This is a genomic window from Amycolatopsis sp. SB7-3 (assembly GCF_041021335.1).
Classification (GTDB): Bacteria; Actinomycetota; Actinomycetes; order Mycobacteriales; family Pseudonocardiaceae; genus Amycolatopsis; species Amycolatopsis japonica.
Window position 1 is genome coordinate 56,646 of record NZ_JBFPJQ010000005.1, and the last position, 230,686, is coordinate 287,331.

A 230,686-nucleotide genomic window follows, 5' to 3' on the forward strand; every position below is an offset into this window, starting at 1 on the left:
GAGGCACAGGGTGTGCAGGTCGGCGACCACAACTCGATGACGCTGAACTTCGGCTCGCGATCGTCGCAGTGACCGCGTCGGCCGACGAACCGAAGCCCAAGGCGGTCGACGCCCGTTACGGGCAGGGTGTGCAGGTCGGCGACCACAACACGCTCTACCTCCAGGTTCAGGGCGCTGTCCCGGAAAGCGGCGCGGTGGTGACGGCGATTCACGCCGAGCCCGACGCCGAGGTGTTCGTGGGAAGGGCCCCGGATTTCGAGCGGCTGACCGGGCTTCTGGCGCCCACCGAACCCGGCGTCGCCCGCCCGGTGGCCGGCGTAGTGCAAGGTATGGGCGGGATCGGCAAGACCGCGCTGGTCCGACGGGTCGCCGCGGAGGCGGTGGCTTCAGGGTGGTTTCCCGGCGGTGCGGTTTTCGTGGATCTGCGCGGCTATGAACCCACTGTGGAGAACCGGATACGGCCCGGTCAGGTGTTCGCGTCGGCGTTGCGGGCGCTGGGCGTGCCGGCCGAGGGGATCCCGACCGACGTGGCGCAGCAGCCGACCGCTTATCACCGCCACCTTGATCTGCTGGCCGCTCGCGGCCAGCGGGTGCTGGTGGTGCTGGACAACGCCGCGGATCCCGATCAAGTCCGCGATCTGCTGCCGACACCGTTCGCTGCCCGCGCTCACCGGGTGCTGATCACGTCGCGTGACACTCTGCCTCTGGCCGGCGTCGATCGAGTGGAGCTGGGGGTGCTGGCGCCCGATGAGGCAGCGGAGCTGCTGCGAGCCGTGCTGCACCAGCGGGCCCGGAGCCGCGGCCTGCCGGCTGATCCTCGGGTGGCCGATGCCGCCGCTGTGGCGGAGGTGCTGCGGTGGTGCGGGTGGCTGCCTCAAGCCGTGGCGATCGCCGCGGGCGTCTTGGCCGAGGAACCGGACTTCACCATGGGGGAGCTCGCCGCCGACCTGGCTGACACGCGAACCCGGTTGGACGTACTGGATGACGGTGTCGGCGGGATACACGCCGCGTTCGCGACGTCTTGGCACCGGCTGCGCACCCGAGATCCCGAGGCGGCCCGGTTGCTGTGCCTGCTGACGATCGCGCCCGGCCCGGACTCCGGTTCGGCGGCCGCGGCGGCGGTGCTGGGTGTGGACGAGGTGGTCGCGAGGGTGCGGTTGCGGGTGCTGACCCGCGCCCATCTGCTGTTGGGTGGCCCGCGGCGCTGGCAGTTCCACGACTTGCTGCGCCTCGCAGTCGCCCGGCACGCCGTGGCCGATCTCGGCATCAGCTCGGCGCAGCTCGCCGCCGCGACCGACCGGGTGCTTGACCACTACCTGGTGACGACGCGAGCCGCGCTGGACTGGATGGCGACGGTGCGCTCCCAGGCACCGCACCCTCACGGCGGGCCGTTCACCGGTTGGCAGGACGCACTGACCTGGCTGGACACGGAACAGGCGTGCCTGGTCGCCGCGGTGGCGACAGCCGAGGAGGCCGAACAACATCAGAAGGTGGTGGATCTGGCTTTCGCCCTGTCGAATCTCTGGTCCTGGCGGCGTCAGGTGGCCGACTGGGGCGCCGTCGCCCGGATCGCCGACCGATCGGCGCGCCGGTTGCGTGACCCGGTAACGACGGTCCTGGCCATCGACAACCTGGCGGCCGCCCTGACCGAGGCTGGACGGTGCGAGGAGGCCCTGCACAATCTGAACACCGCGCTGCTGGCCGGCCGCGTACTCCTCGACGATCTGGCCATCGACGGCCGGATGATGGACGACATGGGCTTGGCGTTGCAAGGCGTGGGCGACGCCGGGAGAGCGGCAAGCTACCACCTCTATGCCGTTGACCTTTTCCAGGAACTCGGTGACCGCCGCAGCGAAGCCGCCGCGCGAAGCAACGCCGGTTCCGCGCTCCAGAAAAGGGGCGATCACATCCGCGCTCTCGACGAGCACACCGCCGCGGTGGCGATCTTCCACGACATCGGTGACCGACCTCATGCGGCGATGGCGCGAGGCAACTTGGCGATCACCTTGTACGAGCTCCAGCAGCGTGGCGACGCGATCGACGAGTTCCTCGCTGTGGGAACCGCCTTCGAGGAAGTCGGCGACAGGCGCAGCGCGGCGCAGACGTGGCGCAACCTGGGTGTGGTGTTCCGCGAGGCGGGTTGGCTTGCCGACACCGTGCAGGCGTTCGTCGCCGCCGCCGTGACCTACGCGAAGATCGGTGACCGTCGCGCGGAAGTTCAGATATGGCGCGAACTGGAACGCATCTTCACCGCCGCTGGCCGACCCGACGACGCCCGTGACGCCGCAGAACGGGCGGCCCCGGCCCCCGAGACCGCCGGTTGTGACGAGCCGGTTCAGGGTTTGCTCGGTTGGCGGCTCCGCCCGGATTTCGAAGACGAACCGACGCGGTAGCGCGATCCTGACGGCTCGATACTTCGGCGAACAGATGGCAGGGACGGCGTCGCGACCGATCGACAGCTCGGCGTGCTGTTCGGTGTGAGCCGGCCGACCGCGACCCGGCGGCGGAACCGAGCGCTCGATGCGCTGTTTGAAGCCGGTCGTGAATGGCGGCGACAGTGCTGACGCTCCGGGAGGATGAGGCCCAGCCACGTCGTTGGAGTTGAGGGGTTGATCGATGATCAGCATAAAGCGTCGTCAGAAGCTGCCGAGAACAGATGGGCTTGCCCATTTCCGGGGTTCGTCTCGCAAGGATGGGCAGGAACTTCCTGCCATGGTCATGAATCGGATCGCCTGGTATCAGGCTGCGGGCCGTCGTAATCGCAAGCGCTATGCCCTCACCGAGGTCACCGCCGTTCTCGCGGCGGCAGCGGTTCCGGTCGCCACGACCGCTCGCTTGGACGGGACGGTGGTTGCGGCGCTCGGCGCCATCGTGTTGGTGGCCACCGGTATCCGCACCACGTTCCAGATCCACGAGAACTGGATCGAGGACAACCGCATGCGTTACGACATCGAGCGGGAGGCTGCACTGTTCCTGGTGGACGCTCCGCCCTACCAAGGACCCGACGCCGCCAGGGACCTGGTCGTCAGGATCGAACTCTTCGCTCACGGTAGCGGCCATCGCTGGCTTGCTCGACGCACGCGGATTCGAGAGCAAGAAGAAACCGCTGCTGTACAGCCTCCCGTGCTTGGACAGTAAGGCTTCCCTGACGGCGTGAATCAAGGGTCGGCTGGTCGAGCGTGTCTTCGACGGCGAACTTCGCATCGCCCACGCCCGCGTGCGAGTGATCGGATTCCCGGCGTGTGACGCCCTTGACGCGCTCGCCGGTTCCGATGAGCGAGAGCTGCGCAACCGTCTGCGCGGATCCGGCGCGGGCCGCATCGTCGACGTTTCGAGCAGCGGGAGCGGCTCCGGCGGTGATCGCCGCGACGTTGCCCGCGGATGGTCCTACCGGGACGTTTTCGGGGACGGCGCCCTGGTGACCTGCTGCTTCGGGCGGGAAAGGACGGGACCTGTTCGGCCGGTGGGCTCAGGCGCTGGTGTCCTGTTTGGCCAGTTCGTTCGCGAAGCCGCCGAGTATGCCGGCGAGTCCTAGCTCGAACCGATCGGTGAGGCCGCGTTCGTTGAAGCCCTCGGTGACCTCCACCAGATTCGGATACTGGTCCGTCGGGAGGCTGCGTACGAACTCGTGCATTTCGCCGAGCCGTTCGTCCGCGGCCGAGCCGGTGCCGAACGCGACCTCTTGGGTGACGAACCCGATCGAATAGTAGAGGAGGACGAGGTAGCAGTAATTGGACAACTGCTTGTCGAATCCGGCGCGCCGCAGTGTTCCGATCACATGCTCGGCGATTCGTAACCAGTTCGGCACGAGCGGCACGCGCCCGGTGAGCAGTCGTGTCGCCGCGGGGTGATCCAGTAGTACGCGGCGCAGTTCGCCGGCGACGTTGGCGAGCCGGTCGGTCCAGATGTCGTCCTCGTCGTCGGGGAGTCGGCATTCGCCCAGCACGGCGTCGACGATCAAGTCGAACAGTTCGTCCTTGCCGCGCACGTGCCAGTACAGCGACGGCGATTTGATGTTCAACGCCGTGGCGAGTCCTCGCATGCTGAACGACTCGAAGCCCTGGCTCTCGAGGAGGTCGAGTGCGCACCGCACGATCTCGGCTCGGTCCAGCCGCGGCTCCGGAGTCCTTTTGTCCCAAAGTCCGTCCGGGTTCCGGCGAGCTCGAGCCTTGCTGGTGCGGCGGGGCTCTGTCATCAGGCTCGTCCATTCGTGTCGCGCTCCTCGCAGCCTAGCATCGTTAGGACGCCCTAGCGGTGCTAGGCATTGCCCGATGAAACTAGCGCCGTTAGTCTCCGCCTAGCACTGTTAGATGGATGGACGTCGAAAAGAGGTTTCCGGTGGGTGTAAACGTTCCCCGGGATGGAACCGGGGTGAACACGAAGCTCGAGAACGAGGAAACGACGAGTTGGTGGCCCTTGGTCGCCATCGTCGCCGCGGTGTCGATGCTGATGATGAGCGCGACGATCGTCACCGTCGCGCTGCCGGACATCCAGCGTGAACTGGGTGCCGGCCTCAACGACCTGCAATGGGTGGTGAACTCCTTCACCCTCGCGATGGCCGTGTTCCAGTTGACCGCAGGGTCGCTGGGTGACCGCGTGGGCCGCCGCCGGATGTTCCTGATCGGCGTCCTTCTGTTCGCGATCTCCTCGCTCGCCTGCGGAATCGCGCCGACCTCGAACACACTGATCTGGGCGCGAGTCGTCCAAGGTCTCGCCGGCGCCATCATGTTCGCGACGACACTCGCCCTGGTCGCGCAGTGCTATCGAGGTCAGGCACGGGGGTTCGCGTTCGGCGTCCGTGGTGCCGCGGCCGGGGTCGCCGTCGCGCTCGGGCCGCTGCTCGGTGGGGTGCTGGTGGCCGGGTTGAGCTGGCGGTGGGTCTTCTTCGTCAACATCCCGGTCGCTTTGGCGACGTGGGGCATCGCGTGGGCGAAGCTGCCCCGGCGCGAAGAGTTGCGCAAGGACAAGAGCCTGGACATCGGCGGCCTTCTCACCTTGACCGCGGCGCTGGTGCTGCTGATGTTCGCGCTGCTACGAGGAGAGGAATACGGCTGGGGAAGCGCACGGGTTCTGCTGATGTTCGGCGGCGCCGCGCTCGGGCTCGTCCTCTTCCTGCTCATCGAAAGCCGGCACCCGTCGCCGATGCTGGAGCTCTCGTTGTTCCGCAGGCGCACCTTCAGCGGTACGCAGCTGAGCACCATCGCCACCCACGGCAGCTTCTTCGCCCTGCTGGTCTACCTGTCCCTCTACTTCCAGGACGAACTCGGTTATTCGGCGTTGCAGACCGGCCTGTGCTTCCTCGCGGTCAACGTGCCGATCCTGCTGGCGGGACCGGCGGCGGGTGCGTTCATGGATCGGCTGCCCGCCCGTGTCCTGCCCACCGCGGGATTGGCGCTGGTGGGCGTCGGGCTGATCGTGCTGCACGGGCTCACCCCGTCGTCGACCTGGACGGACCTGCTCGCCGGAATGATCATCGCCGGGTTCGGACTGGGAATCACCTTGCCCGCCTTGGGTTCCCTCTCGATGGAGGTGGCGGACGGGCCGCGGCTGGGGATGGCCGCCGGGGTGAACAACACGGTCAGCCAGACCGGGATGGCGATGGGTATCGCGATCTACGGCGCCTTGTTGTCCCACGAGATCGTTTCGTCGATGACCCGGGATCTCGCCGGAGTCCCGGTTCCGGTCGCGGAACTGGCGGGTGCGGCATCGAGCGGTCAGCTCGGCCATGCCGCCGCTGGATTGCCTCCCGCGCAACAGACTCTCGTCCTGGACGCGGCGCACCAGGGCTACGTCAGCGGCCTCAACGGTCTGTTCTTCGTCGTAGCGGGGGTCGCCTTCGTCGGCGCGCTTTTGACGGTGCTGCTCGTCCGGGCGCCGTCGAGATAGACCCTGTCCCGCTGAGCCCGTGATCGGTCGATCCCGGAGAATCCAGGCGTCGTGGGTTTGTCCTTCCGCCCGCGCAGGGAGAGGGGGCGCGGTGTTGTCGAGCACGGGAGAAGTGGACAACGACCGGTGACGCTGCCAGGGTCGCAAGTCTCGATTCCTCGTGCTGGAAGGGATTTCTCATGCCAAAGGTGGCGACTCAGGCGTCCGTTTCGCTGGACGGTTTCATCGCCGGTCCGGAGAACGGGGGGTTCGAATACCTCTTCGCGTGGTGCCGTGCCGGCGATGTCGAGGTGCCCACCGCGTCGGGCCGGTCGTACCTGGTCTCCGAGGCGTCCGCCGACTATGTCCGCGACATGATCGAGGGCTACGGGGCTCTGGTGGTCGGGCGAAACCAGTTCGACGGCATGGACGGGTGGGGCGGACAGCACCCCATGCGCGTGCAGGTCTTCGTGGTCACTCATTCGGTGCCTGAAGGCTGGGCTCCCGAAAGCGCCGAGTTCGTCTTCGTGACCGAGGGCGGCGTCAAGGCCGCCATCGAGCAGGCCAAGGCGGTCGCCGGGGACAAGAACGTCGGCGTGGGCCCGGGCGTCGTAGCCCGCGAAGCGCTGGAAGAGGGGTTGCTCGACGAGATCCGCATCGACCTCGTGCCGTTCATGCTCGGCGACGGGGTCCGTTTCGTGGACACGCTCGGTACCGCTCCCCGGAAATTCGGCGAGCCCCGGGTCATCCAGGGCAAGAAGGTCACGCACCTCGTCTATCCCGTGGACCCCGGCGAATAGTGCCGATCACCAGCTGCCGACTCGGAGGTCCAGTGCGCGGGCGAGGGCGGCGATGACCGGGCCGTCGTGGTGGGGCAGGTTACTCTCGGCCCAATCTGTTGCCAGCGCCAGGAAACCGGCGAGGTCGTGCTCGGCTCCGGCGAGGAGGTGCCGGAGATCGGCGGCAGGCAACTCGATCGTCGGGCTGTCGGTTCGCTCGGCGTCGACGGTCAGCCGCACGGCATCACCGTGGCGTTCGGCGAGGGGATCGGGATCGTGCCCGAAGCCGACCTGGCCGCTGCCCTCGACGACTTGGTGCCATTCGCGCCAGTCCTCCAGACCGTTGCAACAGCCCGGCATGAACTTCACGCCTGTGGAGCTGTCCGTCACCTGAAACCCGCCGGCCGCGAAGAGGGTGTCAAGCGTGAGCAGGCCGTGCAGGAACGACCCCAGCGGGTCGGTGGGACGCGGAGGGCGGACGCCGTCCTCAGGGTCGATGTCGTTGCAGGCGGCGATGTTCATCACCGCTGTTCCGACCTCGAGGGGCGTGAGTTCGCCGTTGAGCGGCATGTACCCGAACGATTCGGTCTCGGCGACAGGCCAAAGGGCGAAGCCGTCCGTCGCGCGGACCTCCAGAACGGGCTGCATCGTGATCACCCGGGGAGTATCTCGCATTTCTTCCGGACTACGCGTCGTCGTCCGGACGGTCTTCGAGAATCCGATCGTCCTGGTGCGCGCCGTAGAACCGGGCCTGTCGCGACATGATCTCGCGCATCGTGGTCCCTCTCGGGACGCCGTACACGACCTGCGGGAATTCCAAGGTGCGTTGTAGTTCCCAGAGCTCGTCGTGCCGGTCCGGCGAGAACAGCGTGGCCGGGTTCCCGGCGGCGATCCAGCCGATGGGGAGCACCGCGCCGGGAAACAGCGACGCGCCGGTCGCGGCCGCGGATCAGCGCGCCGCTCAGCACCGCGGACGGCGCGACGTACGCCGATTCGGGTACCACGGGCCGTCGTCCTCGATGTTCGATCAGCATGGCTCCAGCTATCCGCGGGGTGAAGGCGGGTCGCGGGTCAGCCGAACCGGACTTCGGGGATCGCCGCCATCAGCCGTTCCCACTCGGGGTATTCGGCGAGTTTTCCTTGGTAGACGGAGGTGATCTTCGCGGCCAGCTCCGGATCGGGGTCGTCGGAAACGGCGAGTCCGACATGCAGTTTGGCGTAGTGCGGGAGGATCTCCGGGTCGCCGGCCAGATGGACGGGGTCGTACATGTAGCGCTCGAACGCGCCGAGGTCGGCGAGGCCGAAGGAATAGCCGTGGGTGTAGCCCTCGGCCGCATCGCCGAGAAGCCTGCCGACCGTGGAGAACGCCACCGACTCCACCGCCGCGGTTCGGCGGATCAATTCCAAGGCGCGGGCCTTCTGCTCCGCTGTGCTGTCTTCGCGGAACGCGAAGCGCATGAACTGGACGATCAAGACTGCCTCCCGTAGATTGAACCGGCGAGTTCAAAGTAGTGAACGGGTGGGTTCATGCGCAATGCCGGACGCTGAAAGTCCGGTGGATAGGATCGTGTCGTGACGAAGGCGAGGGTCGACAAGCGCCAAACGATCTTGGACGCGGCCTTCACGGTCTTCGCGCGCCACGGGTACGCCCGGGCATCCGTCCAGGAGATCGCGGACGAGGCGAAGGCCGCGAAACCCACTGTCTACAACCATTTCGGCGACAAGGAAGCGTTGTTCCGCGGTGCCATGTCGGCAACGGCCGACAGCGTCGCCGCCGACACGCTCGACGCCATCGAGCCGCTCCGCGAGGCGGGGGCCGATGTTCGCGCGACACTGCGCACCGCGGCTTCCCGGCTGCTGCGCATCTGCTCCGGCGAGCGTTCGCGCGCGCTCCGGTCGCTGGCTTACGCCGAGCTCGCCGCGTTCCCCGAGCTGGCGATCACCATGCAGGAGCGCACGTCGGTGCACCTGACGGAGGCCTTGGCCGACCGGTTCGCCCGTCTCGCCCTTTCCGGCGCTCTTCGCTCCTGCGATCCGGCCAGGGCCGCCGAGCAGTTCCTCGCCCTGCTGATCGGGCCGCTGGAGTCCCGTTCGCGGTTGGGCACTCGCGCTGTCCCGGCGGCCGAACTCGAAGGTATGGCGGAGTCGGCGGTCGATACCTTCGTGCGCGCGTACGGCCCGTAGTGCCGGTGGGTCTCAGGGGCGGTCCGGGGCGAATCTGCCGTCCTCCCGGTACAGCCAGTACCGGCGCAGCATGCGCAACACCACGGAGACCTGCAGTGCGGTGATGCCGGGCAGGGGAGCGAGGTCCCTGGTGAGGAAGTCGGCCATCTCGTCCTCGTTGCGGAACACGCCCTGGTGGATGACCGAAGCGGTGCCGGCGACGATCGACACGTAGCGCGCCGACGGATGCCGCGCCAGTTCCCCGGCCACGGCCTGGATGGCGCCCGGGGTGATGGTCAGCGCGATGACCGCCTCCAGTTCGTAGCCGAGCTGCGCGGGTTCCACCTCGACGCGGGGCCGGACGATGCCGCGCCGCAACGTCGACTGGATCAGCCGGTAGGCGGTGGACTGGCTGAGGCCGAGGCTCCGGCCCGCTTCGGCCGCGGTGATCCGGCCGTTCCCGGCCAGCAGCCCGATGAGCCGCCGCTCGTCCGGGCCCACGTCGTCGGCGTCGAAACCGTCCGGGACGACCTGTTCGCGGGACAGGATCTTCTGCTGGTCTTCGCTCAGCCGGTGCAGGCGCCAGGAGTCGGCCCTGGTCAGCGCCCGCAGCACCAGCTCCGAATGGGTTCCCGCCACACCCGGCACGCCGGGGATGCGCTCGGCGAGCAGTTCGCGCGCCTCGGCCCGGTCCGGTACGTGCACGGCCAGGTAGACATCCGACCGGCCCGCCGTCTCCGCCGCCAGCTGGACCTCGGGAAACCGGGCGAGCGCCTGCGCCGCCGAACCGGACGCGCCGGGTTCGGTGGTGACCCAGACGTGGCGCGGGTTCCCGCGAGCCCTCGCCGTCCACTCGACCTGACCGATCACGCGGAGGATCCGCTGTTCCTCGAGGCGGACCAGCCGCCGTCCCACCGTGCTGGCGGAGACGTCGAGCGCTTCGGCGAGCGTGGCGACCGAGGCGCGCGGGGCGATCTGCAGCGCCGCGATCAGGTCGAGGTCGGGTTCGGTCAGCACTCGATGAATGTATCAGTCATCCATGAGTCTTACATGACTGATCCGTGCAGAATTCGATTCAAGGTTGCACTATTCGGTCGCTTGAGTTTGTAATGGGCCTCCGATCAGGAAGGAGCCGCGCCGGTGAGTTCCAGCCAGGCCAGAACGACCTCACGTCCGATGAACCTCCTGCTGCGCGCGCTCGACGGCGTCGAGCGGCTCGGCAACAAGCTGCCGCATCCGTTCTGGCTCTTCGTCATCCTGAGCGGAGTGCTGGCACTGGCCAGCTGGGCGCTCAGCGCGGCCGGCGTGTCGGCGGTGAACCCGGCGACGGGCAAGACGGTCGAGGCGAAGAACCTGTTGTCCGCCGACGGTGTGCGGATGATGGTGACCGACGCGGTCAAGAGCTACACGTCGTTCCCGCCGCTGGGCACGATCCTCGTGGTGATGCTCGGCGTGGCGGTCGCCGAGCGGTCCGGTCTGCTCGCGGCCGTGCTCCGGTCCGGCGTTTCGAAGGTCTCACCGCGGTGGGTGACCTTCGCGCTGGCGTTCACCGGAATGGTGTCCCACGTCGCGTCCGACGCGGCCTATGTGGTGCTGATCCCGTTGGGAGCCTTGGCTTTCCGCGCGGTGGGGCGGAGCCCGATCCTGGGTATCGTGGTCGCGTTCGTGTCCATCTCCGCCGGGTACGACGCGAGCCCGCTGATCACGCCGACCGACGCCATCCTGTCCGGGCTGACCACGGCGGCGGCGCAGACGATCGATCCGGCCTACTCGGTCACCCCGCTGGCCAACTACTTCTTCTCGCTCGCCTCGTCGGTCGTGCTGGCCGCCGTGATCACGCTCGTGACCGAGAAGGTCCTCGCGCGGCGCGCCGAAGCGATGCCCGTCGACGACGACGCGGAGGAGGACGACCTCGGCTCGCTCAAGCTCAGCCGCGAGGAACGACGGGGCCTGCTCGCCGCGCTCATCGCGCTGGCCGTCTTCGTGGTCGCCCTGGTGCTGGCGGTGCTGCCCGCGTCGTCGCCCTTGCGCGGCAAGGGCGGAAGCATCATCGAGTCACCGTTGCTGACGTCCATCTCGATCTTCCTCGCGCTCGGCTTCCTGGCCGCGGGCTGGGCGTACGGCAAGGTCGCCGGGACGGTGACCAGCAGTCGCGACATCCCCGGGTTCATGGCGCACGGATTCCGTGAGATGGCGCCGATCCTGGTGCTGTTCTTCGCCATCTCCCAGTTCCTGGCCTACTTCAAATGGACCGGCATCGGGGAGATCACCGCGATCAACGGCGCCGGCCTGCTCAAAACCGCCGGCGTCTCCGGACCGGTCGTCATGCTGGGCATCCTCGTCGTGGTGACGCTGGTCAACCTGATCGTCACCAGCGGCTCCGCCCAGTGGGCGCTGATCGGCCCGGTGTTCGTGCCGATGCTGATGCTGCTGGACATCCCGCCGGAGACCACGCAGGCGCTGTACCGCATCGCGGACTCGTGCACGAACGCGATCACCCCGATGAGCCCGTATTTCGTGATGGCGCTGGGTTTCCTGCAGCGTTACCGGCGTTCGGCGGGGATCGGCACGCTGTTCTCGATGACGGTCCCGCTCTCGTTCGCCCTGCTGGTGGTGTGGACGTTGCTGTTCTTCGTGTTCTGGGTGTTCGGCATCCCGCTCGGCCCCGGCGCCCCCGTTCGCTAGGAAGGGATTCTCTTGTCACACACGGATTGGTCCCGGCAGGCACTGCCCGCCATGCTCGACGATCTGCGGAGCATCGTCGAACTGGAGACGCACAGCTACGACAAGCCGATGCTGGACACAGGCCTCGACACCATCCGGGCGTGGGTCTTCGACCGTCTTGGCGCTCCCGGCACCGAGACCCGCCACACCGACACGGTCCGCGGCGACGTGCTCGAACTGGGCTACGCGGGGACGGCGCCGGGCACGGTACTGCTGCTGAGCCACTACGACACCGTCTGGCCGACGGGCACGCTCGCCGGATGGCCGTACACCGACGAGGACGGCCGCGTCACCGGGCCGGGCGCGTTCGACATGAAACTCGGCCTGGTGCAATCGGTCTGGGCCCTGCGAGGGCTCCGCGAACTCGGCCTTCCGCATCCGTCGGTCAAATTCCTCTTCAACGGCGACGAGGAGATCGGCAGCCCCCACTCGCGGCCGTACATCGAAGCGGCCAGTGAGGGTGCGTTGGCCACACTCGTCTTCGAGGCGTCGTTGGACGGCAAGCTGAAGACCGCGCGCAAGGGGGTCGGCCTGTTCGACGTGACCGCCACCGGCGTCGAAGCGCACGCGGGCCTGGACCCGTACGCGGGAGCGAGCGCGATCCACGCCCTCGCCGAGATCGTCGGACAGCTGGCGTCCGCGGGCTCGCGCGAACTCGGGACCACCGTCAACGTCGGCACCATTTCCGGTGGCACCGGTCGTAACGTCACCGCGGGCGGCGCCGGCTGCGGCGTCGACGTCCGGGTCGCCGAACCGTCCGAAATGGACCGGATCGACAAGGTGTTCGCCGGTCTGGAAGCCGCCGATCCCCGCGTGGGCATCTCGGTCGAAGGCGAGTGGAACCGGCCGCCGATGACCCCGAACGACCCGTCGCGGGCGCTGTTCGCGACCGCGCGGAAGGTGGCCGCCGAAGCGGGCTGGGAGCTGGAGGAGACCGCGGTGGGAGGGGCGAGCGACGGCAACTTCGTGTCGGCGCTGGGCCGCCCGGTGCTCGACGGTCTCGGTGCCGTCGGCGGCGGTGCCCACGCACGCGACGAGCACATCCTCGTGAAGCACATCCCGGAACGGACGGCGCTGGTGATCGGGCTGATCGCGGCACTCGTCTGACGAGCGGGGCGATTCGACGTTTCGACGACCGCCGGACGTGGTAGCCCATCTGGTGTCAATGCCCGCGGTTGGGGAGTGACGCCATGTCGTCCACGGAATCCACAATGGACAAGGGAGCCGTCGTCGCAGGTTATGACGGCTCCGAAGAAGCGCGGAAGGCCGTGCGCTGGGCCGCGGGGGAGGCAGCCGCCCGCGGTCGCGGGTTGGTCGTCGCCCATGTCGTCGGATTCCCGCCCGTGCCCGAAGCCGTCCCGGGTGGCGGGGCTTGGCCGCGGCCTGGATTCCTCGAAGCAGGGCAGGAAACAGCGCAGCGGCACGCCGAGGCCATGCTCGGCGACATCGCGCAGGAATGTCGCCGGGCATGGCCGGAGCTGACCGTTTCGACGCGGTTGCTGTCCGGTCGCGCCCCCGACGAGCTGGCCCACGCCGCGGAGAACGCGGATCTGCTGGTCATCGGTTCGTCGGGGCTCACCGCGCTGCCCAGGCTGCTGGTCGGTTCGACGGCCAACGAACTCCTGCACGACTACCACCGGCCCATCGTGGTCGTGCGCACCGGCGAGGAACCGTCGGCGGACGGTGACGGGAAGGTCGTGGTGGGTGTCGACGGATCCGAGATCAGCAGGGAAGCCATCGGATTCGCCTACGACTTCGCCGCCCGGCACGGCCGCGCGCTGGTGGCCTTGCACGTGTGGTCCGACCTGCCGCTCGAAGCGATGGCGGTGACGCCCACCGAGCACGACAGGGAGCTCATCGAGGAACGGGGAAAGCCCCTGCTCGACGAAGCGCTGGCCGGATATCGCGAACGGTATCCGGACGTTCCCGTCCAGCGCGTGATCGCGGTCGACCGGCCCGCCCACGCGCTGGCGGAGCAAGCCGAGGGCGCCGCGCTGCTCGTCGTCGGCAGTCACGGACGCGGGCCGTTACGCCGCGCTCTTCTGGGCTCGGTCAGCCGCGCCATGGTGCACCACGCGCCTTGTCCGGTCGCCGTGGTCCGTCACCACAAGGAGCGCCACGCCGGTAGCCGCTGAGCCCGGCGGTAAGTGTTGTGCGCCCACACGAGCGCGCTCGCGGCGGCGACTCCGGCGAGGAACACGAGGCCCCTGTCGCTGAAGAGTCCCACCGTGATCATGAGGAGCGCGGTGATCTCGGCGACGACGAGCACGGCCCACCAGGTTTGGCCACCCGAGGAACGCTTCACCTGGTCGAAGGCCGCCGCGAGGTCGGGATCGCTCGCGGTCAGGTCTTCTTCGATCTCCTGCAGGATGCGGCGGTCTCTGCGTCGCACGATGCCTCCTTCGTCGCCCTTGTCCCGCGCGTACCCGCCGGGGCCCGGGACAAACAGCGCCACTACCCGAAGTCGCGCGGTTGAATCCCGCAGGACCGGGTGAACGGCCAAATCCACGCTTCCCGGTGGCAAGGCCCGCGTTACGCTGCCGACCGCGTCGTCCCGTCCACAGAATCGGTCATGAAGTTCCTGCGCCGGCTCGTGATCCTCGCCGTGGCCCTGACACTCGTCTCCTCGCCGCCCGCCTTCGCGATCGGCACCCCGAAGCTGCTCATCGGGCAGGATTTCCCGGACCCCGACATCGTCAAGACCGACTCCGGCTTCTTCGCCTTCTCCACGAGCACTGGTGCGGTGAAAGTGCCTTACGCGCACGCCCCGGCGGCGGAGGGGCCCTGGCGGGTGGCGGGTGACGCTCTCGCGGCCGTGCCGAAGTGGGCGAAACCCGACGGCGGGTTCTGGGCTCCCGACGTGGCCCGCCTTTCCGACGGAACGTTCGTGCTCTACTTCTCCGCGGCGGTGGCTCCCGGTGGGGAGATGTGCATCGGCGTCGCGACCGCCGCGAAGGCCGAAGGGCCGTACACACCCGCCGGAGACGGGCCGCTGATCTGTGTCCCCGGCGACGGCGGCGACATCGACCCGCAGACCTTCGTGGACTCGGACGGCTCGCGATATCTGCTCTACAAGAGCGACGGCGCGGCGGTCGGACCTCCGGCCGCGATCTGGTCCCAGAAACTGCGCGCCGACGGACGGACACCCGACGGCCCGCGGATCGAACTCCTGCGCGCCGACCTCGCGTCGGAGAACGCGGTGGTCGAGGCACCGGCGGTGGTGAAAACGCCGAGCCGGTACCTGCTGTTCTACTCCGCCGACACGTTCCAGAGTTCCGGCTACCACACGGGATATGCCTCCGCGCCCTCGTTGAGCGGGCCGTTCGTGAAGGCGGGCACGCCGTTCCTGTCCACCGATCTGCTCGGCGGCAAGGTCGACGCGCCGGGAGGCGCCGACGTCGTCGACGGATACATCCACTTCCACGGCTGGCTCGGGGGCGGCCGCACCGCCCGCGGGATGTACCAGCTGCCCATCGGCTTCCCGGGCGACGTACCCCAACTCGGCTGACAGGGTTTCGTCGCCGTCGTTCGGGTATCCGATGGGGAAGACCGACCGAAGGAGCACCGGCGATGACAGCCCAGCCGCCCGACCCGGAACCCGAGAAGACCCGCCGCGAACCAGGTGGTGGCGTCCGGCCGGGTGACACACCGCCCGACTCCGCTCAGACGTCCGGACTCTCGCATCCGCAACCGATGCCGTCCAAGGCGATGCCTGTCGCGTGGCTGATCCTCATCGGCGTGATCGTCGTCTTGGCGAGCGGGTTCGTCGTGGCGTTGGCGCTGGGGTGGCTCAAGCTCGGCTGACGGCCGCTATCAGCGCGCGGCGGCCAAGACCAGCTCGAGATAGTCGCGCGAAGCCCGCCGCCACGACTCCAGATCCAGCTTCTCGTTCGCCGCGTGCATCTCCCCGGGATCGCCCGGGCCCCAGATCACGATCGGCGCGCCGCCCACCGACCCGGCCAAAGCCGAGGCGTCCGTGAAATAACTGGCCGCGGGCGCGGGCGTCTGGCCGGAGAGAAGCTCGGGCAGCCGCGCCGTCCGGACGGCGGGCAGGTCGAGATCCACCTCCGCGGTGATGGCCGGATCGAGCGCGGAAGCCCAAGCGATCGACGGCGCTCCACCGTCCACAGTGCGCACATCCAGCGTCAGAACCGCCGACGCGGGCACGATGTTCGTCGCGGTCCCGCCTTCGAAGGTGCCGACGTTGACGGTTTCCTCGCCCAGGTAGTCGTCGGCGGCCAACGGGAGGGAATCGAGTGCGCCGAGGGCCCGGTCGGCGAGCAGCCGGATCGCGTTGCGGCCCAGTTGCGGCGTGGAGCCGTGGGCCGCCTTCCCCTCCGCGGCGAGCCGCAGCCAGGTGGCGCCGCGGTGGCCGAGCGAGACGCGGTTCCGGGTCGCTTCCGGCACCACGACGATCCGCGGCGTCAGCTCCAGCGACGCCGAGGCCTCGGTCGCGCCCCGGCAGCCGATCTCTTCGTCGCTGGTGATGAGGACCTGCGCGTGCGCACCGGCTTCCGCGGCGTTGCGCAACGCGGCCAAGGCGGCGACCAGCCCGCCCTTCATGTCGACGCTGCCGCGGCCGTGCAGGTATTCGTCGTCGATGTCCGCGGAGAACGGGGCGCGGTCCCACAGCGCGGGGGAGCCGACGGGAACGGTGTCGACATGGCACACGAACAACGGCCCGTCGCCGGATCCGGTGCCGACCAGTACCCACGGCCGCCCGGCGGTGGAGCGTCGCAACACGCGTACGCCCGGAGTGGCGGTGGCATAGGCGACGGCCAGTTCCTGCGCGGCGGCCTGTGCGGCGCTGTCGCCGGAAGTGGTGTCCTGGCGCACCAGATCGCGCAGCAACGCGAGGGTTTCGTCGGTCATGCGGGGTACTCCTGAGTCGATTCGCGGACGACGAGCCGCATGGAGAGCACGTGGTCGGCCGGGTCGCGGCCGGCCGCGAGACGGGTGATCTCGTCGACCGCCTTGCGGGCCATCTGCTCCGTCGGCTGCGCGACGGTGGTCAGCCGCGGCGACGTCCATTCGCCGAGCGTGATCCCGTCACAGCCGATCACCGAAAGGTCTTCCGGCACCGACACCCCGGCGCGGCGGGCGGCTTCGAGCAGGCCGACCGCGGCGATGTCGCTGGCGGTGAACACGGCCGTCGGCGCCGCACCGGTCCGCGCCATATGCGCGAAGAAGTTCATGCCGAACGCCGAGCTGAACGCGCCGCGCACGATCATCGCTTCGTCCGCCTCGATCCCGTGCGACTTCAGCGCGGCCCGGTAGCCCGCCTCGCGCTGGTCGGCCGTGCGCAGCCCGGCGGGCCCGCCGACATGGGCGATCCGCCGGTGGCCCTGGGAGAGCAGGTGGGTGGTCGCCTGGTAGGCGCCGCCGAAACTGTTCGCGGTGACATGCGCGATCCGCGGACCGGCCGCTTCGACGTACTCGTCGAGGAAGACCACCGGGAAATCGCCTGCCAAGCGGCTCGTGAATGCTTCGTTGGTGGTGTTCATCCCCAGGTAGATCAGCCCGCCCACGTCCGGCACCCGCATCAGGCGCTCGACGGCGGCTCGCTCCCGTGACGGCGAGGATCCGGTGAGCGCGGTGAGCACGTCGACGCCGTCCGTCGCGGCGGCGTCGACCACCGCGTCCGCCAGCGTGGAGAAGTACGGGTTGTCCAGCGACGGGACCACCAAACCGAGGCTGAGGCCGGTCACCTGTTTCCGTACGGGCGGATGCCCTTCGGCCGCCAGCGCGGCGTCGATGCGCCGGGCCGTCTCGGAGGCGACGTTGAGCTCCCCCTTGACGTACCTCGACACCGTCGACACGGCCACTCCGGCCTCTCGGGCCACCTTCGCCAGCGACATCCGGCTCCTCCCCGTTGAGCGTTGACGGCGACTGCGAACGCATCTTATATTGGCCGCGTTGCGCTACGTTGCGCAAATTACGCTAAGGCTTTTCGCTCGAAGGAGTCGTCGATGGTCAAGGTCCTGCTAGCCGGGGAGTCGTGGGTCAGTGCGACCATCGATCACAAGGGATACGACCCGTTCGCGCACACCCAGGTGGAGATCGGGTGCGAGCGGCTGCTGGCGGCGCTGGCGGCGGAAGGGGTCGAGGTGACTCACCTGCGTTCGCACGACGTGGCCGAGAAATTCCCGCAGACGCTGGAGGAACTGGACACCTACGACGTCGTCCTGCTCTCCGACATCGGCTCCAACACGCTGCTGCTGCATCCGGACACGTTCACCCGCGGCCGTCCGACGCCCAACCGGCTCAAACTGCTGCGCGACTGGGTCACGAACGGCGGCGGCCTGATGATGGCCGGCGGTTACCTGAGCTTCCAGGGCTTCGAGGGCAAGGCCAACTACCACCGGACGCCGATCGAGGAGATCCTGCCGGTCGACATCTACCCGTACGACGACCGCGTCGAGACGCCGGAGGGCGTGCGTGCCCAGGTCGTCCAGCCCGGGCACCCGGTGGTCTCCGGTCTCGACCAGGAGTGGCCGATCCTGCTGGGCTACCAGCACACCACGCTGAAGCCGGACGCGGAGCTGCTCGCCACCGTCGAGGGCGACGTCATGCTGGCCGCGCGCCGGGTCGGCCGCGGCCGCACCCTCGCGTTCACCTCGGACATCTCCCCGCACTGGGCTCCCGAGGAGTTCATGAGCTGGGACGGCTACGGCAAGCTCTTCGCGCAGGCGACGACCTGGCTCGCCGGTCGCGAAAACTGAGCCGCGCGCACTCGGGATCAAGGAGGATTCGATGAGTACGTCACCCACCGGCCGCGCGGCTTCGGTCGTCGTCTTGACGATCGCGACCGTCTTCGCCGGAATGCTCGGCCCGTTGCAGTCGCTCGTCAACGGACACCTCGGTACCGCGCTCGCCGATGGGCACGCCGCCGCGCTGGTGTCCTTCGGCACCGGCCTGGTGCTGATGCTGATCATCGTGCTGGCGCGCACCCGGACGCGCGACGCGTTCTTCCGGCTGCCCGGTCAGCTGGTGCGCGGGGAGATCCCGCGATGGAACTTCTTCGCCGGTCTGTGCGGCGCGGTGATCGTGCTCTCCGAGGGGGTCACGGTCGGTTTCCTCGGGGTGGCGATCTTCCAGACCTCGCTGATCTCCGGCATGGTCATCTCCGGCGTGGTGTGCGACCGCCTCGGCATCGGCGTGCCGTTCAAGCAGGCGATGAGCGCGCCGCGCGTGGCGGGGGCGATCCTCGCCATCTGCGCCACCGTGCTGGTGGTTTCCCCGAACTGGTCTGCCCCGCACATGATCGCGCTGGCGATCATGCCGTTCGTCGGTGGTCTGCTCGCCGGCTGGCAGCCCGCCGGCAACTCCGAGGTCGGCCTGCTGTCCGGCTCGATGTTCGCTTCCATCACCTGGAACTTCCTCATCGGCTTCGTGGCACTCGGTCTCGTGTACGTGGTGCGGATGGCGGTCTCGGGCGCGCACTTCGCGTTGCCTGGCACCTGGTGGATGTACTTCGGCGGGCCTCTCGGCCTCCTGTCGATCGCGTTGATGGCCTTGCTGGTGCGCGGTCTCGGGCTTTTGCTGCTGGGGCTGGCCTCCACGGCCGGTCAACTCATCGGCTCGCTGCTGCTCGAACTCGTCGCCCCCGCGGCGGGGTCCAGCCTCCACCTGGTCACCGTCATCGGCGCGTTCGTGGCCTTGGCGGCCGCGGCGATCGCGATGATCCCGTCCCGGCACACGGCCGAACCGGCGGTCCTCGCCCAGCCCGCCGAGGTGCGTCGTGGCTGAGGTGCGCGGCGTTCTCGGACCGGTCGACGCGGCGGAGCTCGGGCTGGTGCTGCCACACGAGCACCTCTTCAACGACCTGTCCTCCGCGGTCGCCGAACCCTCGTACGCCTCCACACGGCCGCTCGCCGAGGCGGAAGTGGGGCCGGGATGGCAGTTCCTGCTCCGCCAGGATCCCTACTGCTGCGCCGACAACGTGGCGGCGAAGGACCGGGTGAGCGTCGTGCGCGAGGTGACCGCGTTCGCCGCGGCGGGCGGCGGCACGCTGGTCGACGCGACGGGCAGCGCCGCGATCGGCCGGGATCCGCTCGCCCTGGCGGCGGTGGCCGAGGCCACCGGGGTCACCATCGTCATGGGCACCGGTGCGTACCTGGAGAAGTTCGAGGGGGAGCGCATCACCGCGGTCACCGTCGACGCGCAGACCGAGCGCATCCTCGCCGAGCTGGACGAGGGAGTCGGCGAGACGGGGATCCGGGCCGGTGTCATCGGCGAGGTCGGTGTTTCGCCGTTCTTCACCGACGGGGAGCGGGCTTCCCTGCGGGCGGCGGCGCTCGCGCAGGCGGAGCGGCCCTCCGTGGGGCTGAACATCCACATGCCGGGCTGGCAGCGTCGCGGGCACGAGGTACTCGACCTCGTACTGGAAGAATGCGGTGCGCTGCCGGGCAAAGTCGCGCTGGCGCACAGCGATCCGTCCGGTGAGGACCCGGGATATCAACGCGAGCTGCTCGAACGCGGTGTGCTGCTGGAGTTCGACATGATCGGCCTCGACATCTCGTTCCCCGGCGAAGGTGTCGCCCCGACGGTTTCCCAGACCGCTCGCGCCGTGGCGAGGTGGGTGCACGAGGGCTTCGGTGACCAGATCATGCTGTCGCACGACCTGTTCCTGAAGCAGATGTGGACGCACAACGGCGGGAACGGGCTCGTGTTCGTGCCGACGATCTTCGCCGACCTGCTCGAAGCCGAAGGCGTGCCCGCCGAAGCCGTGGCCCGGCTGATGCGAGACGTCCCGGCCCGATGGCTGACCGCATGACCCGCGCGATCGCGGTGGTCGCGTCGCTCAACGTCGATCACATCGTCCACGCGCCGCGTATCCCGGAGCCGGGGGAGACCCTGATGGGCTTTTCGGCGAGCCGGGAGCTGGGCGGGAAGGGCGGCAACCAAGCGGTCGCCGCCGCCCGGCTCGGCGCGGAAGTGGCCGTGATCGGCTGTGTCGGTCAGGACGAAGACGGCGACGAATACCTGGCAGCCCTGCTCGCCGAGGGCGCCGACGTGACCCACGTCCGCAGGTCCGCGCTGCCCACTGGGCGGGCGGCGATCACCGTCGACGCGGAGGGCGTCAACTCGATCGTCGTCGTGTCCGGGGCGAACGCCGACATCCCGGCGGCCGCGGCCGAAGCGGCGATCGATGAACTGCCGGGGCTTCGCGTCGTCGCGGGCCAGCTGGAGGCGGCGGCCGAAGCGACGGAACGCGCTTTCGCGGCCGCTCGCTCCCGTGGCGTGCTGACCGTGCTCAACACCGCGCCCGCCGACGACGTGGCCGGGAAACTGCTGCCGCTCAGCGACGTGGTGGTGGCGAACGAAATCGAGTTCCGGCAGCTCACCGGTCAGGATCCCTTCGACGCCAACGGTTTGCGGCGCGGCGGTGCCGAACTGATCGCCGCGGGATGCCGGTGGGTGATCGTGACGCTGGGCGCCGCGGGCTGTGCCGTCCTCGACGCGTCGTCGTCCACGCACGTCCCGGCCGTCGCGGTACGGGCGGTGGACACCACCGCCGCGGGCGATTCGTTCGTCGGAGCGCTCGCCGCCCGGCTCGCGCAAATCCCCGGTGAGCCGGCGACCTCGGACGTGGTGGCCGCTTGCGGTTTCGCGGCGAAAGTGGCCGCTGTCGTCGTGACGCGGCACGGAGCGCATCCTTCTCTGCCGACTTCGGCCGAGGTCGCCGGATTCTCTTGAGGGGTAAGTGGGCTGAAGGCTCCCTTCGCCGCATAAGACTCGGCGAAGGGAGCCTTCAGCCCACCATCGGACCCGACGAAAGATCAGCGCTGCCCGTGAATGGTCCGGTGGATCCACCCGGCGTAGGCGGGCACGCTGGTGTAGAGACCGGGACCGTTGGCGCACGGCACGTCGTCGTCACCGGGGCCGGACGTGACGCCGATCAGCTCCCAGCGGCCACCCCAGCCGCGCTGGACCTGCGGTCCGCCGGAGTCGCCCATGCACGCCATCGCGCCACGCTTGCGGCTCACCGTGCACAGCCGGGTCGAGTCCGCGTAACCGGGCGAGCATTCGGACACGGCGCCGATGCGGGTGTCGAGTTGCTGGAGCCGTTCGGGGAACACGACCTTTTCCAAGTCGGCGGTGTCGACCGTGGTGCCGAAGCCCATCAAGCGGGTCGGCGTGCCGGGGCGGCCGGGACGGTCGGCGATGCGGATGGGCCGTTCGGAGACCGGACGGTCCAGGCGCACCAGCGCGATGTCGTTCTTGTTCGGCGCGCCCGGCTGGTAGCCCGGGTGGCGGACCCAGCGGTCGATCGTGCGGACCGTACCGCCGGACGTCCGCCGCTCGCTGCCGATGCGCACGGTGCCCTCCGGCCTGGCCGGGTTGTTGTTCGGGTCGACGCAGTGTGCCGCGGTCACCACCCACTGTGGATGCACCAGCACCGCCCCGCAGACGCCCTTGGCGTTGTTCATTTCGGGCACGACCTCCGGGATCGAGGCCATGAATTCGTAGCGCTCGGTGGAGTTCTTGCCGTTCACCACGGCGCCGGCGCTGCCGGGCACCGCGATCGCGCAGAACACTCCCGCCAGCGTGACAGCGGCGGCACGGACCAGGTTGCGGCGTAGGGTCGCCACCTTCGACATGCTTTTCCTTTGTTCGAGGACTTCGGATCGATCAAGTCCAGCTTCGTCGTCCGTCGCGCCAGGGACCATCTGGCCAGCCCCCCGAAGCGCGGTGGTGGCGGCGTGACGCCGGCCGGTAGCGCTGGTACCACCTGTGGCTCGGAACGCGGTGCTAGCTTCTTGCTCGTGAGCCTTGATGGCGTCGAGCAGCGACCGTCCGATTCTCCCTACGTGGAGCGGATTTACCGTGCCGGTCAAGCCGCCGCGGGGCCGTCGCGGATGCGGTCCGTCGCGAACTCGAACTGGGAGCTCGTGGTGTGGCGCGACCGGGGCGAGACGCACGTGGCGGTGCGCGGCCCCGAGACGGGTCCCACGGTGCTGGATCTGGGCCAAGGACAGGGCGAAACGCTCGGGATCATCTTCCGCCACGGTGCGTACCTCGCGCCGATGCCGGTTTCGGGACTGGTCGACACCGCCGTGACGAGTTCGCACACCACGGCCCGTTCGTTCGTCCTGCAGGGCGAGGAGTGGGAAACCCCGGGCTACGACAACGCCGACGTCTTCGTCGATCGCCTGGTCCGTGCCGGATTGCTGATCCGCGACCCACTGGTCACCGACGTGCTCCGCGGCGAAGTGCCCACTTTGGTCACCCCGCGGTCGGTGCAGCGGCGGGTGGCCGCGGCGACCGGGCTGACCCAGGGCGCGATCCGGCAGATCGAGCGGGCGAGGCAGGCCGTGATGCTGCTGGGGCAGGGGATGACCGCGATCGAGGTCGTGCACCGGGTCGGCTATCACGACCAGCCGCATCTGGCCCGCTCGCTGACCCGGTTCACCGGACGCACGGCCACCCAGCTCAAGCGCGCGAGCGAAGACGAGGTGCTGTCGCTTCTGTACAAGACCGAGGTCGCGGTGCACCCGTAGGTTTCGTGGTGACACACGGACCTACTGGAGGACAAGTCATGGCCATCACGCAGATCTACGTCAACCTGCCGGTCGCCGACCTCGAAGCGAGCACGAAGATGTACACGGCGATGGGCGGCACGGTGAACCCGGATTTCAGCGGTGACACCTCGGTCCAGGTGGCGCTCGCCGACACGATCCTGGTGCAGCTGATGACGCGCGAGACGTTCGCGTCGTTCACCAAGCGACCCCTGACGGACGGTCCGATCGAGGTGATCAACGCGCTGGCCGCCGGGTCGCGCGAAGAGGTCGACGGTCTGGTCGAGGCGGCACTGGCCGCGGGCGCCACCGAACCGCGCGCGGCCCAGGACATGGGCTGGCTGTACAACCGGGCCATCGACGACCTGGACGGCCACAGCTGGGAACTGCTGGCTTACGACCCGACCGCCACGGGCGACGGGCAGAATTGACGACCATGACCGATGTCAGGCCGCTCGATACGGACGCGGCCACGTTCCTCGAGGTGGTCCGCTCCGGCGATCCCGCGCGGTTCGCGCTCGTCACGGAGCGCCATCGGCGTGAGCTGCAGGTGCACTGCTACCGGATGCTCGCGAACTACGAGGACGCCCAGGACCTGACGCAGGAGACGTTCCTGCGGGCGTGGCACAAGCGGGAGTCGTTCAAGGGCCACGCCGCGCTGCGGACCTGGCTCTACCGGATCGCGACGAACGCCTGCCTCGATTTCCTGGAGAAGCGCAAGGACCGCACCTTGGAGGACTCCGAGGTGCTGTACCTGCAGCCGTATCCCGACCGGATGCTCCCCGAGGATCCGCAGGAATCGGTGGTGGCGCGGGAGACGATCGAGCTGGCGTTCATCGTCGCCGTCCAGCACCTGCCGCCTCGGCAACGGGCGGTGTTCGTCCTGCGGGACGTCCTCGGCTGGCCGGCGTCGAAGACGGCCGACGTCCTCGAGCTGACCGTCGCGTCGGTGACGAGCGCCTTGCAGCGGGCGCGCGTGACGATGCGCGGGCGGCTGCCCGGCCGCCGTCTCGACTGGCGGGGCGCGGAGCTGTCGAAGGACGAACGTGGCGTGGTGAAGGCGTACATCGAGGCTCATGAGCGCAACGACCTCGACGGGCTGGCGGCCTTGCTGCGCGAAGACCTGCGCTTCGTGATGCTGCCCGAGGCGGGCACCACGACCACGACGGCCAAGGACGCGGTGGACGGCTGGGTCTCCGGCGGGCTCTTCCGGCGCGGCCACGACGACTGGCGCGGTATCACCACGACGGTCAACCGCATGCCGGCCGCCGCGCTGTACCTGCGTACCCCCGAAGACCCGGAACACCGGCTGTTCGCCATCGCGGTCCTGCGCGTCGCCGACGGGAAGATCGCCGAGCTCACCGGCTTCGACGCCGCCGACAAGCCCTGGCTGGGCCTGCCGCCGACCCTGTGATCGTCCAGGTCCGTCGTGTCGCGAAAGCCACTTTCGCAACCTTCAACGTTGCGAAAGTGGCTTTCGCGACACATCGGGCCCGACCCAGGTTCCCTCAGCGCCTAGTCTCGTAGCGGGTCAGCACCACGCCGCCGGGAAACGTCCGGGTCTCCGCCAAGGACAGGTTCACCCAGCCGTCCAGCGCGGTGAAGAACGGCGTGCCGCCGCCGACCAGGACCGGCACGGTGACCAGCACGTACTCGTCGATCAGCCCGGCCCGCATGGCCGCCCCGGCGAGGGTCGCGCCGCCGATGTCCATCGGGCCGCCGTCCCCGGCCTTGAGCCGGGTGATCTCGGTGACCGCGTCGCCGGTGACCAGTCGGGTGTTCCAGTCGACCGCGTCGATCGTCGAGGAGAACACCACCTTCGGCATGTCGCGCCAGCGGCGGGCGTACTCGATTACCGCCGGGGTGGCGCCGGGCTGCCGGTCGGCGGTCGGCCAGTGGGAACTCATCGTGGTCCACAGCTTGCGCCCGTACAGCGCCAGGGTCGTCGCGGCGACCCGGTCGGACCACCACTGGAACAGCTCGTCGCCCGGTGACGAATCCGGTCCGTCGCCTCCGCTCCAGCCGAGGTCGTCGCCGGGCGCGGCGATGTAGCCGTCCAGGGTCACGTTCATGGCAAAGGTCAGTTTCCGCACGTCAGCCTCCAGTGAGTCGATCTCACCCGTACAGACGGTCGCGGTGCGGGAAACTGATCGGTCCGGTCGCGCTGAGCCGCGTTGTACCCGCTGAGGTACATGAAGGCCCCCTTCCTGTACGTAGGCGCAAGGAAGGGGGCCTTCAGGTACTTGGCACCTGGGCCGCCGTCAAAGGACGGCCGAACCCGCGACCCGCTCACGGACCTCGGCCGCCTCCGGCACCCCCATCTCGGTGAACGCGGCGTGCGCGGTCTTCCGGTGCCGCCGCGCGGCGACCGGATCACCGTCGGCGAACAACGCGTCGGCGAGTCCGCTTTGGGCCCTGGCCAGTTCGTAGCGGCTGTCCGCCGCGGTCGCCGATTCGATCGCCTGCCGCAGGCAGCGCACCGCTTCGCCTGCCCGCCCGGCGGAAAGCAGAGTGGCCGCCATGTCGGTGCTCGCGGCCAGGAATCCTTCCCGGCTGCCGAGCTCCGTGGCCAGCTCGATGGCCTGCCGGTGATGCGCCAGCGCCTCGTCGGTCCGCCCCGCGGCGACCAGCAGGACACCGAGGTGGTTGAGCACCTTGCCCTCGTCGGCCCGGTTGTGCGTCTGCCTCGCCACGTCGAGCGCCTGTTCGTAACAGGCCCAGGCGTCGGCGTCCTTTCCCAGATACCAGAACGTGGTGCCGAGACCGTCGAGCGTGCGGCATTCACAGAGGCGGTCACCGCTCGCCCTGGTCGCGTCGAGGGCCTGGGAAAGATGATCGACCGCGGCGGAATGATTTCCCAGCCGCATTTCGGCGATGCCGATATTGCACAACTGCCGTGCCCGGAACGACTCGTTGTTCTTCGCGACGGCGAATTCCATGGCGCGCCGGAAACAGGGCAGCGCGGCGCGGAAATCACCGAGACCGGCCAACAACAGGCCGACGTTCCCCGAGAGGTTGACGACGTAATCGGATTCACCGGCGGCGTCGAACTCTTCGATCGCCTCCTGCAGGACGGCGAGTGATTCGGCGGTGTCCCCCCGTTGCCAATGGGTCATGGCGAGCCCGTTCAGCACGTGCCCCCGGGTGACCCCGGTGGCGACCCGCGCGGCGTCGCCGAACAGGGCGAGCGCGTCGCTCACGTGCACGCGGGCCTCGAAATAGCTCGTCATCACGCACGCGAGGCGCGTCACGTGCTCGTCACGTCCTTCGCTCAACGCCCAGCCGGACGCGACGATCAGGTTGACCCGTTCGGCGTCCAGCCAGGCCATCGCCTCGTCCGCCCCGTCGAACACGAGGGCCTGTGCCGCGGGGGTGGGCAGGTCCTGCCACCGCTCCGCTTCATGCGGGTAACACGTGACGAGCGCGGCGCGGGTGGTGGCCAGCTGGAAGTCGAGCAGCCGTCCCACCGCGGCCCGGCGAACGCGGGCCTGGACGCTCTCCCGGACGCGTTTCTCGGCGAACACCCGGACCAGGTCGTGCAGTTCGAACCGGGACCCGCGGGCGGTGACCATGTTGGCCGCCACCAGATCGTCGAGTTGCCGCCGGACGACGTCGATCCCGGCGCCGGCCAGCGCCGCCGCCGCGTGGTCGTCGAAATCGCGTCCCGGGTACATCGCGAGCAGGCCGAGCAATACCCGGTCCGGCTCGGCCAGCTCGTCGTACGACGTGCGCAACGCGACTTCGACCCCGTCGTCCAGCCGCAGCATGGTCCGCAGATCGGCGAGGCGGTCCCGATGGTCGGCCATCGTCCACTCGTCCGAGGCGGCCAGCCGCCGGGTCACCAGCGCGAGGGCCAGCGGTAACCGGCCGACCAGTTCGATGATGTCGGCCGCTTCGCCCCGCTCCGCGTCGACACGTTCGTCGCCGATCCCGTCGCGGAGCAACTCGACCGATTCTTCCGGTGTGAACACGTCGAGTGCCACGTGCCGGGCCTCGGTCAGCTCGACCAGGCGGCGCCTGCTGGTGACCAGCACCAGACAGGACGGAACGGCGGGCAGCAACGGCAGCACCTGGTCGACCGACGCCGCGTTGTCCAGCAGGATCAGCGCGCGCCGTCCGTCGAGCAGCCGCCGGAACAGCGCGCTCCGGCCGGCGAGGGTGAGACAGCCGATCTCGCTGCCGGACGCCCCGAGCCGGCGCAGGAAACCTTCGAGCACCGCGGCCGGGTCGGCGGCCGGACGATCCGCGTCGAAGCCGCGCAGATTCACCACCAGCCGCACGTCGGCGAACCGGCCCTGCTCGCCCCAGAGCCGCGCGACCTCGACGGCGAACCGGGTCTTGCCGACCCCGGCCATTCCGGAGATCGCCCACACACCGGCGTCCTCCGGCTCGGCCTCCAGCACCTGGCGCAGCTGTGCTTGCCTGCCGACGAACCGGCCGGTCCCGGCGGGAAGGTGATCGGCCACGCTGATCACGGCCGCCTCGGTGGCGTCTCCGGTGATCACCCGGTGCGCCTGCCGCCATTCCGCGGCGACGTCCATGCCGAGCAACACGGCCGCGATGTCGACGACCAGTTCGACGTCCAGCCGTTTGCGCCCGGGCAGCAAGCACCGATAGACGGTGTTGTAGGCGGGAAGGTCGGCCGTCCCGCGGGCCGTGCGCAGGCGCCGCACCCGCCGGTGCAGTTCCCGGTGGGTCAGCCCCGCCCAGGCCAAGGCCTGCCTCAGCCGCTGGGAGAGCTCGTCGTACGACCGAGCTCCGACCGGACTCGGGCGCTGTTCCTCCGTCACGGGAACCCCCTGGACACGCGAACCGAATGCCGGTCGACCCTAGTCGAGGAGCAACGGCGATGGGCCGGATCGGCGAACTCGATGGCCGGCGATCTCTTCCATTCGGACAGTGCCGATCGACCATACGGACTACCCTTCCCGACCGTGAATCCCGACCGGACGGACGTGGGCGAAGTGCCGCCGGAGCCGCTGGGCGCCGGTTCGTTCGACGAGCTGGCGGCCCGGCTGAACACGCTGCGCGGCTGGTACGGCGTGTCCTATCGCGAGCTGCACCGGCGGGTCGTGCGAGGGCGGCGGGCGGCGGGGAACCCCGATCTGCCGGTGTTCAACACGGTCTACCGCTGTCTGCGGCCGGGGAGACGGCGGGTCGACGCGGACCTCGTCGCGGACATCGTGCGCGCGCTCGCCGCCGACGAGGCGGTGGTGGCCCGGTGGCGGCAGGTGTGTCAGGTGATCGCGGGGCTGACGGCGGACTCGTCATGGGTGACCGTCGCAGGTGAGCTGCCTGCCGACAGCACGGACTTCGTCGGCAGGCACGCCGAGCTGGCCGCGATCACCTGCCCCGGCGGAGACGAGCGATGCTCGACGGTCGTGATCGACGGCATGGCCGGGGTCGGCAAAACCAGCCTCGCCGTCCGTGCCGCGCACCGGCTGGCGCACCGGGAGGGCGTCGCGGTCCGGTTGTGGGCGGACCTGCGTGGTTACGACGCCGATCGCGCGCCCGCCGACCCTCTCGCGGTGCTGGACGAGTTCCTGCGGCGGCTCGGCGTGCCGGGCGGGGAGATCCACCGTCTCGGTCCGGCGGGCAGGCAGGCGACCTACCGGCGGCTGCTCGCGGACCGGCATCCGATCGTGGTGCTGGACAACGCGGCGGACGCCGACCAGGTGCGCCCACTGCTGCCGGACCGGCCGGGCGGCGTCGTGCTGATCACCAGCAGACGGCGGTTGACCGGGTTGGCCGGTGCGCGGTCCGTGCACCTGGAAGCGTTGCCGGGGACCGAATCGCTCGACGTGTTGCGCAGGCTGGTCGGCGCGGCGGAGGTCGCCGAGGACACCGAGGCCGCCGCGCGGATCGCCGAACTTGTCGGCCATCTGCCGCTCGCGTTGACGGTGGTGGCTGGCCGGATCCGGAACCGCCGCGACTGGACGTTGCGCGACCACGCCGCCCGGCTCGCGGAACGCCGGGACACCCTGCGGGTCGAGGACGAGCTGGAGAACGCGATCGGTCTGTCCTATGCGGACCTGCCCGCCGAGGCCGCGCTGCTGCTGCGGCTCCTCGCGATCCATCCCGGCCGCGACGTCGACCCGCGCGCGGCGGCCGCGCTCGCCGGGGTGGACCTGGGTACGGCGGAGGAACTTCTGGGCGAACTCGTCGCCGGCAGCCTGGTGCAGCGGCACGTCCAGGACCGGTTCGGCCTGCACGACGTGGTCCGTCTCTACGCGGCGGGGCTGGCGCGGGACGTGGACGCCGCTTCCGCGCGGCAGGCCGCGCTCGGGCGGTTGTTCGACTACTACCGGCACACCGCCTGCCGCGCCATGGACCGCTACGCCCCGCATGAACGCGACCGCAGGCCCGTAGTGTCCACTTCGGACGTTCCGGCACCGGACTTCGCCGACCTCGCGGCGGCGACCGAGTGGCTGGACGTCGAACGGCACAACCTGGTGGGCATCACCGCGCTGGCCGGGGAACAGGGCCGGAGCGAGGACGCGGCGATGATGTCGCCGATCCTGAACCGGTACCTGTACAACGCGTTGCTGTTCGCCGACGCGGAGATCGTGCACGGCATCGCGATCCGCGCCGCCGACCCGCTGATCCAGGCGAGCGCGCATATGAGCCTCGGTGCGGTCTACCTGCGTTCCAACCGCTACCAGGAGAGCATCGAGCAGCTCAAGCAGGCGCTCGAGCGATACGACGCGGCCGGTGACCGGACCAGCTGGGCCCGGGCACTGAACAACCTCGGCAACGCGTTCGACCGGCTCAGTGACTTCGCGGCGGCCGAGGACTGCTACCGGCGGGCGTTGCTCGTGCACCGGGCGACCGGCAACCGCACCAGCGAGAGCCGTGCGCTGGGCAACCTCGGGAACAGCGCGATGCGTGTCGGCGACTGGGACAAGGCGGCGACGTACCTCGACGAGGCGCTGGCGATCATGCTGGAGGTCGGGGACCGGGTCGGGGAATGCCTGACCTACGGCAACCTCGGCACGGTGCGCGAGCAGCAGGGTCACTCCGCCGAGGCGCTCGGCCACTACCGGCGGGCGCTGGTCACCGCACGCGAATTCGGCTACCGGTTCCCGGAAACCGAGGCCTTGCTCCACATCGGAGTGTTGCTCGCGCGGCTGGGCGAGCACGACGACGCCTTGACACACCTGAGCGAGGCACTGGACCTCGCACGCCGGAACAGTTTGGGCGAGTTCGAGGTCAAGGCGCTCAACGGAATCGGCATCGCGCTCGACGGCAAGGGGGACGCCGCGGGCTCGATCGCCAGGCATCGCGAAGCGCTCGCGGTCGCCGAGAAACTGGGCGATCGCTATGAGCAGGCACAGGCGCACAAGGGGATCGAACGCGGCGCGGCCGTCACCGGCGACACCGGTACGGCCGACGAGCACGGGCGGAAGGCGCGGGCCCTGCTCACCGAGATCGGCCTGCGTTAGCCGGTGCGACCGCACGGCGCAGTGACGGTTGCGAAAGCCACTTTCGTAACGTCGAAGGTTGTGAAAGTGGCTTTCGCAACGTCAAAGGGCGAATTGCCGGCTCACGCCCACTTGTACCCGACGCCGAGGAAGCCCGGCTGAACCTTCGCCCGCACCTTGGGGGTGGCGGCGAGGCCGAGGTAGCCGCCGCCCTTCTTCGGCGGTCCCGACCACCGCACGACGACGGTGCCGGAGGTTCCACATCCCGCCGTCGTCCAGGTCGCGACGCTCTTCTTTTTCTTGGTGCTCCAGTAGTGGCCCTGCACCTGGACGCAGATCCTGGTGTTGCTTCCGGACTGCGCGGCCCACTTGTAGCGGCGGTGCTGCGGATTCTTCTTCGACGCCGGGCTGATCCAGGCACAGTCCGAAGTGGACACCTTCCAGCCGCTGTACCCGGCTGTGGCGCCACGCCATCCGCCGCAGTCGGTGGTACCGACTTCCGGAGCCTCTTCGGTCAACGTGACCTCGGCCGTGCTGTCATCGGCCTCCTCGGCCATGGCCGGCGCGCTCTGCATGGCGAGCGCCATACCCGCGACCATGAGGCCGGTCGTGACCCGTGTCGTCCATTTCTTCAAAATGCGTCTCTTTCTCGATTTCGCGCGCTCGGATATTTTCCATCGGCCGTTAATTCGGCTACGTCAGACATTAACGGCGACGCGGGGAGCCGGACAATGATCTTGAGCGACGACCTTGATCGAGGTTGATCGAGAGTTCCGAAGTCGGCTATGAGCGCACCATCGCGATACCCATCGCGTCGTACAGCGACTGCGCGCGTTCGCGATACGGCTTGGCCTTGTCCGGCGCGCCGACGCCGTCGTGGGTCGCCGCGATACCGGTCAGCGCGCGGGCCTCCTCATGTGGTTCGCGGGTCAGCCGGGCGAGTTCGGCGGCCCGCGTGTAGTGCGCGAGCGCCGAAGGCCGGTCACCGCGGGCCAGCGCGCTGTCCGCGAGCCCGTTGTGCACGAGGGTCTCCAGCGGCCGGATGCCCGTCGCCACCGCGATGTCGAGCGCGGCCTCCTGGTGCAGGCGGGCCGCCGCCGCGTCGCCCTGCCGTAGGTGCACCAGCCCGAGGTAGGCCAGTGCGTACCCTTCGGCCTCCCGGTGGCCCTCGGCCCTGCTGACCGTCAGCGATCGACCGAGGTGGTCGTGGGCCTCCGTCCACCGGCCCAGCGCGCGGTACACGTCTCCGAGGTTGTGCAGCGCGATCGCTTCGCTCAGCCGGTCACCGATGCGTTGGGCGTTGGTCAGGCAGTGCCGATAGCAGTCGAGAGCGGCGTCCAGCTCACCCCGGCGTTCGTGGACGAAGCCGAGATTGGACAGCGCGCGCCCCTCGTTGAGGCGGTCGCCGTTGTCCCGGGAAACCGTGACCGCCCTGCTCAAGTGGTCCGCCGCGTCGGCGTAGCGGCCCAGTTGCCCGTACACGGTGCCGAGGATGTTCAGGGCGCGACCGGTGACGACCGGGCTCGCGTCGACGTCGAGGCAGCGGGTCAGATGGGTCACCGCCTCGTCGAAATGGCCGAGCCTGGCGCAGATCGCGGCCAGGTCGACGAGTGCCTGCTGGATGCCGATGGCGTCGCCCGCCCGCTGTGCCTCGCTGAGCGCGAGACGGTGCAGTGTGCGCAGCTCGCCGTAGTGACCGTGCACCCGCAACACCTGCCACAGCACGGTCGAGAGGTCGCGGGCGTAGGTGTCGCCGGTGGCCGACGACTGTTCCGCGATGGCGATCAAGGTGGGCATCTCCGCCGCCAGCCAGGTCGCCGCGTCGTCGGCGCCGGTGAACCTGACGTTTTCGGCGATCGGAGTGAGCAGCGGTCTTCGGTTGGGGTCGCCCGCCCCCATCGACCCGGCCGCGTCGGCCGCCCCGGCCACACAGTGCTCGGCGAGCCGGCGCAGGGCCGCCGATCGCCGCCGCGCCGGTTCCTCGTCGGCGCGGCCGCGCGCGTAATCGCGGACCAGATCGTGGAATTCGAACCGGCCGTCCGCGCGGTGCGCGAGCAGCAGGTGACTGTCGACGAGCGCGTCGAGGAGCCGGCGGGTCTCCGGCGGATCGGTGCCCAGCAGAGCCGACGCGGCGGCGGTGTCCCAGTGCGGGCCGGGGTGGAGCCCGAGCAGACGCAGACCCGAGGCGACGTCGCCGGGCAGCGCGTCGTAGGACCAGGACAGCACGGAGGGCAGGGAGGTGGTCTTCTCTTCGGTGGTCAGTGCGGCGAGCCGGCCCCCGGCCGAACGCATCGAGGCCGCCACGTTCGCCAGGTTCCGGTGGTGCGCGAGCCGTTCACCGACGATGCGCAGGGCGAGTGGCAGGCCGCCGCATCCCGACACCATGTCGGCGAGCGCGGTGCGGTCGGTGAATCTTCGCCCGTCGCCCGCCAACCGGTCGAGCAAGGAGAACGACTCCCGCTCGGTCAGCAGCGGTACCGGCACCCGGTGGGCGTCGGCGCTGATGGTCAGCCCGTGCAGGGCCGCGCGGCTCGTCACCACCACCGCGCAGCCCGCGTGCCCGGGCAGCAGCGGCCGGACCTGGTCCGCCGAGCGGGCGTTGTCCAGCACGATGAGCACCGAACGGCCGGCCAGCACACTGCGCAGCGACGCGGCCCGGTCGTCGAGGTCGGCGGGCACGTCCGCCACGGGCACGCCGAGCGCGCGCAGGAACGACCGCAGCACCTCTGCCGGATCGACGGGCGCCCCCGGCCCGTACCCACGCAGGTTCGCGAACAGCTGCCCGTCGGGGAAGTCCTGCTTGACGCGGTGCGCCCACTGCACGGCCAACGAGGTCTTTCCGACCCCGGCCATGCCCTCCACCACCGCCACGAGGACACCTGCGCCGGCCCTCTCGCGGTGGAGGGCGTCGAGCGCGTCGATCTCCCGCTGCCGCCCGATGAACGACGTGATGCCCGAAGGGAGTTGCGCGGGCACGGAAACGGCCGCCGTTCTCGGGGACGACACCGCGTCCGGGCAGTAGTGCCGCACGAACCGGCTCGCCTGTTCGCCCTGGAGACCCAGCCCCAGCGCCAGCGCCTCCACCGAATGGCGCCGTGGCCGGGCGACCCGGCCGTGCTCGATGTTGCTGATGCTCCGCACCGTCAACCCGGTGCGTTCCGCCAGCTCCTCTTGCGTCAGCCCGGCATCCCGCCGTGCCTCACCCAGCAGCGAACTCGGCTCACGGTCCATTTCGCGGATGTTAGAGCGGGTGTGACGACGAAAAACGGTGGTTCGGGGAAGACTTTGATCGAAATTGGTCGAAAACGCCGGGGATCAGGGTCTTAAGAGACGGTGTGCCACTGGGGTTGACGTGCCGTCGGCTGTGGCGGACCGCTCAGCCGCTCGTTCGAAGTCGGCGCGAGCCTGACCGGACAGGCCCAGCCCGGCCGCGATGAGCCGGACGGTGTCGCGGCGGGGCCGGTCGACGCGGCCGTGCTCGAGATCCCTGATCGCCCGGACGCTGACCGTCGAGCGGGCGGCGAGAAGCCGCTGGGTCGCGCCGAGGCTGGTCCGGTGGCTGCGCAGCAACCTGCCGAAACGGGCCGGACCCTCGTCCGCCGGGGTCGTCGTGTCCGGCGCGGGGGCGGCGCCGGACACTTGTCCGAGGTATCGGGGCAGGGTCGGTCCCGTGTGCACGACTTGAGTCACTGGCGTCCTCCGCTTCGCTCAGCGATGCCGCCTCATGGTCGGCAGGCGGCGAGGGGAGGAACAACCGGAAACTTCCCCGAAGAAGTGCCGGTTCACCGGGGAAGCCCGTTCGGCTCAGGTGAGCCGAACGGGCCCGGCGGCGTTATCCGCAGCAGATGTTGTAGCCGTGGTTCCGCCAGAACAACGAGGGACTCGGATTGTCGAGAACCGGATCGCCGGTGCTGTCCGACGCGCTCTCGTGCCTGCCCGGCCGGTACTCGACATGCGTGTGCGCGGAGCTCGCACCGCGATACTCCTCGGTGCCGATCTGCCGGCCACGGCCGACGAATTCACCGACCGCGAGCCCGTTCGACGGATTGAGATGCAGGTAGATGATGGTGAAATCCTGATCCCGGTTGTAGATCGCCAACGTGGACAGGCCGCCGCTGCCGTTGCTGCCTTCGGTCTTCCTGATGACCTGGCCCTGGGTCATCGAATACACGGAAACGCCGAAGCCCCGGGCGAAGTCGATACCCTCGTGCCTTCCCGACGTACTCACGTAACCGTCGAAATAGGAGCTGATACGGCCGGAGTCGCTGTGGTAAAGCCCGGTCTCCAGCCATTCGTTCCCCGGCAGGCCGAGCAGATGACCGACGTTTTCGTTGTACGTCGAGGTCAGGTTTCCTTTGGCGCCGTGCGGGAACGAGTCGATCGGGCCCGTCCAGCCGTTCTTGAAGAAGACGGTGACCACCGCGTCCCGCCGGTTCCACACCGAGGCCGCGTTGTTCCTCACGCACAGGCCCTTTCCCGCCCCCGCGCCGAGGAAGTGATAACAGTCGGCGCCCGTGCCGTAATTGCCGACCGACGCGTCGAAATCGCTGACCGATCCCTGTTGGTTGCTGTTGTAGTACAAACAGAATTCGCCGTCTTCGCAGACGCCGTTCCGTGCCGTCGCGGCTTGCGCGGCCGGGGTGATCAGGAGAGTGCCACTCAACGCCAATACCATGCCGAACAGTGCGATCATCACTCTTCTCAACGACGTTCCCTTTCCCTTTGAACGCGGCGGATCAGCCAGTGCGCGACGGTACGTACGGGAAGGACGCCAGGGAAGTCGTGAAGGGAAAACTGCCGCTCATTCGGCGGCCTTGATCCTCAGTTCAGTTCGGGAGCGCGGCTTTCGGTGCGACGTAGTGCCGCGAGTTGAAGGCCGAGCACGACACCGACGCCGATGGCCGCGGTGGACACGATCGCTTCGGCCACGGCGGTCCACGATCCGGGGACCTGGGCGAAGACCTGCGACAGGCTCAGGTACATCGCGGGTCCCGGCAGGACGGCGCCGGTCAGTCCGGGGATGGTGACGACGGCGGTGGGGACGCGCAGTGTCCTGGCCGCGGTGCCGGCGAGGATGCCGAGCACCGTGGTCGCGAGGAAGATCGCCAGCGGGGTGGCCAGGCCGAGCGCCGAATGCCCCACCCAGTTCACCAGGGAGGTGGCGACCCCGGCGCCGCAGGCGAGCGGCCACCACCGGGCGGGCGTGCCCATCAGGATCGCGTTCCCCAGCGACCCGACCAACGCCGTCACCGGCACCAGGGCGAGCGGCAGCGCGGCGAGCTGGACCCGGCCGGCCTCGCCGAGGATGTCGAGACCGTTGGCCACCGACACCACGACCATGACCCCGGAGAGGATCGCGCCGGTGAGCAGCAGGACCGTGACCATGCGCGCGGCCGCCATCAGATGGAAATCGCCGACGGCGTCTTCGACCAGCGAAACCAGGGACAGGATCGGCAGGAGCAGCACGAGGTTGGCCGCGGAGAGGCTCGCGGCTTCGTGTCCGTCGAGCAAACCCAGTGACAGCAACGCGATCGCGGCCACGAGCACGGTGCCAGCCTTGGCGGCGACCTGGAAGAACTCCGCGATGCCGATCAGCCCCAGTGCCCAGCCGACGCGGTTGGCGAGCACGAACAACGCCGCCGCGGCCAGCGCGGCGAGGACGGTGCCGTTCGCCTGCAGGCAGATCATCGCCGCGAGCAGGCAGCCGCCGAGCAAGCTGACGTACCACGGCCAGGTCGGGCCCGCCGCGGAGAGTTCCTCGACCGACCGCTCGGCTTCTTCCGGTGAGATCTCGCCTATGCCCGCGCGGACGGCGAGCGTTTCCAGATCTCCCATCCGGCCGATGTCGCGCGTGTCGTTCGCCTCGATGCTGCCCAGCAGCACTACCGGCTCACCACCGTCGCTCGGGCAGTACTGCACGTGGATGGCCCGCACCGCGACCGAGATCCGCGGATCCTCGATGCCGCCCGCACTCGCGAGCCGTCGAACCGTGCGGACGACGACCGCGGTCTCGATGCCCTGACGGAACATCTGCATCGCCACGTCGAGAGCGAAGGTCAGCACACGTCGCGCCCGTGCGCGCTCGTCCTCCGACATGGCGGGAACTGTAAAGGGCCGACCCGCCCAGGACAGTGATCGCGAGCGGGACGGCCACCCGGCTTGACCCGATCGTGGCACGATCGGCCGGTGCCGTCACCGCGGAGGCTGCCGGTACTTCCGCGTGAACCGGACACCGTTGAAGGTGTGGGTGCAGCAAGGGCACATCGGCTCCATGTCGTCGACACGCAGTTCGGGGTCGACGACCTGCAACCGGTTGTCGTCGTCCACGTAGAGGCCGCTGTAGTAACTGGACTCGCCGAGCCGCACGCGATCGCGTCGTTCGTGCGGCTGCCGGGCGACCAGCCAGTGGATCGGGTCGGGGGAGTCGAGCCGGGCGGCGGCCTCGTTGTACACCTCGTCCCAGTCCGCGCCGACCTTGCCGAGCAGGAACCGGAACAGCGGCGTGTAGTCCAGGCCCCGGCGCGCCCGCCGCCTCATGGACCCGCGTGTCCGGTCGGAGGCGAGTTCTCTCTTCGTGTTGCGCTGGTGCCGGTGATCCCCGCCGTGATCGTGGTGGACGAGTCTGGCGCGGGTGTTCACACGACGGTACAGCGGTTCCCTCATCGCACCTGCTTTCTTTGTCTCGGCGAGTGTTCACGCGCGCCTTCAAGACTAACGTCAAGAAAGGACTCCCGATGACTTTTCGATTTTCGCGGCCGGCGCGAAGAATTGACGTGTCCAAGCGGTCGAGTGAAGCCGTGGTGTGATTGGCCCTTGTGTTCGACTGGTGGGATCCCGACGTCAAAGGGCCTGTCTGACGCTTCGCAATCGATCGATTACCTAGTGCCAATAGGGACAATGGTGTCCGGACAACGGACGCCCGGTAAGGGGTGGTGGCCCTGTTCCCGCTTTGGAGACGGAGGCTCTTCCTCCTGTTCGCCGTGGGTTCGGCGGCGAATATTTTCCGGAGTTGATCCGTTCAGGTGATGCGCTGACGCGAACTGATCACTCGTGTTAGCCTGCCGCTGGTTGCTCGCGAGGGTCTGGCGTTTCGGATGTGAAGTCCGCGTCATCTGGGGAAGCGAAACAACCGCGGTGCGGTATTTCCTTCTTCGCCACGGGTCTGTTCGGACCCGTGGTATCGAGTGGTCCTGGGGGTCGGGTGAAAGCGATTCATGGTTTCGTCGAGACCATTGCCGCTGAGCGGAAACTTCGTCGTGGCCTGCGTAAAGAATTTGTCAAGTTCGGGATCGACGGGCCGGTCGAAATGTCCGAACTCTGCCGCCGCATCGGGGAAAGCCGAGGGCGGCCGATCAAACTCATCGCGTTCCCGATGGAGGTTCCCGGCCCGTGTGGAGCGTGGCTGAGCGCGTCTTCCGGCGACTACATCGTCTTCCAGTCGGAGACCACCCGAATTCACCAAGAGCACATCATCGCGCATGAGCTGGGTCATATCCTGTCCGGCCACCAGGCCGAACCGGATGAAGAGGAAATATGGTCCCGGTTCATGCCCGACCTCGACCCGGGGGTAATTCGCAGGCTGTTGAAAAGAACGCAGTACGACTCGGTCAGGGAACGGGAGGCCGAGACGATCGCCACCCTCCTGCTCGAACGGTCCGTGGTCGTCCGGCAGCTCGCCGGGCCGGGTTCGTCGCGGACCAGGCGGATGCGGCACGCCCTCGACGAGGCGCGGGGCTGGCTGTGAGCCTGGCCAAGGAGTTCGTGATCGCGGCGCTGGTGTGGTTCTCCTTCCGGCTGGTTCGATCGCCGCGCGACCCGGCGATCTGGGCGCTGGTCGGTTGCCTGGTGCTGCGGTTGCTGACCGCGCCGTCGAGCATGGTGGCACTGCACGAATTCACCGGCGGGGCGCTCGACGTCGCCACCTTCCGCCTGGTCCAGACGATCGCGCTCGACGCCAGCCTGTTCTGCCTGCTGGTCTTCTTCCTGCTCTCCGCCGGCGGCTCACGGCGGCGGGTGACCCTCGACGCCGGGCTGCTGACGCTGGTCTGCGCGACCTTGGCGGTGGCGATGTTCGTGGTCCCGGCCGCGTCCCGCGAGCAGGCCTTCGGGGTCGGTGCGGCGCTGCCGTCGGTGGTGACGGAACCGGGGGTGGCGTTCTTCTATCTGGTCGACGCGGCTTACAGCACCTATGCGACGGTGCAGGCGGCGAGCTGGGCCCTGCGCGACGCCGCGGGGAACCCGCTCCGGGTCCGCTGGGGACTGCGGATCGCCGCCTGCGGCCTGATCGTGCTCGCGGTGACCTCGGTCGCGCGGTTCGGCACGATTCTCGTGCGCTGGTCCGGTGGCGACGTGCCCTCGGCCGTCCCGGTCATGACGGCCGTGCTGGTCCACCTGGGAATCATCCTGTTCATGGCCGGGATCACCCTGGTCGGGGTGCTCGCCGTGGTCGCCGCGGCCCGGCTGTGGCTGCGGCACCGGCGGCGGTACGAGGATCTGCGTCCCTTGTGGGGGCAACTCCACGACGTCTTCCCCGGCGACGCGCTGTACGCCGGACAGCGGCACGGGTGGCTGGAGGAACTCGCGTTCTGGCGGATGCACCGCAGGTATTGGCGGAGAGTCGTCGAGATCCGCGACGGACTGGTCCGGCTGAGCCCGTACCTGGCCGACAGTGGTTTCGTCGAAGGCCGGGAACGGGTTTCGCCCGAGGTCTTCCGCGAGGCGCTGGCGCGATTGCGTGCGGGGGAGCGGCCGACCTCGCGTACCGCGGTGGCGGTGGCGCGCCCGGAAGGCCCGGACATCGAGGCCGATGTCGGGGCGCTCGTCACGCTGTCGAAGACCCTGCGCGCCTGATCGTCCGTTTTTTCCTCAGTTGTACGGAACCAGGAGCGACTCATTCACGTCAGTTGATGAAAGGGAGGTGGCCGCCTATACTCCGGTACTCGGGGGGACCTGCACCGCCATACGGCAGCGCGGCACGGGTTCGTGAGGAACTCGGCGGTGTTCTTGGGAGGCAGCATGTCCCGGCAGGACGAACCAGGCCGGAGCCTGGCCGAAAAACTCGACCACCTGTTCGCGCACGTCACCCGGCGCAACGGCAGCGAATTCACCTACGAAGAGGTCGCGTCCGCGATCACCGCCGAAGGTGTGACGATCTCCCAGAGCTACGTTTGGCAGCTGCGCAAGGGAAAGAAGGACAACCCGACGCTCAAGCACCTGCAGGGGCTGGCCGATTTCTTCGGCGTCCCGGTCACGTACTTCTTCAACGAGGGCGTGAGCGATCGGGTGGACCGGCAGCTGGAGTATCTGCGCGCGGAGCAGGCGCGGTTGCGTGAGCTGGCCGACACCGACGAGGTCCGGCTGATGGCCATGCGCGCGGGCGAGCTCACGACCGACCGCCGCGAGCTGGTGAAGAACCTGCTGGACGTCGTCTGGCGGGATCAGCAGGCCATGCGGGAGCGTGGGTCCAAACAGGACTGACGCATCCGGCGTCGCCGAATGTGCTTGTCGTGTCTGGGTTTTCGGTTCGTCCACAGTGTCCGTCCACTGAGAAAAACGGACGAACCTCTCATTTGTTCTCTTGGGTCGACACGATAGGGTGAAGTCCTCTAGGCTCCTCGGCAAGAGTTCCTGTGTGGAACGGACGACGTCGGTTCGCCACCGGACTCCACATTGCGGGTTTGCCATGGGGGCGACGAAGAATGCACGTGAAATCACCGAGCAGAGCGGACGGCGACGTCCGTGCGGGGGCGTACCCCCGCGCGGAGCTGCTGGTCCTGCGAGACTTCTTGAAGGAAACCGAACAGGGAAACGCCGTCGCGGCGGTGGTCACCGGGACCGCCGCGAGCGGGAAAAGTGAACTCCTGCACGCATTCGGGCAACAATGCGCTGAAGCGGAAGCAACGGTATTGAGCGCGCTTTGCGTGGAAGCGGAGAAGGATCTTCCGTTGACCGCGCTGTTCCAGCTTTTCCGCGGCCCGGCACTGCCGGAAGACCTGCGCGCGAAGGCCACGGATCTGCTCACGCGAGCCGAGGGGACGGGGCTGACCGGGCGGCCCAGCACGCACCTGATGCTCGACCTGCTGGAGCTCGTACGCGAGCTCGCCGCACGCCGCCCGGTCGTGGTACTCGTCGACGACTTCCACCATGTGGACACCCCGTCGTTGCACTGGCTGATGTTCCTCATGCGCCGCATGCGCACGATGAACGTGCTCATAGTGCTGACGGAGTCGTTGTCCGCCAAGCAGACGTTGCCCTTGCTGGGCGCCGAGTACCTCCGGCTTCCGCACTGCCGCCGGATCCGGCTGAAGCCGCTGGGCCGCGACGAGGTGGCCCGGTTCGTCCCGCCCGGCCAGGACGACACCCTGGTACAGAGCCTGCACGAGCTCAGCGGCGGGAATCCGTTGCTGGCACAGGCACTCCTCGAAGATCTCCGTGCCTCGGGCGTACCCCTCGCGCCCGAGACGCGGCCGATCCCCGGGGATCACTACTGCCAGGCGGTGGCGGCGTGTCTCCAGCGCGGCGACCAGGACACCCGGACCCTCGCCGGGGTCCTCGCGGTGCTGGGCAAGGGCGAAACGGTCTGTCTCGCCGTCCGGGTGGCCGGGATGGACCAGCGCACCGCCGGCCGCGCGATCACCCTCCTGCACCAGGTCGGTCTGCTCGACGCCGGCCGGTTCCGGCATCCGATGACGGTGACCGCGGTGCTGGCCGACGTCCCGGTCCCGGAACGCGCTCGGCTGCACGAACGTGCCGCCGTGCTCCTGCACCACGACGGCGCCAGTGCGCTCGAGGTCGCCCGCCACCTCGTCGCGGCCGACCGGGCCGAGCGGCCGTGGGCGGTGCCCGTGCTGCGCACCGCGGCCGAACTGGCCAAAGTGGACAACCAGACCTCGTTCGCGGTCCAATGCCTGAAACTGGCCTGCCGGACGTGCGGGGACGAAGCGCTCGAGGTCGAGATGGTGACCCAGCTCGCCGGTCTGGAATGGCGGAACAACCCGGCCATCGGCGCCGTGCACACCGACCACCTCTACGAGATCTTCCTCGCCGGGCAACTCCCGGTACGGGCCGCCGCCATCCTGGTGCGGTTCCTGCTGTGGCACGGCCGCACCGGGGAAGCGGGCGAGGTGCTCGACAAACTCGCCGTCATGGAACCTTCGGCCGACGATCGCACCGAGGCGGAACTGCGCATCACCCGGTTGTTCATCCTCTGTTCCTATCCCGTTCTGCGCGACAAGCTGCCCGCCCCGGCCGTGAAGGACCGCGTTCCCGCGCAATCCTTCGACCCCAACGTCCAGGCCGCGATGGCGTTGAGCCGGATCGTCACCAACGGCCCGGACGACGACGCCATCGCCTCGGCCGAGAACGTGCTGAAGAGCATCCAACTCGGCGACACGATGGTCGAATCCGTGCGCAGCGCGCTGTTCGCGCTCATCTACGCCGACCGCCTCGACAAGGCGGTGCCGTGGTGTGAGCTGCTGCAGCAGGAGGCCGCCGACTGCGACGCGCCCAGCTGGCAAGCGGTGTTCGCGGCGGCGAGGGCGGAAATGGCTCTGCGCCAGGGAGATCTGGTGACGGCGGAGAAGCAGGCCAAGGCGGCCTTGACGTTCATCACGCCGCAGAGCTGGGGTGTGGCCGTCGGAGTCCCGCTGGCGACGCTGTGCCTCGCCGCCGTCGGGATGGGCAAATTCGAGGAGGCGGCCGCGCATATCAACCAGCCGGTACCCGCCTCGATGCTGCAGACCCGGTTCGGCCTGCACTACCTGCGCGCCCGCGGCAGGCTCTACCTGGAGACCGACCGGGTGCACGCGGCGCTCGGCGACTTCGTCCTCTGCGGGGAGCTCAGCAAGAGCTGGGATTTCGACCTGCCGGTGTTGGTGCCCTGGCGCGGTGACACGGCGGAGGCGTACCTCAGGCTCGGCATGCCGGAGAAGGCCAAGTCCCTTTTGGACGAACAACTCGCGAAACTCGCCGGCTCGACGTCGCACGTGCGGGGAATCTCGTTGCGGCTCAAGGCCAAGATCGCGGAACCGCACAAGCGGCCCGAATTGCTGCGTGAAGCGGTGAAGATCTTCCAGGCGGGCGGTATCCGCCTCGAACTCGCCCGCGCGCTCGGCGATCTCAGCCGCGCGCACTACACCCTCGCCGAGTCGGGTCGTGCGCGCACGGTGGCCCGCCAGGCGTGGCACATCGCGAAGGGTTGCCACGCCGAGGTGATCTGCCGGGATCTGCGTCTCGACGGAACGGCCGACGAGGGGAAGCCGGTCTCCACCACGGCGGACATCGCCGCGTCGGGCGTCGAACGCGAGCTCATCGAATCGCTGAGCGAGGCCGAACGACGGGTCGCCGGGCTGGCCTCCCTCGGGCACACGAACCGGGCGATCGCGAGCAAGCTCTACATCACGGTGAGCACGGTCGAACAGCATCTGACCCGTGTCTATCGCAAGCTGGACGTCAACCGGCGCCGGGATCTCCCGTCTTGGCTCCAGGTCTCGGTCGTCAACAGCGCCTGAACGTGAACGACGAAGGTCTCCTTACCCCGCAAGGTAAGGAGACCTTCGTCGTTTCGTCTACTTGACGGCGGTCACGGCCGCCATCGTGCCCGCCCACCAGTAGGTGCAGTCGGCGGGCGGCTTCAGGCCGCGGACGACCTCCACCCGGAACGAGCTGAAATGGTCGAGCAGGGCACGCTGGTGCGCCCGGCTCAGTGAGTCGATTTCGTTGGTGTAGTAGGAGAAGACGCCGCCGGGGCGAAGGTGGGCGGCGGCGTGCTCGAAGAATTCGGCGGCCAGCACGATGGCCTTCGGGCCCAAGGTCCTGGCGAATTCCCGTTCATCGGTCGGATAGGTGTCGTAAAGGATCGCGTCGTACTGGCCGAGGCCGCCGAGCACGTCCTGCCAGGCGCCGAGTTCCAGCCGGATATCGCGATCCGGCCACTGGGAACGCCATTTCTCGAACTCGGCCTTCACCTCGGAGTTGATTTCGATCAGGGTGTGCGACCGGACGCCGGCGTCCTGGACGTAGGTGGCCGAAATGCCCATCCCGAAACCGACTTCGAGTAGATCGCCGCCGTTCGCCGCGGCGTTTTCAGCCAGCACCTTCATCAGGGGCCGCTCCCAGTTCTGCATCACCTGCTGGCCCTGGATGAGCAGCTGCGTCGGATCGCTGTAGTCCGCGGTGCTGTCCTGCCAGTTCCGGCGGATCAGCGGCCGGTGCGAGCCTTCGACGAATTCCTGCTGGATGGTGTCGAGGTGTTCCAGATCGCTCGCGAACTCGAACACCGCGCGGCCGAGAAGGAGGTTGCGCTGGCCGGGCCCCTTGGCCCGCAGGAAGTCGTCCCTGACGGGGTCGACCGTTATCTTGAATTCCTTGAAGTTCCGTTGCATTCTGGTATATCTCCTACGGTCACGCGAGTTCCTTTCACCCTCACGGTATCGGTGATCTTGGTGTCGTGCCGAAATGCAGGGGGTGACTTGACCACTGAACGGCACTGACGTCGGGAATAGGGGTTCACGAATAGGGGGTGAACTTCTCCGCACGGGCGGTTTCCCCGTGATAGGAACTTCACATGCCGGGGGAAACGAAGAACCAGGAAACCGACGGACGCGGCGCGCGCACGCGCTCGCTCGTCTCGCTGATCGCCGACGTCACCGTGCCGGTCGTCGTCTACTACGTACTGCTCGCCTTCGGGTGGAGCAGCGGCTCCGCCTTGGTGGCGGCCACGATCGCCATCGGCGTCCTCGTGCTCGCCGTCGCGGTGAAGGAACGCAAGGTCGACGGCTTCGGGGTGTTCGTCCTCGTCGTCTGCGCGGTCACCCTGCTGGTCTCCCTGGTGAGCGGGGACGAACGCCTGCTGCTGGCCAAGGATCCCTTCACCAGCGGCCTGGCCGGGATCGCCTTCCTCGGCAGCCTCGCCTTCGGGAAACCGGTGACCTTCTTCATCTCCCGGCGGATCCGGGCGCTGACCCCGGCCCGGCGACTGGGCTGGGACCGGCTGTACGACACGGAACCCGAGTTCCGCAAACTGCACCGGGTCTCGACCGGGGGCTGGGGCGCGGTCCTGGTCGCCGAGTCCGCCGCGCGGCTCGTCCTGATCTACCTGCTGCCCGCGTCGGTGATGGTCGGCCTGTCCACCGCGATCGAACTGACCGCGATCACCGGTGTGGTCGCGTGGACCGTCTGGTACCGGCGGCGCTCCGCCGGCCGCGGCCTGGAAAAGGCGCTTCACACGGCGGATACCGCGCCCGCCGGTGTCTAAAATGGACTAGGGGCGAGTAGGGGAAAGTGAGGGGTTGGTCCCCGCCGGACCCCGTCGTACGTTTCGGTCGAGACAGTGTGGCCCCGATGACCAGGGAGATCCGCCACGATGACCGCAGCCGATTTCGCGCCCCCGCTGACCACTCTCTGCCCCGATTTCCCGTTCGCCTACGACGATTGGCTCGCGCATCCGGCCGGGCTCGGCGAACTGCCGCCGGACCGTCTCGGCCAGGAGGTCGCCGTCGTCGGCGGCGGGATAGCGGGTGTGGTCGCGGCCTACGAACTGCTGCGTCTCGGCTTGAAACCGGTGGTCTACGAAGCGGGCCAGATCGGCGGCCGGATGCGCTCGATCCCGTTGGCGGGTGAGGACGGCGCGGTCGCGGAGATGGGCGCGATGCGGTTCCCGCCCTCGGCCACCACCCTGTACCGGTACATCGACGAGGTCGGCCTGGAGACCAAGCCGTTCGCGAACCCGTTGTCCCGCAGCACTTCCACCACGGTGATCAACCTCGATGGCGTGACCTATCGCGCACGGACCCCGGCGGATCTGCCGTCGGTCTTCCACGAGGTCGACGACGCCTGGCACAAGGCACTGCAGGAACTGGCCGATCTGTCCACCATGCGCGACGCCATCCGGATGCGCGACACCGCCATGGTGAAGGCGATCTGGAACCGGCTGCTGCCCGAACTGGACGACCAGTCCTTCTACGGTTTCCTGGCACGGTCGACGGCGTTCGCCTCGTTCCGCCATCGCGAGATCTTCGGCCAGGTCGGCTTCGGCACCGGCGGCTGGGACACCGATTTCCCCAATTCCGTGCTGGAGATCCTCCGCGTCATCTACACCGGCGTCGAAGAGGGGCCGCGGCAGATCATCGGCGGTTGCCAGCAACTCCCGCGGCGGCTGTGGAACCACGCGCCCGCCTCGGCACGCTTCTGGCCGGCCGGGACGTCGGTCGCGTCGCTGCACGATGGATCGCCGCGTCCCGCCGTCCTCGGATTGCGCCCGGCGGCGGACGGGTTCGCCGTCGAGGACGAGAACGGTGACGTGCGGACCTATCCGGCCGTGGTCTTCACCGCGCAGCACCGGGTGCTGCTCACCAAGATCGCCGGGGTGCGCCCGCTGCTGCCCGCGAACGTGTGGACCGCACTGGAACGTACGCACTACATGGGCGCTTCCAAGTTGTTCGTCCCGGTCGACCGGCCGTTCTGGCACGACGTCGATCCGCGCACCGGCGAGGAACTGATGGGGATGACCCTGACCGACCGGACCCCGCGCAGCGTCTACCTGTTCGACGACGGACCGGACGCGCCGGCCGCGCTGTGCCTTTCCTATACGTGGAACGACGATTCGCTCAAATTCGCGACACTCGGCCCGGCCGAGCGGCTCGAACTCGCGCTCGACGCGCTCGCCGACATCTACCCGGGCGTCGACATCCGCTCCCACATCACCGGCGACCCGGTGACCGTCACCTGGGAGAACGAGCCGAACTTCCAAGGCGCGTTCAAGGCGAACCTGCCGGGGCAGTATCGCTACCAGCGTCGCCTGTTCACCCATTTCCGTCAGGACGACCTTCCCGCCGCCCAGCGCGGCCTCTTCCTCGCCGGTGACGACATCTCGTGGATGGGCGGCTTCGCCGAAGGGGCGGTCACCAGCGCGCTCAACGCGGTGTGGGGGACGCTGCGCCATCTCGGCGGGGCCACCGACCCGCGCAATCCCGGACCCGGCGACGTCTTCGACCACATCGCGCCGATCGAACTGCCCGAGCCCTGAACGGGTCGAGGCCCGGTCCGGCGACTGGGGGATAGTCGACGGACCGGGCAGGCGAGACAGTGCTCAGCTCGCGTAACTGGGGGTTCGCTGAGCCTGCCTGAGTACCTTGGCCCGGTAGACCCAGACCCCGGCGGTGCGGAAGATGACCATCGTCAGCGCCATGGTGACGAAGAAGGCGGAGACGCCGCCGGCGTCGATCCCGGTGTCCATCAGGAACTTGCCGAAGTCGGCCGCGAACGAGTGGCTGTGCTCCAGCGTGTAGACGAAGATGAGCCGTCCCACCAGGACGAACAACCACAGTCCCAAGTAGACCCAGCCCGCCCTGGTGTAGACGGCGGATTTCTCCTGGTCCCACTCGACCTTCGTGCCCTTCAGCAATCCCCAGCCGATCAGGACACCCGCCGCGATGCCGACCAGGCCGGCCAGTGAGTTCGGCGTGGTCAGCTTGAGGTCGTAGAGGACCGCCCAGCCCACCAGCGCGCACGTGAAGAACGGCAGGATCAGGATGACCAGGTGGGCCTTGTGGCGACCGATGTGCGTGAACAGCACCAGCGCCAGCAGTACGCCGCTCAGGATGAGGGCGTTTCGCATGGCTTCACTCATCAAAACTCCTTCGAAAGACTCCCCATCCGGCAGTTCGATGCCGGTTGTCCCGAAATCTAGGGCGAACGGCCGCGCCGATCATCGGCGCGCGGGTGGGAATCCGGTTGGAGATCGGCGTCCACCTCGAGGTGGAGTGCCGTGTGGCGCGGACCGGTGAGGGCAGGAGATGATGCAGACATGGTCGAAGAAGTGCCCCCGGTCCGGATCGTGATCGCCGAAGACCAGGCGGCGGTACGGGAAGGGCTGGCCCTGCTGGTGGGGACGGTCGCGGGGATCACCGTGGTCGGCCAGGCGCCCGACGGCGAGGTCGCCGTGCGGCTGGCCGGGGAACTACGCCCGGACGTCGTGCTGATGGACCTCTCCATGCCCCGGTGTGACGGCGTCGAGGCGACCCGGCGGATCAAGGAGCAGCATCCGGAGATCGAGGTCGTCGTGCTCACCACCTACGCCGACGACGACTGGGTGCTGCGCGCCTTGGAGGCCGGAGCGTTGGGATACCTGACGAAATCGGCGAACAAGCACGAAATCGGGCGCGCGGTGCACGCGGCCGCGGCGGGGCAGGCCCTGCTCGACCCGCGGGTGCAGCGGCGAGTGCTCGGCGCCGCCCTGTCTCCCGCGCCCGCTTCGGCGCCGCAGCCCGAGGACGACGCGAAGCTCACCAAGCGGGAAGCCCATGTCCTGACGCTGATCGCGGCGGGGCGCAGCAACAAGGAGATCGCCGCGGAACTGTTCGTCAGCGAGACGACGGTCAAGAGCCATATCAACCGGATCTTCGCCAAGACGGGGAGCCGGGATCGCGCTCAGGCCGTCCGTTATGCCTACCAAGCCGGTTACGTGCGGGACTAGCCCGGCACGCGGGCGGTGACGTCCCAGAACCGGCCGTCCGGACCGGTGACCAGGGTTCCGTCGACGAGTTCGATCCGTTCGCGCATCCCGGTCAGGCCGTAGCCCGGCGTGTGCCCGGGGTCCGGTGCGGCGGCGAGGGGGTTGCGGACGTGCAGCCGGACCTCGTCCGGCGGGTACTCCAGTTCGACGCTCACCGCCTCGCCCGCGGCGTGCTTGGCGGCGTTCGTCAGCGCCTCCCGGCAGATCCGCAGCAGCGCGATCGTCTGCGCCGACGGCAGATCGCGGTGCTCGCCCAGCATGGTGAACTCCGCCGGGGTGTCGTGTTCCCGGCCGAAGGTCCGCACCAGTTCGTTCAGCGCGTCCGGCAGGGCGCGGACGTCCTCGCGCAGCGCCGCCACGGCGTCCCGGACGTCGCTGAGCCCTTGGTCGGCGAGACTTCGCGAAAGCGCGAGCGAACGCAGGGCGCCTTCGGTGTCGTCCTCCTCCACCAGCAGGGTGTGCATCACCTCCAGCTGGACCCGCAGTGCGCCGAGGGAATGGGCGACGACGTCGTGGATCTCGCGGGCGATACGGGTGCGCTCGTCGAGCGTCGCGGCCCGGACGCCCCGGGTGTGCGCCAGCCGTTCCTGGTGCAGCAACCGTTCCGCCTGCGCGACCCTGGTCAGATGCCCGCGGCGGGTGAATCCGATGAGTACCACGATGACGACCGCGCCCAGCGCGCCCAGCCACGCCTCCGAAGGGCGGTGGCCGAGCAGGCTGGAGGCCACGATGGCGGCGGCGTCGAAGACCATCAGCGCGATGATCGCGACGGTGTCCGGCTCCAGCCGTGAGGCGAACGCGGCGAGGGTGATGCAGGTCATGATCACGGCGGTGCCGTCGGTGGCGGCGCCGGTGCCGAAGGCCGGGACCGCGCTCGCCGCGGCCAGCGGGAGCAGGGCGGCGCGGGGGAAGCGCTCGCTGATCCCGATCCACAGCAGCCAGCTCGCCGACGACACGGCGTAGAGCACCCACAGCCAGCCGGCGCCCGCCGGGACGGTCGCGGTCATCTGGGTGACGGCCAGCAGCGCCGTCCCGGCCGCGGGCGCGGCCCATCGCCAGCGACGTTCCTCGACCTCTTCGGACACTGCTTCGGTCATACGACGATCGTAGGGCCACCACGACTTTCCGCTCGCGGGCGATCATTCCGAGGGTGGAAATACCGTCACCGTTGGTAGGAGGTCGCTCTCTCGCGGTTGTTTCCGCAGGAAGCGTCCGGCTAGTGTTCGCCGAGGCGAAAGAAAGCGGTCTCTCCGACCCTCCGCCGAACAATTCCCATCCCTTTCGGAGGAATCCTGCGATGACCGCTCCAAGCGGCGATGCCGGGGACTGGGTCCGTGTTTTCCGGCCCGGAGGACCGTCGGTACCGCGTCTGATCTGCCTGCCCGACGCCGGTGCGGCCGCGAATGCGTTCTTCCCGCTTTCCGCCGCGCTCGCGCCGGGGATCGAGGTGCACGCGGTGCAATATCCGGGACGTCAGGATCGGGTCGCGGAACCGTGCGCCGAAGACATCGGGGAATTGGCCGACCGGGTCACCGGGGCACTCGCGCTCTGGGAAGGCGCGCCGTTCGCGGTGTACGGGCACGGAATGGGCGCGGTCGTCGGTTTCGAGGTGGCCAGGCGGCTGGAGCAGGTGCTGACCGGGAGCCCGGTCGCGCTGATCGTGTCCGGTTGCCCGGCCCCGTCCCGGTCCGGCTCGCTCGGGCTCCACCTGCTGCCGGATCAGGACCTCGTGGCCGAGCTGTACTCGCTTCGCGACGCCGGCTCGCCTGGTGCGCGGGACGCGGAGCTGCTCAAGGCCACTTTCCCGGCCATCCGGGCCGATTTCCGGGCGCTGGCCGCCTACCGGCCGGAGCCCGCGCCCGCGCTGCGCTGTCCGGTCACGGTGCTCGTCGGCGACAGCGATCCGACGGTGTCCCTCGACGAGGCGCGCGCCTGGCACGAGTACACCACCGGCCCGTTCGACCTCCAGGTCTTCCCTGGCGGGCACGGTTTCCCGGAGGCGCGGCCCGAGGAGTTCGCCGAGGTGGTGACCGCCGCGGTCCTGCGGCGGTGAAGCGGCATCGTCGTCCGGCACCCGCTGTACCGATCGGCCGCACTCACGTGATCGAAGGCGGAACTCACGTGATCGAAGGCGGAACTCACGTGATCAGAGGCGGAACACCCGAGTGCGGCCTCCAATCACGTGAGTCACGTCCCTGATCACGCGAGTCACGTCTCCGCTCACGCCGCGCCCTGGGTGCCCAGTCCGTGAAGGCCTCCTTGAGGGACCCAGGGTCCCTCAAGGAGGCCTTCACGGAACTTCGGTTCTAAGCCGCCACTCACGACCCGCTGTACCAAGCGTGACGTCCGGGGTCAGCGTTGCGGGCTGCCGCCCGGGATCTTGGCGCCGCCGAGGCGGGCGGACAGCACGAGCGTCATCGCCATCAGGTTCGCGCCCAGCGAGAGCAGGATGGTGCCGCCGCCGGAGGTCAGCGTCGCGCCGGCGAAATGCCCGATCACGCCGAGCACGCCGCGGACGAGCAGCAGGCCCACCCAGACGGCGAGGCCGAGCGCGCCGATCCGCTGGTAGACCTTGTCACCACGCCGCTGCAGCTGCGTCATCGCGCCCATCGCGGCGCCGCCGAGGAGCGAGACCAGCAGGCCCACCCCGAGGAAGACGATGTCGGTCACGCTGATGGTGGTGTCCAGATGCCGCATCTGGATGACCCCGATGGCGACCAGGGTGAGCGGCCCGCCCCAGATTTCCACGTTCTCCAGCGGCTTCCAGCTCATGCGCTGGTAGATCACGTAGACGACGACGGCGATGGCGACCGCGATGTTGATCAGCGTGCTGGTGTCCACTGCGCACTCTCCTCGGCTGTGGGCGACCTGTTCGTTCGGTATCGATCACGAGCGTAGGAGCAGGCACCCGGCGCGGCGACCAACCACGGGTTGACGTCCGGGTGGAATTCCCCGATCCACCCGAACCGGGGATCCGGCGATTAGGGGTGGGCACCGGTCGCTAGGGGTTGTTGGCGCTTCGAGGCCGATCCTACTGTCGGGTTCATCGGCCGGACCGCCAATTCCCGGCCCGATCGGCTCTCGCTTCCGAATCCCCTTTCCCGGAATTCGGAGCCGGATTTCGCCGACTGAAAGGTGTCTCACGTTGCATTCCTACCAAGTGGCCGTCGTCGGCGCCGGATACGTCGGGCTGACCACCGCGGCGTGTCTCGCCTCGCTCGGACACCGGGTCCGGTGCACCGATTCCGATCGCGGCAAATTGGCCCGGCTCCAGCGCGGCGAGGTCGACATCCTGGAAAAGGGGCTGCCCGGTCTGGTCGCCGAGGGAATCGCCGCCGGACGGCTCGGTTTCGTCGAATCGGCCGCGGAGGCCGTCGAGACCGCGGAAGCCGTGTTCCTTTGTGTACCCACCCCGATGGGCGAGGGCGGGATGGCCGATCTGTCGGCCGTCATCGACGTCGCGACCAAGGTCCGCGACGTGCTTTCGCCGGGTTGCGTGCTGGTGAACAAGTCGACCGTGCCGGTCGGGACCGCGGCCAGGGTCGCCGCGTTGCTCGGCCGGGACGACGTCGCGGTGGTGAGCAATCCGGAGTTCCTCCGCGAGGGCACCGCCGTCCACGACTTCCTCAACCCGGACCGGATCGTCGTCGGTTCCGACACCCGCGGCCCGGCGGAACGCGTCGCGGCGCTCTACGCCCGGCTCGGCGCCCCGACGGTGCTGACCGACGCGGCGAGCGCGGAGATGGTCAAGTACGCCGCCAACTGTTTCCTCGCCACGAAACTGTCCTATGTGAACGCCATCGCCGAACTGTGCGAGCGGCTCGACGCCGACATCGGCGACGTCACCGAAGGCATGGGTTACGACCGCCGGATCGGCCCGACGTTCCTCTCGCCGGGGCCGGGCTGGGGTGGTTCCTGCCTGCCCAAGGACACCATGGCGCTCAAACAGGTCGCCGAGGTCGCGGGTTTCGAGTTCGGCCTGCTCGACGAGGTCATCTCCGGGAACGCGAAGCAGGCGTCCCGGGTGGTCGAACGGATCGCCGTGGCCTGCGGACTGGCCGCGGACGCGGATCTCACCGGCCTGCGGATCGGCCTGCTGGGGCTGACCTTCAAGGCGGGTACCAACGATCTCCGGGATTCCCCGGCGCTGAGCGTCGCCCGGCTGCTGGCCGAGCGCGGCGCGGAACTGACCGGGTACGACCCCGGCCTCACCGGCGGCGAACCGCCGATCCCCGGCGTCCGGGTCGTCGACGACCCCTACTACATCGCGAAGGACGCGCATGCGCTGGTCCTGCTGACCGATTGGCCGCAGTTCCGTGCCCTGGACTGGCCGCGGATCGCCGGCCTGCTCGAAGGACCGGTCGTCATCGACACCCGCAACCACCTCGACCCCGACGCGCTCAGCCGGGCCGGCATCGCCTGGCGCGGCTTCGGCAGGCCCCCGGTCGACCCGGTGCGCACGCCGTCCTTCGATCCCGTTCCCTGACCGTCCTCAAAGGACAGAAACGAAAGGTGGACCCCATGCGGGTTTTGTGCACCGTGACCGGCTCGCAGGGCCACGCACGGGCGGTGCTGCCCTTGGCCAGGGCGGCGGCGAAGGCGGGCCACGACGTCCTCGTCGTGACCCCGCCGGAACTGGCCGACGTCTTCGAGCCCGGGCTCATGCGGATCGAACCGGTGCTTCCGGGCATGGTCGAGGCCATCGGCCGGATGGTGCAGGAACGTCAGGAGGCCGAAGCGGCCGGGACCCCGCGCCGGGTACTGGACACACGCGACCAGCTGATCGCCACCGCGAGCGGCCCGCACGTCACCACCGCCTACCAGAAGCTCTACCCCCTGGCCAAGGAGTTCCAGCCCGACATCGTGGTGCGTGACGGCGCGGAGCTGTCCGGCGCGCTGGTCGCCGAGCAGCTCGGCGTCCCGTACATCAGCGCGCCGTCGGGTGCGGGCAACCTGATCGACCCGGCGGGTCTGGTGGAGCCGCTGAACGAGCGCCGCCAAGAGCTGGGGCTCGCCGCCGAACCCGACGCCGGGATGGTGCACCGCTACGGCCGTTTCGACTGCCTGCCCGCCGACACCTCGTTCGCCGCCTTCGATCTGCCGACGCCGTTCACCTATCGCCAGCCGTCGGAGGTGGCCACCGGCGAGGTCCTGCCGCCGGAGATCGCCGCGCTGCCCGCGGACCGGCCGCTGGTGCTCGCCTCGGTCGGCACCGCGCTGCCCATGCTCGGCGCGTTCAACGCGTTCGGCATCGACCCGCCGGAGGAGATGGAAGACCCCGACGTCACGGTGCGCGCCCTGATCGAAGGACTGTCCAGTGTGGACTGTTCGGCGGTGGTGGCGACGGCCGGGTTCCCGATCGGCGACGTCGAGGTCGGTGACAACGTGCTCGTCGTCGAACGGATGCCGCAGCCGCTGCTGCTCGAATGCGCGCAGCTGTTCCTGACGCACGCCGGGTACAACAGCATCCGGGAGGCGCTGCGCGCCGGAGTGCCGATGGCCACGCTGCCGCAGTTCGGCGACCAGCCGCACAACGCGCGCCGTATCGAGGAGCTCGGGTTCGGCAAGCAGATCCCCGCCACCACACCGGAAGCGGTCGCCGAGACCTGCCGCGCGGTGCTGGCCGACACCCGGATCGCGGCCACCGTCGCGCGGGCCCAGCGGCGGAGCCTGACCATGCCGGGCGTGGAATCCGCCGTGGCCCACCTCGAAGAGCTCGCCGGCCGGGCCGCGGGAACGGAGTAGCGCGGTGCAGATCGACCACTACGTCAGCCAGCTGCTGGACGTGCTTTCCACGCGGCCGGACGAGATCGCGTTGCGCCACGGCGACGAAGCGCTGACCTCGGCGGAACTCGCGGCGGCCATCACCGGTGCCGCCGCCGCGCTGCGCGACCGCGGGACCGGCGAGGGCGGGGTGGTGGCCCTGCTGACCGTGGGGAACAGCCCGGCGACGCTCATCGGCCGGTACGCCGCCAACCTGATCGGCGCGACCGTGGTGCACCTGCGCGGGATCAACGCCGCCGATCCGCTGGACGAACTCCCGGTCGCCACCCAGGTCGAGATCGTCGACGACACCGGCACCACCGTCCTGCTCACCGACGCGGCGAACCTCGACCGGGCCAGGAAGATCCGCGACGCCATGGCGGAACCGGCGGCGCTGGCGGCTTTCGGGGACTTCGGTGACGACGTCGCCGACATCACCGGGACCGCGAGCGAGGTCGAGCCGCGAGCCGAGGGCACCGCGGTGCTGACCTACACCAGCGGAACCACCGGCAGGCCCAAGGGCATCGGCCGCGGGTTCGGCGGGCTGGGCGCGGTGGTCACCAAGGCGCGGCACATGACCGAACGCTGCACGATGCTGGTCACCACGCCGCTCAGTCATTCCGTTTCGTCCACAGTGGACGACGCGGTCGCCTCCGGTGGGATGATCGTCCTGCACGAGGGATTCGACGCCGGCGCCGTGCTCGAAGCCGTGGAACGCCATCGGGTCAACCGGGTCTACCTGGCCACCCCGCAGCTCTACGACCTGCTCGACCATCCGGCACTGGGCACCACCGACCATTCCAGCCTGCGCGAGCTCTACTACGGCGGGAGTCCGGCCTCCCCGGTGAGGCTCTCCCGGGCCGCGGAGGTGTTCGGCGCGAAGCTGATCCAGATCTACGGCACCACCGAAAGCTGGGTGATCGCCGCGCTTTCGCCGGAAGAGCACCTGAAACCGGAACTGCTCACCACGGTCGGCAAGGCGGTCCCGTTCGTCCAGGTCGGCATCCGCGACCCGCACGTGCGGCACGAGCTGCCCGCCGGGAAGACCGGGGAGATCTGCGTCCGGTCGCCGATGATGATGGACGGCTACTGGAAGCGGCCCGATCTGACCTCGCGCGTCCTCATCGACGGCTGGCTGCACACCGGCGACGTCGGCTACCTCGACGAGAACGGCTACCTGTACCTGGTCGACCGGCTCGCCGACATGATCAAGACCAACGGCATCAAGGTGTACCCGGCCGAGGTCGAGAACGCGCTGCTGGCCCATCCGGACGTCGCGCAGGCCGCGGTGTTCGGGGTTGCCGACGAGGACAACGTCGAGTACATGCACGCGATCGCGGTGCCGCGCCGGGGCAGGGACGTGGATCCCGCCGACCTGGCCGCGCATGTCGCGCGGGCGCTGTCACCGAGCCACGTGCCGGCGGAGATCCGGCTCCGCGCCGAGCTTCCGCTGACCGACGCGGGGAAGCCGGACAAGCTCCGCCTCCGCGAGGAGGCGAAACCCGCCACCAAGTCCAGCCACGCCAAGCCAGAGAGCGAGTTGACGTCATGACCACCTATCTGGAGTCCTTCCAGCGCACCCTGCAGGGCGAAGTGCTGCAGAAACGCGACTTCCTGGAGATCGGGCGGCAGGCGGGCCGGTTCCCGACCGCCAGCCGGTACGAGGAGGCCGAAGCGGTCGCCGAGATCAACGTCTGGTGCAGCAACGACTACCTCGGCATGGGCCAGCACCCGGACGTGCTCTCCGCGATGAAGGAGGCCGTCGAGCGGTTCGGCGCCGGGGCGGGTGGTTCGCGCAACATCGCGGGCACCAACCACTACCACGTGGCGCTGGAACGCGAACTGGCCGAACTGCACGGCAAAGAGGACGCGCTGCTGTTCACCTCCGGCTACACCGCCAACGACGGTTCGCTGACCGTGCTGGCGGGCCGCCCCGAGGACTGCATCGTGTTCTCCGACGAGAAGAACCACGCCTCCATCATCGACGGGCTGCGGCACAGCGGCGCGGAGAAGAAGATCTTCCGTCACAACGACGTCGCGCATCTGGCCGAGCTGCTCGCCGCCGCTCCGGCCGACCGGCCGAAGATGATCGTGTTCGAATCGGTCTACTCGATGAACGGCGACGTCGCCCCGCTGGCGGAATTCGCCGCGCTGGCGAAGCAGTACGACGCCATGACCTATGTGGACGAAGTGCACGCCGTCGGGATGTACGGCCCCGAAGGCGCCGGGATCGCCGCGCGCGAGGGGATCGCCGACGAGTTCACCGTCGTGATGGGCACGCTGGCCAAGGGTTTCGGCACCACCGGTGGGTACATCGCCGGGCCCGCCGCGCTGATCGACGCCGTGCGCACGCACTCGCGTTCGTTCATCTTCACCACCGCGCTGCCGCCCGCCGTGGCCGCCGGGGCGCTCGCCGCCGTCCGGCACCTGCGTTCGTCGGAGCGGGAGCGCGAGATCCTCGCCGACAACGCGCAGCTGCTGCACAAACTGCTCGCCGAACGCGGCATCCCGTTCCTCTCGGACGAGTCGCACATCGTGTCGATCCTGGTCGGCGACGACGCGCTCTGCAAGAAGGTGCACGAACTGCTGTTGCAGCGGCACGGGATCTACATCCAGTCGATCAACGCGCCGAGTGTCCCGTTCGGACAGGAGATCCTGCGCACGGCGCCGTCGGCGGTGCACACCGGCAGCGACGTGCAGAAGATGGTCGAGGCGCTGGACCAGATCTGGCTGGATCTCGGTCTGCCCCGCGGCTGAGAGGGGAGTCCGGTGTCCTTGTCCCTCGCGGCCGTCCTCGCCGATTCGGCGGGCAGGCGGCCGGATCACCCCGCGCTCGTGTTCGACGGGGAACCGTTCTCCTACCGGGAACTCTGGGCCGGGGCGAAGAGGTACGCCTCCGCGCTCCGGGACCAGGGGGTCGCCGCCGGCGACCGGGTCGTGCTGCTCCTGCCGAACACGCCGGAGTTCCCGATGGTCTACTTCGGTGCGCTGGCGCTCGGCGCGGTCGTCGTGCCGGTGCACACGTTGCTCGTCGCGGAGGAGATCCACTACATCCTCGGCGACTGCGACGCCCGGGTGCTGATCTGCGGAGCCGCCCTGCTGGAGCAGGGCGGCGAGGCCGCCGACGCGGCCGGTGTCGAAGTCCTGACGATGCTGGAGGACGTCGACACCGGCCGCGTCCGCCTCGACGTCCTCGCCGGGGCCGCGGCCGAGATCGAGCGGTACGAACCGCGCGAACCCTCGGACCTCGCGCTGATCCTCTACACCTCGGGGACGACCGGCAAACCCAAGGGCGCGATGCTGACCCATCTGAGCATCGTGCTGAACGTGGCCACCACGATGCTGTCGCCGTTCGACTTCCACGCCGACGACGTGCTGCTCGGCTGCCTGCCGCTGTTCCACACCTTCGGCCAGATCTGCGGGATGGCGACCTGTTTCCGCGCCGGCGCGACGATGGTGCTGATGTCGCGGTTCGACGCGCGTGCCGCGCTGGACCTGATGGTGGAGCAGAACTGCTCGCTGTTCATGGGCGTGCCGACGATGTACGTCGCGTTGCTGGAGGCCGCCGAGGACGAACCTCGGCGGCCTAAACTCGACCGGGCCTTCTCCGGCGGTTCGTCGTTGCCCGTGGCGCTCTTGGAGCGGTTCGAGGCCGTGTTCGACTGCCCGATCTACGAGGGGTACGGCCTCACCGAGACCTCGCCCGTGGTGGCCTACAACCAGCGCGCGTGGCCGACCCGCGCGGGCACCGTCGGCAAACCGATCTGGGGCGTGGACGTCGCCATCGCGCGTGCCGAGACCGAAGACCGGATCGACCTCGTGCCGCCGGGCGAGGTCGGCGAAATCGTCGTCCGGGGGCACAACGTGATGGCGGGCTACCTGAATCGCCCCGAGGCGACGGCCGCCGCGATCGTGGACGGCTGGTTCCGCAGCGGCGACCTCGGCTTCCTCGACGACGACGGTTATCTGTCCATTGTGGATCGCAAGAAGGACATGATCCTTCGTGGCGGCTACAACGTGTACCCCCGTGAGATCGAGGAAGTGCTGGCCAGGCATCCCGCGATCGCCCAGGTCGCCGTCGTCGGCGTGCCGGACGACCGGTACGGCGAGGAGATCTGCGCCGTCGTGGTGGCCGCTTCCGATCGGGAACCCGGGCCGGAGCTGGCGGCGGAACTCGTGGCGTGGAGCAAGAAGCGCGTCGCGGCCTACAAGTATCCGCGCCGGGTGGAGTTCCTGGACGCGATGCCGCTCGGGCCCAGCGGCAAGATCCTCAAGCGGGAGCTGGCGGACCGGCTCGGTCACTGACCCCTGTCCGACCCGCGCGCGACAGTGCCCCGGTCGTGAGTGGCGTTTCGGGTTAGAACCCGAAACGCCACTCACGACCCACTCGCCGTCTTCGGAACCGCCGCGCAGACCCCTGCCCGCACCCCGCGCGCGACGGTGAACAGGGGCACGTAGGGGTGCGAAAGGGGTCCGTTCCCGCACTAGCTTCGGAATCCCATCCTCGAACCCGAAATGCGGACCATGCGAGACGAACTGATTCTGCGAACTCGACGTGTTCGGCCGGACTGGGCCACGGTGCTGGCCGCTTTCGACGAAACCCCGGACGGGGAGCGGCGGCGGGCGCTCGCCGCGCTGGTCGTCGCCGAGACCGAAGCGGTGCTGGAGGCGAAACCGGGCGCGGGGGCCGCGGCTCCCGGCACGCCCTTCGCCGAACTCGGGTTCGATTCCCTCGCGGCCGTGGAACTGCATCGGCGGATCTCGGCGGCCACCGCGCTGGAACTGCCGGTGACGCTCGTCTTCGACCACCCGACGCCGTCGGCGCTCGCCGGTCACCTGCGTGACCTGCTCGCCGGGGAGGCCGTGGCCGAGGTCGAGGACTACCAGGCGATCGCCGACGACGAACCGATCGCGATCGTCGGCATGGCCTGCCGTTACCCCGGCGGGATCGGTTCGCCGGAAGACCTCTGGCGGCTGGTCACCGAGGGTGGGGACGCGACGTCGGACTTCCCGGCCGACCGCGGCTGGGACGTGGAGTCGCTGTACGACCCCGACCCCGGGGTGCCGGGCAAGACCTACACCCGGCGAGGCGGTTTCCTCGACGGCGCAGGGGAGTTCGACGCGGGGTTCTTCGGGATCTCGCCGCGTGAGGCGCTGGCGATGGATCCGCAGCAGCGGCTCCTGCTGGAGACGTCGTGGGAGGCCTTCGAGCGGGCGGGCATCGATCCCGCCACCTTGCGGGGGAGCGCGACCGGCGTGTTCGTCGGCGCCGAGACCCAGGAATACGGACCGCGTCTCGGTGGCGCGGAAGAGGGCCTCGAAGGCTATCTGCTGACCGGTAACGCGGCGAGTGTCGCGTCCGGCCGCGTCTCGTACGCCTTCGGGTTCGAGGGTCCGACGGTCACCGTGGACACCGCGTGCTCGTCGTCGCTGGTCGCCCTGCACCTGGCCGGGCAGGCACTGCGGCTGGGGGAGTGCCCGATCGCGGTGGCCGGTGGCGTCGCGGTGATGTCGAGCCCCGGTGGTTTCCTCGCCTTCAGCCGTCAGCGCGGGCTCGCGCCGGACGGACGCTGCAAGCCGTTCTCCGCCGCGGCGGACGGCACCGGCTGGTCCGAAGGTGTCGGCATGCTGGTGCTGGAACGGCTTTCCGACGCCCGGCGCAACGGGCACCGAGTACTCGCCGTCGTCCGCGGCACCGCGATCAACTCCGACGGCGCCAGCAACGGCCTCACCGCGCCCAACGGTGCCGCACAGCAGCGGGTGATCCGGCGCGCGCTGGCGAACGCCGGGCTCGCACCGTCCGAAGTGGACGCCGTCGAAGCACACGGCACCGGTACCGTCCTCGGCGACCCGATCGAGGCGCAGGCACTCCTGGCGACCTACGGCCGCGACCGCGAGCGCCCGCTGCTGCTCGGTTCGGTCAAGTCGAACATCGGGCACACCCAGTCGGCCGCCGGGGTGGCCGGGGTGATCAAGATGGTGCAGGCGATGCGGCACGGGGTGCTGCCCAAGACCCTGCACGCCGACGAGCCCACACCGAAGGTCGCCTGGTCGTCCGGCGCCGTCGAGCTGCTCGGCGAGACGGCCGCCTGGCCGGAGACCGGGGCACCCCGCCGCGCGGCGGTGTCGTCGTTCGGGATGAGCGGGACCAACGCGCACGCCGTCCTCGAACAGGCCCCCGCCGAGGAAGAGACCGAGCCGGCGCCGGAAGCCTGGCCCGCCTGGCTGTTCCCCGTCAGCGGCCGCGACGAGAACGCCTTGCGCCGTCAGGCCGCCCGGCTGCGTGAAGACCTGCCCGGCGACGACCTCCCGGCCGTCGCCTCCGCGCTCGCCACCACCCGGTCCGCCCTGGAGCGGCGGGCCGTGGTGACCGCTGCCGACCGCGCGGGGCTGCTGGCCGGACTGGACGCGCTGGCGGCCGGTGACGCTCTGCCGAGCCTGGTCCGCGGGACCGCGGCCGGGACGGCGCGGGTCGGGATCGTCTTCAGCGGCCAGGGCAGCCAGCGCGCGGGCATGGGTCGCGAACTGCACCGCCGGTTCCCGGTGTTCGCCGCCGCCTTCGACGACGCCTGCGGGCATCTCGACCTGCAACTGGACCGGCCGCTGGCCGAGATCGTGTTCGCCGACGAGGGCACTGAGGAAGCCGGGCTGCTGCACCGCACCGAATACGCGCAGTGCGCGCTGTTCGCCGTCGAGGTCGCGCTGTTCCGGCTGTACGAGCACTGGGGCCTGCGCCCCGATTACGTCGCCGGTCACTCGATCGGCGAGCTGGCCGCCGCGCACGTCTCGGGCATGCTCTCGCTGTCCGACGCCGCCGCGCTCGTCGCCGCGCGGGGACGCCTGATGCAGGACACACGCGAGGGTGGCGCGATGCTCGCCGTGCAGGCGACAGAGGACGAGATCCTGCCGCTGCTGGGCGACCGTCTCGCGATCGCGGCCGTCAACGGCCCGCGGTCGGTGGTCGTCTCCGGCGACGAGGCCGCGGTCGAGGAACTCGCCGCCGCGTTCGCCGGGCGCAAGACCAAACGGCTCAAGGTGAGCCACGCCTTCCACTCGCACCACATGGACGGGATGCTCGACGAATTCCGCCGGTTCGCCGAGATTCTCACCTTCCGGAAACCGGCGGTCCCGCTGGTGTCCACTGTGTCCGGTGAACTGATCGCCGAGGCGACGGCACCGGAGTACTGGGTGGAGCACGTGCGCCGCCCGGTGCGGTTCGCCGATGGCGTGCGGCGTCTGGACGAGCTCGGCGTCGACGTGCTCCTGGAGCTCGGCCCGGACGCGGTGCTGACCCCGATGGCCGCCGAGGTCCTCGACGGTGAGGGACCGGCGCTGGTGCCGAGCCTGCGCGGGTCGCGGTCGGAGGCGGAGGCGCTCGCCGCGTCGCTGGCCGAGCTGTGGGTCCGTGGCGCCGAACCCGACTGGCCCCAGGTGTTCGGCGAGCACCCGAAGGCCGATTTGCCGACTTATGCCTTCGAACGGCAGCGGTACTGGCTGATCGACCAGGACACCGCCGGGGATCCCGGCGCCTACGGTCTGGGCGACACCGGGCATCCGCTCCTGCGGGCGTCGGTCACCACGGCCGAAGACGGTGCCCTGCTGCTCTCCGGCAGGTTGTCCCCGCTCACCCAGCCTTGGCTCGCCGACCACGTCGTCGGCGGTGACGTGGTGCTGCCGGGTACCGCGCTGCTCGAACTGGCGTTGCGGGCCGCGGAGCTCGCGGGCTCCGGCGGCGTCGACGAACTGACCCTCGAAGTGCCGATGGTGCTTTCCGAAGCGGGCGTTCAGGTTCAGGTGTCGGTCCGGGACGGCAGGCTTCTGATCTTCTTCCGCGACACGGAGGACGAAGAGTGGACGCGGTGCGCTTCGGGCACCCTCGGCGCGGCGGCACCCGCTCCCGATTTCGGAGCGTGGCCGCCCGCCGGTGAGCCCCTCGACCTTTCCGATCTTTACGACCGGCTCGCCGATTCCGGCCTCGACTACGGGCCGGCGTTCCGCTGCCTGCGCGCCGCATGGCGGTCCGGTGACGACCTCTACGCCGAGGTCGCCGCCGTCCCGGAGACCCAGGGCGGGTTCGGTGTGCATCCGGCGTTGCTGGACGCGGCCCTGCACGTGCTCGAACTCGGTTCCGGGGGAGGTGGTCCCGCGGCGCTGCCGTTCGCGTGGTCCGGCGTGACCCTGCACGCACGCGGCGCCGACGTTCTGCGCGTCAAGCTCGAGAACCACGTCGCGGGTGCCGAAGCCGGGACGTACTCGGTGTCCCTGAAGGTCGCCGACGGCGCGGGCGAACCCGTCGCGTCGGTGGAATCCCTGGCACTGCGACCTCTTTCCACCGCGCCCCGCGCGCAGGACGGCGCGCTTTACGGCGTCGACTGGCTCCCGCTTCCCGGAACGCCGGGCGCCGCTGAGTACCGGCTCTACCCGGACCTCACCGCCGTCGACGACGTGCCACCGGTTGTCGCCGTCCGTTGCACCGTTCTCGAAAGCGTGCTGGACCTCGTGCAGGCATGGCTCGCCGAGGACCGGTTCGCCCCCGCCCGCCTGGCGCTGCTCACCGACGGCGCCGTCGCCACCGAAAACCCCGATCCCGCCGCGGCCGCCGTATGGGGGCTCGTGCGTTCCGCGCAGGCCGAGCACCCGGACCGGCTGGTACTGGCCGACGTCGCGGGAGAAGACGGACTCGCCGCCGGACTGGCTTCCGGGGAACCCGAGTTCGCCGTCCGCGACGGCGCGGTGCTGGTCCCCAGGCTGACGCGCGTTCCGAGCCCGGCCCCGGCCTCGTTCACCACCGGCGGCACGGTGCTGATCACCGGCGGGACCGGCGGCCTCGCCGGGCTGCTGGCCCGGCATCTGGTCGAGCGGCACGAGGTGCGCAGCCTGCTTCTCGTGAGCCGTCGCGGTACCGCGGGCCCGCTCGTCGACGACCTCACCGCGCTGGGTGCCGACGTCACCGTCGCCGCCTGCGACATCGCCGACCGCGAGGCCGTCGCGGCACTGCTCGCCGAGCATCCGGTGTCGGCGGTCGTTCACGCCGCCGGTGTGCTCGACGACGCGACCATCACGACGCTCGACCACCAGCGGCTGGCGGCCGTCCTGAGGCCGAAGGTCACCGGCGCGCTCGTCCTGGACGAACTCACCCGCGACCTCGACCTGTCGGCGTTCGTGCTGTTCTCGTCGTCCGCGGCCACCTTCGACGGCGCCGGACAGGCCAACTACGCGGCGGCCAACGCCTTCCTCGAAGCGCTCGCACTTCGCCGTCGTGCGGAAGGCCGTCCTGGCATCGCACTGGGCTGGGGTCTGTGGGCCGCCGGGATGGGCGGACGGCTCGACGAGGCGGGATTGCGCCGAATCGCCCGCTCCGGTCAGCTCGCCCTGTCCGAAGTGGACGGTCTCGCGTTGTTCGACGCGGCGCTGGCGGCGGACCGGCCGGTGCTGTTGCCGATGCGGATGGACCGCGCCGCCTTGCGCGCCCGCGCCACCGCCGAAGGACTTCCGGCCGTCCTCGGCGGACTCGTTCGGGTTACCCGCCCGGCGCCGTCGGCCGCGCCGCGCGGCGGCCTGGACGGGGTCGCCCTGCTCGACCTCGTCCGCACGACGGTCGCGGCCGTCCTGGGGCACCCGGACGCCCACGCGATCGACCCGGACCGCGCGTTCACCGAGGTCGGTTTCGATTCGCTCGCCGCCGTGGAACTGCGCAACCGGCTCATCGCGGCCACCGGGCTGAAGATCGCGCCGACCCTGGTGTTCGATCACCCGAACCCGCGTGCGGTCGCGACGTTCCTCGCCGCCGGATCCGGTCCGGTCCGGGACGACGTGCCCGCTCCGGCCGAAGCCGACGAGCCGATCGCCATCATCGGCATGGCCTGCCGCTATCCGGGCGGGGTGAGCACACCCGACGACCTGTGGCGCCTGGTCGCCGACGGGAACGACGGCATCACCCGGTTCCCCGAGAACCGCGGCTGGGACACCGACGGCGTCTACCACCCCGACGCCGACCACCGCGGCACCACCTACGTGCGCGAGGGCGGTTTCCTGCACGACGCCGGGCAGTTCGATCCGGGCTTCTTCGGGATCTCACCGCGCGAGGCGCTGGCGATGGACCCGCAGCAGCGGCTGCTGCTGGAGATCTCCCACGAAGCCGTCGAACGGGCCGGGATCGACCCGAAGTCCTTGCGCGGCAGCGGGACCGGTGTGTTCGCCGGGGTGATGTACCACGACTACGCGAGGGGGCTGAACCGCGTGCCCGACGACGTCGAGGGCTACCTCGGCAACGGGACCTCGGCCAGCATCCACTCCGGCCGGGTCGCCTACACCTTCGGGCTGGAAGGCCCGGCGGTCACGATCGACACGGCCTGTTCGTCGTCGCTGGTGGCGCTGCACCTGGCCGCGCAGGCGTTGCGGCGCGGTGAATGCTCGATGGCGCTGGCTGGCGGGGTGACCGTGATGGCCACGCCCGAGGTCTTCGTGGACTTCAGTCGTCAGCGCGGCCTCGCGCCCGACGGCCGCTGCAAGTCCTTTTCGGACGACGCCGACGGCACGGTGTGGAGCGAAGGCGTCGGGATGCTCCTGGTGGAGCGCCTTTCCGACGCCCGCCGCAACGGTCATCGCGTCCTCGCGATCATGCGGGGGAGCGCGGTCAACCAGGACGGCGCGTCCAACGGGCTCACCGCCCCGAGCGGTCCGTCGCAGCAGCGGGTGATCCGCCGGGCGCTGGCGGACGCCGGCCTCGAACCGTCCGAAGTGGACGCCGTGGAGGCGCACGGCACCGGGACGCCGCTGGGCGATCCGATCGAGGCGCAGGCGGTGCTCGCCACCTACGGCCAGGACCGGGATCGGCCGCTGTGGCTCGGGTCGCTGAAGTCGAACCTCGGCCACACCCAGGCCGCCGCCGGCGTCGGCGGGATCATCAAGATGGTGCAGGCGATGCACCACGGTGTGCTGCCCCGCACGCTCAACCTCGGCACACCGTCGACCAAGGTCGACTGGACGGCCGGGAACGTGTCCCTGCTGGCCGAGCCCGTCGCCTGGCCGGAAACCGGCGGGCCCCGGCGCGCCGCGGTCTCGTCGTTCGGGATCAGCGGGACCAACGCGCACGTCGTCCTGGAGCAGGCGGAGCCGATCGAAAAGTCCACTTCGGACACCTCGCCGCTCGGTGGTGACGTGCTGCCGTTCGTCCTGTCCGGAAAGACGTCCGCCGCCTTGGCCGCGCAGGCGGGCCGGCTCGCCGGGCACCTGACCGACGACGTCTCCCTGCCCGCCGTGGCCCGCGCGCTCGCGGTGACCAGGTCCGCGCTGGACCACCGTGCCGTGGTGGTGGCCGGTGACCGCGCCGGGCTGACCGCCGGGCTGCGCGCACTGGCCGACGCCGCCCCCGCGCCCCACGTGGTCGGTGGCGTCGCCGAGAACGGCAAGGCCGTCTTCGTCTTCCCCGGCCAGGGTTCGCAGTGGACCGGGATGGCGGTGGACCTGCTCGGCTCGTCGGCCGTCTTCACCGAAGCGATGGCCGACTGCGAGACCGCTCTGCTGTCCCATGTGGACTGGAAGCTGACGCACGTCCTGTCCGACGCGGCGGCGCTGGAACGGGTGGACGTCGTCCAGCCGGTGCTGTTCGCGGTGATGGTGTCGCTGGCCCGGCTCTGGCGGGCGTGCGGGATCGAACCCGCCGCCGTGGTCGGGCACTCGCAGGGCGAGATCGCGGCCGCGTGTGTCGCGGGCGCGCTGTCGCTGGAAGACGCCGCCCGCGTGGTTTGCCTGCGCAGCAAGGCGATCCTGGCGCTGTCCGGACTGGGCGGGATGGTGTCGGTCGCGGCATCGGAGGACCGCGTCCGGGAACTGCTGCCCGACGGTGTTTCCGTGGCCGTGGTGAACGGCCCGGCTTCCGTCGTCGTGTCCGGTGACGTCGCCGGGCTGGAGGCACTGCTCAAGCGGTGTGAACTGCTCGACGTGCGGGCGAAGCGGGTCCCGGTGGACTACGCGTCGCACTCGGCTCACGTCGACGCGATCGAACACGAGGTCGTGACGGCGCTGAGCGGAATCACACCGCGCGAAGCCGAACTTCCGATGTATTCGACCGTCACCGGAGAGCCGATCGACACGGCCACCCTCGACGCCGCCTACTGGTTCCGCAATCTCCGGGCCACCGTCCGGTTCGACCAGGCGGTGCGGCGGCTGATCGCGGACGGGTTCCGGTTCTTCGTCGAGACGAGCCCGCATCCGGTGCTGGTCGCCGGGCTGACCGAACTCGTCGAAGAGGCCGCCGTGCCCGCCGTCGCGCTCGCGAGCCTGCGCCGCGACGAAGGCGGGCCGACCCGGTTCGTCACCTCCCTGGCGGAGGCGCACGCCCACGGCCTGAGCCCCGACTGGGCCGCGCTGCTGCCCGAGGCGGGCTGGGTGGATCTGCCGCCCTATGCCTTCCAGCATCAGGAGTTCTGGCTCACCGACGCCGGGGAACCGGGCGACGCCGCCGGATTCGGTCTCGGCGCCACCGGGCATCCGCTGCTCACCGCCGCGACCGCGCTGCCGGGTTCCGGCGGGCTCCTGCTCGCCGGCCGGATCTCGACGGCCGCGCAGCCGTGGCTGGCCGACCACGCGGTGCAGGGCACCGTGCTGCTGCCGGGTACCGCGTTCGTGGAACTCGCGCTGCAGGCCGGAACCCACGCGGGCTGCGGCCGGATCGACGAGCTGACCCTCGAAGCCCCGTTGCCACTTCCCGAGCAGGGCGGCGTCCGCGTCCAGGTCGTCCTGGGGTCCGAAGTGGACGGACGCCGCGAGGTCACCGTGCACTCCCAGGCCGAATCCGGTGACGACACCTGGGTGCGCCACGCGTCCGGCTTCCTGACTTCGGATGAGAACCCGGGAGAGGGCCTGACCGAATGGCCGCCCGCCGGCGCGACGAGCGTCGACCTCGACGGCTTCTACGCCGACGCCGAGGACCAGGGGTACGGCTACGGTCCCGCGTTCCAGGGGCTGCGAGCGGCCTGGACCCTGGGTTCCGACGTCTTCGCCGAGGTCGTCCTGCCCGACGCCGAGGGCGCGGACCGGTTCGGTCTGCACCCGGCGTTGCTCGACGCCGCGCTCCACGCCCTCGGCACCGTCCGGTCCGGCGACGGCGCGGAACTGCCGTTCGCCTGGACCGGGGTGACCGTGCACGCCGTCGGCGCCACGGCGCTGCGGGTCCGGCTCGCCGTGGGGGCGGACACCGTCGCGGTGACGGCGGCCGACCCGGCGGGCGCGCCGGTCGCGACCGTCGAAGGCCTGGTCACGCGGCCCGCCGCCCTGGCCGGCTCGCGCCGCCCGGACTCGCTGTTCCGCGTCGGCTGGACGCCGGTGACCACACCGGAAGCCATCGGGACACCGACCGTCACGGTCCTGCCCGACGGCGATCTGGCCGCCCTCACCGAGGTGCCCGACGTGGTGCTGGTGCCGGTGGGCGCCGAGGACGGCGACCTCACCGAGAGCGTCCATCGCACGACCGCCCGGGTGCTGGACCTGGTCCGGACCTGGCTGGACGACGAGCGGTTCGCCGACGCGCGGCTGGTGTTGCACACCCGCGGCGCGGTCGCCGACGAGGACGTCCGCGACCTCGGGGCCGCGGCGGCTTGGGGCCTGGTCCGGTCCGCGCAGGCCGAGAATCCCGACCGGATCGTTCTCCTCGACACCGATGCCGACCTCCCGCCGGCGTTGCCCGCCGAGGTGCTGGCCACCGGTGAGGCGCAGCTCGCGTGGCGCGACGGGGAACTGCTCGTGCCGAGGCTCGCCAAGGTCTCCACCGACGGCACGCTGACCCCGCCCGAGGGGCCTTGGGTGCTGGACGCGCCCCGTCGCGGCACGCTGGAAGAACTCGCGCTCGTTCCGGCGCCCGCGGCCGCCCGGCCGCTCGCCGACGGCGAGGTCCGGATCCAGGTCCGGGCCGCCGGGATCAACTTCCGCGACGTGCTCATCACGCTCGACATGTATCCCGAGGACAACGCGGTGATGGGCAGCGAGGGCGCGGGCATCGTCACCGAAATCGGTTCCGGCGTCACCGGCCTGAAGCCCGGCGACCGGGTCTTCGGCCTGTTCGACGGCGCGTTCGGTCCGGTCGCGATCGCCGACCGGCGGACGGTCACGGAGATGCCCGTGGACTGGACGTTCGCCGAAGCGGCGGCTCTGCCGGTCGTCTTCCTCACCGCCTACTACGGGCTGGTCGACCTCGGCGGGCTCCGGCCGGCGGAGAAGGTGCTGATCCACGGCGCGACCGGCGGTGTCGGCATGGCCGCGATCCAGCTGGCCCGCCACCTCGGCGCCGAGGTGTTCGCCACGGCGAGCCCCGGCAAGTGGGAAGTGCTGCGGAGCCTCGGGTTCGACGACGAGCACATCGCCTCCTCCCGCACGCTGGACTTCGAGGACCGGTTCGGCCGGATGGACGTCGTCCTGGACTCGCTCGCCAAGGAGTTCGTCGACGCGTCGCTGCGGCTGCTGGGCGAGGGCGGGCGGTTCGTCGAGATGGGCAAGACCGACATCCGTGACGCGGACGAGGTCGCGGCCGCGCATCCCGGTGTCACCTACCGCGCGTTCGACCTGCTCGACGCCGGACGGCCGAGGATCGGCGAGATCCTGGCCGAGCTGCTGGAGCTGTTCGGCGCCGGGTCGCTCACCGTGCCCCGGCCGACGGTGTGGGACGCGCGCCGCGCGCCCGAGGTCTTCCGGTTCATGAGCCAGGCCAAGCACATCGGCAAGAACGTGCTCATTATCCCGTCCACAATGGACGAGAACGGGACGGTGCTGATCACCGGCGCCACCGGGACACTCGGCGCACTGGTCGCCCGGCATCTGGTCACCGCGCGCGGAATCCGGCACCTGCTGCTGGTCGGCCGCCGGGGCCGCGCCGCGGCCGGGATGACGGAACTCGAAGCGGAACTGACCGCCGCCGGGGCTTCGGTGACCATCGCCGCCTGCGACGCGGCGGACCGGACGGCGCTGGCCGCGTTGCTCGCCACCGTCCCGCCGGAGCATCCGCTGACCGGGGTGGTGCACGCGGCCGGCGTCCTGGACGACGGCCTCGTCGCCACGCTGACCCCCGAGCGGCTGGCGAAGGTGCTGCGGCCGAAGGTCGACGCCGCGGTCAACCTGCACGAACTGACCCGCGACGCGGATCTCGCCGAGTTCGTCCTGTTCTCCTCGGCCGCCGGCGCGTTCGGGGACGCCGGGCAGGGCAATTACGCCGCCGCCAACAGTTTCCTCGACTCGCTCGCCCGGCACCGTCGGGCGCAGGGATTGCCCGCGGTCTCGCTCGCGTGGGGTTTCTGGGCCCAGCTGAGCGGGATGACCGGCCACCTCGGTGAAGCGGATCTCGCCCGGCTCAAGCGGTCCGGGATGAGCCCTCTGTCCACTGAGGACGGATTACTGTTGCTGGACGCCGCCCGTGCCGGGTACGAACCGGCGCCGCTGCCGATGCACATCGACCTCGCCGCCCTGCGGGGCGAGGAAGTGCACTCGCTGCTGCGGGGGCTGGTGAAGGCTCCGGTGCGCCGGGCCGCCGCGGCCACCGGCACACAGACCGAGGGACTCGCCGACCGGCTGGCCGGGCTCGCCCCGGCCGCCCGCGGCCGGGCCCTGCTGGACCTGATCCGCGCGAACGTCGCCGCGGTGCTCGGCTTCGGCTCACCGGAGCAGGTCGGGGTCCGGCAGGCCTTCCGGGAGCTCGGGTTCGACTCGCTCAGCGCGGTCGAACTCCGCAACCGGCTCAACGCGGCGACCGGTCTGCGGCTGCCCGCCACGGTCGTGTTCGACCATCCGACGCCCACCGCGCTCGCCGAAACCCTCGGCGACCGGCTGGCACCCGCCGAAGAAGCCGTTGACGACGAGGTCGCCCGTATCGGCGCGGTCCTCGCTTCGGTGCCCGCCGACCGGCTCCGCGAAGCCGGCGTGCTGGACCTGCTGACCCGGCTGGCCGACCCCGGCTACCGCCCCACCGAGTCGCCCGACGGCGCGGACATCGACGAGATGGACGCCGACCGTCTGATCGCACTCGCTTTCGACGCTTCCGACCCCGCCTGACGTGAAACACCCTGGAGCTGCGATGTCCACATCCGAGAACAAGGTCGTCGAGGCCCTGCGGGCGGCGCTGAAGGAAGCCGACCGCCTGCGCGGGGAGAACCGGCGCCTGACCGGCGAGCCCATCGCGATCATCGGCATGGCCTGCCGTTACCCGGGCGGGGTCCGCTCGCCGGAAGAGCTGTGGGACCTGGTCGCCGGGGAACGCACCGGCCTCACCGGATTCCCGGTCGACCGCGGCTGGGACCTCGACGGGCTCTACGACCCCGAGCAGGGCAAACCGGGCAAGAGCTATGTCCGGGAAGGCGGCTTCCTGCACGACGCCGCCCGGTTCGACCCGGCGTTCTTCGGGATCTCGCCGCGCGAGGCGCTGGCGATGGACCCGCAGCAGCGCCTGCTGCTGGAGATCTCCTGGGAGGCGATCGAACGCGCGGGGATCGCCCCGGATTCCCTGCGGGGCAGCCGGACCGGCGTGTTCGCGGGGGTCATCCACAACGAGTACTCGGCCATCGCGGGCACGCCGCCCGCGGATCTCGAGCCGTATCTCGGCAACGGGAGTTTCGCGAGCATCGCCTCCGGGCGCGTCTCCTACACCTTCGGGCTCGAAGGCCCGGCGGTCACGGTGGACACGGCGTGTTCGTCGTCGCTGGTGGCGCTGCATCTGGCGGCGCAGGCGCTGCGGCAGGGTGAATGCTCGCTGGCGCTGGCGGGCGGGGTGACCGTGATGGCCAACCCGGCGGCGTTCGTGGACTTCAGCCGTCAGCGCGGGCTCGCGGCTGACGGGCGGATCAAGGCGTTCGCCGAGGCCGCGGACGGCACCGCCTGGGGTGAAGGCGCGGGCATGCTGCTCGTCGAGCGGCTCTCCGACGCCCGGCGCAACGGGCACCGCGTCCTCGCCGTCGTGCGCGGATCCGCGGTGAACCAGGACGGCGCGTCGAACGGGCTCACCGCGCCCAACGGTCTTTCCCAGCAACGGGTCATCCGGCAGGCGCTGGCGAACGCGCGGCTCACACCGTCCGATGTGGACGCCATGGAGGCGCACGGCACGGGCACCCGGCTCGGCGACCCGATCGAGGCGCAGGCTTTGCTGGCCACCTACGGCCAGGATCGGACCACGCCGCTTTGGCTCGGCTCGGTGAAGTCGAACATCGGGCACAGCCAGGCCGCGGCCGGGGTCGCTTCGATCATCAAACTCGTCGAGGCGATGCGGCACGGTGTGCTGCCGAAGACCCTGCACGTCGACGCGCCGACGTCCCATGTGGACTGGTCCGAGGGCGCGGTCTCGCTGTTGACCGAGGCCGAGCCGTGGCCGAAGACGGATCGCCCCCGGCGCGCCGCGGTGTCCTCGTTCGGGATCAGCGGGACGAACGCGCACGTCGTCCTCGAACAGCCCGCCGCGGAGGACGAACAGCCGTCCACGCTCGCGGGGCCGGTGCCGTTCGTGCTGTCCGGCAAGACCGAAGCCGCCCTGCGCGAGCAGGTGGCACGTGTGCGGGAACTCGCGCGGGATTCGGACGTCACCGCGGCGGACCTCGCGTTCTCGCTGGCCACCACGCGGACCGCCCTGGAACATCGGGCCGCCGTCGTCGGCACGCTGGACGACCTGCTCACCGCCACTTTGGTGGAAGGGCGGGCGACGGACGGCGGGACGGCGTTCCTGTTCACGGGCCAGGGCAGCCAGCGGCTCGGGATGGGCCGTGAGCTGGCCGAGCGTTTCCCGGTGTTCGCGGAGGTCTTCGACGACGTCTCCTCGCGATTCGAGCGACCGATCAAGGAGCTGTCCGCCGAGGAGCTGAACCAGACGGCGAACACGCAGTGCGCGTTGTTCGCCTTCGAGGTCGCGCTCTTCCGTCTGGTCGAGAGCTGGGGCGTCCGGCCGGACTTCCTGGCGGGGCATTCCGTCGGGGAGATCGCGGCGGCTCATGCCGCGGGTGTGCTGTCGCTGGACGACGCGGTGACGTTGGTGTCGGCTCGTGGTCGCCTGATGCAGGCATTGCCGACCGGTGGCGCGATGGTGGCTCTTCAGGCGAATGAGGCCGAAGCGACTCCGTTGCTGACGGAGCGGGTGTCGCTGGCCGCGATCAACGGCCCGGAGTCGGTGGTCGTCTCGGGCGACGAAGAAGCCGTCGCCGCGGTGGTGTCCCACTTCGAGGGGCGCAGGAGCAAGCGGCTCGTGGTGAGTCACGCGTTCCACTCGCCGTTGATGGAGCCGATGCTCGACGACTTCCGCGCGGTGGTGCAGGGCCTGACCTTCGCCGAGCCGCGGATCCCGATCGTGTCCGGCGGTTTGACTGAAGTGTCCACTTCGGACTATTGGGTCCGGCACGTCCGTGACGCGGTGCGGTTCCACGATTCGGTCGAATTCCTGAAGGCCGAGGGCGTCACCCGGTTCCTGGAGATCGGACCCGACGCCGTCCTGACCGCCATGACCAAGGAAAGCGCCGAGGACGCCGTCGTCCTCCCGGCTTCGCGACGGGACCGCCCCGAGGTGACGACGCTGCTGACGGCGGTCGCCGGACTGCACGTCCACGGCGCCGAGATCGACTGGGCGCCGCTGTTCGCCGGAGCCCGGCGCGTCGATCTGCCGACTTACCCGTTCCAGTACGAGCACTTCTGGCTCGAATCCGGTGCCACTCACCGCGACGTCTCCGCCGCCGGGCTGGACGCGTCGCCGCACGCCCTGCTCGCCGCCGCCGTCCGGCCGGCGGGCGAGGACGAGATCCTCCTGACGGGCAGGATCTCGCTGAGCACACTGCCGTGGCTGGCGGACCACGTCGTCGGCGGAAACGTGCTTCTGCCCGGTACCGCGTTCGCGGAACTCGCGCTCGCGGCCGCCGACGAGGCCGGTTGTGAGGCCGTCGAGGAACTGAACCTGGAAGCGCCGCTGGTGCTGCCCGAGAAGGGTGGCGTCCAGCTGCAGGTCGCGGTCGGGGCCGCGGACGACCAGGGCAGGCGCTCGGTCACCGTGCACGCCCGGCCTGAGGACGACGACCTCTGGGTGCGGCACGCCTCCGGCGTCGTCGGTAGCGCACTGTCCACACAGGACGAGATGACCGAGTGGCCGCCCACGGGAGCGGAGCCTGTCGACCTCGAAGACTTCTATCCGAACCTGGCGGCCGAAGGGCTCGGCTACGGTCCCGCCTTCCAGGGTGTCCGTGCCGTCTGGACCCGCGACGGCGACGTGCTCGCCGAAGTCGAGGTGGACGAAACTCCCGGCACCTTCGGTATCCATCCCGCGTTGTTCGACTCCGCGCTGCACGCCATCGGCGTCGGCGAGTCGCGGGGGCTGGAGATCCCCTTCGCCTGGTCGGATCTCCGCCTGCACGCCGACGGCGCGACGGTGCTCCGGGTCCGCCTCAGCCCGTCGGGCGACGGTGCCGTCTCCGTCTTCGCGACCGATCCCGCCGGAGCTCCGGTCTTGTCGGTCGGCTCGCTCAGCCTGCGGGCTCCGGTCGCCGCGGCCGCCTCGCTTCCCCGTGACTCGCTGTTCCGCGTCACCTGGACGCCGGTGACGGTGCCCGCGGGAGCAGAAGCATCGACTGTAGAGTCCTTTGTGGACTTCGCGGACGTCCGGCACGCGACGGCGCACGCTTGGGAGATCGCTGTGGAGCCGGGCGAAGGCCCCGTGGTGTTCCTGACCAGCGGCGCGTTCACCGATCCGGCGCAGGCCGCGGTCTGGGGGCTGGTGCGTTCGGCGCGGGAGGAGTACCCCGGCCGGTTCGTGCTCGTCGACGCCGACGACCCCACCACGCTCACGGACGGCCTGCTGGCCGGCATCGTGGCCTCAGGCGAGACCGAAGCCGTCGTGCGCGAGGGCGAGGTCCGCGTCCCGCGGCTCACCCCGGTGCGCGGGGGTGCAACCGGACCGGGCTGGGATCCGGACGGAACGGTCCTGATCACCGGCGGCACCGGTGCGCTCGCCGCCGAACTCGCCCGGCACCTCGTCACGCGACGCGGTGTGCGGAACCTGATCCTCGCCGGCCGCCGCGGTCCCGCCGCGGAAGGCGCGAACGAGCTGGCCGCCGAACTGGCGGACCTCGGCGCCCAGGCCCGGATCGTCGCCTGCGACGTCGCGGACCGCGATCAGCTGACGGCGCTGCTCGACGGCGTTCCGCTGACCGCCGTCGTCCATGCCGCGGGTGTGCTCGACGACGGCCTGCTCGCCGACCTGACCCCGGACCGGTTCGAAACCGTGTTCAGGTCCAAAGTAGACGGCGCGCTCCTGCTCGACGAACTGGCCGGCGACGCCCACCTCGTGTTCTTCTCCTCCGCGGCCGGTGTGCTCGGCAGCGCGGGGCAGGCGAACTACGCCGCCGCCAACGCCGCCCTGGACGCGGTGGCCGCGCGCCGCCGCGAACGCGGACTGCCCGCGACCTCGCTCGCGTGGGGGCTCTGGGAGACCGGCGACGGGATGGCGGGAGCGCTCGCCGGGACCGATCGCGCGCGGATGGCGGGCTCCGGTCTGCTGCCGCTCCCGGTCGGCGATGCCTTGACCCTCTTCGACTTTGCCGTGGGAGCGAAGGAAGTGCTGTTCGTGCCGATGCGGCTCGACGTGCCCGCCCTGCGCACGAGTGTCACGGACGTCCCGCTCCTGCGGGCCTTCGCCGGGAAGTCGCGGCGGACCGCGTCGGCCGCCCCCGCCGCGCGGGAACTGCGTGACCGGCTGGCTTCGCTGCCCGCCGAGGAGCGCGACCGGGAACTGCTCGCGCTGGTGCGCGGCCAGGTCGCCGACGTGCTCGGCCATCGGGACGCCGGAGCCGTCGAACCGGCCCGCCCGTTCCGGGAGCTGGGTTTCGACTCGCTGACCGCGGTGGAACTGCGCAACGGCCTCAACGCCGTTTCCGGGCTCCGGCTGCCCGCGACCGCGGTGTTCGACCACCCCACCCCGAAGGCGCTCGCGGAGTTGCTCGCCGCCGAACTGTTCGGCGCCGCGCCCGACGTCCCGGTCCAGCGGTCCGCGACCGTGGCCGACGAGCCGATCGCCATCATCGGCATGGCGTGCCGTTACCCCGGCGGCGTCGCGTCGCCGGAGGACCTCTGGCGACTGGTCGCGGAGGGCCGTGACGGCATTTCGCTCTTCCCGGCCGACCGCGGCTGGGACGTCGACGGCCTCTACGACCCGGACCCCGGCAAGGCGGGGAAGAGCTACGTGCGCGAGGGCGGATTCCTCCACGAGGCTGGCGATTTCGACGCCGGTTTCTTCGGGATCTCGCCGCGTGAGGCACTGGGCATGGACCCACAGCAGCGGCTGCTGCTGGAGGTCTCGTGGGAGGCCTTCGAACGGGCCGGGATCGACCCCGGAACGCTGCGGGGCGGCGACACCGGCGTCTTCGCCGGGCAGATGTACCACGACTACCTCACCGGGGCCACGGTCGTTCCTGACGACGTCGAGGGTTACCTCGGCACCGGCAACTCCGGAAGTGTGCTGTCCGGGCGGGTTTCCTACACCTTCGGCCTCGAAGGCCCGGCCGTCACCGTCGACACCGCATGCTCGTCGTCGCTGGTGGCGCTGCACCTGGCAGCTCAGGCACTGCGGCGCGGCGAATGCTCGCTCGCGCTGGCCGGCGGGGTGACCGTGATGGCGACCCCGGAGACGTTCGTCGACTTCAGCCGTCAGCGAGGCTTGGCGCCGGACGGCCGTTCGAAGTCCTTTTCGGACGGTGCGGACGGCACGTCCTGGTCCGAAGGTGTCGGCATGCTGCTCGTGGAGCGGCTCTCGGACGCCGAGCGCAACGGGCACCGGATCCTGGCCGTCGTCCGGGGTTCCGCGGTGAACCAGGACGGCGCGTCCAACGGACTGACCGCGCCGAACGGTCCTTCGCAGCAGCGGGTGATCCGGCGGGCCTTGGCCGACGCGCGTCTGGAACCGTCCGAAGTGGACGCCGTCGAAGCGCACGGGACCGGCACCACGCTGGGCGACCCGATCGAGGCGCAGGCGCTGTTGGCGACCTACGGCCAGGGCCGGGAGGACGCCGCGCTGTGGCTCGGGTCGATCAAGTCGAACATCGGGCACAGCCAGGCGGCCGCCGGGGTGGCGGGCGTGATCAAGATGGTCGAGGCGATGCGCCACGGGGTGCTGCCGAAGACGTTGCACGTCACCGAACCGTCGTCTCATGTGGACTGGACGGCGGGCGCGATCTCCCTGCTGACCGAGGCGCGTCCCTGGCCGGACGCCGGACGGCCCCGGCGTGCGGCGGTGTCGTCGTTCGGGATCAGCGGCACCAACGCGCATATCGTCCTGGAGCAGGGGCCCGCTCCGGTGGAGGCCGCCGAATCCGGTGAGGGACCGGCGCCGTTCGTCCTCTCCGCCGGGAGTGAAGCGGCCCTGCACGACCAAGCGTCGCGGTTGAGGGACTTCCTCGCCGAGACACCTGCCGCCTTGTCCGACGTCGCGTTCTCGCTGGCGACCACCCGCGCGGCCCTGGAGCACCGGGCCGCCGTCGTGGCCGCAGACCGGGAAACCCTGCTGGCCGGGCTGGAAAACCTCGCCATCACCGGTCGCGCGACGGAGGGCCGGACGGCTTTCCTGTTCACCGGTCAGGGCAGTCAGCGGCTCGGGATGGGTCTTGAGCTGACTGAGCGCTTTCCGGTGTTCGCCGAGGCTTATGACGAGGTGTGTTCCCGCTTCGAACAGCCGCTCAAGGACTTGTCGGCAGATGAGCTGAACCAGACGGCGAATACGCAGTGTGCGTTGTTCGCTCTTGAAGTGGCGCTGTACCGGCTGGTGGAGAGCTGGGGCATCCGGCCGGACTTCCTGGCCGGGCACTCGGTCGGTGAGATCGCGGCCGCCCACGTCGCGGGTGTGCTTTCCCTCGACGATGCCGCCAAGCTGGTGTCGGCGCGAGGCAGGTTGATGCAGGCCTTGCCCACCGGCGGCGCGATGGTGGCGTTGCAGGCGACCGAAGCCGAGGTGACACCGCTGCTGACAGAGCGGGTGTCGCTGGCGGCGATCAACGGCCCGGAGTCGGTGGTGGTCTCGGGTGACGAGGACGCCGTCGCCTCGGTGGTCTCTCGGTTCGAGGGACGCAAGAGCAAGCGCCTCACCGTCAGCCATGCGTTCCATTCGCCGTTGATGGAACCGATGCTGGACGAGTTCCGCGCGATCGTCGACGGTTTGTCGTTCGCCTCGCCGCGGATCCCGATCGTCTCCGGTGGTCTGGCGGAGGTGTCTACTTCGGACTATTGGGTCCGGCATGTCCGTGACACGGTGCGGTTCCACGATTCGGTCAGGTTCCTGGAGGCCGAGGGTGTCACGCGGTTCCTGGAGATCGGCCCGGACGGTGTCCTGACCGCGATGGCCAAGGAAAGCGCCGAGGACGCGGTCGTCGTCCCGGCCCTGCGGCGCGACCGGCCGGAGGTGGAGACGCTGCTGACGGCGGTCGCGGGCCTGCACGCCCACGGCGTGGACGTCGATCTGGCGGCACTATTCGACGGCGGGAAGCCCGTCGACCTGCCCACGTATGCCTTCCAGCACCGACGTTTCTGGCTGTCGTCGGCAGGAGGCGCGGCGGGCGACGTCACCGCCGCCGGGCTCGGCACCACCGACCACCCCCTGCTCGGCGCGGCCGCGGCCCTGCCCGGTGACGGCGGATTCCTGCTCACCGGCCGGTTGTCCGGACACGCCCAGCCGTGGCTGGCCGGACACCGGGTCGGCGGCGTGGTCCTGCTGCCGGGCACCGCGTTCGTCGAGATCGCCCTGCGCGCGGGAGACGAGGCGGGCTGCGGCCACCTCGAAGACCTGACCCTCGAAGCGCCACTCGTCCTGCCCGAACGCGGTGCGACGCAGCTGTCCGTGCTGGTCGGCACGGCCGACGACACCGGGCGCCGGACCGTCGAGATCCACTCGCGCCAGGAAGGCGAAGAAGAGTGGCAGCGGCACGCCACCGGCCTGCTTTCGGCCGCCGGAGCCGTCGAACCGGCCGGTTTGACGACCTGGCCGCCGCAGAACGCCGAAGCCGTCCAGGTGGGTGACGTCTACGAGCGCCTCGCCGCCACCGGCCTCGAGTACGGTTCGGCGTTCCGTGGCCTCCGGGCGGCGTGGCGAGCGGGTGAAGACCTGTTCGCGGAGGTCGAACTCCCGGAGGAACAGCACGCCGACGCGGCTCGGTTCGGCGTGCATCCGGCGCTGCTCGACGCCGCGCTCCACACTCTCGGTCTCGCGGGCGGCGACGACGGCACGCGGCTTCCGTTCGCCTGGTCCGGGGTGCGCCTGCACGCCGCGGGCGCGACCCGGCTCCGTGTCCGGCTGCGGCCGTCCGGTCCCGACGGATTCGAGGTCCTGGTCGCCGACGGCACCGGCCGCCCGGTCGTCTCGGCGGAGGAACTGACACTGCGCGAGATCTCGGGCGACGCCTTGGCGCGCAAGGGACACGACTCGCTCTACCGGGTCGGCTGGCGTCCGGTCCCGCTCCCGGAGACCGGCGAAGCCCTGCCCGCGGAGTCCGTTTTCTCCGTGCCACGCGGCGGCGACTCCGCCGAGCGTGTCCACGAGACGACGGCCGCGGTTCTCGGAATCGTCCAGCGGTGGCTCGAAGACGAGCCGGACCGTCCGCTCGTCGTCCACACCCGGGGCGCGGTCGCCGCGGTCGACGGCGAAGCGGTCACCGACCTCGCGCACGCCGCGGTCTGGGGACTGGTGCGTGCCGCGCAGTCGGAGAACCCCGGGCGGTTCGTGCTGGTCGACGCCGAGACCTTGCCCGACGGCCGGATCCTGGCCGTCGACGAGCCGCAGCTCGCTCTCCGCGACGGCCGGGCACTCGCGCCGCGGCTGGCCACCACCGCCTCGTCCACGGAACTGACCCCGCCCGAGGGCGCCTGGCGGCTGGACACCACCGGCCGCGGCACCCTGGAGAACCTCACGCTGGTGCCGTCGCCCGAAGCGGTCGCGCCACTGGCCGAGGGCGAGGTGCGGATCGCGGTGCGGGCCGCCGGTCTCAACTTCCGCGACGTCCTGATCGCGCTGGGCATGTACCCGGGTGCGGCCACGCTCGGCAGTGAAGGCGCGGGCGTGATCACCGAGATCGGGCCCGGCGTCACCGGTCTCGACGTCGGCGACCGCGTGTTCGGCCTGATGTCGAACGGCTTCGGGCCGCAGGTCGTCACCGACCACCGGACGCTGGCGAAGATGCCGGACGACTGGTCGTTCGCCACGGCGGCCTCGGTCCCGATCGTGTTCCTCACCGCCTACTACGGCCTGTTCGACCTCGCGCGGCTCGAAGCGGGGGAGTCGATCCTGGTGCACGCGGCGGCGGGCGGCGTCGGCATGGCGGCGACCCAGCTGGCCCGCCACGCCGGGGCCGAGGTGTTCGGCACCGCCGGTCCGGGCAAGTGGGACACCTTGCGTGCCAACGGTTTCGACGACACCCACCTCTCGTCCTCCCGTGACCTCGGCTTCGAGGAGAAGTTCCGCGCAGCCACCGCCGGACGCGGGGTCGACGTCGTCCTGAACTCGCTGGCCGGCGACTACGTCGACGCGTCCCTGCGGCTGCTGGCCCCGGGCGGACGGTTCGCCGAGATGGGCAAGACCGACATCCGCGAACCGGGGGAGACCGGGGTGGAGTACCACCCCTTCGACGTGATCGACGCCGGACCCGAACGCATCCACGAGATGCTCGCCGCGCTGCTGGAGCTGTTCGCGGCCGGGGCGCTGACGCCGTTGCCGGTCACCGCGTGGGACGTCCGGCGTGGCCCCGACGCGTTCCGTTTCCTCAGCCAGGCCAAGCACGTCGGCAAGAACGTGCTGACCATGCCCGCCGCCCTCGATCCCGACGGCACCGTGCTCGTCACCGGGGGAACGGGCGCCCTCGGCGCGCTCTTCGCCCGGCATCTGGTGCGCGAACGCGGCGTCCGGCGGCTGCTGCTGACCAGCAGGCGCGGGCACGACGCGCCGGGTGTCTCCGAGTTGGTCGCCGAACTCACCGAGGCGGGCGCGTCGGTGACGGTCGAGGCGTGCGACGCGGCGGATCGCGACGCGCTCGCCGCCGTCCTCGCCGGGATCCCGGCCGGGCATCCGCTGACCGGCGTGGTGCACACGGCGGGTGTCCTCGACGACGGCCTCGTCGGCTCGCTGACCCCGGAGCGGCTGGCGAAGGTGCTGCGGCCGAAGGTCGACGCGGCGCTGAACCTGCACGAACTGACCAAGGGCGCGGATCTCGCCGAGTTCGTCGTCTTCTCGTCGGCGGCCGGGGTCTTCGGCAACGCCGGGCAGGCGAACTACGCCGCCGCGAACGGTTTCCTGGACGCGCTCAGCGTCCGGCGCGCCGTGCACGGGCTGCCCGCGCGATCGCTGGCGTGGGGTCTGTGGGCCGAAACGGGCGGGATGGGCGGGACGCTCGGCGAGGCCGAGCTGGCCAGGATGGCCCAGAGCGGTACCGCCGCACTGTCCACACAGGACGGTCTGGAGCTCTTCGACGCCGCGGGCGCGCTGGCGGAACCGGTGCTGGTGCCGATGCGCCTGGACGTCGCCGCGATGGGCGCGGACGGGCTTCCGCCGTTGCTGCGCGGTCTCGCCCGCGGCCCGGTCCGCCGCGCCGCGTCCGCCGGGACCACCGGTGACGCGGATTCGTTGCGGGACCGCCTCCTCGCCGTGCCCGCCGCCGACCGGGGAACCCTGCTGGTCGACCTCGTGCGCACCCATTCCGCGACCGTGCTCGGGCACACCGCGGCGGACGCGGTCGAGGCCACGCGGTCCTTCCAGGAGATCGGATTCGACTCCCTGACCGCCGTCGAACTGCGCAACCGGCTCACCGCCGCCACCGGGCTGCGGCTGCCGGCGACGCTGATCTTCGACTACCCGACCCCGGAAGCGCTCGCCGCCCACATCGGCGAAGGCGTCTTGGGTGCGCAGGGCGGGCCCGAGACCGGACAGGCGGCGGTGACGGCCGACGAGCCGATCGCGATCGTCGCGATGAGCTGCCGCTTCCCCGGCCACGCCGACACTCCCGAGCGGCTCTGGGCCCTGCTGGCCGACGGCCGGGACGCGCTGGGTGAGTTCCCCGCCGACCGCGGCTGGGACCTGGAGCGGCTGTTCGACACCGACCCGGACCGCCGGGGCACCTCCTACACCCGCCAAGGCGCCTTCCTCGAAACCGCCGGGGACTTCGACGCGGGCTTCTTCGGGATTTCGCCGCGTGAGGCGCTGGCGATGGATCCGCAGCAGCGGTTGCTGCTGGAGACGTCGTGGGAGGCGTTCGAACGGGCCGGGATCGACCCGTCGACCCTGCGCGGCAGCCGCACCGGCGTGTTCGCCGGAGTGATGGACAACGAATACGTGTCCGGTTCGGCGGAGGTCCCCGACGGGGTCGAGGGCTACCTGGCCACCGGCACCTCGGCGAGTGTCGCCTCGGGCCGCGTTTCGTACACCTTCGGGCTCGAAGGCCCGGCGGTCACCGTCGATACGGCGTGCTCGTCGTCGCTGGTCGCGCTGCATCTGGCGGCGCAGGCGCTGCGGCAGGGCGAATGCTCGCTGGCCTTGGCCGGCGGGGTGACCGTGATGGCCACGCCGGGCACGTTCGTCGAGTTCAGCCGTCAGCGTGGGCTGGCCGCGGACGGTCGCTGCAAGGCGTTCGCCGACGGCGCAGACGGCACGGGCTGGGGTGAAGGCGCCGGGATGCTGCTCGTGGAACGGCTTTCCGACGCCCGTCGCCACGGGCATCCGGTGCTCGCGGTGCTGCGGGGCAGCGCGGTCAACCAGGACGGCGCGTCGAACGGCCTCACCGCGCCGAACGGTCCTTCGCAGCAGCGGGTGATCCGGCAGGCGCTCGCGAACGCGCGACTCGAACCGTCCGAAGTGGACGCCGTCGAAGCGCACGGCACCGGGACCACGCTGGGCGACCCGATCGAGGCGCAGGCGTTGCTGGCGACCTACGGCCAGGACCGGGAACGGCCGTTGCTGCTCGGTTCGGTCAAGTCGAACATCGGGCACACGCAAGCCGCGGCGGGCGTCGCCGGGGTGATCAAGATGGTGCTCGCGATGCGGCACGGGACGTTGCCGCGCACGCTGCACGTCGACACGCCGAGTTCGCGCGTCGACTGGGCGGCGGGCCGGATCGAGCTCGCGACCGAGCCGACCCCGTGGCCGGAGACGGGTGGCCCGCGCCGGGCGGCGGTGTCGTCGTTCGGGATGAGCGGTACCAACGCGCACGTCGTCCTCGAACAGGCCGAACCGGCCGAGACACGGGACGAACCGGCATCGGGGCTGCTCGGGGACGTCGTGGCCTGGCCGCTGTCGGCCAAGGAACCCGAGGCGGTGGCCGCGCAGGCGGCGCGGCTGAAGTCCTTCCTGACCGGCGAACGTCCGGTGGATGTGGCGTATTCGCTGGCGACCGCGCGGACCACGCTGGAGCATCGGGCCGTCGTCGTCGGCGAAGACCCGATCGCCGGGTTGGCCGCACTGGCCGCGGGTGAGCCGTCGGGTTCGGTGGTGACCGGGACCGCGACCAGCGGGAAACCGGTGTTCGTCTTCCCCGGTCAGGGTTCGCAGTGGGCCGGGATGGCGGTGGAACTGCTGGCGACCGCGCCCGTGTTCGCCGAATCGATGGCCGAGTGTGAAGCGGCCTTGCTGTCCTATGTGGACTGGAAGCTCACCGAGGTGCTCTCGGACGCGACCGCGCTGGAGCGGGTCGACGTCGTGCAGCCCGCCTTGTTCGCGGTGATGGTGTCGCTGGCCAGGCTGTGGCGTGCCAGTGGCATCGAGCCGGCCGCCGTCGTCGGACACTCGCAGGGCGAGATCGCGGCGGCGTGTGTCTCCGGCGCGCTGTCGCTCGACGACGCGGCGCGGGTGGTCTGCCTGCGCAGCAAGGCGATCACGGCGCTTTCGGGCCGGGGCGGCATGGTCTCCGTCGCCGCTGCCGAAGACCGGGTCCGCGAACTGCTGCCTGAGGGAGTCTCGCTCGCCGCCGTGAACGGTCCCGCGTCCGTGGTGGTGTCGGGTGACGTCGCCGGTCTGGACGCGCTCATGGCCGCTTGCGAGACGAGCGGGCTGCGCGCGAAGCGGATCCCGGTGGATTACGCGTCGCATTCCGCACATGTCGACGCCATCGAACAGGACGTCCTGACCGCGCTCGACGGGATCGAGCCGCGGGTGCCGGAGATCCCGTTCTACTCGACGGTGGCCGGGGAGCCGCTCGATCCGGTGGTGGACGCGGCGTACTGGTTCCGGAACCTGCGCGGGACCGTCCACTTCGGACAATCCGTCCGGCGCTTGCTCGACGACGGGTTCCGGTTCTTCGTCGAGACGAGCCCCCATCCGGTCCTGGTCACCGGGATCGCCGACACCGCCGAGGACGCGGGAGAGCGCGCCGTCGCGGTCGGCAGCCTGCGCCGGGACGAGGGAGGCCCGCTCCGGTTCCTCACCTCGCTGGCCGAAGCCCATGTCCACGGCCTCAGCCCGGACTGGGCGGCGTTGTTCCCCGGATCCCGCGTCGACCTGCCGACCTACGCCTTCCAGCACGAGCACTACTGGCTGCGGACGCGGACTTCCGCCGACCCGGGACAGGCCGGTCTGGACGACGGCGGGCATCCGCTGCTCGGGGCCGTCGTCCCGCTGGCCGGCAGGGACGGCCTGGTGGCCACCGGCCGGATCTCGGCGCGGAACCAGACCTGGCTGCCCGATCACGCCGTCGGAGGCGCGCTGCTGCTGCCCGGCGCGGCGCTCGTGGACCTGGCGCTCACGGTGGGGGAGCGCACCGGCTGCGGCCGGATCGCCGAACTGACCATCGAGGCGCCGCTCGTCCTCGGGGAGTCCGGGAGCGCGCGGCTGCAGGTGACCGTCGGAGCGTCCGCTGACGACGGCACCCGCGAGGTCGCCGTGTACTCCCGGGACGAAACCGGTGGTACGGACTGGATCCGGCACGCGACCGGCCTGCTCGCCGCGGATGGGGAGACGTCCATGGCGGATCTGACCCAGTGGCCGCCCGCGGGAGCCGAACCGATCTCCCTCGACGGCCATTACGAAGGCCTCGCGGAACTTGGTTACGGCTACGGTCCGGCGTTCCGCGGGCTGCGTGCCGCGTGGCGCCGGGGCGACGACGTGTTCGCCGAGATCGCCCTCCCGGAGGACCGGATCGCCGAGGCCGCCGTGTTCGGCCTGCACCCCGCGCTCCTCGACGCCGCCTTGCACGCACTGGGCTTCGGGCTGCTCCCCGACGACGGGCAACTGCGGCTTCCGTTCGCGTGGAACGAGGTCTCGCTGTCGGCCGTCGGCGCGCCGAGCCTGCGCGTCCGGCTTTCCCCCGCCGGGGAGGACGCGGTGACGGTGGACCTCGCCGACACCGCCGGGGCGCCGGTCGCCTCGATCGGCTCCGTGGTGTTCCGGCCGGTGGCCGAGGCTCAGCTCGCCGGTGCTCGCCGGGATCCGGCGGATTCGCTGTTCCAGGTCCACTGGACGGATCTGTCCACAAAGGACGTCGTCGCGCCGTCGATCGTCGTTCTCGGCGAGGACTGCGCGGATCTCACGGAACTCGCCGCGGATCTCGACGCGGGCAGGCCGGCGCCCGACGTGGTCCTCACGAACTGCGCACCCGTCACCGGCGACCTCGTCGAGGGCGCGCACGCCGCCGCGAGGGACGCGCTGGCGCTCGTCCAGAACTGGCTGGCGGACGACCGTTTCTCCGGCGCCAGGCTGGTCTTCCGCACTTCGGGCGCCGTCTCGGTGGCCGCGGACGAACCGGTGTCCGACCCGGCCACCGCGACGGTCTGGGGTCTCGTGCGCACGGCGCAGGAGGAGAATCCCGGCCGGTTCGGTCTTCTCGACACCGACGGCTCCGAGGCTGGGTTGGCCGAGGCGCTCGCGCTCGACGAGCCCCAGCTCGCGGTGCGGGCCGGAACGGTGCTCGGTGCCCGGCTGGTCAAGGCGTCCGCCGACACCGCGCTCGTCCCGCCCTCGGGCAGCCGCGCGTGGACCGTCGACACCCTCGGCGGCGGCACCCTGGAGAACCTGGTGTTGCGGGACCGGCCCGATCTGCTGGCTCCGCTCGCCGAGGGACAGGTCCGCATCGCCGTGCGGTCGGCCGGGCTCAACTTCCGGGACGTCGTGGTGGCCCTCGGGCTCGTCCCCGGGCAGGAAGGCATCGGCGGGGAAGGCGCGGGCGTGGTCACCGAGACCGGCCCCGGCGTCACCGACCTGGCGCCGGGCGACCGCGTACTGGGTATGTTCGACGCGTCATTCGGCCCGGTCGCCGTCGCCGACCGGAAGCTGATCGCGCCCGTCCCGGACGACTGGTCGTTCACCGAGGCCGCGTCGGCGCCCGTCGCGTTCCTCACCGCCTACGTCGGCCTGGCCGACCTCGGTGAGCTGCGGCCGGGACAGACCGTGCTGATCCACGCCGCCGCCGGTGGCGTCGGCATGGCCGCGGTCCAGCTGGCCCGGCACTTCGGCGCCGAGATCTACGTGACCGCCAGCCCCGCGAAATGGGACACGCTGCGGGCGATGGGCTTCGACGACGACCACATCGCTTCCAGCCGGACCCTCGATTTCGAGGACAAGATCCGCGAAGCCACCGGCGGCCGAGGGGTCGACCTGGTGCTGGACTCGCTGGCCAGGGAGTTCGTCGACGCGTCGCTGCGGCTGGTGCGCGAGGGCGGCCGGTTCGTCGAGATGGGCAAGACCGACATCCGTGACGCGGACGAGGTCGCGGCCGCGCATCCCGGCGTCACCTATCGCGCGTTCGATCTGATCGACTCCGGGCACGACCGGATCCAGGAGATCCTCGGCGAACTCCTGGCGCTGGCGGACAAGGACGTGGTGCGGCCGCTGCCGACCACCGCGTGGGACGTCCGGCGCGCCCCCGAGGCGTTCCGGTTCCTCAGCCAGGCCAAGCACACGGGCAAGATCGTGCTGGAACCGCCCGCCGTCCTCGACCCCGAGGGCACGGTGCTGATCACCGGTGGCACCGGCGTGCTGGGCGGTCTGTTCGCCCGGCATCTGGTGACCACGCGCGGCGTCCGGCGGCTGCTGCTCACGAGCAGGCGCGGGCTCGACGCCGAGGGCGCGCGGGAGCTGGTCGCGGACCTGACCGGGCTCGGGGCCACGGTGACCGTCGTGGCCTGCGACGTCGCCGATCGCGCCGCCGTCGCCGGACTGCTCGGCTCGGTGCCGCCGGAACATCCGCTGACCGCCGTGGTGCACACCGCCGGTGTGCTCGACGACGGGCTGATCCCGGCGCTGACCCCGGACCGGCTCGGCACCGTGTTCCGCCCGAAGGTCGACGCCGCGGCCCACCTGCACGAATTGACCCGCGACCTCGGACTGGCCGCGTTCGTGCTGTTCTCCTCGTCCGCGGCGACGTTCGGCGCCGCCGGACAGGGAAACTACGCGGCGGCCAACGCCTTCCTCGACGCACTCGCCCAGCACCGCCGGGCAGACGGCCTCGTCGGGCAGGCGCTGGCGTGGGGCTTCTGGGCCGAGCGGAGCGCGATGACCGGCCACCTCGACGAGGCGGATGTGGCCAGGATGAAGCGATCCGGGGTCAGCCCGCTGTCCTCTGTGGAGGGTCTCGCGCTGTTCGACGCGGCGGGGGAGCGGGACGTCGCGGCGCTGGTGCCCGTGCACCTGGACACCGCCGCGCTCCGAGGGCAGACCGAAGTGCCCGCCCTGCTGCGTGTTCTCGCGGGCGCTCCGGCAAAGCGGGTCGCGGGAGCGGCCGCCACGAGCGGGCCGTCGCTCGCCCAGCGGCTGGCGGCACTGCCCGCCGCGGACCGGGAGCCGTTCCTGCTGGACCTGGTGCGCTCGCACGCCGCGGCCGCGCTCGGCCACGCGTCGGTCGCCAAGGTCGGCCCGGAGCTGGCCTTCCGCGACCTCGGCTTCGACTCACTGACCGCGGTCGAGCTGCGCAACCGGCTCGGCGCGGCGACCGGGCTGCGGCTGCCGTCCACGCTGGTCTTCGATCAGCCGAGCCCGGCCGCGCTGGCCCGGCATCTGCTGGCGGAACTGGGCGAACCGGCGGGCGCCGAGCCCGAGGTGGCGGTGCTGGCCGACCTCGACCGGCTGGAGACCGCGCTGGCCGCGGCGGTCACCGACGACGAGACCGCGGACCGGATCACCGACCGGCTGCGCGCGGTACTCGCCCGGTGGACCGAGACCCGAGGCCCGGCCGCAGACGAGGGTGACGGCGACCTGGCCGACGCCAGCGCCGACGAGCTGTTCGACATCTTGCACAAGGAATTCGGAAGGTCGTGACCCGTGTCGGGCGATGAGAAACTGCTGGAGAACCTGAAGTGGGCGACCGGTGAGCTGCGGCGCGCGCGGCGCAGGCTGGTCGAGCTGGAGGAGGCCGGGCACGAGCCGATCGCCGTCGTCGGGATGAGCTGCCGCTTCCCCGGCGGGGTCCGCTCGCCCGAACAGCTGTGGGACCTGGTCGCCTCCGGGACCGACGCGTTGTCGGAGTTCCCCGGCGACCGGGGCTGGGATCTAGGCGGGCTCTTCGATCCCGACCCCGACACCCCGGGCAAGACCTACGTCTCCGAAGGCGGATTCCTCTACGACGCCGGGGATTTCGACGCCGCGTTCTTCGGGATCTCACCGCGTGAGGCCCAGGCGATGGATCCGCAGCAGCGGTTGCTGCTGGAAGCGGCCTGGGAGGTGCTGGAACGCGCCGGGATCGACCCGGCGACCCTGCGCGGCAGCCGCACCGGCGTCTTCGCCGGCGTCATCCACAACGACTACACCGGCGTGCTCACCGACATCCCGCCGGAGCTGGAGCCCTATCTCGGCAACGGGAACTTCAGCAGCGTCGCCTCCGGCCGCATCGCCTACACCCTTGGTCTCGAGGGGCCCGCGGTCTCGGTCGACACGGCGTGCTCGTCTTCGCTGGTCGCGCTGCACCTCGCCGCGCAGTCTTTACGTCGCGAGGAATGCACGCTCGCCCTCGTCGGCGGGGTGAACGTGATGACCCATCCCGCCGCGTTCGTCGACTTCAGCCGTCAGCGCGGGCTCGCCGCCGACGGCCGCTGCAAGGCCTTCGCCGAAGCTGCCGACGGCACCGGCTGGGGAGAAGGCGTCGGAATGCTGCTGGTGGAACGGCTTTCCGACGCCCAGCGCAACGGCCACCAGATCCTCGCGGTGCTGCGGGGCAGCGCCATCAACCAGGACGGCGCGTCGAACGGGCTCACCGCGCCGAACGGTCCCGCTCAGCAACGGGTCATCCGCCAGGCGCTCGCCGACGCCCGGCTCGCGCCGGGGCAGGTGGACGTCGTCGAGGGACACGGCACCGGCACCACCCTCGGCGACCCGATCGAGGCGCAGGCGCTGCTGGCGACCTACGGCCAGGACCGGGAACGCCCGCTGCTGCTGGGTTCCCTCAAATCGAACATCGGCCACACGCAGGCCGCCGCCGGGGTCGGCGGGGTGATCAAGATGGTGCAGGCCATCCGGCACGGCATCGCGCCGCGCACCTTGCACGTCGACGCTCCTTCGTCGCATGTGGACTGGTCGGCGGGCGAGGTCTCGCTGCTGACCGGGGAACAGCCGTGGCCGGAGACCGGGGAACCACGCCGGGCCGGGGTCTCGTCGTTCGGGATCAGCGGCACCAACGCGCACGTGATCCTGGAGCAGGCGCCACCCGTCGAAGCAGAGTCTCTTGTGGACACTCGGGTGCTCGATTCCGCTGCTTTGCCGTTCGTGCTCTCCGGTCGCAGCGAAGAGGCTTTGGCCGCCCAGGCGTCGAAGCTGGCTGCACATCTGACAGGCGAGTCCTCACCGAAGGCCATCGCGCGAGCTCTCGCCGACACACGGTCGGCGTTGCCGCACCGGGCGGTCGTGCTCGCCGAAGACCTCGGCGAACTGCTCGGCGGCCTGCGTTCCCTCGCCGAGGGCGAACCCGCCGCGCGGGTCCTGACCGGTACCGCCGAAGCGGGCAAAGCCGTCTTCGTGTTTCCGGGTCAGGGTTCGCAGTGGGTGGGGATGGCGGAGGAGCTTGTGGTGGCTGCTCCGGTGTTCGCTGAGTCGATGGCTGAGTGTGAGACGGCTTTGTCGTCCTTTGTGGACTGGAAGTTGTCGGATGTGTTGTCGGATGCGGCTGCGTTGGAGCGGGTTGATGTGGTGCAGCCGGTGTTGTTCGCGGTGATGGTGTCGTTGGCGCGGTTGTGGCGAGCGTGCGGAGTCGAACCCGCGGCCGTGGTGGGACATTCGCAGGGCGAGATCGCTGCTGCGTGTGTGGCGGGCGCGTTGTCGTTGGATGATGCTGCGCGGGTTGTGTGTTTGCGGAGTAAGGCGATTTTGGCGTTGTCGGGGCTCGGTGGCATGGTGTCGGTTGCTGCCTCGGAGGACCGGGTGCGTGAGTTGCTGCCGGAGGGTGTGTCGGTGGCGGCGGTGAACGGGCCGTCTGCGGTGGTGGTGTCCGGTGATGTCGCGGGGTTGGAAGCGCTGATCAAGCGATGCGAGCTGCTGGACGTGCGAGCGAAGCGGATCCCGGTGGATTACGCCTCGCATTCGGCGCATGTCGATGCGATCGAGCGGGATGTGGTGTCGGCGTTGGCGGGTATTTCGCCGCAGGCGCCGGTGATTCCGTTCTATTCGACGGTGACCGATGAGCTTTTGGAATTGGATGCGGCGTACTGGTTCCGGAATCTGCGGGGGACGGTGCAGTTCGCGGCGACGGTGGATCGGTTGCTGGAGGATGGTTTCCGGTTCTTCGTGGAGACGAGTCCGCATCCGGTTCTGGTTCCCGGGATCAGCGAGGACGCTGTCGCTCTGGGGAGTTTGCGTCGGGGTGAGGGTGGTGCGGAGCGGTTCGTCGCGTCGCTCGCCGAAGCCCACACACAGGGACTGAGCCCCTCGTGGTCCGCTGTGCTGCCGCCCGCCGAACGGGTCGACCTGCCGACCTATGCCTTCCAGCACAAGCGGTTCTGGCTCGAAGCGGGGGCCGCGAGCGGCGACGCGTCGGCGTTCGGGCAGACGGTGGTGGACCACCCGCTGCTCGGCGCCGCCCTGCCGCTCGCGGACGGCGACGGCCTCGTCCTCACCGGCCGGATCTCGCCGGAAACCCAGCCCTGGCTCGCCGACCACGCCGTCCTGGACACCGTGCTCCTGCCGGGCACAGGGTTCGTCGAACTCGCCTTGCGCGCGGGTCGCGAGGTGGGCTGCGACAGCATCGACGAACTGACTCTGGAAGCCCCGCTCGTCCTCGACGGGCCCGTGGCGCTGCAGGTCGTGCTCGGGGAGCCCGACGAGCGTGGCCGCCGTGCCGTGTCCGTGCATTCACGGCCGGAGGACTCCGCCGAACCGTGGATCCGCAACGCACAGGGAACGCTGTCCGCGGGCGCGCCCTCGACGGTGTCTCTCGCCGAGTGGCCGCCTCCCGGCGCCTCCGAGGTGCCGGTGTCCGATCTCTACGACCGTTTCGCCGAACTCGGCCTCGCCTACGGCCCGGTGTTCCAGGGGCTGCGCGCGGCTTGGCGTCAGGGCGACGATGTGTTCGCCGAAGTCGACCTGCCCGCGGGTGAGGCGGCGGACCGCTTCGGTGTGCACCCGGCCCTGCTCGACGCGGCCCTGCACACCCTCGGCCTCGGCGCCCGGGACGAAACCGTGCGGCTGCCGTTCACCTGGTCCGGCGTGACCCTCCACGCCACGGGCGTGGCGAAACTCCGGGTCCGGCTGACCCCGGCCCCCGACGGTGGCTCGCTCACCGCGGCCGACGAGACCGGTGCCCCGGTGCTGACCGTCGGGGAACTGGGCCTGCGCCCGATCTCCCCGGCCCAGCTCGGACGCCACCGGGATTCGCTGTTCCGGCTCGACTGGGTCCCCGCTCCGGTGGGGGCGCCGTCGCCGGAAGAGCCGGTGGTGTGGCGCTGCCCCGAAGGCGAACTGCGGCCGGTCCTGGAGGAGGTCCTGAAGCGGATCCAGGCGGATTCGACGGCCACGACCGTCGTGCTCACGTCGGGCGCGGTGGCGAGCGCGTCGCCGGATCCGGTGACGGCCGCGGTCTGGGGTCTGGTGCGGTCGGCCCAGGCCGAGCATCCGGGCCGGTTCGTGCTGATCGACGCGCGGACCGACGACGAGGTCCGGACCGCGCTGGCGACCGGGGAAGCGCAGGTCGCCGTCCACGACGGCAAACCGCTGGTTCCCCGGCTCGCGCGGGTCGCGGCCGCCGACGCGGGTGAACCGGACTGGACGCCCGATGACATCGTGCTGATCACCGGTGGCACCGGACGGCTCGGCCAGGCGCTGGCCCGGCATCTCGCCGTCCGGCACGGTGTACGCGGACTGGTGCTGACCGGGCGGACGGGCACCGGCGCGGAAGACCTGATCACGGACCTGGCGGAGCGGGGCACCCAGGTCACCGTCGCGGCTTGCGACGTCGCGGACCCGGCGGCGGTGCGTGCGCTGCTGGCCGCCCATCCGGTGACCGCGGTGGTGCATGCCGCCGCTGTGCTCGACGACGGGCTCGTCGACGGTCTGACCCCGGACCGGCTCGGCACCGTGCTGGCCCCGAAGGCCGACGGCGCCCGCGTGCTGCACGAACTCGCCGGGCCGGTCCGCAAGTTCGTCGTGTTCTCGTCGGCGGCCGGCGTGTTCGGCAACCCGGGGCAAGCGGGCTACGCCGCGGCGAACGCCTACGCCGACGCCCTCATGCTCCGGCGTCGCGCCGAGGGGCTGCCGGGCGTGTCCCTCGCCTGGGGTTTCTGGGCGGAACGCAGCAAGCTGACCGGCGAACTCGACGACACCGACGTCCGCCGGATGGCCCGCGCGGGCGTCACCGCGCTTTCCACGGAGGAAGGCCTGGCGCTGTTCGACGCCACCGTGGCCGGCGCGGACGGGCTGCTCGTCCCCGCCAAAATCGACCTGACCGCTTTCCGGGGCCGCCCGGCCACCGAGATCCCCGCCCTGCTGCGCGGCCTGGTGCGCGTTCCCGCGCGCCGGTCGGGGGAGACGTCGGGCACGGCCGAGGCGCTGAAACGCGACCTCGCCGGGAAACCGGAGGCCGAACGCGTCCGGCTGCTGCTGGAGGTGGTGCGGGTCCGGGTGGCGGCCGTGCTCGGGCACGAATCGGCCGACGCGATCGCCGAGGATCGCGGGTTCCTCGAACTGGGCTTCGACTCGCTGACCGCCGTGGAACTGCGCAACCGGCTCGCCGAGGCGACCGGCCTGCGGTTGCCGCCCACACTCGTCTTCGACCGGCCCAACGCCGGAGCGCTCGCGGCCCACCTGGCGGCCGAACTGGCCACCGAGTCCGCCGGTCCGGGCCTCGACGCCGAACTCGACCGGTTCGCCGCCGCGCTGACCGCGGCCGACCCCGGAGAGGCCGAACGGGCCCGGCTCACCGCCCGGCTGCGGGCCCTTCTGGGCACGCTCCAAGGCGGGGAAGACCCGGCCGAGGAAATCGACGGAAAACTCGAATCGGCGGACGATGAGGAAATGTTCGCTTTCATCGATAATGTGCTTAAACCTTCTTGAGTGGTAAGAATGCTTTCTGCATGTCGTTCCCGGGTGTTGCGAAAGCCACTTTCGCAACCTTCAACGTTGCGAAAGTGGCTTTCGCAACACCCCCGAGGCGGTGGCTCGACCGGAGCCACGTCGGCGGGGTAGCGAAGGAGGCCCTCACCACCATCTGGGGCGACCAGCTTGCCTCGGGCATGTCGCGAAAGCCACTTTCGGGACGTCACATGTCTCGAAAGTGGCTTTCGCGACACCCCCCCCCGGGCGGTGGCTCGACTGGGCGGGTCTCGAAAGTGGCTTTCGAAAGTGCCCCTGGTCGTCGCCTATTCCCTAAGGGGACGTAGGGGCGGCTAGGGGTTGTCCGCCTCTTCGCAGCTCACCTAGCTTTTCCTCGAGTGGCATTTCGTTTTTCCCGGCGCGAAGAGGTTGGCTACTGATGCTGAACGAGGAGAAGCTGCGCGACTACCTCAAGCGGGTGTCGGCCGACCTGCATCGGACCCGGGCCCGGCTGCGGGAGGCCGAGGCGCGGGAGCACGAGCCGATCGCGATCATCGGGATGGCCTGCCGGTACCCGGGCGGCGTCCGCGGCCCGGAGCAGCTGTGGGATCTCGTGGCCGCGGGCACCGACGCGGTGGGCGGCTTCCCCGCCGACCGGGGCTGGGACGTCGAGGCCCTCTACGACCCCGACCCCGCGCGGCACGGCAAGACCTACACGCGTGAGGGCGGTTTCCTCTACGACGCCCACGAGTTCGACGCCGCGTTCTTCGGTATCAGCCCGCGCGAGGCGCTCACCGTCGACCCGCAGCAGCGTCTGCTGCTGGAGACCGCCTGGGAGGTCTTCGAACGCGCCGGGATCGACCCGCTTTCCGTGCGCGGCAGCCGGACCGGCGTGTTCGCCGGGGTGATGTACAACGACTACGGCTCCAGGCTCGACCCCCGCGCCGAGGAACTGCGCGAGTTCGAGGGCTACCTCGGCAACGGCAGCGCCGGGAGCGTCGCCTCCGGCCGCGTCGCCTACACCTTCGGTCTCGAAGGCCCCGCCGTCACCATCGACACCGCGTGCTCGTCTTCGCTGGTCGCGTTGCACCTCGCCGCCGAGTCGCTCCGGCGCGGGGAATCCACGCTCGCGCTGGCGGGCGGGGCGACCGTGATGGCCTCGCCCGAGACCTTCGTGGAGTTCAGCCGTCAGCGCGGGATGGCGCCCGACGGCCGCTGCAAGCCCTTCGCCGACGCGGCCGACGGCACCGGCTGGGCCGAGGGCGCCGGGATCCTGCTGCTCGAACGGCTTTCCGACGCTCGTCGCCACGGGCATCCGGTCCTTGCCGTGGTGCGCGGTACCGCGGTCAACCAGGACGGCGCGAGCAGCGGGCTCACCGCGCCGAACGGTCCGTCGCAGCAGCGGGTGATCCGGCAGGCGCTCGACAGCGCCGGCCTCGCGCCGCACCAGGTCGACGTCGTCGAGGCGCACGGCACGGGGACGACGCTGGGCGACCCGATCGAAGCGCAGGCCCTGCTCGCCGCCTACGGGCAGGAGCGCGTCCGTCCACTGTGGCTCGGTTCGCTGAAGTCGAACGTCGGGCACACTCAGGCGGCCGCCGGGGTCGGCGGCGTGATCAAGATGGTCCAGGCGATCCGGCACGGGATCGCCCCGATGACCCTGCACGTCGACACCCCGTCGTCCAAAGTGGATTGGGAAGCGGGTGCGGTCGAACTGCTCACCGAAGCCCGCCCTTGGCCGGAGACCGGGGAACCGCGCCGCGCCGGGATCTCGTCGTTCGGCGTCAGCGGCACGAACGCGCACGTCATCGTCGAACAGGCGCCGGAGGCCGAATCCGCCGAGCGTGACGGCGAATCTCCGCTCGGCGACGGGGTGACACCGCTGCTCCTGTCCGCCCGGAGCGCCGAGGCTCTGCGCGCGCAGTCCGCCCGGCTGCGTGAGCACCTTCGCCAGACGGAATCCCTGACCGACACCGCTTTCTCGCTTGCGACGTCCCGTGCCGCACTGGAGCACCGCGCCGTCGTGGTGGCCGATGCGGAAGCGTCGCTCGACGCCTTGGCTGCCGGGGCGCCCGCGGCGGGGCTGGTCGAAGGTATCGCCCTGCCGCCGGGCAAGGTCGCGTTCGTCTTTCCCGGGCAGGGCTCGCAATGGGCCGGGATGGCGCTGGAGCTCAAGGATTCCTCACCGGTTTTCCGGGCCGCACTGCTCGACTGCGAGCGTGCCCTTTCGTCCTTTGTGGACTGGAAGCTCACCGACGTACTCGGCGACGCGACGGCGCTGGAGCGCGTCGACGTCGTGCAGCCCGCCCTCTTCGCGGTCAACGTGTCGCTGGCGGCGCTGTGGCGGGCGTGCGGGGTCGAACCCGACGCCGTGACCGGGCACAGCCAGGGCGAGATCGCCGCCGCGTACGTGTCCGGCGCGCTGTCGCTGGCCGACGCCGCCAAGGTCGTCGCCTTGCGGGCCAAGGCGATCCTCGCGCTTTCGGGCGCCGGGGGAATGGTGGCGGTCGCCCTCGGCCGCGACGACGTGCTCCCTCGGCTGACGGAATGGGGCGACCGGATCGCCGTGGCCGCGGTCAACGGACCCGCGTCGGTCGTGGTCTCCGGCGATCCCGAGGCGCTCGACGGGCTCGTCGCCGCCTGCGAGGCGGACGGCGTGCGCGCCCGCCGGATCCCGGTGGACTACGCCTCGCATTCACCGCAGGTGGACGTCCTGCGCGAGGAACTGCTCGGCCTGCTCGCCGGCGTCGAACACCGCGCGTCCACCGTGCCGTTCTACTCGGCGGTGACCGGGGAACCCCTCGACACGGCCGGGCTGACCCCCGAGTACTGGTTCCGGAACCTGCGGGCCACCGTCCGGTTCGACCGGTCCGTCCAGCGGCTGCTCGACGACGGTCACCGGTTCTTCGTCGAAGCCAGCGCGCATCCGGTGCTGACCGGCAGCGTCACCGAAACCATCGAGGAACGCGGAGCCCACGCGGTCGCGTTCGGTTCGCTTCGCCGCGACGAGGGCGGCCTCCGCCGGTTCCTGACATCGCTGGCCGAGGCACACGTACGCGGCCTCCGCCCGGATTGGGCCGCGTTGTGGCCCAGCGCCACCAGGGTCGACCTGCCTACTTACGCCTTCCAGCGGGTGCCGTACTGGCTCGACGCCGCCGTCGCCCGGCAGGGCGGGACGGATGCCGAACTGCGCTTCTGGGCGGCCGTCGACCAGGCCGACACCGGCGCGCTCGACGCCGCCGTGCCCGCTGGGGAGGGAGCCTGGGACGCGGTGCTTCCCGCGCTTTCCGCCTGGCGTCGCTCCGGCCTGGAAAAGTCCACAGTGGACGGCTGGCGGTACCGGATCGACTGGATCCCGGCCACCGGAGCGGCCGCGGCCACCCTCGACGGGACGTGGCTGCTGGTCGTCCCGCCCGGCCCGGTGCCGCCCGTCGCGGAGGCGCTCACCCGGCTCGGCGCCCGTGTCCTGCTCGCGGGCCCCGATGACGAACTGCCGCACGAGCCGGTCGACGGCGTGCTTTCCCTGCTGGCCCTAGACGAACGGCCGCATGCGGACCATCCGGTGGTACCCGCCGGGCTCGCCGCGACCACGGACCTCGTCCGAAGGCTCGACGGACTCGACGCTCCACTGTGGATCGCCACCACCGGCGCGGTCGCCGTCGGCCGGTCGGAGGTCCCGAACGCGCAGGCCGCGGTGTGGGGCCTCGGCCGGGCGATCGGCCTCGAACACCCCGAATGCTGGGGCGGCCTCGTCGACCTTCCGGAGGAACTCGACGAACGCGCCGCGGCCCGGCTCGCCGGGGTGCTCACCAGTGGCCGCGAAGACCAGGTCGCCGTCCGGTCGTCCGGGGTTTACCTGCGGCGGCTCGTGCGGGCGCCGCTCGGGGACGCCGTCGCGCCGGAATGGCGACCGCGCGGGACCGTCCTGGTCACCGGCGGCACCGGGGCGGTGGCCGCCCACGTCGCGCGGTGGCTCGCCGGGAACGGCGCCGAACACCTGGTGCTCACCAGCAGGCGCGGGGCGGCGGCCGAAGGCGCGGCCGAGTTGCGTGAAGAACTCGCCGGACTCGGTGCGCGGGTGACGTTCGCCACCTGCGATGTCGGCGACCGTTACGCACTGGCCGCGGTGCTGGCCGAGTATCCGCCGAACGCCGTCGTGCACACGGCGGGGGTCGGGACCACCGCGTCGCTCGCCGAGACCGGCCCGGCGGAACTCGCCGACGCGCTCGCCGCCAAGGCGGGCGGTGCCGCTCACCTCGACGAACTCCTCGAAGGCACCGAACTGGACGCCTTCGTGCTCTTCTCCTCCAACGCGGGTGTCTGGGGTGGCGCCGGACAGGGTGCCTACGGCGCCGCGAACGCCGCCTTGGACGCGCTCGCCGAACGTCGTCGTGCCCGGGGCCTGCCCGCCACCTCGGTGGCTTGGGGCCTGTGGGGCGGTGGCAGCGGGCTGGCCGGCCAGGACGACGTCGACCGCTTGCGCCGTCTCGGATTGGCCGCGATGGACCCGGCGCTCGCCGTCTCCGCGCTCGTCCAGGCCGTTTCGCACGACGAGACCTTCGTCGCGGTCGCCGACGTCGACTGGGCGCGGTTCGCCCCCGGATTCGCCCTCGCCCGGCCCCGGCCGCTGCTGGACGCGTTGCCCGAGGTCCGCGAGGCGCTGTCCGCCGACACCGCCGGACCGGGCGGCTCCGAATTCGCCGCCGGACTGCTGGCCGCCCCCGAGGCCGACCGGGCCCGTATCGTGCTCGACCTGGTCCGCGCGCAGGCCGCCGCGGTCCTCGGCCACGGTGGCGCCGCCGCCGTCGAGCCGGACCGGGCCTTCCGCGACCTCGGTTTCGATTCCCTGACCGCGGTCGAGGTCCGCGACCGGCTGGCCGCCGCCACCGGGCTGCGGCTGCCCGCGACCCTGGTCTTCGACCATCCGTCGGCCTCGGCTCTCGCCGGGCACCTCGTCGCCGAACTGACCGGCGACGTCACCGGGACCCACGCCGCCCCGGCCGTGGCGGTGACCGACGACGAGCCGATCGCGATCGTCGCGATGAGCTGCCGGTTCCCCGGCGGGATCACGGATCCGGAGAAGTTCTGGGAGTTCGTCGCGGACGGTGGGGACGCGATGGCCGCGTTCCCCGGCGACCGCGGCTGGGACCTCGACGCGCTGTACGATCCGGACCCCGCGCACCTCGGCACCACCTATGCCCGTGAAGGCGGCTTCCTCGACGACGCGGGCGGTTTCGACGCGGCGTTCTTCGGGATCTCGCCGCGTGAGGCGCTGGCGATGGATCCGCAGCAGCGGTTGCTGCTGGAGACGTCGTGGGAGGCGTTCGAACGGGCCGGGATCGACCCGGCGACCCTGCGGGGGAGCGCGACCGGCGTCTTCGTCGGCGCTTCCTTCCAGAACTACGGCTTGGACGCCACCGACGCGCCCGAAGGCACCGAAGGCTACTTCCTCACCGGAACCGCCACCGCGGTCGTCTCCGGGCGCCTCTCCTACACCTTCGGGTTGGAAGGCCCGGCGGTGACGATCGACACCGCGTGCTCGTCTTCGCTGGTGGCGCTGCACCTCGCGGCCCAGGCGCTGCGGCGCGGCGAATGTTCGCTGGCGCTGGCGGGCGGCGTGACCGTGATGGCCAACCCCGCCGCGTTCGTGGAGTTCAGCCGTCAGCGCGGGCTCGCGCCGGACGGGCGTTGCAAGGCGTTCGCCGACGCCGCCGACGGCACCGCGTGGTCCGAGGGTGCCGGGATCCTTCTGGTGGAACGGCTTTCCGACGCGCGTCGCCTCGGCCATCCCGTCCTGGCGCTGGTGCGCGGTTCGGCGGTGAACCAGGACGGAGCGTCCAACGGGCTGAGCGCGCCGAACGGGCCGTCTCAGCAACGGGTCATCCGCCAAGCGCTGGCGAACGCCGGTTTCGCGCCGTCCGATGTGGACGCGGTCGAGGCACATGGCACCGGGACCAGTCTGGGCGACCCGATCGAGGCGCAGGCCTTGCTCGCCGCGTACGGCGGGGAACGCGAGCACCCGCTGTGGCTCGGTTCGGTCAAGTCGAACTTGGGGCACACGCAGTCGGCGTCGGGTGTGGCGGGTGTGATCAAGATGGTGCAGGCGATCCGGCACGGTGTCCTGCCGCGGACCCTGCACGTCGACGCGCCCACCACGGAGGTGGACTGGACGGCGGGTGACGTCCGGTTGCTCACCGAACCGGTGGACTGGCCGGACACCGGACGTCCGCGCCGGGCGGGTGTCTCCTCTTTCGGGGTCAGCGGGACCAACGTGCACACGCTGATCGAAGAGGTCCCCGAGAGCGCGGCACCGCCCGCCGCCGGGGACACGTGGGTGCCGTGGGTGCTCTCGGCGAAGACCGAGGAAGCGTTGAGGGCTCAGGCTTCCCGGCTGCACGCGCGGCTGGGAGAGCACCCCGCGGAAGACTCCGACGTCGCGTACACGCTGGCGACGGCCCGCGCGGGACTGGAGGTCCGGGCCGCCGTGACCGGGCCGGACCGGCTGCGCGAACTGGCCCTCCTCGCCGAGGGGACGCCGAGTGCGGCGGTGCTGCGTGGCGCGCTCACCGCCGGGGCTCCGGGGTTCCTGTTCACCGGTCAGGGCAGCCAGAAACCCGGGATGGGCGCCGAACTCGCGGCCCGCTTCCCGGTGTTCGCCGCCGCGTTCGACGAGGTGTGCGCCCATCTGGACCCGCGCCTCGGGCTGTCGCTGCGCGAAGTCCTCGAAACCGAGCGAGTGCACGAAACGGCGTTCGCGCAGTGTGCCCTGTTCGCCGTCGAGGTCGCGCTGTTCCGGCTGCTGGAGAGCTGGGGTGTCCGGCCGGCGATGCTGCTCGGGCATTCGGTCGGCGAGATCGCGGCCGCGCATGTCGCCGGGGTCCTGTCGCTCGCGGACGCGGCCACGATGGTCGAGGCGCGCGGCAGGCTCATGGCTGCCCTGCCGTCCCGCGGCGTGATGATCGCCTTGCAGGCCAACGAAGACGAAGTGACCCCGCTGCTCACCGAGCGCGTGTCGATCGCCGCCGTCAACGGCCCGGAAGCGGTGGTGCTGTCCGGGGACGAGGACGCCGTCACCACCGTCGTCGACCGGTTCGCCGACCGCAAGCACAAGCGGCTCGTGGTCAGCCACGCGTTCCACTCGCCGCTGATGGAACCGATGCTCGCGGACTTCCGCCGGGTCGTGTCCGGGCTCTCCTTCAGCGAGCCGCGGATCCCGATCGTGTCCACGGTGACCGGCCGTCCCGATCCGGAAATCGCTTCGCCCGGGTACTGGGTGCGGCACGTCCGCGAGGCGGTGCGGTTCCACGACGCGATCCGGTTCGCGGAAGCCGAGGGTGTGCGCGCCTTCGTCGAACTCGGCCCGGAGGGTGTCCTTTCCGCAATGGCCAAGGACTTCCTCGAAGACACCGTGCTGATCCCGACCCTGCGCGGGGAGCGCCCCGAGGTCGCCGCGCTGGCGACCACGCTCGGCCGCCTGCACGTCCACGGCGTCGGGATCGACTGGGCGGGCGTGTTCGACGGTGTTCCGGCGAGCCGGGTCACGCTGCCCACATATCCCTTCGAGCACCAGCACTTCTGGCTGGCGAGCACCGGCGCGACGGCGGGCGACGCGGCCGCGTTCGGGCTCGGCGAGGCCGGGCACGCGCTGCTCGGCGCCGCCGTCCCAGTGCCCGGCGGGAGCGGGATCTCGTTCACCGGAAGGCTTTCCCTGCGGACTCAGCCGTGGCTCGCGGAGCACGTCGTACTCGGTACGGCTCTGCTGCCCGGCACCGCGTTCGTCGATCTCGCGTTGCACGCCGGTGACCGTGCCGGCTGCGGAACCGTCGCCGAGCTGACCCTAGAGGCCCCGCTGGCGTTGCAGGAAAGCGGCGACGTCCGGCTGCACGTCACCGTCGGCGAGCCAGGCGAGGACGGCGAGCGCACGATCGAGATCCATTCCCGCCCCGGAGCCGCGGCCGACGACGAACCGTGGACGCGGCACGCCACCGGCCTCCTGGCCACCGGAACCCCTGTCGAGAACGGGAATCCGGACAGCTGGCCGCCGGAGGGCACCGAGATCCCGGTCGGGGATTTCTACGACCGGCTCGACGGCACCGGTTTCGAGTACGGACCGTTGTTCCAGGGCCTGCGCGCGGCGTGGAAGGCCGGGGACGACGTCTACGCGGAGGTTTCGCTGCCCGAGGACCGGTTCCGTGACGTCGAAGGCTTCGGCGTCCATCCCGCGCTGCTGGACGCCGCGCTGCACGCGTCGAAACTCCGGCTGGAGGGTGAGAGCGAGAGACCGTTCCTGCCGTTCACGTGGAAGGGTGTCTCGCTGGCCGCGACCGGTGCGCGGACGTTGCGGGTGCGGCTGTCCTCGCCCGCTCCGGACACGATCTCGCTGCTGCTCACCGACGGCGAAGGCGCTACGGTGGCCACGGTCGATTCCCTGGTCTTCCGCCGGATTTCGCCGGAGCAGATCGGAAACCGGCAGGGGAGCAGCTCGCTGTTCCACGTCGAGTGGACCGAGGTGCCCGCCGAGAAAGTGTCCACAGAGGACGTCAGGGTCGGCACCGGAGAGTCCTATGTGGACGTCGCTGCCTTGCTTGCCGCCAAGACGCCGGAAGTCGCGCTGCTGGTCTGTCCGTCCGGAGAGACCGCCGAGGCGGTACATGACGCGACCGCGTGGGTACTGCGTCAGGTGCGGGACTGGCTCGCAGACGAGCGGCTGGACGCGCATCGGCTCGTCCTGCTGACCGACGGAACCGATCTGGCCCAGGCCGCGGTACGGGGACTGTTCCGGTCGGCCTCGTCCGAACACCCCGGCCGGTTCGGCATCGCCGAGACCACCGGGGATCCGGTCCGGGTGTCGGCCGACGATCCCGAACTGCGGCTGGAGAACGGCGTCGCGTACGCGCCGAGGCTGGTCCGCAAGACCGCCGCGGCCGCTCCGGTCGCGCTCGATCCCGGCAAGACGGTGCTGGTCACCGGCGGTACGGGAGCACTCGGCGCGCTGGTGGCCCGGCATCTGGTGACCGCACGCGGCGTGACCCGGCTGCTGCTGGTCTCCCGGCGCGGGCTGGAAGCCGAGGGCGCCAAGGACCTGGTGGCCGACCTGACGGCCGCGGGTGCCGACGTCACCGTCGAAGCCTGCGACGTCGCCGACCGTGCGGCGCTGGAAGCGGCCCTCGCCGGGCATGAGCTGACCGCCGTCGTGCACACGGCAGGCGTACTCGACGACGGTCTGGTCGACGCGTTGACCCCGGAGCGGCTGGCGAAGGTGCTGCGGCCGAAGGTCGACGCGGCGCTGAACCTGCACGAACTCGCGGGTGACGTCGACGAGTTCGTGCTGTTCTCCTCGGCGTCGGCCACGTTCGGCAATCCCGGGCAGGCGAACTACGCGGCAGCCAACGCGTTCCTCGACGCGCTCGCCCGCCACCGCCACGCACAAGGGCTTCCGGCCACGTCGCTCGCCTGGGGACTGTGGGCGACCGACGGCGGCATGACGGGCGAACTGAGCGACACCGACCTGGCCAGGATGGGCCGCACCGGTATCGCCGCGCTGACCCCGGAAGCCGGGCTCGCCCTGTTCGACGCGGCCTCCGGCGCCGGGCCGGTGGTGCTGCCGATGGCGCTGACGCCGTCCTCGCTCCGTGATGTGGATCCCGCGGTGCTGCCTCCGTTGCTGCGGGGACTGGTGCGGGCTCCGTCCCGGCGCGCCGCGTCCGCTCCCACCGGTCCGGCGTTGCAGGACAGGCTTTCGGGCCTGACCGGCGCCGAACGCGACGACGCGGTGCTGGAGGTGGTGCGCGAGCAGGTCGCCGCCGCGCTCGGTCACGCGGGCGCCGGAGCGATCGATCCGGGCAAGGGCTTCGTCGAACTCGGGATGGATTCGCTCAGCGCGGTCGAACTGCGCAACCAGCTGTGCGCGCTGAGCGGGCTGAAACTCTCGACGACGGTGGTGTTCGACCACCCCAACCCGGCCGCGCTCGCCGGGCACCTCGCGGCCGAACTGCCCGCCGAAGGGGTGGCCACCACCGCGTCGGTGCACGCCGGGCTCGACCGGCTCGAAGCGCTGCTGGCCACCGCCGCCCCGGCGAACGGGGACCGCGCCGGGGTCACCGCGCGCCTGCGCACGCTGCTGGCGGCGTGGACCGGCGAGCCCGCCGCCGAGGCCGACGACTCGCTGGAGTCGGCCACCGCGGACGAACTGTTCGACCTGCTCGATCACGAACTCGGCGCGTCCTGAACCGCCTGACCTGGGAGACCCTTCCGTGGCGAACGAAGACAAGTACCTCGACTACCTCAAGCGCGCGACCGCCGACCTGCGGGAGACCCGGCGACGGCTGAAGGAGGCCGAGGACCGCGGCCACGAGCCGATCGCCATCATCGGGATGGCCTGCCGGTTCCCCGGGGGCGTGCGGTCGCCGGAGGATCTGTGGGAGCTGGTCGCCGAGGGCCGCGACGGGATCTCCGGGTTCCCGGCCGACCGCGGCTGGGACCTGTCCGCGCTGTACGACCCGACGGGGGAGAAGCCCGGCACCTCGTACTGCCGCGAGGGCGGTTTCCTCGACGGCGCGGGCGAATTCGACCCGGCCTTCTTCGGGATCTCGCCGAGGGAAGCGCTAGCCATGGACCCTCAGCAGCGGCTGCTGCTGGAGATCTCCTGGGAAACCTTCGAACGCGCGGGTATCGACCCCGGCTCGCTGCGGGGCAGCCGGACCGGGGTGTTCGCCGGGGTGATGTACCACGACTACGTCTCCCGGCTCGCCGCCATCCCGGAGGAACTCGAGGGCTACCTCGGCACCGGGAACTCGGGCAGCGTCGTTTCCGGGCGCGTCGCCTACACCTTCGGGCTGGAAGGCCCGGCGGTGACGATCGACACCGCGTGCTCGTCCTCGCTCGTCGCGCTGCACCTGGCCGCGCAGGCGCTGCGGCAGGGTGAATGCACGATGGCGCTCGCCGGTGGTGTCGCGGTGATGTCCACACCGGACACGTTCGTCGACTTCAGCCGTCAGCGCGGGCTCGCCGCGGACGGCCGCTGCAAGTCCTATTCGGACGGAGCGGACGGCACGTCGTGGGCCGAGGGCGTCGGGATGCTCCTGGTGGAGAAGCTCTCCGACGCGCGGCGGCTCGGCCACGAGGTGCTCGCGGTCGTCAGTGGCAGCGCGGTCAACCAGGACGGGGCGAGCAGCGGTCTCAGCGTGCCGAACGGCCCGTCGCAGCAGCGGGTCATCAGGCAGGCCCTGGAGAACGCGCGCCTTTCGGCCGGACAGATCGACGTCGTGGAGGGCCACGGCACCGGGACGACCCTGGGCGATCCGATCGAGGCGCAGGCGCTGCTGGCCACCTACGGCCGGGAGAAGTCCGCGGACCGGCCGTTATGGCTGGGCTCGCTGAAGTCGAACATCGGGCACTCCCAGTCCGCCGCCGGGGTCGGCGGCGTGATCAAGATGGTGCAGGCGATCCGGCATGGGATCCTCCCGCGCACCCTGCACGCGGAGGATCCATCGTCCAAAGTGGACTGGTCGGCCGGTGCCGTCGAACTGCTCACCGAAGCGCGCGAGTGGCCGGAGACCGGGCAGCCGCGCCGCGCGGGCGTGTCCTCGTTCGGCGTCAGCGGCACCAACGCGCACACCATCATCGAGCAAGCCCCCGAGAGCGAAGAAGTCGCGGGCGTGCCGCCCACCGGCGCCGTGCCCGCGGTCCTGTCCGGCAAGACCGCGGACGCGCTGCGCGATCAGGTCGTGCGGCTGCGCTCGCATATCCTCGCCCGGCCGGAGTTGAGCGTCGCCGATGTCGCCGCGTCGCTCGCCACCACCCGCGTCTTGCACGAGCACCGGGGCGCGATCGTCGCGGCCGACCGCGATCAGCTGCTCGCGGGGCTGGACATCCTCGCCGCCGGCGCCACCACCGCCGGGGTCGCCCACGGCGTCGCCGCCGACGGCCGGACGGCGTTCCTGTTCACCGGCCAGGGCAGCCAGCGCCGCGGGATGGGCCGGGAGCTGGCCGAGCGGTTCCCGGTGTTCGCCGAGGCCTACGACGACGTCTGTGCCCGGTTCGAGCGGCCGATCAAGGAACTGTCCACCGAGGAACTGAACCAGACGGCGAACACGCAGTGCGCGTTGTTCGCCTTCGAAGTGGCGCTGTTCCGGCTGGTGGAGAGCTGGGGTGTCGAACCCGATTTCCTGGCGGGCCACTCGATCGGCGAGATCGCGGCCGCTCATGTCGCGGGCGTGTTCAGCCTCGATGACGCCGTGAAACTGGTGTCGGCGCGAGGCCGGTTGATGCAGGCGTTGCCCACCGGCGGCGCCATGGTGGCCTTGCAGGCGACCGAGGCCGAGGTCGTACCGCTGCTGACCGACCGGGTGTCGCTGGCCGCGATCAACGGTCCGGAGTCGGTGGTCCTCTCCGGTGACGAAGACGCCGTCGCCGCCGTGGTGTCCCGTTTCGACGGCCGCAAGCACAAACGGCTCGCCGTGAGCCACGCTTTCCACTCGCCTCTGATGGAGCCGATGCTCGACGACTTCCGCGCGGTCGCGGAGAGCCTGTCGTATGCGGCGCCGAGGATTCCGGTCGTCTCCGGCGGCTTGGTGGAAGTGTCCACTCCGGACTATTGGGTCCGACATGTCCGTGACGCGGTGCGGTTCCACGATTCGGTCAAGTTCCTGGAGGCCGAGGGGGTCACGCGGTTCCTGGAGATCGGCCCGGACGCCGTCCTCACCGCGATGGCCCAGGAGAGCACCGAGGACACGGTCGTTGTCGCGGCCTCGCGCCGCAACCGCGCGGAGGACGTCACCCTGCTCGCCGCGGTCTCCACGCTGCACGTCCACGGGGCATCCGTCGACTGGACGCCGCTGCTCGCCGGGGCCCGCCGCGTCGACCTGCCCACGTACGCCTTCCAGCACCGTCGTTTCTGGCTGGACGGCCCGCTGAACGCCGAGGGCGACGCGGCGAGCCTGGGCCTGGGCGCCACCGATCACCCGCTGCTCGGCGCCGTCGTCACGATGGCCGACGCGCACGGCGTGCTGCTCACCGGGCGGCTTTCCCTCGCGGCGCAGCCGTGGCTGGCCGGGCACGTGGTCGCGGGGCACGTCCTGCTGCCGGGCACCGCCTTCGTCGATCTCGTGCTGCACGCCGGGGACAAGGTCGACTGCGGGGTCGTGGAGGAACTGACCCTGCGGGAACCGCTCGTCCTGCCCGAACACGACGCGCTCAGCCTGCAACTGGTCGTCGGCGCGCCGGACGAGACCGGCAGGCGCACGGTCGGCGTCCACTCGCGTCCTGAGGCCGCCGACGCCGAATGGTCGTGCCACGCGACCGGTGTCCTCGCCCCCGGCTTCCCCGACACCGACTTCAGCCTCGCCGTTTGGCCGCCCGAAGGCGCCGAACCGGTCGCGATCGACGGGCTCTACGGCGCGCTCGCCGAGGTCGGCCTCGACTACGGGCCCGCCTTCCAGTGCGTCCGCGCCGCCTGGACCCACGAATCGGCCGTCTACGCCGAAATCGAGCTCGCCGACGCCGAGAAGGCCGACGCGGCCCGGTTCGGGATCCATCCGGCCCTGCTCGACTCGGCCCTGCACGCCGCCGGCCTCGGCGCGCTGGACGCCACCGAGGCGCGGCTCCCGTTCTCGTGGTCCGGCGTGAGCCTGAGGGCCTTCGGGGCGACCACGATCCGCGTGCGCCTGACCCCCGCTGGACCGGACACGATCGCACTCGCCGTCGCGGATCCGGAGGGACGGCCGGTGTTCACCGCCGACGGTCTCCTCGTCCGCGCGGTCCCGTGCGGCGCCCTCACCTCGCGAAACCCGGTGCGCGACGCGTTGTTCCGGGTGGACTGGCAGCCGCTCACCATCCCCGCCGAGGCCGCCGCGGAGCACGTCGTCGCCTCGTTCGCCGGGTACACCGGCGACCTGCTCGGCGACGCCCACGCGGCCGCGCTCCGCGCGCTCGAACTGGTGCGCGCCGACGACGGCGGGCCGAAACTCGTCTTCCTGACCAGCGGCGCCGTCGGGGACGCCGTGCCGCATCCGGCGCAGGCCACCGTCTGGGGCCTCGTCCGCACCGCGCAGGAAGAGTTCCCGGACCGGTTCGTCCTCCTCGACTGCGACACCGAGCCGACGCCCGAACTCGTCGCGGCCGCCGTCGCCACCGGCGAACCCGAACTCCTGCTCCGCGAGGGCGTCCTGTCCGGTGCCCGGCTCGTCCGCGCCCCGCGTGCCTCCGCCGAGCCCGGCGACATCGACGGGACGGTGCTCGTCACCGGCGGCACCGGCGCGCTCGGCGCGGATCTCGCCCGGTACCTCGTCCGGTCGCGCGGTGTCCGGCGGCTGCTGCTCACCAGCCGTCGCGGTGCGGCCGCACCCGGCGCGGACACCCTCACCCGCGAACTGACCGCGCTCGGCGCCGACGTCCGGATCGAAGCTTGCGACGCCGCCGACCGCGACGCACTCGCCGCCCTGCTGGCCGATCAGCCGATCACCCTCGCCGTGCACGCGGCGGGTGTGCTGGACGACGGACTCCTCGGTGACCTGTCCCCGGAGCGCATCACTGCCGTGCTGAGGTCCAAAGTGGACGCGGCCGTGCATCTGCACGAACTGCTCGGCGACACCGAACTCGTCCTGTTCTCCTCCGCCGCCGGGGTGTTCGGCAACGAAGGGCAGGCGAACTACGCCGCCGCGAACGCCTTCCTCGACGCCCTCGCCCGGTACCGCCACACGAACGGACAGCCCGGCACGGCGCTGGCCTGGGGGATGTGGGCCGCCGGAATGGGCGACGCGCTCACCGCCCGCCCCGGCTTCCCCGCGCTGTCCACAGAGGACGGGATGGCGCTCTTCGACGCCGCGACGGCGCTCGACGACGCCGCACTCGTCCCGATCCGGCTCGATCTGCCCGCGTTGCGCGCGCGGCTCGGCGGTGACGTGCCGCCGTTGTTCCGCGGCCTGATCCGGCCCGCCCGCCGCGCCGCCGTCACCGGTTCGGCGGGTGCGCTCGCCGACCGGCTGGCCGCGCTCACCCCGGCCGAACGGAGCCGGGAACTGCTGGAGATCGTGCGGACGCACGTCGCCATCGTGCTGGGCCACCTCGGTTCGGAGGCGATCGACGCCGGGAAACCGTTCCAGGAGCTCGGCTTCGATTCGCTGGCGGCGGTCGAACTGCGCAACCGGCTGACCGAGGTCACCGGCCTGCGGCTGGCCGCGACCCTCGTCTTCGACTACCCGACCCCGCTCGTGCTCGCCGAACACCTGCTGGAGGGGCTCGCCGGGGGTGGGCTCGCCGAGGCGCCGGACGTGCCGGTGCGCACCGGTCCGGTCGACGAGCCGATCGCGATCATCGGCATGGCCTGCCGCTACCCGGGCGGTGTCACCTCCCCGGAAGAGCTGTGGGATCTGGTGGCCGCCGGCCGGGACGGCGTTTCGGAGTTCCCGGTCAACCGGGGCTGGGAAGACGTCTACGACGCGGACCCCGGCAAGGTGGGCAAGAGCTACGCCCGCGAGGGCGGATTTCTGCACGACGCGGGCGAATTCGACGCGGCGTTCTTCGGGATCTCGCCGCGTGAGGCGCTGGCGATGGATCCGCAACAGCGGTTGCTGCTGGAGACTTCGTGGGAGGTCTTCGAACGCGCCGGGATCGATCCGCACGCGGTGCGCGGCAGCAAGACCGGTGTCTTCGCCGGGGTGATGTACCACGACTACGCGGCGCGGCTGAACTCCGTGCCGGAAGACGTCGAGGGCTACCTCGGCACGGGGAACTCGGGCAGCGTGATCTCGGGACGGCTGGCCTACACCTTCGGGCTGGAAGGCCCCGCGGTCAGCATCGACACGGCCTGCTCGTCGTCGCTGGTCGCGATGCACCTCGCCGGACAGGCGTTGCGGCAGGGCGAATGTTCGCTCGCGCTCGCGGGCGGTGTGACCGTGATGGCGACGCCGAACACCTTCGTCGAGTTCAGCCGCCAGCGTGGGATGGCCGTCGACGGCCGGTGCAAATCCTTCGCCGAGGCCGCGGACGGCACCGGCTGGGGCGAGGGCGTCGGCATGCTCCTGCTGGAGCGCCTATCGGACGCCCGCCGCAACGGTCACCGGGTGCTGGCCGTGGTTCGCGGCTCGGCGGTGAACCAGGACGGTGCGTCGAACGGGCTCACCGCGCCGAATGGTCCGTCGCAGCAGCGGGTGATCCGTCAGGCTTTGGCACAGGCGGGGTTGCAACCGTCCGATGTGGACGCTGTCGAGGCGCACGGCACGGGAACGACTCTTGGTGATCCGATCGAGGCGCAGGCTCTGCTGGCCACGTACGGGCAGGATCGTGAAGAGCCGTTGTGGCTTGGGTCGGTGAAGTCGAACCTCGGTCACACCCAGGCCGCCGCCGGTGTCGCGGGCGTGATCAAAATGGTCGAGGCGATGCGGCACGGCGTCCTGCCCAAGACGCTGCACGTCGACGAGCCCTCGTCTCATGTGGACTGGACCGATGGCGCGGTGTCCCTGGTGACGGAGTCGCGGGAGTGGCCGGACACCGGTCGTCCGCGTCGGGCCGGGGTGTCGTCGTTCGGGATCAGCGGGACCAACGCGCACACCATCATCGAGGCCGTCGAGCCGGATCCCCAGCCGTCCGGAAACCCGGATGTCCCGCCGTGGCCGCTGTCCGGCAAGACCGAGGAAGCGTTGCGAGCGCAGGCGGCCCGCCTCCACGGCCACCTGCTGGCCACTCCCGAGGTGACCGCGGCGGACGTCGCGCTCGCGCTCACGGCGCGGGCGGACTTGGAGCATCGGGCCGCGCTCGTGGCCGGCGACCGCGACGGTCTCATCGCCGCACTCGACGCGCTCGCGCACGGCGAGACCACCGAGGGGATCGTCCGGGGAATCGCCCGGCACACCGGACGGACGGCTTTCCTGTTCACCGGTCAGGGCAGTCAGCGGCTCGGGATGGGCGTTGAGCTGGCTGAGCGTTTCCCGGTGTTCGCCGAGGTTTATGACGAGGTGTGTTCCCGCTTCGAGCAGCCGCTCAGGGACTTGTCTGCTGAGGAGTTGAACCAGACTGCCAACACGCAGTGCGCGCTGTTCGCGCTTGAGGTGGCGCTGTTCCGGTTGGTGGAAAGCTGGGGTGTCCGGCCGGACTTCCTGGCCGGGCATTCGGTCGGTGAGATCGCGGCCGCGCACGTGGCCGGTGTGCTGTCCCTCGACGATGCGGTGACGCTGGTGTCGGCGCGCGGCCGGTTGATGCAGGCGCTGCCCACGGGCGGCGCGATGGTGGCGCTGCGGGCGACCGAAGCGGAGGTGACACCGCTGCTGACGGAGCGGGTGTCGATCGCCGCCATCAACGGCCCGGAGTCGGTGGTCGTCTCGGGTGACGAAGACGCCGTCGCCGCTGTGGTCGAGGGCCGCAAACACAAGCGACTTACCGTGAGTCACGCGTTCCACTCACCGTTGATGGAGCCGATGCTCGATGACTTCCGTACGGTGGTGGAGGGGCTGACCTTCGCCGAGCCGCGGATCCCGATCGTGTCGGGTGGCCTGGAGGAGGTGTCCACTTCGGACTATTGGGTCCGGCATGTCCGTGACGCGGTGCGGTTCCACGATTCGGTCAAGTTCCTGGAGGCCGAGGGTGTCACGCGGTTCCTGGAGATCGGGCCGGACGGCGTGCTCACCGCGATGGCGCAGGACAGCCTGGAGGACGCGGTCGTCGTCCCCGCCCTGCGGCGCGACAAGCCCGAGGTCACGACCCTGCTGACGGCGGTCGCCGGTCTGCACGTCCACGGTGCCGACGTCGACTGGAGCCCGTTGTCCGCCGGGGCCCGGCGGGTGGATCTGCCCACGTATGCCTTCCAGCGCACGGAGTTCTGGCTCGACGCGGGCGCCGCTGCGGGCGATCTGACCGCGGCGGGACTGGCCGACGCGGGGCACCCGCTGCTTGGTGGCGCGGTGACCCTGCCGGACTCCAGCGGGACCGTGTTCACCGGCAGGCTGTCTCTCGCGGCCCAGCCCTGGCTCGCCGACCACGCCGTCGGGGAGACCGTGCTCCTGCCCGGTACCGCGTTCGTCGATCTGGCGCTCGCCGCCGGACGACGGCACGGCACCGTCGTCCTCGACGAACTCACCCTGGAGAGCCCGCTGGTCCTGCCGGAGCGCGGCGGTGTCGAACTGCGCGTGTGGGTCCGCGAACCGGACGACACCGGCGCGTGCGCGGTCAGCGTGCACTCCCGTGCCGACGACGAGCCCTGGATCCGCCACGCGGTCGGAACACTGACCGAGGACACCGGCGCCACGCCCGCCGACCTCACCTCGTGGCCGCCAGCCGCGGAGGAGACCGACGTCGACGGGCTCTACGACGCGCTCGCCGACGCGGGCCTGAACTACGGCCCGGTTTTCCAAGGCGTCCGCGCGGCCTGGCTCGACGGCACCACGGTGTACGCCGAGATCGACCTCGACGAACGCCACCACGGCGACGCCGCGCGCTTCGGCCTGCACCCCGCGCTGTTGGACTCGGCCCTGCACACCGCCGGACTCGGCGCGCTGAGCACCGAAGGCGGGGCCCGGCTGCCCTTCCTGTGGTCTGGCGTCTCGCTCACCGGCCTCGGCGCCACGAGCCTGCGAGTCCGGCTCACCGGGACCGGCGACACGCTTTCCCTGACGATCGCGGACGGGGCGGGCGCGCCGGTGGCGACCGTCGCCGGGCTGACCGTCCGCCAGGTCGACCCCGCCGCGTTCGGGGGTGGTGGCGACTCGCTGTTCCGGGTGGAGTGGGTCCCGGTCCGCGCCCGTGCCGCGGACACCGCGCCCGCCACGGTCATCTGGTCCGAAGTGGACAGTGTAGCGGACGTGCACGACGCGACCGCGCAAACGCTTGCCGCGCTCCAATCCTGGCTCGCCGACGAAAGCAACGCCGACACCACCCTGGTCGTGCTGACCAGCGGAGCCGTGTCGGTGGCGGGGGAGGACACGCGTGATCTCGCCCGCGCCGCCGTCTGGGGGCAGGTGCGGTCGGCGCAGTCCGAGCATCCGGGCCGGTTCGTGCTCATCGACACCGACGGCGACACGGCAGACCTGGCCGGGGCCGTCGCCACCGGCGAGGCGCAGCTCGCCATCCGCGACGGGAAGCTCTGGGCGCCGCGTCTGGTGAAGAGCGTGCCCTCCGGTACGGCACCGCGTTTCGACCCGGAAGGGACCGTCCTGCTCACCGGGGCCACCGGCGCGCTGGGCCGATCGCTGGCCCGTCACCTGGTCTCCGGACACGGGGTGCGGCACCTTCTGCTGGTCAGCCGCAGTGGCGCGGCCGCCTCCGGTGCCACCGACCTGTTGGCGGAGCTGACCGGGCTCGGCGCCTCCGCGGTCCTGGAGTCCTGCGACGTCGCCGACCGGGAAGCCCTCGCGGAGCTGCTGGCCGGGGTCGACCCCGGCCATCCGCTCACCGCGGTGGTGCACGCGGCCGGCGTCCTCGACGACGGTCTGATCGACAGCCTGACCCCCGAACGGTTCGACGCCGTCCTGCGGCCCAAGGCCGACGCGGCGCTGAACCTGCACGAACTGGCGGGCGACGTCGACGAGTTCGTGCTGTTCTCCTCGGCGGCGGGCACGTTCGGCAACGCCGGGCAGGCGAACTACGCCGCAGCGAACGCCTTCCTGGACGCCCTGGCACAGCACCGGCTGGCCAGCGGGCTCCCGGCCCGGTCCCTGGCGTGGGGTCTGTGGGACACCGACGACGGGATGGACGCCTCCGCCGCCGTCGCCAGGCTCACCGGTTCCGGGCTCACCACCGAAGAAGGGCTGCGCCTGTTCGACACCGCTGGTGACGGCGTCGTCCTGCCGATGAAGCTCGACCTCGCCGCGCTCCGCGCCGAACTCGGCTCCGACGTGCCGCCCCTGCTGCGCGGTCTGATCAAGGCTCCCGCGCGGCGCTCCGCCGGAGCGTCGGCGTGGAAACGGCAGCTCGCGGGACTGTCCGAAGAGGACCGTGACGCGCGTCTGCTCGAACTCGTGCGGACACAGGTCGCCGCGGTGCTGGGCTACTCCGGTCCGGAGGACGTCCCGTCGGACCGGGCGTTCACCGAACTCGGCTTCGATTCGCTCACGTCGGTGGACCTGCGGAACCGGCTGAACTCCGCGACCGGCCTGCGCCTGCCCGCCACCCTCGTGTTCGACCACCCGAACTCCGACGCGGTCGTCTCCCGGCTGCGGGAGGAACTGTCCGGCACCACGGTCGTGGCCGCCGTCGTCACCACGGCACCGGTGGACGAACCGATCGCCATCGTCGGCATGGCCTGCCGGTTCCCCGGCGGTGTCCGCTCACCGGAAGACCTCTGGCGGCTGGTCAGCGAAGGCCGCGACGGCATCACCCCGTTCCCGGCTGACCGGGGCTGGGATGTCGAAGGTCTGTACGACCCCGAGGCGTCCAGGCCCGGCACCTCTTGCACCCGCTACGGCGGATTCCTGCACGACGCCGGGGACTTCGACCCAGGGTTCTTCGGGATTTCGCCGCGTGAAGCGCTGGCGATGGACCCGCAGCAGCGGTTGCTCCTGGAGACGTCCTGGGAAGCCTTCGAACGGGCCGGGATCGACCCGGCCACCTTGCGCGGTTCCGCGACCGGCGTCTTCGCCGGGGCGATGTACCACGACTACGTTTCGCGGCTCACCGAGATCCCGGCGGATCTGGAGGGGTACCTCGGCACGGGGAACTCGGGCAGCGTGATCTCGGGGCGCCTCGCCTACGCCTTCGGGCTGGAAGGCCCGGCGGTCAGCATCGACACGGCGTGTTCGTCTTCGCTGGTCGCGATGCATCTCGCGGCGCAGGCGCTGCGGCAAGGCGAATGCGGCCTGGCGCTGGCCGGTGGTGTCGCGGTGATGTCCACTCCGGACACTTTCATCGAGTTCAGCCGTCAGCGCGGGATGGCGCCGGACGGCCGGATCAAGGCGTTCTCCGAGACCGCGGACGGCACGGCGTGGGGCGAGGGCGTCGGCATGCTGCTGCTGGAGCGCCTTTCGGATGCCCGTCGCAATGGCAGGCAGGTGCTGGCCGTCCTGCGTGGCACGGCGGTGAACCAGGACGGCGCGTCGAACGGGCTCACCGCGCCGAACGGACCGTCGCAGCAACGGGTGATCCGTCAGGCTTTGGCGCAGGCCGGATTGCGTCCGTCCGATGTGGACGCTGTCGAGGCGCACGGAACCGGGACGACACTCGGCGACCCGATCGAGGCGCAAGCCCTGCTCGCCACGTACGGGCAGGATCGTGAAGAGCCACTCTGGCTGGGGTCGGTGAAGTCCAATCTCGGTCACACCCAGGCCGCCGCCGGGGTGGCGAGCGTGATCAAGATGGTGGAGGCGATGCGGCACGGCGTGCTGCCCAAGACGTTGCACGTCGATGAGCCTTCGTCCCATGTGGACTGGACCGAAGGCGCCGTCTCCCTGCTCACCGAATCGCGGGAGTGGCCGGACACCGGTCGTCCGCGGCGCGCCGGGGTGTCGTCGTTCGGGATCAGCGGGACCAACTCGCATGTCGTCCTGGAAGCGGACGGCGCCGGGGACATGGCACCGGCCGACCAGCCGGATGTACTCGCCTTCCCGTTGTCCGCCAAGACGCCGGACGCTCTGCGCGGGCAGGCCGCCAGGTTGCGTGCCCGGTTGCTGACCGGATCCGCGCCCGAGCTCGCCGACGTCGCGCAAACGCTTGCCACGCGGGGACTTTTCGAGCACCGGGCGGTGGTCACCGCGGGCGACCGCGACGGACTGCTCGACGCGCTCGCCGCGCTGGCCGGGGGAGAACCGGGCGACTTCGTCACCGGTCTCGCGAAACCGGGCGGGAAACTCGCGTTCCTCTTCACCGGTCAGGGCAGCCAGCGTGCCGGGATGGCCGACGAACTGTCGGCCGCGTTCCCCGTCTTCGCTCAAGCCTTCGACGAGATCTGCGCGCGTTTCGACGCTCTGCTGAACCGTCCGCTGCGCGAGGCGCTCGCCGGCGACCTGGTCGACCGCACCGAATACACCCAGTGCGCGATGTTCGCCGTCGAGGTCGCGCTGTTCCGGCTCGTCGAAAGCCGCGGCGTCCGGCCGGACTTCCTGGCCGGGCATTCGATCGGGGAACTGGCGGCGGCCCACGTCGCCGGGGTCTGGACGCTGGAGGACGCCTGCACGGTGGTCGCCGCGCGCGGCAGGCTCATGCAGGCGCTGCCCGCGGGCGGCGCGATGATCGCCGTCCAGGCCACCGAAGAGGAGGTCCGGCCGCTGATCGACGACGAGACCGTGTCGATCGCCGCGATCAACGGCCCGGTGTCGGTCGTCGTGTCCGGCGAAGAGGCCGCCGTGACCGCGCTGGCCGCCGGGTTCGCCGAACGCGGCCGCAAGACCAAGCGGCTCACCGTGAGCCACGCGTTCCACTCGCCGCTCATGGACGGGATGCTCGGTGAATTCCGCGCCGTACTCGACGGCGTCCACGCCGCCGAACCGCGGATCCCGCTGGTGTCCACGCTGACCGGTGAGCCGCTGACCGGCGATCAGGCGCGATCGAGCGAGTACTGGGTCAGGCACGTGCGGGAAGCGGTCCGGTTCCGCGACGCGATCCGGACCCTGGAGGCACACGGCGTCCGGCGCTATCTGGAGCTCGGCCCGGACGCGCCGCTGACCGCTCTCGGCGAGCATTGTGTCACGAACGAGTCCACAGTGGACGCTCCGCTGTTCGTGCCGTCGCTGCGTGACGGCCGGTCCGACGTCGAGTCGTTTGTCACCGCGCTCGCGCGGTTGCACGTCGACGGCGTCCGGGTCGACTGGGCGAAGGCGCTCCCCGGCCGGAAGATCGATCTGCCCACCTACGCCTTCCAGCGCGAGCGGTTCTGGCTGCGGCCCGTCGCCCCCGCGGTGGGCGATGTCACCGGGCTGGGGCAGTCGCCCGCCGGGCATCCGCTGCTCGGCGCGGCGGTCGAGGCGCCGGACAGCGACGCGGTGCTGTTCACCGGCAGGCTGTCGGTGCAGGAGCAGCCGTGGCTGGCCGACCACGTCGTCGCCGGGACGACGCTCCTGCCGGGTACGGCGTTCGTCGAGCTCGCGTTGCGGGCCGGGGAGCTGACCGGCTGCGCGGCCGTCGACGAACTGACCCTGGAAGCACCGCTGGTGCTGCCGGACCACGGTGGCACGGCGCTGCGGATCGTCGCCGCCGCGCCGGACGAGACCGGCAGGCGCGCACTGGACGTCTACTCCCGCCCCGACGACGGCGACTGGATCCGCCACGCCACCGGAACCGTGTCGCCCCTGGCTGCGGGCGCGCCGTTCGATCTGTCGGCCTGGGCGGCCGCCGATGCCGAGACCGTCGAAACCGACGGCCTCTACGACGGCTTGGCCGCCGCCGGGCTCGAGTACGGCCCGGTCTTCCAGGGACTTCGCTCCGCCCGCAGGCGAGGGGAGGACATCTGGGCCGAGGTCGACCTCCCCGAGGACACCACGACCGAAGGCTTCGGCCTGCATCCTGCGTTGCTCGACGCCGCCTTGCACGCCCTGGGCTTCGCCGAAGAAGGCGAGCAGGAGGCAGACGTGGCGGCCGGGCGCGTGCGCCTGCCGTTCGCCTGGTCCGGCGTCCGGCTCCACGCCTCCGGTGCGCGTGCCCTGCGGGTCCGGCTGTCGCCGGCGGGGGAGAACGCGGTCTCCCTGGCCGCGGCGGACGAGACCGGCAGGCTGGTGGCCACAGTGGACGCTCTGACGCTGCGCCCGGTCTCGCTGGAGCAACTCGGCGGGCGGCAGGGCAGCCACGAGTCGCTGTTCGGTCTGGAGTGGGCGCCGGTTCCGCTCGATCCCACCGCCGCCGTGGCCGCGAGCTGGGCGGTCGTCGGTGTCGACGACTACAAACTCGACGCCGCGCTCACCGCCGCCGGCTATCGCGGGCAGGTCCACGCGAATCTGGCCGAGGTGATCGATCGGGTGCCCGAGCTGGTCTTCGTGTCCTGCGCGCCGGACCACCGCCAAGGGCTGGCCGCCGCCGCGCACACCGCCGCACAGCGGGCGCTGGAGCTGGTCCGTACGTGGCTGGCCGAGGACCGGTTCGCCGGTTCCCGGCTGGTGCTGGTCACCAGCGGCGCCGTCGACGAACCGGCGCAGGCGGTGATCTGGGGCCTGGTCCGCTCGGCGCAGTCCGAGCACCCCGGCCGGTTCGTGCTGGTCGACCTCGACGAACAGGACGCGTCGTATCGCGTGCTGCTGCCAGCCCTCGCTTCCGGCGAACCTCAGCTGGAGTTGCGCGAGGGAACGGTGAAGGCGCCGCGGCTGGTCAAACCGGCCGTGACGCCGGTCGAAGGCGAGGCGCGGACCGACGGGGCCGTGCTGATCACCGGCGGCACCGGCGCGCTCGGCGCGGCACTGGCCCGGCATCTGGTCACCGCGCACGGGAAGACCCGGCTGGTGCTCGCCGGTCGCCGCGGCCCGGACGCGCCGGGCGCGGGCGAGCTGGCCGACGAACTGCGAGGGTTGGGCGCCGAGGTCGCGGTGGTCGCTTGCGACGCGGCCGATCGTGAAGCGCTGCAACGTCTTCTGGCCGAGCATCCGGTGACCGGGGTCGTGCACGCCGCCGGTGTTCTCGACGACGTCGTCCTCGACGGCCTCACCCCGGAACGGCTCGACGCCGTCCTGCGGCCGAAGGTCGACGCCGCGGTGAACCTGCACGAACTGGTGGGAGACGTCGACGAGTTCGTACTGTTCTCCTCCGCGGCGGGCACCTTCGGCAATCCGGGGCAGGCGAACTACGCGGCGGCCAACGCGTTCCTCGACGCGCTCGCCCGGCATCGCCGTGCGCACGGGCTGCCGGCGACCTCGCTCGCCTGGGGGCTCTGGGCCGGCGACGGGATGGCGGGCGGCATGTCCGGACGCGATCTGGAACGGATGACGGCCTCCGGCGCGGGCGCACTGTCCACAGAGGAGGGACTGGCGCTGTTCGACCTCGCGGTGACGGCGGCCGAACCGGTGCTGTTGCCGATGCGGCTGGACCTCGCCGCGGTGCGGGCAGGCCTCGGCACCGACGTCCCGCCGCTGCTGCGCGGCCTGATCCGCGGTACCGGCAAACGCGCCGAGACCGCCGGTTCGCCGACCGGGGACGCGCTCAAGGCGGAGCTGGCCGGGATGACCGGGGAGGAACGCGCCGCGGCACTGCTGAACCTCGTCGCCACGCACGTCGCTGGTGTCCTCGGGCACGCCGGTCCCGAGCAGGTCGACCCGGACAAGGCGTTCACCGAACTCGGGTTCGACTCGCTCGCCGCGGTCGAACTGCGCAACCGGGTCAACGAGGCCACCGGTCTCCGGCTGCCCGCCACGCTGGTCTTCGACCATCCGACCACCGCCGCGGTGGCGGAACTGGTCGGCGCGGAGATCGTCGTGGACGACGCGCCACCGCCGCTGGGGGTGCTCGCGGAACTCGACCGGCTGGAGGCCGCGTTCGCCGGGGGAAGCCCGGACGACGCGATCCGCGGCAAGGTCAAGGATCGGCTGCGCGCCCTGCTCGCGGCCTGCGATCCGGGCGAGGGCACCGAATCCGTGGCGGATCGGCTCGAAGACGCCTCGGACGACGAAATGTTCGAATTCATCGGCAAGGAACTCGGGATCTCCTGACTTGGGGGCGGAAATGAAAGACACCGAGGACAAACTCCGGTACTTCCTCAAGCAGGTCACCGCGGATCTTCACGAGACCCGGAAGCGCCTGAAGGAGACCGAAGCCGCGGGCAGCGAACCGATCGCCATCGTCGGGATGGCCTGCCGCTATCCCGGCGGCATCGCCTCGCCCGAGGATCTGTGGCGGATGGTCGAAACCGGTGGCGACGGGATCAGCGGATTCCCCGTCGACCGCGGGTGGGACCTCGAAGCGCTGTACGACCCGGACCCGGACAAGCAGGGGACGAGTTACGTTTCGCAGGGCGGTTTCCTGCACGACGTCGCCGAGTTCGACCCGGCGTTCTTCGGGATCTCGCCACGGGAGGCGCTGGCGATGGATCCGCAGCAGCGGCTCCTGCTGGAGACGTCGTGGGAGGCCATCGAGCGGGCGGGAATCGATCCGGGCTCGCTGAAGGGCAGCCGGACCGGGGTGTTCGCCGGGCTGATGTACCACGACTACGTCTCCGGGCTGACCGAGATCCCCGACGAGGTCGGCGGCTACCTCGGCACCGGGAACTCCGGCAGCATCGCCTCCGGGCGGGTGTCCTACACCTTCGGGTTCGAAGGCCCGGCGCTCACCGTGGACACCGCGTGCTCGTCGTCGCTGGTGACGCTGCATCTCGCGGCACAGGCGCTGCGGCGGGGCGAGTGCGACCTCGCGCTGTCCGGCGGCGTGACGGTGATGTTCACCCCCGGGACGTTCGTGGAGTTCAGCCGTCAGCGCGGGATGGCGCCGGATGGCCGCTGCAAACCGTTCGCCGAAGAGGCGGACGGCACCGGCTGGTCCGAGGGTGTCGGGATGCTGCTGGTGGAACGGCTTTCCGACGCGCGGCGCAACGGCCATCCGGTACTGGCGGTCCTGCGCGGGTCGGCGGTGAACCAGGACGGCGCGTCGAACGGCCTGACCGCCCCGAACGGCCCGTCCCAGCAACGGGTGATCCGCGAGGCGCTCGCCGACGCCCGGCTGACGACGGCGGACGTCGACGTCGTCGAGGCGCACGGAACCGGCACCACCCTGGGCGACCCGATCGAGGCGCAGGCGCTGCTCGCGACCTACGGCAAGGGCAGGCCGTCGGATCGGCCGCTGTGGCTCGGGTCGATCAAGTCGAATCTCGGGCACACGCAGGCCGCCGCCGGGGTCGCCGGGATCATCAAGATGGTGCAGGCACTGCGAAGCGGGACTCTCCCGCGCAGCCTGCACGCGGAGACCCCTTCGTCGCATGTGGACTGGAGCGCGGGCGCGGTCTCGTTGCTGGACGAAGCGCGGCCGTGGCCGGAACTCGACCGTCCTCGCCGGGCCGCGGTGTCGTCGTTCGGTATCAGCGGGACCAACGCGCACGTCGTCCTCGAAGCGGCCCCGGCCGCCGAAGAGACCGAACCCCGGCAGCCGGTGGTGACCGGTGCGACGCCGTGGCTTCTGTCGGCGCGGACGCCGGAGGCCCTGCGGGCGCGAGCTGCTCAGCTTCGGTCCTTTGTGGATCTTCCGGGCGCCGCCGCCACGCTGGCCGCGCGGCCGCTGTTCGCGCACCGGGCGGCCATCGTCGGTGATCCGCGCGCCGCGCTCGACGCGCTCGCCGCCGGGGAGCCGTCGAGCCTGCTGATCGAAGGTACGGCGCAGTCGGGTAAGGCTGTTTTCGTGTTCCCGGGTCAGGGTTCGCAGTGGGTGGGGATGGCGGAGGAGTTGTTGTCGTCGGCTCCGGTGTTCGCTGAGTCGATGGCTGAGTGTGAGACGGCGCTTTCGTCCTTTGTGGACTGGAAGTTGTCCGAGGTGTTGTCCGACGCTGTGGCGTTGGAGCGGGTTGATGTGGTGCAGCCTGTTTTGTTCGCGGTGATGGTGTCTCTGGCGCGCCTGTGGCGGGCGTGTGGTGTCGAACCTGCTGCTGTGGTGGGTCATTCGCAGGGTGAGATCGCGGCGGCGTGTGTGGCTGGTGCGTTGTCGTTGGATGATGCTGCGCGGGTTGTGTGTTTGCGGAGTAAGGCGATTTTGGCGTTGTCGGGGCTCGGTGGCATGGTGTCGGTTGCTGCCTCGGAGGATCGTGTTCGGGAGTTGCTGCCCGACGGTGTGTCGGTGGCAGCCGTGAACGGCCCTGCGGCGGTGGTGGTGTCGGGTGACGTCGCGGGTTTGGAAGCGCTGATCAAGCGGTGTGAGTTGCTGGATGTGCGGGCGAAGCGGATCCCGGTGGATTACGCCTCGCATTCGGCTCATGTCGATGCGATCGAGCGGGATGTGGTGTCGGCGTTGGCGGGTATTTCGCCGCAGGCGCCGGTGATTCCGTTCTATTCGACGGTGACCGATGAGCCTCTTGAATTGGATGCGGCGTACTGGTTCCGGAATCTGCGGGGAACGGTGCAGTTCGCGGCGACGGTGGATCGGTTGCTGAAGGATGGTTTCCGGTTCTTCGTGGAGACGAGTCCGCATCCGGTTCTGGTCCCGGGGATCAGTGAAGAGGCCGTCGCGTTGGGGAGTTTGCGTCGGGGTGAGGGTGGTGCGGAGCGGTTCGTCGCGTCGCTCGCCGAAGCCCATGTGCACGGCCTGAGCCCGGTATGGTCTTCGATCCTGCCCACGGCGGACTGGGTCGATCTGCCGACATATCCGTTCCAGCGCAAGCGGTTCTGGCTGGAAGCCGGGACCGCCGCCGGGGACGCGTCGGCGTTCGGGCAGACGATGGTGGACCACCCGCTGCTCGGCGCCGTCGTCGCGGTCCCCGGGACCGGCGGGCTGCTGTACACCGGCCGGATCTCGCTGGAAACGCATCCCTGGCTCGCCGATCACGCCGTGTCCGGGACCGTGCTCGTGCCCGGCACCGCGTTCGTGGAGCTCACGCTGGCCGCCGGCATCCAGGTGGACTGCACGATGCTCGACGAATTGACCCTCGAAGCCCCACTCGTGCTCGAAGAAGGCACCGACGTCCGGCTCTCGGTCGAACTCGGTGACGCGGACGTCGACGGCCGTCGCGAGGTCGGCGTGTACTCCCGCCGCGGCGACGAACCCTGGACCCGGCACGCCAACGGCGTCCTGTTGCCCGAAACGGACGGCGTGCCCACCCCGCTCGCGGAATGGCCGCCCGCCGGGGCGGAACGCGTCGGCGTCGAGGCACTGTACGACGAACTCGCGGACGCGGGCCTCGAATACGGCCCCGCGTTCCAAGGACTTCGCGCCGCCTGGCGTCGCGAGAACGAGGTCTTCGCCGAAATCGACCTTCCCGAAGCCCAGACCGGCGACGCTCCGGCCTTCGGCCTGCATCCCGCGTTGCTGGACGGCGCGCTCCACGGGATCGCGCTGGGGGTGCTTCCCGATGCCGAGGGGCTTCGGCTCCCGTTCGCGTTCTCCGGGGTCCGGCTGTGGTCGCGGGGTGCGGCGGCATTGCGGGTGCGGCTGCGCCCGGCTGCGGACGGGGTCGCGCTGACCGTCGCCGACGCCGAAGGCCTGCCGGTCGCCGACGTGGACGGTCTGCTGCTGCGGCCGGTGTCGGTGTCCGGTCTCGGTGGGTATCGCGAGTCCTTGTTCGGCCTGGATTGGGTGCCCGCGGGCGTGACCGAACCGCACGACGCGACGGTGTGGCACTGCGGATCCGGGGATCTCCGCACCGTGCTGGGGGCGGCACTCGAACGCGTCCGGACGTGGCTCGACGAACCGGGCGACGGTCCGCTCGTGGTGGCCACCCAAGGTGGGATCGCGACCGAACGCCCGGATCCGGTGGCGGCCGCGGTATGGGGCCTCGTGCGCTCGGCGCAGTCGGAGCACCCCGGGCGGTTCGTGCTCGTGGACGGAGACGTCCCGGCCGCGCTGCCCGCCGGGGAGGCGCAGGTCGTGGTTCGCGACGGGGTCAGCTTCGTCCCGAGGCTCGTCCGTGTCCCCGAGCCCGGCCCGGCGCGGCCGTGGAGCGACGGCGACGTCGTGCTGATCACCGGCGGCACCGGCCTCCTCGGCGCGGCCGTCGCGAAACATCTGGTGGTGACGCACGGCGTCCGTTCGCTGGTGCTGCTCAGCCGTTCCGGTGCTTCCGCGCCCGGCGCGGCGGCGCTGGCGGATGAACTCACCGGGCTTGGCGCCGAGGTTCGGATCCTCGCGTGCGACGCGGCCGACCGGGAGGCGCTGAGCCAGGTGCTGGCCGCGCATCCGGTGACCGGTGTCGTGCACGCCGCCGGTGTCCTCGACGACGGGCTGATCACCGCGCAGACCCCCGAACGGCTCGACCGGGTGCTCGCGCCGAAGGTGGACGCCGCGGTGAACCTGCACGAACTCCTGCCCGACGCCGCACCGTTCGTGACGTTCTCCTCGGCGGCCGGGGTTTTCGGGAACCCGGGGCAGTCCGGTTACGCGGCGGCGAACGCGTTCGTGGACGCGCTGGTGGAACGCCGCCGGGCGGACGGCGCCGCCGCGACGTCACTGGCGTGGGGCCTGTGGGCGACCACCAGTGCGATGACCGATTCCGCCGACGTCGAGCGGATGGCGCGGGCCGGGCTCGGCGGACTGTCCACAGAGGAAGGTCTGGAGCTGTTCGACGCCGCGCTCGCCACCGGGCGGACGCTGACCGTCCCGATGCGGCTCGACCTCGCCGCGCTCCGCGCCGAGGAGATCCCGCCGTTGCTGAGCGGACTCGTCCGCGCCCGCGCCAGGCGGGCGCCCGACGGCGGCGGCGCGTTCCGTGCCCGGCTCGCCGGACTCGACGCGGACGGCCGTGACGCGGAGATCCTGGAACTGGTGCGCGGTCAGGTCGCGGCCGTCCTCGGCCACGACGGGGCCGGCGCCATCGACGCCGACGTCGCCTTCCTCGAACTCGGCTTCGACTCGCTCACCGCCGTCGACCTGCGCAACCGGCTGGCGGCGTCGACCGGCCTGCGGCTCCCGCCGTCGCTGGTCTTCGACCACCCGACGCCGCTCGCCGTCGCGGAACGGATCTCCGGTGACTTCTCGGCCGCCGACCGGCAGCCCGAGACACCGCCCGCGGCCACTGACTTCTTCGGCGCGATGTTCGCCCGCGCGGTCGAACTCGGCGAGGTCGCGCAGTTCGTCGGGCTGGCCGCGCAGGCGTCGCGCTACCGGCCGTCGTTCACCGTCGAAACCGCGCGGGAACAGAACCTGCAACCGGTCCGGCTCGCGAAAGGCCCGTCCGGCCCCGAACTCGTCTGCGTCCCCTCCCTCCTGGTCGGTTCGGGGGCGCACGAATACGCGCGGTTCGCGGCGTCTTTCCGGGACGTGCAGGACGTTTCCGTCGTTCCGGTGCCCGGTTTCGGGCACGGGCAGCCGCTGCCGGACTCGATCGAGGCGGTCCTCCACGCACAGGCGGACGCCATCCTCCGCGAAGGCGGCGACCCGGTGGTCCTGGTGGCCCACTCCTCGGGCGGCCCGCTCGCGCACGCGCTGGCGAGGCATCTGGAGGAAGCGGGCGCCGCGCCCCGCGCGCTCGTGCTGATCGACGTCTACCCGCAGGACGAACACGCGCTGGACGGCATCCGCGACCGGCTCGCCGACGGCCTCGGGGACGACACGCGGCTCACCGCGATGGGTGCTTACCTGCGGCTGTTCGCCGACCACGTGCCCGCGGCGACCGGTGTGCCGACCTTGCTGGTCCGGGCGTCGGAGCCGCTCGAGGCGTGGCGTGACCGGGCCGGATGGCAGTCCGACTGGGCTTTGCCGCATGACACGGTGGACGTCGAGGGGGATCACTTCACGATGCTGGAGCGGCATGCGGGGACGACCGCCGAGGCCGTGCGGGAATGGCTGGGGCGGCTGGCGTAGCGACTCGCCGTGGTCCGTGAAGGCCTCCTTGAGGGACTCTGGGTCCCTCAAGGAGGCCTTCACGGACTGGCGTGTCGTCACATACGCACCAGTAGTAACAGCGACTGCGCGTGAAGGCCCCCTTCCCTCGGCTGAGCCGAGGAAAGGGGGCCTTCACGCGCTGGGGAGCAGAAACCTTAGGCGCGGCTCCGCGGCTTCAAAGCCATCGCCGGCGTCACCGTCCGCACCTCGAAGTTCGCCACCGTGCTGTCCACCCGGTGGAAGAGATTGTCCGGACCGGAGAAGCACAACGACGTCACCCCCTGCTCCCGCAAGGTCGCGACCATCGACGGCCAGTCGATCGGCCGGTCGAAGGTGTCGAGCAGCATCCTGCGCACCCCCGCCGCCGAGTCCAGGAGCGCACCGTCCTGGTCCGCGACCACCGGCAGTTCGGGGTCGCGGAGGGTGAAGCCGGACAGCACCTCCTCCTCGGCACGACGGCGCAAACCGCCGAAGTAGGTGGAGTGCACGGGCGGGCGCATGGTGTGCATCGAGTAGCCGCCGATCGCCCGGACTCGTGCTTTCACCCGCTCCAAGTCCTTCTCCCGCACCGAAAGCAGGTAGAAGCCCTTGTCGATGACGCCCGAAACGTCGTGGAACTCGTCCTTCAGCTCGGCCAGGACCTCGGCGAAACCCTCTTCCGGAGTCCGGACGAAACAGTGGGTCACGACGTCCGAGTAGTCGCTTTCGAAGTAGGACACCTCGCACCGCGAAAGCTCCGCGGTGAGCCGGACGGTCTCCTCGAACGACAGCACACCCGTGTACGAGGTCAACGCCTTCTGGCCAAAACTGGGACCGGCGCAGATCTCGGGTTTCACCCCGAGGGCGTCTTCGGCCCACTCCGCGAGGGAAAGACACGTCAGCATGAAGACGACCTGCGCGGCCTCGTCGTACACATCGCCGTCTTCGCGGGCCGGGCCGAGCAGGCGACGGCCGAGGACGTCCTCGGCCGTCGCGAGCCGTTCCCGCGCCTTCCGGTTGATCATCAGGAACCGGCTCACGTCCCCGGATTTCGTCGGGGCCATTCCCGGGAAGATCAGGGCGGTGCGTTCTTCGGTCACGTCGCTCAGCCGGCTTTCGGTGAACTGGCCGATTCGGCGAGCGCCAGCTCCGTCATCCGCTTCTTGTCGGGTTTTCCGTTGCGGTTCAGCGGAAAACGGTCGACGACCCGGATGCGGTCCGGTCGCTCGAACTCCGGCAGCACCTCGGCGATACGCGTACGCCAGTGCCTGCCGTCGTGGCCGAGCGGGTCTTCGACGAAGAACGCCAGCTGACAGCCGCGCCGTTCGTCCGGCAGCGCGATGATCTTGACCGGGACCAGTGCTTCGGTGACCTTGTGCTCGATGATCTCCGGGTAGAGCGTGTGTCCCTTGCGGTGCACGGCGAACTTGCGGCCCACCACGAACAGATTGTCGTTCTCGTCCAGGTAACCGAAGTCGCCGGTGTGCCGCCAGCCCTGCTCCGCCGGCTCCAGCGAGCCGTCCGCGGCGAGATAGCCCGCCATCATGTCGGGGCAGTGCATCACGATCTCGCCGGTCTGCCCAGCGGGCAGCGAGTTGCCTTCGTCGTCGAGGATCCGCAGTTCGTGCCCGGGAAGCGCGCGGCCGCAGCCGACCGGGTTCTCCGGCGTCGCGAACGCGAGGTTGCCCAGTTCCGTGCTGCCATAGCTGTCCAACAACGGGAGGCCGAACCACGCGACGTAGTCTTCGCTGAGTGTCGAGCCCAGGGGAGCGGCACCGCTGCAGAACATCCGCACGCCCGCGAGATCGAGGCCGTAGCGGGGATTGCGCTTCACGATGTTGAGGATGCTCTGGTACGTCGACGGCGTGCCGTCGGTGACGGTCACCCCGCACTGGCCCGCCATCCGCAGCGCGCGGTCGATCCGCCGGTACGGCGCCACCACGAGCGAGCAGCGCACCAGCCACGCGATCAGCACCATCGACAGGCCGTACTGGTGGGAAAAGGGCAGCATCGGCATCAGCACGTCACCCGAGTGGTGGCCGACCTGGTCGGCGTTGCGCTGGAGGTTCTTGAGGAACCGCCCGCCGTTCTTGACCACGCCCTTGGGCACTCCGGTCGATCCGGAGGAGTACATGATCAGCCCGTCCGGCAGCTCGCACCACGGCTCCACCCGCAGCTCCGGATCGCGGGTGGCCTGGGACGCCCCGGCGACGAGCAATTCGTAGAGCAGGGTGTGCGGGCCGTCGGTGACCAACGGCGCGTCCTCGTCGACCAGGCTGATCTTGACCCCGGCCTGGTTGCAGACCCGCTGGGTTTCGGCGGCGTTCTCCTGCTGGTCGACGAGCACGATGCTCGCGCCGACATGCATCAGGGCCAGCAGGGTCGTCACGTAGGCGGCCGAGTTCCCGGCCTTCAGCATCACCCTGGTCGCGGGTGTCACGCCACGCTCCCGGAGGGACTCCGCCACCCCCAGCGCGCTGTGTTCGAGTTCGTCGAACGTCTGCAAGGAATCGAGGGCGAAGAGTCTCGCGGACATGGGATTCCCCTTTCTCTCACTCGGCGATCTTGGTGCGGCCAGACCACCGGAAGACGGCGACGACCTCATGACCGTCCTTTTGGAATTCCCCGTCATGGGAAAAGTGCTCGTAGCCTCCGTCGACGCAGATCTTCAAGTCCTGGTCCAGGTCCTCGACCTTCTGGTAGGACTCCAAATCCGCTGAACGCGCGCGGGATCCGGTGGGATCGATTCTGATGTGCACCACGGAAGGGCTCCTTTCACTGGGTGACGCGGAGATCGGAAGGGCGCAAGGCGTCCGAGATGGCCCCGATCACGGCCGGGGCGTGGGTGTTCAGATAGAAATGCCCGCCGGGATACGTGGTCAGGGTGAACCGCCCGGACGTGTGCGTGGCCCAGTCGCGGACTTCCTCGACGGTCGCCTTCGGGTCGTTTTCGCCGACGTGGGCGTGAATCGGGGTCCGCAGTAGGGGCCCCGGCGTGTATCGGTAGGTCTCCGCTGCGGTGTAGTCCGTACGGATCGAGGGCAGCACCATTTCGAGGATCGCCTCGTCCTCGAAGATCTGGGCGTCGGTGCCGCCGAGTTCCTTCACGGCCGCGATGAGTCCGGCGTCGTCGCGCTGGTGAACCGTCTCGTCGCGAGCGCGGCTGGGCGCCACGCGGCCGGAGACGAACAACGCGTGGGGCCGCACGTCACCGGCTTCGAGGCGGCGGGCGACCTCGAAGCCGAGCGACGCGCCCATGCTGTGACCGAAAAGGACGGTCGGCCGGTCCAGCCACGGCAGGAGCGCCTCGGTGACGCCGTCGGCCAGTTCGGCGATGGTGGTGAGCCCCGGTTCGTGACGCCGGTCCTGACGTCCGGGGTACTGGATCGCGAGTACGTCGGCGGCGGGGCTCAACGCCCTTGAGACCGGGAAGAAATAGCTCGCGGAACCTCCCGCGTGCGGGAAACAGACCAGACGGAAGGGCGCTTCGTCCGCGGGATGGAACCTGCGTACCCAGAGTCCTTCGTCGTTGCCTGCCACCCGGCCACCTCCTGCGTCGGCGACGGGCGGATCGCCCGTCCCACCGAGCGTGCGGGCGGCCGGTCCGGCCGGACAACCCCTACCGACCCGGCGTGGCCCCTATCGCGCCTCCTGAACGGACAGGGCGATCAACGGGTGATGGAGACGGCGAAGGGGGTGAAACCGTTGCGGCGCAGGACATGGGGGACGACGAGAACCATGGCTTCGGTCGCGCGGGCGGTGGTGATGTCACCGAGGTCCTCGATCCAGCCGGGATCCCAGCCCAGGTCGCCGAGAAGTCCCGCGACGGTTTTCTTGGCCTGTTCGTCGTTTCCGGACAGATAGGCGGTGGGCGGGGTCCTCAGCGTGCCGGGGTCGGTCATGACCGTGAACAGCATGGTGTTGAGGGTCTTGACGACCTGGGTGCCGGGCAGGGCCGCCTGGAGCTGCTCGGCGAGACTGCCGCCGGGGTAGCACAGATCGCCGGGCAGACCGTCTGCCGCGTCGTGGGTGGCGTTGGAGACGTCGACGAGGATCTTGCCCGCGAGTTCGGCTCGCAGCGCGGTGAGCCGCTCCAATGTGGTGTCTCCGGGGGTCGCGTTGATGACGATGTCCGCGCCGCTGGCGACGGTTGCGTGATCACCGCTCCCGCGGCGGCCGAGAGCGACCTGGTGGCCCGATGCGGCCAGCGCGCGGGCGAGATTGGTGCCGACGCGGCCGGCGCCCAGGATGCCGATGGTGGTCATGGCGTGGTGCTCCCTTGTGGACTGGTCAGAGCGGGGAAAGGACGTCGAGCGTGGCGGCGTGCACACCGGGGGCGGCGGCGAGGAAGTCGCGGCTGGCCGCGTTCCAGGGCTTGCCGTCCAGATCGGTGACGGTGCCTCCGGCCTCGGCGACCAGGAGGGCGCCGGCGACGAGACCGGAGCGGACGTCGGAGAACTGCCAGAAGGCGTCCATACGCCCGGCGGCGACGTGGATGAGTTGCAGGGTCGCCGGAACGGACACGCGCACGACGAGGCCGGCGGTGAGCATGGCGGTCACCGATTCGCCGATCCGGCGGAAGGTGTCGGCGCTCTCGCCTGGCTTGGCCTGCCCGGTGCCGATCAGCGCGGCCTCCAGGTCGGCCTTGGCGGAGACGGTCAGGGGGCGGCCGTCGAGATGGGCGCCGCCACCGGCGGTGGCCGTGTACGTGTCGCCGCTCAGCGGAAGATGCACGACGGTGAGGATGGGCTGGTTGTCGCGCACCAGGGTGGCGGTGACGGCCCAGTCCGGCATGCCGTGGACGTGATTGATGTTGCCCTCGGCCGGATCGACGACCCACCACTCGCCGGGCGGGAGCGCTCCGCCCGCGAGTTCGTCCTCCGCCCACTGGGAACCCGGCCTCGCCGCCAGCAGCGGCTCACGCATGACGGCGAGAACCGCTTCGTCATTCGAGTAGATCTCGCCGACGACCTCCGCCAGGGTCACGCCCCGGGCGTGGGTCGTGTAGCGCTCCCGCAAGGTCTTTCCCGCGTCCTTCACGATGGCGGTCACCGCGGGCAGCAAGGTCGTCCGGAGGTCGGTGGGCATGGCTGTACTCATGGCGTACTCCTTGGGATTCGGGCTCTTTCGGCCCCGTGATTTCCAAGGTAGAGAGCGCGACCATTAACGACAAGTGCATGTTCCGCACTTGTACAGTTACCGCCATGCAACTGGATTTGAACCTGCTCACCGCGCTCGACGCCCTGCTGGAAGAGGGGAGCGTGGCCGGGGCCGCGGCTCGGCTTCACGTCACCGCACCGGCGATGAGCCGCTCGCTGGGCCGCATCCGCAAAGCGACCGGCGACGAGATCCTGGTCCGCACCGGGCGCCACATGACCCCCACCACCCGTGCGGTGGCCATGCGCACCGAGGTCCACGCCCTGGTGCGACAGGCACACCAGTTGCTGTCGGCTCAGGCGGAACTCGACCTGGCGACGCTGGAGCGGGTGTTCACCGTCCGCTGGCACGACGCCCTCACCGCCGCCTGCGGAACCGCGCTGATCGCCGCGGTGCACCGCCAGGCCCCCGGTGTCCGGCTGCGTCTCACCGCCGAACCCGGCGACGACACCCCGGAGTTGCGTCGCGGCGAGGTCGACCTCGCCTCCGCCTCCGGCCCGCCGTCCCTGCCCGACATCCGCCATCACCTCATCGGCCACGACCGGCTCGCCGTCGCCGTCCGGCCGGGTCACCCGCTCGCCGGACTATCCGTGACCGCCGAGACCTACGCGGCGGCCGAACACCTCACCGTCTCCCGGCGCGGACGTCTGCACGACCGGATCGACGACGCCCTCGCCACCCTCGGCCACGAGCGCCGTGTCATCGCCTCCGCCCCCACCACGGCCACCGCGCTGCAGCTCGCCCGTGACACCGACCTCGTGGTCACCCTGCCCGACGCGGTCACCCGGGCCGCCCGGCAGCAACTCGGCTTGATCACCCTGCCGCTACCGCTGCGAATGCCCGACGTCCCCCTGCACCTGCTCTGGCATCAGCGGCACCACAACGACCCCGCACACGCCTGGCTGCGCGAAACGGCCACTGAAATCCTTCAAGACCTTCTCGCGCCGGGCTGATTCCGTCAGCGACGCACCCGGTAGCGCAGGTGAAGCACTCGGTTGCCCTGAAGCACCACCTCGGGATCCTCCAGCAGGTGCTGCGCTTGGACCGACCCGAAGAAGCGCTTCCCGGACCCGAACACGACGGGTACGACGTCCATGCGCACCTCGTCGACCAGGCCGGCGGCGAGTGCCTGGCCGCCGACGTCCCCGGCCGCGATCTCGACGACGCGGTCACCTGCGAGCTCCTGCGCCTTGGCAACGGCTGCCTCGATGCCGTCGACGAAGTGGAACGGCGCGTCGGAGTCCCAGCCCTCGGGCGCGGGCCGATGCGTCACGACGACCACGTGGTCGATCCCGCTCGGCGGCTTCCCGTCCCAGCCGTCGGTCAGGTCGAAGACGCGGCGGCCGGCGATCGTCACCCCGATCTCGTCCCAGTACTGCCGGGTGTAGTCGTAGGACGCTCGCGACACCTTGAGCACGCCGCTCTCGTCCAGCGGGACGTCACCGCCGGTCAACCAGTCGAACAGCGGTCCGGGCTGGTCGTTCTCGTCCGCGACGAAACCGTCCACCGACACCGAGCCGTACATGACCACCTTGCCCACGGGCTCTCCTTTGCTTCGAGGGCCCCGAAACTAGCGCGCCGTGAGCCGCCGCGCTTGTAAGAAATCAATCGGCGGGCAGAGGCCAGCTGTCGAGTACGTGGCCGGGATGTTCGCGGTGGAACCGTCGCCGGACCTCGAGGTAGCGGGTCGGCGTGAGCCCGGTGAACGCCCGGAACTCGTGGCCGAAGTGGGCCTGGTCGAAATAGCCGGCGTCATGGGCGAGTTCGCCCCAGTCGATCGGTTCGGCGGGGTCGATCCCGAACACGGTGGCGGTGAAACGGTAGGTGCGGGCGAGCCGCTTCGGCGTGACCCCGATGAGTTCCTTGAACCGCTGTGCCAGATGGGTGCCGCTGACCCCGGCCGCCGCGCTCAGGTCGCCGATCGCCACCGCCCCGCCGGTCGCCGCGATGGCGCCGCTCATCCGGCGGACCAGCTCCAGGCCGGAGGGCTCGCGGAGCCGTCGCGTCAGCTCCTCTTCGAGCAGCGCCAGCATCTCGTGCGGTCCGGGCGCCGAGGCCAGCCGGTCCCGCAGTTCGGCGACGGCGGACCGTCCCCAAACCTGCTCCAGCGTCACCGGCCGGTCGCACAGTTCGGCCGCGGGCATCGGCAGGAACGACGACGGCCCCCACGGCTTGAAGTGCACGCCGACGGACCGGCTCCGACGGGGGTAGCCGAACTCGTACGCGCGGGTGGGCATGGTGATCACGCAGCCGTCGGCGTACCCGGCCGTCTCGATGTCGGCGCCGGCGCGGATGCGGAACGGCGCCCCGAGGTTGACGATGAGCAGCGCCGAGGGCGACGGCGGCAGCGTCAGCCGGGCGTACGGCGGCGCGCCCTCCAGGTAGTAGAGGTCGTCGATCAGCCCGTCCAGGGGCGGACGCGGCACTCTGGCCAGGTACTCCACGCGTCAAGCATCGCCGACGTTCGCCGGTATCGCCTTCGTTTCAGCCGAGATGGTCGTTCGCGCCACTGACCCAAGCGACGTAGCGCTCGGCCGAGCGTCGCACCGCGGCTTTCGCGTCAGCCTGCAGAGTGGCGCCCGTCAGCGCGTAGAGCCGGTCGAACTCGTAGGGCTCCAGCCGGTCCAGGAGTCGCTCGACCAGCCCGGCCGAGAGCGGGATCTGATTGGGATAACTGCGCATGAAGGTCACCCAGCCCGCCGCGGCCACCGGCACGATGGTGTCGCCCACCAGCAGCGAGCCGCCGTTCGCGGCGACATGGGCGACCGCGGCGCCGGGGAAGTGGCCGCCCGCTTCGACGAGCGTGACGCCGGGCAGGATCTCTTCGGTACCACGCCATTCGCGGATCACCGGATCCTCCCGCCGCACCCATCGCCGGTCGGCGGCGTGCACGAGGACCGGCACGTTCCCGAGGTGATGGCTCAGGCTCACCTGCGAGCCGTACATATGCGGATGGCTCGCCACGATCGCGGCCGCCCCGCCGAGTTCGGCGATCTTGCCGAGCAGGGGCTCGTCGAGCGCGTTCGGCGGATCCCACAGGAGGTTGCCCTGATCGGTCTGGACGACGTAAGTCCATTGGCCGATCGAGAATTCCGGCTCGCGGTGCAGGCGGTGGATGCCCGGCTCGGGCTGCTCGTGGACCAGCTTGTGCGGATCCGCGGCGAGCTCTTCGGCCGTGGTCCAGGATTGGCCGGACGCGCGGACGTACTGACGTTCGTCCGCGCAGATCCGGCAGATCCCGGCCGGAGGCGCGGCGGTGTCGGGGTGCTCGACGCCGCAGGTCGCACAGATCCAGATCGTCATGAGTCCAGCATGGAATCTCCAGTTCGCTGGAGGTCAAGACGTCCGGTCTACTCCTTGCGGCCGCTGACGGCCAAGCCGACGCCGAGCCCGACCATCGTGAGCCCGGCCGCGCCGCCGACCAGGTCCAGGCGCCGCGCCGAGCGGGCGAACCAGGACCGGACCGCTCCCGCCGCCACGCCCCAGACGGAATCCATCGCCAGGGCGATCGTGGCGAACACCGCGCCGAGGACCACCATCTGAAGGCCGGCCTGTCCGGCGGAGGGGTCGACGAACTGCGGCAGGATCGCCGCGAAGAACACCACGGTCTTGGGATTGGTGACGCCGACGATGAATCCCTGCAGCAGCGTGCGCCCGCCGCTGATCGGGGCCGCTTGCGCCTCGAAGGCCTCCCACAGCGCCCGGCGGTGCCGGATCGCCTGGACCCCGAGGTAGATCAGGTACGCGGCACCGGCGAATTTGATCACGGTGTAGATCACGGCGGAGGCCTGGATGATCGCGCCCACCCCGATGGCGACGGCCGTGGCGGCGACGAAGCTGCCGAGCGCACCGCCGACCACGGTCACCAGCGCGGTCCGCCGTCCGTACGCCAGGGCGCGGCTGATCGCGAACAGCACGGCGGGGCCGGGGATGAGGATCAGGACGAACGACGCGAGCGCGAAGGCGGCGAGGCGATCAGGCGACGGCATAGGGCCACGCTAGCCGAGCCGGTCACGATCTGCGGGGTTCTTGAGCGGGCTTGCTTGCCCGGTCTGTTGCCGGGAAATGGCGACGGGATCAGGCAGGCGGTTGCGTTGTCGGGGCGGTTCGCACCGTGGTCGGCTGTGCGTCGTCGGGAAACGGCGACAGGGTCAGGCACGCAGGCAAAGTTATCGATCAGCACGTGGCATGTTGCCGGGAAGTGGCGACGGTTCGGAGGTGGTTGTGCGTGGTCGGTTCTGCGGTTCGGGCTGGCCAGTCCGTTGTCGGAAACTGGCGACGTGGCTCGGTGTCGTTAGGTGATTTCCCGGCCGGTTGCCGGAAAACGGCGACGGAATCAGGCAGCGGTTGAGAGGTCGGGGAGTGGCTGGCTCTGCATTGCCGGAAAACGGCGACTTCGACCTCGGCCTGCGGGAGCTGGGAAGGCCGGTCCTCATGACATCGGAAGCCCGGCCGATCCGGAGCAAGACCGGGTCGTGTTGCTGGCCGAACCGATGTAAACAGGCAACAGGCGTCTTTCCTCGACACTGATCGGCTATCTTGCGGGCGTGGATATTCAGGTGATCGAGGGCGCGTTGGTCGAGGTACCGACGGACACCGCGACGGGGATGGACCGGCGTGCGTTCGGGGAGTTCGTCGGCCCGCGGGGCGAGTTGGCCTCGTACGCGTTCGGCTGGACCACCGGTGCGGATCCGCACGCCGCTCGCCTGTCGATCGGGATCGGCGCGGGCAACCCCGGTGGCGGAACCTTCCACGCCGTCGTCTTCCAGCACGAGGACGGACACGCGTTCTCGTTGACCAGTGACCCGTTCGAACGTGTACCGCAGGGCGGTCCGGACCTCACCGCGGACGAGTCACGCGCCCACGAGGACCTGCCGTTCGTCTGGGCGGTCGCCGACGAGGTCATGCGGCGCGATCGGCGGGCCTGGTGGATGCGGCACTGGCTTCTGCGCACCCTGTGCGTCCAGACTCGCGAGGTGTTCGAGCGCCGCGAGCCGATTTTGCTTGTGCGGCATGACGCCGACGATGGCATGTGGCAGCTCGTCGGCGCTTCCGACGCGGACGGCGACACTGGCAAGGTCGGGCATCTGCACCACGCCATCGACGAAGACCCGACCCTGATCGACGTCCTCGACCTGCCACCCGGCGGCAGCGCGACACGAACGGGCGCCGGAAGTCCTTGGACCGGACGCGCCTAGTGTTCGTCGAGATCGTCCTCGTGGGGCTGCCGATCGACCGTGACGAGGTCGAGGAGGCGTTGGAATCGGAATTCGAGGTCACCGGCGCGGGCAGCGGCATGGGTCGTTGTCATCTCGACGTTGAAATCGTGGAGGGTGCGGACACGACCGCGGCTCTGGAGCGGCTGCGGGCGGTGTTGTCCGACCTGGGGGTCGCGGACCGTGCGACCTTGAACGTGACTCCTTCCGCATAGACCGCGCCGGCCGACCACCTCTGACGGCTAACCGAAGATCCGGGCCCGCAGTTCTTTCACCGTCTGCACCGAAGCGATCAGGTCCAAGGTGTCGAAATGCAATGACCAGGCCGTGCCGGTCGCGGTCTTCACGGTCCGTTCGACCAGGCTGAAGGAGATCGGGCGCGGGTCGGAGCCGCCCAGCGCCACCGCGGTGCCGACCCACTCCCGGTATTCGGTGCCGTCCGCGGACACGGTGGCGCGCGGCTCGAGTGCGACGTCACGGACCGCGCCGAACAACCGGTCCAGGTATGCGGTCATGGCCCGGCGGCCGGAGATCGGCTCGGTCAGGCCGGGACCCAGCAGGGTAGCCGTGCCGTCCACCCCGGCGACCAGGATCCCCGCCGCTTCCCGGTTCCACGCCAGTTGCCGGATCCGCGGTGACAAGGGGATCGCCGGGGCCGGGTCGGTCGCCGACGCGGTGATCCCTTCGAAGAGGTTCCGCAACGGGTTCGCCGGATCCTCGACCGGGCGGAACATGGTGACCTGGTCCCAGAACCGCCTGCCGTCCTGCACCCGGGAAGGATCCTTGCCCGCGGCGGGATCGCCGAGGACGAGCCGGTGCATCGTCTTGAAGGAGACAGGTTTCCCCTTGACGGTGCCGGTGTTCAGCGCCTCGATGAACACGACCCTGCCGTCGGGGTCGGAAGTGACGGTCTCCGGGACGAAGACGTAGTCCGGCGCCAGCTTCAGCACGCCCTCGATCTGGCTCCTGATGCCCGCCCAGTCCCGGGGTGTCTCGAGCCCGCTGTCCCACAAACGCGCCGTCCCGTCTTGGACGAACAGGTTCATGTACGCGTCGACATTCCGGGCGTTTCTTCCCCAGGCACGGTAGGCGTCCATGAACCGCTCCACGTTCGCCGGTTGCCCGGCAAGGGATTCGGCGTTCGCCGGGGGCGCGAGAACGACAAAGGACAGAACGGCCGCCGCGAGGGCGGGCAAGAGTCGTGAAACCTTCATGGCCGAAGGATCATCGACACGGGAGCCCCTGTCGATTACGTCCGAGGTAAGCGAGCCGCGGGTAGATTCTCCGTGTGGGGCTGGAAAAGAAAACGGTGCGCCGGGTGGTGATCGTCGCGTTCGACGACGCCCAGATCCTCGATGTGGCCTGTCCGAGCGGGGCGCTGGAGATCGCGAACTCGCACGGCGCCGCGCCACCGTATGTCGTCGAGCTGGCGACGGTTCAAGGGCGGACGACACGGAGTTCGTCGGGGATCATGCTCGCGGGTGCCCGTCGGCTCGCCGAGGTGTCCGGGCGGGTGGACACGGTGATCGTGGTCGGTGGCGCGGGAACGGGCGCGGCCGCGGCGGATGAGCGTCTGTTGACGCAGGTGCGGCGGCTGGCCGGACGCAGCAGGCGGATCGCCTCGGTGTGCACGGGTGCCTTCGTGCTGGCGGCCGCCGGGTTGCTCGACGACCGGCGGGTCACGACGCATTGGGGATACGGCGAGCTGCTCGCCGCCACCTTCCCGGCGGTGAAGGTGGATCCGGCTCCGCTCTACATCCGCGACGGCAACGTGTTCACCTCGGCCGGGGTCATCAGCGCGCTGGATCTCACGCTCGCGCTGATCGAGGACGACTGCGGTCCGACGCTGGCCCGCGAGGTCGCCCGCGAGCTGGTGACCTATCTGCACCGCCCGGGTGACCAAGCCCAGATCAGCACGTTCCTGGCCGTCCCGCCGCCGGGCAACCGGGTCGTGCGCGACCTCTTGGGGTACATCGCCGCGCATCTTGCCGAAGACCTGAGCCCGCCGGCGCTGGCGGCCCGCGCCGGGGTCACCACGCGGCACCTCACCCGGCTGTTCACCGCCCAGCTGGGCAGCACCCCGGCCCGCACCGTCCGGACGGCGCGGACCGAAGCCGCCGCCCAGCTGGTGCGGTCCACCGCGTTGCCGCTGGCCGCGGTCGCGCGGCGATGCGGATTCGCCTCGGCGGAAACCCTACGCACGGCTTTCCGCCAGTACTACGGGATCAGCGGGGACACACTTCGCAGGATGACGGACATGCCCCGCCCGATCGGCACCTGAGCTCCCCAGAATCGCGGCATGGACAGTGCGAAGACCACCCGCAGGACAGTTCTGGCCGGAGTCGCGGCAGCCGCGGCGTTCGGCCTCGGCACCGGCACGGCTCAGGCGGAGACCAAGGGACCGAAGATCGGCATCCTGCTCTACGACGGGTTCAGCCTGCTGGATCCGACCGGACCGGCCGAGGTCCTGTCCCGGCTGCCCGGCGCCACGGTGACGATGATCGCCCAGGAACGCGGCCCGGTACGCACGGACACCCGCGACGTCGCGGTGCTGGCGGAACGTTCGGTGGCCGAGGTGCACCGCCTGGACGTGGTGCTGGTCCCGGGTGCGGGCAACCGCGGCACGGGCGCCGCCATGAAGAACCCGGTCCTGCTCGACTGGATCCGCCGGATCCATCGGCACACGACGTGGACGACGTCGGTATGCACTGGGTCCTTGATCCTCGGCGCGGCCGGACTGCTCCGCGAGCGGGCCACGACGTACTGGGCCTCAGCGGACTATCTGGAGAAGACCTTCGGCGTGCGTTACGTGCCCGAGCGCTACGTTCAGGTCGGCAAGGTCGTCACCGCGGCGGGCGTGTCCGCCGGGATCGATCTCGCCTTCCATCTCGCGTCCCTTTTGGCCGGTGAAGAGATCGCGCGCGGTATCCAGCTCGCCGTCGAATACGATCCGCAACCGCCTTTCGACTCGGGCAACGCCGCGATGGCGAGCCCGGAACTCAAGGCGCTCGCGCTGAAACTGCTCGCGGATTCGCAGGTCTAACGGGGGCCGTCCGAGACCGGGCGCTCGGCATAATCCTTCAGCACCAACGCGTTCGCCGCTTCCCGGATGGGGCGCGCCATCTGCTCCAGGACCCGGTTGCGGCCGGGAAGGTAGGGCATCAGCTTGATCATCCGGGTGTTGAACCACGCGAACGCCCGCGACTGCGGGATGATCCCGCGTAGCGCGGTCTTCGCCAGGGCTTGGTTCTTCTCGACGTACGGACGCATTTCCCTTTCGTAGCGGGACAATGCCGTCGTGAAGTCGTCCGAAGCCGCCAGCTCGCCCGCCAGGACGTACGCGCCGACGAGGGCCAGGCTCGTGCCCTGTCCCGAGGCGGGCGACGGGCAATAGCCCGCGTCACCGAGAAGGGTGACGCGCCCGGCCGAAAACCGGTCCATGCGGATCTGGCACACCGGGTCGAAGTAGAAGTCGCCCGCCTCGCGCATGGCGTCGAGCAACGCCGGGATCTCCCAGCCCAGTTCGGCGAACTGGCGGGCGACGAAGTTCTTCTGGCTTTCGACGTCCCGCCGGTCGTAGGGCAACGGCGGGGCGCTGAACCAGAACGCGGCCTTGGCGTCGTCGGCACGCGCGGTGCTGTAGACGTTGACCATCTTGCCGGGCGCGGCCGAGTGCAGCAGCTCCCAGCGGTCGAGTTCGAAGGTGTTGGGCACGGTGGAGATCGAGATGTAGGCGTCGAACCGGTGCAGGAAGTCCTCTTCCGGCCCGAAAGCGAGCGCGCGGACGCCGGAGTGCAGCCCGTCGGCGCCGACGACCAGGTCGAACCGGCGCGGGGCTCCGTGCGCGAACGTCACGTCGACGCCGTCGGAACGCTGTGCCAGCCCGGTGATCCAGTCGCCGAAGACGTACTCGGTGTTCTCCCGGGTGGCGTCGTAGAGGATCTTCGCCAGGTCGCCGCGGAGGATTTCGGTGTCGTCGCCGTGGCGGAAGCCGAACGTGTCGGCGTCGAGCGTGGCGAGCTGCTTGCCTCGTTTGTTCACGAACGCGGCGCCTCGCATGTCGGTGCTCGCCGCGTGCACCTCGTCGAGCAGGCCCATCCGGCGGACGACGTCGACGGCGACGCCGCGGATGTCGACCTTGTAGCCGCCTTCACGCGGGCTCGGGGCCCGCTCGACGACGGTGGCGCTGAAGCCGTGGCGGTGCAGCCACCAGGCGAGGGCGGGCCCGGCGACGCCGGCACCGGAGATCAGGATGTTCTTCGTCATGTCCGGCAGCGTGGACGTGCCCGCTCACCGGTCACGAACCGAGCGCGAACCGCCGCTGACCGAGTTCGTGGATCGCCTGGTCAGGAGGCATTTCCCGGCCACGGGCGAACGCGTCGGAGTAGGCATCGGCGCCGATGCGGGCCCGGACGCGGTCCATCACTCCGCCGACGTCGGCGTCCCCGGCGACGGGCGCGCCGCGCAGCCCGACCGCCACGCCGAGCAGGAACGCCGCCCGCTCGTCCTCGTCACGCGCGGCGAGGACCCCGGCCAGTCCTTCGATCGCCTGGGCCGCGCCGGGCAGATTCGCGTATTCCAGCGCGGTCGCGAGCGCTTCCTGGTGCAGTCCGGTCGCCGCGTCGAGGTCGCCGGCGGCGGCCATCGTCCAGCCGAAGCCGGTGTGGAGCCGGATCCGCGTTTCGCCACCGGTCACCGGTCCGATGTCCAAGCCGAGCGCGGCGGTGTACCAGCGCCGGGCCGTCGCCAGGTCGCCCTCGCGACGGGCGATCTCGCCCAGCCCGCCTCGGGCCCGCGCGAGCGTCAGCGGGTTGCCGCGCGCTTGGTCGGCGGCGGCTTCGTAGTCGGCTTTCGCGGCCTCGGTGTCACCCGCGCGCAGGACGCCGTCGGCGCGGCGGCAGAGCAGATCGGCGGCGTCTTCGAAGGAACCGAGTTCCGCGGCCAGACGCACGGATTCGTCCATCAGCTCGCGGAACCGGACGTGATCGCCGCGCCAGTCCGCGAATTCGGCGAGCTTCTCCAGGGTGCTCGCCGCGCCCCAGCGGTCTCCCAGTTCACGGAACCCGGCCAGTGACGCGGAGAAGTGCTTCTCCGCCTCGGCGATCCGGCCGTTGTACTGCGCGCCGAGGCCGTCGCTGATCCGCGCGAACGCCCGCGACCAGCGATCGTCGCCGATGAGCGCGGCGAGCCGTTCCCCCTCCTTCGCCTTGGGGTGCGGGGAAAACGCCCACAGCAGGAACAGGTACGGGTAGCGCAGCGGGCCGTCGAGCCGCCGCAGGATCGATTCGATCCCGACGTCGGCGGCCGACGCGTGGACCAGGCCGAGGACGTATTCCTCGGTCAGCCCCGGCGGCGGTTCGGGGCCGATGGCGGCGAGTGCGGCGTCCGCGAACGGTGTCGCCTCGCCGCGCAACCCACGCAGCCACCAGTACCAGGTCAGGGCCGCGATGAGCCGCAGGGCGAGGTCCGGGGCGGCGGTCACGCTCCAGCGCAAGGCGGCGTGCAGTTCGGCGTGCTCGGCGCTCAGTGCTTCCAGCGCCACCAGCTGGTCCGCGCCGCGCAGCTTCGGTTCGGACATGAGGGCGAGACCGAGGAAGTATTCGGCGTGTTCGGCGCGCCGGTCCTCGCCGTGCTCGGCGCAGAACGCGCGGATGGTCTCCAGCATCCGGTACCGGCCGCCGTCGAACTCGACGAAGGACTTCTCTACCAGCCCGGCCAGCACGCCTTCCGCGTCGGGCACGGCGCAGACGCGTTCGACGGCGTCGAGCCTCGCGCCACCGGCGAACACCGCGAACCGGCCGGCGAGCCGCCGTTCTCGCGGATCGAGCAGGTCCCAGCTCCACTCGACGACGCCGCGCAGCGTCCGGTGCCGCGGTTCGGCGGTCCGCTCGCCGCGGGACAGCAGCCCGAACCGGTCGCCGAGCCGGGCGGCGACATCGGCGGCGGACAGGGTCCGCAACCGCGCGGCGGCGAGCTCGATCGCCAGCGGCAGACCGTCGAGCTCGGCGCAGATCCGGGTCACGGCGGCCGGATCTGGCGTTCGATCGGGAGCGACGGCCGCGGCCCGCTCGGTGAACAACAGGGCGGCGGCGGCCGCGGGCAGAGGACCGACCGGTACCAGCGTTTCGCCGGTCAGGCCCAGCGCTTCGCGGCTCGTGACGAGCACCCGCAGGCCAGGGCACTCCGACAGCAGGCGCCGCACCAGCCGCGCGGCTTCTTCGACGACGTGTTCACAGTTGTCGAGGACGAGCAGCGGCGACCGGTCGGCGAGCCCGGCGACCAGACGGTCGGCGGGATCCGAAACCGCTCCCGGTGTCAGGACGCCTTGTTCGCGCAGGCCCAGCGCGGCGAGGACGGCGGGCGCGACCTCGGTCGCCGCGGCGAGTTCGACGAAGCAGACTTCGCCGTCCTGCAAGGAAGTCGCTTCGACGGCGAGCCGTGTCTTGCCCGCTCCGCCGGGCCCCGTGAGCGTGACGAGCCGCGTGATCCCGAGCGCGGCGACGAGCCGGCCGAGTTCGTCGCGGCCGACGAATCCCGTGAGCGGCACGGGAACCCGGCGCGCCGGTGACCCTCGCAGGACGGCGGCGTGCGCGTCGGCGAGCTCCGCGGACGGGTCGGCGCCCAGTTCGTCGGCGAGCCGGCCGCGGGCCTCGGCGAACACGGCGAGCGCCTCGGCGGACCGGCCGCTGCCGTGCAGGGCGCGGACGAGCTGGGCGGTGAGCCGTTCCCGCAGCGGATGTTCCCGCGCGAGCTCACGGAGTTCGGAGACGAGCTTTTCGTGCTGTGCCAAGGCAAGCCCGGCCTCGACGCGGTCCTCGATCGCGGCCAGCCGCAACTCGGCTAGCCGGGCCGCGCGCGGTGGGTCGGCGAGCCCGTCGAGAGCGGGTCCCCGCCACAGCGCCAAGGCTTCGGTTAAAAGCGCGAGCTTCGTGTCCGCCTCGGCGGCCTCGCGCGCCTGGGCGGTGAGGCGCTCGAAACGGTGGAGGTCGACGTCCTGCGGATCCACGGCCAGCCGGTATCCGGCGGGGGCGAACTCGACGAGCCCGTCGGGCGCGCCGCCGTCCTTCAGCCGCCGCCGGAGCCGGGAGACCTGGGACTGCAGGGCTTCGGCGGCGCCCTCGGGCGGGTGCTCGCCGTGCAGGCCGTCGATCAGCCGGTCGGCGCCGACGATCCGCCCGGCGTCGAGCGCGAGGAGGGCGAGCAGACCCCGAAGCTGCGGCCCGCCGAGCGCGACGGGTGTCCCGTCGGGACGGCGGGCTTCGACCGGCCCGAGGATGGCGAACTGCACGCCGACGATTCTGGCCCACTCCGGCTGGTCGTGAGCGGGGACTCGGGGATTTGGGCGCTTCGGGCGGGGTCGTGAGTGGCGTTTCGGGTTCTAACCCGAAACGCCACTCACGACCCCGCGCTCGACCATCGCTGGCCCGCCCACGAACACGACACGCGCGGCCTATCCCTCAAGAAGTGCGCCACCTTCGCCCTACTGGTCGATAGAACCAACCGCGTCTCAGCTACCTGCGGCCGGGCGGTTTCGCGTGACCGCAGGGACGACACGCGTGATCAGACGGACGACTCGTGACGGGACCCGGCCGCGCTGATGTCGCGAAAGCCACCTTTGCCTTACCCCTCAACCGCCTTTATCACTCGCGACTCCCTCTGAAATCTCTCATACAGGCATGAACTGGACACCTGACCGACGCGGAATGTCCCTTGTGGACACTTCCGGAAGGTCGCCATGACTGGGAAACCGTGCAGCTGGGTGTCAATCAGACATTTCGCCCTCTAAGGTTGTCGCTCTAGGGCGGCCGTGGCCGCTGACGTTGCGAAAGCCACTTTCGCAACCTCCAACGTTGCGAAAGTGGCTTTCGCAACACGCCGCCTTCGCCCTACCCGCCTTGTTAACGGCCGCGCGGACATCCGGCAACACACGGAAACCCGGCCGTCACAACCGGGCGGACGGGCGGAAACGAGGCGTTCGTACCTTCTGGCTCCCGTCCCCGGTGCTCTGGAGGAAACCCTCGTCATGACCATCGAAGAATCGGAGACCCGTGCCGCGCCCGCCGGCCTCGGCGCCACGAAGGAAACCCTCGAGGACTACACCCTCCGATTCGCGCCGAGGACGTACCGTCGCTGGACACCGGCGGTGGTCGGCGCTTCCGCGTTGGGTGGGATCGCCTACATGGCGGACTTCTCGATCGGCGCCGGTATCGGCCTGACCCACGGTACGGGCAACGCGCTGCTGGCGATCGCCCTGGCGGCGGTGATCATCTTCGTGACCGGGTTCCCGCTGGCCTACTACGCCGCCCGGTACAACATCGACCTCGACCTGATCACCCGCGGTTCCGGTTTCGGTTACTACGGTTCGGTGCTCACCAGCGTCATCTTCGCCAGCTTCACCTTCATTTTCTTCGCGCTCGAAGGCTCGATCATGGCGCAGGGCCTGAAGTACGCGATATCGCTGCCGTTGTGGCTCGGCTACCTGGTGTCCACCCTGGTCATCATCCCGCTGGTCGTCTACGGCATGAAGGTACTGGCGAAACTCCAGAGCTGGACGAATCCGCTGTGGCTGCTGCTGATGGTGGCCCCGCTGGTGTTCCTCGTCGTGAAGGATCCCGGTTCGGTCCAGCGGTGGCTGTCCTACGAAGGCGAGGGCGGCGCCGGGCTGAGCACGGCCGCGATCATGCTCGGTGCCGGAGTGTGCCTTTCCCTCATGGGGCAGATCGGCGAGCAGGTCGACTACCTGCGTTTCATGCCGCCGCGCACGGCGGAGAACCGGCGCGCCTGGTGGACCTCGATGGTGCTGGCCGGGCCGGGATGGGTGTTCTTCGGCGCGATCAAGCAGGCGATCGGCGTGTTCATGGCGGTCTACATCCTGGACGCGGTGGGCAAGGCGGCCGCCGTCGAGCCGATCGAGCAGTTCACCGGCGTGTTCACCGAAGTCATGCCGTCGTGGCTGGTGGTACCGCTGGCCTTGGTCCTGGTGGTGCTCAGCCAGGTCAAGATCAACGTCACCAACGCCTATTCCGGTTCGCTGGCGTGGACGAACTCCTTCACCCGGATCACGAAACGCTATCCGGGCAGGCTGGTGTTCGTGCTGGTGAACCTGGCCATCGCGCTGACCCTGATGGAGGCGGACATGTTCAGCTTCCTCAACGGCATCCTGAGCTTCTACTCGAACTGCGCGATGGCGTGGGTGGTCACCGTCGCCACCGACATCGCGATCAACAAGTTCGTGCTCGGGCTCTCGCCGAAACAGCCGGAGTTCCGGCGCGGCATGCTGTTCGCGGTCAACCCGGTCGGTGTCGTCGCTTTCCTTGGTTCCTCGCTTCTCTCGATCTCCGTCTACTTCGGACTCTTCGGCGCCGGCATCCGGCCGTACTCCCCGCTGGTCGCGGTGGTGGTCGCGATCGTGCTGACCCCGCTGATGGCGGTGCTCACCCGAGGGCGTTTCTACCTGCGCCGCACCGATGACGGCATTACCGAGCCGATCCTGGACGAAGACGGCAATCCGAGTGGCACCCACTACGACTGCGAGGTCTGCGGAGAGGCCTATGAGCGCCCCGACATGACAGCGTCCGCGACCGGCGGGACGATCTGCTCGCTGTGCCTGAGCACGGACCGCGAAGGGCATCACATCCTTCCCGCCGGGCCCTGATCGAGGGCGTCGACTTGCGGGTCCGGTGACCTCGTGTCACCAATGGACACGGCAAGCCACTGACCGGCGAGAGGACACGTGAACCCGGTGAACCTGACCCTCGTCGTCGTCCTCGGTGTCGTCAGCATCGTCCTGGTGGCCGCGTTCTCCGAGCGGCTCAACGTGGCCGCTCCGCTGAGCCTCGTGGTGGCCGGTATCGGGCTGAGCTTCCTGCCCGGCGTCCCGCATCCCGAGGTCGAGCCCGAACTGATCCTCGCCGGAGTGCTCCCGCCGCTGCTGTATTCGGCGGCGGTGAACATGCCGGTGGTCGATTTCCGGCGGAACATCCGGCCGATCACCGGTCTCGCGGTGCTGCTCGTGGTGGGGACGACCCTGGGCGCGGGCTGGCTGTTCCACGAGCTGATCCCGGACATCGGCTGGCCCGCCGCGTTCGCGCTCGGCGCGGTCATCAGCCCGACCGACGCCGTCGCGGCGACGTCCGTGGGGCGTCGGCTCGGCCTCCCGCCCCGGCTGCTGACCGTGCTCGAAGGCGAAGGGCTGGTCAACGACGCCTCCGCGCTCGTGCTGCTGCGGTCGGCCGTCGCCGCGGTCGCCGGGTCGGTGTCCGTCTGGGGCATCGTGGGGGAGTTCTTCTTCGCGGTCGTCGTGGCGGTCGGGATCGGATTGCTCGTCGGGATCGTCAACGTGCGGGTGCGCGCGTTGCTGGGCAACGCCGTGCTCAACACCGCGATCTCGTTCGTGGTCCCCTTCATCGCGTTCCTGCCCGCCGAAGAGGCCGGAGCCTCGGGCGTGCTCGCGGTCGTCGTCGCCGGCCTGGTGACCGGTCATCTCGCCCCGCGGCATCTACGCGCGACGGACCGGCTCGCCGAGGCCGTCAACTGGCGCACCGCGGCCTTCCTGCTGGAAAGCGCGATGTTCCTGCTCATGGGACTCAGCGTCAAAACCCTCATCGACGAGGTGCACAAGGACGGTTCGAGCGTGTGGCGCGCACTCGCCATCGGACTGGCCGCGTCGGCACTCGTCATCGTCGCGCGCATCGTCTTCGTCGGGCCGTTGGTCGGCGGCCTGTACCGCGAGCAGCGGAAGGCCGCGCGGTTCAAGCCTCGATTGGAGACGACACAGGCGGTGCTGCGGGGTGACGAGTCGAATCCCGCCGTCACCGAACGGCTGGACAAGGCGTCACCGAGGCGGGTGGCGCATTTCCGGAAACGGCTCGACCGCGCCGCCGCCGACGTCGAGTTCCGGCTCACCGAGACCTTGGGCTGGCGCGGTGGGGTGGTGCTCGGCTGGGCGGGGATGCGCGGCGCGATCACCCTCGCGGCGGCGCAGACCCTGCCGCAGGACACGCCGGACCGCGCCCTGCTGGTCCTGATCGCCTACGTGGTGGCGACCACGACGCTGCTGGTCCAGGGAATGACGCTGCCGGCGGTCATCCGCGCGGCGCGCGTGCCGTCGGAGGACCCGGGCCGGTTGCGGCGCGAATACGTCCGGCTCACCACCGAACTGGCCGACGCGGCGAAGTCCCTTTTGGACGATCCCGACCTAAGGGACCCGGGCAACGGGCCTTTCGGCGACCGGGTCGTGGACCGGGTGCGCTCGGACGTGCGCGTCCCGCCCGCCTCACCGGGCGACCGCCCGGCCCCGGAACAGATCGAGCAGTACCTGCGGCTGCGCTTGCGGGTCCTGACCGAACAATCCGAACGTCTCCAGCACGCCCGGTCGAGCGGCGCATACAGCTCCGAGGCGCTGAGCCGGGCCCAGACCGCCCTCGACGTCGAGATGGCCCGGCTCGAACAGTTGGCGGACCGGCCGGTCTCTTGATCGCGGTCAGCTCTCGGTCTTGACATACAGCCGCACGGTTCCGCCGCGGTGCGTGCGGAAGTAGTTCTGGAGTTGCGCGCTGCTCGCGACGCATCCGGCACTGGTGAAGTCGTTCTCGCCGGTGCGCGGGAGTACGACGGAGCACTGCGCGAGATAGCTGAATTTGTCCGGCCACAGCACGAAGAACGTCGCGGATCCGGAACCCGTGCCGCCGTTGTTGCGGAAAACCGCGCTCATCGAGCAGGCGTTTTCGTTGCACGGCCCGTTCCACTGCGAGGAACGCACCTGGAATCGGGCCGCGCCGGTGGCGTCGTCCGGACCGCCTGTTCCGTCGTGGTCCGGGTCGTGCGAGGTGTGCTCGTCACCGCGAGCGGCCGGGAAGCCGTGGTCTGGCTCGACGGGGACGGCGCGAGGGGAAGACGAGCATCTCGCGCCATCCCAGGACGGCGCGTTCCCCGCTGGTGAGAGGCGGTGTTTCGTTCCCGCTTCCCAAGTCGCGCCGAAGCGATGAACAAGCACCCCAACAGCGTCCGGGCCCTCCAGCGCCGCGCGATGCTCTGCCCGATCGACGCGTTCTCGGGCAAGGGTGATTCACCCGCCTCCTCTCGGGTACCCGAAGATCGAAAGCGGAACCGACGAGACAGGAGACATCGTGCAAAGCTCAACGCTCCGGGACGTCACCGTCCGAGAAGGACCGTTCGCGTCGGTCTACTTCGACAACTCGCACGACACCGAGGACGCCGCCGCGCAATTGGAGCTGCGCTGGCGTTCGCTCCGCAAACGGCTGGCCGACGAGGGTGCGCAGGAGCGGACGCTCACCGCTCTCGACGCCGCGGTGGCGGCCGCCCCGCCTTCGGAGGGCAAGGCGGGCCGGGCTCTGATCGCGGAGGGGGACGAGGTCGTACTCGACGAGGAACTCGTGGAGCCGCCGCTCCGTGAGGTCGCCCGTGTCGCGCCGCAGCCGTATCTTCTCCCGCTCCTGCGGCTCGCCCCGGCCGTCGTGCCGCACGTCGTCGTGGTCGCGGACCGGACGGGGGCCGATCTGTTCGCGTCGGGTGCGGACGGTGCCGAACAGCGGACCGTCCAGGGCGAGGACCACCCGGTGCACAAGGTGCGCGGTGGCGGCTCGGCCTACTGGAACATCCAGCATCGGGTGGAGGCCGTGGCCGAACGCAACGCCGCGGAAGTCGCGCAGGAGGCGGTGAAGCTCGCCGATTCCGTCGGCGCCGAAGTGCTGGTGCTCGCGGGCGAGGTGCAGGCGCGAGCGCAGGTACGCGACGAACTCGCCCCGCGCGGCAAGGAGAAGGTCGTCGAGCTGGAGGAAGGCGGCCGGGCGGACGGCAGTGGCCCGGAGGCCCTCGAAGCCGAGGTACACCGGGTGCTGACCGAACACGCCGAACGCGGCCGCCAAGACGTGATCGACCGCTTCCGTGCCGAACAGGGTCGCGAGGGCGGCTTGGCGGCGGACGGGCTCGCGCGGACGACGGCCGCCCTGCGTTCGGGTGCCGTCGAGACCTTGCTGATCGACGCCGATTCCTTGGCGGATCGCCTGGTCTGGGTCTCCGGCGAACCGACCCAGGTCGCGGCCGCGAAGGAGGACCTCGAACTCTCCGGCGCGGAGACGCTGACCGAGTGCCGCGCGGACGAAGCGCTCCCGGTGGCCGTGCTGGCCGAAGGCGCGGACATCGTCCCCGTCAGTGGTGAGGGTCTGACGGAGGGCGTCGGTGCGGTTCTTCGGTTCGCGGTCTGACGATCAGGACGTCGCGACGGCGTCGCGTGCCTTGTCTCCGCCGGCGACCGAGCTCTCCCTTGCGCAGTGCGCGCAGCAGAAGAAGCGATCCTCCACCTGGATGCCGTGTCCGACCACGCGGCAACCGCAGTGCTCGCAGATCGGCGCCAGCTGGTGGATCGCGCATTCGAAGGAGTCGAAGGTGTGCTTCGCTCCGTCGACGGTGTGGATCTCGAACGTCCGTGAGGGCAAGTCCGTGAAGGCCTCCTTGAGGGACCCAGAGTCCCTCAAGGAGGCCTTCACGGACCGAAGGGTCGCCACAGGTGCGCCAGCAACACCAGCAACCACAGCAGTCACAGTGGCCGCGCGTGAAGGCCCCCTTCCCTCGGCTCAGCCGAGGAAAGGGGGCCTTCACGTACCTCGGCCGTCACGCGCCGACGGCCGGAACACGGTCCCGCCGCGGGGTCCGGCTCACCGCCCACACACTGCCGACCACGACCACCGCGGCACAAGCCGCCGTCGTGGAAGCACACACCGGGAACACGACAGCCCACGTGGCGCTCACGCAGACCAGGGCCCGCCGATCCGCGCCCTGCTGGCCGCGCTGATCCCGCGTCAGGAAGCGGTGAGTGGGTACCCCTCCAGGTAGCGGAGGTGATTCGCGATGGACAGGCCAGGCCCGATCCGGTGGGTGCAGTACGTCTACGGGCGCAGACTGCCGGAGCGATACCGCGAATGGGTGCTGTACGACGCGACCTCGCGCACGTGGCTGCTGCGGTTCGCCCTCCGGATCTGTTTCGAGGCGTTGCCGTGGCTCACGATCGCGTTCGTGCTGTTGGTGACGCTCACGCCGTTACCCATTCCCGCCGTGCTGGGCGCGTTGATGCTGAGCCTGTTCCTGGGGCTGTTCTTCACGATGACCAGCGCCGACGAGCTGGCCGAGGTCCGGCTCGGCAAACACGGTTTCCCGCGTGGCACCGGAAAAGCGGCCAGATCCGCCCGCGGAGGCTCAGGCAGCTGGCCGTGACGTCACGGTGGCTGCCGCAGCGGCCAGGGACAATTCCTCCCGCGATCGCACCGTCAAGACGGGTATCCCCGCGTTCCGGTCGCTGATGATCGCGTCTTGGGAGCGGTCGGTGGACAGATCGCCCTGTATCCCGAGCACACCGAGTCCGCGCGCGACGGCCTCGGCGACCTCGGGCTGGTCCCACCCGATGTCGCCGGTGAACACCAGTGCGTCCACGCGGTCGAGGCTCGCCGCGACGGCCGCGAGCTCGCGACGGACGCGATGTTCGAACACCGCCATGGTGAACCTTGCCCCGGCATCGCCGGAACGACTGTCGCGGACCAGCTCCCGGGTGTCGTCCGAGGTCCCGGACAACCCCAGCAGCCCCGAGTGGTGATAGAGGCCGTCCTCGAGTTCGTCCAGGCCGACATGCCCTTCCCGCAGGAGCCACAACAGCATGCCGGGATCGACGCTGCCGGACCTCTTCGCCATCATCGCGCCTTCGAGCGGGGTGAAGCCCATCGACGTGTCGACGCTGCGCCCGCCGGAGACCGCGCACACCGAGCTGCCACCGGACAGATGCGCCACGAGCAGGCCGAGCTCGTCCGGCGGGCGGCCGAGCAGCTCGGCGGCGCGCCGGACCGCCCACGCGAACGAGTGCCCGTGGAACCCGTAACGGCGCAGGTCCCAGCGTTCACGCCAGCGCGCGGGCAGCGGGTACGTCCGCGCGACCTCGGGCAGCCCCTGATGGAAGGCGGTGTCCGGGCAGACGACGTGCGGCACGTCCGGCAGCAGGCCGGTCAGCAGCTCCAGAAGGGCTTCGGTGTTCGGAACGTGTTCCGGCGCCAGGGATTTCGCCTTCGCGATCGCCTCGCGCACCTGGGCGTCGACCACGGCGGGCGCGACGAGCGCCGTCCCGCCGTGCACGAGCCGGTGCGCGACCGCGTCCACCCGCACGTCCTCGACGAACGACCGCACGTCTTCGGTCGCGTCCGACGGCGGTTTCCCGATTTCCGCCGAGTCGACGACGTCCTCGCCGTCGACCACGTGCAGCCGGAGACTGCCCGATCCGGGATTGACGGTCAGTATCCTCACGGGTGCCACCTCCAACCGGTGATCTCGGCCGGATCTTCACCGTCCTGATAGGACTGTCGCAGCACGGTGTCCCGCCGCCGCACCAGTTCGCGGGCGAGATCCCCGCCTGCCGACGCCCAGCCCGCCGCCCGGTGGACGGCGTCGGCGGCGAGGTCGTGACGGGTCATCCGGTTGCTCGCGAGCAGGTCGAACGGTGTGGTCGTGGTGCCTTCCTCCAGGTAACCGTGGACATGGAAGCGGTCGGCGCGCGGACGTCCGTGCAGCACTTCGTGCACCGCGGACGGGTAGCCGTGGAAGGCGAACACCACCGGGGTGCCGTCACCGAAGCAGTCGGCGAACGCCTCATCGGACATCCCGTTCGGATGCCGGTCCGCCGGGCAGAGGGAGAGCAGATCGACCACGTTCACCACCCGCACCCGCAGTTCCGGCGCCGTTTCCCGCAGCAGCTGGGCGGCGGCCAGGGTTTCCACGGTGGGAGTGGTTCCGGCGCAGGCGAGGACGACGTCGGCCGCGGCTTCGGTGTTGCTCGCCCACGACCATGCCCCGGCGCCCGCCCGGCAGTGCGCCCTGGCCTCGTCGGGGGACAGCCATTGCGGGCCGCTCTGCTTACCGGCGACGACGACGTTGATCAGCCCGGTCGAGCCGAGACAGCGGTGCATCGTCTCCAGCAGCGTGTTCGCGTCCGGCGGGAGATAGATCCGGGCGGTGGTGGCCTTCTTGGTCAGCATCTGGTTGATGAATCCGGGCCCCTGATGGCTGTAGCCGTTGTGTTCCTGCCGCCAGCCGTCGCTGGTGAGCAGGTAGTTCAGGCTCGCCACCGGCGCGCGCCAGTCGACCTCGCCGGACATCTTGAGGAATTTGGCGTACTGGTTGACCATGCTGTCCACAATGGACACGAAGGCTTCGTAGCAGGGGAACAGGCCGTGCCGTCCGGTGAGGAGGTAACCCTGCAGCCAGCCTTGGCACAGGTGCTCCGAAAGCACTTCGTGCACTCGGCCGCGGGGGCCGAGGTGTTCGGTGTATCCCGTGACCTCGCGGTCGAATTGCCGCGGGGTCGCTTCGAGCAGGGTGCCCAGTTTGTTGGACTCCAGTTCGTCCGGGCAGACGACGCGGAACGTGCTCGGGGCGCGCCGGACGATCTCCGCCAGCCACTCGGCCAGCACTTCGGGGGCGCTGGCGTCGGCGGCGCCGGGTTCGTCGACGGCCACCGAGTACTTCGCCACCTCCGGAAGGGGCAGGTCACGGCGCAGCAGGCCGCCGTTCGCCTGCGGGACGCGGCCGAGCCGCAATTCGGGGGCGGGTGGGACCGCGAGGATGTCCGCGGACGGCACCCCGTTCTCGTCGAAGAGCTCCTCCGGCCGGTAGGAGCGTAGCCAGCGTTCGAGTTCGGCGAGTTCACGCGGATCGTCCGCTGCGCCGGACAGGGGGACCTGATGGGCGTGGAAGGTACCTTCGAGCGGAGTCCCGTCCGGTGTGGCCGTCGGCAGACCCGCACCCTTGGTGTTCCGCAGGACGATCATCGGTGGCTCGTCCGTGTCGCGTTCGTGCGCTCGGGCCAGGGCTTCGGCCAGCGGCGTGTCCGGATCGCCGGTGTCGCGGACGTCCACGATGACCGGGCGCCAGCCGCAACCGGTGAAATAGGCGACGAGTTCGTCGTCCGACATCGCTTCATAGATTGTCGGTGACGCGATCTTGTAGCCGTTGAGATGCAGGATGGGCAACATCCTGCCGTCACCCGGGCCGCTGAATTTGGGGCTGTGCCACGCGGCGGCGGTCGGCCCCGTCTCGGCTTCCCCGTCACCGATCACGCAGGCGACCAGCAGGCCGGGATCGTCGAACGCGGCACCGAAAGCCGTCGCGAGGGCGTAGCCGAGTTCCCCGCCCTCGTGGATGACACCGGGAACCTCGGGGGAGAGGTGGCTGGGGAAGCCGCCGGGCCAGGAGAACCGTTGGACCAGGTCCGCGAGCCCGCGCTCGTCGAGTGACAGCCGCGGATCGTATTCGGCGTGCGTTCCCTCCAGCCACAAATTGGCGTGGATGGCGGGCGCGCCGTGGCCGGGGCCGGTGATCAGCAGGGTCCGTTGCCCGGTTTCGGCGACGAGGCGATTCAACCCGGCGTACACGAGGGTCAATCCGGGGCAGGTGCCCCAGTGCCCGAGCGGCCTCGGTTTCAGGTGTTCGGGCCGTAGCGGTTCGCGGAGCAGGACGTTGTCCTTGAGATGGATCATCGCCGCGGCGAGGTAATCGCACGCGCGCCGGTACCGCCGGAGCGTCCCGACCTCTGTTCCGCCAGGCACCCGGTCCTCCTTTCCGAGGGGTTTTCCGACGGGTACCCGACGACGGGACGGCTAACCGGGTGCGGACTCGCCCGGTGTGACCAGGCCTGATTCGTAAGCGAGGACCACGAGTTGCGCGCGGTCGCGGGCGTGGAGTTTGGTCATGGCGCGATTGACGTGCGTCTTCGCGGTCAGCGGGCTGATCACCATGTGGCCGGCGATCTCGTCGTTGGACAGGCCCCGCGCGACCAGGACCACCGCTTCGCGTTCGCGGTTGGTCAGTTCCTTCAGCCCGGAACCGCTGCCGCCGCCGAGCGGGACGGTGACGTACCGGTCGATCAGCTTGCGCGTGATCGACGGCGCGAGCAGGGCGTCACCGCGCGCGGCGACGCGGACGGCGTGCAGGAAGTCTTCGGGCTCGATGTCCTTGACGAGGAAGCCCGCCGCGCCCGCGCGCAGCGCGTTGAAGACGTATTCGTCCAAGCCGTAGTTGGTCAGGATGACGACGTGCACGCCTGCCAAGGCCGGGTCGGCGGCGATGCGCCGGGTCGCCTCGATGCCGTCCACGCCGGGCATCTGGATGTCGATGAGCGCGATGTCGGGAAGGTGTTTTCTGGCGAGTGTCACGCCTTGGCCCCCGTCGGCGGCTTCGGCCACGACCTCGATGTCGTCCTCGACGTCGAGCAGCGCGCGGAATCCGCTGCGGATCAGGGGCTGGTCGTCGACCAGCAGGACGCGGATCACGAGCGCTCCACGGGAAGTTCGGCCCGGACGGAGAAACCGCCCGTGTCTTTCGGTCCGGCGTCGAGACGGCCGCCGAGCGCGGTGACCCGTTCACGCATCCCCAGCAGTCCGACTCCGGGAATCGGTGTGGTGCCCGGAGTGGCTTTGCCGTCGTCCTCGACCTGGATCGTCAGCGTGTCGGGACGGTGGTCGATGCGCACCGACGCGGTTTTCGCCGCGGCGTGCCGGGCGATATTGGTCAAGGATTCCTGGACGATCCGGTACGCGGTGCGGTCCACGGCCGCGGGCAGATCGTGTCGCCGCCCTTCGACGGTGAGCATCGCGTCGAGACCGGCCGCCTGGGCCCGTTCCACCAGGTCGGGGATCCGGTCGAGTCCGTGCGGCGGGTTCGTGTCGTCGTCGCGCAGCGCCTCCAGGGTCGCCCGCAGCTCCCTGGTCGCCTCACGGCCTGCTTCGCGGATCGCCAGCAATGATTCCGGCACCGCCTCGCCCCGTTTGGTGGCCAGGTGGACGGCGACCTCGGCCTGAACCTTGATGACGGAGATCTGGTGGGTGAGCGAATCGTGCAGTTCCCGCGCGATGTGCAGCCGTTCCTCGTCGGCCCGGCGCCGCGCGGTCTCCTCACGGGTGCGCTCGGCCTCGTCGGCCCGCCGTTCGGCCTGTCGCAGCGCTTCACCCGCCGCGCCGGCGGCGATCAGCCAGGCCAGCTGCAGCGCGTCACGACTCTGGGCGAAGGCATCGCTGACGGAAGAAGCGTTGGCGGAGGCCAAAAGCACGAGCGGGAGCGCGACGATCATGAGCAGTGATCCCGCGACGGCGACGATCCGGTGTCCGGCGCGGACCGCGGCGTAGACCGCGACCAGGTAGGCGACGGCGGGCACGGTGAAACCCATGGCCTGATACCCCAGCGCGCACACCGCGGTCACGGCCAGGACCGTGAGGGGCGCCCGGCGATGCGCGGCGAGCGCCATGCCGCCGGCGACCAGCACCACGTAACCGAAGGGGTTCACGGTGGTGTCCTGATCGGACAGTGCCGTGACGAGCAGGACCACCGTCACCCCGACGGCGATCGCCCAGCCCCAGACCCTGTTCATGCGAGAACCCTAACCAGCCGTCCTCGCGCGCGACTCCTCCCCACGGACGATGCCGGGACTACCACGCACGCGGTAGTCCCGGGATTTCCACGACCGCGGCGGCAGTCCGGAATGCCTGCCTTCAGCGGACGACGCGGGGCGGGTCCGGCGGACACGATCTGCGGACATCAGTCATCGAGCGAAGGAGTACCCCATGACCGTCCACTTGCTGTCCGCCGGCTACCTGACCCCCGGACGCGTCTGGTCCCTGATCGCCGCGCTGGTGGGGGTGATCGGGGTGGTCGCCGGCGGACTGGCCGTCGCTCGGAGCCGGTCCGGCGACACCCGGCGGGGAGCCGTCGTGGCGCTGGCGGCGGGGCTGCTCGGCATGGCGGGCGGCGTTTACGTGGTGGCCGCGGCGAAGGGCGGCCCTGGCACGGGCTACGGGATCGTCGGTGGGTTCCTCGCCTTGGTGGTCGGGCTGATCGCCGCGGCGCTGGGCGGGGTGGCTCTTTCGCGTTCCCGGCGCGCCGGGAAGGTGTCCGGCGAAGTCGCGTGACGTCCGCGATCGTGTTGCGAAAGCCACTTTGGCAACCTTCAACGTTGCGAAAGTGGCTTTCGCAACCGGCGCGACGCTGGCCCGTCGTGCTTCCTACCGCGCCGGGTAACGAGCACGAAGTTCGGCGAGGTCTAGATATATCAACCTGCATTGATGTATCTTCGGCCAGTGGCGACCTTCGAGACGGCCGATCCGCCGCCGTTCGTACGGCTGGCGAGCGATCCGCTGCGCTGGCGGCTGCTGCGCGAGTTGTCGCACGGCGACCGCCGGGTGCGGGAGCTGGTCGACCTGGTCGGGCAGCCGCAGAACCTGGTGTCCTATCACCTGCGCAAGCTGCGGGCCGCGGAGCTGGTCACGGCGCGGAGGAGCAGTTTCGACGGCCGTGACACCTACTACCACCTCGATCTGGGGCGGTGCGCGGACGCGCTCGCCGAGACGGGAAGCTCGCTGCATCCCGCCCTGTCGCCGATCGGGGTGGAGGTGAAGCGGGCCGAGCCCCGGATCAAGGTGCTGTTCGTGTGCACCGGGAACAGCGGGCGCTCGCCGATGGCCGAGGCGCTGCTGCGGCACCGCGCCGGTTCGAGGGTCGAGGTGTCCAGCGCGGGCAGCCACCCGAAACCGCTGCATCCCGACGCCGTGCGCGTTCTCGCCGAACGCGGCATCGCCCTGACCCACGAACCGTCCCATGTGGACGATCTCCGGCGCAGGCGATTCCATTGGGTGATCAGTCTTTGCGACCGGGTCCGTGAGGTCTGCCCGGAGTTCCCCGGGCATCCGCACGTCGTCCACTGGAGCCTGCCGGATCCGGCCAAGGAACCCGAGAGCCGTTTGGCGTTCCGTCGGCTCGCCGACGAACTGGACCGCCGGATCGGGTTCCTGACCGCCCGGTTCGGCGGGAAATATCGCGATGATGAGGTGAACAGGACATGACTTCGGATTTGGTGAGTGTGCGGTACCTGGTCGACGACGTCGCGGCCGCCGTCGAGTTCTACACCGGACACCTGGGTTTCGCCGTGCGTTCGAGCGCGTTGCCCGCGTTCGCCGACGTGGTGCGCGGGAATCTCCGGCTGCTGCTCAGCGGTCCGGCGAGTTCGGCGGGGCGGGCGTTGCCGGACGGTACGAAACCGGCGCCGGGCGGGTGGAACCGCATCCATCTCGTCGTCGACGACATCGACGCCGAAGTCGCGCGGTTGCGCGCGGACGGTGTCTCGTTCCGCAGTGACGTCGTGACCGGGCCGGGTGGCCGTCAGATCGTGTTCGACGACCCGGCGGGCAATCCGGTCGAACTGTTCCAGCCCGCTTCCCGGTGACGCCGCACCACGAGCCGAGCCTCGGCACCGTCCTGCGGGAATGGGGCCGGATCGGCTGCATCGGGTTCGGCGGGCCGCCCACCCATATCGCCCTGCTCCGCAAGTTGTGCGTGCAGCGCCGGGAGTGGTTGTCGGATCAGGAGTTCGAGGACGCCATCGCCGCCTGCAACCTGCTGCCCGGCCCGGCGTCGACGCAGCTCGCGATCTTCACCGCGTGGCGGGTCCGCGGCCGGGCGGGGGCGCTCGTCGGCGGCGCGGCGTTCATCGTGCCCGGCCTCATCGTGATTTTGGCGCTGGCCGCGCTGTTCCTCACGGGATCCCCACCGGCCTGGGTGCGCGGGGCCGGTGCGGGAGCGGGTGCGGCGGTCGCCGCCGTCGCGGTGCACGCGGGGGTCGGCCTGATCCCGGCGGGCTGGCGGCGCGCGGCCTCCACCGGCCGCGTGCGCTGGGCCTTGTACGTCCTGGCGGGTGTCGTGTCGGCCGCCTTGCTCGGCCCGTGGCTGGTGCTCGTCCTGCTGGGCTGCGGCGCGGTCGAACTGACCGTGAACCGCGCACGCCGCGGTGAGTCCAGTGCCGCGTTGTTCGCCGTTCCCGCCCAATCCTGGGCCGCGGCGGTCGCGGGCGCCGGTGTGTTCGCGTCCGTCGCGTGGGTGGCGCTCAAGGTCGGGATGCTGTCCTACGGCGGCGGCTTCGTGATCATCCCGCTCATGCAGGACGACGCGGTGAACACCTACCACTGGATGAGCGCGGGGGAGTTCCTCAACGCGGTCGCGCTGGGCCAGGTCACCCCCGGGCCGGTGGTGCAGACCGTCGCCGTCGTCGGCTACGCCGCGGCCGGGCTCACCGGCGGCATCCTGGCCTCGCTGGTCGCCTTCGCCCCGTCGTTCCTGTTCATCCTGTTCGGTGCCAAGCATTTCAACCGGTTGCGTGGCAACCCGAACGTCCGCGCGTTCCTCGACGGCGCCGGTCCGGCCGCGGTCGGCGCCATCCTCGGCTCGGCGATCCCGCTCGCGCTCAGCCTGACCCAGGGATGGCAGTACGCCGTGCTCGCCGGTGCCGGGGTCCTGCTGTTCGTGTTCCGGCGTGGCGTGGTGACCACGATCCTGGCCGCGGCGGCGGCCGGAACCGTGCTCGCGCTCGCCGGAGTGCTCCTGCCGAGCTGAGGATCAGCCCAGTCCCCGCGTGGTGACGACCCGCGCGTTGCCGTCGGACAGGTGGTACGACAGCCCGACCACGGCGGTCTTCCCGGCGTCGATCTGCTCGGAGAGCAGCCGGGAACGGTCGACCAGGAGGTCGACGGTGTGGCGGATGTGCTCGTCGATGATGTCGTCGTTGCTGGTGAGCCCGGCGGCGCGGGCGGCGAGGACGCTCGGGGTGACGCGCTCGATGACGTCGCGGACGAAGCCGTTGGTGCCGAGGCCGTCCTTCAGTGCTTCGCGGGTCGCGGCGACGGCACCGCAGGAGTCGTGGCCGAGGACGACGACCAGCGGGCAGTCGAGGATGCTGACGGCGTACTCGATGCTGCCCAGCACCTCCGAACCGGCGACGTGGCCCGCGGTGCGGACGACGAACAGGTCGCCGAGCCCGCGGTCGAAGATGATCTCGGCGGCCAGTCGCGAGTCGGAGCAGCCGAAAAGCACCGCGAACGGGCTCTGCTCGGGGGCGGTTTCGGTGCGGCGGACGGCATCCTGATTCGGGTGCTCCGGAGTACCGGCCACGAAACGCCGGTTGCCGGCGAGCAAAAGGTCGAAAGCCTCGGAAGGGGTCGGCGCGTCGCTCATGGGCCGGACATTACCGGGTGCCGGTGGTTCGGGCAGGTGGGCCGCGTCACTGATCGAGCCGTCCGGACACGGCACGCATGGCGCGGCCGACGGCCCGGAGGTCGTCCGGCGCGATCACGTCCACGAAGTGTTCGCGGACGGTGCGGAGATTGTCCGGTGCCGCGCGGCGCAACGTCTCGTAGCCCTGGTCGGTGAGCCGGGCCCGGACGCCGCGGCCGTCGTCCGAGGTCGATTCCCGCTGGACCAGGCCGCGCGTCTCCAGCCCGTTGATGCGGTGCGAAAGGCGGCTGCGCGAGTAGTACGCGGATTTCGCGAGGTCCGCCATGCGCATCGACCGGCCGGTGGCTTCGGAAAGCCGCACCAGGAGTTCGAACTCGGCAAGGGAAAGCCCATGCTCCTCGCGGAGCCGCCGGTCGAGCATGTCGACGAACCGCACGGATCCTTCGATGAACGCCCGCCAGTCGCGCTGCTGTTCCGGGTCGAGCCAGTCGGTCACGGCGCATACAGTAACAGTTGACGCCTTCAACCACTTCGGGCTAGTTTTGGTTGAAGACTTCAACTAGATGGGGAACACGATGACGAACGAAGCCTGGGTGATGCACGAGAAGGACGCGGAGGTCATCGAGCGGCCCGCGTTGCGGTTGCTGGCCGACGGCGAGCACACGGGCGGGCTCCTCGGCGCGAACCGGTTGTCGCTACGACCTGGGGAACCCGGGACGAAACCGCACTATCACCGGAAATCCGCGGAAGCGTTCTACGTGCTCGACGGGGCACTGCGGATGCTGGTGGGCGACGAAACGATCACGGTCGAGCGCGGCGGTTACGTGGTGATCCCGCCTGGCGTCCGGCACGCGTTCGCCGCGCCGCCGGAGATCGGCGCGGACGTCCTCATCACGCTGGCGCCCGGCGTCGACCGGTTCGGCTACTTCCGGGTCCTGCCCGAGATCCTGCGCGGAAACGTCGCACCCGAAGAGGTCGAGCGCCTTCACGAGCGGTACGACGTGCACTTCGTCGAGGCGCCCGAATGGGACACGGCTCAGCCGACCCCGTAGCGCCATGACCGCCACAACCCGCGCACATCGCCTAAGTCGGGCATTATGCGGGGATGCCCGGGCTGTGGTGAACAGCCCGCTCCGTCCGGCGAGCATGTTTCGATGGGGAATCATGACGAACGACAGCGAGGTCCGGTCGCGGCCCCTGACGAGCTACGTCAGCCGGACGGACGACGAGGACGAGGTGCGGCGGCTGCTCGGCGTGGGCCGTCTGGTCACCTTGACCGGCGCCGGCGGCGTGGGCAAGACCCGGCTGGCCGCCCAGGTGGCCAGTTCGCTCACCAGGGCCTTCCCCGGTGGCGTGGCGGTCGCCGGACTGGGTGAGCTGCGGGACGAACGGCTGGTCGCGCGCACGGTCGCCGACGCCTTGGGCCTGCACGACACGGCGGGACGCACCGACCTGGAGGCCGTCGTCTCGTATCTGCGGCCTCGGCGGTCGTTGCTGCTGCTGGACAACTGCGAGCACCTCCTCGACGGCAGTGCGGACCTGGTGACGGCGTTGCTGCGGGACTGCCCGGACCTCGTCGTCCTGGCCACCAGCCGCTGCTCGCTGGGGCTGACCGGCGAGCACGTCCTGGCGATCCCGCCCCTGGCCGTGCCCGACGAAGAGGTCGGGACACCGGAAGAGGCGCTCGCGTTCGGCGCGGTGCGGCTGTTCGCGGAGCGGGCCGCCAACGTGCTGCCCGCTTTCGAGGTCACCGAGAGCAACGTCGCGGACGTCGTCCGCCTCTGCCGGCGGCTCGACGGCCTGCCGTTGGCGATCGAACTCGCCGCGGCCAGGATCCGGGCCCTGTCGCCGTCGCAGATCGCGGACCGGGTCGAGAGCAACTCGGGCGTGCTGGCCACCGGTCTCCGGATGCCGGTCGAGCGGCATCGGACGCTGCGCGCCACCATCGAGTGGAGTCATTCCCTGTGCACGGAGACCGAGCGGATCGTCTGGGCGCGCTGTTCGGTGTTCGCCGGCCAGTTCGACCTGTCCGCAGCGGAGGACGTCTGCGCCGGAGCCGGGCTCGACTCGCTCGCCGTGCTCGACGCGGTGGACGGTTTGGTGGACAAGTCGGTGCTGGCGCGCATCGACGGCACGGACCGGGTCCACTACCGGATGCTCCGGTTGCTCCGCGAGTTCGGCGGGCACCGGCTCGCCGAATCCGGTGACGAGCTCGGCGTGGCGAGGAAGCATCGTGACCACTACGCCCGGCTGATCGACCAAGCCGCGGGCGCATGGTTCGGGCCGGGACAGGAAGAGGCGTACGAGCGTCTGACCGCGGCGCACGCCGACATCCGCGAGGCGCTGTCGTGGTCGCTCCGCACCCCGGGCGAAGGCGCGGTGGCGTTGGGGATGGCCGTCGGCGTGATCGAGTACTGGGTGGCCCGCGGCGCGGCCTGGGAACTGCGGGACTGGATCGATCGCGCGCTCGAGGCGATGCCGCCGGAGACCCGGGGCCGGGCCCGCGGCCTGGCCGTCGCCGCCCTTTGCGCCGCGCTGCACGCGGATCTGCCCGGCGCGCGGCAGCGGTTGGCCGCCGCCGAGGCGATCGAGGACGACGACGCCGCCCCCTACATCGCCCATGCGTGTGCTTTCGTGAGGATGCTGTCCGCGGAACCGAACACCATGGTCCGCGCGGCGGAGGCCGTGCGGCTGTTCGGCGAGCGAGGCGACGTACGGCGCCAGATGCATCCGATGTTCATCCAGGGGGTCGCGCTGGCCTACCGGGGTGACCTGCCGGGCGCGCGGGAGTTGCTCGGCTCGATGCTCCGCCTGTGCGAGGAGGCGGGGGAGTACCGCTATCGCTCCATGGCCCTGTACGGGCTGGGAGTCGTCGAAGTCTGCTTCGGCGGCGTTCTCGACGACGGCGAGCGGTTCATCCGTTCCGCACTGGAGATCGACCTCCGTACGTCGGACATGATGTCCGCGGCCTACCGGCTGGACGGTCTCGCCTGGGTGTCGGCGAGGCGCGAGGAGTGGGTCCGGGCGGCGGAACTGTTCGGGACCGCCGCCACGCTCTGGGACCGCTGCAACGCCGAGCCCGACGTGGCCGTCACCGCGTCGCACCGGATGTTCCACGACGCCACCCGGAACGCCTTGGGGGCGGAGAGATTCGACTTGGCCTTCGCCGAAGGGCGGCGGCGGAATCCGCACGACGCCCTGGCCGGTCCCGAGGCCTTGCCCGACGGCGAACCGGCCGATCTTCCGCCGCTGACGCCGCGCGAGTCGGAGATCGCGCGGCTGGTCGCGGCCGGGCTGAGCAACCGGGACATCGCGGCGAGACTGGTCATCGCCCGGCGCACGGTGGAGACGCATCTGCAGCACATCTCGCACAAGCTCGACTTCGCCAACCGGACCCAGCTGGCCGTCTGGGTCGAGCAACGGGACCGCGGACCGCTGTGACCCGCCGAGGTCACAGCGGCCACGCCCCTTGCGTCAGCCGAGCGGGCAACTTCCCCGGTATACGGCGATCTTCGGGTCGTTCGCCGGGAGCGGGCACAGGAACTGGTCGTACCTGGTGTCTTCGTCGACGAAGCGTTTCAGCCACGAAAGGCTGTATTTCGCGATGGTCACGTTCGGCTTCGTCGGCGCCATGTGACCGGCGCCGGCCAGCAGCATGTACGCCTTGTCCAAGGACTCGGGAAGGCTTTGGTAGAACGGCCGGGAATGCGAGCCGTCCGGGGCGATGAAATCGTTCTGGGCACTGACGACGAACGTGGGGACCTTCAAATCGGAGAACGTCGTGTTCGGGTTCCAGCCCGTCAACGGGATGGCGGCCTTCAGCGTGGGTGCTTTCTGCGCGGCGATCAACGACCCGCCTCCGCCCATCGAATGGCCCATGACGGCGAGCCTGCCCGGGTCGACGCGATCCTTGGCCTGGCTCTTGTCCGTCACGTACCGCAGAGCCGCGAGCAGCTGATCGGACCGGACGTCCGGAGTGTCCCAGGTGCTCTTGGTGGAGAACGTGATGACGACGAATCCCTGGGACGCCAGACGCGGGCCGTACCAGGCGATCGCGCTCTCCGTCTCCAAGAAGCCGGGCGCGATCGCGATCGCGCCGAAAGTGCCCTGGCCGGTTTCGGTCGGGTAATGGATCGTCCCGCCGCCGAAACCTTGTCCGGCGGGGACTTTCTCGGTCGCGGTCTGGAACGATCCCCGGTCCGCCTCGATGCTGGCGTTCGTCGGAGCGGGGCCGCGGGCATAGGGATTCTCTTCGGCGTCAGCCGGTGCCGCCGCCACGAGCAGTGCGGTCACCGCACTGAGCACCGCGGTGCCCCATCGTGATCCACGCTTCATCGCGCATGTCCTCTCGGAAGAACCGTCCCGGAGCCGGAACGGTTTCCCAGATATAGCGGGGACCCGGCCGGGTGCGCGTCGTGGAAACTACTGAGAAGCGAAAAACTGTCACGTCGATAAGGCTTTCGGCCTCGTGAGTGGTTAGGACGGTTAGGACCGTCCTAACCACTCACGAGGTGACGAGGCGGTCAGGTGCCGGCCCGGTTCCCGGTGGGGATGGTGATCGGGGTCGTCGTCGGTGAAGTGCCCTTGTTGAGGAACAACATCGCCAGCGCGCGCACCATCTGGTCGAACATGTAGAACCCGGCCGGCATGATCGGGATCAGCCCCTCGCGGAACGCGATGTAGGCAGGCCACGCGGTGCGGATGAGGGCCGCGGACGCGTAATCGCGGCGCAATCCGAGCCAGTCGCCGATCGCGTCGCTCAGCACGTAGCGCACGAATTCGTTCAGGAATCCCCGGGTGACGCCCAGATCGACCTGCGCGGTCAGCCCCAGCAGATCTTCCGCGAGCTCTTTTCCTTCGTGCGAAGGGGAAAGGATCGGGGTGAGCACCTGCGCCGACTGCGCGTAGGCGGCCGCCCACGACTTCGGGATGAACTCCTCCCGCACGCCGAGCAGGTGGATGGCGACCTGCCACATGTGGAGGAAGGCGTCCTCGTCGGCGACCGACATCGGGACCTTCCATTCGCGCAGCTTCCGGTGCACGTAGGTGCCGAGACTGTGGAAGGTCACCAGGATGTCGCCGTTGCTGATCGGGATCCGCTCGTCCGCGACGGCCTTCCAGTACGGCGACTGCGGCAGCAGATGCCGCACCGCGGCGTGCACGAGCCGCGTCTTGTTCGCGGTGACCACGAACTGGCCGTCGGGCTCGAAGGCGTTCAGGTCGCTCAGGTCGTAGCCGAAGGTGAACGTCTTGGCCGCGCGGTCCTGCATGTCGGCCCCGCCCGCGGACCAGTAGACCGATTTGGCCTCACGCGGGATGACCGTGCTCATGATGCCGCTGCCGAGCCCGTACAGCATGAACAGATAGGTGTCCTTGCGCCGGTTGAAATCGGCCGCGCGGCGCAGTTTCGCGGGGTCGGCCCAGGACGGCAACCGGTTGACACGCTGGAGGTGGCCCGCCAGATCGGCGGGCAGTCCGCCGGGGAGCGGATCGTTGTTGTCCACCCAGGACCGCAGCGCGGTGTTGACCGCGGGCACCTGGCCCGCTTCGAGAACCCCCGCCATGATGCGGTCGATCTCGTCGTCCCAGACCCACCAGGGGTCCGCCGCGGTATCGGTCCGCGTCGCGCCCCAGGCGGGGGCGACGCTCGCCGCGCCCACCAGGCCCAGTGCGACGCCGAGGGACAGGACATTCCTCCTGCTGAGATCGCTCATTTACTTACCTAACTTCCTTGGTAGGTGCCGATGAGTGATTCACGATCGTTTTTCGTCCAGCTCGCGAAGCGAACCCTTGACCACCTTCCCGCCCGCGTTGCGCGGGAGTTCGGGGACCACCACGAGATCCTTGGGCATCTTGAACGAAGCGAGCCTGCCGTCGAGGAATTCGACCAGTTCGGCCAAGGACGGTTCGGGCTCCGTCGCACTGACGAAAGCGACCGGCACCTGGCCCCAGCGCTCGTCGGGCCGTCCGATCACAGCGACCTCACGTACCGACGGATGCGCGGAGATCGCGTTCTCCACTTCGGCGCAGTAGATGTTCTCGCCGCCGCTGATGATCATGTCCTTCTTGCGGTCGACCACCCAGATGAAACCGTCTTCGTCCTGCGAAACCAGATCGCCGGAATGGAACCAGCCGCCGGCGAAGGCTTCCGCTGTCTCCTTGGGTTTCTTCCAATAGCCCTTCGTCACCGAGGGCCCGCGGTAGACGATCTCGCCCACTTCGCCCGGCGCGACATCGTTCATGTCGTCGTCCACGACGCGGTATTGGAGCGTCGGGATCGGTTTGCCGACGGAGCCGAGTTTGCGCGTCGAGTCCTCTCCGCTGAGCACGCAGGTGATCGGGGAGGTCTCGGTCTGGCCGAACACGGCCACGTTCAGGGCGCCGGGGAACTTCTCGGCCATGGCGAGCAGCGTCGCCCTCGACGCGGGAGCCGCGCCCCAGCTGATGATCCGCAGTTTCAGCTTCCGTTCGGCGATGTCCGGCTGGGCGCAGAGCAGATCCCATTGCTGGGGAACGTTGAACACCACGGTGGCGCCTTCGCGTTCGTAGGCGTCGAGCACCGCGCGCGGATCGAAGGCGCCCAGCGGGTGGATCACGACCACCCCGCCGACCAGGAAATTCGCCACGATCGAACCCAGGCCCGCGATGTGGAAGAACGGCGCGGTCAGGAAGGCGACGTCGGTGTCGTCGAAGATCTTCATCGCCCGGATACAGGTGATCGCCTGCATCTGCAGGTTGCGATGGGACAGCATCACCCCTTTCGGCCTGCCGGTGGTGCCCGAGGTGTACATGATCAGCGCCGTCGATTCCTCGCTGACGTCGGGCAGTTCCAGCGGTTCGTGCGCGGTCAGGAATTCCTCGTACCCCATGCGTCCTTCGGCGTCGTCCGGCTCACCGATGACGAGCACGGTCCCGATCGACGCGGCGTTCGGAGCGGCGTCGAGCAGGGGGAGCAATCCCGCGTCGACGACGACGGCGGACGGCGTGCAGTCGGCCAGGATGTAGTCGAGCTCCGCCGCCGCGAGGCGGAAACTGAGCGGGACGGCCATGGCGCCCAGGCTGTTCGCCGCGAACACGGTCTCCACGAACCACGGATGGTTCAAGGTCAGCGTCGCCACGCGATCGCCTTCGGTGACACCTCGTGCGGCGAGGGCAGCGGCCAATTGCAACGACCGTTGTGAGAGCTCCGCCCAGGTGGTCGTTTCGCCGAGGTACCGCAGAGCGGGCCTGTCCGGTCGCATCATCGCGTGCGTGGCCGCGTGCGCCATCCAGTGGTGCCGGAAGGACGAGGCGGGAGCCGAAGCGGTCGACATGGCCATCCTCAGGTGTCGGAACGGGACCTCTCGCGTGGCCAGTATGCATGCCAAGCCGCCGGTTGAGAAGCGATAAGTTAATCGAAAATCACATCGCGACGCCGACCTGCCCGGCAGTTTCCGCTGGTGGTGATCCGGTTCGTGGTTGACTTCCCGGCATGAGCGCCGAGTCGACCGCGGCCGTCCGGCCGCGCCACCGCAAGCAGCAGATCGTCGACGCGGCCGGGCGGATCTTCAGCGAGCACGGCTACCACGCGACGTCGATGGAGGAGATCGCCGCCGACGTGGGTATCACCGCGGCGGCCCTGTACCGGCACTTCCCGAACAAGTACGCGTTGTTCGCCGCGTGCGCGAACGTCATGGCCGACCGGCTCGTCGCCACGCTCGACGAGGTGGCGCCCGGCGCGCCGCTGGCGGACGTGCTCGCCGCCGTCACGCAGGGGACGGTCGTCCATCGCGCGTCGAGTGGCCTGTACCGCTGGGAATCCCGGTACCTCGAACGCGAGGACCGGCAGTCGCTCGCGCTGAAGTTCGGGCAGGTCGTGGACCGGGTCGCCGAGGCGGTGCGCCGGGAGTACCCGCTCCCCGACGAGGGCTTGCGGGCCGTCGCCGCCCTCGGCGTGATCGGCTCGATCACGATGCATCGCACCTCGATCGCCCAGCGCCGGGTCGAAGAGGTACTCGTCGAGTCCGCCCTGCGCGTGGCCGCGACCGATCCGGCGGCGGGCGCCGGGGGCGCACACGCCGTCGAATTGCCGTCCAATCCGGAGCCGCGCACCCGCCGTTCGGAGATCATCGCGGCGGCCATCCCGCTGTTCGAACGGGACGGGTTCGCCAATGTCACGAACGGCAGGATCGCGGAAGCCGTCGGGCTGGTGCCGTCCGCGCTCTACCGCTATTTCCCCGGCAAGGCCGACATCCTCGCCGCCGCCTGCCTGCAGGCCGCGGGAATCCTGGCCCAGGCGGTGGAACAGAACCTTCGCGGCGTCGAGGGCCCGGGCGACGCGCTGCTCGCGCTGGCGCGGACCTATGTCGCTTACAGCTTCGAGTACACCGCGCTCACCAGTGTCGCCAACGCCGAACTCGCGGGTCTGCCCGCGACCCTGCAGCGTCCTTTGGTCAGCGCGCAGCGCGAGCACATCGCCGTCTGGGAACGGCATTTGCGGTCGGCGCGGCCGGAGCTCGACCAGCGTCAGGCGAGGGTGCTCGTGCACGCCGGTTTCGGGGTGGTGGTCGAGGCGGGACGGAGGTTGCGCTGGGAGGACGTCCCCGCCAACCGTGACGCCGTCAGCGCCTTGCTCGTCGGCGCGTTGGGGATCTGACGCGCCGACGGCTCAGGGCTCGCGGTGGCCGAGGCCGGCGGAGACCTGCCGGGCCGCGCGGCCGACGACGCGGTTCAGGCCGCGCATCCGGGCGGCGGGCATGTACGGCCGGGTCGCCGAAACGCTGATGGCCCCGGCGATCGCGCCGGTGGCGTCCCGGATCGGCGCCGCGACACAGCGGATCCCCGGTTCGTTGTCCTCCAGGTCCATCGCCACCCCTGATTCCGCGTACTCGCGCATGCGTGCCAGGAACGCCTCGACGTCTTCCGGGTGCACCCTGCCGGGTTCCGCGGGTGTCTCGGCCAGGTAGAGGTCCCGCCATTCCGGCGCGGAGTCCAGCAGCAGCGCCATGCCGACACCGGTGCGGGTCAACGGCATCCGGTGCCCGATCCGGGAACGCATCTCCGCGCCCCGTGAACCGGGCAGTTTGTCCAGGTACAGCACCGAATCCCCGTCGCGGACGGCCAGGTGCACGGTGTCGCGCAACTGCTCCGCCAGTTCCTCCAGCACCGGCCGGGCGACCACCGGCAGCGGACTGCCGTGCAGGGCCTGGAAACCCAGCTCGATCAAGGTGGGTCCGAGCGCGTAGCCGTCCCGTCCGCTGCGCAGGTAACCCTCGCTGACCAGCAGCTGGACCAGCCGGTGCGCGGTACTGCGGCCCAGCCCGGTGTCCTCGACCAAGCCGCGGAGGTCGGTCGCGCCACTGGCGACCGCGCGGATCAGCGCGAGGCCGCGGGCGAGCGTCTGGGTGCCGGGCGGTGCCGTGTCGGACATGCCGGAATCCTACATATAGGGACGGCGATCGCATTATCGGGAAAGCGCCCGCACGATGTCGCTCGTGACCGACACCGAACCCGCCTTGATCGCGCTCGACTGGGGAACCTCCGGTCAGCGTGCCTGGCTGCTCGGCGCGGACGGCGGGATCCTGGCCGCCCGCGGCGCCGGGCGTGGACTGCTGACCACGACCGAGGACGTGGACCTCCGCGACCCGCGGGCCAGGGCGGCCGCCTACGAGTCGGCGTTCCGGAAGACCTGCGGAGACTGGCTCACCGAGTTCCCCGGACTGCCCGCCCTCGCCGCCGGCATGGTGGGCAGCGCGCAGGGCTGGACCGACTCCGGCTACCGCACCGTCCCGGCGAGGCTCGACTTCCCGTCGCTCGTCCCCGTGTCGCATCGCGACGGCGTGCTCCATCTCGTGCCGGGACTGCGGATCCCGTCCGGCGCGCACCCCGGCGACGTGATCCGCGGCGAGGAAACACAACTGGTCGGCGTGCTCGAAGCGCTCGGCGACCCCGGCGGACCGCTCACCGTGGTGCTCCCCGGTACGCACAGCAAATGGGTCCGCCTCGAGGACGGGATCGTCACCGGATTCACCACCGCGATGACCGGCGAACTGTACGGATTGCTGATCGCGCACGGCATCCTCGCCCGCACAGCCGCTGATCCGGTCGCCGACGAAGAGGCGTTCTCGCGGGGGCTCGCCGCGGGACGGCGTTCGCGCGGGCTCGCCACCGAGGCGTTCGGCGCCCGCCCGCTCGTGCTCGACGGCGTCCTGGAACCGGAGTCGCTGCCCGACTACCTTTCCGGCGTCCTGATCGCCGACGAGGTCTCGCATCTGTTGCGTGACACCGACACCCGTGTGGTGCTGTGCGGCGCGGACGAACTCTGCCGTCGCTACGCCACCGCCCTCGCCGGAAGGGGAGTGGAGGCCATCGTACTGTCCGAAGAGGTCACCGCCCGAGGGCTGTGGCGGATCGCGACGGCCGCCGGACTGCTCGAAGACCGTCTCGAAAGGACACTGAAACCGTGACCGGATTGATCGCGATCCTGCGCGGGGTGACTCCGGCCGAGGTCGTCGGCGTCGGCCGGGCGCTCGTCGACGCCGGATTCCCCGCCATCGAGGTACCACTGAACTCACCGGAACCGTTCGCGAGCGTCCGCCTGCTCGCCGACGCGTTCGGGGACCGGTGCGAAATCGGGGCGGGCACCGTGCTCACCACCGAAGACGTCGGCCGGGCGAAAGCGGCCGGAGCGCGGCTGATCGTGGCGCCCAACACCGATCGCGCGGTGATCTCCGCCGCCGTGGCCGAGGGGATGACGCCGTATCCCGGCGTCGCGACGCCGACCGAGGCCTTCGCCGCGCTGGCCGCGGGTGCCCGGTATCTCAAGCTGTTCCCCGCCGACGCGGTCGGTATCGGGGGCATGAGGGCGTGGCGCGCCGTGCTGCCGCGCGACGTCGGACTGCTGCCGGTCGGCGGGGTCGACGAAACGAACCTGGCGGCCTGGGCCGCCGCCGGGGCGGCCGGGGCGGGGCTCGGTTCCTGCCTCTACCGGCCGGGTGACACCGCCGGCGCGGTCGGCGTCCGTGCCCGCGCACTTTCCGAGATCTGGCACCAGGAATAGGAAAAGAACCATGAAGATCGTGTCAATGACGACATACCAGGTGCCGCCGCGCTGGTCGTTCCTGAAGATCGAAACGGACGAGGGCGTCACCGGCTGGGGCGAACCGGTCCTGGAGGGCCGGGCCGCTTCGGTCGCGGCGACCGTCGAGGAGCTTTCCGACTACCTGATCGGCAAAGACCCCTCGCAGATCGAGGATCTGTGGACCGTCCTGTACCGCGGCGGGTTCTACCGGGGCGGCGGACTCCACATGAGCGCGCTGGCCGGCATCGACCAGGCCTTGTGGGATATCAAGGGCAAGGCCCTCGGTGTCCCGGTGCACGAACTGCTCGGCGGCCGGGTGCGCGATCGGATCAAGGTGTACTCGTGGATCGGCGGCGACCGCCCGGCCGAGACCGCCCGCGCCGCGCGCGAGGTGGTGGACCGCGGGTTCAGCGCGGTGAAGATGAACGGGACCGAGGAACTGTCCTATCTGGACACCTGGGACAAGGTCGACCACTGCGTGGCCAACGTGGACGCGGTACGCCAGGCGGTCGGCCCGAACATCGGTATCGGGGTGGACTTCCACGGCCGCGTGCACAAGCCGATGGCCAAGGTCCTGCTGCGCGAACTGGAGCCGTACCGGTTGATGTTCGTCGAGGAGCCGGTGCTTTCCGAGCACGTCGACGGATTCGCCGACGTCCTCCGCAACTCGCCGATCCCGATCGCGCTCGGCGAGCGGCTGTTCTCGCGGTGGGATTTCAAGACCGTGCTGGCGTCGGGTGCCGTCGACATCATCCAGCCGGACCCGTCGCATTGCGGCGGCATCACCGAAGCCCGCAAGATCGCGCACATGGCCGAGGCGTACGACGTCGGCCTGGCGCTGCACTGCCCGCTCGGCCCGATCGCGCTGGCGGCCTGCCTGCAGATCGACGCGGGCTGCTACAACGCGACCATCCAGGAGCAGAGCCTCGGGATCCACTACAACACGAGCAACGATCTCCTCGACTACCTGGCGGATCCGTCGGTGTTCGCCTACGACGACGGCCAGGTCGCCATCCCCGGCGGGCCGGGGCTGGGCATCGAGATCAACGAGGAGTACGTCGCCGAACGGGCGGCCGAGGGGCATCGCTGGCGGAATCCGGTGTGGCGGCACGCCGACGGCTCCTTCGCGGAATGGTGAGCGCGATGACCACCGCCGTGCGTCCCACCAGGTTCCGGATGCTCATCGCGGTGATGCTGTTCATCACCGTCGTCATCAACTACCTCGACCGGTCGAACCTGTCGATCGCGATGCCCGCGATCGCAGGCGAACTCGACCTGTCCAAAGCGGAACAGGGCATCCTCCTGTCGGCCTTCGGCTGGACCTACGCCGCGTTGCAGCTGCCCGGCGGCTGGCTGGTCGACAAGATCCCGCCGCGGCTGCTGTATCCGGGCTGCCTGATCCTCTGGTCGCTCGCGACGTTCTTCATGGGGATCATCGGCGGGTTCGTCGCGCTGATCGCGTTGCGGCTGATGGTCGGCGTCTTCGAGGCGCCCGCCTATCCGATCAACAGCAAGATCGCGACCGTCTGGTTCCCGGAACGCGAACGCGCCACGGCGATCGGCTTCTACACCTCGGGCCAGTTCATCGGCCTCGCCCTGCTGACGCCCGTGCTGTCCTGGCTGCAGACCGTGCTTTCGTGGCACTGGGTGTTCATCGCCACCGGTCTGGTCGGCATCCTCTGGGCCGTGCTCTGGTACGCGAAGTACCGCGAACCACGTGAGTCGCGGGCCAACGAGGCCGAGGTGGAGCTGATCCGGTCCGGCGGCGGCCTGGTGGACCTGCCGCGCGAGCGGCCGGAGCGGGCGCGGATCACCCGTGCGGATCTGGCGACCGTGCTGGGCAGCCGGAAGCTGTGGGGAATCTACTTCGGACAGTTCTGCCTGACCTCCACCCTCTGGTTCTTCCTCACCTGGTTCCCGACGTATCTCGTCGAGTACCGGGAAATGGACTACATCAAGTCCGGTTTCCTCGCGTCGCTGCCGTTCATCGCGGCGCTGGTGGGCGTGCTGGTTTCCGGTGTCCTGTCGGACTTCCTGGTACGGCGCGGAGCTTCGCTCGGGGTGGCGCGAAAGGGCCCCATCATCGCCGGACTGCTGCTGAGCACCGTGATGGTCACGGCCGGGTTCACCGACTCGACCACGATGGTCATCGTGATCCTGTCCATCGCCTTCTTCGGCAACGGGCTCGCGTCGATCACGTGGTCACTGGTCTCCGCGCTGGCGCCGCGGCGGCTGCTCGGGCTGACCGGCGGGATGTTCAACTTCATCGGGAACCTGTCGTCGATCGCCACGCCGATCGTCATCGGCCTGATCGTCACCGACGACAGTTTCGCGCCCGGTTTCGCCTACATGACCGTGATCACGGTCGCCGGGATCCTGTCCTACGTCTTTCTGGTCGGCAAGGTCGAGCGCGTGGCCGAGCGGGACCGCGTGGTCAGCGTCCGAACGCCAGGGTGATCCAGTTCGAGAACTCGCAGGCGAGGTGCATCCGGTGCTGGGTGACCATCGTGGGCATCGTGAGCCGCGGGAACTCGACGCAGAGGTGGGCGTGGAAGCCGTCGGCGTGGTCGCGGAACTCGTGCCGGACCCCGCCGATGGCCAGCCCCGACCCGGACCTGGCGACGCCCGACGCTTCGAGCGGGAACGCCGCGTCCCGGTGGGTGACGATCTCCGCGGTGTCGGTGTAGTCGACCAGGAACCGGGTCGCGAGCGGACTGCCGCCGGTCGTCTCGATGACCTCCTGCCGCCCGTCGGGCGCGGTGTCGATCAGGAAGTGGTCCGGGTTGGCGGCGATCATGCTGCGGGCGTAGTCGTCCCGGCCGGTGTCGTCGAACCAGGCGAGGAATTCGGCGGCGGTCCCTGCCCCGCGCACGAAGAGGTCGCAGGTGCTGGTGACCCGCCGGCCGCGGGAAAGGCGGGTGGACGTCCGCGCGACGGCGTCCGCCCGGCGGATGTCCCGGCCGAGGCGGCGGCGGATCTCGTCCGGGCCGAGGTCCAGTTTGGCGTCGGCGAAAGCCGTCCGCATCAGGGAGAGTTCGCCGGTCGGTGCCGGGAGCCCGATCTTCGCGGCGGCCTTGCCCATCCGCTTCGCTTCCCACGCGCGCACGTCCTCGCGTGAGACGGGGCGCCCGGCCAGCACGGCCTCGATCGTCGGTTCGGTAGTGGGCATCGGTGCCTCCGGATCGGTGAGCGGGTTGCGTCGCAGTGTTTAATGGCGTTGAACGGTACTGTCAAGTGAGACGCGCCGCAGTCACGTCGGCCGGTGCGGAGGCTCGAACGCGGCGGTACTGTTCAGTGCCGTCGAACTGAGGTGCAAGGGGGCTCGCGGTGGAGGACAGGATCGGGCCCGCGCTGCGGCAGGCGCGGGAAGAACGCAAGCTGAGCCTGCGCAAGGTGGCGACCGCCGCCGGGATCTCGGCGAGCCTGCTGTCGCAGGTGGAGACGGGACGGTCGCAGCCTTCGGTGAGCACGCTGTACGCGCTGGTCAGCCACCTCGGCATCTCGCTCGACGAACTGCTCGGCATCGGCGCGGGCTCGCCCGCCGCCCAGGAGCGGCCGGTCGCGCCGGTGTCTTCCGGGGTCGTCCAACGTGCCGCGGACAACCCCGTCCTCGAGATGGCGAACGGCGTCCGGTGGGAGCGGCTCGCCATCGGCGGCCAGACCGACGTCGACGCCCTCTTGGTCACCTACGAGCCCGGCGCGGCCAGTTCGGTCGACCGGAAACTGATGCGGCACAGCGGAACCGAGTATGCCTATCTGCTTTCAGGCGAGTTGACCCTGCTGCTCGACTTCGACCGGCATCTGCTCGCGCCGGGCGACTCGCTGTGTTTCGACTCCACCCGTCCGCACATGTACCTCAATCACGGCAACGAACCCGCGCGCGGCGTGTGGTTCGTATCCGGCAGGCGCGACCTCGACCACACCCGCGAGTGGGTGGAATCCCAGGTCGGAGGGCTCTCCGGCGAGAATTCGGCGCGGCCGTCGAACGCCGTCGAGGCTCTGGCGCTGCTGGGCGTGCCGTCCGTGAAGGGCGACTGCGACTGAAGACTTCTCGTCCGCTGCTACTTGACGCCTGCGCTCAAGTGTTCAATATTAGTGAACACTTGAGCAAGGCAAGGGCGACGGAGAGGAGATGCCGTGCTGATCGGATTCGCCGGCCTCGGCCGGATGGGGCTGCCGATGGCCCTCCGGCTCGTACGGGCGGGGCATACGGTCCTGGCCCATGACCCGGGTCTCGGCCGGGTTCCGGAGGGCGTCACGGCGGTCGGCTCGGCGGCCGGGCTCACCGAGGCGGAGCTGTCCATCAGCATGCTGCCGGACGGCGCGGCGACGCGGGATCTGGTGCTGGCCGGGCTGGCCGGTGCCGGACGGACCCACCTGCACGTGGTCATGGGCACCGTCGGACCCGCGCTCGTGAAGGAGCTGGCCCGGACCGGGCCGGTGGACGTCATCGACGCGCCGGTGTCCGGGAGCGTGTCGATGGCCGAGTCGGCGACGATCACCACGATGGTCGGCGGTACCGCGGAGCAGTTCGAACGGGTCCGCCCGATCCTCGCGGCGATGACGTCGGCACAGTTCCACACCGGTCCGGCCGGTTCGGGGTCCGCGGCGAAACTGGCGGTCAACGCCGTGCTCGCCACCCTCAGTCAAGGCGTCGCCGAGGGCTTGCTCATCGCCGAGGCGGGCGAGCTGGATCTCAAGGTCTTCTATGACGTTCTGCGCACGAGCGCGGCGGGCGCGCCCTACGTCGGTTACAAGGAGGCGGCGTTCCTGGCCCCGGCGTCCGCCGGTGTCGCGGCCCCGATCTCGTTGATCCGCAAGGATCTCGGCCTCGCTCTCGAACTCGCCGCCGGACTCGACCTGCCGGGGGCGGAAGCCGCCTACGCCGTGCTGGACGAGGCGACGGCGACAGGGCACGGCGAAGAAGACATGGCCCAGGTGCTCGCGGCGCTGCGGCTGCGCAACCGGCCGGTGACCAAGGAGGAAGCACGCTCATGACCAGCGGCGACGTCGAATCGACCATCCGCGCCCTCGAGGACGCCCGGTACGAGGCGGTGATCGCCGGCGATTTCGCCGCCTTCGCCGCGCACGCCCATCCCGAACTCGCGTACACCCATTCGAACGCGGTCACCGACACCCTTGAGTCCTATTTGGACAAGCTGCGTTCGGGTTTCTACGTCTACCACCGCATCGACCATCCCGTCGACCGGATCACGGTGGCCGGGGACACCGCGGCCGTGGTGGGACAGATGCACGCCGACATCACCGCGGGCGGGACGCGCAAGACCCTCGCGAACCGGTCCCTGGCCGTGTGGGTGCGCGAGGACGAGCGCTGGTTGCTGCTGGCGTATCAGCCCACCGTCCTGCCGGAGCCCGCGCGATGAACGCCTTCGTCTACGACGCGTTGCCCGCACGGGTGGTGTTCGGTCCCGGTGTCGCGCGGACCGGACTGCTGAACGAGGTCGAAGCGTTCGGCGCCGGGCGGATCCTGCTCGTCGCGGCGGATTCGGAGGCGGCCCTGGCGCGTGAACTGTGCGCCCCGTTCGCGGACCGGATCGCGACGACGTTCCCGGGAGTCCGTCCGCACGTCCCGGTCGAGGTCGCCGAACGCGCCCGCGCGGCGGCGGCCGGAGCGGATCTCGTGCTGTGCGTGGGCGGGGGATCGACGACCGGGACGGCCAAGGCCGTCGCGCTCACCACCGGGCTGCCGATCGTCGCCGTGCCCACCACGTATGCCGGATCCGAGGTCACCCCGGTGTGGGGGCTGACGGAGGAGGGCCGCAAACGCACCGGCACCGACTCGCGGGTACTGCCGCGGACGGTCGTCTACGATCCCGAACTCACCTTGACGCTGCCCGTGGACCTGTCCGTCGCGAGTGGACTGAACGCGATGGCGCACTGTGTCGAAGCGTTCTGGGCGCCCCGGCGGAATCCGGTGTCGAGCGCCGTGGCCGAAGACGGGATCCGGCATCTCTCCGCCGGACTGCCCGCGGTCGCCGCCGTCCCCGGTGACCTCGACGCGCGTACCGAGTTGCTGCTCGGCGCGTATCTCGCGGGCTCGGCCTTCGCCGTCGCGGGATCGGGGCTGCACCACAAGATCTGCCATGTCCTGGGTGGCGCCTTCGACCTCCCGCACGCTCAGACCCACGCGATCGTGCTCCCGTACGTCCTGGCCTTCAACGCGTCCGCCGCACCCCGAGCGGCTTCCCGGATCGCTTCCGCGCTCGGCCTGGCCGACCCTGTCGAGGGATTGCGGCGGCTCGGCGAAAAGCTCGGCGTGCCTGCCGGTTTGCGGGAACTCGGCCTGCGGGAGGACTATGCCGACGTCGTGCTCGAAGACATCCTCGCGCTCGCTCCCGCCGACAACCCGCGTCCGGTCACCGCCGACGGCCTCGGTGCCCTGCTGCGTGCCGCCTGGGCCGGAACCGATCCCGCGAAGGAGATCCCATGAGCCCCGCTTCGGACCGCGAACAGGCCGTGACCGACGAGGTGCTGGCCAGTTTCGACGGGACCACCGATCCACGGCTGCGGCAGGTCATGCGGAGCCTCGTCCGCCACCTGCACGCCTTCGCCAGGGATGTCCGCCTGAGCGAACAGGAATGGGAGGCGGCCATCGGGTTCCTCACCCGCGCCGGACATATCACCGACGACCGCCGCCAGGAGTTCATCCTGCTGTCCGACGTCCTCGGCCTGTCCATGCTGACCGTCGCCATCAACGAGCCGAAGGTGCCCGGGGCGACCGAAGCGACGGTGTTCGGCCCGTTCTTCGTCGACGACTCACCGGAGATCCCGCTCGGCGGCGACATCGCGCGCGGCGCCGCCGGGACACCTTGCCATGTGTCGGGGCAGGTCCGCGACACCGACGGCACCCCGATCCCGGGTGCGCGTGTGGACGTCTGGGAAGCAGACGAGGACGGTTTCTACGACGTCCAGTACACCGATGACCGCACGGCGGGGCGGGGCTGGCTGCGTACCGGGCCGGACGGTGAATACCGGTTCTGGTCGGTCCTGCCGGCGCCCTATCCGATCCCGCACGACGGCCCCGTCGGCGATCTGCTGAAGGCGGCGGGGCGGGGGCCGATGCGGCCCGCGCATCTGCACTTCAAGGTCACTGCGCCGGGGCATCGGACGCTGATCACGCATATCTTCCTCGACGGCGACCCCTACCTGGACGACGATGCCGTGTTCGGCGTCAAGGAAGGTCTCGTCGTGAAGAGCGGGAAGCACCACGGCGGCACCGCTCCCGACGGCTCCCGGCCCGCGGGTGAATGGGCGAGCCTGACCTTCGATCTCGTGCTCGTCGCCGAGCCGGCCTGACCCCGCTTTCCCCGCCCGGCGGCTCCCATCACGGTGGCCGTCCGGTTCCGCCTGCCCGGAAACCTCACTGTGGAGGCGCAAGATGCGAAGTACCCGATGGATCGTGTTGGGCGGGTGTTTCCTCGCGTATCTGTTCGACGCGCTGGAAATCGTCCTGCTGTCGTTGTCGCTCCCGGCGATCCGGCACGACATGGGCCTGTCCGCGACGCAAGCGGGTCTCCTCGCGACCGCGACGTTGCTGGGCATCGGGGTCAGCAGTGTCGCGGGCGGCTACGTGGCGGACAACTTCGGCCGGAAGAAGGCGCTGATCGCGTCACTGGTCATCTTTGGGGTGTTCACCGCGGCGTTGGCAGTCGTGCCGAACTTCGCCGTGTTCCTGATCCTGCGATTCCTCGCCGGGATCGGGCTCGGCGCGGTGTGGAGCGTCGTGTCGGCGTACGTGGTCGAGACCTGGCCTTCGCGGCACCGGGGTCGCGCCGCCGCGTTCGTGATCAGTGCTTTCCCCGCCGGAGGCGCGCTCGCCGCGGTGGTGTCCGGACAGTTCCTGCCCGACTGGCGGTTGATGTTCCTCGTCGCCGGTACCGCGGTGGCCGTGCCCGTACTCGTCGTGCTGGTGTTCTTCCGCGAGTCGGCCGACTGGGTCGCGCACAAGGTGCAGCGGACCGAGCACGCGGTCACGGTACGAGACGTGCTGAGCGGATCGCTGCGCCGGACCACCTTGCTGGGCACGCTCATGGCCGCGCTGGCGCTCACCGGTTATTGGGGCGCGACGACCTGGCTGCCGACCTATCTCACCGCCGAACGCGGTCTCCCCGCGGGCGACGTCGCCCTGTTCGTGACGATCCTGAACCTGGGAATGTTCTTGGGATACAACGGTTTCGGCATGCTCGCGGACCGGGTCGGCCGCCGGCGGACGATCATCCTGACCCTGTTCGGCGTCGCGCTCACACTACCCGTCTACGCCTTCACCACACATCAGACGAGTCTGCTGTGGCTCGGCCCGCTGTTCGGCGCGTTCACCGCCTTCTTCGGCATTTTCGGTTCTTATCTCGGCGAGCTGTTCCCCACGCGAGCCCGCGCGACCGGCGCGGGATTCTGCTTCAACGTCGGCCGCGGTATCTCCGCCTTCGCACCCTTCGGTCTGGCAGGGCTCGCTGGAGTCGTCGGCTTCAGCGGAGGACTCCTGGTGTGCGCCGGTTTCTTCGCGCTGGCCGCGTTGGCGACGTTGCTACTGCCACGAACCGGCGTCCACGAACCCGTCGCCGACCGGCTCGAAGTCGAGGCCGGTACATGAGCGAGACCATGAAAGCCGCCGTGTACCACGGAAACCGCGACCTCCGGATCGAACGGGTCCCGGTTCCGGAACCCCGCGCGGACGAGGTGCTCGTCGCCGTCCGGCGCAGCGGGATCTGCGGCACCGACGCGACCGAGTGGGCGGCCGGGCCGGTGATGGTGCCGCTGCACCGGCGGCATCCGGCCAGCGGTCACCTCGGGCCGACGATCCCCGGCCACGAGTTCGTCGGCGAGGTCGTCGACGGCCGTGCCGGGCTGCCCGCGGGCACGCTCGTCGCGGCGGGTGCCGGAGTCTGGTGTGGACAGTGCGACCGCTGCGCGCTGGGCCGTACCAACATCTGCCGCGCCTACTACACCCTCGGCCTGAACGCGCCGGGCGGCCTTGCCGAGTACGTCGCGGCACCCGCCAGGACGTTGAGGCCGATTCCCGACGGGCTCCCGCTCGACGCGGCGGGAATGGCGCAACCGCTGGCGGTCGGCCTGCACGCCGCCCGCCGCGCGGGAGTCCGCGACGGCGACTCCGTCGTGGTCATCGGCGCCGGTGCGATCGGCACCTTCGTCCTGGCCGGTCTCGGTCATCTGAGGCAAGCGGAGGTCACCGTGATCGACCTTCCCGGAGCCAAACTCGAACGCGCCTTGAAGCTGGGCGCCCATCGCACGCTCTCCGCACGCGAGGACGTCGTCGACGCGGTCTTGGAGAGCACCGCGGGCCGGGGCGCCGACGTGGTGATCGAGGCGAGTGGCGCACCCGGGCAGTTCGAGACCGCGCTGAGGATGGTGGCCACCGGCGGACGCGTGCTGGCCGTCGGCCTGCCCAAGGAAAAACCCGCCGTGGATCTGTTCACGCTCACCCTGCGCGAAGTCACTGTCGACTCGACCGTGGCCCACATCTGCGACGAGGACCTGGGTCCGGCATTGGAGATCCTGGCCGAAGGCACGCTCGCGCCACTGATGCTCCACTCCGTGATCGAGCTGGACGATCTGGTCGGCCGAGGCCTCGAACCGCTCGCCGGTGGACAGGTCGACGGCAAGATCCTGGTCGCGTTCGGAGGACCCCGGTGACCTCGGCGGAGATCCCCGGCCTCACATTTCGCGCGGCCGCGTCGTCGGTAGGGCAGAAACATCCACTACCGCAAGGAGAACGCGATGAACGCGCGGCTCGACTACTTCGCCAACCCGGTCGGCGGAAAGTTCATGAGGCCCCTGATCTCGGCAGGAAAGGGGCTGGCCGACTCGCCGCTGTCGCTCACGATCCAGGAGCTGGTCCGGATGCGCGCGAGCCAGATCAACGGCTGCGCGGTGTGCCTGGACATCCACACCAAGGAAGCCGCCGCCGCGGGCGAGACGGACGTGCGGATCAACCTGGTCGCCGTCTGGCGCGAGGCGACGGTTTTCAGCGAGGCCGAACGTGCCGCGCTGGAGGTGACCGAGCAGGCCTGCCGTATGGCCGACGGTGGCGGGGTCAGCGATGAGGCGTGGGCGAACGCCGCCAAGCATTTCGACGAGGACCAGCTCGCCGCGCTGGTGGGAGTGATCTCGCTGATCAACGCCTTCAACCGGGTGAACGCCATCGTCCAGAACCCCGGCGGCGACTACCGGGTGGGGCAGTTCGCATGACCATCACCGAGACGGCACGCAATCGGGCGGCGTTCAGCCGCTTCCACGAGGCGACCAACACCGGCGACTTCGCCGTCATCGAGAAGACGATCGACGAGGTCGTCGCGCCGGACGTGGTGTTCCACGCGCCGGTACCGATGGAGACGACCGGAGCTCAGGCACTGAAACAAGTGTGGACGGTGCTGCTTCGCGCCTTCCCCGACCTGCGGGTCAAGGCCGAGGACGTACTCGCCGACGGGGACAGGATCGTCTGCCGGAACACCGTCACCGGCACCCATCAGGGCGAGTACCGGGGACTGCCCGCCACCGGGAAGACCGTTTCCTACAACGAGATCTTCATCCTCCGCTTCGCCGGAGGGCGGGTCGCCGAGATCTGGGGTGTGGTGGACGTCCTCACCCAGCTACGGCAACTCGGCGCCCTCGCGGCGTAGCGGTCAGGCTCCGGCCCAGGGCCGGAGCTTCTCCGGATTCCGCATCCCCCAGATGTGCTGGATGCGGTCCCCGGCGACGTGGAACGCGAAGACGGCGACGGTCTGTCCTGCCTGCTGGAGCACGAGGCCGGGCAGGCCGTTGACGTCCCGCTCCACCAGATCGAGACCGGACGTCCACCGCGCCAAGGTCATGAGATAGGAAGCGACCTCCTCGCTCCCTTCGAACGGATGCAAAGCCGCCCTGACGACGCCGCCGCCATCGCTGGCCGCCTTCACTCCGGGATCGAGGAGACCGATGAGCGCTTGGATGTCCTGAGCTTCCCAAGCCTTCTTGAATTCCCTGACGAGATCGGCCTGCCGGGCGACCGGGGCAGGCGCGACCTGCGTCGCACGAATACGACGTCGCGCGGAGGACGCCAGCTGGCGGCAGGCGGCCGGGCTGCGGCCGACGATCTCCGCGACCTCGGCGAAGGCGTAGCGGAACACGTCGTGCAGGACGAACGCGACCCGCTCGGCCGGGGTCAGCGATTCGAGCACGACGAGGAACGCCATGTTGATCGACTCGTCGAGGGTGATCCTGTCGGCCGGGTCGACGGCGGGCGGCCGCCCGGTCGTCCACTCGACATGTCCCGGCAGCGGCTCGGGAAGCCACTCGCCGACATAGCGTTCCCTTCGCGCGCGTGCCGACCCGAGGAGGTCCAGGCAGATCCGGCTGGCGACCGTCGTCAGCCAGGCTCCCGGGGACTCGATCGCATCCCGCTGCGCGGGGGACAAGGCGTACCAACGGGTGTAGGTCTCCTGCACCACGTCCTCGGCTTCGGAAAGGGATCCGATCAGGCGGTACGCGAGCCCGATCAGCTGACGCCGCTCACTCACGATCGCCTTGAGTCCCGGATCGAGCGTCGGTTCGTTCATGGGTTTCGCCCCCTCGTCGCGTGTGGTGTCCCGGGTACGACGAGACACCGCCGCCGGATGTGAGGTCACCTCCGGCGGCGGGGCTATGCCGTTACCGCGCGAGGGAAGTCCTTGCGCTTGATCTTTGCCCGGCGTCCGTCGGGGTGGTGGAACACGACACCCTCGGCCACGTGCCCAGGCGAGAACCGGCTGTCCAGCGTGTCGAGGAAGTCCCGCAGTTCGTGGTAGCTGCGCGGTACTTCGGGCAACGTCGGTGCCTGGAGATCGAACGGGACGCACCGGTGCTCTTCCAGTCCGAGGGGATTTCCCTGGATACGTGGGCCGAGCGCCTCGCTCGGATGCTCCCCGTCGGGCCAGCCGGACACGTCGGTGTTCCCGGCCGCCGCGAGGATCCACTTGTCGTCGGCGGATTCGCTGTCGGTGTCCACGTACCAGCCGTCCACGATGCCCTGCTGCTTCTGCGCCTTGCTCGGGTTGCGGCGCCGCTCGACCCGGACCAGCTGTCCCGAGCGCACGGTCAGCCGGACGTTGGTGCCGTCGAGTTTCTCGGTTCCCACTCCGGCGCCGTCGAATACCCAGGCGCACTCGGCGCGAGGCTTGTCGATGACGTGGAAGCGCTCGTCGCGCTCGAAAAGCGTGGGGATCTTCTCCATGACTGTCTTGCCTTTCACGACGTGCCCGATGAGTTCCTCAGGAGTGATGACGCCGGCGGTCAGCCCGCCGGCGAGCGCCCGTATCAGCTCCGCCACGGAAACGTCGGCTTCGACGGCCACGTGCTTCAGTGCCTTCTTTTCTTCAGGGGAGACCCACGCGACCAGCCGTGACCACCCTTCAGGAGGCGTCCATCGGGCCAGTGCCGCCGGGTCCTTGCGCGGCCTGCCCCGTCCTCGTGCCTGCTCCACGGCTGAACCGTAGCCAGCCGTGGAGTCTTGTGTCAATTGGCATAACAGAAAATAATCGCCAGGTCAGAGCTCTTTTCCGCCGGAGTCAGTGTGCCCCGGCTTCCTCGAGGATCCGGGCGACGGTTGTCTGGCCCTTGGTCCGGGCGTGGGCGAGGGGAGTGACGCCCTGCTTGTCGGCGAGGTTCACATCGGCACCCGCGGCGACGAGTGCCCGGACCACTTCCTGATGGCGCGGCCCGCCGTCGCCGAGGATGACCGCTTCCAGCAGCGCGGTCCAGCCGAGGTCGTTCACGTGGTCGACGTCGATCCCGCTGCCCGCCACCAGCCGCACGTACTCGGCGTGCCCTCGTTCGGAGGCGGGGATCAGCGAGACCCCGCCGTACCGGTTGGTGATGGTCAGATCCGGCTTGGCTCCGAGCAGCAGCTTCGCCATCGGGACGCTGCCGGTGACCCCCGTGACCAGCCACGGTGTGTCGTGCCGCCCGTCGAGCGCGTTCGGGTCTGCGCCCGCCTTGACGAGGATCTCGGCGACGTCGAGCCGGTTCTCGGTGACGGCGACGAGCAGCGGGGTCCGGCCGCGATCGTCACGGGTCTCCAGGTCGGCACCGTCGTCGACGGCCTGCCGGACCCGGTTCGCGTCGGCTTCGAAGAGTTGGCTCACAGGGACTCCTTGACGGGGCGGCTGGGACGACGCGGGTGGCGTGGTGGTGGTGCTCGGTGCCGCCGGGGGTGGTGCGCTCGGTGCCTGCGGGGAGCAGGCACCGAGCACGAGGGCGGCGAGCAGAGCCACGATCGCCCGCTCACCGATCATCAGCGAAGTTCCCCGATGGCGCGCAGGCCCGCCGCGGCGAACTTCTCGTCCAGGTCGCCGCTGGGCGCGCCGCCCACACCGATCCCGGCGATCGGGCCGCCGTTCGCGGCGACCGGCACACCGCCGCCGAGGAAGAGCGTGCCCGGGATGTCGCGGATGGTCGGACCGTCGCCCTGGGCGTTCTTGGCCAGCGCGGAGGTCGGCTGTCCGAAGGAGACCGCGGTGAAGGCCTTCCGCTTGGCGGACTCCTCCGTCTGCGGCCCGGCGCCATCGCCCTTGAGCAGGACGCGGACGTCGCCCGACCGGTCGATCACGGCGACGGTGACCCGCTGGCCCTCCTTCTCGGCGGCGTCCAGCGCGGCCTGCGCGGCGCGAGTGGCGGCGTCGACGCCGAGCACGCTGGTCTGCACGACGGCCTGCGCGGCGGCGGGCGGCTGCGGTTTGCGGTCCTGCTGTGCCTGCGCCGCGCCCACGCCGGTGGCCAGCGCGACGGTCGCGAGGCCGGCCGTCATGCCCAGGACGAGACGAGTGCGGGGGAGCTTGGCGTTCATCGGATTTCCTTTGCGGTGAGGGGGTGTTTCGTTCTCCCTCGACTTTCCCGCCTGGCGGGCCGGGGCGAATCGGGAGAGCGGATATCGATCGGGCGCCGAGCGGTCGGTGCGGGCATCAACCGAACGATTGATGCGGAGCACCCCGCCTCCCCGCATACGATCATCGGCGAGGAAGGGAGGGCCGGAATGAAACCGCATCTGGGCGAGACCACAGGGCTGAACGCCGCGATGCACGCCGGGTTCTTCCTGCTGCTCGCCGCGTCCGTGGCACGGTTCGTCGCGGGACACGGATTGAGCGGTGCCACCCCGTTGATCCTCGTGCTCACCGGCGCGCTCGCGCTGGTCTACGTGGCGGGCGTGCTGAGCTGGGAGGCGCTCGACCGGTGGCGTCCGGTGTGGCTGACGGCGGTGATCGCGGTCTGGCTGGCACTGGTGGTGGCCGCGCCGAGTTTCGCCTGGTGCGCCGTACCGTTGTTCTTCGTCTGCCTGCAGATGCTGCGCCCGCGGATGATGATCGCGGTGGTCGTGCTCCTGACCGTCGCGACCATCCTCGCCCAGCTGAGGATCGCGGACGGGTTCGATCCGAGTATCGTGCTCGCGCCCATCGCGGTCGCGCTGATGGCCACGATGACGTTCCTGCAACTCGACCGGGACCGGCACGAACTGGGTCAGACCGTCGGGGAGCTCCTGCGCACCAGGATCGACCTCGCCGAGAGCCAGCGAGTGGCCGGGATGGTGGAGGAACGGGAGCGGCTGGCGCGAGAGATCCATGACGTCCTCGCGCAGGGGCTTTCGAGCCTGCGGATGCTCCTGCAGGCGGCGCAGCGGTCGTGGGACACGGATCCGGAACTGGCCAAAGCCCACGTGTCCCGCGCCGTCGACGCGGCGGGGGACAACCTCGACGAAGCCCGCCGGTTCGTCAAAGGCCTCGGGTCGCCGCGGCTGGAGAGCACCGACCTCGGCGAGACCCTGGCCGCGCTCGCCGAGCAGGTCACGTTCGCCGCCACGCATCCGGTGCGCTTCGAGACCAGTGGGGATCCGTATCCCCTGGAACCCGAAGTGGAGTCCTGTCTGCTCCGGGTCGCGCAGAGCGCGCTGGCGAACGTCAGCGAGCACGCCAGGGCGACGAAGGCCGCCGTCACGCTGACCTATCTGGCCGACAAGGTCGTCCTCGACATTCGTGACGACGGCGTCGGTTTCACCCCGGCTTCGACTCGCGCGAGCGGCTTGCGGGGGAACGGGTTGCGGATGATCGGTGAGCGGGTCGCCGAACTCGGTGGTGAGATGGTCGTCGAGAGCGCGCCGGGAGAGGGCACCGCGCTCGCCGTCGCCGTGCCCACCAGGGAGGTTCGATGACCGTCCGGGTGCTGATCGTCGACGACCATCCGGTCGTGCGGGCCGGTATCGCCGCGTTGCTGGCCGGTGAGCCCGGCTTCGAGGTGATCGGCGAATGCGCGAGCGCCGAAGAGGCCGTGCGCTTCGCGACCGCCCAGAAGCCGGACGTCGTGCTGATGGACCTGCAGCTCGGCGACGGTCCGGACGGCGTGAGCGCCACCGAACGCCTGACCGCCCTGCCGGATCCGCCGAAGGTGCTGGTGCTCACCACCTACGACGCCGAACTGGACATCACCAGGGCGGTGGCCGCTGGCGCCACCGGTTACCTGCTCAAGGCGGGACCGCCCGAGGACCTCTTCAAGGGCATCCACGCGGCCGCGCGTGGGGAGACCGCGTTGGCGCCGCAGGTCGCGGCCCGGCTGTTCGGGCACATGCGGGCTCCGGCGCCCGCGCTGAGCCCTCGTGAGACCGAGATCGTGCAATTGGTGGCGGAAGGGTTGATCAACCGGCAGATCGCCGCGCGCCTGTTCATCTCCGAAGCCACGGTGAAAACACACCTCGTCCACATCTACGACAAACTCGGTGTCGACAGCCGTGCCGGTGCGGTCGCCGTCGCCACGGAACGGAGGATCATCCGCAACTGAAAGCGTCGCCTGCAGGGCCCATCCAGAGGTTCAGCGGCGCGGTTCGATCGTCATGTCGCCACGGGTCAGCGCGAGGATCGAGGTCCTGGCGAGGATGTCGTGCGGGAAGCCGAGTTCGATCGCGGAGGCCTCGCCGAGGCGGGCCAGGTGCGAGTCGGTGAACTCGACCTCCAGCGCGCCGAGGTTGTCCTCCAGCTGCTCGGAGGTGCGGGCGCCGATGATCGGTGCCGTCACGCCCGGGTTCCGCAGGGTCCAGGCCAGACCGACCTGGGCGGGGGTGTGGCCGAGTTCCGCGGCGACCTCCTTCACGACGTCCACGATGGCGAAGTTGCGTTCGGTGAGTGTGCCCAAGGCGAGGTTGAAGTCCTTGCGGGTGCCGTCTTCGGACGGCGTCGCGGACAGATCGGCTCGGCTGTACTTCCCGGTGAGCACCCCGCCGGCCAGCGGCGACCACGGGACCACGCCCAGTCCCATCTCGCGGGCCATGGGGATCAGATCACGTTCTCCGGTGCGCTCGATGAGGTTGTACTCGATCTGCAGCGCGATCAGTGGTGACCAGCCGCGCAGGTCGGCGATCGTCTGCATCCGAGACACCTCCCAGGCCGGGGTGTTGGAGATCCCGACGTACAGGACCTTGCCCTGCCGGACCAGATCGTCCATCCCGCGCAGGATCTCCTCGACCGGCGTCGTGAAATCCCACAGGTGCAGATAAAGCAGATCGAGGTAGTCCGTGTCCAGTTGCCGCAGGCTGGCTTCCACCGACGCGAACAGGCTCTTGCGCTGGCTGCCGCCGGAATTCGGATCGCCGGGGCGTCGCAAGGTCGTGTACTTCGTCGCCAGGACGAGGCTTTCGCGGCGGTCGCGGGCGAATTCGCCCAGCAGCCGCTCGGAGCTGCCGTTCGTGTAGGTGTTGGCGGTGTCGATGAAGTTGCCGCCGTGTTCGACGTAGCGGTCGAACAGCTTGCGTGCCTCGTCCTGCTCGGCGCCCCAGCCCCAGTCCGTGCCGAAGGTGGCCGCGCCCAGCGCCAGCGGGGAAACCCGCAGCCCGGACCGGCCCAGCAGCCGATAGGTGTCGAGGGTGAGCGACATCGGGTCCTCCTGTGCTCGTGTTCCGTTGTCGAAGACGAGTCTGCGACCGCCGCGAGCGGGGGATAAGGGAGAACACTTCCTGGGAACAGGGGTCCTACCCTGCCTGTTGGACCGGACATGACGACTTCCACCGTGGACACGACACAGGAGCTGGCCGCGTTCCTGCGGACCCGGCGTGAACGCCTGGACCCGGAGGAATTCGGCCTGCCGTCGCGCCGTCGGTCCCGGCGGACCCCGGGGCTGCGCCGGGAAGAGGTCGCCGAACTGGCGGCGGTCAGCATCGACTACATCGTGCGGCTGGAACAGGCCCGTGGGCTGCGGCCGTCGGCCGACGTCGTGGAGGCGCTGGCCAAGGCGCTGCGCTTGGCTCCCGACGAACGCGCCTACCTCTTCGACCTGGCCCGGCAGCGTCCCCGCGACACCGGCAAGCCCGCCACCACTGCGGCACCGTCGCTGGCCCGGCTGGTCGCGGATCTTTCGCCGCTGCCCGCCATGCTGATGAACCACCGCTACGACATCCTGGTCTGGAACGACGAGATGGCGAGGCTGCTGGTGGACTTCGGCACCCTGCCGCCGTCGCAGCGGAACGCGATGTGGTTGTGCCTCAAGCACCCCGAGATCCGCGAGTTCTACGCGGATCGTGAACGTGTCGTGCGGGAGGGCATCGCCCATCTGCGCGCCGCGTGGGCCGCGCATCCGGACGACCAGGCGCTGACCGAGCTGATCACCGAATTCACCGCCGACGAGGAATTCGCGCGGCTGTGGGCGGAACGCGACGTCAAGGTCAACGGCCGCGGGCACAAGGTGATGCGGCATCCCGAGGCCGGTGTGGTCGAACTGGACTACGAAGTACTCACCCCGCTCGAGGACCAGGACCAGCGCTTGGTGATCTACCGCGCCACGACCGAGGAAAGCCGCTCGGCGCTGGGCCGGTTGTTCGCCCTTCCCCGGCGGTAGGCAATTCGCGTACCGCGCTGATTTCCGGTGCCGGCGGTACGAAAAACCCATGACCTGGTGCGTACACGGAAAGTGTATGGGCCGATCGCGTGATGCCCCTATGACGTCGGTTCGACGCATAGGTGACGGCTGATTTCGGTGGTACGGTCCATCGCGGTCGAGAAACCTCCAACGAGTGATCATTGCCTCGTGTCATTCAGTGATGGGCCTTCGGAAAAAGAGAGTATGAGTCGTGGATTTCGACGCACTGATCGCCGAATTGCGGACCTTGCGGGACAATGTCGCCGGGGTGACCGACACGGTGATAGCCGCTGTCGACGGAATACCGATCGTCGCCGACGCGGCGAAGAACATCGACCCCGCGGAGGTTTCCGCGCTCGCCGCCGCGAATCTCGGGATCGCGCGCCAGGCGGCCGAAGTGACGGGCAAGGGCACGCTGCGGCAGACCGTCGTGTTCAGCAGTGACGGCTACATGGCCGTTTACGCCATCGACCGGATGGCGCTCATGGTCATCATGGGAGACCGGCAGCTGAATGTCGGCCGCCTTCTTTTCGAATGCCGCCCGGTCATCGATCGGATCAGCTCGATACTGGCCGCTTAGTCGTCAAACCAGGAAAGTGAGTCCGATGAACATCGAAAACGCGCTCAAGGAATGCATGTCGATCGCCGGGGCGGTCGGTGTCGCGCTGGTCGATTACGACAGCGGGATGTCGCTCGGCACCAGCGGGGGAGGTGATTGGCTCAATCTGGAGGTCGCGGCGGCCGGCAACACCGATGTCGTCAGGTCGAAGATGCGGGTCATGTCCGCGCTGTCGCTCAACGACAGCATCGAGGACATCCTCATCACGTTGCACCGCCAATATCATCTGATCCGGCTGCTGGATTCCGTGAACGCCAGGAGCTCCCTCTTCCTGTACCTGGTACTGGACCGGGACCAGGCGAATCTCGCGCTGGCCCGGCACTATCTCAAGCGCGTCGAGACGGAGTTGCAGGTCTGAAGACGAACGGGGGAAGCCGGCGATGACCGGAGTCGCGTCCAGTCACCACGCACTCGTCGCCGGCTCGGCGCTCATCGGCGTTCTCGGCTCGTTGTTCCCGGCGGGGTTGAAGCTCACCGGCGATCGGCTCGAGTTCGTGTTCGTCCTGCCGGACGGCCGTGAGGCCCTGGACGCCGAACCGTCGGACCATCCGTTCGTCGCGGTGAAAGAACGGATCCGGCAGGGTGGCGGGATACCACCACCGCGGTTCTTCCTCGACACCGACGGCAGGTGGACCCGGCTGCACGTGGAGCTCGCCGGAACCGCGGTCCGGGCGGTGATCGTGCTGCCGGACGAGCTGACGGCGGGGGCGATCAACGCGCCGTTCCTCGGCCACTGGCAGCACCACGTACCCGGCGCCGTGCGGCTCGCGGTGGACGAGTTCGCCCGGATCCTCGCGCGGTGCCGTCATCGGGCCGGGGGACCAGAGCCCCTGATCGATCTGGAACTGATGTACGTGCCCATCCGGGACTTCGAGGCCGTGTTCGCTCGCGCCCACGAGCCGGTCCGGCCGTTCATCGCGCCGGTCCGTCCGGCGTTCAAGATGCGCTGGCACGCGGTGACACCCGCACAGCGCAAGGCCTTCACCGCCGACCTGATCGACGTCACGAGCGGGGGCCGGTGGCTTCGCCGCAGGCCGACCGCGACGATCATGGGAGTCGAAGTGGAACTCCCGCCGAGGCACTGGCGTTAGGCCGCTCGCGTGTCCGTGAAGGCCTCCTTCACCACCTTCAGGGTAGGCAAGGAGGCCTTCACGGCCTGCGTCAGGCGGTGACGAGCGAAAGACCGTAGTTCTGCAGGATCTCGTTCACCGGCTGGAACCAGGTCTCACCCCCGGAACCGCAGTTGCCCCAGCCGCCGGAGGTGACGCCCTGCGCCTGGTCGCCGGTGATGAAGGAACCGCCGGAGTCGCCGGGTTCGGCGCACACGTTCGTGCGGGTCATCTGATAAACGGCGCCCTGCGAGTAGTTGACCGTCTCGTTGTGCCCCAGCACGGTGCCGCAGTGCCAGTGCGTCGTCGAACCGGACCGGCACACCGAAGTGCCGACAGGCGCGACCCACGAGCCGCGGACGAGCGCGTCGCTCACGGTGCCCCAGCCGAGGACGACCGGCGCGGTCCACCAGCCGTTGCCGATCCGGATGAACGCGTAATCGTTGCCGGGAAAGGAAGAACCGGCGAAGTTGCCCATCGCCGAGCCGTCCCAGCCGACGACCGGGCTGCCGGTGCCGCCGCAGTGACCGGCGCTGACGAATCCGCCGTGGACGCTGAACCCGATCGAACAGCGGGTGTTCCCGTTGATGTAGTACGGGTCGCCGCCGACGGTACCGGCCGCGAACGGTTCGGCCTTGGGTGCGGTGACCACCGTGACCGGGCCCGATTTCCTCGCCCTGGCCAGGAAATCGTCGACGTCGGCGCCTTGCGCGCCCGGCCGCAGCGCGACGACGACGCTGCCGCTGCGCGGGTCGGCGCGCCAGCCGCTGACGGCGGCGGGGGCCGGCCGGGTCTTGGCCGACATGTCGATTTCGGCCTTGGCTGCGTCGAGCCGGGCCGCGCTGATCGCGACCGCGGTGGGTTCGGCGCCCGCCTCCCGGACCGCGGCCGCCGCCGCGGGATCGGTCACCCCGACGACGAGTGCGCCACGCGCCGGATCGAACCAGGCGCCGCCGAACGCCGCGCCGGCGGCCCGCTGGGCGGCGGGCAGCACCCGCGAGGCGGTCATTTCCTGGGTGAGCCGGGTCGATGCCTGGGTGGCGGTGAGCCCCAGATCACGCTGCATCGCGGCGAGCAATCCGGGGGAAGCCTGCGCGACCGGGGCGAGGGCCGCGGAAGTGAGACTCGCGGTCAGGACAGCGGCGCCGCCGAGTGCCAGGGCGATTCTTCGACGCATGGTTACTCCTCCAAGGCCGGGGGAAAGAAACACACTGCCCGCCGAGTGTGGGGCCGTGACCGGCGAAAGAGCGAGGAATGTCCGGTCTTCTGTCCGGAATTCCCAAGAGCGAACGCCGCCGTTGAACGTCTACTTAGGACGGTCGGCCGATAGGCCCTCCGCGCGCTCTCGCGGCGGTTCCAGTACGTTGCGGGACATGACCGCGTCGCCGGAGGATGTGCCGGAACAGGTGCTGCGCACCTCGATCGTCGAGCGGCTGTTCGCTCGTGAGGCCGACCCGCGGCCGTTGTTCACGCACCAGGACCACAGTGCCGGTGTGGACAGCACGGTCACCTGGACGGAGTTCGTCTCCCGGGTACGAGTGGTCGCGGGCGCGCTGCGCCTGGTCACACGGCCGGGTGATCGCGTCGCCGTGCTCACCGGCCAGGACCTGAATTACCCCTTGGCCTTCTTCGGCGCCCTCGCCGCCGGTCTGGTGGCCGTGCCGTTGATGGCGCCGGGCAGCGCTTCCCAGCGAGGCAGGCTCACCGGGGTGCTGGCGGACTGCGGCGCAAGGGTTTGGCTGACGTCTTCGGCAGCCGTCGCGAAAGTGCGCGAAGCCGGCGAGCCGGATCACCTGATCGTGGTGGACGAACTCTCCGGACCGGGGATCGATCCGGTCCCCGTCGCGCCGGAAAGTCCCGCATATCTGCAGTACACCTCCGGATCGACCCGCGAGCCCGCCGGTGCCGTGATCCCGCACCGGGCGGTGGCCGCCGCCTGCTGGCAGGCGAGCCGGGCGTACGCCGTCGACGAGGGCACGACCTGTGCCGGATGGATCCCGTTCTTCCACGACATGGGCCTGATCCAGCTGTTGTGCCTGCCGGTCCACGCGGGAGCGCGATCGGTGTTCATGTCGCCAGCCGAATTCGTGCATCGCCCCGTGCGCTGGCTGCGGCAGCTCGCCGATCACCCGGCCGTGTTCACCGCCGCGCCGAACTTCGCGTTCGACCTGGCCGTCGAAGCCGCCGAAGAAGCAGGGGAAGACCTCGATCTCTCCGGCGTCCGGGTCGCGCTCAACGGCGCCGAACCGGTTCAGCCGCGGACGGTCGCGCGGTTCCTGGAGGCCTTCGGTCCGCGCGGATTCCGCGCCGAAGCGCACCGTCCTTCTTACGGTCTGGCCGAGGCCACTGTGTACGTCGCGAGCGCGGGCGCCGAAGGGCCGCGGAGCGCGAAGTTCGACAGAGAAGCCCTGGCACAGGGCCAAGCGATCGAGATTCCGGACGGCCAGGAACTCGTCTCGGTCGGGCGCCCGCTCGGTCAGCGGGTCCGGATCGTCGGCGACGGCGTGGCGCGACCCGACGGCCTCGTGGGGGAGATCTGGATCCACGGACCGAACGTCGCGTCGGGATACTGGGGCCGTGGTGACGCCGCCGCGTTCGGAGGCGAACTCGACGGCGTCGGCGGTTGGCTGCGCACCGGTGACCTCGGCGTGTTCCACCGCGGGGAGCTCTACATCACCGGCAGGCTCAAGGATCTCATCGTCATCGACGGCCGCAACTTCCACCCGCAGGACATCGAAGCCGTCGCGGGGGAGGCGCATCCGGCGATCCGCCGAGACCGCGTCGCCGCATTCGCTGTCTCGGACGAAAGGGGCGAAGGGGCGATGTTGGTAGCCGAATGGGCAAAGAACGCCGACGCGGATGTCAAAGAAGTGACGAGAGTGGTATTGCGCGCCGTTTCACGGGAACATGATCTGACGCTGCGATCTGTCCGTCTGGTTCCCTCCGGTGACCTTCCGCGCACTTCCAGTGGCAAGGTCGCGCGAGCCGCGGCGAGGGCGCGTTATAGTCGGCCCCGTGGGTGATCACCGCGCGGAGGTCGTGAAGGTCGTCAGTGAGACTTTTCGGCTTGATCCCGCCGAAATCGAGTCCGACGCGCCGCTCGAAGAGCTGGGTATCGACTCCAAGGGACGGATAAAACTCCTGTCGGCGCTGGAGATCTACCACGACGTGAGGATCGATCTGGACCAGCTCGACCGGTTCACCGACATCGGGTCGGTGGCCGAAGTGCTCGAAGAGGCACTCGGCGGTAAAGCCGACGGATCCGACGAAAGGCGCTGAAAAGAATGAGCGGGGGCTTCACCGCGGCGACCGATGCGCTTTCATCGGCGTCGAAGAACATCGGAAAGCTGACGGAGCAGTTGCTCGAAGACAACCCGGATCTGTCGAGCACTCCGGTGAACGCGGCCGGTTTCGGCCAGGCGCACGGCGACCACGCGAAGAAGTACACCGACGGGGTGGCGGCGTTGTGGGCGTCGGTCCAGGGGTACAGCACCACACTCGGCTCGTTCGGCACGAACCTCGGCACCGCGGGCACCGCGTACGGCACCAACGAGGACGAACAGAAGAACAAGATCACCAAGACGGGGATGCGCTAGTGGCCACCGAAACCACCTGGACCGACGTCAAGGCCGTCCTCGACGACCCGGCCGTTCCCGCCGAGCAGAAGACCAAGCTCATCGGCTCGTGGATGCGGACGCATCCGGCGCCCCCGCCGTGGACGGCGGACCAGGAGCCGGAGGAGATCAAGCAGAAGCGCAAGGAGGCCGAGAAGTACGCGGCGTCCTACAACGCCCTTCCGTTCCTGCCCTACGACGACGACCTCGACAAGGTCTACAACAGCGCGAAGGGCGCGGGCGATCAGGCCAGCTTCAACCGGAAGGCGGAGTCGAAGGCCGTCGACGAGGGCAACAAGAAACTCGACGCCACCAAGGAACCCACCGCTGAGGGTGCGGGGACCAAGACGTCGGACGAGATCTTCGACGCCGCCGCCCCCGCCCTCAAGGTCTTCGAAACCTTCGGCTCCCTGCTGGGAAAGCTCCCGGAAGACTGCCGGGGCACCACCCGCGCGCTCGACTTCGAGAAGGACATCAAGAAGCCGTTCGACGAGCAGCGCGGCATCGACTTCAAGAACTTCGTCGACGACGCCGCCCATTTCAAGACCGGCTCGAAGACCGTCCAGAAGACCATCGACGACACCGGTTCCCAGCTGAACACCCTCTACGGGACGTGGACCGGCGATGCGGCGGACGCCTCCTCGGACAACTACAACGAGAAGATCCTCCCCAAGGCCAAGAAGCTCGCCCAGACGCTGGACAACGCGAGCGAAGCGACGCTGCACACCAGCGCGGCGGTGTTCAAGCTGTGCAAGGGAAAGGCCGACACGGTCATCGATCTCTACAAGGAGATCGTCGGCAAAGCGGACTTCCCGATGGCGCAGAAGGTCGTCGCCATCGCCGCCGGTGAGAAGAGCGGCAAGGAGGACCTCGGCGCGATCGCGGGCTGGATGGACGTCAACTTCGGCTCCAACCTGGTCCAGCAGTTGAACAACGACGGCTGCTGCGACGACGACGAGTTCAAGAAGGCGGGCCAGAATCTCGCCAAGCAGTGGATCCAGCGGCAGTTCATCCCCGAGATGTGGACCATCATCTACGAGGGTTTCGCCAAGACCTGCAAGGACACCAAGGAGTTCGTCGACCAGGCCTACGACGAACTCGACAAGGTGATGGGCAAGGTCAAGAACGAGTTCGAAGGCGCGGGTGACAAGGGCGGCGCCGGCGGCGCGGGCGGACCCGGTGGCACGGGCGGCGGACCCGGTGGCCAGGGCCCGGACTTCACCGGTGGCCAGGGTGGCACCGGTGGCGGGCCGGGCGGCGGTCCCGGCGGTTCGGGAACCGGCGGCACCGGCGGTTCGGGCCAGGGCCCGGACTTCACCGGCGGCACCGGCGGTGGACCTGGCGGCGGCCCTGAGGGTGGCACCGGCGGCGGTCCCGGCGGTGGCCCCGGATCGGGTGGTTCCGGCCCCGGCGGTGGCACCGGCCCGGCGGCGCAGAAGCCCCCGCCGATCCCGGACGTGAACATCCCCGAAGGCGGAGGATCGCCTGGCGGTGGACCGGGTGGCGGCACCGGTGGTGGACCGGACGAGAAGAAGGATCAGACGTCGCCATCGGGCTCGGCACCGCCGCCGTCGAACGGCGACGAGCAGAAGGCCGCCGCCGAAGAGGCGAAGAAGCAGGCAGCGGCGGCCGCCGAAAACGCGAAGAAGCAGGCTTCCGAGGCGCTGGGCAAACTCGGTGACGGCCCGACCGGTGGCGACCTCGGCGGTTCCGGCTCCGGTCCGGGCGGCGGAGGTACCGGCGGTGGTCCTGGCGGCAGTGGCAACACGGACGCCGCGGCCGACGCCAAGGCAGCGGCCGAGAAGGCCACTGAAGACGCGAAGAAGCAGGCCTCCGAAGCGCTGAACAAGCTGGGTGACGCCCCTGGCGGCATGGGCGACGGCGATTCCAAGGACGGCGACTCGAAGGATGCCGAGAAGTCCGCGGACGAGGCGAAGAAGAAGGCTTCGGAAGCCCTGGACAAGCTCGGCGAGGAGCTTCCCGGTGAAGGCGGCGACAAGCTGGCCGGTGACAAACCCGGTGAGGACGGCGACAAGGCCGAGGACGGCGAACGCGAGACTCTCAAGGTCAAGCAAGGCGACAAGACCTTCGAGATGACCGAGCCGGACAAAGACGGCGAGATGGAGATCAAGATCGGGGACGGTTCCGGGCCCGCCAAGGACTTCAAGCTCGACTGGACCGGCGACGGCGACGACTCCAAGCTGGGCTCCGCTCCCGGCTCGGACGACGGGAAGCCGGACAAGGACGGCGTCCACCGTCCGGGGCCGGACGGCAAGATCCACATCCAGGACGGCGATGTGAAGATCACCGCCGAGCGTCCCGACGGTCCGTCCGGGCCGACGGTCGTCACCGTCGACGACGGCACCGGCAAGCCGACCACGTACACCCTCGGCGAGGACAAACCCGCCACGGACAAGGCATCGCATCCGGCGTCTCCCGTCACCGGGACGGTGCAGCCCGACTCCAAGCCGGCGTTCACCCCGCGTGAGGGTGGCGGCGGGACAGTCCCCGATGGGATCCGCGGCGGCGACGTCGGCGGTTCCGGTGGCGGCGGTGGTGGTTTCGGCGGAGGTGGTGCTTCGGCGCCGTCAGTGCCGTCCATGCCCTTCGAGTCCGCCAGCCCCGCGGCCGGTCAGCCGCTGACCGAGGGCGTACACACCGGTGGCGGGGCACAGCACCCGCAGCATGTGGCCGCGGGTGCCCCGTCTGCTCCGATGAGCGGCACGGCGGGCCAGTCGTTCGGTGGCGGCGCGATGCCCCCGATGGGTGGCATGGGTGCCGGCGGAGCGGGTGGCCAGGGCGGCGGAGACCAGGAACGGACCAACCGCGCGTACCGGATCGAGGGCGAGGTGTTCGACCAGATCAACGAACCCACCGGCCGGATCACCGGGTCGTTGCTGGACGATGAGGATCAGTCGGTCACCCGCAAGCGGTGAGCCGGGGCAGGGGAGAACAGATGAGCGCCGAGGACACCGCCGCCATGAGGGCGACCCTGGACGGTCTCGTCCGCGAGCAGTCGGAGCGCCGGGCACTGCGGGATCAGCGGGCCGACGAGATCAAGGCCAGCTCGCAGGAGTTCATGACCAAACAGGTCCAGACCGCCCAGCGGTACGTCGAGCACCGGCGGGAATTGGGGCAGCGCAAGACGAAATCCGGTTGGAGCACCGACCGGTCGCACGCGCAGCCGGGGAACACGTCGGCGTTCGAAGACGACTCCGTGGACATGGCGGCTCCGTTCGGATCGGAGCCGCCGCCTCCCGTCCCCACCGGACGGGACACGCCCCGGCGTGCTCCTCGTGCCCGCCCGGCACCCGCCGACGACGAGGACGACGCCTTCCTCAACAACCGTTGGCGCGACTGACCTCGCGCCGTCAGACGACGAGGCCGACCACCAGCACGATCGGGACACCGAGCGTCGTCGAGTACACGCGAGCGGTGCTGGACAGAGTGGGCTGAACGCGTACGGGTTTGCCCTTGCCGCCGCAGGGTATTCGCCCTGGGTGAGGCAGGGCTGACCGGTACAGGGCGGGATGGTTCATGGTCGACGTGAAGATGACGGTAGACACTTCTCCCGAGCGCGTGTTCGAGGTGCTCGCCGACGGGTGGACCTACGCGGCCTGGGTGGTGGGCGCCTCTCATATCCGCGACGTGGACAAGGGCTGGCCCGCTCGGGGAACGCGGATCCATCACTGCGTCGGGTCCTGGCCTGTCCTGCTCGACGACGTCACCAAGGTCCACGTCGTCGACCCGCCTCGGCTGCTCGAACTCGAGGCGCGGGCCTGGCCGTTCGGCACCGCCCGGGTCCGGTTGGAACTGCGGGAAACCGAGCCGGGGACCACGGAGATCCTGATGTCCGAGCAGGCGACCCGCGGGCCGGGCCGGGTGTTGCCGGAGGCGGCGCAGGCGCTCTTCCTGGTGCCTCGGAACCGGGAATCCTTACGGCGTCTCGCGGATCTGGCGAAGGGGCGTGCCGCGGTTTAGCCGGCGGACTGGTCCTGATGGCTCGGTCGGCCGAACCGGACGGAGTTCCGCGGCGGGTCGAGGGGGCGGCTGTCGCCGCGGCGCCCGGCGCGGATGGCGGCGAGGAGTTCGGTGATCGTGGCCGCCGGGTCGTGCCGCGGCCGCCAGCCGAGTTCCTCCCGCGCGCGTCGAGTGTCCACAAGGGACGCCCGGTCGGCCAGGCGCAACCAGGACGGGTGCAGGGGTTGCAGCCCCAGCCGCCAGCTCGGCCAGGCCAGCGTGGTCAGCAGCTTCAGCGGTACCGGAATCCTGAGCCCGCCTGCCAGCTTGGCCAGGTCGCGGCTTTTCAGCACCGGCTCACCGGCGAGGTTGAACGCCCCGGTCGCGCGGCGGTCGAGGATCGCCCGGATCGCTAGCGCCACATCGTCGGAGTGCACCACCTGCATCCGCAGCCCCGGCCACAAGGGCACCGGGAGCCAGTCGCCGCCGAGCGGCAACGGCGGCGCCAGCGGGCTGAGCAGCCAGCCGGAGAACTCGGCCGCCGCGTCCGGCTGCACGACGCCGCACGGGCGGATCCGTGCCACCCCGATGTCCGGGTAACGACGGCAGAAATCGTCCAGCTGCGTCTCGAAAGCCGCTTTTCCCGCGCTGTAGGCACTTTCGGCGAGCCCGCCACAGGGCCACTCCTCGTCGACCTCGCGCCAGCGGGCGGCCGGGGTATAGGCGGCGACCGAGGACGCGCACACGATGTGCTCCACGCCCGCGTCGGCGGCCGCGCGCAGGACGTTCGCGCTGCCCGCGACGTTGGTGCGGCGCATCGCCGGATCGTCCGCGCGCGGGTGGATCGCCCAGGCGAGATGCACCACCGCGTCCGCGCCGTCGAAGACCTCGGTCAGTTCCTCCCAAGCGTCGTTCGCGCCGACGTCCTGCTGGACCCAGCGGGCCGACGAATAGGGCGCGGCGGTCGTGTCGGGCCGGTGGCGTGCCACCCCGACCACTTCGTGGCCTTCCAGAGCCCGGAGCAAGGCGGTCCCGATGTTCCCGCTGGCGCCGGTGACGACGATCTTCATCCGCGGTGTCCTCATCGGTAGACGGCGCGGTGCGCGGCACGCACCGTCGCCCGGTAGACGGAACCGGCCCAGCCGTCCCTGGCGAGGGCGGCCCTGGCGGCGTTCGATCCGGGCGCGCCGTGCACCGCCCCGCCGGGATGCGCCGACGCGGAGGCCAGGAAGAGCCGGTCGATCGGGGTGTCGGCCCGGCCGAGACCGGGGACGGGCCGGAAGAAGAGCTGTTGCTGGATCGCCGCGGTCCCGGCGTTGATCGAGCCTTCCACGAGGCTGTGGTTTCCCTTCTGCAGCTGGGCTGGCCCGGCGATCGCGCGGCCGGCGATCAGGTCGCGGAAGCCGGGCGCGTGCCTCTCGATGACCTCTTCCATCCGGTCGGCATGGCGCCGCAACCGGGAATCCGGCCAGGATTCGCCCCTCGGCACATGGGTGTAGGCCCAGGCCGATTCGGTTCCGGCCGGGGAGCGGGTCGGGTCGGCGGTGGTCATCTGCCCGAGCAGCAGGAAGGGGTCGTGGGGCACCCGCCCGCAGGCGAGATCGTTGGCGATGCCGGCGAGCCCGTCGAGATCCGCTCCGATGTGGACTGTCCCCGCCTGCCCGACTTCGGCGGCGCTCCACGGGATGGGTGAGGACAGCGCCCAGTCCACCTTGATCGTGGCGTCGTCCCAGACGAACCGGTCCAGATCGGACACCAGCCGCGCGGGCAGATGGCCGGCACCGACGAGATCCCGGTACAGCACCGGAGCGGGGACGTCGGCGAGCACGGCCCGGCGGGCACGAACCCGCCGTCCGTCCGCGTCACGGACACCCACCGCCCGGCCGCCCGAGAGCGTCACTTCGGTGACCGGCGTACCGCAGACGATCTCGCCGCCCTTGGCGGTCAGGCGGTTCACCAGCGCGTCGGTCAGCCGTCCGGCCCCGCCCTCCGGGACCGGGAACCCGACGTCCTGGCCGAGCATGGTCAGCAGCCAGCCGAAGACACCGCTCCCGGCCTGGTCCGGGCCGAGATCGGTGTGCATCGCGTTGCCCGCGAGCAGCAGCCGGGCGCCCGCACCGTCGAATTTCTCCTTGCCGAGCCCGCGAGCGGTCAGCGTCAGCATCCTCGCCAGCCGGAGCGACTCCGCGGTGCCGAGCGTCTTGAACAGCCGCGCTCCCGACCGAACCGGCGGAAAGGGGCGCACGATCGCGTCCAGCAGGGGCTCGCGCAGACGCCGCCAGCTCGCGTGCTCGGCCCGGAGGTTGTCCGCGTCCCGTTCGTCGAACTCGGCGACGGAACGCGCGGTGCGTTCGAGGTCACGGGACTGCAGGACGTACCGGTCGTCTGGCAGCACATGCGCCAGGACCGCCGGGGCATGCCGCCAGCGCAGGCCGTGCTCCTCCAGGCCCAGCCCGGCGAGCACCGGTGACGCCGCTCCGAGCGGGTAGAAGGCGCTGTACACGTCGTTCCGGAAACCCGGCGCGGTGAGTTCTTCGGTCCGGACCGCGCCGCCGGGTTTCGGCGTCGCCTCGATGACCAGCGTCTCCCAGCCCGCGTCGGCCAGTAGGTTGGCCGCGACCAGGCCGTTCGGCCCCGACCCGACCACGACGGCGTCGACTTCCATGATCAGGGCATACCCCGGACGCGCGGATTCAATCCCTGAAGGGCCAGCCAGGTTTCGTGTTGTTCCTCGGTCTTGGCCCACAGGGTGGCCAGCTCGTCGGCGCCGATGTCGTCCAGCGGGACCCGGAATTCCCGCAGTGTCCCGGCGAATTCGTCCAGAGAGGACAGGGTGTGGCGGTTTCCGTCGCCGCGTTTGACCGTGCGCGCGCGAAGGGCGAGCTCGCGGCCGTCGCGATGATGTTGCGCCACGAGCACCTTGGCGAATACGGAATCCGGTGATTTGGTCCGCGCGCGTTCGGCGAACTCGGCGATCTCGCGGGGTGCGGTGCGGAAGTCCCAGGAGTCGATCGCACCGCCGGAATGGTGGTGCGTCCGCCAGGTCCCGCTGTCGAGACGTTCCATCCGGAACGTCAGTTCTCCTTGCTGGTGCATACCTTCCCGCAGGGGGAGCGGTTCGAGGAACGCGTCCCCGATCCCGGTGTCGGCGAGCCAGGACTCGCCGTCGACGTCGACCAGCAGGGCGATGTGGTTGCCCCATTGACCTTCGCCGCGCGTCGAACGCAGGATGGCGGCCTCCACGATGGTCACCGCGAAGCCGGCAGCCTTCAGCAAGAGACCGAGCGCTCCGTTCATTTCGTAGCAGAGGCCGCCACGGCCGCGGCGCGCGAACTTGTCGGTCAACGCGTCCGGGGTGAGCAGGATCGGCCTGCCGAGCTGGACGTCGAGATTCTCGTAGGGGACTCGCAGCCGCCAAGCGCGGTGCAGGTTCCGCAAGGTGATCAGATCGGGCCGGACGGGCTCGCGGTACTCCAGCCGGTCGAGGAAGGCGTCGAGGGTCATGTTTTCTCCTCCAAGCAGCGCACCCGGAAGACGTTGATCGTAACCGCGTATCGCCTCTTCGAGCGGCAGGGCTACGACGGGACGACCACCGCCGAGGTGTCCCCCGCGACGTTCTTCAATCACTTCGCCACGAAGGAGGACCTGGTCCTCGCCGAAGACGGGTCGCGCATCCTGGACCCGGGCTGGACTTGCTCATGGCGCGTGAGGCGTGCGAGACGCCGGCCGGTTTCTGCGGCGGGCGATCGAGCCGTCGTGATCACGAACGGAACCAGGCGATCCCGCGATAGGTGGAGCTGTCCGCGGCGAAGCCGTAACCGATGATGACGGTCCCGCTCGCGTTGATGTGCTGGGCCACGATCGCCGTGAGCCCGGCAGGCGACGGAAGCGGGAGCGGTGTCGCGTCCGCGTCCCAGCAGACCGGCCGCACCGTGCCCTGGCCGGCGGATTCCCCGACGACCGTCCCGGCGTCGTCGATGTCGAAACACGTGGTGGCGTCGTCCGACGGCAAGGGCCGGAGCATGGTGGGGCGTCCGTCGGGATCCCAGCGCGCGCAGGTGCCGCGCCGGTCCGCGGTCACGCCCCAACCGATCGCGACACCGCGCCCGGTGATCCGGACGAGCTGCCCCGCGGAGAACTCCGGGTCACCAGTCAGCAGGACCGTGCCGCCGTCGCGGTTCCATACGACACCGTCGCCGAGGATGGCGCCGGAGTCGGTGATCCCGCATGCCGTCGCGCGACGTGGCGGAGGCAGTTTGCTGATCTTCCCCTCGGACGTCCAGCGCACCGCGGTCCGGGTGCCCGTGCCGTTCTTGGCCGAACCGACGACCTCGTCCAGTCCGTTCAGGTCGTGGCCTTGTGTCTCGCCGTCGCCGGGAAGGGCGTCGAGTTCGACGGCCTCGCCGCCGGGCTCCCAGCGAAGCGCCCGCCAGCGGTAACCCGGCCACATCACGTTGCCCAACACCGATCCGCGTGCGTTCACCCGGCACGCGGTGCCGGAGACCGCGCCGTCGGGGAGTTCGAGCGCGAACACCCGGCCGTCGGGCCCCCAGTACACCGGCCGGAGGTGCTCGCCGACGTAGAGCGAGCCCACCACGAGTCCCGCGGCGTTTACGCTGATGGCGCGGCCACCGGAACAGCCGTCGAGGATCGGAAAAGGCGTGGGGGCACCGTCGCCGTCCCACCACACCGGCCACGAACCCGACTCGCCCACGATCGTCCCCGCGTCGTTCACGCAGTACGCGCCGGTGCCCTCGCCTTCGGAGAGCGGCCGCAGATCGACCGCCGTGAAGCCGGGTCCCTCGGGCATCGGATCGGGCACGAGTGGGCAGCCTAGTGCGAGAGCGCACGCCATGGGGAAACTTGCACTGACCGGGTGACAAGGGCGCTCCACAATGGACCTGGCTACGGAGTCAGCACGATCCTGCCGAACACCTCGCCGTCGTCCATCTTCCGGTGCGCCAGAACGGCTTTCTCCAGCGGAAGCAGCTCGTGCACCACGGAACGCAGTTCACCGCGCGCCGCCGCGGCGAACTGGTCCGCGCTCGCCGCGAGCCGAGCCGGCTCGGGGATCGAGTCCGCGCTGAAGGCGGCGAACGACAAGGACTTCCGGAACGACGCCATCAGTTTCGCGCCGAAGTCCGACGGAGGCATTCCCGCGACCACGCCGACGGCGACCAGGCGGCCGTTCGGATTCAGCCTGTCGAAGAAGGACGGCATGTCCACACCGGACACGATGTCGATGATCACGTCGTAACCCGCCGGGCCGTCGCCCGCGCCGGAGCGGTCGAGGACGTGGGTCGCGCCCAGTTCGCGCAGGCGGTCGCCGCGTTCGGCCGAGGACGTCGTCACCGCCACGGCGCTCGCGCCACCGCGAGCCGCGAGCTGCACGGCCATGATCCCGATGCTGCCTGCCGCTCCGCGCACCAGCACCGATTCGCCCGCCGCGAAATGGGCGTGGGCGAGCGCGAAACGGGCCACCATGCCGGAGGTGCCGAGCGCCACCGCGTCGGCGGCGGGCAGGTTGTCGGGCAGGGGCACGACCTTGTCGGCCGGGATGGCGACTTGTTCGACGTAACCGCCGCTTTCACCGGTGAACGCCCAGACGCGCCGCCCGGCCCAGCTCGGATCGACGCCGTCGCCGACCGCCGTGACGGTGCCCGCGACCTCGTTGCCGGGGATGTGTCCTTCCCGGAAACCGAAACCGGCGAGGGCACCGCTCCGGATCACGGTGTCGACGCCGCCGACGCCGATCGCTTCCACGCCGATCAGCACTTCCCCCTCGGCGGGGACGGGGGAGGGGAGGTCGATCACGGCGAGGCCCTCGGGGGCGCCGAACGTCCGGATCTCGACTGCGCGCATTTTCGTCTCCTGCTCGTCGATCACTGCCGCGGCGGACGTTAACGGACGCCCCCGTCCGTTTTGGCTAAAGTGAGAGTGGTGACCGATCGTTTGCCTCGGATCCCGCGCTCCGACGCCCTGGACAACCGCGAACGCATCCTCGAAGCCGCTCGCGCGCTGTTCGCCACCGAGGGCCTGAACGTGCCGCTGAGGGAGGTCGCGCGCCGCGCCGAAGTCGGCCCCGCCACGCTGTACCGCCATTTCCCGACCAAGGAGATCCTGGCGACGGAGGCCTTCGCCGACCAGATGCGCGCCTGTCAGATCGTCGTGGACGACGGGCTGGCCGATCCGGATCCGTGGCGTGGTTTCTGTTCCGTGATCGAGAAGATCTGCGAGCTGCACTCGCGGGACCGGGGTTTCACGGCCGCCTTCGTCTCGGCCTTCCCCAAGGCGGTGGACTTCACCGCGGCCCGCGACCACGCGCTCAAGGCGATCGCCGAGCTGGCCGGTCGGGCCAAGGACGCCGGAAGACTGCGGCCCGACTTCGTCCTCGACGACCTGATCCTCATGCTCATGGCCAACAACGGGATCCAGGCCGCTTCGGCGGCCGCGCAGATCGCGGCGTCCCGGCGGTTCGCCGCGCTCGTGATCCAGGCCTTCCGGGCCGTGCCGGAGCCGTCGCCGCTGCCACCGGTGGCGCGGCTCGCCCTCGTGTTGCCGGGCCTGACGCGCTGAATCATCTCCGGCGGGCGACCCTGAGAAGATCCCTGTGCTCCATTAGTACCAGGGAGGGAGGCGACATCGTCCTCCAAGCCGATGCCCGATATGCCCGCGGCTTCGTAGTTTTGCCGGTATGAAACGAACTTCAGTGGTCATCGCCGTACTCTGCGCGGCAACGCTCGTTTCCCCGGCCGTCGCGTCCGCGGCGCCACCCCTGCACCGGACACTGCAGCGCGACGCCGACACGCTCGTGGCGAACGGTTCACCCGGCGTGCTCATGGAGGTGAGCACGGACGAGGGAAGCGTCAAGGTGCGCAGCGGTCACGGAGATCTGCGGACCAGGACCCCGATGCCGTGGAACGGCCACTTCCGGATCGCCAGTTTCAGCAAGACCTTCCTGTCCGCGACGATGCTCCAGCTCGTCGGTGAGGGACGGCTTTCCCTGGAGGACACCGTGGACCGGTGGCTGCCGGGGGTGGTGAGCGGGAACGGCAACGACGGCAAGACCATCACCATCCGGCAGTTGCTGCAGCACACCAGCGGCCTGCACGACTACATGGCGGAACTCGACCTCTTCACCGAGAAGGGCTTCCTGCGTCACCGGTTCGACGAGCTCAGCGCGACGGAGGCGGTGAAACTGGCGGTCGGCAAGCCGCCGGAGTTCGCGCCGGGGACGAGCTGGGGTTACTCCAACACCAACTACGTACTCGCCGGGCTCGTGACCGAGAAGGTGACCGGCCAGGACTGGCGGCGGGCGATCATCGACCGGATCGTCCGCCCGCTGGACCTGCGCGAGACCACCCTGCCCCATACGTCTCCGTTCATCCCCGCGCCGCACGCGCGCGGCTACGACCGGTTCGTCGTCGAGGGTTCGAACCCGCCGCTGCTCGGACGGCGGGTGGACGTGACGCTGATGAACCCGTCGATGGGCGGGGGAGCGGACGGCTCGATCAACAGCACCACCGAGGACGGCAACAAGTTCCTGCGGGCGCTGCTGGGCGGCAAGGTGCTCAAACCCGCGCAGCTGGCCGAAATGAAGAAGACCGTGCCCGCGCCGGGGCTCGGCGAGTACGGTCTCGGCCTCCAGAAGACGACCAGCTCCTGCGGCGCTTACTGGGGCCACGGCGGCGCGCTGCCCGGCTATCTGACGGGGAACGGCGTGACCGAGGACGGCAAGCGCAGCGTGATGGTCTCGCTGAACACCCTCACGCCGTACCTCCCCGGTGCGCCACTGCCGGAGGTGCATCCGATCGAGCCGGTGATCGACCACGCCCTCTGCGGCCGCGCCTGATCCGCCCGGGTCGGTGTCCGGGGTGAAGGCTCCCTTCGTCGCGTCTAATGCGGCGAAGGGAGCCTTCACCCCAACGCCGCCCCCGCCCGCGACCATGCCACCTTGACTTACCCCTCGACAACGAAGGGGTGTCTTGGTCCGTGAAGGTTCTGGTGATGCGTCGCGAAAGCCACTTTCGGGACATCAGACGTCGCGAAAGTGGCTTTCGCGACATGATCGCCAGGGCGGCACGGGCCCGGTCACAGCCGACGTTGCGAAAGCCACTTTCGCAACGTTGAAGGTTGCGAAAGTGGCTTTCGCAACCCCGGTCGCCCCACCACTCACGAGCCCCAAGATCTCGCGGCCTCCACCAGCGCCTCGACGCATTCCGCGACGGCCGGCCGCGTTTCCCCTTGCGGCTGCACGGCGTACAGCTGCCGGTGCAGGGCCGGTTCGAGCGGGGCGCACACCACCGTCGGCGGCGCGATCGTGGTGGCCATACCCGGCACCAGCGTGACCGCGCCCAGCCCGGCGACGACGGCGAACTGCGTGCCGAAACCACTGACCGTATGCCGCACGATCGGCTCGATCCCGCGTTCGCGCAGGGTCTGGCGGATCCAGGCGTTCGCCAGGGTCGGGCGCGCCCACGCGACCCAGATCTCCTCCGCGAGCTCCTCGGCGCGCACCGAATCCGCCCCGGCCAGCGGATGTCCGGCCGGGAGCACGATCATCGCCGAGTCGTCGCGCAGTTCGGTCCAGCGGGTGGCGGGCGGCCGGGTGAGCGGCAGGTTCTCCCAGCTTTCGACGACCACGACGTCGAAGACGCCGTCGGCCAGCGCGGGAAGGGCCACTTCGGGTTCGACCTCGTGCAGCCGCGCCTCGATACCGGGATGACGGACGGCGAGGCCGGTGAGCGCGGGCGTGATGAACGTGTGCACGCCCGAGGGAATCGCGCCGATCTCGACGACGCCGGTGGTCTCCCCGGTCAGGGAGTCCAGGTCGGCGCGGGCGGCGCGGAGTTCGGCGAGCACCCGGTCCGAGCGCTGCGCCAGCAGCAGCCCCGCCGGAGTGAGCCGCACGCCACGCCCGTGCCGCACGAGCAGCCCGGTGCCCGCCTCCCGTTCCAGTTTGGTCAGCTGCTGGGAGATCGCCGACGGCGTCACGTGCAGCAGCTCGGCCGCCGCGGCGAGCGATCCCCGCCGCCACACCGCGTGCAGCATCCGCAGCCGTTCCACATTGGACAGATCGCCACTCATTAGCCGAGCTTAACCCTCGGGGTAAGAGGATCTCGCTGGTCCTCGCGGTCGTCGTGCGATCGAATCGAAGACATGCGGCACCACCGAATCCTCATCGATCCACGGGTGCAAGGAGTGCTCGGAGCCCTCGCGATCGCCCTGTCCGCCCCGCTCGTCGCGCTGTCCGGCGTCAGCTCGACGACCGCGACGTTCTTCCGCTGCCTGTTCGCGTTGCCGATCCTGGTGATCCTGGCGCGCTCTCGTGAGCGAGGAGAGCGACCGACCCCGGCCGCGCGACGCCGGCATGTGCTGGCCGGTGTCCTGCTGGGGATCGACATGGTGCTCTGGAGCGAGGCGATCCTCTCCGTCGGCGCGGGCGTCGCCACGGCGCTGGTGAACGTCCAGGTGGTCCTCGTCCCGGTGGCCGGGTTGCTGTGGTTCGGCGAACGGCCGCCGCGGGCGTTCTGGTTGTCCATCCCGGTGATGCTGGCGGGGACGGCGCTGGCCGGGGGACTGGCGGACGGCGGGGCCGCGGGCAGCGACCCCTGGTACGGCACCGTCATGGCGGTGCTGGCGGGTGTGGCCTACGCCGGATACCTGATCCTGTTGCGGCGCGCCGGAACCGACGGCGGCGGCCGCACGACGATGCTCGCCACCGCGACCGCGGCGTCGGCGAGCGTGGGCGGTCTTTCGGGGCTGTTCGCCGGGAATCTCGACGTCACGCCGCCCGTTTCGGCGTTGCTGTGGCTGTTCGTGCTGGCCGTGACCGGGCAGGTGCTCGGCTGGCTCCTGATCGCGCGCGCGCTGTCCGCCCTGCCCGCGAGCGGCGGGTCCGCCGTGCTGATGCTGCAACCCGCCTCCGCGATCCTGTTCGGGGCCGCGCTGCTCGGCCAGTGGCCGACACCATTGCAGCTGGTGGGCTGTGCGCTCGTCGTCGCGGCGGTGGGGGCCGTGTCGTTCCTCGGTGGCCGGTCGTCAGGGAACGACCAGGACCGGCCAGTGCCCGGTCCGGATGAGTTTGGTCGCGACCGACCCCGCGAACCGGTGACCGGCCTGCTGTGAGGCACCGACCACGACGGTGTCGACCAGGCAGCGGTCGGCGGTGTCGCGCAGCGCGGTGTACGGATCGCCGAAGGTCCTCAGGAAGCTGACCGGCACTTCTAGCTCTTCGGCCGCCGTGCGGATCTGCTCGCGGATCTCTTCGTGGAGCCGCGTCGCCGTGTCGAGTTCCACCGTCGCCGCGACCGCGGGGCCGAGCGCCGGACGGCAGACGAAGGCGACGATCAGCCTGCCGCCTTCGCGCCGGGCCATGCCGAAGGCGAAGGCGGCCGCCCGCATCGCCGTGTCGGAGCCGTCGACCCCGGCCAGGATGGCCCGCCCCGTGTGGTGCCGGGGTGGGCCGAAACGCTCCACAGTGGACTCGAAGGCGCCGTTCATCGCGCGACCGGGACTTCCGGCTCCGTCTCCACATCGAGCGTGGTGCGCAGGGTGAGCGGCTTGAGCAGCAGTGCCGCGATCACCCCCACCACGCCCACCGCCGCGGAGATCAGGAAGATGTGCGCGGTCGCGTCGCCGTACACGGTGTGCACGATCGTCTGGACCTCCGGCGGCAGCGCCTTGAGGTTCAGCGCGCTGACGCCGCCCGTCGACGCACTCCCCGCCGGCACGTGCAGCGCGGTGGACAGGTCGGCGGTGACCCGGTTCGCGAGGACCGCGCCCAGCACCGAGACGCCGATGGTGCCGCCGAGCGACCGGAAGAACGTGACCGACGCGCTGGCCGCGCCCAGATCCCTCAGCGGCACGGTGTTCTGCACGGCGAGGACGAGGTTCTGCATCGTCATGCCGACCCCGATGCCGACCACCGCCATCGCGATGCCCACCAGCCACAGCGGCGAGGCGTGGTCGACGGTGCCCAGCCCGAGGAAACCGATCACCAGGGTGATCGTGCCCGCCACGATGTACGGCTTCATCCGTCCGGTGCGGCTGATCAGGCGACCGGACACGGTCGAGGAGACGAGCACGCCGCCCATCAGCGGAATGGTCAGCAGACCGGCTTCGGTGGGGGAGTAGCCGCGGCCGATCTGGAAATACTGGCCGAGGAACACCGCGCCGCCGAACATCGCCATCCCGACCGCGAGGCTCGCGACGATCGCCAGTGCCGGGGTGCGCTGGGTGATGATGTGCAGCGGGACGACGGGTTCGCGGACCTTGCGTTCCACCAGCACGGCGAGGACGAGGAGCACGACGCCGCCCGCCACCATGACGGCCGTTTGCCAGGACAGCCAGTCGAAGCCGTTGCCCACGAACGAGACCCAGATCAGCAGCACACTCACGCCCGCCGCGATGAGCCCGGCGCCGAGGTAGTCGACCTGGACGTCCTCCCGGCGCACGGTCTCCAGCTTCAGGGTCCGCTGCAGCACGATGAACGCCGCCACCGCGATCGGCACGCCGACGAAGAAGCACCAGCGCCAGCCGAGCCACGGCACGTCCACGATCAGGCCGCCGAGCAGCGGCCCGCCGACCGTGGCGACCGCCATGACCGCGCCGAGGTAACCGTTGTAGCGGCCGCGTTCACGCGGCGGGATGATCGCCGCGATCACGACCTGGACCAATGCCTGCAGGCCGCCGACGCCGATGCCCTGGAACGCGCGGGCGGCGATCAGCTGTCCGGTGTTCTGGCTGAATCCGCTGATCGTCGAGCCGATCACGAAGATCACGATCGCGATCTGCACCAGCGTCTTCTTGTTGAACAGGTCGGCGAGTTTGCCCCAGATGGGTGTGGTGGCCGTCGCCGCCAGCAGGGTGGCCGTGACCACCCACGTGTACTGCGTCTGCGTGCCGTTCAGCGAGCCGATGATCAGCGGCAGGGCGGTCGACACGACCGTCGAGCTGATCATCGCCACGAGCAGCGCGAGCAGCAGGCCGGACAGCGATTCGAGCACCTGCCGGTGTCCCATCGCCCCTGACGGTGCCTCGGTCTTCATGGCGTCCTTTCGAGCGGCGGTTGTTGCTCATTGTGCAAACTTGCACAGTGGGAACTTTATTCCCGTCGCTACGCTGTCCTGGTGGACACCCTCGACACGCTCCGCACCCGCAAGAAGGCGGCGACGCGGCAATCACTGCACGAGGCCGCGCTCCGGCTGGCGATGGAGCACGGTCTCGACGGCGTGACCGTCGAGGACATCGCCGACGCGGTGGGCGTGTCCCGGCGGACCTTCTCGAACTACTTCGCGAACAAAGAGGACGCGATCCTGCACGCCGACCGCGAACGCACCGGGCTGCTGGTGTCGCTGGTCGAGGGCAGGCCGCCCGGCGAAAAACCCTGGCAGGCGCTGCGTGCGGCGTGCCGGGAGCTGTACCGCGCGCATCCGGTGCCCGACCGCGAATGGGTGGCGCAGCTGCGGCTGCTGCGGCGGCATCCGTCACTGCTCGCGCGGCAGGCGGGCGATCAGTTCGCCCTCGAACGCGACCTGATCGCGGTGTTGCTGGCCAGGGGCCACGGCCTCGACCAGGAGCTGGCCAGGCTCACCGCGGCGACCTTCCTCGCCACATTGCGGACGGGGAACGTGCTGTGGCTGGAAGGTCCCGAGGAACAGCCGCTGCCCGAGGTCGTCGACCGGTTGCTGGGCCGCGTTCAGCTGCGCTGACCGAGGGCGTACGCGGTCGTCACCACCGTGGTGGCCGCGCGGACGAAGGCGGCGACGGCCGGTGAGCGGGAGTCCTGTGGCCACATCACGGCGAGCGTCGTGGGCTCCAGATCGTCCACGGGCAGGTACGTGATGCCCGCCCGCCGGTAGCGATCCGCCACCGAGACCGGCAGGAAGCACACGATGGCGCCGAGCTCGACCAGTTTGAAGATCTGCGTGAGATCCGAGACGGGACCGTGGGGTGCCGCGGTGGCGGGCGGACCGGCCGAAGGACCCTGACCGGCGGGCGCGCCGTCGGGGAGGAGCCGGCCTTCGAGATCCGCCAGGGTCAGCCGCGACCGGGCCGCCAGCGGATCGTTCGCCGCCAGCGCCACGAGGCGGGGTTCGGTCAGCAGCGGCTCGAAGTCCAGGCGGCGCGCGTCGAACGGGGACGGCACGAGCGCCACGTCCGCCCGCCCGTCACGCAGTTGCGACGGTTGTTCGCCCCGGCCGCCGAGGACCAGCTCGATCGGCAGGGCGCCTTCTTCGGCTTCGTAGGCCTCGATGATCTTCGGCAGCAAGCCGGCGTCGTGGTCGGCCTTCAACGCCAGGCGCAGCCGGGGATCGGGGCGGCCCGCCTGCCGTGCCCGCCGCTCCGCCGCGGCGACCGCTTCGAGTGCGGTCCTCGCGTCCCGCAGGAAGACCTCGCCCGCGCTCGTCAGCGTGACCTGGCGGGTGGTGCGTTCGAGCAGCCGGACGGCCAGCCGTCGTTCGAGGTCCCGGATCGCCCTGGACAGCGGCGGCTGCGCCATCGAAAGCCGCTCGGCGGCCCGGCCGAAATGCAGCTCCTCCGCGACCGCGACGAAGTACTTGAGCTGCCGCGTCTCCAGGTCACTCATATCCCCAGGGTATCAATGGTGACCGAGGTGATCCTTCAGCTCGACGGCCGTCGTGGCTTGACTGGGTGACGTCGAAAATCCCCTATCACCTCGGAGTCTTCATGATCGTCGTCACCGCGCCGACCGGACAGATCGGCAGCCGGGTGCTCGGCACCCTTCTCGAAAGTGGCGAACCGCTCCGCGTGATCGCCCGTGATCCCGCCCGTCTGCCCGACCACGTCCGCGAGCGCGTCGAGGTCGTCAAGGGTTCGCACAGCGACGCCGCTGTCGTCGACGAAGCCTTCGCGGGCGCCGACACCGTTTTCTGGCTGGTCGCCGCGGATCGCCGTGCCGAAAGCCTCGAAGCCGCCTATCTGGACTTCACCCGGCCGGCTTGCGCGGCCATCGAGAAGCACGGCATCTCACGGGTGGTCGGCATCTCGGCGCTCGGCCGCGGCTTCGCGGAGAACACCGGATACCTGTCGGCCTCGCACGCCATGGACGACCTGATCGCGGGCACGGGCGTGGCCTACCGCGCGCTGACGATGCCCACGTTCATGGACAACATCCTGTGGCAGGCCGGATCGATCGGCGAGGACGGTGTGTTCTTCGGCCCGCTTCCCGGCGACCTCAAAGCACCGACCTGCGCCACCCGCGACATCGCCGACGTGGCGGCCGGATGGCTGCTCGACCGGTCGTGGCGGGGTGTCGCGGACGTTCCGGTCCTGGGCCCGGAAGACCTGTCCCAGAACGATCTCGCGGAGATCATGTCCGACGTCCTCGGGCGACCGGTCCGCTATCAGCGGGTGCCCATGGACGCCTTCCGCGCGACGCAGCTCGAACACGGCTGGTCCGAGGCGATGGCACAGGGAATGGTCGACATGATGGCCGCGAAGGAGGCGGGGATCGACAACGCCGAACCGCGGACCCCGGAGGCCACCACGCCGACCACCTTCCGTCAGTGGTGCGAGGAGGTGCTTAAGACCTCGTGAGTGGTAATGACGGTTCTAACCGTCCTTAACACTCACGAGCATTTTCGCGGCCACCGCCGCCCCGTCGGTCCGGATCGTGTCCGCCACGGCCTTCGCCCGCGCGCCGGTCGCGGGGGAGAGGGCCGTGGTGAGCGCGGCGGTCAGGGATTCGACGGTCGGCAGCGGATCCTGGTGTGCCACACCGATTCCCAGTTCCGCCACTCGCCCGGCCCAGAACGGCTGGTCCGCGATCCGGGGGACGACCACCTGGGGCGCGCCCGCCCGGGAGGCCGTCGTCGTGGTGCCCGCGCCACCGTGGTGCACGACGGCGGCCACCCGGCGGAACAGCGCCTGCTGATTGACCTCGCCGACGACGAAACAGTCGTCGGCGTCGTCGATCGAAGCCAGACCCGCCCAGCCGCGGGCGAGCAGGATCCGCCGTCCCAGCCCGCGGGCGGACTCGATGGCGACCCGGGCGATGTCCTTCGGCGCGTACGCGGCCATGCTGCCGAAGCCCACGTACACCGGCGGCTCACCGGCCTGCAGGAATTCCTCCAGATCGGGCGGGAGCGGGCGGTCGTCGGGCCGGATCCACGCTCCCGTCGGGACGAGATCGAGATCCGTCATCCCCTCCGACGGGCACAGAACCGGGTCCGCCGCCAGCCACGGCGAGCCGGTGAAGACGTGATCGCGGACGTTGTCCACCGGCGGCAGCCCGATCGCCGCCCGGTGGCTGTTGAGCGCCCCGCCGTACAAGGCGTTGACGCGTTCGGCATCCTGCCGCCACAGCACCCGGTTGTCGGTCTCGCCCTCCGGCGACGGCGTGCCCGGCCGCACTCCCGGGGCGAAATGCCGTGAAGGCAGCCCAAAGGTGTGGAAACACGCGTACACGTAAGGAATCCCGAGTTTCTCCGCGACGTCCCGCGCGCCGGCGGGCAGCAGGCCGGTCGCGAGGATCGCGTCGCACCCTTCTTCCGCCGCGGCGGAAAGTGTTTCGAATCGAGCGGCCACCAGCGCCGGGGCGAGCTTCAACGCGTCTTCCCCCGTCGGCGGTTTCGGCCCGGCGACCACCGAATGCACCGTCGGGCCGAGCGGCACCGAAGGCACACCGGCCTGCTCCAGCAATTTCACGAATTCCTCGTCCGGCGGCGCGCACACCAGCGCCTCCGCACCGAGTTTCCGTACTTCGACCGCGAGCGCCACCAAGGGTTCGACATCCCCGCGTGACCCCCACGTCGTCAGCAAAAAACGCACTTCGCGACTCCCATTTCCACAGCCATCGGCCTTCGGCGGGCAATTCTGGGGGATGACCGGGGCCTTGCCGCAAGCCCCCATGTCCGCTATAAGTTGAAGGGGGCGGGGAAATGTTCGCCTTGTTCGTCCACTCTGGACGCCTTCTTCAGATCGAGCCCGTGCGCAGCGCGAAGGCGACGGCGTGCGTGCGGTTGTGCAGGCCGTACCGCGACATCACGCGGTGGAGGACGTTCTTCACCGTGCTCTCCGAATAGGCGAGTTTGGCCGCGATCTCCTCCGTGCCATGGCCGTCGGCGAGCAGGCGGAGCACCTCGCGTTCCCGGTCGGACAGTCCGGACAACGCGAGCCCGTTGGGGACCAGCAGGTCCTCCTGGATCCGTTCGAGCTGGGAGAGCAGGCTGCCCTGCAGGCGTGGCGGCAGCGCGCCCGCGCCCTGGCTGACCGCGAGGATCGTCCGCACGAGGTGCTCGCCGTCGAGGTCGCGTCGTGGCAGCAGCGCGGCCATGCCGCATTCGATGGCCGTCATCAGGACCTGGACCGGGAAATGGTCGGTGACGATCACGCATCTCGGTGGTGCCGGGAGCGACGACGCGGCGCGAACCTGGCGCAGGAAGGCGAAAACCCCGTCGCCGATCGAGTCGCCGACGGTCACGACGACTTCGGCGGACGCGAGGTCGGCGTCGGACAGCACGTCCAGCCGCTCGTCCGCGCCGAGGATGCTCGTCGTGCCCAGTCCGGCCAGCAGATCCGGGGCGTGCACGGCGACTCTGACGCGGTCGGTCCTCCTGCTGATCTTCTCCCCGTGAATCATGAACGAAGTCCCCCCGAAGCGCCCGGATAACGATGTTAGTAGCTCTTTCGGTACTTAGAAGCTATAACGTTACAACGTTGCATGTCAACGCGGCAACGTCACAGGGCAAGACGCCCGAGAGGCGGGAAAGGTTCAGTGCGACGGCGATCGGCCGGTCACCGGGTCGTGAGATCGTCCAGTTCGGCCGAGATCAACAGATCAGGGTCGAATTTCATTCCGGTGAAATGGCCGGCGAGTTCGAGCGAGAGCACGCCGTGCAGGCGGGTCCAGAAGGCGAGCGCGCGGTGGAGGGTCGCAGATGGGGCCGGATCGTCGCCCGCCCAGTCACGGTGACCGTCGAGGTGCTTGTCGAACGGGGTTTCCGGGCCGTCCACGGGGATCGCGCGGCACGCTTCGAGCAGCACGGCCATGACCTCGCTCGAAATGGCGGTGGTGTCTTCGGGCGCGTGGTAGCCGGGGACGGGTGTGCCGTAGATGAGGAAATAGCGCTGCGGGTCGCTCCGGGCCCAGTCCCGGATGGTGACGGCGAGCCCGGCCAGATCGGCACCGCCGTCGAACGCCGCCCGGACGGTGTCGGCGAGGCTCCGGTACGCGTCGCGGATGAGCGCGGTGATCAGGTCGTCGCGGCTGGCGAAGTACCGGTACAGGGCCGGACCGCTCATGCCCACCTTTTTCGCGATCGCGTTGAGCGACAGCGCGGGGACCCCGGCGGTGGCGATCTGCTCCCACGCGTGCTGTTTGATCTCCGCGCGCACCTGGTCGCGATAGCGCTCCCGCGGGCTCTGCCCGTCCGCGTTGGTCATCGGCCCTCCCGCTCCGTCGGCCCGAAGGGTAGCAGCGCCAATTCGGCCGAAGCCTGTTCCCGCCACGCGCCGAACGACGGCCCAGGGGAGAGTTCCACAGCAAGGGTCAGGCATTCCCTTGCCTCGTCGAAGGCGCCGGCCTCCCGCCAGGCCCGCCCCTCGCGGATCGCGCTGAGCACTTCCAGCCCGCCGAAACCGCCTTCCCAGGCGAGCCACCGGCTGGTGCGGTACTGGCCCGCCGCTTCCCGCCATTCGGCGAGATCGGCGAGCACGTCGCCGATGGCGCGCAGGGTCAGGGTCTTCAGCAGCCGATGGAAATCGGGATACGTGTCGCCCGCCAGCCGTTCGGCGTCGGAGAGCACGGCCCGGTGCACGGCGAGCGCCTCGGCGTGCCGCCCGGCGTTGAGCAACGCGCGTCCGTACATGTTCCGCGCCGTGGTCTGCCCGTCCCAGAACGGCAGTTCGTGCGCCAGTTCGTGCGCCAGTTCGTACCCGCGCTTCGCGAACTCGAACGCTTCTTCGGCCTGCCCGGTCGACCGCAGCACCCCGCCGAGATAGATGCACGCCCACGTCCGCTCGACCTGATCGCCGATCCGGACGGCGATGTCCAGCGCGCGGCGGTGCTCCGCCACCGCACTCTCGTCGTCACCGAGACAAACGCTCGCGGCCCAGCCGACGAAGTTGAGCAGTTTCGCCTCGGCCCCGGCGTCGCCGAGCGCGCTCGCCGCGGCGGCACCGAGCGAGAAGATCTCCCACCACGGCCGCTGGGCACTCCGTCCGTCGGAGTACCAGTGCAACGCGATGGCGAGATCGCGGACCTCCCGATGCCGTCCCTTGCGCGCCCCCAGTCGATGCGCGGCGACCCAGTTCTCGCCTTCGACGTCCAGCCAGCGGGCGGCCTCGTCCCGCGAGCCGAACCGCCCGGTGTCGGATGCCTTGGGATAGAACAACCTGGCCGCTTCGGCCGCCTTGTCGAGCAGGTGGCCGAGCACGATGTCACGCGCGGCGGGGTCTTCCTCCGCCTCGAACCGTTCCTCCGCGAACAGGCGGATCAGGTCGTGGAACTGGTGCCGTTCGGGTTCCGCCGTGGTCTGCAGGAGGCTGGCGTCGACGAGTTCGTCGAGATGATCGCGCACATCGGCGGAGGCCGCGCCGGAAACGACGATCGCGAGCTCCAGGCCGAAATCCGCGCCGGGTACGGTCGCCAGCCGCCGGAACAGCCGTCGTGCCTCGGCCGAGACCGCGCGATACGACAGGTCGAAGGCCGAGCGCAGTTGCAGATCGCCCGCCGCGAGCGCGCGCAGCCGGGTGCTTTCGTCGCGCAGCCGGTCGGCGAGCTGGGCGAGGGACCACTGCGGCCGGGTGGCGAGCCGGTTGCCCGCGATCCGGACCGCGAGCGGCAGGAATCCGCACAATTCGACGAGTTCGCGCGCCGCGGCGGGCTCCGCGCGGATCCGGTCGGCACCGACGATCTTGGCGAGCAGTCCGGTCGCGCCGTCGTCCGACAGCGGTTCGAGCCCCAGCCAGCGGGCGCCTTCGAGTCCGGCGAGCGTACGACGGCAGGTGATCAGGGTGAGGGAGCCGGGTCCGGCGACCAGCAGCGGACGGATCTGTGCTTCGTCGGCGGCGTTGTCGAGCAGGAGCAGGACCTTCCGTCCTTCGAGCAGCATCCGCAGCAACGCCGACCGTTCGGCTTCGGAGGCGGGCACCTGTCCCGGCGCGACGTCCAGCGCGCGCAGCAGCCGGTCGAGCGCGGCCCGGGCGCTGAGCGGTTCCTCGTCCATTCCGCGCAGGTCCACCGCGTAGCCGCCGTCCGGGAACTCCGCCCGCCACAGATCCGCCGCGGTCACCGCGAGCGCGGTCTTCCCGACCCCGGCCTGTCCGACGATCGCGACCACCCCGCCGCCCTCGGCGACCTTCGCGGAAAGCTGGTCCAGCTCGTTCTCGCGGCCGGACAGATCCGCGGTGGGCGCGGGCAGCGCGCAGGTCGCCGCGACCTGGGCGGCCAGCGCCGGATTCCGGCGCCGCCCCTGTTCGGCGACGGTCAGGAAGAACTCGCGGTCACGTCCGGTCAGGCCGAGCGCGTCGGCCAGCACCTCGGCGGAGCGTCGCTGCGCGGCCCGCGCGCGGCCGCGTTCCAGCTCGCGCAGGGCACGGACACTGATCCCGGAGGCCTCGGCCAGCCGCGCCTGTGTCCATCCCGCGGCCCGCCGGTGCTCGAGCAGGAGCTTGCCGAACACCGACCGCGTCTCGTTCGCCTCCACCGCGGTCCATTCAACCGGCAGGCTTGCGATGACGGAAAGCTGCCCCCCGCTTCCGCTTGTCCCGCCTTCTCCACGGCCGGTTACCTGGAAGGCATGTCGACGATCATGACGACGCCCGTCCGCCCGGTCGTCCGGACCGGGGAGCGGCCGGAGATCCGGGTCGCCGTGCACGCCGGTGATCCGCTCGTCCTGGCGGGGCTGCGCAGCGCGCTCGGCGGCGGTCCCGGCATCAGCTTGCGCGAGGACCCGGCGAAGGCCGACGTCCTCGTCGCGGTCGCGGGCGACGACCCGCGGCACCTCCCGGCCGGGCCCGCCCGGCTGGTGCTGGTGGCCGACCACCCCAACCAGGCCGAGCTGTGGGCCGCGGTGGAACGCGGACTCGCCGTCGTCGTCGCGCGTTCCGAGGCGACGCCGGGGCGGTTGCTGCGCGCGGTCGCCGACGCCCACGCCGGCCGGGGCGATCTGCCCGCCGAGCAGCTCGGCAGTCTGTTGCGCGGGATTTCGCGGCTGCACAAGGAAGTTCTCCAGCCGCGCGAACTCACGCTCAGTGGCTTGTCGCCCCGCGAGACCGAAGTGCTCCGGTTGCTCGCGGAGGGATTCGACACCGGCGAGATCGCCCGGAGGGTGGCCTACTCCGACCGGACCGTGAAGAACATCCTGCACGGCCTGCTCAGCCGGTTCAATCTGCGCAACCGCACCCACGTCGTGGCGTACGCGCTCCGCGAAGGTCTCATCTGAGCGCCTTCAGATGACCCCTTCCCGGATCGCGTAGGCCACCGCGTGCGACCGGTTCCGCAACCTCAGCCGGTCGGTGACCGCGTAGATGACGTTCTTCACCGTCCGCTCCGAATAGGCGAGTTCGGTCGCGATCTCCTGGGTGTCGAACCCGTCCGCCATCAGGCGGAGGACTTCGATCTCCCGCGAGGAGAGCGCGGCGCCCGCCGGTCCGTCCGGCGCGAGCGGTTCCCGGTGGAGCCGCTCGGCCTGGTCGGCCAGCCTGCCGAGGAGATCGCGCGGCGGATCCACGGCGCGCGACGCGGCGGCGCCGACGCTGTCGGCCACGCGGGAATCGGTCATCGCCGACCGCGGCAGGATGGCGACCACCTTGCACACCACCGCCGCCGTGAGGCCGCCCTCCTCGATCCGGTCTGTCACCAGCACGATCGGCTTGCCGAGTTCGGCGGCGACCGCGCGCAACGCGGCGACCGCGTCGGCCGAAAGCCGGTCGAAAGCGGCGACGACGACATCGGTTTCGGCCCGTGCCCGGCCTGCGGTCACCACCACGGACGCGCGTGTCTCGAGAAGGTCGACCATGCCGGCCTTCGTGATGGGGTCCAGGGCGCAGACGCTCACCCGAACTGTTCGCATGTGTCCGTCTTCCGTCCACTGTGGATCTTCGGTTTGTCAAGGGCCGCAAGGACAAAAAGCGTTGCCTGCATACGCGAGCGGACCTCTTGTACGGTGGGAACCGGGTAGCGGCCCGCCTCGGGTGACCCCCACACTCGACGGCGGGTCGCTTCCTTTTCGCGCGGCTCGCGGCGATTCTCGCCCGCCGTGAACGACACCGGCAACGCGTTCGGCCGTGTCCTGCTTCCCCCGCCAGTCGAGACTGATCGAAGGGGCAAAAAATGCCCCTGACCTGCGTAGACGCCACTTTGGCATCATGTGGCGCCAACTTGCCCTTGCGGTGGCGCCATCATGGTGCCATGATGGCATCATGGATTTGACGCCCTTTGTGGACACCGTTCGCCGGGAACTCGCCGTCGCCGCCGAGGCGGGCGGAGCCGAGGCGAGCGCGCTCGCCGAACGCCTGACCGCGCCGCTCGCGTCGGCCATTCGTCTCGCGCTGCTGGACGCGTTGTCCGCCGCGTCGGACGAGATCACCCGTGACCTCGCGCCGGGTTCGGTCGAGGTCCGGCTGCGTGCCGGGGAAGCCAGCTTCGCCGTCACGCTTCCCGCGGTCGAACAGGCCGCACCTGCCGCTCCTGCCGCACCTGTCGCGCCGGAGCCGCCGCTGCCGGACGAGGAAGGGGCCACGGCCCGGATCAACTTCCGGCTCCCGGAAAACCTCAAGACACGCGTCGAGGAAGCGGCGGCCGCGCAAGGCCGTTCGGTCAACGCGTGGCTCGTGCGAGCCGCGTCCGCGGCGTTGCAGCCGGCGGAGCGGGCCACGCCGCCCGCCCCGATGAGCGGCGGCCATCGCGGCGTCCAGCGTTACACCGGCTGGGTCAGCTAGACCTCCCGGACCAGCACAAACACCGATCACACCACCTCTGAGGGGACAACCATGCCTTCTTTCGCCACCCCGGAACCCATTCTCGCGGACCTCGAACCGGTCGTCGGCAACGTCCGGATCGTCGCCGGGGACCGCACCGACACGATCGTCGAAGTCGCCCCGCTCGACGAGAACAACGAATCCGACGTCGACGCCGCGAAGCGCACCGTCGTCGAATTCTCCGGCGGCACCTTGACCGTCCGCGCGCCGAAGATGCGCCTGCTCGACTTCTCCAGGCGGACGAGGTCGATCGACGTGACCATCGAACTGCCCGCCGGCTCCCGGGTGCAGGGGAGCACCGGCCTCGGCGACCTGACCGTGACCGGGCGCATCGGCGCCTGCCGCTACAAATCCGGCACCGGGCACATCCGGCTGGACCGTACCGGTGAGCTGAAACTGCACACCGCGTCCGGGAACATCGTCGTCGAGCACGCCGACGGCAACGCCGACATCAGCACGAGTTCCGGCCGCGTGCAGGTCGGCGCGATCGACGGCACCGCGGTGGTCAAGAACTCCAACGGGCCCACCACCGTCGGGACCGTCGCCGACTCGATCCGCCTCCGCTCGGCCAACGGCGACATCACCGTCGACAAGGCCGAAAGCGGTGTCGAAGCCAAGACCGCCAACGGATCCGTCCGTGTCCTCGACGCGGCCAGGGGCACGCTCACCCTCGAAACGTCGCTGGGGGACGTCGAAATCGGCATCCGTGAGGGCAGCGCTGCCTGGCTCGACGTGAACACCAGCTTCGGCCGCGTCCTCAACGACATGACCGCCTCCACCGCGCCCGGCGACGCGACCGACAAGGTCGAAGTCCACGCCGGTACCGCCGTCGGCGACATCATCGTCCACCGTTCCTGAAGGGAATCCCGATGCGAAACCCGGCCATTTCCGCGACCGGACTGCGCAAGTCCTACGGCGACAAGGTCGTCCTGGACGGCATAGACCTGCATGTCCCGTCCGGCACCGTCTTCTCCTTGCTGGGCCCCAACGGGGCGGGCAAGACCACCACGGTCAACATCCTGTCCACTTTGGTCACTCCGGACGCCGGTGGCGCGACCATCGCCGGAGCCGACCTGGCCACCGACCCGGACGGCGTCCGCGCCGCGATCGGCCTCACCGGCCAGTTCTCCGCGGTGGACAATCTGCTCACCGGCGAGGAAAACCTGTTCCTGATGGCGGATCTGCACCATCTGCCGCGTCGGGAGGGTCGCAGACGTGCCGCCGAACTCCTGGAACGCTTCGAGCTGACCGACGCCGCGAAGAAGACGCCGTCGACGTTTTCGGGTGGCATGCGCCGCAAACTCGACCTGGCGATGACGCTGATCGGCGACCCCAAGGTCATCTTCCTCGACGAGCCGACCACCGGCCTCGACCCGCGCAGCCGCCGCACGATGTGGCAGATCATCCGCGACCTCGTCGACGGCGGGGTGACGATCTTCCTCACGACGCAGTACCTGGAGGAGGCGGATCAGCTCGCCGACCGGGTCGCCGTACTCGACGGCGGCCGGATCGTCGCGCTCGGTACCCCCGACGAACTGAAACGACGCGTACCCGGCGGGCACATGCAACTGAAGTTCCCCGACGCGGTCTCGTTGCGTGACGCGACCCGCGTGCTTCAGGTGTCCACTTCGGACGATGAAGCCCTGGCACTCCGCGTGCCGACCGACGGCACCGTCGCCGCCCTACGCGCCGTCCTGGACCGGCTCGACGACGAAGCCGTCGCCGTCGACAGCCTCACCGTGCACACGCCGGACCTCGACGACGTGTTCCTCAGCCTCACCGGTCACCGGACCGAAGCGACCAAGGAGATGGCCCGATGAGCAGCCTCGCCCTTTCGGTGCGCGACTCGACGACCATGCTGCGCCGCAACATCCGGCATATGCAACGGTATCCGTCGCTCACCATCATGCTGATCGGCCAGCCGATCGTGTTCCTGCTGCTGTTCGTCTACGTTTTCGGCGGCACACTCGGGAACGGTCTCGGCGGCGGAGGCGGCCGGGCCGAGTACGTCGGCTATGTCACGCCCGCCATCCTGCTCGTCACCGTGTGCAGTGCCGCTCTCGGCACCGCGATCTCGGTGGCGACGGACATGACCGAGGGCATCATCGCGCGGTTCCGCACGATGGCGATCAGCAAGGCATCGGTCCTGACCGGGCACGTCGTCGGCGCGTTCATCCAGACGGCGTTCGCGCTCGCCGTGGTCTTCGGGGTCACGCTCCTCATCGGCTTCTCCCCGACGGCGGGGGTCGGCGAATGGTTCGCCGTCGTCGGTGTGCTGCTGTTGCTGACCATCGCGCTCACGTGGCTTTCGGTGGCGCTGGGCCTGGCGGCCAAGAGCGTGGAAACGGCCAGCAACACACCGATGATCTTCATGTTGCTGCCGTTCCTCGGCAGCGGATTCGTGCCGACCGATTCGATGCCGGCCTGGCTGCGCTGGTTCGCCGATTACCAGCCGTTCACGCCCGTCATCGAGACCATTCGCGGTCTGCTGCTCGGGACTCCGATCGGCAACAGCGGCTGGTTCGCGATCGGCTGGTGCGTCCTGCTCTCGGTCGTCGGGTATGTGTGGTCGAAGTCCTTGTTCGCCAAGGAACGTGACCGCTGATCTGGGGTTACCACTGGGGGTCGCCCCGGGCCGGGTTTCTTCCGGTCCGGGGCGCTTGGCTTTCGCATTTAGTCGACTGAATGCGAGTCGCTCAGGGTGATTCGGCGTTGGCGACTGTTTCACCCTTCAGTGTTGTTCGCGTGGTTTCGTTGGTTGCTTAAAATTACGAACACGTGTTCGATTTCTTTGGGTATTATGGAGGGGTGTCCGAGACCTTCCTTCCCGAGTTGCCGCAGGAACTGTGGCGCGCCGGCAAGCTGGAGCTTGCCCATGGCGTGCAGCAGTCGTTGCAGGTGATCCGGATGGCGACTGCGTGTTTGGGGCGGTTTCTGGCGGAGATCGAGAATCGGGGCGTCAAAGACTTGTACGGGCATGGCAGTACGGCGAGCTGGTTCGCCGAGATCGCGGGATTGTCACGCGGCGAGGCCGGTGCGGTGGTGAAGCGGGCGATCGCCCTGAATTCCACCCGGGCTTTGGATGGCACGGAGGTTCCGCCGGTCGCACCGGCGACTGCCGCGGTCGCGGCTCAGGGGTTGGTCGGGGATGAGCGGATCGATCAGATCCTGGAGATCTTGAAACGGCTCCCTTCCGATACTTCTGCCGAGGATTGGGAGAGCGCGGAGAAGATCCTCGCCGAGCTTGCCCCGAACGCCGGACCCCGCCAACTCGCCGGCGCCGAAGCGAAACTGCAGGGCTGGCTCAACCCCGACGGCAACGAACCCAAAGACCCCGAACCCAAAGAGCCACGCCGCGAAATCACCCTAGAGCGCCGCAAAGACGGCTTCTGGAAACTCACCGGCCTCCTCGACGACGAGACCGGCGCCCGCACCGCCGCCGCCCTGGAAGCACACGCCCAGCCACGGCCGGTCGACGAGTTCGGGCAGGCGGATCTGCGGATGAAATGCGAACGCCTGGGGGACGCCTGGGCCGAACTCCTCGACCTGGCGATCGCCTGCCCCGATCAGCCCGGAACCAGCGGCTACCGGACCCTCGTCCACGTCACCATCGGACTCGAGGAACTCAAATCCGGTCTCGGCACCGCCTGCTTGGACTTCGTCGGGACGATGACCGCTCGGGAAGCCCGGCTCGCCGCTTGCGATTGCCTGATGCTGCCGGTCGTGATGGGTTCCTCAGGTGAACCTCTGGATATGGGACGCCTCCGAAGATTCGTCACCCCAGGCCAACGACGCGCACTCAACATCCGCGACGGCGGCTGCGCCTTTCCCGGATGTCACCGGAAACCCAAGAACTGCCACGCCCACCATATTCACCACTGGGCAGACGGCGGACCCACCGACCTCCGGAACCTGGTCCTCCTGTGCGGGTTCCATCATCGCCTGATTCACCACGGCGACTGGCAAGTACGGATGGCCGCCGATGGGCTACCGGAGTTCATCCCACCCCAATACCGAGATCCGCTCCGACAACCCCGGCGTAACACCCTGCATCACGTCTGACCACCGAGGAGCCCGCCAGCCACACCGGCGACGGGCCCCTCGGCATGCCCGCCACCTGAAAAGCCCCCGCGGGCTGAACACCTCCAACCGAATACGGAGCTCCCCCTGCCAGCGGCGTCGCCGGGTCGCGGAGGTTCTGCACGATCAGCACGTTCGACGGGCCGCGATCGGTGATCTTCAGGCGGTTCGATCGGCTCGGACGGCCAGAACGCGCACGGCGTGATGTTCGCGGCCGCCGCGCCGAACAGCGGGTGCCGGATCCGGTCGATCGCGACGTCGCGCCGATACGTGCCGACGTCCTCCGACCAGTCGGAGTCGTTGCAGATCACGTGCAGCTGGCTCGCGATGTAGTTGTCCGAAGGAAAAGCGGCGCCCGAGGAAGTCGGCACGGGCTTCCCGGTGTCGAGTGAATGCCACGTCGCGGCCAGATGCGGCAGGCTCTTGTCGTAGTAGAGATCCGCGAACGTGACATGGCGGAACACTTGGCCGTTGTAGCCGTCCGGGCTCGGTGTCCTGTCCAGCCGCGCGGCCAGTTCGAAGTACTTCGCGGTCACCTGCGCCGGAGTCCGGCCTAAGCCGTATTCAGGCTTCGAAGCGGCGAACTTGGCGAAGTCCGCGAAGCGGTCTTCGACGCCTTGGCCGAACAGCCGCGAGAAGGAGGTGTCCCATCCGCCGGGGCCGGTCGAAGTAGCTCACCTTCCGCTCGCCGAGCGCCTCGCGCACCCGGTCCATGACGAGCACGGGGACGAGTTTCGCTCCACTTCGGACGGTCATCGGCGCGGCTCCCAGCGGAAGAGCCGCGTCGCGAGGACGACGGCGACGACGACCCACGCGAGGGTCGGGGCGAGCAGGAGCAGCGAATCGGTGAGTGCCACGCCGCCGTTCCACGCGTTGACGGCGAGTTCGGTGGCCGAACCCCCGGGCAGCAGGCGTTTGAGCAGCGTCAGCTCGTCGGTGCCGGAGATGCCGACCCAGCTCGCCACGGCGATCACGCCGAGGCTGACCGGCAGCGTTGTCACTTGCGCGTGTTCGGGGGAGTTGGTCAGACCCGCGGTGGCCAGGCCGAGTCCGATCATCATGGCGACGCTGGCGAGCACCGCCGCCACCAGCAGGCCGACGTTGGCGGGCGTGTCGGTGACGACGCCCAGCACGGTCATGATCACGGCCACCTGGACGAGTGAGATGACCGTGACCGGCAGGACCAGCCCGGCCAGGATGGACGCGTCCCCGGCCGCGGTGGAGCGCAGTCGTTTGAGGAACAGGTTCTGCCGTCGTGAGGCCAGCGTGGTCACCGCGCTGGTGTAGAGACCGAACGCGCAGACGGTGAACATCACGACCGCCGCGATGTAGCCGAGGCTGCCGATCTCGGCGAAGACCTCGTGCTGATAGACGAAGAACGCGGAAATGGCGAGGGGCATCACGAAGCTGGTGATCAGGACCGACCGGTTCCGGAAGATCTGGATCAGTTCGCTACGGGCTATCGAGAGCATGACAACTCAGTCCTTCAGTCGTTTTCGATGGCGCGGAACACGTCGTCGAGGCGGGTCGGTCCCGCTTCGAGGTCCGGTAGTTCGATCGCGTGGTCCTGCGCCCACCGGAGCAGGGTGTGCAGGTCCTTCTGCAGCCCGAAGGTCTCGATGACGAACTTCCCGTCGTGTTCCCGCTTGCCCTGCACCGGCAGCGCGGGAGCCGAGGAAGGCAGCGAGAACCGGATCACCGAGGGCAGCGTCCGCGTCAGTTCGGCGACGGTGCCTTCCCGATGGAACGTGCCCCGGTGCATCAGGCCGATGCGGTCGGCGCGCTGCTGTGCCTCTTCCAGGTAATGCGTGGTGAGCACGATCGTCGAGCCGTCCTCGCGCAGGTTGTCGACCGCGTCCCACAGCGCGTCCCGCGACTGGATGTCCAGCCCGGTGGTCGGCTCGTCCAGGAACACCAGCCGCGGCGAGCCGTACACCGCGGTCGCGAAGTCGAGCCGCCGCTTCTCACCACCCGAAAGCTGGGACACCTTCGTGTCGGCCTTGCGGGTCAGGTCCACGATGCCGAGCACCCGTTCGAGCCGGTCCGTGCGGCGGGTCAGCGCCCCGATCAGGCGAATCGACTCCTTCACCGTCAGATCCGGTGAGAAACCGCTCTCCTGCAACATGACGCCCATCTCGGGGCGGACGGCCGCGCGGTCCCGCGGGCTCTTCCCGAGCACCCGGACGGTGCCCGACGTCGGATTCCGGTGTCCTTCCAGGGTTTCCAAGGTCGAGGTTTTCCCGGCCCCGTTCGTGCCCAGCAGGGCGTAGAACTCGCCTTGCCGGACCTGGAAGGACAGATCCTTCACGGCGTGGAAGTCGCCGTATTTCACGTTCAGACGGTCAACGTCGATCGCTGTCATACCTCGATCTCAGCCGCTCGGACACGCCCCGGCCAGTGCGGCCACGTCACGAGGAAACCATGACGTGGTGTCACTGTTGCCCCCGCCGAAAGAGAGCCGATACTGGACTCATGTCTGATGTGGACACCGAGCCGGCGAACGGGCAGCTGCGCAAGCTGAATCTCACCATGTTCGTCCCGCTGCTCGTCGTCGGCGGGGTGATCGTGGTCGCCTCGGATTCGCGGACCTGGTGGCACGCGGTCGTCCTGAGCGTGGGTGTGCTGGCGGCCTTGGTCGCCTTCGTGCGCTGGGCGGCGGGCGAGGTTCTGCGGGTCGCGATCCCGTGCCTGGTGATCACGGCGGCGGTGTGGCCGTTCTCGGTGTTGCTCGTCGGGGGCAGCTCGGCGTTCTTCGGCGTCTTCCTCGTGGGCTCCCTGGTCGTGCCGCAACTGCCACGCCATCGGATCCCGGCGGCCGTCGCGCTCGTCGGCTACATCGCCGTGGTGGGCGCGCTGAGACTGCTGGTCTCGCACGAGGACGTGTCCGGTGAGCTGGTCAGTTTCGTGTTCGTCCCGGCCGCGATCACCGCTGTCGTGCTCGGCCTGATGTTCCCCAACAAACGGTTCTACGACGTCGTCAAGGAACTCGAGGAGTCGCGCGAGCGGGAGGCGGAACTGGCCGTGATCAGGGAACGTGTCCGGTTCGCGAGCGATCTGCACGACATCCAAGGCCACACGCTGCACGTCGTGAAACTCAAGACGGCGCTCGCCACGAAACTGGTGGACATCGACGCCGACCGGGCCAAACAGGAACTGGTGGAGATCCACGCGCTCGTGGCCGACACGATCACTCAGACGAAGGAACTCGCCTACGCCCAGCGCCGGCTCAACCTCTCCGCCGAACTGGAGAACGCCAGGAACCTCTTCGAGGCCGCGGGGATCCGCGTGCGCGTCGACCGGGAGGCGGACGTCGATCCGGCGGCGGGCAGGCTGCTCGGCCAGGTCCTGCGTGAGACCACGACCAACATCCTGCGCCACGCGCAGGCGACCCGTGTGCGGATCACCCTGTCGGAATGGAGCATCAGTATCGTCAACGACGGCGCTCCGCGTACGCCACTGCCCGAACTCCGCGGGCTGGCCGCGCTCGAACAACGCGTCGTCGCCGAGGGCGGGGAACTGACGGTGGAACAGGAAGACGGGCGGTTCGTGACGGCGGCGTCCTTCCCGGCCCTGGAGGCACGATGACCACGGTGGTGCTCGCCGACGACGAAGCCTTGCTGCGCAAGGCGATGGCCGCGCTGCTCCCGCTCGAAGGCGAGATCACCGTTCTGGCCGAAGCGGAGAACGGCGAAGAAGCGGTCGAGGCCACCCTGCGGCACGAGCCCGACGTCCTCGTCATCGACCTCGAAATGCCCGGTGTGGACGGGCTCGGCGCGGTCGCGGAGATCCGGCGCACCCGGCCGGACCAGGTCATCCTCATGCTGACCCGGCACGCGAAACCCGGCGTGCTCCGCAAGGCACTCAAACTCGGCGTCCAGGGCTTCGTCAGCAAGGCCGCCGACCCGTCGCACATCACGTTCGTCATCGCCACGCTGCACCAGGGAAAACGCTGGATCGACCCGGACGTCTCCGCGCTCGCCGTCGTCGACGACTGTCCGCTCACCGAGCGGGAGCTGGAGGTGTTGCGGGTGACCGGCGAGGGCTATTCGGTCGCCGAGATCGCCGGACGGCTCCACCTCGCGCAGGGCACCGTGCGCAACTATCTCTCGAACGCCATGCAGAAGACCCAGACGCAGACCCGGCACGAGGCCGCCCGGTACGCGCGCGAGCACGACTGGCTCTAACGCGCCCGCACGTGGGCGCGTTCGCCCTGCGGTCCGAACAGGACGAGGGTTTCGACGGCGTGCCCGTCGGCCGAGCCGAGCCAATGCGGGAGCGCGGTGTCGAATTCGGCGGCCTCGCCCGGCGGGAGGACCATGTCCCGGTCGCCGACCACCAGCCGTAACCGTCCATTGAGGACATACACCCATTCGTAGCCGCCGTGGGTCTGCGGCGTGGGTTCCGCCGGCGCGTCCCGGCTGGGGATGAGCATCTTGAACGCCTGCACCCCGCCCGCACGCCGGGTGAGCGGGAGGAACGTCATGCCGTGGCGGTGAATCGGCTGCAGATGGATCCGCGGATCACCGGTCCGGGGAGCGCCGACGAGGTCGTCGAGCGGCACGCCGTGCACCCGGGCGAGGGGGAGCAGCAGTTCGAGCGTCGGCCGCCGCCCGCCGCTTTCCAGCCGTGACAGGGTGCTTTCCGAGATCCCGGTCGCCGCCGACAGTTCGGCGAGGGTCAGGCCGCGGTGTTTGCGCAGCGCTCGCAACCGCGGGCCGACCGCGTCGAGCACCTCGTCCGTTCCGTCCATGCCCTCGATCTTGCCAGGTCGGCAAGTTTTCGTGCCAAACCGGCGGACCGGCGGCGAAGGTGGCGATCATGAGCGCTACGAAATTCTGGGCCGAACTTCCACGAACGGCGGGCCGCCGGAACGCGACCGGGCGATGAGCCGGAAACGTGACGCCGGGCCACCGTCGACCGGAGCAGGCGAGAAGGAAGTGCTCGCCGGGTTCCTCGACTATCTCCGCGCGGCGGTCATGGCCAAGGCCGAAGGCGTTCCGGAAGACCGGGCCCGCCTTCCCGGCGTGCCGTCCGGCACGAATCTGCTGGGCCTGGTCAAGCACCTGACCCAGGTGGAACGGCATTGGCTGCTCGGCCATCGCGTCACCGACTGGAAGGCGACGTTCCACCCGGCCCCGGACGACACGACGGCGTCGATTCTGGCCGCCTACCGGGAAACCGTCGCCGAGGCGAACGACGAGATCGCCTCCTGGGACGACCTCGCCGCGGCGGGGCCCCACCGGGCATCGCGGCGCTGGACGCTGACCCACCTGATCGAAGAAACCGCGCGGCACGCGGGACACGCCGACATCCTGCGCGAACTGATCGATGGCGCCACCGGGCGCTGAAACGGAGATCCCCATGTTCCATCGAGCCGCCGCGTTCGTCGCGGCCCTCGTCCTGCTGACGGCCTGCGGTTCGCCCCCGGCCACCGCCACGCCGCCCCCTGGGTTCCGGCACGAATTCGCCGACGTCGACGGGGTGAAGATGCATTACGTCACCGGCGGCAAGGGCGCCCCGCTCGTACTGCTGCACGGCTGGCCGCAGACCTGGTACGGCTGGCACCGGGTGATGCCCGCGCTGGCCGAACACTTCACGGTGTACGCCCTCGACCTGCCCGGTCTCGGCGACAGCGAGGGCTCGCCGCCCGGCTACGACAAGGCGACCCTCGCCCGCTACGTGCACGGCCTCGTCGCCGGACGGCTGGGCCTGCGCGACGCCCGGATCGCCGGTCACGACCTCGGCGCCGCCGTCGCCTTCCAATACGCCGCGCAATTCCCCGGCGATCTCACCAAACTCGCCTATCTCGATCTGCCACTGCCGGGACCCGCGCTCGACGCGACGGCCTACCGGAACCTGAGCTGGCATATCGCGTTCCACTCGCAGAAGACGATTCCCGAAGCCGTCGTCGGCGACGACGTGCGCGAGTACCTGTCCCTGTTCTATCCCCAGGTCGCCTACTCGGGAACGGCCTTCGGCGGTCCCGGCGCACCGCCACCGTTCGACGACGCGGAGATCGACGAGTACGCCCGCACCTACTCCAGGCCGGAGGTCCTGCACGGCGGCTTCGAGCTCTACCGGACGCTCGGGCAGGACGCGACCGCGAACGCCGGCGCGAAACCCATCACCACGCCGACTTTGCTGATGACAGCGGAAGGATTGCTCGAACCGCAGAAGGCCACGTTGGCGCCGCGCGTCGCGAACCTGGCCCGCGCGGTCGAGGTGCCGAAGGCGGGACATTGGCTCGCCGAAGAGAATCCGGCGTTCGTCAGCGCCGAACTGATCGGCTTCCTGAAGTAGGTTGCCCGAGATCGAGAACCTTTGCGATGCTTCGCGCATGTCCACGCTGGAAGTCCTCAACCACCCGTTCCGCGAGCAGTTCGAGGTCTTCCTCGACGAGCACCGTCGTGTTCTCGACGAATCCCTGGAAGGGCTGACCGAGGAACAGGCCCGCCGGTCGCTCGTCCCCTCCCGGACGACCCTGCTCGGTCTGGTGAAGCACGCGACCTTCGTGGAAAAGGTGTGGTTCGTCGAAGGCATCACCTGCCGCCCGCGGACCGAGATCGGTCTCCCCGAGACGCCCGACGAATCGTTCATCCTCACCGAAGAGGACACGATCGCCTCCGTGCGGCAGGCGTACCGCGAAGCCTGCGAGGTGTCCCGCAAGGCCGCGGCCGCCCTCGATCTGGACGACCTGCTCCACGGGAACCGCCGCGGCCCGCTCCCGCTGCGCTGGGTGTATCTGCACATGCTGCGGGAACTCGCCCAGCACGGCGGACACGCGGACATCCTGCGGGAACAGATCTTGAGTTCCTAGCGAACGACGATGCCGGAGAGCGGTGGCTCCCCGGCATCGTCGTTTCGTTCGTCAGGAACGGGTCAGCGTGACGCCGTACTTGTTCGCCGCGTCCACGACGGGCTGGTAGTAGGAGTACGAGCCGGTGGCGTTCGCACCTTCGTTGTAGCCGCAGTCGTGGCCGTCGGCGGGGCCGCCGGAGGTCATGCCCTGCGCGGTGTTGCCCGCGATGTAGGCGCCGCCGCTGTCGCCGCCCTCGGTGCAGACGGTCGACTTCGCCAGCCCGGTGGTGGCGACGCTTTCGCCGCTGTAGCGCACGGTCTGGTTGTACGCGGTGATCTTGCCGCAGGTCCAGCCGGTGGTGTTGCCCGCCTTGCACAGCGTGGTGCCGACCGGCGCCTTCGAGCTGCCGGTGATCCGCACCGTGGTGCCCATGCGGGTGTCCACGTAGCCGCGGCCGGTGTCTTCGGTGTCGATGTCCATCAGGCCCATGTCGGTCGACGGGAACTGGGTGGCGACACCGCGGCCGATGTGGACGCCGTTGCGGTTGAGGATGTCCGGGTTGCCTTCGACGCAGTGCCCGGCGGTGAGCAGCACGTTGTTGCCACTGCTGGTGGTGCCGGGGAAGCCGAGCGAGCAGTTGGTGCCCGGGTCGAGGTCCATGATCTGGCCGGGGATGACGTCGGCCTGCGTGGTGTTCCCGTTGGCGACACCGGTCTGGACCGCGACACCCGGCATGGCGGTGAGCCGGCGCACGAGGGCGCTGTCGGCACCCGGCTGCACGGTGACGACGACCTGGTCGGCCGCGAGTTCCGGACCCCAGGACTGGACCTGGGTGACGTCCTTGCCGATCACCGTGCCGACCTTGGCGGCCAGGGCGTTCAGCGCGTTCTCGCCGCGGGCGCCGGTGCGCGGGGTCAGCCCGACGGAGCGAAGCTCCTTCGCGGAACCGGCGTCGGCGTTCACCACGAGCGCGCCGGCGTTGTCGAAGTACGCGCCGTCGGTGTGGAGGCCACGATTTCTGACGTTGTCCAGCGACGCGATCAGGTTCTTCTCATGGTCCAGCTTCTGGGCGGCCTGAAGCGGGCTGACCTTGAGCTGGGCGGCGAGCGTTTCGAGCATCGTCTGGTCGTAGGACGTGACCGGCGCGGCGGTCGCCGGGACGGCGAGCGCGCCGATTCCGGCACAGACGCTGAACAGGGTGAGCATGACGGGTCCGCGAATTCGCATGCGAATTTCCTTCGATAAGGAGGGAACGACGAACCGCCGGAATATGTTCGGAAAGCGCAGGGGACCGGGCGGTTCATCTCGACGTGACGCACAGTACGAGCGCCCGTACGCCATGTCGTAGCGCCGAAAGTAGGATCCGTGATCGCGGACCTACTTTCGTATGCGGAAAGCGCGAATCGCCCGCGTATTCAATTGCGCGGAAGTGTCATTGTCCCAAAAGTGTCAGCGAGGTAGGCGTCCAGCGCGGCGGCACCGGAGAGCAGGGCGCGTCCCCTCGCCGCGAGCCGGGCGTGCCAGTCGCGCAGCGTCGACTCGAGCGGGACGACGCCGCCCGCCGAGCGGACCTGGTCGAGCACCGGCGCGATCCGCTCCAGGAGATAGCCACCCCGCCTGAGCTGATGGGTCAGCTTCGCGTCGCGGACATCGGCCGCGTTGTAGACGCGGTAGCCCGTCCTCGGGTCACGCTCGGGACGGAGGAGGCCCGCCCGTTCCCACTCGCGCAGGGTGGCGGGCCGGACGCCGAGTTTCCGGGCCAGCGGGCCGACGAACACCTCACCCCGTTCCTGCGGCACGGGTTCGAGATCGCGGAGCGCGGCCGTGACGGCCTGGAGGGTGCGGCGGTCGTCGAGCAGTTGCGCGTGGCTTTCGTCGACGAGCCGGAGTGCCTCCTCGACGTCGTCCTGATTGACCGCCCGCATGATCGACGCCGCCGTCGCGTGACCGTGCCCCGGCACCAGGGCGAGGAAGGCGCGCAGGGCTCGCGCGTGCAGTGGCGTATAGGTGCGATAGCCCTGCGGCCCGCGTTCGGCGGCGGGGAGGATGCCGTCCGACTCGTAGTTGCGGACCGCCTGTGCGGACAGGCCGTGCTCGCGCGCGAGGTCGACCGGCCTGAGCCGCTCACGGGTTCGAAGGTTCCGGCCCACCGCCCCACGATATTCGGTCTACCGGTCGCGCGCGGATTCCGCCCGCCGCTCGTACCGGGCACGGGCCAGCCGATAGGCCGTTTCGAGCAGTTCGCGAGTGGCCGTTTCGGTGTTCGACGCCGGGTTCACCACCGCCAGCCAGCCCGCGTTCCCGTACACGGGATGGGCGATCAGGACGTCGGTGTCGGCGGGGTTCTGGCCAAGACCGCGGGCGAACTCCTTCTTGCCGGCGTGGATGTTCACGCGGAAGGTGTCCGGGCGGTCCAGCCGTGAGGTCTCGTCGCCGGGGTAGTTCTTGGTCACGATCGTCGCGAAGGGCTGGACGTTGGTCGGGACGACGCCGTCGGGGGAGTAGTAGAAGAACGCGTCGCCCCAGCTGAGCTCCGGCCATTCGTCACCCGGTCCCGGGGTGAGGGTCAGGACGCCGTCGAGGCCCGAGACGAGGCCGATGATCTCTTCGATGGTCATGTGCTCAAGCGTGGCATTAAAGTGCTTATGGAGGGTTCGAGCGCGTTTTCGACGGAGTGAAGGTGTCAAGTCTCAAATCGATGCGCACGGCGG

The 230,686-nt window shown here is 70.1% G+C and carries 171 protein-coding genes and 1 pseudogene (2 of these 172 only partly in view); 98 read left to right on the forward strand and 74 right to left on the reverse strand.

Annotated features, from left to right (window positions below; genetic code table 11):
- The 4 genes in view from AB8M46_RS30670 to AB8M46_RS30685 are tightly spaced (at most 52 nt apart) and all read left to right on the forward strand, a layout consistent with a single transcriptional unit that may run on beyond the window.
- A protein-coding gene (locus tag AB8M46_RS30670) for an RIP homotypic interaction motif-containing protein (protein ID WP_037345033.1) crosses the window boundary here: on the forward strand, positions 1–72 show its final stretch. Its footprint begins 330 nt before the window's first position; the window shows 72 of its 402 coding nt (coding positions 331–402); its start codon lies off the left edge, out of view; the stop codon is at positions 70–72.
- Positions 69–2,393 (forward strand): AAA family ATPase, encoded by a 2,325-nt coding sequence (locus AB8M46_RS30675; RefSeq protein WP_394362467.1) that lies wholly within the window; start codon positions 69–71, stop codon positions 2,391–2,393. The genes AB8M46_RS30670 and AB8M46_RS30675 overlap by 4 nt, the downstream gene beginning before the upstream one ends.
- Before the next feature lie 18 nt (positions 2,394–2,411).
- Positions 2,412–2,564, forward strand: a complete 153-nt coding sequence (locus AB8M46_RS30680) for a transposase family protein (protein WP_394362712.1) — start codon at positions 2,412–2,414, stop codon at positions 2,562–2,564.
- Between the two features lie 52 nt (positions 2,565–2,616).
- Positions 2,617–3,138, forward strand: coding sequence for a DUF4231 domain-containing protein (locus AB8M46_RS30685; RefSeq protein ID WP_394362468.1), 522 nt, complete (start codon positions 2,617–2,619; stop codon positions 3,136–3,138).
- A 331-nt stretch (positions 3,139–3,469) separates the two neighbouring features.
- Here AB8M46_RS30685 and AB8M46_RS30690 read toward each other — a convergent pair whose 3' ends face one another.
- On the reverse strand, positions 3,470–4,195 hold the full coding sequence (locus tag AB8M46_RS30690) for a TetR/AcrR family transcriptional regulator (RefSeq protein WP_394362469.1): 726 nt from the start codon (positions 4,193–4,195) through the stop codon (positions 3,470–3,472).
- A 176-nt stretch (positions 4,196–4,371) separates the two neighbouring features.
- Between AB8M46_RS30690 and AB8M46_RS30695 the strand changes: the two genes are divergently transcribed.
- Positions 4,372–5,886, forward strand: a complete 1,515-nt coding sequence (locus tag AB8M46_RS30695) for an MFS transporter (RefSeq protein ID WP_394362470.1) — start codon at positions 4,372–4,374, stop codon at positions 5,884–5,886.
- A 179-nt stretch (positions 5,887–6,065) separates the two neighbouring features.
- The gene (locus AB8M46_RS30700) at positions 6,066–6,665 is read left to right on the forward strand and encodes a dihydrofolate reductase family protein (protein ID WP_394362471.1); all 600 of its coding nucleotides are present in this window, start codon (positions 6,066–6,068) and stop codon (positions 6,663–6,665) included.
- Between the two features lie 6 nt (positions 6,666–6,671).
- Here the strand turns inward: AB8M46_RS30700 and AB8M46_RS30705 are convergent, their stop codons facing one another.
- The 3 genes from AB8M46_RS30705 to AB8M46_RS30715 form a co-directional block, all read right to left on the reverse strand.
- On the reverse strand, positions 6,672–7,292 hold the full coding sequence (locus AB8M46_RS30705; RefSeq protein ID WP_394362472.1) for a hypothetical protein: 621 nt from the start codon (positions 7,290–7,292) through the stop codon (positions 6,672–6,674).
- Positions 7,293–7,329: 37 nt separating this feature from the next.
- The gene (locus AB8M46_RS30710; protein ID WP_394362473.1) at positions 7,330–7,554 is read right to left on the reverse strand and encodes a hypothetical protein; all 225 of its coding nucleotides are present in this window, start codon (positions 7,552–7,554) and stop codon (positions 7,330–7,332) included.
- Positions 7,555–7,715: 161 nt separating this feature from the next.
- Entirely contained in the window at positions 7,716–8,102 is a 387-nt protein-coding gene (locus AB8M46_RS30715) for a Dabb family protein (protein WP_394362474.1), read from the reverse strand.
- Positions 8,103–8,216: 114 nt separating this feature from the next.
- On the opposite strand from AB8M46_RS30715, the gene AB8M46_RS30720 reads away from it, so the two are divergent.
- The gene (locus AB8M46_RS30720; RefSeq protein ID WP_394362475.1) at positions 8,217–8,828 is read left to right on the forward strand and encodes a TetR/AcrR family transcriptional regulator; all 612 of its coding nucleotides are present in this window, start codon (positions 8,217–8,219) and stop codon (positions 8,826–8,828) included.
- A 12-nt stretch (positions 8,829–8,840) separates the two neighbouring features.
- Here the strand turns inward: AB8M46_RS30720 and AB8M46_RS30725 are convergent, their stop codons facing one another.
- Positions 8,841–9,824, reverse strand: coding sequence for an Lrp/AsnC family transcriptional regulator (locus AB8M46_RS30725; RefSeq protein ID WP_037345050.1), 984 nt, complete (start codon positions 9,822–9,824; stop codon positions 8,841–8,843).
- A gap of 159 nt (positions 9,825–9,983) precedes the next feature.
- Here AB8M46_RS30725 and AB8M46_RS30730 point away from each other — a divergent pair, with 159 nt between their 5' ends.
- The 3 genes from AB8M46_RS30730 to AB8M46_RS30740 all read left to right on the forward strand — a co-directional run bounded on the left by AB8M46_RS30730 (position 9,984) and on the right by AB8M46_RS30740 (position 13,666).
- Positions 9,984–11,492 carry an AbgT family transporter gene (locus AB8M46_RS30730; protein WP_037345051.1) on the forward strand — a complete coding sequence of 503 codons (1,509 nt, stop codon included), beginning with the start codon at positions 9,984–9,986 and terminating at the stop codon, positions 11,490–11,492.
- 51 nt (positions 11,493–11,543) lie between these two features.
- A complete protein-coding gene (locus tag AB8M46_RS30735; protein WP_394362713.1) occupies positions 11,544–12,638 on the forward strand; it encodes a M20 family metallopeptidase in 1,095 nt (364 codons plus the stop codon).
- Between the two features lie 83 nt (positions 12,639–12,721).
- Positions 12,722–13,666, forward strand: a complete 945-nt coding sequence (locus tag AB8M46_RS30740; protein ID WP_394362476.1) for a universal stress protein — start codon at positions 12,722–12,724, stop codon at positions 13,664–13,666.
- On the opposite strand, the gene AB8M46_RS30745 is transcribed toward AB8M46_RS30740, so the two are convergent.
- On the reverse strand, positions 13,633–13,923 hold the full coding sequence (locus AB8M46_RS30745) for a DUF3040 domain-containing protein (RefSeq protein ID WP_378421085.1): 291 nt from the start codon (positions 13,921–13,923) through the stop codon (positions 13,633–13,635). The two genes, AB8M46_RS30740 and AB8M46_RS30745, sit on opposite strands and share 34 nt — an antisense overlap.
- 180 nt (positions 13,924–14,103) lie before the next feature.
- Here AB8M46_RS30745 and AB8M46_RS30750 point away from each other — a divergent pair, with 180 nt between their 5' ends.
- Together AB8M46_RS30750 and AB8M46_RS30755 are read left to right on the forward strand one after the other, a co-directional pair.
- Positions 14,104–15,039, forward strand: a complete 936-nt coding sequence (locus tag AB8M46_RS30750; protein WP_378421087.1) for a glycoside hydrolase family 43 protein — start codon at positions 14,104–14,106, stop codon at positions 15,037–15,039.
- A gap of 62 nt (positions 15,040–15,101) precedes the next feature.
- A complete protein-coding gene (locus AB8M46_RS30755; protein ID WP_037345055.1) occupies positions 15,102–15,335 on the forward strand; it encodes a DUF6480 family protein in 234 nt (77 codons plus the stop codon).
- Positions 15,336–15,344: 9 nt separating this feature from the next.
- Here the strand turns inward: AB8M46_RS30755 and AB8M46_RS30760 are convergent, their stop codons facing one another.
- Entirely contained in the window at positions 15,345–16,403 is a 1,059-nt protein-coding gene (locus tag AB8M46_RS30760) for a M20 family metallopeptidase (RefSeq protein ID WP_394362477.1), read from the reverse strand.
- Complete coding sequence (locus tag AB8M46_RS30765) at positions 16,400–17,389, reverse strand: LacI family DNA-binding transcriptional regulator (protein WP_125735176.1); 990 nt, start codon at positions 17,387–17,389, stop codon at positions 16,400–16,402. The genes AB8M46_RS30760 and AB8M46_RS30765 overlap by 4 nt, the downstream gene beginning before the upstream one ends.
- A 111-nt stretch (positions 17,390–17,500) precedes the next feature.
- Between AB8M46_RS30765 and AB8M46_RS30770 the strand changes: the two genes are divergently transcribed.
- From AB8M46_RS30770 to AB8M46_RS30785, 4 genes are read left to right on the forward strand one after another with little or no spacing between them, the layout of a single operon-like run.
- Positions 17,501–18,253: a glutamine amidotransferase gene (locus AB8M46_RS30770; RefSeq protein WP_394362478.1), complete on the forward strand. Its 753-nt coding sequence runs from the start codon at positions 17,501–17,503 to the stop codon at positions 18,251–18,253.
- 31 nt (positions 18,254–18,284) lie between these two features.
- Complete coding sequence (locus tag AB8M46_RS30775) at positions 18,285–19,280, forward strand: DMT family transporter (RefSeq protein WP_394362479.1); 996 nt, start codon at positions 18,285–18,287, stop codon at positions 19,278–19,280.
- Positions 19,273–20,307, forward strand: coding sequence for a phosphotriesterase (locus tag AB8M46_RS30780; protein WP_394362480.1), 1,035 nt, complete (start codon positions 19,273–19,275; stop codon positions 20,305–20,307). Before AB8M46_RS30775 ends, AB8M46_RS30780 begins: the two co-directional genes overlap by 8 nt.
- Positions 20,304–21,230, forward strand: coding sequence for a ribokinase (locus AB8M46_RS30785; RefSeq protein WP_394362481.1), 927 nt, complete (start codon positions 20,304–20,306; stop codon positions 21,228–21,230). Before AB8M46_RS30780 ends, AB8M46_RS30785 begins: the two co-directional genes overlap by 4 nt.
- Positions 21,231–21,313: 83 nt before the next feature.
- Here AB8M46_RS30785 and AB8M46_RS30790 read toward each other — a convergent pair whose 3' ends face one another.
- Complete coding sequence (locus AB8M46_RS30790; RefSeq protein ID WP_394362482.1) at positions 21,314–22,135, reverse strand: S1 family peptidase; 822 nt, start codon at positions 22,133–22,135, stop codon at positions 21,314–21,316.
- A gap of 210 nt (positions 22,136–22,345) precedes the next feature.
- Here AB8M46_RS30790 and AB8M46_RS30795 point away from each other — a divergent pair, with 210 nt between their 5' ends.
- Genes AB8M46_RS30795 through AB8M46_RS30805 form a run of 3 tightly spaced genes read left to right on the forward strand, consistent with a single transcriptional unit; the run spans position 22,346 to position 24,467 of the window.
- Positions 22,346–23,035 carry a helix-turn-helix domain-containing protein gene (locus tag AB8M46_RS30795; RefSeq protein WP_394362483.1) on the forward strand — a complete coding sequence of 230 codons (690 nt, stop codon included), beginning with the start codon at positions 22,346–22,348 and terminating at the stop codon, positions 23,033–23,035.
- Between the two features lie 38 nt (positions 23,036–23,073).
- Complete coding sequence (locus AB8M46_RS30800) at positions 23,074–23,484, forward strand: VOC family protein (protein ID WP_394362484.1); 411 nt, start codon at positions 23,074–23,076, stop codon at positions 23,482–23,484.
- Positions 23,485–23,489: 5 nt separating this feature from the next.
- The gene (locus AB8M46_RS30805) at positions 23,490–24,467 is read left to right on the forward strand and encodes an RNA polymerase subunit sigma-70 (RefSeq protein ID WP_394362485.1); all 978 of its coding nucleotides are present in this window, start codon (positions 23,490–23,492) and stop codon (positions 24,465–24,467) included.
- 94 nt (positions 24,468–24,561) lie between these two features.
- Here the strand turns inward: AB8M46_RS30805 and AB8M46_RS30810 are convergent, their stop codons facing one another.
- Both AB8M46_RS30810 and AB8M46_RS30815 read right to left on the reverse strand, forming a co-directional pair.
- Positions 24,562–25,146, reverse strand: a complete 585-nt coding sequence (locus AB8M46_RS30810) for a dihydrofolate reductase family protein (protein ID WP_394362486.1) — start codon at positions 25,144–25,146, stop codon at positions 24,562–24,564.
- Between the two features lie 168 nt (positions 25,147–25,314).
- A complete protein-coding gene (locus tag AB8M46_RS30815) occupies positions 25,315–27,843 on the reverse strand; it encodes a tetratricopeptide repeat protein (RefSeq protein WP_394362487.1) in 2,529 nt (842 codons plus the stop codon).
- A 144-nt stretch (positions 27,844–27,987) separates the two neighbouring features.
- Here AB8M46_RS30815 and AB8M46_RS30820 point away from each other — a divergent pair, with 144 nt between their 5' ends.
- Positions 27,988–30,495 (forward strand): tetratricopeptide repeat protein, encoded by a 2,508-nt coding sequence (locus AB8M46_RS30820; RefSeq protein ID WP_394362488.1) that lies wholly within the window; start codon positions 27,988–27,990, stop codon positions 30,493–30,495.
- Positions 30,496–30,596: 101 nt separating this feature from the next.
- On the opposite strand, the gene AB8M46_RS30825 is transcribed toward AB8M46_RS30820, so the two are convergent.
- The 6 genes from AB8M46_RS30825 to AB8M46_RS30850 all read right to left on the reverse strand — a co-directional run bounded on the left by AB8M46_RS30825 (position 30,597) and on the right by AB8M46_RS30850 (position 37,137).
- Complete coding sequence (locus AB8M46_RS30825) at positions 30,597–31,109, reverse strand: hypothetical protein (RefSeq protein WP_037345096.1); 513 nt, start codon at positions 31,107–31,109, stop codon at positions 30,597–30,599.
- Between the two features lie 148 nt (positions 31,110–31,257).
- On the reverse strand, positions 31,258–33,705 hold the full coding sequence (locus tag AB8M46_RS30830; RefSeq protein ID WP_394362489.1) for an ATP-binding protein: 2,448 nt from the start codon (positions 33,703–33,705) through the stop codon (positions 31,258–31,260).
- An 84-nt stretch (positions 33,706–33,789) separates the two neighbouring features.
- Positions 33,790–34,113, reverse strand: a complete 324-nt coding sequence (locus AB8M46_RS30835) for a multiprotein-bridging factor 1 family protein (RefSeq protein WP_394362490.1) — start codon at positions 34,111–34,113, stop codon at positions 33,790–33,792.
- Positions 34,114–34,306: 193 nt separating this feature from the next.
- A complete protein-coding gene (locus AB8M46_RS30840; protein WP_394362491.1) occupies positions 34,307–35,137 on the reverse strand; it encodes a peptidase inhibitor family I36 protein in 831 nt (276 codons plus the stop codon).
- 158 nt (positions 35,138–35,295) lie between these two features.
- Entirely contained in the window at positions 35,296–36,570 is a 1,275-nt protein-coding gene (locus tag AB8M46_RS30845) for a threonine/serine exporter family protein (protein ID WP_394362492.1), read from the reverse strand.
- A gap of 96 nt (positions 36,571–36,666) precedes the next feature.
- Entirely contained in the window at positions 36,667–37,137 is a 471-nt protein-coding gene (locus tag AB8M46_RS30850) for a hypothetical protein (RefSeq protein ID WP_378426141.1), read from the reverse strand.
- A gap of 433 nt (positions 37,138–37,570) precedes the next feature.
- On the opposite strand from AB8M46_RS30850, the gene AB8M46_RS30855 reads away from it, so the two are divergent.
- The 4 genes from AB8M46_RS30855 to AB8M46_RS30870 all read left to right on the forward strand — a co-directional run bounded on the left by AB8M46_RS30855 (position 37,571) and on the right by AB8M46_RS30870 (position 42,983).
- Positions 37,571–38,218: a hypothetical protein gene (locus tag AB8M46_RS30855; protein WP_394362493.1), complete on the forward strand. Its 648-nt coding sequence runs from the start codon at positions 37,571–37,573 to the stop codon at positions 38,216–38,218.
- The gene (locus AB8M46_RS30860) at positions 38,215–39,324 is read left to right on the forward strand and encodes an MAB_1171c family putative transporter (RefSeq protein ID WP_394362494.1); all 1,110 of its coding nucleotides are present in this window, start codon (positions 38,215–38,217) and stop codon (positions 39,322–39,324) included. The genes AB8M46_RS30855 and AB8M46_RS30860 overlap by 4 nt, the downstream gene beginning before the upstream one ends.
- 165 nt (positions 39,325–39,489) lie before the next feature.
- Complete coding sequence (locus tag AB8M46_RS30865; protein ID WP_037345104.1) at positions 39,490–39,951, forward strand: helix-turn-helix domain-containing protein; 462 nt, start codon at positions 39,490–39,492, stop codon at positions 39,949–39,951.
- Between the two features lie 221 nt (positions 39,952–40,172).
- Entirely contained in the window at positions 40,173–42,983 is a 2,811-nt protein-coding gene (locus tag AB8M46_RS30870) for an ATP-binding protein (RefSeq protein WP_394362495.1), read from the forward strand.
- Positions 42,984–43,040: 57 nt separating this feature from the next.
- On the opposite strand, the gene AB8M46_RS30875 is transcribed toward AB8M46_RS30870, so the two are convergent.
- Positions 43,041–43,856 (reverse strand): class I SAM-dependent methyltransferase, encoded by an 816-nt coding sequence (locus AB8M46_RS30875; protein ID WP_037345106.1) that lies wholly within the window; start codon positions 43,854–43,856, stop codon positions 43,041–43,043.
- Positions 43,857–44,038: 182 nt separating this feature from the next.
- Between AB8M46_RS30875 and AB8M46_RS30880 the strand changes: the two genes are divergently transcribed.
- Complete coding sequence (locus tag AB8M46_RS30880) at positions 44,039–44,728, forward strand: VC0807 family protein (protein WP_394362496.1); 690 nt, start codon at positions 44,039–44,041, stop codon at positions 44,726–44,728.
- A 108-nt stretch (positions 44,729–44,836) separates the two neighbouring features.
- Positions 44,837–46,498 (forward strand): flavin monoamine oxidase family protein, encoded by a 1,662-nt coding sequence (locus AB8M46_RS30885; protein ID WP_378426133.1) that lies wholly within the window; start codon positions 44,837–44,839, stop codon positions 46,496–46,498.
- 63 nt (positions 46,499–46,561) lie between these two features.
- Here AB8M46_RS30885 and AB8M46_RS30890 read toward each other — a convergent pair whose 3' ends face one another.
- A complete protein-coding gene (locus AB8M46_RS30890) occupies positions 46,562–47,101 on the reverse strand; it encodes a DUF1453 family protein (RefSeq protein WP_038510786.1) in 540 nt (179 codons plus the stop codon).
- Between the two features lie 177 nt (positions 47,102–47,278).
- On the opposite strand from AB8M46_RS30890, the gene AB8M46_RS30895 reads away from it, so the two are divergent.
- On the forward strand, positions 47,279–47,947 hold the full coding sequence (locus AB8M46_RS30895; RefSeq protein WP_037345111.1) for a response regulator transcription factor: 669 nt from the start codon (positions 47,279–47,281) through the stop codon (positions 47,945–47,947).
- Here AB8M46_RS30895 and AB8M46_RS30900 read toward each other — a convergent pair.
- Positions 47,944–49,083: a sensor histidine kinase gene (locus AB8M46_RS30900; protein ID WP_052121008.1), complete on the reverse strand. Its 1,140-nt coding sequence runs from the start codon at positions 49,081–49,083 to the stop codon at positions 47,944–47,946. The genes AB8M46_RS30895 and AB8M46_RS30900 overlap by 4 nt on opposite strands.
- Positions 49,084–49,283: 200 nt before the next feature.
- Here AB8M46_RS30900 and AB8M46_RS30905 point away from each other — a divergent pair, with 200 nt between their 5' ends.
- Positions 49,284–50,039, forward strand: coding sequence for a thioesterase II family protein (locus tag AB8M46_RS30905; RefSeq protein ID WP_394362497.1), 756 nt, complete (start codon positions 49,284–49,286; stop codon positions 50,037–50,039).
- Between the two features lie 299 nt (positions 50,040–50,338).
- Here the strand turns inward: AB8M46_RS30905 and AB8M46_RS30910 are convergent, their stop codons facing one another.
- The gene (locus tag AB8M46_RS30910) at positions 50,339–50,827 is read right to left on the reverse strand and encodes a DUF1453 family protein (protein WP_037345115.1); all 489 of its coding nucleotides are present in this window, start codon (positions 50,825–50,827) and stop codon (positions 50,339–50,341) included.
- Positions 50,828–51,131: 304 nt separating this feature from the next.
- On the opposite strand from AB8M46_RS30910, the gene AB8M46_RS30915 reads away from it, so the two are divergent.
- The 11 genes and pseudogenes from AB8M46_RS30915 to AB8M46_RS30965 all read left to right on the forward strand — a co-directional run.
- On the forward strand, positions 51,132–52,472 hold the full coding sequence (locus AB8M46_RS30915) for a UDP-glucose dehydrogenase family protein (RefSeq protein WP_394362498.1): 1,341 nt from the start codon (positions 51,132–51,134) through the stop codon (positions 52,470–52,472).
- A 35-nt stretch (positions 52,473–52,507) separates the two neighbouring features.
- Positions 52,508–53,731 (forward strand): glycosyltransferase, encoded by a 1,224-nt coding sequence (locus tag AB8M46_RS30920; RefSeq protein ID WP_394362499.1) that lies wholly within the window; start codon positions 52,508–52,510, stop codon positions 53,729–53,731.
- 4 nt (positions 53,732–53,735) lie between these two features.
- A complete protein-coding gene (locus tag AB8M46_RS30925; protein WP_125735135.1) occupies positions 53,736–55,301 on the forward strand; it encodes an AMP-binding protein in 1,566 nt (521 codons plus the stop codon).
- Positions 55,298–56,506 carry a 5-aminolevulinate synthase gene (gene hemA / locus AB8M46_RS30930; protein WP_378426122.1) on the forward strand — a complete coding sequence of 403 codons (1,209 nt, stop codon included), beginning with the start codon at positions 55,298–55,300 and terminating at the stop codon, positions 56,504–56,506. Before AB8M46_RS30925 ends, hemA begins: the two co-directional genes overlap by 4 nt.
- Before the next feature lie 12 nt (positions 56,507–56,518).
- Positions 56,519–58,054 (forward strand): long-chain fatty acid--CoA ligase, encoded by a 1,536-nt coding sequence (locus AB8M46_RS30935; RefSeq protein ID WP_394362500.1) that lies wholly within the window; start codon positions 56,519–56,521, stop codon positions 58,052–58,054.
- Positions 58,055–58,291: 237 nt separating this feature from the next.
- Positions 58,292–69,787, forward strand: coding sequence for an SDR family NAD(P)-dependent oxidoreductase (locus tag AB8M46_RS30940; RefSeq protein ID WP_394362714.1), 11,496 nt, complete (start codon positions 58,292–58,294; stop codon positions 69,785–69,787).
- 22 nt (positions 69,788–69,809) lie between these two features.
- Positions 69,810–86,960: an SDR family NAD(P)-dependent oxidoreductase gene (locus tag AB8M46_RS30945; protein ID WP_394362501.1), complete on the forward strand. Its 17,151-nt coding sequence runs from the start codon at positions 69,810–69,812 to the stop codon at positions 86,958–86,960.
- Between the two features lie 3 nt (positions 86,961–86,963).
- Positions 86,964–92,174 carry an SDR family NAD(P)-dependent oxidoreductase gene (locus AB8M46_RS30950; RefSeq protein ID WP_394362502.1) on the forward strand — a complete coding sequence of 1,737 codons (5,211 nt, stop codon included), beginning with the start codon at positions 86,964–86,966 and terminating at the stop codon, positions 92,172–92,174.
- A 418-nt stretch (positions 92,175–92,592) separates the two neighbouring features.
- Positions 92,593–102,381, forward strand: coding sequence for a type I polyketide synthase (locus AB8M46_RS30955; protein WP_394362503.1), 9,789 nt, complete (start codon positions 92,593–92,595; stop codon positions 102,379–102,381).
- A 25-nt stretch (positions 102,382–102,406) separates the two neighbouring features.
- Positions 102,407–117,700: an SDR family NAD(P)-dependent oxidoreductase gene (locus AB8M46_RS30960; protein ID WP_394362504.1), complete on the forward strand. Its 15,294-nt coding sequence runs from the start codon at positions 102,407–102,409 to the stop codon at positions 117,698–117,700.
- Positions 117,701–117,755: 55 nt separating this feature from the next.
- Positions 117,756–123,482: pseudogene (locus tag AB8M46_RS30965) on the forward strand (SDR family NAD(P)-dependent oxidoreductase); the annotation flags it as partial.
- 176 nt (positions 123,483–123,658) lie between these two features.
- Here the strand turns inward: AB8M46_RS30965 and AB8M46_RS30970 are convergent.
- From AB8M46_RS30970 to AB8M46_RS30995, 6 genes are all read right to left on the reverse strand, one after another.
- The gene (locus tag AB8M46_RS30970) at positions 123,659–124,582 is read right to left on the reverse strand and encodes an ACP S-malonyltransferase (RefSeq protein WP_394362505.1); all 924 of its coding nucleotides are present in this window, start codon (positions 124,580–124,582) and stop codon (positions 123,659–123,661) included.
- A 5-nt stretch (positions 124,583–124,587) separates the two neighbouring features.
- Entirely contained in the window at positions 124,588–126,018 is a 1,431-nt protein-coding gene (locus AB8M46_RS30975; RefSeq protein ID WP_378428602.1) for a class I adenylate-forming enzyme family protein, read from the reverse strand.
- Positions 126,019–126,034: 16 nt separating this feature from the next.
- A complete protein-coding gene (locus AB8M46_RS30980) occupies positions 126,035–126,244 on the reverse strand; it encodes a DUF5988 family protein (RefSeq protein ID WP_037345129.1) in 210 nt (69 codons plus the stop codon).
- Positions 126,245–126,257: 13 nt separating this feature from the next.
- Positions 126,258–127,022, reverse strand: coding sequence for a thioesterase II family protein (locus tag AB8M46_RS30985; protein ID WP_394362506.1), 765 nt, complete (start codon positions 127,020–127,022; stop codon positions 126,258–126,260).
- Between the two features lie 128 nt (positions 127,023–127,150).
- Positions 127,151–127,747 carry an NADPH-dependent F420 reductase gene (locus AB8M46_RS30990; protein WP_394362507.1) on the reverse strand — a complete coding sequence of 199 codons (597 nt, stop codon included), beginning with the start codon at positions 127,745–127,747 and terminating at the stop codon, positions 127,151–127,153.
- Between the two features lie 25 nt (positions 127,748–127,772).
- Positions 127,773–128,582, reverse strand: a complete 810-nt coding sequence (locus AB8M46_RS30995; RefSeq protein ID WP_394362508.1) for an inositol monophosphatase family protein — start codon at positions 128,580–128,582, stop codon at positions 127,773–127,775.
- A gap of 104 nt (positions 128,583–128,686) precedes the next feature.
- Between AB8M46_RS30995 and AB8M46_RS31000 the strand changes: the two genes are divergently transcribed.
- Positions 128,687–129,592, forward strand: a complete 906-nt coding sequence (locus tag AB8M46_RS31000; RefSeq protein WP_394362509.1) for a LysR family transcriptional regulator — start codon at positions 128,687–128,689, stop codon at positions 129,590–129,592.
- Positions 129,593–129,597: 5 nt separating this feature from the next.
- Here AB8M46_RS31000 and AB8M46_RS31005 read toward each other — a convergent pair whose 3' ends face one another.
- From AB8M46_RS31005 to AB8M46_RS31020, 4 genes are all read right to left on the reverse strand, one after another.
- Positions 129,598–130,179: a dihydrofolate reductase family protein gene (locus tag AB8M46_RS31005; protein ID WP_394362510.1), complete on the reverse strand. Its 582-nt coding sequence runs from the start codon at positions 130,177–130,179 to the stop codon at positions 129,598–129,600.
- Positions 130,180–130,243: 64 nt separating this feature from the next.
- On the reverse strand, positions 130,244–131,065 hold the full coding sequence (locus AB8M46_RS31010; protein WP_394362715.1) for a helix-turn-helix domain-containing protein: 822 nt from the start codon (positions 131,063–131,065) through the stop codon (positions 130,244–130,246).
- A gap of 58 nt (positions 131,066–131,123) precedes the next feature.
- Positions 131,124–131,942 carry a hydrolase gene (locus AB8M46_RS31015; protein ID WP_378428588.1) on the reverse strand — a complete coding sequence of 273 codons (819 nt, stop codon included), beginning with the start codon at positions 131,940–131,942 and terminating at the stop codon, positions 131,124–131,126.
- A 47-nt stretch (positions 131,943–131,989) separates the two neighbouring features.
- Positions 131,990–132,628, reverse strand: a complete 639-nt coding sequence (locus AB8M46_RS31020) for a LysE family translocator (RefSeq protein WP_394362511.1) — start codon at positions 132,626–132,628, stop codon at positions 131,990–131,992.
- A gap of 558 nt (positions 132,629–133,186) precedes the next feature.
- Between AB8M46_RS31020 and AB8M46_RS31025 the strand changes: the two genes are divergently transcribed.
- Both AB8M46_RS31025 and AB8M46_RS31030 read left to right on the forward strand, forming a co-directional pair.
- On the forward strand, positions 133,187–133,837 hold the full coding sequence (locus AB8M46_RS31025; RefSeq protein WP_378428586.1) for a hypothetical protein: 651 nt from the start codon (positions 133,187–133,189) through the stop codon (positions 133,835–133,837).
- The gene (locus AB8M46_RS31030; protein WP_394362512.1) at positions 133,837–134,070 is read left to right on the forward strand and encodes a hypothetical protein; all 234 of its coding nucleotides are present in this window, start codon (positions 133,837–133,839) and stop codon (positions 134,068–134,070) included. The genes AB8M46_RS31025 and AB8M46_RS31030 overlap by 1 nt, the downstream gene beginning before the upstream one ends.
- Before the next feature lie 27 nt (positions 134,071–134,097).
- Here the strand turns inward: AB8M46_RS31030 and AB8M46_RS31035 are convergent, their stop codons facing one another.
- A complete protein-coding gene (locus AB8M46_RS31035; RefSeq protein ID WP_394362513.1) occupies positions 134,098–135,069 on the reverse strand; it encodes a nuclear transport factor 2 family protein in 972 nt (323 codons plus the stop codon).
- A gap of 104 nt (positions 135,070–135,173) precedes the next feature.
- Between AB8M46_RS31035 and AB8M46_RS31040 the strand changes: the two genes are divergently transcribed.
- Entirely contained in the window at positions 135,174–136,136 is a 963-nt protein-coding gene (locus AB8M46_RS31040; protein WP_125735129.1) for a GlxA family transcriptional regulator, read from the forward strand.
- An 18-nt stretch (positions 136,137–136,154) separates the two neighbouring features.
- Complete coding sequence (locus AB8M46_RS31045) at positions 136,155–136,898, forward strand: DJ-1/PfpI family protein (RefSeq protein ID WP_394362514.1); 744 nt, start codon at positions 136,155–136,157, stop codon at positions 136,896–136,898.
- On the opposite strand, the gene AB8M46_RS31050 is transcribed toward AB8M46_RS31045, so the two are convergent.
- Both AB8M46_RS31050 and AB8M46_RS31055 read right to left on the reverse strand, forming a co-directional pair.
- Entirely contained in the window at positions 136,895–138,121 is a 1,227-nt protein-coding gene (locus AB8M46_RS31050; RefSeq protein WP_394362515.1) for an FAD-dependent monooxygenase, read from the reverse strand. The two genes, AB8M46_RS31045 and AB8M46_RS31050, sit on opposite strands and share 4 nt — an antisense overlap.
- 31 nt (positions 138,122–138,152) lie before the next feature.
- Entirely contained in the window at positions 138,153–141,143 is a 2,991-nt protein-coding gene (locus AB8M46_RS31055; protein WP_394362516.1) for a BTAD domain-containing putative transcriptional regulator, read from the reverse strand.
- A gap of 735 nt (positions 141,144–141,878) precedes the next feature.
- On the opposite strand from AB8M46_RS31055, the gene AB8M46_RS31060 reads away from it, so the two are divergent.
- Together AB8M46_RS31060 and AB8M46_RS31065 are read left to right on the forward strand one after the other, a co-directional pair.
- Complete coding sequence (locus tag AB8M46_RS31060) at positions 141,879–143,510, forward strand: purine-cytosine permease family protein (protein ID WP_394362517.1); 1,632 nt, start codon at positions 141,879–141,881, stop codon at positions 143,508–143,510.
- Between the two features lie 87 nt (positions 143,511–143,597).
- Complete coding sequence (locus AB8M46_RS31065; RefSeq protein ID WP_394362518.1) at positions 143,598–145,331, forward strand: cation:proton antiporter; 1,734 nt, start codon at positions 143,598–143,600, stop codon at positions 145,329–145,331.
- Positions 145,332–145,337: 6 nt separating this feature from the next.
- Here the strand turns inward: AB8M46_RS31065 and AB8M46_RS31070 are convergent, their stop codons facing one another.
- Positions 145,338–145,850: a hypothetical protein gene (locus AB8M46_RS31070; protein ID WP_394362519.1), complete on the reverse strand. Its 513-nt coding sequence runs from the start codon at positions 145,848–145,850 to the stop codon at positions 145,338–145,340.
- Between the two features lie 133 nt (positions 145,851–145,983).
- On the opposite strand from AB8M46_RS31070, the gene AB8M46_RS31075 reads away from it, so the two are divergent.
- Positions 145,984–147,081, forward strand: a complete 1,098-nt coding sequence (locus tag AB8M46_RS31075) for a Vms1/Ankzf1 family peptidyl-tRNA hydrolase (protein WP_394362520.1) — start codon at positions 145,984–145,986, stop codon at positions 147,079–147,081.
- Positions 147,082–147,084: 3 nt separating this feature from the next.
- On the opposite strand, the gene AB8M46_RS31080 is transcribed toward AB8M46_RS31075, so the two are convergent.
- A complete protein-coding gene (locus AB8M46_RS31080) occupies positions 147,085–147,312 on the reverse strand; it encodes a Prokaryotic metallothionein (RefSeq protein ID WP_394362521.1) in 228 nt (75 codons plus the stop codon).
- A gap of 412 nt (positions 147,313–147,724) precedes the next feature.
- On the opposite strand from AB8M46_RS31080, the gene AB8M46_RS31085 reads away from it, so the two are divergent.
- The gene (locus AB8M46_RS31085; protein WP_394362522.1) at positions 147,725–148,087 is read left to right on the forward strand and encodes a DUF5313 family protein; all 363 of its coding nucleotides are present in this window, start codon (positions 147,725–147,727) and stop codon (positions 148,085–148,087) included.
- Here AB8M46_RS31085 and AB8M46_RS31090 read toward each other — a convergent pair.
- From AB8M46_RS31090 to AB8M46_RS31105, 4 genes are read right to left on the reverse strand one after another with little or no spacing between them, the layout of a single operon-like run.
- On the reverse strand, positions 148,070–149,161 hold the full coding sequence (locus AB8M46_RS31090; protein WP_394362523.1) for an acetate/propionate family kinase: 1,092 nt from the start codon (positions 149,159–149,161) through the stop codon (positions 148,070–148,072). The genes AB8M46_RS31085 and AB8M46_RS31090 overlap by 18 nt on opposite strands.
- A complete protein-coding gene (locus AB8M46_RS31095) occupies positions 149,158–151,458 on the reverse strand; it encodes a phosphoketolase family protein (protein WP_394362524.1) in 2,301 nt (766 codons plus the stop codon). Before AB8M46_RS31095 ends, AB8M46_RS31090 begins: the two co-directional genes overlap by 4 nt.
- Positions 151,459–151,509: 51 nt before the next feature.
- The gene (locus tag AB8M46_RS31100) at positions 151,510–152,181 is read right to left on the reverse strand and encodes a response regulator transcription factor (protein WP_037345167.1); all 672 of its coding nucleotides are present in this window, start codon (positions 152,179–152,181) and stop codon (positions 151,510–151,512) included.
- Positions 152,178–153,275, reverse strand: coding sequence for a sensor histidine kinase (locus AB8M46_RS31105; RefSeq protein WP_394362525.1), 1,098 nt, complete (start codon positions 153,273–153,275; stop codon positions 152,178–152,180). The genes AB8M46_RS31100 and AB8M46_RS31105 overlap by 4 nt, the downstream gene beginning before the upstream one ends.
- Before the next feature lie 193 nt (positions 153,276–153,468).
- On the opposite strand from AB8M46_RS31105, the gene AB8M46_RS31110 reads away from it, so the two are divergent.
- The 4 genes from AB8M46_RS31110 to chrA all read left to right on the forward strand — a co-directional run bounded on the left by AB8M46_RS31110 (position 153,469) and on the right by chrA (position 156,286).
- Positions 153,469–153,813 carry a DUF6223 family protein gene (locus tag AB8M46_RS31110; protein WP_037345174.1) on the forward strand — a complete coding sequence of 115 codons (345 nt, stop codon included), beginning with the start codon at positions 153,469–153,471 and terminating at the stop codon, positions 153,811–153,813.
- 168 nt (positions 153,814–153,981) lie between these two features.
- Positions 153,982–154,743 (forward strand): ArsR family transcriptional regulator, encoded by a 762-nt coding sequence (locus AB8M46_RS31115; RefSeq protein WP_394362526.1) that lies wholly within the window; start codon positions 153,982–153,984, stop codon positions 154,741–154,743.
- Entirely contained in the window at positions 154,740–155,123 is a 384-nt protein-coding gene (locus AB8M46_RS31120; RefSeq protein ID WP_394362527.1) for a VOC family protein, read from the forward strand. Before AB8M46_RS31115 ends, AB8M46_RS31120 begins: the two co-directional genes overlap by 4 nt.
- The gene (gene chrA / locus AB8M46_RS31125) at positions 155,120–156,286 is read left to right on the forward strand and encodes a chromate efflux transporter (RefSeq protein ID WP_394362528.1); all 1,167 of its coding nucleotides are present in this window, start codon (positions 155,120–155,122) and stop codon (positions 156,284–156,286) included. Before AB8M46_RS31120 ends, chrA begins: the two co-directional genes overlap by 4 nt.
- 3 nt (positions 156,287–156,289) lie before the next feature.
- Here the strand turns inward: chrA and AB8M46_RS31130 are convergent, their stop codons facing one another.
- Both AB8M46_RS31130 and AB8M46_RS31135 read right to left on the reverse strand, forming a co-directional pair.
- On the reverse strand, positions 156,290–156,904 hold the full coding sequence (locus AB8M46_RS31130) for a carbonic anhydrase (protein ID WP_016333342.1): 615 nt from the start codon (positions 156,902–156,904) through the stop codon (positions 156,290–156,292).
- A gap of 46 nt (positions 156,905–156,950) precedes the next feature.
- Positions 156,951–157,400: a MarR family winged helix-turn-helix transcriptional regulator gene (locus AB8M46_RS31135; protein ID WP_394362529.1), complete on the reverse strand. Its 450-nt coding sequence runs from the start codon at positions 157,398–157,400 to the stop codon at positions 156,951–156,953.
- A 79-nt stretch (positions 157,401–157,479) separates the two neighbouring features.
- On the opposite strand from AB8M46_RS31135, the gene AB8M46_RS31140 reads away from it, so the two are divergent.
- Both AB8M46_RS31140 and AB8M46_RS31145 read left to right on the forward strand, forming a co-directional pair.
- Entirely contained in the window at positions 157,480–157,956 is a 477-nt protein-coding gene (locus AB8M46_RS31140; RefSeq protein ID WP_394362530.1) for a cupin domain-containing protein, read from the forward strand.
- Positions 157,957–158,068: 112 nt separating this feature from the next.
- On the forward strand, positions 158,069–160,345 hold the full coding sequence (locus AB8M46_RS31145; RefSeq protein ID WP_394362531.1) for an ATP-binding protein: 2,277 nt from the start codon (positions 158,069–158,071) through the stop codon (positions 160,343–160,345).
- Between the two features lie 33 nt (positions 160,346–160,378).
- Here AB8M46_RS31145 and AB8M46_RS31150 read toward each other — a convergent pair whose 3' ends face one another.
- The 3 genes from AB8M46_RS31150 to AB8M46_RS31160 all read right to left on the reverse strand — a co-directional run bounded on the left by AB8M46_RS31150 (position 160,379) and on the right by AB8M46_RS31160 (position 164,217).
- On the reverse strand, positions 160,379–161,239 hold the full coding sequence (locus AB8M46_RS31150) for a dienelactone hydrolase family protein (protein WP_394362532.1): 861 nt from the start codon (positions 161,237–161,239) through the stop codon (positions 160,379–160,381).
- Between the two features lie 188 nt (positions 161,240–161,427).
- The gene (locus AB8M46_RS31155) at positions 161,428–162,618 is read right to left on the reverse strand and encodes an oxygenase MpaB family protein (protein WP_394362533.1); all 1,191 of its coding nucleotides are present in this window, start codon (positions 162,616–162,618) and stop codon (positions 161,428–161,430) included.
- Positions 162,619–162,657: 39 nt separating this feature from the next.
- Positions 162,658–164,217 (reverse strand): long-chain-fatty-acid--CoA ligase, encoded by a 1,560-nt coding sequence (locus AB8M46_RS31160; RefSeq protein ID WP_394362534.1) that lies wholly within the window; start codon positions 164,215–164,217, stop codon positions 162,658–162,660.
- Between the two features lie 158 nt (positions 164,218–164,375).
- On the opposite strand from AB8M46_RS31160, the gene AB8M46_RS31165 reads away from it, so the two are divergent.
- On the forward strand, positions 164,376–165,539 hold the full coding sequence (locus AB8M46_RS31165) for a TetR/AcrR family transcriptional regulator (protein ID WP_394362535.1): 1,164 nt from the start codon (positions 164,376–164,378) through the stop codon (positions 165,537–165,539).
- A gap of 12 nt (positions 165,540–165,551) precedes the next feature.
- On the opposite strand, the gene AB8M46_RS31170 is transcribed toward AB8M46_RS31165, so the two are convergent.
- Entirely contained in the window at positions 165,552–166,313 is a 762-nt protein-coding gene (locus AB8M46_RS31170) for an IclR family transcriptional regulator (protein ID WP_394362536.1), read from the reverse strand.
- Between the two features lie 55 nt (positions 166,314–166,368).
- On the opposite strand from AB8M46_RS31170, the gene AB8M46_RS31175 reads away from it, so the two are divergent.
- From AB8M46_RS31175 to AB8M46_RS31190, 4 genes are read left to right on the forward strand one after another with little or no spacing between them, the layout of a single operon-like run.
- On the forward strand, positions 166,369–167,349 hold the full coding sequence (locus tag AB8M46_RS31175; RefSeq protein WP_394362537.1) for a 2-dehydro-3-deoxygalactonokinase: 981 nt from the start codon (positions 166,369–166,371) through the stop codon (positions 167,347–167,349).
- Positions 167,346–167,942 (forward strand): 2-dehydro-3-deoxy-6-phosphogalactonate aldolase, encoded by a 597-nt coding sequence (locus AB8M46_RS31180; protein WP_037345187.1) that lies wholly within the window; start codon positions 167,346–167,348, stop codon positions 167,940–167,942. Before AB8M46_RS31175 ends, AB8M46_RS31180 begins: the two co-directional genes overlap by 4 nt.
- A 10-nt stretch (positions 167,943–167,952) precedes the next feature.
- Positions 167,953–169,101, forward strand: a complete 1,149-nt coding sequence (gene dgoD / locus AB8M46_RS31185) for a galactonate dehydratase (protein WP_394362538.1) — start codon at positions 167,953–167,955, stop codon at positions 169,099–169,101.
- A gap of 5 nt (positions 169,102–169,106) precedes the next feature.
- Positions 169,107–170,420 (forward strand): MFS transporter, encoded by a 1,314-nt coding sequence (locus AB8M46_RS31190; RefSeq protein ID WP_394362540.1) that lies wholly within the window; start codon positions 169,107–169,109, stop codon positions 170,418–170,420.
- Here the strand turns inward: AB8M46_RS31190 and AB8M46_RS31195 are convergent.
- Positions 170,398–171,132, reverse strand: a complete 735-nt coding sequence (locus tag AB8M46_RS31195; protein WP_394362541.1) for a hypothetical protein — start codon at positions 171,130–171,132, stop codon at positions 170,398–170,400. The two genes, AB8M46_RS31190 and AB8M46_RS31195, sit on opposite strands and share 23 nt — an antisense overlap.
- A 158-nt stretch (positions 171,133–171,290) precedes the next feature.
- Between AB8M46_RS31195 and AB8M46_RS31200 the strand changes: the two genes are divergently transcribed.
- The 9 genes from AB8M46_RS31200 to AB8M46_RS31240 all read left to right on the forward strand — a co-directional run bounded on the left by AB8M46_RS31200 (position 171,291) and on the right by AB8M46_RS31240 (position 178,621).
- Positions 171,291–172,007, forward strand: coding sequence for a helix-turn-helix domain-containing protein (locus AB8M46_RS31200; protein WP_394362542.1), 717 nt, complete (start codon positions 171,291–171,293; stop codon positions 172,005–172,007).
- Positions 172,008–172,100: 93 nt separating this feature from the next.
- Positions 172,101–172,961 carry an NAD(P)-dependent oxidoreductase gene (locus AB8M46_RS31205; RefSeq protein ID WP_394362543.1) on the forward strand — a complete coding sequence of 287 codons (861 nt, stop codon included), beginning with the start codon at positions 172,101–172,103 and terminating at the stop codon, positions 172,959–172,961.
- A complete protein-coding gene (locus AB8M46_RS31210; RefSeq protein ID WP_037345193.1) occupies positions 172,958–173,347 on the forward strand; it encodes a nuclear transport factor 2 family protein in 390 nt (129 codons plus the stop codon). Before AB8M46_RS31205 ends, AB8M46_RS31210 begins: the two co-directional genes overlap by 4 nt.
- Positions 173,344–174,414 carry a maleylacetate reductase gene (locus AB8M46_RS31215; RefSeq protein WP_394362544.1) on the forward strand — a complete coding sequence of 357 codons (1,071 nt, stop codon included), beginning with the start codon at positions 173,344–173,346 and terminating at the stop codon, positions 174,412–174,414. Before AB8M46_RS31210 ends, AB8M46_RS31215 begins: the two co-directional genes overlap by 4 nt.
- Positions 174,411–175,280, forward strand: coding sequence for an intradiol ring-cleavage dioxygenase (locus AB8M46_RS31220; RefSeq protein WP_394362545.1), 870 nt, complete (start codon positions 174,411–174,413; stop codon positions 175,278–175,280). Before AB8M46_RS31215 ends, AB8M46_RS31220 begins: the two co-directional genes overlap by 4 nt.
- Before the next feature lie 82 nt (positions 175,281–175,362).
- On the forward strand, positions 175,363–176,574 hold the full coding sequence (locus AB8M46_RS31225; protein ID WP_394362546.1) for an MFS transporter: 1,212 nt from the start codon (positions 175,363–175,365) through the stop codon (positions 176,572–176,574).
- Positions 176,571–177,635: a zinc-binding dehydrogenase gene (locus AB8M46_RS31230; protein WP_394362547.1), complete on the forward strand. Its 1,065-nt coding sequence runs from the start codon at positions 176,571–176,573 to the stop codon at positions 177,633–177,635. Before AB8M46_RS31225 ends, AB8M46_RS31230 begins: the two co-directional genes overlap by 4 nt.
- An 84-nt stretch (positions 177,636–177,719) precedes the next feature.
- Positions 177,720–178,190 (forward strand): carboxymuconolactone decarboxylase family protein, encoded by a 471-nt coding sequence (locus AB8M46_RS31235; RefSeq protein WP_125735051.1) that lies wholly within the window; start codon positions 177,720–177,722, stop codon positions 178,188–178,190.
- Positions 178,187–178,621 (forward strand): ester cyclase, encoded by a 435-nt coding sequence (locus AB8M46_RS31240; RefSeq protein WP_037345201.1) that lies wholly within the window; start codon positions 178,187–178,189, stop codon positions 178,619–178,621. Before AB8M46_RS31235 ends, AB8M46_RS31240 begins: the two co-directional genes overlap by 4 nt.
- A gap of 3 nt (positions 178,622–178,624) precedes the next feature.
- Here AB8M46_RS31240 and sigJ read toward each other — a convergent pair whose 3' ends face one another.
- The 4 genes from sigJ to AB8M46_RS31260 form a co-directional block, all read right to left on the reverse strand.
- On the reverse strand, positions 178,625–179,536 hold the full coding sequence (gene sigJ, locus AB8M46_RS31245; protein ID WP_394362548.1) for an RNA polymerase sigma factor SigJ: 912 nt from the start codon (positions 179,534–179,536) through the stop codon (positions 178,625–178,627).
- Positions 179,537–179,619: 83 nt separating this feature from the next.
- Positions 179,620–180,438, reverse strand: a complete 819-nt coding sequence (locus AB8M46_RS31250) for a hypothetical protein (RefSeq protein ID WP_394362549.1) — start codon at positions 180,436–180,438, stop codon at positions 179,620–179,622.
- Between the two features lie 85 nt (positions 180,439–180,523).
- The gene (locus AB8M46_RS31255) at positions 180,524–181,099 is read right to left on the reverse strand and encodes an ankyrin repeat domain-containing protein (protein ID WP_394362550.1); all 576 of its coding nucleotides are present in this window, start codon (positions 181,097–181,099) and stop codon (positions 180,524–180,526) included.
- A gap of 149 nt (positions 181,100–181,248) precedes the next feature.
- Positions 181,249–181,800, reverse strand: a complete 552-nt coding sequence (locus AB8M46_RS31260) for a heme-binding protein (RefSeq protein ID WP_037345206.1) — start codon at positions 181,798–181,800, stop codon at positions 181,249–181,251.
- A gap of 186 nt (positions 181,801–181,986) precedes the next feature.
- Here AB8M46_RS31260 and AB8M46_RS31265 point away from each other — a divergent pair, with 186 nt between their 5' ends.
- On the forward strand, positions 181,987–183,156 hold the full coding sequence (locus tag AB8M46_RS31265) for a sensor histidine kinase (protein ID WP_394362551.1): 1,170 nt from the start codon (positions 181,987–181,989) through the stop codon (positions 183,154–183,156).
- Entirely contained in the window at positions 183,153–183,779 is a 627-nt protein-coding gene (locus AB8M46_RS31270; RefSeq protein ID WP_037345210.1) for a response regulator transcription factor, read from the forward strand. The genes AB8M46_RS31265 and AB8M46_RS31270 overlap by 4 nt, the downstream gene beginning before the upstream one ends.
- Positions 183,780–183,809: 30 nt before the next feature.
- Here AB8M46_RS31270 and AB8M46_RS31275 read toward each other — a convergent pair whose 3' ends face one another.
- On the reverse strand, positions 183,810–184,868 hold the full coding sequence (locus AB8M46_RS31275) for an aldo/keto reductase (RefSeq protein WP_394362552.1): 1,059 nt from the start codon (positions 184,866–184,868) through the stop codon (positions 183,810–183,812).
- 117 nt (positions 184,869–184,985) lie between these two features.
- On the opposite strand from AB8M46_RS31275, the gene AB8M46_RS31280 reads away from it, so the two are divergent.
- From AB8M46_RS31280 to AB8M46_RS31295, 4 genes are all read left to right on the forward strand, one after another.
- Positions 184,986–185,825, forward strand: coding sequence for a helix-turn-helix transcriptional regulator (locus tag AB8M46_RS31280; RefSeq protein ID WP_394362553.1), 840 nt, complete (start codon positions 184,986–184,988; stop codon positions 185,823–185,825).
- Positions 185,826–186,057: 232 nt separating this feature from the next.
- Positions 186,058–186,426 carry a roadblock/LC7 domain-containing protein gene (locus tag AB8M46_RS31285; protein WP_073848829.1) on the forward strand — a complete coding sequence of 123 codons (369 nt, stop codon included), beginning with the start codon at positions 186,058–186,060 and terminating at the stop codon, positions 186,424–186,426.
- 25 nt (positions 186,427–186,451) lie between these two features.
- Positions 186,452–186,823 (forward strand): hypothetical protein, encoded by a 372-nt coding sequence (locus AB8M46_RS31290; RefSeq protein ID WP_037345225.1) that lies wholly within the window; start codon positions 186,452–186,454, stop codon positions 186,821–186,823.
- A gap of 22 nt (positions 186,824–186,845) precedes the next feature.
- Positions 186,846–187,556, forward strand: coding sequence for a hypothetical protein (locus tag AB8M46_RS31295; protein WP_394362554.1), 711 nt, complete (start codon positions 186,846–186,848; stop codon positions 187,554–187,556).
- A 70-nt stretch (positions 187,557–187,626) separates the two neighbouring features.
- Here AB8M46_RS31295 and AB8M46_RS31300 read toward each other — a convergent pair whose 3' ends face one another.
- Entirely contained in the window at positions 187,627–188,751 is a 1,125-nt protein-coding gene (locus tag AB8M46_RS31300; protein ID WP_394362555.1) for a S1 family peptidase, read from the reverse strand.
- 196 nt (positions 188,752–188,947) lie between these two features.
- Here AB8M46_RS31300 and AB8M46_RS31305 point away from each other — a divergent pair, with 196 nt between their 5' ends.
- The 6 genes from AB8M46_RS31305 (at position 188,948) to AB8M46_RS31330 (ending at position 195,169) form a co-directional block, all read left to right on the forward strand.
- Positions 188,948–190,597: a fatty acyl-AMP ligase gene (locus AB8M46_RS31305; RefSeq protein WP_378424342.1), complete on the forward strand. Its 1,650-nt coding sequence runs from the start codon at positions 188,948–188,950 to the stop codon at positions 190,595–190,597.
- A complete protein-coding gene (locus AB8M46_RS31310; protein ID WP_037345229.1) occupies positions 190,590–190,853 on the forward strand; it encodes an acyl carrier protein in 264 nt (87 codons plus the stop codon). Before AB8M46_RS31305 ends, AB8M46_RS31310 begins: the two co-directional genes overlap by 8 nt.
- A 5-nt stretch (positions 190,854–190,858) precedes the next feature.
- Positions 190,859–191,170 carry a hypothetical protein gene (locus tag AB8M46_RS31315; RefSeq protein ID WP_016333370.1) on the forward strand — a complete coding sequence of 104 codons (312 nt, stop codon included), beginning with the start codon at positions 190,859–190,861 and terminating at the stop codon, positions 191,168–191,170.
- Entirely contained in the window at positions 191,170–194,124 is a 2,955-nt protein-coding gene (locus tag AB8M46_RS31320) for a WXG100 family type VII secretion target (protein ID WP_394362556.1), read from the forward strand. The genes AB8M46_RS31315 and AB8M46_RS31320 overlap by 1 nt, the downstream gene beginning before the upstream one ends.
- Before the next feature lie 20 nt (positions 194,125–194,144).
- A complete protein-coding gene (locus AB8M46_RS31325) occupies positions 194,145–194,549 on the forward strand; it encodes a hypothetical protein (RefSeq protein ID WP_125735039.1) in 405 nt (134 codons plus the stop codon).
- Positions 194,550–194,725: 176 nt separating this feature from the next.
- Positions 194,726–195,169: an SRPBCC family protein gene (locus tag AB8M46_RS31330; protein WP_394362557.1), complete on the forward strand. Its 444-nt coding sequence runs from the start codon at positions 194,726–194,728 to the stop codon at positions 195,167–195,169.
- Here the strand turns inward: AB8M46_RS31330 and AB8M46_RS31335 are convergent.
- Genes AB8M46_RS31335 through AB8M46_RS31345 form a run of 3 tightly spaced genes read right to left on the reverse strand, consistent with a single transcriptional unit; the run spans position 195,166 to position 198,652 of the window.
- Positions 195,166–196,218: an NAD-dependent epimerase/dehydratase family protein gene (locus tag AB8M46_RS31335; RefSeq protein WP_394362558.1), complete on the reverse strand. Its 1,053-nt coding sequence runs from the start codon at positions 196,216–196,218 to the stop codon at positions 195,166–195,168. The genes AB8M46_RS31330 and AB8M46_RS31335 overlap by 4 nt on opposite strands.
- Before the next feature lie 11 nt (positions 196,219–196,229).
- Positions 196,230–197,813 (reverse strand): phytoene desaturase family protein, encoded by a 1,584-nt coding sequence (locus AB8M46_RS31340; RefSeq protein ID WP_394362559.1) that lies wholly within the window; start codon positions 197,811–197,813, stop codon positions 196,230–196,232.
- Positions 197,814–197,815: 2 nt separating this feature from the next.
- Positions 197,816–198,652: an arylamine N-acetyltransferase gene (locus AB8M46_RS31345; protein ID WP_378424352.1), complete on the reverse strand. Its 837-nt coding sequence runs from the start codon at positions 198,650–198,652 to the stop codon at positions 197,816–197,818.
- On the opposite strand from AB8M46_RS31345, the gene AB8M46_RS31350 reads away from it, so the two are divergent.
- Positions 198,572–198,973 carry a TetR/AcrR family transcriptional regulator gene (locus tag AB8M46_RS31350; protein WP_394362561.1) on the forward strand — a complete coding sequence of 134 codons (402 nt, stop codon included), beginning with the start codon at positions 198,572–198,574 and terminating at the stop codon, positions 198,971–198,973. The two genes, AB8M46_RS31345 and AB8M46_RS31350, sit on opposite strands and share 81 nt — an antisense overlap.
- Here the strand turns inward: AB8M46_RS31350 and AB8M46_RS31355 are convergent.
- Both AB8M46_RS31355 and AB8M46_RS31360 read right to left on the reverse strand, forming a co-directional pair.
- On the reverse strand, positions 198,909–199,970 hold the full coding sequence (locus AB8M46_RS31355; RefSeq protein WP_394362562.1) for a hypothetical protein: 1,062 nt from the start codon (positions 199,968–199,970) through the stop codon (positions 198,909–198,911). The two genes, AB8M46_RS31350 and AB8M46_RS31355, sit on opposite strands and share 65 nt — an antisense overlap.
- A gap of 83 nt (positions 199,971–200,053) precedes the next feature.
- Positions 200,054–201,010: a zinc-binding dehydrogenase gene (locus tag AB8M46_RS31360; protein ID WP_394362563.1), complete on the reverse strand. Its 957-nt coding sequence runs from the start codon at positions 201,008–201,010 to the stop codon at positions 200,054–200,056.
- A gap of 78 nt (positions 201,011–201,088) precedes the next feature.
- Between AB8M46_RS31360 and AB8M46_RS31365 the strand changes: the two genes are divergently transcribed.
- Entirely contained in the window at positions 201,089–201,724 is a 636-nt protein-coding gene (locus tag AB8M46_RS31365) for a TetR/AcrR family transcriptional regulator (protein WP_394362564.1), read from the forward strand.
- 118 nt (positions 201,725–201,842) lie between these two features.
- The gene (locus tag AB8M46_RS31370; RefSeq protein WP_394362565.1) at positions 201,843–203,000 is read left to right on the forward strand and encodes a serine hydrolase domain-containing protein; all 1,158 of its coding nucleotides are present in this window, start codon (positions 201,843–201,845) and stop codon (positions 202,998–203,000) included.
- A 320-nt stretch (positions 203,001–203,320) separates the two neighbouring features.
- On the opposite strand, the gene AB8M46_RS31375 is transcribed toward AB8M46_RS31370, so the two are convergent.
- Positions 203,321–204,235 (reverse strand): LysR family transcriptional regulator, encoded by a 915-nt coding sequence (locus AB8M46_RS31375; protein ID WP_350593066.1) that lies wholly within the window; start codon positions 204,233–204,235, stop codon positions 203,321–203,323.
- Positions 204,236–204,307: 72 nt separating this feature from the next.
- On the opposite strand from AB8M46_RS31375, the gene AB8M46_RS31380 reads away from it, so the two are divergent.
- Positions 204,308–205,276 carry a DMT family transporter gene (locus tag AB8M46_RS31380; protein WP_394362566.1) on the forward strand — a complete coding sequence of 323 codons (969 nt, stop codon included), beginning with the start codon at positions 204,308–204,310 and terminating at the stop codon, positions 205,274–205,276.
- Here the strand turns inward: AB8M46_RS31380 and AB8M46_RS31385 are convergent.
- Entirely contained in the window at positions 205,190–205,651 is a 462-nt protein-coding gene (locus AB8M46_RS31385; protein ID WP_378429319.1) for a universal stress protein, read from the reverse strand. The two genes, AB8M46_RS31380 and AB8M46_RS31385, sit on opposite strands and share 87 nt — an antisense overlap.
- The gene (locus tag AB8M46_RS31390) at positions 205,648–207,198 is read right to left on the reverse strand and encodes an MDR family MFS transporter (protein ID WP_037345248.1); all 1,551 of its coding nucleotides are present in this window, start codon (positions 207,196–207,198) and stop codon (positions 205,648–205,650) included. Before AB8M46_RS31390 ends, AB8M46_RS31385 begins: the two co-directional genes overlap by 4 nt.
- Positions 207,199–207,279: 81 nt before the next feature.
- Here AB8M46_RS31390 and AB8M46_RS31395 point away from each other — a divergent pair, with 81 nt between their 5' ends.
- On the forward strand, positions 207,280–207,861 hold the full coding sequence (locus AB8M46_RS31395) for a TetR/AcrR family transcriptional regulator (RefSeq protein WP_037345250.1): 582 nt from the start codon (positions 207,280–207,282) through the stop codon (positions 207,859–207,861).
- Here the strand turns inward: AB8M46_RS31395 and AB8M46_RS31400 are convergent.
- Entirely contained in the window at positions 207,849–208,739 is an 891-nt protein-coding gene (locus AB8M46_RS31400) for a LysR family transcriptional regulator (RefSeq protein ID WP_394362567.1), read from the reverse strand. The genes AB8M46_RS31395 and AB8M46_RS31400 overlap by 13 nt on opposite strands.
- A 101-nt stretch (positions 208,740–208,840) precedes the next feature.
- Between AB8M46_RS31400 and AB8M46_RS31405 the strand changes: the two genes are divergently transcribed.
- A complete protein-coding gene (locus AB8M46_RS31405; RefSeq protein WP_394362568.1) occupies positions 208,841–209,710 on the forward strand; it encodes an NAD(P)H-binding protein in 870 nt (289 codons plus the stop codon).
- A gap of 15 nt (positions 209,711–209,725) precedes the next feature.
- Here AB8M46_RS31405 and AB8M46_RS31410 read toward each other — a convergent pair whose 3' ends face one another.
- From AB8M46_RS31410 to AB8M46_RS31425, 4 genes are all read right to left on the reverse strand, one after another.
- The gene (locus AB8M46_RS31410) at positions 209,726–210,943 is read right to left on the reverse strand and encodes a glycosyltransferase (RefSeq protein WP_394362569.1); all 1,218 of its coding nucleotides are present in this window, start codon (positions 210,941–210,943) and stop codon (positions 209,726–209,728) included.
- 145 nt (positions 210,944–211,088) lie between these two features.
- Positions 211,089–211,754, reverse strand: a complete 666-nt coding sequence (locus tag AB8M46_RS31415; protein WP_394362570.1) for a LuxR C-terminal-related transcriptional regulator — start codon at positions 211,752–211,754, stop codon at positions 211,089–211,091.
- 155 nt (positions 211,755–211,909) lie between these two features.
- The gene (locus AB8M46_RS31420; RefSeq protein ID WP_394362571.1) at positions 211,910–212,557 is read right to left on the reverse strand and encodes a TetR/AcrR family transcriptional regulator; all 648 of its coding nucleotides are present in this window, start codon (positions 212,555–212,557) and stop codon (positions 211,910–211,912) included.
- A complete protein-coding gene (locus AB8M46_RS31425; protein WP_394362572.1) occupies positions 212,554–214,821 on the reverse strand; it encodes an ATP-binding protein in 2,268 nt (755 codons plus the stop codon). The genes AB8M46_RS31420 and AB8M46_RS31425 overlap by 4 nt, the downstream gene beginning before the upstream one ends.
- 93 nt (positions 214,822–214,914) lie before the next feature.
- Here AB8M46_RS31425 and AB8M46_RS31430 point away from each other — a divergent pair, with 93 nt between their 5' ends.
- Positions 214,915–215,559, forward strand: coding sequence for a LuxR C-terminal-related transcriptional regulator (locus AB8M46_RS31430; protein ID WP_394362573.1), 645 nt, complete (start codon positions 214,915–214,917; stop codon positions 215,557–215,559).
- 6 nt (positions 215,560–215,565) lie between these two features.
- Here the strand turns inward: AB8M46_RS31430 and AB8M46_RS31435 are convergent, their stop codons facing one another.
- A complete protein-coding gene (locus AB8M46_RS31435) occupies positions 215,566–216,135 on the reverse strand; it encodes a response regulator transcription factor (protein ID WP_394362574.1) in 570 nt (189 codons plus the stop codon).
- Between the two features lie 403 nt (positions 216,136–216,538).
- Between AB8M46_RS31435 and AB8M46_RS31440 the strand changes: the two genes are divergently transcribed.
- From AB8M46_RS31440 to AB8M46_RS31460, 5 genes are all read left to right on the forward strand, one after another.
- Complete coding sequence (locus AB8M46_RS31440) at positions 216,539–217,057, forward strand: Arc family DNA-binding protein (RefSeq protein WP_037345264.1); 519 nt, start codon at positions 216,539–216,541, stop codon at positions 217,055–217,057.
- Between the two features lie 51 nt (positions 217,058–217,108).
- Complete coding sequence (locus AB8M46_RS31445; RefSeq protein WP_394362575.1) at positions 217,109–217,954, forward strand: DUF4097 family beta strand repeat-containing protein; 846 nt, start codon at positions 217,109–217,111, stop codon at positions 217,952–217,954.
- 11 nt (positions 217,955–217,965) lie between these two features.
- Positions 217,966–218,916 (forward strand): ATP-binding cassette domain-containing protein, encoded by a 951-nt coding sequence (locus AB8M46_RS31450; RefSeq protein WP_125735018.1) that lies wholly within the window; start codon positions 217,966–217,968, stop codon positions 218,914–218,916.
- A complete protein-coding gene (locus AB8M46_RS31455) occupies positions 218,913–219,701 on the forward strand; it encodes an ABC transporter permease (RefSeq protein WP_125735017.1) in 789 nt (262 codons plus the stop codon). The genes AB8M46_RS31450 and AB8M46_RS31455 overlap by 4 nt, the downstream gene beginning before the upstream one ends.
- A gap of 203 nt (positions 219,702–219,904) precedes the next feature.
- Entirely contained in the window at positions 219,905–221,158 is a 1,254-nt protein-coding gene (locus tag AB8M46_RS31460; RefSeq protein WP_394362576.1) for a DUF222 domain-containing protein, read from the forward strand.
- Here AB8M46_RS31460 and AB8M46_RS31465 read toward each other — a convergent pair.
- The 3 genes from AB8M46_RS31465 to AB8M46_RS31475 form a co-directional block, all read right to left on the reverse strand.
- The gene (locus AB8M46_RS31465) at positions 221,149–221,712 is read right to left on the reverse strand and encodes a hypothetical protein (RefSeq protein WP_394362577.1); all 564 of its coding nucleotides are present in this window, start codon (positions 221,710–221,712) and stop codon (positions 221,149–221,151) included. The two genes, AB8M46_RS31460 and AB8M46_RS31465, sit on opposite strands and share 10 nt — an antisense overlap.
- Before the next feature lie 216 nt (positions 221,713–221,928).
- Positions 221,929–222,648 (reverse strand): ABC transporter permease, encoded by a 720-nt coding sequence (locus AB8M46_RS31470; protein WP_394362578.1) that lies wholly within the window; start codon positions 222,646–222,648, stop codon positions 221,929–221,931.
- Positions 222,649–222,662: 14 nt separating this feature from the next.
- Complete coding sequence (locus AB8M46_RS31475; RefSeq protein ID WP_037345273.1) at positions 222,663–223,538, reverse strand: ABC transporter ATP-binding protein; 876 nt, start codon at positions 223,536–223,538, stop codon at positions 222,663–222,665.
- Positions 223,539–223,657: 119 nt separating this feature from the next.
- Between AB8M46_RS31475 and AB8M46_RS31480 the strand changes: the two genes are divergently transcribed.
- Together AB8M46_RS31480 and AB8M46_RS31485 are read left to right on the forward strand one after the other, a co-directional pair.
- The gene (locus AB8M46_RS31480) at positions 223,658–224,761 is read left to right on the forward strand and encodes a sensor histidine kinase (protein WP_394362716.1); all 1,104 of its coding nucleotides are present in this window, start codon (positions 223,658–223,660) and stop codon (positions 224,759–224,761) included.
- Positions 224,758–225,360, forward strand: a complete 603-nt coding sequence (locus tag AB8M46_RS31485) for a response regulator transcription factor (protein WP_037345277.1) — start codon at positions 224,758–224,760, stop codon at positions 225,358–225,360. The genes AB8M46_RS31480 and AB8M46_RS31485 overlap by 4 nt, the downstream gene beginning before the upstream one ends.
- Here AB8M46_RS31485 and AB8M46_RS31490 read toward each other — a convergent pair.
- Complete coding sequence (locus tag AB8M46_RS31490; protein WP_125735013.1) at positions 225,357–225,926, reverse strand: helix-turn-helix domain-containing protein; 570 nt, start codon at positions 225,924–225,926, stop codon at positions 225,357–225,359. The genes AB8M46_RS31485 and AB8M46_RS31490 overlap by 4 nt on opposite strands.
- 133 nt (positions 225,927–226,059) lie before the next feature.
- On the opposite strand from AB8M46_RS31490, the gene AB8M46_RS31495 reads away from it, so the two are divergent.
- Genes AB8M46_RS31495 through AB8M46_RS31505 form a run of 3 tightly spaced genes read left to right on the forward strand, consistent with a single transcriptional unit; the run spans position 226,060 to position 227,993 of the window.
- Positions 226,060–226,524: a DinB family protein gene (locus tag AB8M46_RS31495; RefSeq protein WP_394362579.1), complete on the forward strand. Its 465-nt coding sequence runs from the start codon at positions 226,060–226,062 to the stop codon at positions 226,522–226,524.
- A 13-nt stretch (positions 226,525–226,537) separates the two neighbouring features.
- The gene (locus tag AB8M46_RS31500) at positions 226,538–227,476 is read left to right on the forward strand and encodes an alpha/beta fold hydrolase (RefSeq protein WP_394362580.1); all 939 of its coding nucleotides are present in this window, start codon (positions 226,538–226,540) and stop codon (positions 227,474–227,476) included.
- 37 nt (positions 227,477–227,513) lie between these two features.
- Positions 227,514–227,993, forward strand: coding sequence for a DinB family protein (locus tag AB8M46_RS31505; protein WP_037345282.1), 480 nt, complete (start codon positions 227,514–227,516; stop codon positions 227,991–227,993).
- Between the two features lie 51 nt (positions 227,994–228,044).
- Here AB8M46_RS31505 and AB8M46_RS31510 read toward each other — a convergent pair whose 3' ends face one another.
- The 3 genes from AB8M46_RS31510 to AB8M46_RS31520 form a co-directional block, all read right to left on the reverse strand.
- Positions 228,045–229,202 carry a S1 family peptidase gene (locus AB8M46_RS31510; RefSeq protein WP_394362581.1) on the reverse strand — a complete coding sequence of 386 codons (1,158 nt, stop codon included), beginning with the start codon at positions 229,200–229,202 and terminating at the stop codon, positions 228,045–228,047.
- Between the two features lie 188 nt (positions 229,203–229,390).
- Entirely contained in the window at positions 229,391–230,125 is a 735-nt protein-coding gene (locus AB8M46_RS31515; protein ID WP_394362582.1) for a TioE family transcriptional regulator, read from the reverse strand.
- An 18-nt stretch (positions 230,126–230,143) separates the two neighbouring features.
- Positions 230,144–230,593: a DUF6194 family protein gene (locus AB8M46_RS31520; RefSeq protein WP_394362583.1), complete on the reverse strand. Its 450-nt coding sequence runs from the start codon at positions 230,591–230,593 to the stop codon at positions 230,144–230,146.
- 62 nt (positions 230,594–230,655) lie between these two features.
- On the opposite strand from AB8M46_RS31520, the gene AB8M46_RS31525 reads away from it, so the two are divergent.
- Positions 230,656–230,686 carry the start of a MerR family transcriptional regulator gene (locus AB8M46_RS31525; RefSeq protein WP_394362584.1) on the forward strand. It continues 713 nt past the right edge of the window, so the window shows 31 of its 744 coding nt (coding positions 1–31); its start codon is at positions 230,656–230,658; its stop codon lies off the right edge, out of view.

What these genes read in the sequence shown, in the direction of transcription:
- AB8M46_RS30685 (WP_394362468.1), top strand. Translation starts at nt 2,617, where the DNA reads ATGATCAGCATAAAGCGTCGTCAGAAGCTGCCGAGAACAGATGGGCTT.
- AB8M46_RS30690 (WP_394362469.1), bottom strand. Translation starts at nt 4,195, where the DNA reads ATGACAGAGCCCCGCCGCACCAGCAAGGCTCGAGCTCGCCGGAACCCG.
- AB8M46_RS30700 (WP_394362471.1), top strand. Translation starts at nt 6,066, where the DNA reads ATGCCAAAGGTGGCGACTCAGGCGTCCGTTTCGCTGGACGGTTTCATC.
- AB8M46_RS30705 (WP_394362472.1), bottom strand. Translation starts at nt 7,292, where the DNA reads ATGCAGCCCGTTCTGGAGGTCCGCGCGACGGACGGCTTCGCCCTTTGG.
- AB8M46_RS30715 (WP_394362474.1), bottom strand. Translation starts at nt 8,102, where the DNA reads ATGCGCTTCGCGTTCCGCGAAGACAGCACAGCGGAGCAGAAGGCCCGC.
- AB8M46_RS30730 (WP_037345051.1), top strand. Translation starts at nt 9,984, where the DNA reads ATGAACCTCCTGCTGCGCGCGCTCGACGGCGTCGAGCGGCTCGGCAAC.
- AB8M46_RS30735 (WP_394362713.1), top strand. Translation starts at nt 11,544, where the DNA reads ATGCTCGACGATCTGCGGAGCATCGTCGAACTGGAGACGCACAGCTAC.
- AB8M46_RS30740 (WP_394362476.1), top strand. Translation starts at nt 12,722, where the DNA reads ATGTCGTCCACGGAATCCACAATGGACAAGGGAGCCGTCGTCGCAGGT.
- AB8M46_RS30750 (WP_378421087.1), top strand. Translation starts at nt 14,104, where the DNA reads ATGAAGTTCCTGCGCCGGCTCGTGATCCTCGCCGTGGCCCTGACACTC.
- AB8M46_RS30755 (WP_037345055.1), top strand. Translation starts at nt 15,102, where the DNA reads ATGACAGCCCAGCCGCCCGACCCGGAACCCGAGAAGACCCGCCGCGAA.
- AB8M46_RS30760 (WP_394362477.1), bottom strand. Translation starts at nt 16,403, where the DNA reads ATGACCGACGAAACCCTCGCGTTGCTGCGCGATCTGGTGCGCCAGGAC.
- AB8M46_RS30765 (WP_125735176.1), bottom strand. Translation starts at nt 17,389, where the DNA reads ATGTCGCTGGCGAAGGTGGCCCGAGAGGCCGGAGTGGCCGTGTCGACG.
- AB8M46_RS30770 (WP_394362478.1), top strand. Translation starts at nt 17,501, where the DNA reads ATGGTCAAGGTCCTGCTAGCCGGGGAGTCGTGGGTCAGTGCGACCATC.
- AB8M46_RS30775 (WP_394362479.1), top strand. Translation starts at nt 18,285, where the DNA reads ATGAGTACGTCACCCACCGGCCGCGCGGCTTCGGTCGTCGTCTTGACG.
- AB8M46_RS30785 (WP_394362481.1), top strand. Translation starts at nt 20,304, where the DNA reads ATGACCCGCGCGATCGCGGTGGTCGCGTCGCTCAACGTCGATCACATC.
- AB8M46_RS30790 (WP_394362482.1), bottom strand. Translation starts at nt 22,135, where the DNA reads ATGTCGAAGGTGGCGACCCTACGCCGCAACCTGGTCCGTGCCGCCGCT.
- AB8M46_RS30800 (WP_394362484.1), top strand. Translation starts at nt 23,074, where the DNA reads ATGGCCATCACGCAGATCTACGTCAACCTGCCGGTCGCCGACCTCGAA.
- AB8M46_RS30805 (WP_394362485.1), top strand. Translation starts at nt 23,490, where the DNA reads ATGACCGATGTCAGGCCGCTCGATACGGACGCGGCCACGTTCCTCGAG.
- AB8M46_RS30830 (WP_394362489.1), bottom strand. Translation starts at nt 33,705, where the DNA reads ATGGACCGTGAGCCGAGTTCGCTGCTGGGTGAGGCACGGCGGGATGCC.
- AB8M46_RS30845 (WP_394362492.1), bottom strand. Translation starts at nt 36,570, where the DNA reads ATGTCGGAGGACGAGCGCGCACGGGCGCGACGTGTGCTGACCTTCGCT.
- AB8M46_RS30850 (WP_378426141.1), bottom strand. Translation starts at nt 37,137, where the DNA reads ATGAGGGAACCGCTGTACCGTCGTGTGAACACCCGCGCCAGACTCGTC.
- AB8M46_RS30865 (WP_037345104.1), top strand. Translation starts at nt 39,490, where the DNA reads ATGTCCCGGCAGGACGAACCAGGCCGGAGCCTGGCCGAAAAACTCGAC.
- AB8M46_RS30870 (WP_394362495.1), top strand. Translation starts at nt 40,173, where the DNA reads ATGCACGTGAAATCACCGAGCAGAGCGGACGGCGACGTCCGTGCGGGG.
- AB8M46_RS30875 (WP_037345106.1), bottom strand. Translation starts at nt 43,856, where the DNA reads ATGCAACGGAACTTCAAGGAATTCAAGATAACGGTCGACCCCGTCAGG.
- AB8M46_RS30880 (WP_394362496.1), top strand. Translation starts at nt 44,039, where the DNA reads ATGCCGGGGGAAACGAAGAACCAGGAAACCGACGGACGCGGCGCGCGC.
- AB8M46_RS30885 (WP_378426133.1), top strand. Translation starts at nt 44,837, where the DNA reads ATGACCGCAGCCGATTTCGCGCCCCCGCTGACCACTCTCTGCCCCGAT.
- AB8M46_RS30890 (WP_038510786.1), bottom strand. Translation starts at nt 47,101, where the DNA reads ATGAGTGAAGCCATGCGAAACGCCCTCATCCTGAGCGGCGTACTGCTG.
- AB8M46_RS30895 (WP_037345111.1), top strand. Translation starts at nt 47,279, where the DNA reads ATGGTCGAAGAAGTGCCCCCGGTCCGGATCGTGATCGCCGAAGACCAG.
- AB8M46_RS30900 (WP_052121008.1), bottom strand. Translation starts at nt 49,083, where the DNA reads ATGACCGAAGCAGTGTCCGAAGAGGTCGAGGAACGTCGCTGGCGATGG.
- AB8M46_RS30905 (WP_394362497.1), top strand. Translation starts at nt 49,284, where the DNA reads ATGACCGCTCCAAGCGGCGATGCCGGGGACTGGGTCCGTGTTTTCCGG.
- AB8M46_RS30920 (WP_394362499.1), top strand. Translation starts at nt 52,508, where the DNA reads ATGCGGGTTTTGTGCACCGTGACCGGCTCGCAGGGCCACGCACGGGCG.
- hemA (WP_378426122.1), top strand. Translation starts at nt 55,298, where the DNA reads ATGACCACCTATCTGGAGTCCTTCCAGCGCACCCTGCAGGGCGAAGTG.
- AB8M46_RS30945 (WP_394362501.1), top strand. Translation starts at nt 69,810, where the DNA reads ATGTCCACATCCGAGAACAAGGTCGTCGAGGCCCTGCGGGCGGCGCTG.
- AB8M46_RS30955 (WP_394362503.1), top strand. Translation starts at nt 92,593, where the DNA reads ATGCTGAACGAGGAGAAGCTGCGCGACTACCTCAAGCGGGTGTCGGCC.
- AB8M46_RS30975 (WP_378428602.1), bottom strand. Translation starts at nt 126,018, where the DNA reads ATGTCCGCGAGACTCTTCGCCCTCGATTCCTTGCAGACGTTCGACGAA.
- AB8M46_RS30990 (WP_394362507.1), bottom strand. Translation starts at nt 127,747, where the DNA reads ATGACCACCATCGGCATCCTGGGCGCCGGCCGCGTCGGCACCAATCTC.
- AB8M46_RS30995 (WP_394362508.1), bottom strand. Translation starts at nt 128,582, where the DNA reads ATGAGTACAGCCATGCCCACCGACCTCCGGACGACCTTGCTGCCCGCG.
- AB8M46_RS31000 (WP_394362509.1), top strand. Translation starts at nt 128,687, where the DNA reads ATGCAACTGGATTTGAACCTGCTCACCGCGCTCGACGCCCTGCTGGAA.
- AB8M46_RS31015 (WP_378428588.1), bottom strand. Translation starts at nt 131,942, where the DNA reads ATGACGATCTGGATCTGTGCGACCTGCGGCGTCGAGCACCCCGACACC.
- AB8M46_RS31020 (WP_394362511.1), bottom strand. Translation starts at nt 132,628, where the DNA reads ATGCCGTCGCCTGATCGCCTCGCCGCCTTCGCGCTCGCGTCGTTCGTC.
- AB8M46_RS31035 (WP_394362513.1), bottom strand. Translation starts at nt 135,069, where the DNA reads ATGAAGGTTTCACGACTCTTGCCCGCCCTCGCGGCGGCCGTTCTGTCC.
- AB8M46_RS31045 (WP_394362514.1), top strand. Translation starts at nt 136,155, where the DNA reads ATGGACAGTGCGAAGACCACCCGCAGGACAGTTCTGGCCGGAGTCGCG.
- AB8M46_RS31050 (WP_394362515.1), bottom strand. Translation starts at nt 138,121, where the DNA reads ATGACGAAGAACATCCTGATCTCCGGTGCCGGCGTCGCCGGGCCCGCC.
- AB8M46_RS31060 (WP_394362517.1), top strand. Translation starts at nt 141,879, where the DNA reads ATGACCATCGAAGAATCGGAGACCCGTGCCGCGCCCGCCGGCCTCGGC.
- AB8M46_RS31085 (WP_394362522.1), top strand. Translation starts at nt 147,725, where the DNA reads ATGGACAGGCCAGGCCCGATCCGGTGGGTGCAGTACGTCTACGGGCGC.
- AB8M46_RS31105 (WP_394362525.1), bottom strand. Translation starts at nt 153,275, where the DNA reads ATGAACAGGGTCTGGGGCTGGGCGATCGCCGTCGGGGTGACGGTGGTC.
- AB8M46_RS31110 (WP_037345174.1), top strand. Translation starts at nt 153,469, where the DNA reads ATGACCGTCCACTTGCTGTCCGCCGGCTACCTGACCCCCGGACGCGTC.
- AB8M46_RS31120 (WP_394362527.1), top strand. Translation starts at nt 154,740, where the DNA reads ATGACTTCGGATTTGGTGAGTGTGCGGTACCTGGTCGACGACGTCGCG.
- AB8M46_RS31130 (WP_016333342.1), bottom strand. Translation starts at nt 156,904, where the DNA reads ATGAGCGACGCGCCGACCCCTTCCGAGGCTTTCGACCTTTTGCTCGCC.
- AB8M46_RS31140 (WP_394362530.1), top strand. Translation starts at nt 157,480, where the DNA reads ATGACGAACGAAGCCTGGGTGATGCACGAGAAGGACGCGGAGGTCATC.
- AB8M46_RS31145 (WP_394362531.1), top strand. Translation starts at nt 158,069, where the DNA reads ATGACGAACGACAGCGAGGTCCGGTCGCGGCCCCTGACGAGCTACGTC.
- AB8M46_RS31150 (WP_394362532.1), bottom strand. Translation starts at nt 161,239, where the DNA reads ATGAAGCGTGGATCACGATGGGGCACCGCGGTGCTCAGTGCGGTGACC.
- AB8M46_RS31155 (WP_394362533.1), bottom strand. Translation starts at nt 162,618, where the DNA reads ATGAGCGATCTCAGCAGGAGGAATGTCCTGTCCCTCGGCGTCGCACTG.
- AB8M46_RS31160 (WP_394362534.1), bottom strand. Translation starts at nt 164,217, where the DNA reads ATGTCGACCGCTTCGGCTCCCGCCTCGTCCTTCCGGCACCACTGGATG.
- AB8M46_RS31165 (WP_394362535.1), top strand. Translation starts at nt 164,376, where the DNA reads ATGAGCGCCGAGTCGACCGCGGCCGTCCGGCCGCGCCACCGCAAGCAG.
- AB8M46_RS31170 (WP_394362536.1), bottom strand. Translation starts at nt 166,313, where the DNA reads ATGTCCGACACGGCACCGCCCGGCACCCAGACGCTCGCCCGCGGCCTC.
- AB8M46_RS31175 (WP_394362537.1), top strand. Translation starts at nt 166,369, where the DNA reads ATGTCGCTCGTGACCGACACCGAACCCGCCTTGATCGCGCTCGACTGG.
- dgoD (WP_394362538.1), top strand. Translation starts at nt 167,953, where the DNA reads ATGAAGATCGTGTCAATGACGACATACCAGGTGCCGCCGCGCTGGTCG.
- AB8M46_RS31190 (WP_394362540.1), top strand. Translation starts at nt 169,107, where the DNA reads ATGACCACCGCCGTGCGTCCCACCAGGTTCCGGATGCTCATCGCGGTG.
- AB8M46_RS31195 (WP_394362541.1), bottom strand. Translation starts at nt 171,132, where the DNA reads ATGCCCACTACCGAACCGACGATCGAGGCCGTGCTGGCCGGGCGCCCC.
- AB8M46_RS31210 (WP_037345193.1), top strand. Translation starts at nt 172,958, where the DNA reads ATGACCAGCGGCGACGTCGAATCGACCATCCGCGCCCTCGAGGACGCC.
- AB8M46_RS31215 (WP_394362544.1), top strand. Translation starts at nt 173,344, where the DNA reads ATGAACGCCTTCGTCTACGACGCGTTGCCCGCACGGGTGGTGTTCGGT.
- AB8M46_RS31220 (WP_394362545.1), top strand. Translation starts at nt 174,411, where the DNA reads ATGAGCCCCGCTTCGGACCGCGAACAGGCCGTGACCGACGAGGTGCTG.
- AB8M46_RS31225 (WP_394362546.1), top strand. Translation starts at nt 175,363, where the DNA reads ATGCGAAGTACCCGATGGATCGTGTTGGGCGGGTGTTTCCTCGCGTAT.
- AB8M46_RS31230 (WP_394362547.1), top strand. Translation starts at nt 176,571, where the DNA reads ATGAGCGAGACCATGAAAGCCGCCGTGTACCACGGAAACCGCGACCTC.
- AB8M46_RS31235 (WP_125735051.1), top strand. Translation starts at nt 177,720, where the DNA reads ATGAACGCGCGGCTCGACTACTTCGCCAACCCGGTCGGCGGAAAGTTC.
- AB8M46_RS31240 (WP_037345201.1), top strand. Translation starts at nt 178,187, where the DNA reads ATGACCATCACCGAGACGGCACGCAATCGGGCGGCGTTCAGCCGCTTC.
- sigJ (WP_394362548.1), bottom strand. Translation starts at nt 179,536, where the DNA reads ATGAACGAACCGACGCTCGATCCGGGACTCAAGGCGATCGTGAGTGAG.
- AB8M46_RS31260 (WP_037345206.1), bottom strand. Translation starts at nt 181,800, where the DNA reads ATGAACGCCAAGCTCCCCCGCACTCGTCTCGTCCTGGGCATGACGGCC.
- AB8M46_RS31265 (WP_394362551.1), top strand. Translation starts at nt 181,987, where the DNA reads ATGAAACCGCATCTGGGCGAGACCACAGGGCTGAACGCCGCGATGCAC.
- AB8M46_RS31270 (WP_037345210.1), top strand. Translation starts at nt 183,153, where the DNA reads ATGACCGTCCGGGTGCTGATCGTCGACGACCATCCGGTCGTGCGGGCC.
- AB8M46_RS31275 (WP_394362552.1), bottom strand. Translation starts at nt 184,868, where the DNA reads ATGTCGCTCACCCTCGACACCTATCGGCTGCTGGGCCGGTCCGGGCTG.
- AB8M46_RS31280 (WP_394362553.1), top strand. Translation starts at nt 184,986, where the DNA reads ATGACGACTTCCACCGTGGACACGACACAGGAGCTGGCCGCGTTCCTG.
- AB8M46_RS31290 (WP_037345225.1), top strand. Translation starts at nt 186,452, where the DNA reads ATGAACATCGAAAACGCGCTCAAGGAATGCATGTCGATCGCCGGGGCG.
- AB8M46_RS31295 (WP_394362554.1), top strand. Translation starts at nt 186,846, where the DNA reads ATGACCGGAGTCGCGTCCAGTCACCACGCACTCGTCGCCGGCTCGGCG.
- AB8M46_RS31300 (WP_394362555.1), bottom strand. Translation starts at nt 188,751, where the DNA reads ATGCGTCGAAGAATCGCCCTGGCACTCGGCGGCGCCGCTGTCCTGACC.
- AB8M46_RS31305 (WP_378424342.1), top strand. Translation starts at nt 188,948, where the DNA reads ATGACCGCGTCGCCGGAGGATGTGCCGGAACAGGTGCTGCGCACCTCG.
- AB8M46_RS31315 (WP_016333370.1), top strand. Translation starts at nt 190,859, where the DNA reads ATGAGCGGGGGCTTCACCGCGGCGACCGATGCGCTTTCATCGGCGTCG.
- AB8M46_RS31325 (WP_125735039.1), top strand. Translation starts at nt 194,145, where the DNA reads ATGAGCGCCGAGGACACCGCCGCCATGAGGGCGACCCTGGACGGTCTC.
- AB8M46_RS31330 (WP_394362557.1), top strand. Translation starts at nt 194,726, where the DNA reads ATGGTCGACGTGAAGATGACGGTAGACACTTCTCCCGAGCGCGTGTTC.
- AB8M46_RS31335 (WP_394362558.1), bottom strand. Translation starts at nt 196,218, where the DNA reads ATGAAGATCGTCGTCACCGGCGCCAGCGGGAACATCGGGACCGCCTTG.
- AB8M46_RS31340 (WP_394362559.1), bottom strand. Translation starts at nt 197,813, where the DNA reads ATGGAAGTCGACGCCGTCGTGGTCGGGTCGGGGCCGAACGGCCTGGTC.
- AB8M46_RS31345 (WP_378424352.1), bottom strand. Translation starts at nt 198,652, where the DNA reads ATGACCCTCGACGCCTTCCTCGACCGGCTGGAGTACCGCGAGCCCGTC.
- AB8M46_RS31360 (WP_394362563.1), bottom strand. Translation starts at nt 201,010, where the DNA reads ATGCGCGCAGTCGAGATCCGGACGTTCGGCGCCCCCGAGGGCCTCGCC.
- AB8M46_RS31370 (WP_394362565.1), top strand. Translation starts at nt 201,843, where the DNA reads ATGAAACGAACTTCAGTGGTCATCGCCGTACTCTGCGCGGCAACGCTC.
- AB8M46_RS31375 (WP_350593066.1), bottom strand. Translation starts at nt 204,235, where the DNA reads ATGAGTGGCGATCTGTCCAATGTGGAACGGCTGCGGATGCTGCACGCG.
- AB8M46_RS31380 (WP_394362566.1), top strand. Translation starts at nt 204,308, where the DNA reads ATGCGGCACCACCGAATCCTCATCGATCCACGGGTGCAAGGAGTGCTC.
- AB8M46_RS31385 (WP_378429319.1), bottom strand. Translation starts at nt 205,651, where the DNA reads ATGAACGGCGCCTTCGAGTCCACTGTGGAGCGTTTCGGCCCACCCCGG.
- AB8M46_RS31390 (WP_037345248.1), bottom strand. Translation starts at nt 207,198, where the DNA reads ATGAAGACCGAGGCACCGTCAGGGGCGATGGGACACCGGCAGGTGCTC.
- AB8M46_RS31400 (WP_394362567.1), bottom strand. Translation starts at nt 208,739, where the DNA reads ATGAGTGACCTGGAGACGCGGCAGCTCAAGTACTTCGTCGCGGTCGCG.
- AB8M46_RS31405 (WP_394362568.1), top strand. Translation starts at nt 208,841, where the DNA reads ATGATCGTCGTCACCGCGCCGACCGGACAGATCGGCAGCCGGGTGCTC.
- AB8M46_RS31415 (WP_394362570.1), bottom strand. Translation starts at nt 211,754, where the DNA reads ATGATTCACGGGGAGAAGATCAGCAGGAGGACCGACCGCGTCAGAGTC.
- AB8M46_RS31420 (WP_394362571.1), bottom strand. Translation starts at nt 212,557, where the DNA reads ATGACCAACGCGGACGGGCAGAGCCCGCGGGAGCGCTATCGCGACCAG.
- AB8M46_RS31430 (WP_394362573.1), top strand. Translation starts at nt 214,915, where the DNA reads ATGTCGACGATCATGACGACGCCCGTCCGCCCGGTCGTCCGGACCGGG.
- AB8M46_RS31435 (WP_394362574.1), bottom strand. Translation starts at nt 216,135, where the DNA reads ATGGTCGACCTTCTCGAGACACGCGCGTCCGTGGTGGTGACCGCAGGC.
- AB8M46_RS31440 (WP_037345264.1), top strand. Translation starts at nt 216,539, where the DNA reads ATGGATTTGACGCCCTTTGTGGACACCGTTCGCCGGGAACTCGCCGTC.
- AB8M46_RS31445 (WP_394362575.1), top strand. Translation starts at nt 217,109, where the DNA reads ATGCCTTCTTTCGCCACCCCGGAACCCATTCTCGCGGACCTCGAACCG.
- AB8M46_RS31450 (WP_125735018.1), top strand. Translation starts at nt 217,966, where the DNA reads ATGCGAAACCCGGCCATTTCCGCGACCGGACTGCGCAAGTCCTACGGC.
- AB8M46_RS31455 (WP_125735017.1), top strand. Translation starts at nt 218,913, where the DNA reads ATGAGCAGCCTCGCCCTTTCGGTGCGCGACTCGACGACCATGCTGCGC.
- AB8M46_RS31470 (WP_394362578.1), bottom strand. Translation starts at nt 222,648, where the DNA reads ATGCTCTCGATAGCCCGTAGCGAACTGATCCAGATCTTCCGGAACCGG.
- AB8M46_RS31475 (WP_037345273.1), bottom strand. Translation starts at nt 223,538, where the DNA reads ATGACAGCGATCGACGTTGACCGTCTGAACGTGAAATACGGCGACTTC.
- AB8M46_RS31485 (WP_037345277.1), top strand. Translation starts at nt 224,758, where the DNA reads ATGACCACGGTGGTGCTCGCCGACGACGAAGCCTTGCTGCGCAAGGCG.
- AB8M46_RS31490 (WP_125735013.1), bottom strand. Translation starts at nt 225,926, where the DNA reads ATGGACGGAACGGACGAGGTGCTCGACGCGGTCGGCCCGCGGTTGCGA.
- AB8M46_RS31495 (WP_394362579.1), top strand. Translation starts at nt 226,060, where the DNA reads ATGAGCCGGAAACGTGACGCCGGGCCACCGTCGACCGGAGCAGGCGAG.
- AB8M46_RS31500 (WP_394362580.1), top strand. Translation starts at nt 226,538, where the DNA reads ATGTTCCATCGAGCCGCCGCGTTCGTCGCGGCCCTCGTCCTGCTGACG.
- AB8M46_RS31505 (WP_037345282.1), top strand. Translation starts at nt 227,514, where the DNA reads ATGTCCACGCTGGAAGTCCTCAACCACCCGTTCCGCGAGCAGTTCGAG.
- AB8M46_RS31510 (WP_394362581.1), bottom strand. Translation starts at nt 229,202, where the DNA reads ATGCGAATTCGCGGACCCGTCATGCTCACCCTGTTCAGCGTCTGTGCC.
- AB8M46_RS31520 (WP_394362583.1), bottom strand. Translation starts at nt 230,593, where the DNA reads ATGACCATCGAAGAGATCATCGGCCTCGTCTCGGGCCTCGACGGCGTC.